The sequence below is a fragment of the Arthrobacter sp. B2060 genome, assembly GCF_059090445.1.
Genome location: NZ_JBNHFR010000003.1, coordinates 112,928 through 340,037, shown reverse-complemented (window position 1 = coordinate 340,037; position 227,110 = coordinate 112,928). Strand labels below are relative to the sequence as shown.

Genomic DNA, 227,110 nt, shown 5'->3' with positions numbered 1-227,110 from the left:
GAAGTCGTTTTGTCCCAGCACCTGCCAGCAGAAGGCGGCCACCTGGATGTGCTTGCCTTCTTCGGCATCGGGGATTTCCGCGGTAAGGGCGATGAAGCCGGCGGCTTCCAGTTCGTCCCTGACGGTGTCGCCCGTGAGGCGGAGGGCCCGGGGATGGATCACCAGGACGCGGCGGACCCGTTCACCGAGCAGTTCCGACAAGGCGCCGAGCAGGCCTCGTCCGACTACGACGTCGTAGTTGTCCCCAGCCGATTTGCCGGTGACCTTGATGACAGTTGATTCGCTCACTTTTCAACTTCCTGTTTTTCGGCCGGGATGGCGCTGGCCGCAGTATTCGCGGCTGTGTTTGCCGCGCGTGTTTTCTCCGTGGCGGAGGGCGCCGCGGTGGTGTTCCGTATGGCGCCGTCGGCTGTGCCGCCCGTCGCTGCCCCGCCGGTCCCTGTGTCGCCGGTCCCTGTGTCGCCGGTCCCTGTGGCGTAGGCGCGCAGCGCTTCCTCGAGCCGGCGTCCCAGTTCCGGTACCGAACCGCGGCGGACGTCCAGGACAATGTCCGCCAAGCGCTCGTAAACCGGCTTCCTGGTGGCGAACAGCGTCTTCCAGCGGCGGATTCCGTCACCGGCCAGCAGCGGGCGTCCGGAATTCCTGGTGATCCTCGCGGCGACGGTGTCCACATCGCATTCGAGGTACACCACGGTACAGCGCTCCAACAGCTGCTGTGTTCCGGAATCCAGGACGGAGCCCCCGCCGAGGGAGATGACCGTTGACGTGCCGGTGGCTTCTTCGACGACGCGCGCCACGATCCGCGCTTCGATCTCGCGGAACGCGTGCTCGCCGCGTCCCGCGAAGATGTCGGCAATGGAGCCGTGGTTCTCCACGATGACGGCGTCGGTGTCCACGAAGGGCGCACCGAGCTGCTGTGCCAACTGGTGCCCGATCGCCGACTTGCCCACGGCCATGGGGCCAATGAGCACGACTGGCCGGTTGCCCGTGCGGGGTGTATTGCTGAAGGACACTACTGTCCGATCGAGTCCAGGGACGCCGGAATGTTCTCGATGTAGCCCCTGATGTTCCGGGCCGTCTCCGCCACGGAGTCACCGCCGAACTTCTCGGTGACGGCTTCCGCGAGGACGAGGGCAACCATGGCCTCCGCCACGACACCGGCGGCCGGGACGGCACAGACGTCGGAGCGCTGGTGGTGGGCTTTGGCGGGCTCGCCGGTGCTGATATCGATGGTTTTCAGGGCGCGGGGAACCGTGGCGATCGGCTTCATGGCAGCCCGCACACGCAGGACGTCGCCAATGCTCATGCCGCCTTCGATGCCGCCGGCGCGGTTGGTGGTGCGGATAATCCTGCCGTCGGCGTCCTTGACGATTTCGTCGTGCGCGGCAGAACCGCGGCGGGCCGCGGTTCCGAACCCGTCCCCCACCTCCACGCCCTTGATGGCCTGGATGCCCATGAGGGCGGCGGCCAGGCGTGAATCAAGCCGGCGGTCCCAGTGGACGTAGCTGCCGAGTCCCGGCGGGAGCCCGTAGGCGAGCACCTCCACCACGCCACCGAGGGTTTCGCCTTCCTTGTGGGCGGCGTCCACCTCGGCCACCATGGCGTCCGAGGTTTCGCGGTCAAAGCACCGCAGCGGGTCGGCGTCGAGCGCGATGACGTTGTCCGGGACGGGGCGGGGCCTGCCCTCGGGGACCGTGACGCTGGCGATGGACACGGTGTGGCTTACGAGTTCGATGCCGAGGTGCTTCAGGAACTGCGCGGCGACCGTCCCCATGGCGACACGCGTGGCAGTCTCGCGGGCGCTGGCACGTTCAAGGACGGGCCGTGCTTCGTCGAAGCCGTATTTCTGCATCCCGGTGAAGTCTGCGTGCCCAGGCCGCGGACGGGTCAGCGGAGCGTTGCGGGCCTGGTCCGCGAGTGACTCGGGGTCAACGGGATCGGCAGACATGATCTGCTCCCACTTGGGCCATTCCGTGTTGCCGACCTGGACGGCGATGGGCCCGCCCTGGGTCAGTCCGTGGCGGACACCGCCGAGGATGGTGACCACATCCTGCTCGAACTTCATCCTGGCACCGCGGCCGTAACCGAGGCGGCGGCGCGCCAGGGCATCGGCGATCTGCCCGCTGGTGAGTTCAACACCGGCGGGAACGCCTTCGATAATTCCGACGAGGGCCGGGCCATGGGATTCACCGGCAGTCAACCAACGCAACATAGCATCCATCCTGCCACGTGGGGCGGTCAGAAGACGCGTCGGGGTGCCCCGACTGAGTCGCACATCACATCTATGACTTCGGCGCTGACGGCATCCTCGCGGCCCGTGAAGTAGCGGACCTGCTCGACGGCCTGGTAAAGCAGCATCTCGAGTCCGGGCACCACGTTCCCCCCGCCTTTCCGCCACGCGGCGGCGATGCGGCTCGGCCAGGGGTCGTAGGCGACGTCAAGCAGGACACCCTCCGTTGTCACGCCGAGCCCCTCCAGTTCGCCCGCCATTCCGTCGGCGGCGCGCGGCGGCAGGGTGGATATGACGACGTCGGCGGCCAGCATGCCGCTGACGGCTTCAGTCATGGGACGCACGGCGATGTCCATCGCCAGGCCCCGGGCGGCAGCCCTGGCTTCCGCGGCCCGGCGCGTGTCCCGGACATAGACGTCCACGGACGTCGCGCCGAGCTCCTGCAGCGCAGCCACAGCGGCTGCCGCAGTCCCCCCGCCGCCAAGCACCGCCGCGGCAGGAGCTTCGGCGGCACCGGCATTGCGAAGCGCGTTGACGATGCCGGCAACGTCCGTGTTGTACCCGATCCGCCGGCGGGAAGCGCCTTCGCCGTCGAACACCACAGTGTTGATGACGCCGAGTACACGGGCCACGCCGCGGACTTCATCGACCTCCCGGACCATGGCCTTCTTGAGGGGCATGGTGACGGACAGCCCGCACCAGCCCTGTTCGCCGCGTACGGAAGCCATGAAGGCCGGCAGGGATTCCTCGGTCACATCAATGGCGCTGTAATCGATCTCCTCCCCCAGTTCCGCGTAAGCGGCCAGATGGAGGGCAGGCGATTTGGAGTGCCCGATCGGATGACCGAGGACGGCCGCCCGGCGGCTCATACGCAACGGCCGGGGTTGGCCTCACACCACGCGTTGTACTGGTCAACGTACCGCTGGTGCTCCTCAAGCGTTTTGGAGAACTTGGTCTCCTTGGTGTCCAGGTTGATGGTCACCCAGTACATGTACTCATTGTTCTTCGGCTTGGCCGAAGCATCGATGGCAGTCTTCCCCGGTGAACCGATGGGGCCCACGGGCAGTCCCTGGTTCGCGTACGTGTTGTACGGATTGGACTTGTCCGCCTTCTCCTCTTCGGTAATGTGGAAGCTTTTTCGGCCCAGGCCGTAGGTGACCGTGGCGTCGGACTGGATCAGCCCGGCCGTCTCCGTGTTGTTGGGCTTGAGCCGGTTGTAGATGGCGCCTGCAACGTCCTTGTATTCCGCCTGGCCGCCTTCAGCCTGGACGATGCTCGCCACCGTCACCACGTCGTACTGCTTGGCGGGATCGGTGACGCCCTGAGCCTTCAGCTCGTCCTGCGTGATCTTGACAAGCTGCGTGAGGATCTCCTTGGGCGTAGTTCCCAGCGGGAACCGGTGCTCGCCTGGGGCAAGATAGCCCTCAAGGTTCTTTGCCTTCGCCGGGAGTCCGAACTGCTGGGGAGAATCACTTAACGATTTAAGCTGGGCCACGGGGATGCCGGAGCCCTCAGAGATCGCCTCCAGCGACTCGTTGATCCTGAGCCCGGCGCTCAGCGCAAAGTACATGACCTTGGCCTGCTGCTCGTTCAGCAGGACAGCAACGGCGTCCGAATTCTTCATTTCCTGTTTGAAGTCGTACTCGCCGGGAGACAGTGTGCCCCCCGAGGCGCTAAGTGCAGAAATGAACGTGTCTGCATTTGCCACGACTCTGGCTTCTTCGAGCTTGGCGGCCACCGACACCGGCCCTTCGCCAGGCTGGACTGACAGCTTGACCTGTCCCGTGCCGGGTCCCGGGTAATCGCTGGGCTTGTCGGTACCAAGCAGCGGCTTCAGGAACTGGGCACCGACGACGGTGGCCGTGACGAAAAGCGCCAACGTGAGCAGCAGCGCCACGAGGCGGCGCCGCCTGCGGACCTTCTTGGAAGGGCGGGCCACCGGTGTCACGCTCTGCGGGTTGGCGAGCAGCTGATGGCCCATAGCCTCATCTTCGTACGGCACATGGTCCTCGTAGCTCTCATGGTGGGCGTCGTGGTGGTACGCCGCGTAGTCCACGTCTGCGGGCGCTGCATGGTAGTGGGCCTCGTCGGCGTGGATCGCCGGGTCCCCGGACCCGTCATCGGCGTAGCCAGCGCCTGCGTGATGGGCGGCATCGTGGCCGGTGTGTGCAGGGTCAGCGTGCCCGTGGTCTGAGAGTGTGTGGTCTGAGTGTGCGTGATCTGTGTGTGTGTAATCGGTGGCGTCGCCGGCAGCGGCCCGGTGGGCTGCGGCGCGGTGCGCGGCGGCATGATGGTCAGCATGGTGGCCAGCGTCAGCGTGCACGCCATGTGCGCCCTCACTCGGCGCATCGGAGGCAGGCACCCGGCTGGCCGGTTCCTGAATGGTCGGTTCCTCGAAGCCTGGTGTCCGGCTGGCCGGTTCCTGAATGGCCGGTTCCTGAATGGTCGGCGGCACGGGCGGAACCAGTGGAACGCCGAGCGTGGGGGCCACCGCGTCCGGGGACGGGACCGGCGAAGCCGCGGCCCCGGGCAGCGTCCCGGAGACTGTTGGCTCGACCCGCCGCTGTGCCGGCGCAGGGGCCGCGGACTGCGGCACTGACGGGCGGCGTTCCGGGACGTCCGGGACGTCCGGGGCATCGTTTCCGGACTCGTAGGCCTGTTCAGGCACAAGGTCCGCGGCGTCCGCCGTGAGGGACTTCTCACGGGCACGGATTTCCTTGCGCGTCAGCGGCCGTCCGGTACCCCTGAAGTTCCTGCCGGAGGAGTCGTCGCTATTGACCGGGCTCACTGTAGCCTTCCATCTTCTGAAGATTGCGTGTCTTTTCCCGGGACAGCCTGCGCATCATTCTGCGTTGCGGCGTCACCGGTCAGCCCCGGCTGCGGAAGCGCGCGTACGCGGCTTCCCACATCCGTTCCCCTGGCTTTTTGCATGTCGATGGCGTGCTGCAGAATCCCCGCAGCAGCAACCTGATCCACCACTTTACGGTGATTTTTGCTGCTCATGCCAGCTTGGTGCAGGTGTCGGTGTGCCGTTACCGTGCTCAGGCGCTCATCCACAAGGTGCACGGGAACGTCCAATCCGGCGCGCTCGAGTGCCTGCACCAGCAGCTGGGCATACTCTGTGGCCATGCGGGCTGAGGCGTGTTCTTCGCCCTTCATGGTCCTCGGGAGGCCGACGAAAATCTGCACGGCGCCCCGGTCCGCCGCAAGGGCGGCAATGACCCGCACGTCCGAGTTCTTTTTCGGATTGCGGTCAAGGGTTTTCAAGGGCGTGGCCAGGATGGCGTCGCTGTCGCAAATGGCGACGCCGACCCGAACGGTGCCTACGTCTACCCCCAGTTTGATGCCCTGGGGATAGACGCCGGATTCAGCAGCTGAGGTCACGGATCCGCTAGCGCCGGGTGACGGCGTCGACGACTGCAGACAGCGCGGCGCCGACCTTGGACGCGTCGGTGCCGCCGCCCTGGGCGACGTCGTCCTTGCCGCCTCCGCCGCCGCCGAGGATGCCGGCCGCGAGCCGTACCAGCGCGCCGGCCTTGACGCCCGCAGCACGGGCAGCCTCGTTGGTGGCGATGAGAATCACCGGACGGTCGTTGCTGACGCCGGCGACCGCCACCGTGGACGCCTCTGACCCGAGACGGTTCCGCAGGTCGAGGGCCAGGCCCCGGAGGTCGTCGGCTCCGCCGACCTGCCCTGCATCATGGGCAATGACACGGACGCCGGCAGCGTCCTGGGCGGTCCCGACCAGCTGGGCGGCCGCCGCTGCGAGCTGTTCCTTGCGGAGACGCTCGAGCTCCTTTTCCGCCGTCTTGAGTTTGGTCAGCGTGGTGGCGATGCGGTCGGCAAGCTGGCCGGAGGGCACCTTCAGCATTTCTGTCAGCTCCGTGACGAGGGCGCGTTCCGCGGCAAGGTGCCGGAATGCATCCATGCCCACGAAGGCCTCCACACGGCGGTTTCCCGAGCCCACCGACTGCTCGCCGAGCAGCGACAGGCTGCCGATGAGTGACGTGTTCGAGACGTGCGTTCCGCCGCACAGCTCGCGCGACCACGCGCCGTCGATCTCCACGACGCGCACTTCGCTGCCGTAGTTCTCGCCGAACAGCGCCATGGCGCCGAGGGCCTTGGCCTCGGCGAGGGGCATCACCTTGGTGTCCACGCGGAAGTTGTTCCGGATGGCGAGGTTGGAGACCTCCTCGATCTCGGACCGGGTGGCGGAGCTGAGGCCCTCGCCCCAGGCGAAGTCGAAGCGCAGGTAGCCGGCCTTGTTGTACGAGCCGCGCTGGGTGGCCTGCGGGCCCAGAATCTGGTGCAGGGCAGCGTGCACGATGTGCGTGCCGGTGTGCGCCTGCTCGGCCGCGTGGCGCCGTTCGCGGTCCACCGCGGCCCTGACCAGGGCGTCGGCGGCGATTTCACCTTCGCGGACCACGGCCTTGTGGACGCTCAGGCCCCTCACTGGACGCTGCACGTCCAGGACTTCGACGACGAAGCCGTCGCCCGTGATCAGGCCGGTGTCGGCAGCCTGGCCGCCGGCTTCCGCGTAGAACGGGGTTTCGGCGAGGACCAGTTCGATCTCGTCGCCGGTGGCGGCCTGGGAGACCTTGCGGCCGGCGTTGAGGATTCCGCGGACCCGGGATTCGCCCTCGAGCTCGGTGTAACCCGTGAAGACCGTTTCGCCCTCGGACAGCAGTTCCTGGAAGGCGCTGACGTCGGCGTGGGCGCCCTTCTTGCCCTTGGCGTCCGCCTGGGCGCGCTTGCGCTGTTCGAGCATGAGCTTGCGGAACTCGGGCTCGTCCACCTTCAGGCCGGCTTCCTCGGCCATTTCCAGGGTCAGGTCGATCGGGAACCCGTACGTGTCGTGGAGGGTGAAGGCGTCGGCTCCGGACAGCGGACGCCCGGCGGCCTTGGATTCGTTGACGGCGTCTTCGAGGCGCGCGGTGCCCGAGGCGATGGTCCGCAGGAAGGCCTTTTCTTCTGCGTAGGCGATGCGGCTGATGCGGTCGAAGTCCGTCTCCACCACCGGGTAGACACCCTTCATGGCGTCGCGGGACGCGGGCAGGAGGTCCGGCAGGCAGGCCTTTTCGACGCCGAGCAGGCGCATCGAACGCACGGCACGGCGGATCAGCCGGCGCAGCACGTAGCCGCGGCCTTCGTTGGAGGGCGTCACACCGTCGGCGATGAGCATCAGGGCCGAACGGATGTGGTCGCCGACGACGCGCATGCGGACGTCGTCCGTGTGGTGGGGGTCGTCCACGGTTTCGGCGGAGGTGTATTCCTTGCCGGAGAGCTCGGCGGCCTTGTCGATCACGGGCCGGACCTGGTCGGTCTCGTACATGTTCTCGACGCCCTGCAGGATCATGGCGAGCCGCTCCATGCCGAGGCCGGTGTCGATGTTCTTCTTGGGCAGTTCACCAACGATGTCGAAATCGTCCTTCGAGCGGACGTTGTCGATCTGGTACTGCATGAACACCAGGTTCCAGATTTCGACGTAGCGGTTCTCGTCGGCGATGGGGCCGCCTTCGACGCCGTATTCGGTGCCGCGGTCGTAGTAGATCTCCGAGCAGGGGCCGGCCGGGCCGGGCTGGCCGGTGTGCCAGTAGTTGTCAGCCTTGCCCATGCGCTGGATCCGGCTGGCCGGGACGCCGGTGTTCTTCAGCCAGAGGTCCTTGGCTTCGTCGTCTTCTTCGTAGACGGTCACCCAGAGCAGTTCCGGCGGAAGTCCATACCCGCCGTCGTCCACGCTCGTGGTGAGCAGTTCCCAAGCGAACTTGATGGCGTCTTCCTTGAAGTAGTCGCCGAAGGAAAAGTTGCCGCACATCTGGAAGAACGTGCCGTGGCGGGCTGTCTTGCCCACTTCTTCGATGTCACCGGTGCGGATGCACTTCTGGACGCTGGTGGCACGGGAGTAGGGGGCTTCCTCACGGGCGGTCAGGTAAGGGATGAACGGGACCATGCCCGCAACCGTGAACAGCAGGGACGGGTCGCTGGAGACCAGCGACGCGGAGGGAACCGCGGTGTGGCCTTTGCTGACAAAAAAGTCCACCCAGCGCTTTGTGATCTCCTGCGACTTCATGAGCTGATTTCATACCCTTCGTGGTTCACGCGGTGTGGCGCGTGACAGTTTTGTTTCAGATGCAGGCCCGGCGTAGCCGGCCCGCTGGTTTAATTCTCGCGCGTTTCCGCCGCGCGGCCGTGCCTAGCTGCGGGCAAGGTCCTGGGACTCGACGCCGAGCGCGCTGCGCAGGTCGGTTTCCCGCTCCCGCATTCCGGCACGGACGGCATCGGCGAAGTCGTAGACGCCGTCAGCCAGCCGCCCCACCGCCCGGTTCAGGCCTTCCGGCCCCAGGTTTGCCTGCGCCTCTGTGACCTTGCGGAACGCGATGACACCGATGGCGACGCCGATTCCCATCCAGACAAGTCTCTTCATATCAATTCTCCGGATGGTTAGCGGCTGCGACGGCCGGTGGCGGGCTTCTTGCGGGCGGCCAGGGCGGAGCGCACGCCATAGCTGAAGGCGGCCACCTTGATCAGCGGAGAGCCCACCGTGGCGGCAACGAGGGAGGACAGCGCCGAGATGTTCGCCGAGGCGTCCGAAACGTTGGACGCGATGCCGTCCACCTTCTTCAGCTGCTGGTTCGTGGTGGAGACGGTCGCCGTGACTTCGTCCATGAGGGGCGTCGCTCCGTCGCTGATGGAACGGATCGAGGTCCGCACCTCATCGAAGACCCGCCCCAGCTTGAGGATGGGGACAGCAAGCAACAGGACCAGGAGCGCAAATACCCCGGCCGCGATCAGGCCGGCAATATCGCCACCAGACATAGACGTTCATCTCCTTGAAACTCCGTGGAACGGAACATCGTGCTCGGCGGCAGCGTGCTGCAACCGCGGATGTCCCCCAAGTACCTTACATACAAAGAAGCCCGCGGCGCTTGCCACGGGCTTCTTTGGAACGCTGCCGAAGATTTAGCGTGCGTAGAATTCGACGACGAGCTGCTCTTCGCAGGTCACGGGGACCTCGGAGCGCTTCGGGCGGCGAACCAGGCGTGCCTGCAGGGCGTCAAGCTTGACGTCCAGGTAGGCCGGAACGGCGGGCAGGACGTCGCGGTGTGCGCCGGCTGCTGCAACCTGGAACGGAGGCATGGTTTCGCTGCGGCTGTGAACGTGGACCAGCTGGCCCTCGCCGACGCGGAAGGACGGGCGGTCAACGCGGATGCCGTCAACCAGGATGTGGCGGTGCACAACCAGCTGGCGGGCCTGGGCGATCGTGCGGGCGAAGCCGGCACGGAGCACGAGGGCGTCAAGGCGCATTTCGAGCAGTTCGATCAGGTTTTCACCGGTCAGGCCCTTGGTGCGGCGTGCTTCTTCGAAGGCACGGGTCATCTGGGCTTCGCGGATGCCGTACTGGGCGCGCAGGCGCTGCTTTTCGCGCAGACGAACGGCGTAGTCGGAGTCCTGCTTCTTGCGGGCACGGCCATGCTCACCGGGGCCGTACGGGCGGCGCTCCATGTACTTGGCGGCCTTGGGGGTCAGAGCGATGCCGAGGGACCGCGAGAGGCGGGCCTGACGGCGAGCACGAGTGTTGTTAGCCACTTGTGTCCTTCCAATATCTGCGGTGTGTCAGTGTTACTGGCCTCCACGATGGAGAGCATCGGCCAACCGCTGCCTTTTGCTACTGGGCACAGGCATAACCTCACCAACAGCATGAAATGCTGAAATACAGTGGATTTTGCGTCCGTGCCTTGCCAGACAAACATCCATCCTACCACGGGGCTCACCTGCCCCGGATGATCTTCCTCAGCCGCTCCAGCCGCACTGCGATGTCACGCTCCGCGCCGTTGCCGGTGGGCTCGTAGTAGTCACGGCCCACGAGGTCGTCGGGCGGATACTGCTGGCTGGCCACGGAGTGCGGGGCATCGTGGGCGTACTTGTAGCCCACCCCATGGCCCAGCTGCTTGGAACCGGGGTAGTGCGCATCGCGCAGATGCGGGGGGATGCCGACGCCCAGCCCGGCGCGTACATCGGCAATGGCCTTGTTGATGCCCATATACGCGGCGTTTGATTTTGGCGCGGTAGCCAGGTGGACCACGGCCTCGGCAAGGACGATCCGGCCCTCCGGCATGCCGATCAGCTGGACCGCCTGGGCCGCCGCCACGGCGGTCTGCAGGGCGGTGGGGTCCGCCATGCCGACGTCCTCGGCTGCGGAGATCACAAGGCGGCGGGCCACGAAGCGCGGGTCCTCCCCCGCCTCCAGCATCCTGGCGAGGTAGTGCAGGGACGCGTCCACGTCGGAGCCCCGGATGGATTTGATGAAGGCGCTGGCGACGTCATAGTGCTGGTCTCCGGCGCGGTCGTAGCGGACAGCCGCGGCATCCAGCGCGCGTTCGGTGTGACGCAGCTCGACTATCACCGGCTCGCCGGCACCCGCAGCGGCCGTGTCCTCACCCGCATCCGCACCGCTTGTGTCCTCACCGGCCGCTTCGTCGGGTTTGGTATGGCCGACGTCGTCGGCGTCGCCGTACGCAACCCCGGCCGCCGCTTCGAGTGCTGTCAGGGCCCGCCGTGCGTCCCCGCCGGACAGCCGCACGAGGTGGTCAAGAGCCTCCGGAGTCAGCCGGACTTTGCCGTTCAGCCCCCTTGGATCCTCGACCGCCCGCACCAGCAGGCCTTCTATGTCGGCGTCGGTCAGCGGCTTGAGGGTGAGAAGCAGGGAGCGGGAGAGCAGGGGCGAGACCACGGAGAAGGACGGATTCTCGGTCGTAGCCGCCACTAGCACCACCCAGCGGTTCTCGACACCAGGCAGCAGCGCGTCCTGCTGGGCCTTGTTGAACCGGTGGATCTCGTCCAGGAACAGCACGGTGGTGGTCTTGTACAGGTCCCGGGCCGTCAGCGCCTCATCCATAACCCTGCGGACATCCTTGATTCCGGCCGTGATGGCCGAGAGTTCCACGAACTTCCGCCCTGGGCCCCTGGCAATCACGTGCGCAAGGGTTGTCTTTCCGGTGCCCGGCGGCCCCCAGAGAATGAGGGAGCTGGGGCCGGCCGGACCCCCGGCGTCTGCGCCGGCGGCGAGCTGGCGCAGCGGTGAACCCGGTCCCAGCAGGTGCTGCTGACCCACGACGTCGTCGATGGTGCGCGGCCGCATCCGGACGGCAAGCGGGCTGCGCGGCGAGGCGGTCCGGAACCCGCCCGGTGTCCCCGACGGCAAGCGGCCGCCGGCACTGGCGACATTGCCCGCGCTGACGGCGTCACTGCCGCCGTCGTCGCCGTCGTCGTCGTTGCCCCGCCCGGAGCCGAAGAGATCATCCACATAGATAGGCTACTCATAGATTGAGCGGGCAAGATCCGGTCACGGAGTCCGGTCACGTAAGTCCGGGCACGAAAAGCAGAGGATGCGGCAATGCCACACAGCGGTGCACCAGCCGGACGTCCCGCTCCGCCGACCCGGACAGCCTTTGTGCCAGGTCCGCGGCTGGCCGGCTGGGTGGAGCGGTTCGGCGCCAGCCACGGCGCGCTTGAGATTGAGGACCACGACGACGGCGTGCGGCTGCTTGCCGCTGATGGCGCCAGCGCGCTGCTGCAGGCGCCCTGGCCGGATGACGGCCGGCCGGGTCGCGGAGCCGGACTCGTGGAGCGGCTGGCCTCGCTGTCCTCCCAGCCCCGCAGCATCGGCCTGCTGCTGGTGCGCCGCGGCGGATACGGTGTGGCCGTCGCCAGCGGCGGTGTCATCCTTGCATCCAAAACAGGCTCCAAGTACGTGCAGTCCCGGACGGCCGCCGGGGGCCAGTCCCAGCAAAGGTTCGCGCGGCGCCGCTCCAACCAGGCCGACGCGATGGTGGAGGCCGTCGCTGAACAGGCCAGGCATGTTTTTAACGGACAGGCCTTTGAATATCTCGTGCCCGGCGGCGACCGTTCACTGGCAGACCAGGTGCTCAGCCAGCCTGCCCTCAAGGCTTACGCCCCAGTGTCTCGCCTGGCCTACCTGGATGTCCCCGATCCGCGTGCGGCCGTGCTGAGGAAGGCAGCGGCGGACGCCTGCGCAGTGCGGGTCACGGTGAACGATCCGCCGGCCTAGCGCGCGTCTAAACCCGCCGCCACCTGCCATTTCGATGTTGCCATTTCGACGGTTCCCTGCCGGTCCGATGCTTCGCGGCGTCGAGTGCGCAGGGAACCGTCGAAACGGCGGCCCGGCGCCCACGCCTAGCAGCCGGTCAGGTGCCGCTTGGGCCGCTCCTGCCGGTAGAAGTAGCGGCCGGCCTCCCGGAATCCTGACCGGGCATAGAGTTCTCTGGCGGCCAGGTTGGCTGCGGTGACCAGGAGCCAGTAGCCGTCCAGCTTCCGTGCCGCTCCGGCCACCAGCAATGACTGCAGAATCCGCGTCGCGTGACCGCGGCGCCGGGCATCGGGCCGGGTGGCCATGCAGTACAAGCCACCGTATTTGCCTGCCCCGCCTGGTTTGTCTGTCCCACCTGGCGGAAGAGCGAGCCGTCCGACGGCGGCGGGCCTGCCGCCGTCGTCCCTCACCAGGGCATACACCGACGGGCATCCGGTGAGGATTTCCTGGGCGGTCTTGAGCGCCGCGGCACCCCCGCGGCCATCGACGGACCACCACAGCTCGAGCCATTCCGCGGAAGGATGCTCGGAGAGTTCGACGGCGGCATCCGCGGCGACTGTGCCCTCCGCCTCCGCCGATCCCAGGGCCATGACGAGCGTTTCGGACTGTTTGGTGAAGCCCTGCCGGTCGAGCAGGCAATTCAGCTGGGCTGCGGAAGGGCTGTCGAAGACCTGGTAGATCACCGGCAGCCGGCGCTTCCGGTACCAGGCAACTGCCTCCCGTGCGGCGGCCGCCGGATCCGCAGCGGGCATGCGAGGCCAGACGGAGTTCGCCCGCTGTGTGACGCCCTCCGCCGCCCGGAGCACCCACTCCCCTGTGTCGAGGCGGTCAGGAGCGGGCCACGCGGCATCCATCAGCACTTCCAGGCCGGGCAGTGATTCGGCCGTCATCGAGGTCCTCCGTCCGCGGCTGCATGGCGCGCTAGCCAAAGAAGGGGCTCCCCGTTTTCCGGGGAGCCCCCTGAGGCTCATTTGTTGAAGCCACTGAGCCTGTTGAAGCTACTCTCCCTGCTTCCCCTCAAGCTTCTTGACCTCGGGCCTGAAGTCAACGCCGGCTTCCTTGCGCTGCTGCGGGGTGATGGGCGCCGGAGCGTCCGTGAGGGGGTCGTGGCCTCCACCGGACTTCGGGAACGCGATGACGTCGCGGATGGAGTCCACTCCTGCCATCAGGGCGACAACGCGGTCCCAGCCGAAGGCGATGCCGCCGTGCGGCGGGGCGCCGTACTTGAAGCCTTCGAGCAGGAAGCCGAACTTGGTCTGCGCATCCGCCCGGTCGAGTCCCATGAGTTCAAACACGCGCTCCTGGACATCGCGCTCATGGATACGGATCGAGCCGCCGCCGATTTCGTTGCCGTTGCAGACGATGTCGTAGGCGTAGGACAGCGCCGATTCCGGATCCTTGTCGAAGGTGTCCAGGAACTCCGGCTTGGGCGAGGTGAAGGCGTGGTGGACAGCTGTCCACTGGCCGCCGCCGACGGCGACATCTCCGGACGCTACTGCAGCGGCGGCCGGTTCGAACATCGGTGCGTCCACTACCCAGCAGAAGGCCCAGTCGTTGGGGTTGATCAGGCCTGTGCGGTGTCCGATCTCAACGCGGGCCGCGCCGAGGAGCGCACGGGACGGCGTCTTCTCACCGGCGGCGAAGAAGATGCAGTCGCCGGGCTTGGCGCCCACGGCGTCGGCCAGGCCGGCACGTTCGGTGTCGGTGAGGTTCTTCGCCACGGGACCGGCGAGCTCGCCGTCTTCCTTGTACAGCACGTACGCCAGGCCCTTGGCTCCGCGCTGCTTGGCCCACTCCTGCCACGCGTCCAGGGCACGCCGTGCCTGCGAGGCGCCGCCGGGCATGACGACGGCACCGACATAGGGTGCCTTAAAGACGCCGAAGTTGGTGTCCTTGAAGAATTCCGTCAGCTCGGTCAGTTCCTGGCCGAAGCGGAGGTCCGGCTTGTCGGAACCGTAGCGGGCCATGGCGTCCGCATAGGTGATGCGCTGGATCGGCGTCGGGATCTCGACGTCGATCAGCCTCCAGAGTGCCTGCACGATGTTCTCGCCGAGCGAGATGATGTCGTCCTGCTCCACGAAGCTGGCTTCGATGTCCAGCTGCGTGAACTCCGGCTGACGGTCGGCGCGGAAATCCTCGTCGCGGTAGCAGCGGGCGATCTGGTAATACTTCTCGAAGCCGCCCACCTGCAGCAGCTGCTTGAAAAGCTGCGGCGACTGCGGCAGCGCGTACCAGGAACCCGGGGCCAGGCGTGCGGGGACCACAAAGTCGCGGGCGCCTTCCGGCGTCGAACGCGTCAGCGTCGGGGTTTCGATTTCCACGTAGCCCTCACGGTGCAGGAGCTCGCGTGCGACGCGGTTGGCCTCTGAACGGAGGCGGAGGTTGCGGCTGGGGCCGGGACGGCGAAGATCCAGGTAGCGGTGCTTGAGCCGCGCCTCCTCGCCGACTTCCACGTGCTCGTCGATCTGGAAGGGCAGCGGCTCGGCGGTGTTGAGGATGATCACCTTGTCCGCCATGACCTCGATCTCGCCGGTGGCGAGTGCCGGGTTCTCGTTGCCCTCAGGGCGCTTGGACACCGTGCCGGTCACCTGCAGCACGTACTCGTTGCGCAGGCCGTGGAACACCTCTTCCTCACGGACCACGACCTGGGCGACTCCCGAAGCGTCACGCAGATCGACGAATGCGACACCACCGTGATCACGACGGCGACCTACCCAGCCGGCCAGGGTAACGGTTTGTCCAATATGCTCGGAGCGAAGCGACCCGAGGTCATGTGTGCGCAGCACAACATTCCTTTCAGAAGGAAGACAGAAGTTTTATTAGGATCGTTGCGGAACGATCCCGTCCGAGTTTACCCGCTGGAAAGGTCCCTGCCCCGCCATGACCAAGCATCAGCACCTGCAGCGGAGGCTCGGTGTGTTCGATGCCACGTCGATCGGCCTCGGATCAATGCTGGGTGCCGGCGTCTTTGTGGTGTTCGCCCCGGCCGCCGGGCTGGCGGGAACGCTGCTCGTCGTTTCCATCGTCATCGCAGGTGCCGTGGCCTACTGCAACGCCATGGCGTCCGCCCAGCTCGCAGCCAAATACCCGGAAAGCGGCGGCACGTATGTCTATGGCCGCAAGCAGCTCGGAGAATGGCCCGGCTTCATCGCCGGCTGGGGGTTTGTGACCGGCAAGACGGCGTCCTGCGCAGCAATGGCGCTGACGTTCGGGCAGTATGTCTCGCCGGATTTTGCCGTCCCTGTGGCCATCGCGGCCGTGGCCGTACTGACAGTGGTCAATCTTCTGGGCATCACCCGGACGGCGTTCCTGACGCGCATCCTGCTGGGCATCGTTCTGGCAACCCTCGTCTTTGTGGCTGCAGCCAGCATCCTTGGGCCTCATCCCGCGGATGCCGGCCCGTCGCCCTCCACTGCGGTCCCGGACGGCGCGGGCAGCGCCTGGGGTGTCCTTCCCGCCGCGGGCCTGATGTTCTTCGCGTTCGCCGGATATGCGCGCATCGCCACGCTCGGCGAAGAGGTTAAAGACCCTGCCAGGGTTATCCCGCGGTCCATCCTGGGCGCCCTCGCGGCAGCGTTTGGCATTTACCTGGCCTTGGCGCTGCTGCTGCTGGGGCACCTTCCCGTGCCCCAGCTCGCCGCCTCGTCGGCCCCGCTGCTGGAGGCGGTGACGAACTCGGATTTGGCTGCCGGCGCGGCCTTCGTGCAGGGCGGAGCCGCCGCGGCATCCCTGGGCGCGCTGCTGGCACTTATCACGGGAGTGGGACGCACGGCGATGGCCATGGCGCGGGAAGGGGATCTGCCGGGCCCGCTCGCCCGGGTCGGCGGACGCCACACGGTGCCGTTCGTCGCTGAACTGGCCGTTGCCGCCGTCGTGATTGTGCTGTTGCTGACCAGCAACGTACTGACCGTGGTGGGCTTTTCCAGCTTCGGCGTCCTCGTGTACTACGCGGTGGCAAACGCTGCGGCATACAGCCTTACGGACCGGCCATGGCACGCGCCGCGGTGGCTCAACGCAGTGGGGCTTGCGGGCTGCTTGGTCCTGGCCTTCACGCTGCCGGCGTCATCAGTCCTGACCATGGCGGCGGTGCTGGCAGCCGGCGTGGCAGGCCGGGCGGTGGTGCTGCAGCGGCGGGGCCGCCGCAGCACCAGCTGAGCATTACCGCCTGAGCTACACGAGCTGAGCAGCACCGCCGGCTGAAACGGGCCTACTCCGGGGAGGCACCCGTGACCCGGACGTACAGGTCTTCGTCCGACGGCGTCCACGTCGCCGGATCGGCGTCGACCTGCTCGCCCGAGCGGATGTCCTTCACCTGGTGCTTGCCGTCGTCGTCGGTAAACCAGACGAACGGAATGCCGCGGCGGTCCGCGAACTTGATCTGCTTTCCGAACTTCTCTGCCTTCGCGGCGACTTCGGTGGCGATGCCCCGGCTGCGCAGCTGCGTGGCGACGTCCTGGGCCTCGCCCCAGGTGTCGTCCGCGTTGAGGGCGACGAGAACGGCGGTGGGGACGGAGCGGGACGCCTTTGCCAGGTCCTGGCTGAGGATGCGGGACACCAGCCGGGTCACGCCGATGGAGAGCCCGACGCCGGGGAACTTCCGGTTGCCTTTGCTGGCAAGGGCATCGTAGCGGCCGCCCGAGCAGATGGATCCGAGCTGCTCGTGGCCGACGAGCACGGTTTCCACGACTGTTCCCGTGTAGTAGTCAAGCCCCCGGGCGATGCTCAAATCGGCAATGACCTTGCCCGGTGCCCGCTTCACGGCAGCCTCGATGACCTGCTCGAGCTCGTCCAGGCCCTCCTCGAGGAGCTCGTTGCTTACCCCGAGGGAGCGGACCTGGGCCACGAAGGACGTGTCCTCCGTGCGGATGCCGGCCAGCTTGAGGGCCGCCTGCGCCTGGTCATCGGTGGCACCGAGCTCGGTCTTGAGGAGCTCCGCCACCTTGGCCGGACCGATCTTTTCCAGCTTGTCGATGCTGCGCAGCACGCCCGCAGTGTCGTCCAGCCCGATGCCCCGGTAGAAGCCCTCGGCCAGCTTCCTGTTGTTGATGCGGAGACGGAAATCCGGAATCGGCAGCGCACTGAGCGCTTCCGCGATGACCAGTGCGATCTCGACGTCGTAGCGGAAGGGCAGGTCGCCGTCCCCCACCACGTCGATGTCAGCCTGGGTGAACTCGCGGGCCCGGCCCTCCTGCGGACGCTCGCCGCGCCACACCTTCTGGATCTGGTAACGGCGGAACGGGAACGCGAGGTAGCCGGCGTTCTCCACGACGTAACGGGCGAACGGAACCGTCAGGTCGAAGTGGAGGGCAAGCGCGTGGGGGTCGTGCTTCCCTTTGCCTGCACCAGTTGCGGCTTCATCTTCGTCGTCCTGAAGCCGGCTGAGACCATACACCTCTTTGTCGATCTCGCCCTTGCGCAGCAGCTGGCCCACCGTCTCCACTGCGCGGGTCTCGATGGAGGAGAAACCGTGCAGTTCAAAGGTGCGCCGCAGGCTGTCCAGGACATGCTGCTCCACCAGCCGCTCCTCGGGAAGCCACTCGGGGAATCCGGACAGGGAGGCTGTGCGTGCCATGGTGGAATTTCTCCTCAGGTAACCGACCGCCGGAGTCCGCTGCCCAGCATTCCGAAATCGCCATTGATCAAAAACGGCGGGCAAGGGCGGGAGTCCAGGCTGTCATGCATAAACTATGTGCGGCAGTCAGTTTATGCTTTTGGCGCCTGCATCTCTAATGCAGGCGCCGGAACAGGCTGCCGCGGTGCAGCTGCAGCCGGGGATGCCTTCAGCGGGTGACCCCGGGGGCAGCCCGATCAACGAGGAGGACCTGTGGCGGCATCTCCACGCGATATGCGTGAAGCCAGGCGGCGTATCCAGCAGATGGAAGCCAAGCGCGAGCTTCGCCGTGACCAGGAGAAGCGGCGCAGGCGGGACAACCTGATTGCAGGCGGCGCCGGAACGGCGGCGGTGATACTCGCCGTCGTGCTTCAGCTCGCGGTCTACTCCGGAAACCCGACCGAAGAGGAATTCGCGGCGGCCGAGGCGGGGCTGCAGTCCCCTTCCGCGTCGCCGTCAGCACCGGCCACCAACGCCGCCAACATTCCCAAGCCGGAAACAGCAGCGGGCAAGGTTTTCACCGGTGAACTCAAACTAAATCGCGGGGCCGTGGGAGTGCAGCTGGATGGCACCAAAGCGCCGCAGGCCGCAGCTGTGTTTAAGTCCCTCGCCGACCAGGGCTATTACAAGGGCGTGAGTTGCCACCGGCTCACCACCGCCGAGAATTTCGGCGTGCTGCAATGCGGCTCCAAAAGTGGTGACGGGCAGGGCGACCCCAATTACACCTGGGGTCCGCTGGAAAACACGCCCGCGGACAACAAGTATGCGGCCGGCACCATCGCGGTGGCCCGGACCGGCGGAAACGCCTATGGCAACGGGACACAGTTCTTCATTGTGTACAAGGACACCGTGATTCCGTCTGACGCCGCCGGCGGCTACACGGTGGTAGGCAAAGTGACTTCAGGACTGGACGTGGTCACAAAGATTGCGGCGGCAGGTCTTAAGCAGGGTGAAAATGCCACCGACGGCACGCCTGTGGAACCAGTCACGATAGACTCGTTTTCTCTGAAGTAATAAGCCCAGGTTCCCAAGCGGCCCCAGGTGAATTACGAGAGTATTTTCCTCCAAGCGAAAGACTTTTAGCGGTGACAGACAGTCAGAAATCCGACGAAACAGCAGCAGCAGACCTGATTGAGGCCCCGGCTCCTCCGGCCGGGCCCGAGGCGGCAGCTGCCGAAGGTACCCAGGCAGACGAATCGCAGCCGGCAGAAGCTCCGGAGGAGGCTGCACCGGCAGACGCTGCTCCTGCGGAAGCTGTTTCTGCAGAACAGGCACCCGCGGAGTCGCCCGCCGCCCGCCCGGCCCCGTCGCCGCGGCCCGCCCCGTCACCGGCAGCTTTTGCTGCGCGCCCGAAGGCAGGCCCCGCGGCCACTGTCGCGCCGGTGACCGCGCCTTCGGCCACGTCGCTCGCGGAAGCGGCCCGCTGGGGCCGTGTTGAAGGAGACGGCCACGTTTTCCTGACCATCGACGGCGAGGAACACCCGGTCGGCCAGTACCCGGACGTCAGCGATGACGAGGCCCTGGCCTACTTTGCCCGGAAGTACGACGACGTCGTGGCCCAGATCCTTCTGCTGGAGCAGCGGGTTGCGTCCAAGGCCCCCACCACCGATATGCAGAAGACTGTCACGCACCTGCGCGAGCAGCTGGCTGAGCGCAACATGGTGGGCGACATCCGTTCGGCTGAAGGCCGCCTGGACACGCTGGCCACACAGATCACCGAGCTCGAAAAGGCAGAGAAGGCACAGCACGACGCCGTCCGCGCAGCCGAACTGGCCGCGCGTGAGGCCATCGTCGCCGAAGCCGAAGCCATCTCGGGAACAGATCCGGCCCATATCCAGTGGAAGACCTCCAGCGCCAGGATGAACGAACTGTTCGAGAGCTGGAAGACCGCGCAAAAGAGCGGTATCCGCCTCGGCCGCAGCAATGAGGACGCCCTCTGGAAGCGGTTCCGTGCCGCCCGCACCGTGTTTGACCGCCACCGCCGCGCCTACTTCTCCCAGCTGGACAGCAACAACTCGGCAGCCAAGGCCGCCAAAGAAAAGCTGATCGCCGAGGCGGAGGCCCTGTCCTCCTCAACGGACTGGGGATTCGCTGCAGGCGAATACCGCCGCCTGATGGACGAGTGGAAGGCCTCCCCGCGCGCCAGCCGCAAGGACGACGACGCGCTGTGGGCACGGTTCCGTGCCGCCCAGGACGTCTTCTTCACGAACCGGCAGGCCGCGAACGACGAGATCGACCAGGAATACGCCGCCAACCTCAAAGTGAAGGAAGCCCTTCTCGAGGAGGCAAACACGATCCTTCCCGTCAAGGACCTCAATGCCGCCAAGAAGGCGCTGCAGTCCATCCGTGACCGCTGGGAGGACGCCGGAAAGGTGCCCCGCGCGGACATGGGACGGGTCGAGGCAGGACTGCGCAGGATTGAGGACGCCGTCCGGCAGGCCGAGGAGGAAAACTGGCAGCGTTCCAACCCTGAGACCAAGGCCCGCACCAACAGCGCCCTGAGCCAGCTCGAGTCCGCCATCGCCGGGCTCAAGGACGATCTGGAGAAGGCCGAGAAGGCCGGGGACCAGCGCAAGATCAAGGCCGCCCGGGAAGCCCTTGACGCCCGCCAGGCCTGGCTGGACCAGATCCAGCGATCCGCCAGCGAGCTCTCCTAGTCAGAATTTTGCAGGCCCCGCACCGGTTATCCACATGACCGAGGCGGGGCCTGTACGCGTTCCGGCCCGTCAGGCACGATGGCTGGATGGAAGCGTCCACAACGCCCGGCAGGGCGTCTCCGCGCACGTCGGTCCCACTCGCATCGGGCCCCTCTGACTCCCCCGGCCAGTTCCTGGACCTCTACGCGCCCGGGCAGCTGTTTTCGTCGCCCGAGCTGCAGTCCATGGCGGCCGACGGCGTGCTGACGCAGCTCCATCAGCACGGTTACACGGTGCCGGGCATGGAGGCTTCGCCGCAGCTGCGGGCACGCGCGGCAGCGAATGCGGTGCCGCCTGCCATCCGGCAACGTGTGGTGGCCGGACGGATGACGGCTGCCTGGATCTACGGGTGCGCCCGTGAACCGGACCGGATGGCTCTCCTCGTGGATGCCAAGCGCCGTATTTCCAGTCTGCGCGCAACCCGCGGCTGTACGCTCCATGAGGTACGGCTCGGTCCCTTTGACGTCGTCAGCCTCGGCGGCCTGATGGTTTCCAGCCCGCTGCGCACGGCGCTGGACATCGCCCTGCACGTGGACGCCGAGCGTGCCGTTCCGGCATTGCGCCAGCTGTTGGAAAGGCCCGAACTTGATGTCCGTGTCCGGTTGCTGGTGCTGGCAGTGGAGGCATCGCCCAGGCTGCCCCACAAGAAGGCGGCCTTGGACAAACTGGCCCTAGCTTCGCCGGCGGTTCCCTGTGGTCCGGTAGACATCAAAGACGCCGTCGATCCGCCGGACGGCGCTGAGCACGTGGCTCAGGTACTTGGGATCACCCATCTCGAAGGCAAACTTGGAGATGGCCACACGGTCCGTTGATGTGTGCACACTCGCGGCGAGGATGTTCACGTGGTTCTCCGAAAGCACGCGGGTGACGTCCGAGAGCAGCGACTTCCTGTCCAGGGCCTCCACCTGAATCTCCACGAGGAACACGCTGGACTGCGTCGGTGCCCAGTCAACATCCACGATCCTGTCCGGCTGGTCCTTCAGGTCGGAGATGTTCGTGCAGTCGGTGCGGTGCACGGAAACGCCCGAGCCCCGCGTGACGAACCCCAGGATGGGGTCTGGCGGCACCGGAGTGCAACAGCGCGCCAGCTTGACCCAGACGTCGCCTACGCCCCGGACCACTACGCCGGAGTCGGAGAAACGCGCCTTGCTGACCTGGGTGGGGATGCTGACCTCGGTGAGGTCATCTTCCGGCGTCTCGTTCCCGCCGAGCATGTCGATGAGCTTTTCCATGACGTGCTGCGCCGAGGTGTGCCCGTCGCCCACGCCCGCGTACAGCCCGGAGATGTCGACGTACTTGAATTCCTCGGCCACTGCGGCCAGCGCATCGTGGGTCATCAGGCGCTGCAGCGGCAGGTTCTGCTTCCGCATGGCGCGGGTCAGCAGCTCCTTGCCGCGGTCAATGGCCTCCTCGCGGCGTTCCTTGCTGAACCACTGGCGGATCTTGTTCCGTGCCCGGGCGCTCTTGACGAAGTGCTGCCAGTCCTGGCTCGGTCCGGCCCCTTCGGCCTTCGAGGTGAAGATCTCCACCCAGTCGCCGTGGTTCAGTTCGCTGTTGAGCGGCACGAGCTTCCCGTTGACCCGGGCGCCGATGGTGCGGTGCCCCACCTCGGTGTGCACCGCATAGGCAAAGTCCACGGGTGTGGAGCCGGCCGGCAGCGCCATGACTTCGCCCTTGGGCGTGAACACGAAGACTTCCCTGGCGTTGATCTCAAAGCGCAGCGAGTCCAGGAATTCACCTGGGTCGGAGGTTTCCTGCTGCCAGTCCACGAGTGACCGCAGCCAGCCCATGTCGCCGTCGCGGGGGCTGCCTGGCGCGGCGGCCGTGCGGTTGGGCTGGTCCTTGTATTTCCAGTGGGCGGCAACGCCGTACTCGGCCCGCCGGTGCATCTCGTGGGTGCGGATCTGGATCTCCACGGGCTTGCCGCCCGGCCCGATCACGGTGGTGTGCAACGACTGGTACATGTTGAACTTCGGCATGGCAATGTAATCCTTGAACCGCCCGGGAAGGGGGTTCCAGCGCGAATGCAGGGTGCCCAGCGCGGCGTAACAGTCACGCACCGAGTCCACCAGCACCCGCACGCCCATGAGGTCGTTGATGTCGTCGAAGTCCTTGTCCCGGACGATCATCTTCTGATAAATCGAGTAGTAATGCTTCGGCCGGCCGGTGATGGTGGCCTTGATTTTGGCGACGCGAAGGTCCTCGGCGATCTGGTTCCGGATCACGCTCAGGCTCTTTTCGCGCTCAGGTGTCCGGTCACCCACCATGCGGACTATTTCCTCATAGACCTTGGGGTACAGTGCGGCAAAGGAAAGATCTTCGAGTTCCCACTTGATGGTGTTCATGCCAAGCCGGTGCGCGAGGGGGGCAAAAATCTCGAGCGTCTCGCGTGCCTTGCGTGCCGACGACTCCGCGGACACGAAGCGCCACGTCCGGGCGTTGTGCAGCCGGTCGGCCAGTTTGATCATCAGCACGCGGATGTCCTTGGCCATCGCCACGACCATCTTGCGGACGGTTTCGGACTGCGCGGCCTCGCCGAAGCTGACCTTGTCCAGCTTGGTGACACCGTCCACTAGCATGGCCACTTCCGGTCCGAAGTCGGCCTTCAGGTCGTCGAGGGTATAGGGAGTGTCTTCGACGGTGTCGTGCAGCAGCGCAGCGGCCAGCGTGGTCCCGCTGAGCCCGAGTTCGGCGAGGATCGTAGCCACTGCCACGGGGTGCGTGATGTACGGATCGCCGCTCTTGCGCTTCTGTCCGCGGTGGCTCTGCTCGGCCACCACGAAAGCGCGCTGGATGAGGTCGAAGTCCTCTTTGGGATTGTTCGCCCGGACGGTCCGGAGCAGGGGCTCCAGGATGGGCGAATACGTTGCGGTGCCGCGGCCGGTCAGCCTCGCGAGCCGGGAACGGGTACGCTCACGCCGGCCGGGAAATGTGGGACGCACGCCGGAGTTGTCCACCGGCACACCCGGGCCGGGACGTCCGGCAGCCACGAGACCAGTCTGCGGACCCTGGCCCGAACCGTCATGACCGGCAGCCTCTGGCGCCGACGTCGAACGTTCTTCCAATGAAGCACCCCTCACGACCCGTTAATTATTCCAGTCTATTCCCGCCGCGGGCCTGCCTGATAACCGGAACGTCGCCGAACGACAGCACACCGACGCAAAAGGCCGGATACCGTCAAAACGACGGCGTCCGGCCTTCAGCTTGGGGCTGTCAGGCCTTGGCTGGTTCGGCGGAAGCCTTGGCGGCGGCGTCCGCACGGCGGTGCTCCACGCGCTTTGCCTGCTTGACCAGTTCTGGCTCGTTCTGACGCAGCCACGCGTACATGGGCGCGGCGATGAATATCGTGGCTGCCGTGCCGATCAGGATCCCGACGAACAGCGCCAGCGAAAGGTCCCGCAGGGTTCCGGCACCCAGCAGGCCGGCACCAATGAACAAGATCGCGGCCACCGGGAGAATGGCCACCATCATGGTGTTGATCGAACGGACGAGGGTCTGGTTGACGGCCAGGTTGACTTCCTCGCCGAACGTCCGCCGGGTGGATATGTCGATGTCGGCCGTGTTTTCGCGGATCTTATCGAACACCACCACGGTGTCATACAGCGAGTAGCTGAGCACCGTCAGGAAGCCAATGATGGCCGACGGCGTCACTTCAAAGTCGCTGAGGGCGTACACGCCGGCCGTAATGAACATCGTCACCACCATGCCCGCGATCGCCGACAGGGACATCTTCCAGGTCCGGAAGTACAGCGCCATGAGGACGGTCGCCAGCCCCACGAAGATCACCAGGCCGATGAGCGCCTGCTTGGTGACGTCCGCACCCCAGGTGGGCCCGACGAACGTCGAGGTCACCTCGTTATCGGTGACGCCGTAGGCAGTGGTCAGGCCTTCCTTGATTTTCAGGGTTTCGTCATCCGAAAGCTTGTCCGTCTGGATGCGCATCGTGGTCCCGGCGACGTTGGCGACGCGGGGAACACTGCCCGGGACGACGTCCTCCACGGCCTTTTCGCCGAGTCCCGCGTCCGTGCTCTTGACGTTGGAAACGGTGAATTCCGAGCCACCCCGGAACTCGATGCCCAGGTTGAACCCGCCCTTGACCACCGGGATAAGGATCGACAGTGCAACCGCGGCAAGCGCGATCAGGAACCACAGTTTCTTCCGCTCGACAAAGTCGTAGGAGCGTTTTCCCGTGTAGAGCTCGTTACCGAATGTCGCAAAGCTTCTAGCCATTACTTGCCCTCCTTGTTGGCGCCCTTGGAGGAACCCGCAAGCTGCTGCTGCTTTTCCGCGAGGCGTCGTTCTGCGATCGTCATCCGGCGCTCCGCCTCGGCTGACGCTCCCGTATTCTTGGCGCGCACGACGGCGGGCCTTTCCTCCGGGGTCCGGATCCTGCCGGCGCCCCTGTAGAGCGGGACGGCGCCCAGGCGTTCGGGGTCGAGGCCCGAGAACCGGTGGCCTTCACCGAAGAAGCGGGTCCGGGCCAGGAGCTGGAGGGTCGGGTGTGTGAACATGAAGACGACAATCAGGTCGGCGATGGCGGTCAGGCCGAGGGTGAAGGCGAAGCCGCGCACGTTACCGACGGCCACGAAGTAGAGCACCAGTGCCGCCAGGAGGTTGACCGCCTTGGAGGCCAGCACCGTGCGCTTGGCCCGCTTCCATCCGTTCTCAACGGCCGAAACCAGGCCGCGGCCCTCACGGAGCTCATCACGGATGCGTTCGAAGTACACAATGAACGAGTCGGCGGTCTGGCCGATGGCGACGATGATACCGGCGACGCCTGCCAGGGACAGACGGTAGTTTTCCGTCCAGCCAAGAACGGCGATCGCCAGGTAGGTCAGTGCACCGGCCACAACCAGTGAGGCGATGGTGACGAAGCCGAGGGCCCGGTACTGGAACAGGGAGTAGACAACCACGAGCAGCAGCCCGATCAGGCCTGCCAGCAGCCCCATCCGGAGCTGCTCACCACCCAGGGTCGCCGAAATCTGCTGCTCACTCTGAATGTCAAAGCTGATGGGCAGCGCGCCGAATCGCAGCTGGTCGGACAGCGCTTTGGCGGACTGCTCGGTGAATCCGCCGGTGATCTGCGGCCGGCCGTCGGTGATCACGGCCTGGGACCGCGGAGCGGAGATGACCTGGTCATCGAGGACGATGGCGAACTGCGACTTGGGATCGGTACCGGTATCTCCGCCGGCCGCCACGTAGAACTGGTTGAGCCGTTCGGTGACCGTCTTGAACTTGGCCGTACCCTCGGCGTTGAACTGGATGTTGACTGCCCACTCGTTGGTGACAGCACCCTGGGCGCCCTGCTGGAGCTGGAACGTGGAACCCTGGATCTCGACGCCCTTGACCTCAACCGGGCCCAGAATGTACTTGATCGCCGGGGTCTCGTCGGTGGCCGGCTCGCAGGTGACCAGAGGCTTGGCGGGATCCGAGCGCTCCTGCTTGTCCTGTGCAGGATTGGCACAGTCCAGTGCCTCAAACTGCTTCATGATGTCCGCTGTGATCCAGTTCGAATCGCTGCCGTTCTCCGGCTTGGCGGTGGGCTTGGGCAGTTGCGCCTCCGGGGTGCGCTCTGCCGCAGGAACCGGCGTTCCGGGCCCGTTCAACAGCACAGGACGGAAGTTCATGTCGGCCGACGCCTGGATCAGCGCCCGGGTCTCCGAGGAGGGCGTGCCCGGAAGGCTCACCACGACGTTGCGGCCGGACTGGGTGCTGATTTCAGCCTCAGCGACACCCGAACCGTCGACGCGCTGGCGGATGATCGCGACGGCCTGGTTGAGCTGCTCCTCGTTGATGTCCGAACCGCCCTCCACCTTGGGCGCCAGGATCATCTGGGTGCCGCCCTCAAGGTCAAGGGCCAGCTTGGGGGTCCAGCTGGCTTGTCCGGCCATGGTGCCGCCCGCGAGGACGGCCGTCATGACAGCCAGAATTACGCCAAGCCAGACCAGCACCCTGATGGCTGATTTCTTGTGGCCAGTTCGTGCCATTGTCGATCTTTCTGTTGTTACGGAGCAGCCGCCGGTGCGGGCTGGGCGCCCGTCCCGACGGCGGGCCGCGGCCGAAGAGATAATAAGCGGCGCGCTAACGCGCCGGCGGACTAGATGTCCTTCTTGCCTTCGTCATTGCTGCGCTTCGCGGCGTCGTCCTGGGCTTCGGCCGTCGTCGGCGTGCTGCCCTCGGTGTCGGCGGTAAGGGACGAAGCGTCGTCCGGCACGGGGGTGGTGTCAGCCGCCGCGGGCTCCAGGATCTTGGTGACGGCCTGGCGGTGGACGGTGGCCAGGTTGCCGGGAGACAGTTCCAGCACAACCTTGTTCTCCTCGTTATCGATCGAGACGATGCGGCCGAAAAGGCCGAAGCTCGTCATGACCTCAACGCCGGGAGCGAACTGCGACTGCAGCGCGGCCTGCTGCTGCTGCGTCTTCTTGTTGCGGCGGAACATCATGAAGATAAAGATGCCGAGCATGACGAACAGCAGGATGGTCATGATGTCGATGCCGCCACCGGCCTGAGGCTGGGCCTGGGCAGTTATATTTCCGAACACGTGGAAGTTCCATTCTGTACTTGCGTAGCTGGTTGACAGCAGCGTCCGTTTCGCGCCGCACTCCCGGGCAGGATACATGCCCGGGTCGACCGCCCCCCGGAGGGCCGGCCACGGAAACGAAGACACGGACGTGCCGAGCGTCATTCCAGTCTAGAGGGAAAAGCTGAAAGGCCGCTGTTATTGGGCGTTTGAGATCCAGTCCGCAGCGGATTGTTCATCTTCCGGGTCCGATCCGAACAGGTCCAGAGCCTCCTGCCCGAAGACGCCGTCGGGAACGGCGAATCCCAAGTGGGTCCATGCCGGGGCCATGGCGATGCGTCCCCGGGGCGTCCGGCCGAGGAGCCCCTCCCGGACCAGGTACGGCTCGGCAACGGTCTCGACCGTTTCGGGTTCCTCGCCGACGGCGATCGCCAGCGTGGAGAGGCCTACCGGCCCTCCGCCGAATTTGGTGATGAGCGCCTCGAGCACGGACCGGTCCAACCGGTCCAGGCCGCGCTTGTCCACTTCGTACATGTCCAGCGCGGCCGAGGCGGATCTGGCGTCGATCTGCTCAATGCCGTGCACCAGGGCCCAGTCCCTCACCCTTCGCAGCAGCCGGTTGGCGATTCGCGGCGTCCCGCGGGACCGTCCGGCGATTTCGCTGAACCCTGCCGAGTTCACCTTCAGGTCCAGGAGACCGGCGGACCTGCGCAGGACCAGCTCCAGCTCCTCCACGGAGTAGAACTCCAGGTGACCGGTGAAACCGAACCGGTCACGCAGCGGTCCAGGCAGCAGCCCGGCGCGGGTGGTGGCGCCGACCAGGGTGAATGCCGGCAGTTCCAGCGGGATGGCCGTGGCTCCGGCGCCCTTTCCCACCACAATGTCCACCCGGAAGTCCTCCATCGCCATGTAGAGCATTTCCTCCGCGGGCCGGGACATCCGGTGGATTTCATCAAGGAAAAGGACCTCGCCCTCAGACAGCGACGAAAGGATGGCGGCGAGATCCCCCGCATGCTGGATCGCCGGACCGCTGCTGATCCGGAGGGGTGCGTTCATTTCGGCTGCGACAATCATGGCCAGCGTGGTTTTGCCCAGGCCCGGCGGACCGGAGAAAAGCACGTGGTCGGCGCTGCGGCCGCGCATCCGGGACGCCTGCAGCACGAGGGACAACTGTTTGCGGACACGGTGCTGGCCCACGAAATCGTGCAGGTTCTTGGGCCGCAGGGCGGCCTCGATCGCCTTTTCCTCGGGTTCTTCCCCTCCGGCGACGAGGGACGGCTCAGCCACGGCTGCCTACCCTGTTGCCGGCACGGGCGCCGTCCTGGCCAAGCCACCGCAGCGTGGTCCGCAGTATTTCGGCGACATTGCCCCGGTCGGCAAGGTCGGGCGCGTCGGCCAGGGCTTTGTCGATGCTGCCGGTGGCATCCTTTTCGGACCAGCCGAGGCTGGTCATGGCGGCCACCACCTGCGGCTTCCAGACCGCTTCCCCGGACGGGGCAGGCGCTGCAGTCGGCGCAGTGCCTTGGGGAACCAGCTTGCCGGCCAGTTCCAGCACGATGCGCCCGGCGACCTTAGGGCCGATCCCGGGAACTTTCGTGAACGTTTTGCTGTCCCCGGTGTGGGCAGCGACGCGAATGGCTTCCGGGTCATGGACCGCCAGCACCGCGAGGGCAAGCCGCGGCCCCACCCCGCTGACGCTGAGCAGGACATCAAAGACCTCACGCTCGTCGTCGCTGGCAAATCCGAAGAGTGTCAGGGAATCCTCCCTGACGATCAGTGAGGTGAAGAGTTGACCCTCCTCGCCCGCGCGGAGCCGGCTGAGGGTCCGCGGGGTGGCGTTCACGCTCATCCCGGCGCCGTTGAGGTCGATCACGGCGGTGGACAGGCCCACCTGCGCTACGGTTCCGCGAAGAAAACTTATCAAGGCCGGGCTCCTGAACTACCGCCGGAAAAAGACCGACTATCCGAACATATCTACGAATACCCTAACAAGTTCCCCGGTCATATACCCGGACACTCACCGGGCGCGCCGCGCCTTGGCTTCCGCTTCCGCCCACGCCCGCTGGGCCGGAGTCAGCGAACTGCTGCCCGGTCCGGTGGTGGCAACCGCGGCCCCGCTGCCGGCCCGCCACGCGTGGGTTATGGCCAGGGCGAGGGCATCGGCGGCGTCTGCCGGCCGCGGCGGGGCGTCCAGCCGCAGGATCTTGGTCACGAGCTTCGTGACGGCGTCCTTGTTGGAGTTGCCACTGCCCGTCACCGCCGCTTTGACTTCCGACGGCGTGTGGAGCGCCACCGGGATTCCCCGCCGGGCGGCTGCTGCTATCACGACGCCGGAGGCCTGGGCGACGCCCATGACGGTACTGACGTTGAGCTGGGAGAAGACCCGTTCCACGGCCAGCACGTGCGGTTCATACCGGTCGAGCCACTCGTCGATGGCGAGGGCAATGACCAGCAGACGCTGATCCAGGGTCTCCTCGGCCGAGGTCCCCACCACGCCCACCGCAACCATGGTGGCGCGACGGTTCTTTTCCACGTCCACCACGCCGATGCCGCAGCGGGTGAGGCCGGGATCGACGCCCAGGACACGCAGCGTCAAGGCCGGGCCTCGAAATCACAGCAGGGCTGCGGGATCACTCGGCTTCCAGCGCGGCCTGCACTTCGTCGCTGAGGTCGGCGTTGCTGTAGACATTCTGGACGTCGTCCAGGTCTTCCAGGGCATCAACGAGTTTCATGAACTTTTTGGCGGCATCCAGGTCGAGGGGCACCTCCATGGACGGCACGAACTCAGCTTCGTCGGTGTCGTATTCGATCCCGGCCTCCTTGAGTGCGTCGCGGACGGCCTGGAGGTCCTTCGGATCCGAGTGAATTTCGAAGGTGTCGCCGTTGTCCTTGACTTCCTCGGCGCCGGCGTCGAGGACTGCCATGAGGACGTCGTCCTCGCTGAGCTCGTTCTTCGGCAGGGTCACCACGCCCTTGCGGGTGAACAGGTAGCTGACCGACCCGGGGTCGGCGATGGTGCCGCCGTTGCGGGAAATGGCGAGACGCACCTCGGAGGCGGCGCGGTTCTTGTTGTCGGTGAGGCACTCGATCAGCAGCGCTGAGCCCTGCGGGCCGCGGGCTTCGTACATGATCTCCGTGTAGTCCACCACTTCGCCGGTGAGCCCGGCACCGCGCTTGATGGCACGGTCGATGTTGTCGTTCGGCACGGAGGTCTTCTTGGCCTTGGTCACGGCCAGTTCCAGCCCGGGGTTGCCGGCGAGGTCCGGTCCGCCCATGCGCGCCGCGACTTCGATGTTCTTGATCAGCTTGGCGAACGACTTTGCCCTGCGGCTATCAATGATGGCCTTCTTGTGCTTGGTCGTTGCCCATTTGGAGTGGCCTGACATGCTTTACGCTTCTCCTCTGATCATGCGGATAAAAAGTTCATGCACGCGCTTCTCCCCTGTCACTTCCGGGTGGAAGGAGGTGGCCAGCAGTTGGCCGGAACGCACTGCAACAATTCTAGCTGTCCCCTGCAGATCGGCTGCGTGGGAGGCATGGGCCGGGTCTGCCGGCTCCACCTGGGCAAGGACCTCGACGTCCGGCCCCACCCGTTCCACCCACGGGCCGCGGATGAAAACGGCGTGCACGGGAGCGACACCCTGTTCGGTGGCGCTGAAGTCCAGGCCCCTGAACTCAAGGTCGGTCTCGAAAGATTCCCGCTGGCGCCCGAAGGCATTGCGCCGCACGGTGATATCCAGGCCGCCAAAGGTCTGCTGCGGATTGCCGGCAAGATCGGTGGCGGGGTCCGCAATGTCATGGGCGAGGAGGATCATCCCGGCGCAGGATCCATAGACGGGCAACCCTTCGGCGATGTGCTTCCGCAGCGGGTCCGCGAGCTCAAAGGCCCGCGCCAGCTTGTCAATGGCAGTGGATTCTCCCCCGGGAATAATGAGCCCGTCCAGGCCGTCAAGTTCCGCCGGACGGCGGACCCCGACGCCGGTAGCGCCGGATGCCTCCACGGATCGGAGGTGCTCGCGAAAGTCGCCTTGGAGCGCCAGGACGCCGATGCGCAACCCTGAACCGATACCTGGACGAACGCGCGGCTCCGCGGCAGAAAGGGGATTGGTCATCCAATAATCATAGTGTCCCGGGAGCTGGATCCGGCCCCCGCCGGCAGGGCGACCGCCCGTTCCATGCCTCAACTGGGATATATTACAGAGCATGTTTTCCTTCAGCGTTCCGCTCGGCAAGCTCGTCCGCCGGGTCACCCGGCTCAGGGGCGGAGGCTCCGCTTTTCCAGGTCTGGTGGTCGAAAAAATCGATCCCGGCTTCATGCAGCGGACACTGTCCACGCTCCCCCACGGGGTGGCGGTGGTCAGCGGAACCAACGGCAAAACCACCACCACGAAGATGGTGGTGGAGCTCCTGGAAAGCCAGGGCCTGAAGGTCTTCACCAACCGCACCGGCAGCAACTTCACGCGCGGCGTTGCCGCAGCCCTGCTGGGCGACGTCGACTGGCGGGGACGCCTTGATGCCGACATTGCGGTGCTTGAACTTGATGAAGCCCATGCAGTGCACTTCGTCAACCGGGTCCCGCCCCGCTACAGCCTCCTGCTGAACGTGCTGCGCGACCAGCTGGACCGCTTCGGGGAAATCGACAAGACGGCCCAGCTCCTGCAGCACATCGCCGACAAGACCACCGGGACGGTGGTCTTGAACCGCGAGGATCCGCGGGTGGCGCGGATCGCCGAGACACTGCACGGACCTGACGTCCGCTACTTCGGCCTCGACGATTCCCTGCTGGGCACCTTTCCCAGCGACGACGAGCTGCGCGCCGGACCCGGCAGCCCCACTCCGGCGGCTGTCCCCCAAAGGCCGGCTGCCGACGTCGTGCTTCGCAAAGTGGGTGCCGACAGCGCCGACTTCGAGTACGACGGCGCCACGGTCACCACCTCAATGAAGCTCCGCGGCGTCTACAACATCTTCAACGCCGCTGCGGCCCTGGTGCTGGCCCGCAGCATCTGCGGCAGCGGTGCTGCGACGGCGGACCACGCTGCCCTGCTCGACGCGCTGTCCAAGGTGGCTCCCGCCTTCGGCCGCGGCGAAAGCCTGGTGGTGGACGGGCTGCCGCTAGACCTCGTGCTCGTGAAGAACCCCAGCGGGTTCCGGCTGGGACTGAAGTCCTTCCCCTCGGGCGGGTACGCCACCATGATCGCGATCAACGACAACTACGCGGACGGGCGGGACATGTCCTGGCTGTGGGACGTCGATTTCGAATCGCTGCGGGAAGACGGCGTGGACCAGGTCAGCGGCTCCCGCGCCTATGACATGGCCCTGCGCCTGCAGTACGACGAAGTGGCCGTCCGCTCTGTCGACACGGAGATTGCCCCTGCGCTGGCCGCCTTTATCGCCGGTGCGAAGGACAAGCCGAAGCGCGTATTCTGCACATATACGGCCATGCTCGCCATTCGCCGTGAGCTCTCCAAAATCACCACAGTGGAGGTGGTCTCATGACCCCCGGGGCGTCAGGCAGCAAGGGGACCATCCGGGTCCTGCAGCTTTATCCGCGCGACATGAACATCTACGGTGACTGGGGCAACGCACTGGTGCTGCAGCAGCGGCTGAAATGGCATGGCTACACGCCGGAACTGCTCGATTACAACCCGGGCGACGATTTTCCCGACGAGGTGGATGTGATCGTCGCCGGCGGCGGGCAGGACAGCGGCCAGTTGGTGATCCAGGACGACCTGCAGATGAGGGCGGACACCCTTCGGGGCCTTGCGGAGGACGGCGCACCCATGCTGGTGATCTGCGGCCTCTACCAGTTGTTCGGGCACTTCTTCAAGACCCGCTCGGGCACCGTTATTCCGGGCATCGGAATCCTGGATGTGGAGACCCACGGAACGGACGAACGCCTGATCGGCAACGTGAAGGTGACCACCCCCGAGTTCGGCGAGGTCCTTGGCTACGAAAACCACAGCGGCCAGACGACCCTCGGCCCCGGGGTTATGCCCCTGGGCACCGTTGAAAAAGGGACCGGCAACAACAGCAAGGATGGCCACGAGGGCGCCCGCTACCGCAATATCGTAGCGAGCTACCTTCACGGGTCGCTGCTCCCCAAGAACCCGGCCATCGCGGACTTCCTGATCCGGAACGCCGCCGAACGCAAGTACGGGTCCTTCACGCCAGGCGAACCCGACGACCGCTTCGCCGTGCTTGCCAGGGAACACGCGGCCCGCCGGCCGCGCTGAACAGGGCCGCTACTTCTCCTTGCTGATCAGGAGTTCGTGGGCCCCCGCCTTCGCGGCCCCCATCGATTCCACCACGGCCTTGGTCCGCTGCCGGGTTTCGGCGTCAGCTGCTGGGCTTGCACAGACGCCCTGCGGTGCGTCGGATGCAACGGAACACCAGCGGTAGGGCGCGTTGACAATGACTGACGGTGCCCAGCCGAGGTCGGCCGCCGTCCATTTGCCCGCTGCATCCTGGCTGAACTGGGCACGGACCAGCAGACCTTCGTTGTTGACCGCATAGACCGGCGAGAGTTCCGTCACGCCGTTGCCCAGGCCGTAGACGATCCACGTTCCCTTGTACTTTTCAATCGGCAGCACCGAGTGCGTGTGGTGGCCGTAGATCATGGTGAACTGTCCGCTGTCCACCAGCGCGTGGGCCGTCTCCTGCTGCTGCACATTCGGGACACTGGCGTATTCGTCCCCCGCATGCATGACCCCGAGCACGATGTCCGCGCCGAGCTGCCGAGCCTTCTTCGCCTTGGCGATCATGGTCGGGGCGTCGAGCATGTCCACCTGCCAGTCCTGTTCCGGGATCTGGCCGTTCAGGCCGTACGTGCCCTGGATGACCGCGATGTCGGCGGCCGCCGTCGGCATGATTAGGATGCCGTTCGAATCCGCCTCGGTCCGGTAGGAGCCGGTGTGCTGCAGCCCGGAGGCGTCCAGCGCGTCCAGCGTCCGGACCAGGCCTGCCGTACCCTGGTCGATGGTGTGGTTGCTTGCTGTGGTGCATGCCTGGTATCCCACGGCCTTGGCTGCCGCGATGATCTGCGGCGGCACATTGAACGACGGGTACGCCGAGAACGGGCCCGCCGGGGCCGCCACGGGAGTCTCTTGGTGGCAAATGGCGAGGTCGCTCTGCTCGATATACCGCCGCTGGCCCTCCAGCAGCGGTCCGAAGTCCAGTCCCTTGGAACCCGCCGCCAAGGCATCCTGGCGGGCCTGCTCCCACAGCTGTGTGTGCACCAGCATGTCGCCGGTGACCACCACGGAGGTACAGCGGACAGCCCGGCATTCAGGCCCGGCACCGGGCGTCGGCGCCTGGCTGGGAACCGGGTTCTGGCTGGAGGTCGCGTCTTGGCTGGAAGCGGGTGCACCGGACGATTCCGTGGCCGGCGGAACTGACGCGCTGGGCGACGTACCCGGTGATCCCGCCGGCGCAGCAGCTGTTGCGCTGGCGCTCCCCTGCCCGGGGCCGCCGTCGGATCTGCCCTGGCCGTTGCCCTGCCCGGCAATGACTCCGCAGGACGCCAGCGCTGCAATGAGTGCCGCCGCCGCAAAGGCCCGGGCAGTGCGGCTGATCAGCATGGTGTATGTATTCCCCATATCCGCCATCCTACGGTGGCACACCATCCAAAAACGCGCACGCTGTCATTGTGAACGCCGCGCCTGCATGAAAGGGTTGCTTCATGACTAATCCCCTGCTGAGCCCGAGCGGATTGCCGTTCGGGCTGCCTCCCTTTGAGGCCATCGAGGACACCCACTACGCCGAGGCCGTGGACGCCGGCCTGGCCGAACACCTGGCCGAGATCCAGGCCATCGCAGGCAACCCCGACCCGGCGACGTTCGAGAACACCGCGCTGGCCATGGAACGCTCCGGCCGCCTGCTGCAGCGGGCTGCTTCGGCATTCTTCACCGTGGTATCGGCGGACGCTTCGGAGGCGATCCAGGATCTCGAAACGGAACTCGCGCCGCGATTCGCTGCCCATCAGGATGCCGTCTACCTCAACCGGGGCCTGTACGAACGCTTCGCCGCCATCGACATAGCAAACCTCGATGCCGAGTCCGTCCGGCTTGTCGAGGAGTACCTCAAGGAGTTCCGGCAGTCCGGGATCCAACTCGATGACGAAGGCCAGGAAAAGCTCAAGGAGCTGAATGCGGAATTGTCGCGCCTTGGCACGGAGTTCGGACAGCGCGTCAAGGATGCGATGAAGAGTGCCGCCCTGCTGTTGGACGACGCCGTGGATCTGGCGGGCCTGCCGGCCGACGACGTCGCCAGCGCAGCGGAAGCGGCCCGTGTGGCGGGCCACGAGGGAAAGTTCCTGCTCACGCTCATCCAGCCCAGCAACCAGCCCGCCCTCGCCGCGCTGGAGAACCGGGGCGTCCGCCGCCGTCTTTACGAGGCATCCATCGCCCGCGGCAGCAGCGGCGGGAGCCTTGACGTGCAGGACCTGGTCAAGTCCATGGTGCGGCTGCGCGCCGAGAAGGCCGCCCTGCTGGGCTTCGGCAACTTCGCCGAACTCGTGGTGGACCGGCAGACGGCCCCGGATTTCGAGGCGGTCCGGTCCATGCTCAACCGGCTGGCCCCGGCCGCTGTCCGGAACGCTGACACAGAGGCTGCGGCCCTGGCCGAGAGTGCCGGGCACCCGCTCGAGGCATGGGACTGGTCCTACTATTCCGCGAAGGTGCGCCGAGAACGCTATGCGGTGGATGAGCAGGCCATCAGGCCCTACTTTGAACTGGACCGGGTCCTCGTGGACGGAGTGTTCTTCGCTGCCACCTCGCTGTATGGCATCACGTTCCACGAGCGTCCGGATCTCTCCGGCTATCATGCCGATGTCCGCGTCTGGGAAGTGCGCGACGCCGACGGCTCCGGGCTGGGACTGTTCCTGGGGGACTATTACACGCGGGAATCCAAGCGCGGCGGAGCCTGGATGGATTCCCTGGTCGACCAGTCGGCCCTCCTGGGCACCCAGCCCGTGGTGATCAACAACCTCAACATCTCCAAGCCGCCGGCCGGTGAGCCCACGCTCCTGACCCTGGATGAGGTCCGCACCCTTTTCCACGAGTTCGGGCACGCCCTGCACGGGCTTTTTTCCGAGGTCACCTATCCGCGGTTTTCGGGCACCAACGTGCCCCGGGACTTCGTGGAGTATCCGTCGCAGGTCAACGAAATGTGGCTCATGTGGCCGGAGGTCCTGGCAAACTATGCCCGCCACCATGCCACGGGCGAACCGCTCCCCCAGGATGTTGTGGACCGGCTGAACGAGTCACGGCTGTGGGGCGAGGGTTTCGCGACCACCGAATACCTCGGCGCAGCGCTGCTAGACCTGGCGTGGCACGTGCTGGACGCCGGCAGCGTTCCGCAGGACGTGGTGGAGTTCGAGGCGAAGGCCCTGGCCGCGGCCGGCGTGGCGCACACGCTCATCCCGCCGCGGTACCGCACCGGCTACTTCCAGCACATCTTCGCGGGCGACTACTACGCCGCCGGCTACTACTCCTATATCTGGAGTGAAGTCCTTGACGCAGAGACCGTGGACTGGTTTGTCGAGAACGGAGGGCTCAACCGGAACAACGGGGACCGATTCCGCGCGGAGCTCCTCGCGCGTGGCAACAGCCGGGATCCGCTCGAGTCCTTCCGCACCTTCCGCGGCCGTGATGCCGCCCTTGAGCCGCTGCTGAAGCGCCGCGGCCTCGAGTAACCCAAGAAACAACGACGCCGGCCGGTCACCTCACAAGGTGACCGGCCGGCGTCGGATCTAAGCCTGGCGACAATGCCGCCTAACTCTCTCGGCTTAATAAGAGAGGGCGCCGAGGCTCAAGAAGCGGGGCGCCCAGCGCCACGCTCCTTGAGAAGCGCCCGAACGCTACCAGCCGCGCTCGGCGAGGCGGTGCGGCTGCGGGATCTCGTCCACGTTGATGCCGACCATGGCTTCGCCCAGGCCGCGGGAGGCCTTCGCGATGACGTCCGGGTCATCGAAGAAGGTGGTGGCCTTCACGACGGCGGCCGCGCGCTGGGCCGGGTTGCCGGACTTGAAGATGCCCGAGCCGACGAACACGCCGTCGGCGCCGAGCTGCATCATCATTGCGGCGTCGGCCGGGGTGGCGATGCCGCCGGCGGTGAAGAGCACCACGGGCAGCTTGCCGGTGGAGGCAACTTCCTTGACCAGTTCGTACGGTGCCTGCAGTTCCTTGGCCGCGACGTACAGCTCGTCCTCGGGCAGGGCCGCGAGCTTGAGGAGCTCGGCGCGGATCTGGCGCATATGCGTGGTGGCGTTGGAGACGTCGCCGGTGCCGGCCTCGCCCTTGGAGCGGATCATCGCCGCGCCCTCATTGATGCGGCGCAGCGCCTCACCGAGGTTGGTGGCACCACAGACGAAGGGAACGGTGAAGTTCCACTTGTCGATGTGGTTGGTGTAATCGGCCGGGGTCAGGACCTCGGACTCGTCGATGTAGTCCACGCCGAGGGACTGCAGGACCTGCGCCTCGACGAAGTGGCCGATCCGGGCCTTGGCCATGACCGGCACGGAGACGGCGTCGATGATCTTGTCGATCATGTCCGGATCGGACATGCGCGACACGCCGCCCTGGGCGCGGATGTCGGCCGGGACGCGCTCGAGCGCCATCACGGCAACGGCACCGGCGTCTTCGGCGATGCGGGCCTGTTCGACGTTGACGACGTCCATGATGACGCCGCCCTTGAGCATCTCTGCCATGCCGCGCTTGACGCGGTTGCTGCCCGTGACGCTGTTGGCGGACGAGCCGGCTTCGCTGCTTACATCAGGTGTAGACACAAAAACCCCTATGGGTAGATAGACGTTGCTGGATCCGGTCTCTCGACCCGGTGCAGACGGCACACAATGCCCCAATTCGCACACACCGGATTCCCGGATCCATGGACCAGGTAGTCCTAATACTAGTCCCACCGTGGCGGCGGGGCTTAATCAGGGTTGCGCTGTGTCCTGGGTGGCCTGGCGGCGGACCGCCAGCACGCGCTGCACCACGGTGACGAGGCTGGCACCGGCAAGCAGCACCAGGGTCACGAACAGCACGATGCTCGGCAGTCCCAGCCCGGTGAAGCCGGTAACGACGAGCAGCGAAACAAGGCGTTCGGCGCGTTCGGCGATGCCCACATTCGCCTGGAAGCCCAGGGACTCAGCCTTGGCCCTGACGTAGGACACCACCATGCCCAGGACCAGGCAGACGACGGCGGCGACGGCAATCGCGGTATCCCCTCCGCCGGTGAAAAACCAGATGGCCACGCCTGCGAACAATGCGCCGTCGGCCAGCCGGTCCAGGGTGGAGTCCAGGAAGTTGCCCCAGGCGCCTTCGCGGTCCTGCATCCTCGCCATGATGCCGTCGATGACATCGGAGAAGATGAAGGCGGTGATGAAAAGGGTCCCCCACCAGAGCTGCCCGAGCGGGTAGAACACGAGTGAGCCGATCACCACGCCGGCAGTGCCGACAATGGTGATGGCGTCCGGAGAGACACCCATTTTCAGCAGCCAGCGGGCAAGCGGGGAGAACAGCGCGGTGAAGAAACCGCGGGCATGCCTATTCAGCATGCGTCTCCCCCGGCCATGCTTCGGCCACCTGCTGGCGCACTTCGTCGAGTGTCTGCGTGATCGCCTTGGTCTGGGCGATGATGGGGAAGAAGTTTCCATCCCCGCCCCACCGCGGAACGATGTGCTGGTGCAGGTGCCCGGCAATCCCTGCCCCGCCCACCACGCCCTGGTTCATGCCCAGGTTGAATCCGCCAGGATTTGCCACCTTCCGCAGCACGCGCATGGCTGTCTGCGTGAGATCGGCGAATTCGGCGGTCTCCTCGACGGTCAGGTCCGTGTAGTCAGGAACGTGGCGGTACGGGCACACGAGCAGGTGGCCGGGGTTGTAGGGAAACAGGTTCAGCACCACGTAGCTGGTGCGGCCGCGGTACACGATCAGGGATTCCTCATCGGTGCGGGCCGGAGCAACGCAGAATGGGCAGTCGTCCTGGTTCTTGTACTGGTGCTGCCCGCCCTTGATATATGCCATGCGGTGCGGAGTCCAGAGGCGCTGGAAAGCGTCCGGAACGCCGGCGAGGCCAAAGTCGTCCGTCACCTCGGCGTCGCCGGAATAGCCTGCGCCTGTGTTCTCCTGCACGTGTGCCTCTCGTTCGCGGCTAGCTGGTCCGGTTGCGGACGGCGTCCACGATCCGCTGGACCGCCTCTGCCACCGGCACGCCGTTGTCCTGGCTGCCGTCGCGGAAACGGAACGACACCGCTCCCGCTTCGGCGTCCTCGCCGCCGGCGATCAGCACGAACGGGATCTTGTCCTTGCTGGCGGTGCGGATCTTCTTGGGGAAACGGTCCGAGGAGATGTCAACCTCGGCGCGGATCCCGGCGGCCTTCAGCTGGTCCACGACGTCGAACATGTAGTCGTTGAAGGTTTCCGCCACGGGGATGCCGACCACCTGGACGGGAGCCAGCCAGGCGGGGAAGGCTCCTGCATAGTGCTCGGTGAGCACGCCCATGAACCTTTCCACCGAGCCAAATAGCGCACGGTGAATCATGACCGGGCGCTGGCGTGTGCCGTCTGCAGCCTGGTACTCGAGTTCGAAGCGTTCCGGCAGGTTGAAGTCGAGCTGAATCGTGGACATCTGCCAGGTGCGGCCCAGCGCGTCCTTGGCCTGGACGGAGATCTTCGGGCCGTAGAACGCAGCTCCCCCGGGATCCGGGACCAGCTCCAGTCCGGACGCTTCGGCCACTTCGGCCAAGGTGCGGGTGGCTTCCTCCCAGGCGGTGTCGTCACCCACGAACTTGTCTTCGTTCTTGGTGGAAAGCTCCAGATAGAAATCGTCAAGGCCGTAGTCCTTGAGGAGGCCCAGGACGAAGTTCAGCGTGCCGGTGAGTTCGTCCTTCATCTGTTCGCGGGTGCAGTAGATGTGGGCGTCGTCCTGTGTCATGCCGCGGACCCGGGTCAGGCCATGCACCACACCGGACTTTTCATACCGGTAGACGGAACCGAATTCGAACAGGCGCAGGGGCAGCTCGCGGTACGAGCGGCCTCGGGAACGGAAGATGAGGTTGTGCATGGGGCAGTTCATCGGCTTCAGGTAGTAATCCTGGCCGGGCTTGCGCACGGTGCCGTCTTCGTTCAGTTCCGCGTCGATGTGCATCGCCGGGAACATGCCTTCCTTGTACCAGTCCAGGTGGCCGGAGACTTCGTAGAGGTGCCCCTTGGTGATGTGCGGGGTATAGACGAACTCATAGCCGGCATCCACGTGCCGCTGTCGCGAGTAGTCCTCCATGGCCTTGCGGATGATGCCGCCCTTCGGGTGGAACACCGGCAGGCCCGAGCCCAGCTCATCCGGGAAGGAGAATAGGTCCAGCTCGGCGCCGAGCTTGCGGTGGTCGCGCCGCTCGGCCTCGGCGATGCGCTCCTGGTAAGCCTTCAGTGCGTCCTTGGTGGGCCAGGCCGTGCCGTAGATGCGCTGCAGCTGCTGGTTGTTCTGGTTTCCGAGCCAGTAGGCGGCCGAGGAACGGGTCAGGGCGAAGGCGTTGGAGATCAGCTTGGTATTGGGCAGGTGCGGGCCGCGGCACAGGTCGCACCAGACGCTGTCACCGCTCTTGCGGTCAACATTGTCGTAGATGGTGATGTCGCCGGCGCCCACCTCGACGTTGACGCCTTCCCCGGCGTCGGCGGCGTCGTTCTTCTTGCCCAGCAGTTCCAGCTTGTAGGGCTCGTTCTTCATCGCCTCGCGGGCTTCATCCTCGGAAACGACGCGCCGCACGAACTTCTGGTTCTGGTTGACGATTTTGAGCATCATCTTTTCCAGCTGCCGGAGGTCTTCGGGGGTGAAGGGCTCCGCGACGTCGAAGTCGAAGTAGAAGCCGTCGGTGATGTACGGGCCGATGCCGAGCTTGGCGTCGGGGCGCAGCTGCTGCACGGCCTGGGCCATGACGTGGGCGGTGGAGTGGCGGAGGACGTTGAGGCCATCCGGGGAGTCGATGGTGACGCCTTGGACCTCGGCACCTTCGGGAAGCGGCTGGTCAAGGTCCTTCAGCTCGCCGTCAACGCGGGCCACAACGACGTCGCGGCGCTCAAAGAAGACTTCCGCGCCGGTGGTCCCGGTAGTCACCTTCATCTCTTCGCCATCGACGATGAGGGTGATCTGCTGGGCTTCTGACACGGGTGTCTCCTATTCAAAGTTAAGGCTTCGTAGCTTGTGGCATACGGGGACCACAGCCAGCCTCGTCAATCGTATCGGTTACGGCTGAGGCCAGCCAAAGCGGCACACGGGCAGGGCTGCGGTTCAGCCGCCCAGGCCGGTGATGGCCAGGTTCCTGCCGATCCCGCTCAACGGGCCAGGTGTCCGGAACTCGGCGGGGATGACGGCGCCGGTGGTGGGTTCCCCGCTCTCCGGTCCGCGCCCGGAGGGGGAATCCTTCGCAGGGAAGGGCAGGGTCTCAATCCTGCTCAGGTCCCAGGCCATGCTGGCGCTGAGGCTGATCCCCCGGGGGCCCGTCCGCCGGGTGGTTCCCCTGATGAGCAGCAGGCGGGTACCGAACAGCAGAGGTCCCGACTTCTCCTGGGCCTCATGGAAGAAGACAGAGTCAACGCAGCCGGTGCCGTCATCGATGCTGATGAACACCACCCTTTTGCCTCCGCGCATGGGCGGGGTCTGGGTGGCGATGCGGACTCCGGCCACCAGAACTTCAGTGCCGTTCCTCAGTCCGAGGAGCTTGTCGGCAGTGGTGACGCCCAGCCTGTCCAGCAGCGGACGGTGGCTGGACATCAGGTGCTCGCTGACGTCAACGGCCATGAGGTCAAGTTCTGCCCTGACATTCTCCACGACGGTGGGTGGCGGGAGCTCGCCCTTGACGTTCCTCAGTTCAATGTCTCCGAGGGGCAGAGCCAGCTGGCCCTCAACGACGTCGGGTGCTTTCCGGTGCTGGCTGTTCTGCAGGGTCTGCAGATGCTGGACCAGGTCCGCCCGGTTGGCCACTCCGCCGGATTCCCGGTGCAAGGAATCGAAGGCTCCCAGCTGGGCCAGCCTCTTGATGCTCGGTTTCGTCAGCCTGGACCGCGCCCTCAGGTCAGCCAGGGAGTCGAAGGGCTGTCCGGCCACTATCCGCTTCAGTTCGGCCCCGGAGAGCCCGAAGATGCCTTTCAGGCTCAGCCTGATGCCGAGTTTGCCCTGGTCCGGCCCCGAAACGATGCGCTCCACCCGGTACTCCGCGCCGCTGCGGTTAATGTCCAGCGGCAGGATGGGGATTCCCAGGCGGCGGGCTTCGGCGACAAGCAGGCGCTTGGGGTACATGCCCGGATCGTGCTCCCACAGTCCTGCGAGGAAGGCCTCCGGATGATGGGCTTTCAGCCAGGCCGACTGGTAGGTGGGCACGGCAAAGGCAGCGCCGTGGGCCTTGCAGAAGCCAAAGCTGGCGAAGGACTTCAAGGTCCCCCAGACCTTGTCAACGACGTCCGGCGAATACCCCTTGGCCTTTGCCCTGCGGCGGAAAAACTCCTCCACCTGGGATTCCATGACCTCGCTGCTCAACGCCCTGCGGAACTCGTCGGCTTTGGCCAGCCCGCAGCCAGTCATCACGTCAAAGGTCCTCAGGATCTGCTCGTGGAACACGGTGACACCGTGGGTTTCCTGCAGCACGGGTTTGAGATCCGGATGGGGATAGACTTCCGGCGCGAATCCGTGCCGGTGCTCGAGGAACGGCCGCACCATGTCGGATTTCATGGGCCCGGGACGGAACAGGGAAATGTCGATGATGAGATCGTTAAATTCCCTTGGCGCCATCTTGCCGACCAGTTCGCGCTGGCCCGGCGATTCGATCTGGAAACATCCCAGGGTGTGGGTGCTCCGGATGAGCTCGTAGGTGGGCTCATCATCCAGCGGCACCGCATTGAGGTCGATAAAGCCGTCCTCCCTGATGTAGTCCGGGCCCTTGCCGTCCGGACCCGCGGGGTGGGCGCCCGCAGCCACCACATCGGCTTTGGTGGGATGGATGCGGATGATCTCCCGGACGGCGAACGCCATGGCGCTTTGCATCCGGACTCCCAGCACGTCCAGTTTGAGCATTCCCATCGGATCCATGTCGTGCTTGTCGAACTGGCTCATGGGCAGCCCCAGCCCGCTGGGCTGCACGGGTGTTCTGTCCAGCAGGGTCGCGTCGCCAAGGATGACTCCGCAGGGGTGCATGGAGATGTGGCGGGGAAGCCTGTCCAGACGTTCGGTGAGGTCCACGAGCAGGTCCAGTTGCTGGTTGCCTGAAGCATCCCGCTGCTCCACCCGGTCAGCAAATTCACGGAGCTCGGGTTTTTCTTCCAGGGCTTCCCTGAACCTGCGGGCGGAAAATCGCCACAGCTGCTTGGCAATTTCTCCAATGTCGCCGTCGTCCATGCCCAAGGCCATCCCGGCGTCCCGCACGGCCCCCCGGGCACGGTAGCCGTTCTGCATACTCATGAGCGTCACACGCTCGGCGCCAAAACGGTCAAAGATCCTCCGGTAAACGTTGTGCCGCTCAGCGCTTTCGACGTCGATATCGATATCCGGAAGGGTGGACCTGTCCTGCGACAGGAAGCGTTCAAAAATAAGGTCATGCTGCAGCGGGTTCACCTGGCTGATATCGAGCAGGTAGTTCACCAGACTGGACGCTCCCGAGCCCCTGGCAGCGGCCCGCACGCCCATGTCCAGGATCATCCGCGATACCTCGGCCACCGTCAGAAAATAGGAGGCGAAGCCGAGGTTGGCGATGATCTTCAGTTCGTGATCCAGCCTGCTGCGCATTTCAGCCTCGGCCTTCCCGGAAATACCCGGAAAGCGGCGTGCCACACCGGCCTCGCACCTCAAGGCCAGTTCCGCCAGTGGGTCACCTTCGATGCCGATCACCGAAGTCTCCGGAACGACGGGCTGCTTCCAGCCCATGTCCGTGACGGGATCCATCCTGCAGCGGTCGGCGAGCGCCTCCGTTTGCGCGAGCAGGACCTGAAGATCCGCCACACCATACCCGGCAGCGTGAATAATTTCCTTGCCCAGCTGCAGCATCTGGTCAGGGGACTTCAGCCAGCCCTGCCCATTGGGCTGGAGCAGTGGCGCGGCCGAGAGTTCGGGCAGGGACTTCAGGGTCCGGGCTGAGTCGAGGACATCGGCCGTGGCGGCACCGTCCTCGGCACAATAACGGACTGCATTGGTGAGGACCGCCGGAACACTGTACTCCTGGGCGAGCTTGAGCATGCGGACGGCATGGGCGGTGCTGAGGGGCTCTCCCGGGGCGCTGAGATGCGAGACGACCTCCGCCACGACGCTTCCGGCCGGCAGGGAATCCAGCCAGCTCTTGAAGAGCGTGCGGGGCCGGAGGTAACGGCGCCCGCCCATGGCCCTTCCGACGTCGGAATCCGGCCCGATCAGCACGCTGAGCACGGGCTTCAGGGTGTGCGGGTCAAGAATCCTTGATGCCAGTTCCGCCCGGGTGACTGCAGCCGGCACCGTTCCCCCTGCCTTGCCCGTGGTGCGGGCATGGGCATCGGAAATCAACCGGCAGAGCGCCTTGTAGCCAGCCCCGTTGTTGTGGCCGTGCGCAAGCACCACGACGCGGCCGGAAAGCTGGGTGCGAAGATCTCCCTCGTCGTCGAAAACGGCGAGGTCCACCCCGACCACCGGGTCCAGGCCGGCAGCCATGCAGGCTTTCAGGTGCTTGACCGTTCCGTACAGGCCGTCCCTGTCTGTGCAGGCAAGGGCGGTTGCACCCTGGGCCGCCGCCGACTGGGCGAGTTCATCGGGCCAGGAAACGCCGTAGTGGGCGCTGAAGGCGGTTGAAACGTGCAGGTGGGTAAAGCTCATGCTGTCTTATGCCGGAGTGCGTCGTGGATCCGGAGCAGCCGCCAGCGTCCGCTGCCGGTATGCCGGACCAGATCGAGTGTCAGGTGTTCAGGGGCCGCAGGGGCCTCTTCGGACAGTGGGGGTTCCACGGGTGTTACCTGAACTCTCCAGATCTCGTGATCCACAAGTCCGGGCCCACTGCCCAGTGGAGCCCGCTGTTCCTCGGCCCACCACTGGCGGCGTTCATACCAGTGAACCGGCTCGGCGCAGACCGTGTACCTCCGCCCGCCCCACTGCAGTTCCACGGGCTGGCCTTCTGGTCCACAAGCAACGTCCACGGACTCGCTGAACATGCCCATAGGTGCCTCCGGAAACCAAGATGAAGGTGCTGCAGATGAAGGATGGTTCGAATATGTATTCGAATATCTACAGTCTACGCCTGGCCTCCGGCAAAACCTAGATGGGTGTGGACTGACAGCGGCTCAAGGGGCAGGATGGAGCCATGAGTTCCAATGACGCACTCCTGAAGCACGTAAGCATCGCCGCCAAAGACACCATCTTGGAGGCCAAATTTGATATTGACGGCAATATTCCAGGATCGGGCGCCTTCGTAGTGGGGCTCGTGGCAGCAACCCCGGACTATTCACATCAGCGAAGACTCGGAATTGAGTTCATGAACGGCGAGGCCGTGTCAATGTACTCGTTCAGCCATGACGGCACCGAGGAAAACTTTGACGTCAAGAGCGTCGAGCATTCGGGAAGCACCATAACGGGTAACTTCCCCATGAGCACGGTGCTTGGACTGGAGAAAGGCCACCTCATGTCAGCCTTCAGCGAGGCCGACGGACGGGAATTCCAGTCCGGCGTTCCGGTGGAAGAAGCCCTCTAGGCACCTAAGGAAGCAAAATACACGGGGCCAATTTCCCGCCGCCGCCCCGAAGTCCCGCCGGCAGCTCCTGCTGCCCGGTCAGTTGTTCTCGTTATGGATCTTCATCTCGAGCTCGATGAACTTCGAAATCATGGCCCGGTAGGTGGTTTCCACGATGTCCGGGTCGATTTCCTTTTTCTCGGCAGCGGCGCGGACATGTTCAATCACACGTTCCACGCGCCCGGGAGCCCGGACCTCGGCGTCATCGCCCTTCAGTGTTCCCGCGATCCTGATCAGACGTTCGCGGCGCGCAATCAGCGTGACGATCTGGTCATCAACCTCGTCCACGGCGATCCGGACAGCGGCGAGCTGTTCCCTGTCAGCCTGGGCGCTTTTATCGTCTCCGTGATTTGTGGGCATGTCCATGACAGTATCGAACCATGCAGCCCCGAGTCGATTTTATTTCCCTGGGAGTGCGAAGCGTGGCCGCCTCCCGCAGCTTCTACGTTGAGGGCCTCGGCTGGCCCGTCCACCGGGAATTCCCCGAAGTGGTCTTCATCCAGGCCAACCATGGCCTCATGTTCTCCCTCTGGGACGCCAGGCAGATGCAGGCCGAAGCCGCCGTGGATGCCCCCGCGTCCGTCCCGTGCATCACGCTCAGCCACAACATGAAAAGCGCTGCCGAAGTCGATGAGGTGATGGCCCAGGCGGAATCTGCCGGCGCAACTGTCGTGGCAAGCCCCAAGACCCAGCCGTGGGGAGGGTACACGGGTTACTTCGCCGATCCGGACGGTTTCAGGTGGGAGATCGCCTTCAACCCCACGTGGACAGTTGACGACGGCGGACGGGTCAGCCTGTGATGCGGCCCGCTAGAAGAGTGCTTCCACCGGCTCGATGAGTTCCGGCGAATTGTTCCTGACGTTGCCCACGGCCGGCCCTACCGAATCCACCCGCCAGCCCGCCGCCTCGTCCTGGACCCCGGAGCGGACGAGGTCCAGCAGCCCGGCTGCGTCGTCGACCTGCGGGTCGAGCCATGCCGCCATGGTGTCCCGGCTCATGGGCAGCGGGACACGGTCGTGAAGCGCGGTGAGCTCACCGAACACTGTGGATTCGGCACCCTCCGGCGGTGAATCCGCCGTCATGATCGACATGGAAAGCATCCAGCGGGCCGGGTCATCCTGCCCTTTGGAGGGGTCCTTCCACCACTCATAGAGGCCCGCGAAGACCATTCCCGGCCCCTCCTTGGGATGTACGTAGTACGGCTGTTTGCGTCGCCCTTCGCCCTGCTTCCATTCGTAATAGCCGTCTGCAAGCACTGCGCATCGCCGGGACTGCACGGCCTTGCGGAATGCAGGCTTCTCGAGCACCGTTTCGCTCCTGGCATTGATCATCTTCGGCCCGACGCCGGGGTCCTTGGCCCAGGACGGCACGAGTCCCCAGCGCGCTATATGGAGCTGGCGGACTGTGGCGCCGTCGATCAGCCGTTCCAGGACGATGGGCGCATCATCCGTGGGCGCAAGATTCCACGACGGCGGGATCTCCATTTCGTTCTCAAGTTCGGCGTCGTATTCGGCCAGCAGATCCCCGACCGCCCTGGCCATTACGTAACGTCCACACATGGCACCAGCATGCCATCGCAACACAAACGGGGGAATACCGGCTCACGGGTTACCGTTGACTGAACGAAACTGACAGGCACGAACCTATACCTGAGGAGCTCTCCGTGGACTTCACCCCCGAAGACGGCAGCATCACCATGTTTTCCACCACCTGGTGCGGTTACTGCAACCGGCTCAAGAAGCAGCTGGATGCCCAGGGAATCGGCTATACCGAGATCAACATCGAAGAGGTTGACGGCACGGCCGAACTTGTCGAGCAGATCAACGGCGGCAACCGCACCGTTCCCACCGTTCTGTTCCCGGATGGCACCGCCGCAACGAACCCTTCAGCCGCCGAGGTCAAGAGCCGGCTCGCGGCCTAGCGCCCGTCATCGCAGCCCGGCCGCCGCTGCCTCCTGCAGGGCAGCGGCGATCCGGGCGAGCGTGGCCGACTCTATGGACCATTGCTGCCAGTACAGCGGAACGTCCACATGCCCGCTTTTATCCAGCACCGTTAGTGTGCCTGCGTCCAGAAGTCCCTTGGACTGAAGATCCGGCAACATTCCCCACCCGAGCCCCAGTTCGATCGCCCGCATGAAATCCGACGACGCCGGGACGTAGTGACGGGGCGGGTAGCTGGCCCCGGGCTTGAGCCTGCCCTCGAGGTAACGGTCCTGGAGGGCATCCTTGCGGTTGAACACAACCAGGGGCGCCCGCGACAACGCCGCATCGGTAAAACCATCGGACAGCCATTGCGCGGCAAAGGAAGGGCTCGCCACGGCGCGGTAGCGCATGACGCCCAGCGGCCGGACCGTGCAGCCCTGCACGGGCTCGCGGTTTGAGGTGATGGCCGCCATTGCCGTCCCCTCCCGGAGGCGCTCGATGGAATAGTCCTGGTCGTCGATGCTGATCTCGAAACTTGCCCGCTCCACACCCGCCAAGGCCGGCAGCACCCAGGTGGCGAGGGAGTCCGCGTTGATTACCAGCGGAATGCGCGGCCGGGACCCTGCACCCTCGAGGCCCAGTTCCTCCATGGCCTCGCTTTCCAGCAATGCCACCTGCCGCGCCAGGCGCACCACCACGCTTCCGGACTTGGTTGGCCGGACCGGCTTGGTGCGGAGCAGCAGGACCCGCCCGGTCTGCTGCTCCAACGCCTTGACCCTCTGGCTGATGGCCGACGACGTCACATGCAGCGCCGCGGCGGCGCGGTCAAACGTCCCGTGGTCGATCACAGCAGCCAACGTCCTGAGCTGCTCTGTGGTGGCATCCATCCTAAGTTTTCCTTAATTAGAGTAAGAAACTTTAGCTGTACTCATGATTCCCGGGGACCTAGAGTCAGGCAAGTGGAAATTACTTCAACCCTCGGCGCCCTGGTCACCGGCTTCGGCGCGGGCCTGTCCCTTATCGTCGCCATTGGCGCGCAAAACGCTTTCGTCCTGCGGCAAGGACTGCGCCGCGAACACCTGGCGCCAATTGTGGCTGTGTGCATCGCGAGCGATGCCGTCCTGATTGCGGCGGGCGTCGCCGGCGTCGGCGCACTCATCCAGGCGGCGCCGCTGGCCCTGGTCATCGTGCGCTGGGCCGGCGCAGCTTTTCTGCTTGCCTACGCCCTTTTCGCAGCCCGGCGCGCCTTGAAGCCAAGCGGCTTAAGCGCAGCCGCTACGTCCTCCCGGAACACACTGGCCGCAACGGTGGGAACCGCCGTCGCACTGACCTGGCTGAACCCGCACGTGTACCTGGACACCGTGGTGCTCCTGGGATCGCTCGCAGCAGACCACGGCCCTGAAGGCCGCTGGCCGTTCGCCTGGGGAGCGATTGCGGGAAGCACACTCTGGTTCGCCCTTCTCGGCTTCGGGGCAAGGTTCCTGGCCCCGGTGTTCGCGCGCCCCGGAGCCTGGCGGGTCCTCGACGGCGCCATCGCCCTCCTGATGCTGGCACTGGCCGCGTTCCTGGTCATTCCGTAGGCCCGTCGGCTATCAGGTTCGGCGGTAGCCGCGGTCCTAGAGCCCGCGCGTTGCTCTGGCAGTATTTTCCACTCCGCACTACAGTTCAAACCCGGAGTCAAAAACCGCAGGTCCAGGCACAGTCGCAACCCACGTCACGAAGGATGGCCATGAACCCAGTTTCCGCGCAAATTGGCACCGTTTTCGTCCCCGTCAGCGATGTCCAGAGGGCCCGGGACTGGTACTGCGGAGTGCTGGGCGTGCCCGCCGAAGATTCCATTCTCGACCATCTGTACATGCTGCCTATGAACGGCACGGGCCTGGTCCTGGACAGCAAGATCTACTCCCCCGATGCAGTCTTCAAGGTTCCGGCCTTTCACTTCAACACCTCGGACATCCGGGCCGCGCACGGGTTCATGAAGGACCTTGGCGTGGAACTCACAGAGGTCAACGAGGACCAGTGGTTTAACTTCCGGGACCCCGACGGCAACGTACTGATGGTCTGCCAGATACCGGCAGCGGCGGAATAGCGCCGGCCGCAGAGTCCTGACTACCGCTGCAGGCTGCTGAACTGTTACTGCAGGCTGCTGAACTCGGCGTACGCCAGGGGCGCGTAGCCGCTGTACGTGCTGATCACGGCGTCCTCGACGGACTGCACGTCCAAGTGGGGCACAAGGTCGTCAATGGCACCGGCCGTCGCGGGGTCCCAGTCCAGGCCGAGTGCGCCGTAACTGGCCGTGAGGACACTGCGGAGAGGCGCGGAGTTTTCCACCACGATGACCGAGCTGAACAGCCACCCGCCGGACACCACGCGCTGGGCAGTGCCCACGAGCTTGACCCGGTGCGCGGAGTCGTCCGGGTGCGTTCCATGGACGCTGAACTCGCCCGGGCAGTATTCCCCCGGGATCTCGCCGACTGCGGCCGGCACTCCGATGCTTCGCAGGGCCTCCGCCAGCATGTTGCCAAAGAACGCGAACCTGCCCTTGGCTCCGGCGATCGCATCAGAGTGCGGCTCCACGTGGTCGACGATCAGGGTCCCCTGGTGGTAGGCGGCCGCCCGACCGCCGGCCTTGCGGATCAGGGGCTGGAAGCCCTGCTCCCGGCACGCCTGCGCCGCGGCTTCGAACCCGGGAAGATGCGTGTCGCGCTGGCCGAAGGCAACCGTCGGGGCCGGGCGGTACAGCCTGAGCGTGGGGCCGACCCTCCCGGTCTTCGCCAGGCCCAGCAGCTCGATTCCGAAGTCCAGGTCCCGGGCGGCGCCCAGCGAATCGTGCTGGCGAACGACGGTCAGCGTCGGTGCTCCGGCCCCGGCCTGGTGCATGTTGCTAAGCTCCCTTATGGTCATAGTGCAATTCCTGGTCGTCGCAGCCGCCTTCGCCGTGATCGACGCCGTATGGCTCAAGCTCATGAACCCGTTTTACCGCGGCCACATCGGCGACCTGCTGGCCCAACGGCCCAATCTAGGGTACGCCGTCGCTTTCTACGTGATTTACATCGCCGGGATCGTCTTCTTCGCGTTGCGTCCGGCGCTCGACGGCGGTAGCTGGCTGACCGCCGTCGGCTACGGTGCCGCGCTGGGTGCCTTCGCCTACGCCACCTATGACCTGACCAACGCGGCGACGCTCAAAACCTGGCCCCTCCAGCTGATCCTCGTGGACATGGCCTGGGGCGCCGTCCTGACCGCCCTCGCGACGCTGGCCGGCTGGCTGGTCTTTCACCGGTAGCCGCGGCATCCGGACTTCCGGGGCGTCAGCTTTTCCGCAGCGTCAGGATCTGCTCCGCGCGGCCGAACGGCCCTGCCATGTCGTGCAGCACGGTTGAGGTGAGCCCGATGCCGTCGGCTCCGAAAGAGACCGCGTTGTCGAGCCCCAGCCATTCGCCCTCCGGCCGGCGATACATGTGGATCTGCAGGTCCAGGTTGGGAAAGGAATAGCTGTCCTTGCCCGGCGGCACCCGGGCGGCGATGCCGTTCGCAGTGTCCACCAGGCCGATCAGCCGGGCCATGTCGGTGCTGTCCGACGCATCTGTCAGCGGATGGTCTGTGCGCAGCCACACCTTGCCGGCGCCGGGACGGTGTCCGTCGGCCACCCTCATCTCCAGTGACCGGATGTATCCGCCGGGCCACACGCTGGCGCCGTCGTAAGGTTTACAGTCGTGGGGTGACGGGATGTCGGCGTCCTCGATGGAGGCCACCGCGGAGGTGTCGCTGGTGATCATCCGCCAAGCCGTGGCCCGGATGATGACGCGTCCGGCGGCCACCAGTTCTGCCTGCAGGAGTTCGATGGTCCTGCCTGGGCGCAGTGTCGTGGTGACGACTTCGAACTCGCCGCCGGGAATCAGGCCGAGGATTTCGTAGCTGAGGCGTGCCATCCGCATGTCGCCGCGCGGCTCATGGCGTTCCAACCGGTCGGCGAGCAGCCCCGAGGCCGGCGCCATGTGCTGTTCATGCTCGTTCCAGGCACCCTGCGCGTGAATCGTGGAGCGGAAGTGCCCCCCGCCCAGGTCCTGGTAATAGAAATCGCCTTGCGCGAGTTCCGGCAGTGCAGCAGTCAACTTTGACCCTTTCGACACAGTAAACGAATCTGCGATCACCCTATCGCGAGCGCAGCAGTCCGCAGGCCGCACTCCCGCAATGCGCGCTCACTGCATGACCTTCGCAAAGAGATCACCCCACAAAACCGAGCCGCGACCAGACCCAGGGCATGCCCCCGGCGGGTGGTAGGCGGGCGGTAACCTACCGGTCTCCCGATAATTTTCTGGGTAGACTCGGAGCCAGGTCCTTCTAGCAGCCCTCGGAAGCGGTGTTCCACTGATGCGAGTAATTAGCTACAACCTCCGCAAGCACAAGGCCAGCGGAGAGCTGGCCAACCTGGCCCGCAATTTCGGGATCGATGCCCTCTGCCTCCAGGAATGTGATTCCGCGGACCTGCCGGAAACCCTTGGACCCCTGCACCTGGCTGACGTCACCAAAGGAAACAGGCTCGGACTGGCGATCTACTACCGCACTGAGCGGTTCACGGCGCTGGAAACCAAAACTTTCGCCCTGAAGAAGTCCATGCACGACCACGTCATGGCACCCGCCCACGAGCGCCTCATCGGCACCCGGGTGGTGGACAACGAGACGGACCACGAACTGGTGATCGGCTCCTTTCACGCGGCGCCGCTGACCGCTTCCAATTCACTCCGCCGGAAGCAGATCCATGCGGCGCACGCAGAACTCCTGAGCATGGGCAGCGGACTCATGACGCTGATGGTCGGAGACTTCAACTACCCGTTCTTCACCAAGAGCCTGCATGCGCACATGAAGGACGCCGGCTACGCGCTATCGCTCAGTAACCGGAGGACCTATACGCGCTACAAGGTCTTCAAGGGGCACTTCGACTTCGCCACGTCCCTGGGGCTGGATATTTCAAGCGTCGAGACCCTGCCGCGAGGCAAGTCGGACCACCTGCCGATCCTGGTCACAGCGGAATACGGGCAGGACCGCTCACCGATCAGGCAGCCCGTCTCCTGACGCGGCGCCGTTCGCCAAAGGGATAACGTCGATCCGGCCGTCCCGGCCGACGACAACCAGTGCGCGGGCGCAGCTGATGCCGTTCAGCGCCTCCGCCAGGTGTGCAGGATCCGGCTCCGTGCCGGAGCCTTCTGTTCCGGAGCCCGCTGTGCCGGAGCCCGTTATGCCGGATCCTGCGGCGGCAGTGCCGCCGTCGGCCCTTTCCCACACCGTAACTTCGGCGCCGCTGGCGTCGCGTATGGCGCGGGATAACGGAACGGGATCGGAGGCGGTCACGAGGATGACGTGACCGATTCCGCCCTTGAGAACCGGCTCCCCGGGCGGCAGGGCGGGTTCCGCTGGCTGCGGGACCGCCCTTTCCCGGCGCCAGACACCATAGTGGTAGGCCGCGACCAGTCCCGTGGCCGTCAGCAGGCCGAGCGGGGCTCGCACCCTGCCGAGCAGGCTGCCCCTGCCGGAGGCGTCGAGGAGATGCTCAAATGCCAGGTAGCCGATCACCAGCAGCGCGATGAGGGCCACCACGGCACTGATACCGAAAACCACCACCAGGTAAATGCGCTGGCCCCGGTGCTCAGACGGCTCAAGGCTCCTCTCATGGATCCGCTGGTGGTGCCGCGGGTGCAGCGGGTCCCACATTTGCCACCAAACCGGACCGCCCACTGACAAAGCGCTAAGGCCGCCCAATAGCAGCGTCCGCAGGCCTGTTCCCGCGAGCGCGGTTTCCGCCAGCCCGAGTGACGCATTCACCACTACGCCGACCCCTGAGGCCGCGGCGACCAATGCGGCGCCGGCCGCCAGCAGCCGGGACGCCTCTCGCATGGCGCCCGGCCGGTGCCCTGCGAGCGCGGCGTGATAGCGCCAGACGACCGAGCCGATCGCGGCCGCCGCAACAGCGGGACCAAGCGGGTCCAGGAGCTGCGGAAGCGGGCCCGAGCGGTCAAAGGCCAATCGGAGCAGCACATAGAGCGAGGCGATCGCGCCGGAGAGGGCGAGGATGCAGCCGCCAAGGACACCGACGACGGCAAGTGCCACGTTGGCCAGGCCCGTTGTCAGGAAACTTCCGCGGCCACGGATCCAATGCCACCACCAGAGCACGGCTCCACCGGCAGCCCAGACCAGAGGCTGCAGCACCGGGATCCACCAAGGGTTCCCGAAAGACTGCGTTCCGGTGAATCCCTGAAGTCCGGCATCGAGTAGGTTTCCCAGGGCCGTGGCAGCCCCGCCGGTGCCGATCAACAGCCCGTACACCAAGCCCACAACAGTGGGCACGCCGGCCAGGTGGCGGGGCCCTCTTCCCGGATGCAGCCACATCCACCGGTGCCATACCCAGACCAGGGCCCACACCACACCGGTGGCTGCTTCCGAATACCACTGCGGCGCCTGCCCGCCGATGAGCGAGGAGGCCAGCCCGAGAAGTGCAGTGGCGAACGTGATGAGGGCGACCGCATAGACGCCGGCGACGTAGAGGCCCCAAGCCAGCGCGGCCCTTTCCCCGCCCTCGCGCAGCCGTCGCCACACTGCCCACCAGAGGATGGCCGCGAGCGTGCCGCCAACCAAAGCGAAGGCGAGCGACCTGGCGAGCCCGCCGACGTCGCCCTCCGCCAGCGAGGTTCCGCTGGAGAACAGCCGCCCCAGCAGGCCGCTCAGGCCGGATGCCGCGATCAGGACAAGGGCAAACAGGAGCAGGAAAAGTATCAGGCGGCGGACTGTGGTCAGCGCCGAACGCTGTGGCAGGGCCGTATCCGGCCGGACAGTGCTCATGGGTGTTCCACAGTGCTCATGGGTGTTCCACAGTGCTCATGGGCGCACAGCAGCGGCCGGGCAGATGGTGAACCGCCAGGGGGCGGTTTTCACGAGCCACCGCCCGCCGACCTTGACGAGGTCAAACACGTCCTCGGACTCATATTCCTGGCTTCCGAACGGACCGCTTCCATTGGAAACCGTGATGGCCACGTGGACGTCGGCGGAGTCGGCGCGTTCCGTCGTTGACACGAGAGTGACCCTCAGCCCGCTGCGGGCAGCACGCTCTACCGGGCCGCACGACCGCCCGGACCGGTCTGCCAGGTAACCTGACGCGGTGGCTTCATCGCCGTCGAGCACCGCGGCGGCGTAGCGCTGCACAACGCCCGCGGGCGTCCCCTCGTCCAGTGGTTCCGGCTGGCCACGGAAGAAGACCGCAGCCAGCGCCACCACTACGAGGCCGGCAATGACGGAAAGGATGACGATCAGGATCCGATCGGGTCGCCTCGCGGGTTCACGCACCGCAGGAGCTACGTAGTACGGTGCTCGACGGCGAAATCGCCGCCGGGATACAGGATGGTCTCGTGGCCGTCGTCAAAGCGGACGTGGTACGGCGGAGTTCCGTTAGGGCCACGGACTTCCAGAATCTCCCCATGCCGGTCCGACGATTCCACCGTCCGGCCATGGATGATGATGCGGTCTCCTTGGGCTGCCTCCATGGCAATCACCTCCCAGCCCTAGCGTACGGTTTCCGTCCCGGCTTCGGAACAGCCTGCGGGCCGGATGTTTCTACTCCCGCCGATCAGGCCCTGCCTCGTGCGTGCAGGATGCAAAACGGCGTCCAGGGCCGGGCTTCGAGCCTGCCCTCCGCGATCTGTTCACCGCATATCGCACATGAGCCGTAAGTGCCGGCAGCGATCCGGTCCAAAGCTGCCTCGACCTGGGCAAGGCCGGACCTGCTCTGGTCCAGCAATGCCGATGCCTGGGACAGTTCGAAGGCGATCGTGGCGCCTTCGGGATCGTGTTCGTCGTCCACGTTTGAGTTCTGCCGGGCCACGTTGGCCGAGGCAATGTCTGCGCTGAGCGCGGGCAGCAGCGCGAGTTTCCGGGCCCGTTCCTCCTCGAGGAGCATCCGGAACCGCCCGACGTCAATCACGGAGCACCCGCCGTTCGTGGTCGAGCAGTTTCTGACTCAGCGCTGGCCAGGACGCTGCGAAGGTGGGATGCAGGTTCAGCCGCGCCACGTTCTCGACCGGGATCCATCTCAATTCAATGCTCTCCGGGTCGGTGATGGTGGGCTCAAACGCTTCCACGACCCGGACCGCAACCGTGGTGTAGGACCAGTAGCCGACGTCGAAGACGGACGTAAACAGGACCCTGACGTTGCCCTCCGGGACAGCGGCTTCCTCAAAGGCTTCGCGGAACGCCCCGGTGACGGGATCCTCCCCCTGGTGGAGCGCACCGCCGGGCAGCCCCCAGGTTCCGCCGTGGTCGCTCCAGACGGCGCGGTGCTGGAGCAGGATGCCCTTCCCGGGGTCATGGGCCAAGAGCCCGGCGGATCCAAAGCGTCCCCAGAACCTTCCGTGGTCGCCCTCCACCCATGCATCGCCTGGGTCCCGTGGACCAAGCGGGCGGCGGGGATCTCCGGGCGGGGCAGGCACGATTCTCTCCATCGTCCCAGTCTGCCTCATGGGAAGATGCTTTGATGAGCCTCCGGCTAGTGCTGATTTCCGACACCCATGTGCCTAAGCGGGCACGGGGATTGCCCGATCAGGTGTGGGCCGCCGTCGCCAACGCGGATGTCGTGTTCCATGCCGGTGACTGGGTGACAGCGGAACTGTTGGACGAGTTTGAACGCCGCAGCCGGAGGCTGGTTGGGGTATACGGCAACAACGACGGCGCGGAGCTCCGGCAGCGTCTGCAGGAAACGGCCAGCATCACGCTGGAAGGCTTACGTATCAGCATGGTCCACGAGACGGGCCCCGCGAAAGGCCGCGAGGAACGCTGCGAGGCGCTCTTCCCTGATTCTGACATCCTGGTGTTCGGCCACTCCCACATTCCCTGGGACACCACCTCGGCGGGCGGGCTGCGCCTGCTGAACCCCGGCTCGCCCACCGACCGCCGCCGCCAGCCGGTGTGCACGTACATGACCGCCGCCGTCGACGGCGGCCGTCTGCTTGACGTGGAACTGGTGGAGGTCAGAAAACCCTCCTAGCAGCAGGAAGCCCCGCCTGCAACGGCAGGCGGGGCTTCGGTCAGATCAGATCAGTCGCGCTTGAAGGCATCCTTGACTTTTTCGCCGGCCTGCTTGAGGTCAGCCTTGGCCTGATCAGTCTTGCCTTCGGCTTCCAGGCCTTCATCGTCCCTGGCCTTGCCGGCGCCCTCCTTGGCCTTGCCACCAAGCTTCTCTGCTGCGTGATCAATCTTGTCGTCCAGACCCATGACACTGTCCTTCCGTCCGCGTAGCCCGCTGGCTGCGGGCAGGCTCGTGCTTCAAGTGTAGAACCGCCAGACAGCCCGGTGAAGGAGGAGAGGCTTCACCGTAAACCTTGGGAAGACCCCCTCTTTGCGGGGGTCTGGGACCACCACCAGTTCGGGTCCGGGCACCGGGCTTTTCCCAAGACGCAAAAGGGACACTGGCGGTGTCCTGAAGAACAAGGGAGCCGCGACCCGTTGATGAGGGACTGCCGGGTCCCGGCGCATTCTCCCCCCTGATGCGCAGGGACCCGGCGACCTCGCTTTCTCACACTCTCAGTCCGGCTCGCGCTGTTTCTTCAGCAGCTCGTCCGTAGCGGCGTCCGGCTCTCCCTCGAAGAAGCGGCTGAGTACCTGCTTGAATGCAGGCTCCCCCGGCGCTGCGCGGAGGAACAGCGTCACGGATGAATGCAGCTTCCGTGCATCGGTCCGGCCAAAAACCTCTTCTGCCGTTTCGTCCTTGAGCGCTCCGACAGTATCAGCGCACTCGATCAGCCGCGGGCCGAGGACGGGGTGCTGCAGATAGGCACTGGCTTCCTCCAGTGAACGGATCGCATACTTCCTGGATGTGGCGCTCTGCCCGAGTCCTGCGATCTGGGGAAATATGAACCACATCCAGTGGCTTCGTTTGCTGCCGGTCTGCAGCTCGGCGAGCGCCTGTTCGTAGGTGCCGCCACTGTTTTGGGCCGTTACGAAGCGGTCCAGGTCAAAGGGATCCTCCACTGCAGCTCCTAAGTTGATGCGTCCCGCTCGATCTCGTCGGCGAGGGTGTCCACGTCCTCCGGGCGCATAGAGATGCCGGCGCCATCGAGGCGCTCCTGCAGGACATGATTCACGTCGTCATCGACGACGTGGCCGAGGCGGATATCGTCACGGATTTCATCCGCGATGTGCTCTACCGTCTCCGGAGCAGCCGGGACCTGCGCGCCCGGTCCGGGCTCATCGTCAAAATAGTCAGCGCCAGTGGCTGCGGAATCAGTCATACCCCATCGTGGGCGCGCCCCGAGGCGGTGGTCAATCCCCCAGATGGCACCCGGGAGGCCCTCATATCCGGTGAGGATCCGTTCACTCGGCCGTAATGCTGCCGCTCCTCGCCGGGCCTCACCGTGCCGAACTCCCGGTTCCCGTGTTTTCGCGGCCATGTACGAGGAGCGGCCAATCACACGAGGACACAACCGGGGCCGCCGTTAACATGCCCGAAACAGTCCGGTCATGCGGGCTTTACGCAAGGCCCCGTTCCGAAACTTTGACGAAACGCGGCCTGCCCCGCGCTGAAACAAAGGTCGACAAGTATCGACGAGGGGAAAACGGCGGGCATCAACGGAGCCCGGCTGGCTACTGTGATGCGAAGGGACACACCGGTGGAACTCACTGCTGGAAACATCTGGATACTGCTGTCGACGGCGCTCGTTCTGCTCATGACCCCCGCCTTGGGATTGTTTTATGGGGGCATGACGCGGGCAAAGGCCTCGCTCAACATGATCATGATGAGCTTCGTCTCGGCAGGCATCGTCGGAGTCGTCTGGGTCCTCTGGGGTTACTCGATGAGCGGCGGCGAAGGCATCATGGGCCTCTTCGGCAATCCGTTCGCCAGCTTCGGGCTGACCAACCTTGCCGGAAACGACCTCATCAAGGCCGGCTACAGCGCCACGTTCGCCATGCTTACCGTTGCCCTCATCAGCGGCGCTATCGCCGACCGGGCAAAGTTCACGGCCTGGGTTGTTTTCGTTCCGCTCTGGATCACAGCCGTCTACTGCCCTCTCGCCTACATGGTCTGGGGCGGCGGCCTCATGAGCCAGGGCGGAGCTGTCACTGCGGCGTTCGGCCAGGTCATCGACTTCGCCGGTGGCACCGTCGTCGAAATCAGCTCCGGCAGCGCGGCGTTGGTCCTGGCCCTCATCGTCGGCAGGCGCCACGGCTTCGGCAAGGACCCCGGCCACCGGCCCCACAACGTCCCGTTCATCATGCTCGGCGCGGCCCTCCTGTGGTTCGGCTGGTTTGGCTTCAATGCCGGTGCAGCCACCACCGCCGAGCAGGCCGGACTGATCTGGATCAATACCCTCGTGGCCCCTGCCGCCGCACTGCTCAGCTGGCTCGTCACCGAGAAGGTCCGCCACGGCCACCCGACGTCCCTCGGTGCCGCGTCCGGTGCGGTCGCCGGTCTGGTGGCCATCACCCCGTCCTGCGCGAACATCAGCCCCCTGGCCGCGGTGGGCCTGGGGCTGGTGGCTGGGTTTGCCTGCGCTCTGTTCGTGGAACTGAAGTACAAGTTCGGCTTCGACGATTCCCTTGACGTCGTGGGCGTGCACCTGGGCGCCGGGCTGGTCGGAACGCTGGCGCTGGGTTTCATCGCCCTGCCGGTCGACGGCGCGGGCGGAGGTCTCCTCTATGGCGGCGGCTTCCAGCAGCTTATTGCCCAGACCGTGGCGACGCTCATCACCCTCGGCCTCTCAGTCCTCATGACTGCCGTCATCGGCATCGCGATCGACAAGACCATCGGCTTCCGGGTCAGCCACGAGGACGAAGTCACGGGCGTCGATTTGTCCGAGCACGCCGAGACTGCGTACGAGTTCGGGGCGCTGGGGCACGGCCACTTCCATCCGCTCCCCCAGCAGCTCCACCCGGTGGCGACAGCGTCCCAGGAGGCGCCCGTCCCGTCCACTCCCGTTCAAGCAGAGGCCGTGACCGTCGAAGAGCCCGAGAAGGTCAGCGCCTAACTACGCCTTTGAGCGGCGTGCGAAAGCCGCAGCTCGGGCCGGCTTTTCGACACTTCATCGAGGACCAGCGCGATTGCCTCCCGGGCAGCGTCGCCGTCAGGTCCGGGAGCTGCAGGCTCCGCGAGAATGAACGCCGCCCGGCTTGAGAACCTGTCCCAGTCACCGCCGCCACGCTGCAGGGCACGCAGCGGAGCCAGGAGGGCGGCGCGGCGCAGCCACACGTCAGGTTCACGCGCCCACCGGTCGAGCACGGACTCAGCGCGGCCCCTGCCCTGCGGGTCGATGCTCTCCATCAGCGGCCCAACGACGTCGATGGCCAGGGAATCGACCAGTGTGCGCAACCGGGCGGTTCTGACAAAGCCTTCGATGCGGGTCAGGTCCGAGTTCCTGAGAAGCCGCACCTTGGATTGCAGGAGAACCGCGGCTGCGAGGCGGCGTTCAAAGACCGGCTCAGACCACAGCTCGGAACTCAACGCCGTGATGTCATCATGCGTCAGGTCAGAGTGACGGCGGAGCGCGTCTCTGACTGTGCCTCGCACTGCACCGATGGAGGACCCGTAGAATTCAAGCCGGGCGCCCTGCCCGCCTCCGCCCTGAAGATCCCCGCCTTGGAGATCCCCGCTCTGAAGATGCCCGTCCTGGAAACGGTCACCATACGTGCGGCGCATCTCGTCGGCCCTGTACCAGGCCCCTTCCCGCTGCAGGGCGCGGTCGATGAACTCGCCAGCGTCACTCATCTCCTTATTCTGCGCCGTCCGTTTACATGGCGGCCAATCCGCATCCCGGAAGCCAGTGGCACCGGCGCTGCCGGCGGGGTTCTCCGCGTCTCCCCGCACATGACCGACGGCGACCGCCCAGGAGGCGCCGCCGTCGGCCGTTGCCTGTTCTTTCCGCGGGGCTTATGCAGCAAGGCGCACACGCCTATACTCATCGCACCGGCTCTGTCGCTTCGCGTCCATTACTGCGCGTATCACGCGCCCGTCATTGCGCGGAGGCGGCGGCGGAACGTTGGAAAGTCGAGGCAGCCGTGGTCAAGATCCCGTTTATGCACCCACACCATGGGGACTCAGAGACGTCCAAGCAGCCGCGGCGGAAAGCCTTTTCATGGCTGCAGCGGGAAGAGAGCCAATTCAGCCACGGCAGGAGCAGTTTGTTCTTCCTCGCGCACGATACTCCGCAGCCGCCCTCTGTGACGTGCATCCAGGGGCACGAAGTCCGGTCAGGCGAAACATCCTGCGACCACGGGCATCCGGTCGGTTGACCTGCGGAGCTCCCGTTAGCTGTTCCGGTATGCGGCCAGGAAGCTTGAGATCCTGCGCACTGCTTCTTCGATTTCCTCGACGGTTGGCAGGATGACAAACCGGAAATGATCCGGCTGGGGCCAGTTGAAGGCTGTTCCGTGCGACACCAGGATCTTTTGGTCGCGGAGCAGGTCAAGGACGAACTGCTCGTCGTTATTGACCGGATACAGCTCAGGATCGAGCCGTGGAAACAGGTACATGGCTCCCGCGGCGGGCACGCACGTCACCCCTGGAATGGCTGTCAGGAGTTTGTGCGCACGATCGCGCTGTTCACGCAGCCTTCCTCCGGGCCGGATCAGGGCCTCGATGCTCTGGTAGCCGCCAAGACAGGTTTGGATCGCGTGCTGGGCGGGGACGTTGGGGCACAGCCGGAGGGAAGCCAGCAGCTCGAGCCCTTCGCGGTAGGCCAGTGTCACGGCGTGCGGGCCGGTGACGGCCACCCAACCGGCGCGGTAGCCGGGCATGCGGTACGCCTTGGAAAGTCCGCTGAAGGTCAGGCAGCAGACGTCCTCTGCGACGGAGGCAGTGTGAATGTGCTCGGCATCCTCGTAGCGGATTTTCTCGTAGATCTCGTCCGAGAAAAGCACGAGGTTGTGTTTGCGGGCCAGGGCGGCGAACTGCTCCAGGATATGCCGGGGGTAGACGGCCCCGGTGGGGTTGTTCGGGTTGATGATGACAATCGCTCTGGTGCGTTGGGTGATCTTCGACTCGACGTCGGCCATGTCCGGCCACCAGTTTTCGCCCTCGTCGCACAGGTAGTGCACCGGTTTGCCGCCGGTGAGGGCGACAGCTGCGGTCCACAGAGGGTAGTCGGGAGCGGGGATGAGGACTTCATCCCCGTTTTCCATGAACGCCTGCAGGGTCATGGAAATGAGCTCGCTGACTCCGTTGCCGATGAAGATGTCCTCGACGCCGATCTGCAGGAGGCCGCGGGTCTGGTAGTACTGGGAAATCGCCGTGCGCGCCGAGAAGATGCCCTTGGAATCGCTGTATCCCTGGGCCCCCCGCAGATGATGGATCATGTCCACCACCACGGATTCGGGCGCCTCCAGTCCGAACTCTGCGGTGTCCCCCAGATTCATTTTGAGAATCCGGTGGCCCTCGGCTTCCATTTGCTTCGCCGTTTGGAGCAGTGGCCCCCGCAGTTCATAGCGGACATTCTGAAGTTTGCTGGAGAGCTGCATCGGACGCATGGTTGATCTTTTCATAAACCTCCGGACGCGGCGTTGAAGGCGGGCGATTTTTTGCAGCAGCGTTCTCGTGCTGGGAGGAAAGGTAGCCTGCCTCGCGAACCAGTGAGAGACTCGGTTTCATGCGTGAACTGGTCGTACTGGGCACCGCCTCCCAAGTACCAACCCGCACCCGCAATCACAACGGCTACCTTTTGCGCTGGGACGGCGAGGGACTGCTCTTCGACCCGGGAGAGGGCACGCAGCGGCAAATGATCCACGCCGGAGTCTCGGCCTCCCAAATTACCCGCATCTGCCTCACCCACATCCACGGTGATCACTGCTTCGGGCTGCCCGGGGTGCTGTCACGCATGGTGCTGGATGGTGTGACGCACCCGGTTCACCTGCACTATCCTGCCACCGGCGACGACATCGTCCGTGCGCTGGTGTCCGTCGCCTCCCCCGGCCTGGATCTGCGGCTGCAGCCCCACGCCGAGGCGGGGCAGATCGCACCGGGCCTGGAGGTGCAGCCTCTGCGACACCGGATCGAAACGTTCGGCTACAGGCTCAGCGAAGCTGACGGCCGCACGTTTCAGCCTGAGGGGCTGAAGGCGGCGGGCATAACCGGCCCGGACATCGGGCGGCTGCAACGAGAGGGGATCCTTCACGGCGTGCGACTTGAGGACGTGAGTGTTCCCCGGCCGGGTCAGCGCTTCGCCTTCGTCATGGACACCGCTCCCTGCGAGGGCGCCGAAGCGCTGGCCGACGGCGTGGACCTGCTGGTGGCGGAGTCGACGTTCAGTGATGACGACGCATCCTTGGCTACGCAATATGCCCACCTCACGGCCGGTCAGGCCGGTGATCTGGCGGCCGGCGGCGGGGCCGGCACGCTGGTACTCACCCATTTCTCGTCCCGCTATGGGGATACCGGCCTGCTTGCGGACCAGGCAAGGGCACGGGCGGACGGCGCTGCGGTCATTGCGGCGAATGATCTCGACAGGATCAGCTTTCCCAAGCGGCGGTTAGTGTCTTGACCGATAGGAACAGACAGGCCGATCACATGGTGCCAAGGAAGTCCCGCGGGAAAAGTAGAATTGCAGCGTCATGCAATGCTCCTACTTTGATGCTGCCCGCTGCCTTTCCTGCACTCAGATGGGTCAGCCCTACTCCGAACAGTTAGCAGCCAAAGAGCTGAACTGCCGAACGCTGCTCGCCGCCCACAGCTCGCTGCAATGGCTGCCGCCGGTGGAAAGCCGCGAGTCAGGTTTCCGCAACAAGGCCAAGATGGTAGTCGGTGGTTCGGTACGGAATCCTACCCTCGGTATCCTGGACACCGAGGGGCGGGGCGTGGACCTGCGCGAATGCGGCGTATGCTCCCCAGGCCTGCAGGCCTGCTTCCCGGTCTTCGCTTCCTTCATCAGCCAGGCCCGGCTTACCCCGTATGACGTGCCCCGGCGCAGCGGCGAGCTCAAGCACCTGATCGTCACCGAATCACCGGACGGCGAACTGATGCTGCGCCTGGTCTTGCGGTCCGAGAACCTCATCAAACGCATCCGCCGTCAGCTGCCCATCCTGCTGGAAGCCTTGCCGCAGCTGAAGGTGGTGTCCGTTAATCTGCACCCGGAGCACAAGGCTGTGCTGGAAGGCGACCGGGAGGTGTTGCTCACTGAGCAGTCAACGCTACGGATGCGCGTCAATGATCTCGACCTCCATCTGAGGCCGCAGAGCTTCTTCCAGACCAATACCGAGATGGCGGCTGCCCTGTACCGCCAGGGAAGCGAATGGGTGAGTGAAGTCGCGCCCGCTGCCGTCTGGGACCTCTACTGCGGCGTTGGCGGCTTTGCCCTGCACTGCGCCGACCCGTCCAGGGATGTCGTCGGCGTCGAAACCAGCCGGGAAGCCATCACCAGCGCCGAATTGAGCAGCAGGGACGCGGGCCTGCAGAGGGTTCGGTTCCAGTCCGGCGACGCCACAGCCTTCGCCGTTTCCACAAGCCCGGAGCCCGAACTCGTGATCGTCAATCCTCCGAGGCGCGGTATCGGCAACGAGCTGTGCGGCTGGCTGGAATCTTCAACCGTGCAGCATGTGGTCTACTCAAGCTGCAATGCCAAGTCCCTGGCCCGCGATCTTGCAGCCATGCCGTCGTTCACGGCACGGCGCGTCCGGCTGTTGGATATGTTCCCCCAAACTTCCCACTACGAAGCAATGGTGCTGCTCGAGAGGTCATAGTGGTAGAAGGCAAACCCTTCACCCGCCTGCCCATGCCTTAGACGTACCGTTTGAACCATGCCAGAGTGTCGTTCCACGCGGCGGTGGCCTGTGCCTCGTTGTAACGCTCTCCGGTGTCGTTGTGAAACGCGTGGTCGACGCCGGGATAGACCTTGATTTCATGGCGGACGTCCGTTGCGGCGAGGGCGTCCCGGAAGGCCGGCATGGCGCCAGTGATCCGGTCGTCGAGTTCCGCGTAGACACCAAAAACTGCCGGTTTGATGGCCGGCACCTTCTCCAAATCCGGCGCCGGCCCGTAAAACGCCGACGTTGCCTTAAGACCGGTCAGCTCCGTCGCCGCCTGCCAGGTGATGCCGCCTCCAAAGCAGTAGCCGGTCATGGCGATGCGTCCTGCGTCGACGTAGTCCTGTGAGTTCAGGTAATCGAAACCGGCTTTGAAGTCGGAGACGTGGCGTTGGGCTCCTGCCTTGGTCAGCGCACCGGGTATGGCGTCCCGGTCCAGGCTCGCAGTGCCGCCCTCGCGGCTGAGCAAGTCCAATGCGAGCGCCGCATACCCGGCCTTGGCGAAGCGGCGTGCCACGTCCTGGATGTGGGGGGTCAGCCCGCGGTTTTCGTGGCAGACCAGAACGGCAGGTCCGGGCCGATTCCCCTCTGGCCGGGCAAGGTACCCGCTGATGTTGGTTCCGCCCGAAGATACCTGCACGGTCGCTGTCACCATCCCGGCCGCACCTTCCGGAACGGATAGCGGGCTCTTGGCTCCCGGAACCGCGCCTGCCGTGGCGGTTCCTGGGCCCGGGGACGGTGTTGATGGTTCGGGAGTTGGCATGGGGTCAGTGCTGCGCGGAACTTCATTTGGCGTGCAGCCCACCAGCAGCATCGCCGCCGCAGCTGCACCCATGCTGCCGGTAATGAATGCCACCCGACGCGTGAAGGTGCGACGACTCATGGTGCCGGCGCGGTAATCGTCGAAAAACTCCTCGATCAGGTACTTCTCGAATTTACCTAGCTGCGTCACGAGGGCCTCCTTCAGTGTGAAGGTATCCTCCTCCGAAGTCATTCACCCGGCAAGAGGGCCGGGTGTGCCGCCAATGATGAGGTCATCTAAGAACCTCACTCAGTGGTACGTACTTCAGGTTGGACGTTGTGCCTCCGGTGTTGGTGTCGTCATGGACCACCAGGACCCCCTGTTCGAACTGGGGTCCGGCGTTCAGGCTGGTGACATCAACGCCATCCGTGCCGGTCACGGCGTCGATTGTCCCGCTGGAACCCACCCTGATCTTCTTGACGAATGGGTTGCTTCCGGCACGGTCATAAATCGCAATCGTGGAATCACCCTGGCTGGAGACGAAAAGGCGCCCCGAACCGTTCGCGCCGTACTCAATGCTCATCCCCTCGATGTCAGCCACGAGACGGCCGCCTCCCGCCGTGTCGACGGATCCGCGGGCTGCACCAGCATTGGGTTCTGCCCCGTATTTCCAGATGGCCACGTCCTCCTGGCCAACGTACAGGTGGCCTAGCTCGTCATCAGCGACACAACCCTCGGTGATGCTGTCCATCGGCAGCGTCCTGACAAGTGTGGCGTCGACCTTGCCAGCCCCACTGTCAGACAACTCGAATTGCTGGATGTTGCCTGCCACGTACGGCGTTACGAAGGCGTAAAGCTTGCCGCTGACACCACTGCGGTAGAGGCAGAATCCGTAGTTGGGGGCAAATGTCGCAATGCTGCGCGCCGCGACGGGCGAAAGGGTCCTGGTCGTCGTATTCAGCGCATAGAGCGCCAGAGTGTTGTTCGTCCGGTTGTTTGCCCCGACCAGCACAATCGACGTCCCAGACAGAGTGAAGCCCGTTCTAAGGTCGACATTGCCGATCATTCCGTCCTGCCGGAACTGGATCAGTTTGCCGTCCATGCCGAAGACTCCGATACCTCCGCCGGACGTCGCCTTATTGTCAGCAATCACCGCACTGTTCGCGGGGTTTGCAGGGTCAACCCATATAGCAGAGTCATCCGAAATGTCTCCCGATCCCGAGAAGCCCACAGTCTCGACTACGGGCAGCACGGTTGCAATGGCGGGTGGCGGCGTTACTGTGGGGGTCGGCGTTGGCGTTGGCGTGGCCGACGAATCGTAAGTGATCACCAGTTGAGGTCGCTGCGACGCCTCGCGGGAGGCAAGGCTGCCTTGGACCCCGGCCGTCGTGTTGAGCCCGAAACTGACGCTGCCGGAGGTGGTGACAGCGCTTGCTGGTAGAACTGCATTTACATACTGGCCAGAACGCAGCACTCCAGACCGGGCCAGTTCCGCCGATTGCCAGGCGGGCTGGTTGGCGGCAGTCACAGTCGTCTCTACCCAGGCGTCACTGGACGGGTGCACGATGAGGCTCCCGCTCACTGACGACCTGGAATAAACCCTCAGAACGGCAGTCGTGATGCTGCTGCCCGGCGGGAGCGAAACGTTGAAACGCATCAGCACACGGTAGGTGTTCTGCGAGACTGTCAGAGAAGTGGCCCGGCCAAAGTTGCTGTTGGGCGAAGCCGTGGAGACGTAGGTGTCAGCCGAAGCGTTAACAGTAACGGTCGTGGGGGCAGCGACGGCGGTCTTGGGCACATCGCTGAACAATGCAAGAGCGCCGATGGTCGCTAACGCGAGCAGCGACGCCAGGAAGAGTCGGAGATGACTGAACATGGCGCATTCCTGAGTCGGCCAGTGCACATTGAAAGGCCGGGGTCATGGTCAACCGGCTGCCCAGCTCTAGCCGTCTTGGAGGCGACAACCACACTTGAGCAATGGATGCTGCTGTGGGTAAAACGACGCCGGTAAAATTTTTAAGACGAACCGAAGGCACTCACAGATGGTGCCAGAAAGGCACTCGAAAATGGTGCCTAGTTCGGATTATCTGGGCCTTAAGTGCCGGTGTCAACCAATAAAAGTAAGCCGGCGAATCAGCTCCGCAGGTGGAGTCTCTTTCGGATCCACCGAGCGCGTCTCAGCCAATAAGGAATCCGGCCGGGCAACGGGCGCCGTGGGCGGATGTACGAGTTGGTACAGCGCGGCCCGGGCGCCCGGTGGACCCGTCCGGATGAGGGATCGATTCAGTAGAAGGAGATGAGTTCGACGAGCTCCCCGACCTTCTCCTCAGGGTAGTTACGGGCGATGTCGGCCTGGCTGAGCATTCCGACCAGATCATGGCCGTCAATGACCGGCAGTCGACGGACCTGGTGGTCCTGCATCGTCCGGATCGCTTCCTCGATGGAATCGTCGGCGCCGATGGTCGCGGGCTTGCCTTGGCCAAATTCCCCCGCGGTGGCGGTTCGGGGGTCGCCGCCCTCAGCGAGGCACTTGATCACAATGTCACGGTCCGTGAGCATGCCCTTGAGCCGGTTGTCCTCACCGCAGATCGGCAGAGAACCGACATTGAGGTCCTTCATTTTCCGCGCAGCCTGTTCCAAGGTTTCATTTTCACCGACGCATTCAACGCCGCCGGTCATGATTTCACGGGCAGTGGTCATGGCATTCTCCTCAAATAACCCGACAGAGGCTTCTACATCTGCCCGGTCGGGCCGGTGTCCTCGACTTCTCCACGCCAGGCTCCGGTTTCGGTGCCGCGTGACTCGATGAAGTCCTTGAATTTACGCATGTCGGCTTTTACTTGCATTTCGTCAACCTTCAGGGCAGCACCTGCTTTCTCGGTGAAAGTTTCCGGCGCCCATTCAAAATGGACCTTAACCTTGGTGTGATTGGCATCGAGCGGCGTGAACCGGATGATGCCGGCATGAGACTTGCCGTCGGTGCTGCGCCAGGCGATCCGGTCGTCCGGCTCCTGGTCGACTATTTCCGTATCGAATTCCCGCTGCACACCAGCGACCTTCGTAACCCAGTGGTTGGTTGTATCGGTCAGTTGGGTTACAGACTCAACTCCGGACATGAACTGCGGGAAGGATTCGAACTGTGTCCACTGGTTGTAGGCCGTATGGACCGGAACAGCGACATCAACGGTCTCTTCAACGGTTTGCATTTTCTTCCTCCTGTCAGTGAGGGACGGCCCGCGAAAAACGGACCGGTAGCGGGCGCCGTTCCCCTGCAACAGCACCCCCACTCCTGAAAGGTAAATCCACTGGCTGTCTGTGTCCAGACCCTCCAAATCCATGAACAGCCCGCGAGAAATCACCGAGTAAGTCCGTTCCTCAGCAGCCATGTTCCGCCTGGCAGTCCGGCGCTTCCAGCGCAAATCCATCTCTTTGCGGCAGATGTTCCAGTTTAACCATGGGCCAAAAGTGGTTGACGGCGTAGGCTTATTTCAGGCCGGCGACGGACGGTCTGGTGGTTTCCCCCATGCCACGTAGACTCCCAGCCCGCCGCCGGTCTTTGCGAGTAACAGATCGGGGCCAAGCCCCTACCAACCAGCGTGCCACCCACGCTTCCCCCACTTTTCGGCTTGCGTTTTCGGCTTGCCCGCAATACACGATTGCCTGAATACACGCTTGAGTGTACTTTTACGTTCATGGAAACCCTCACCCACGCTCCAGTGCTCGCGCGGTTTGGCTACGCTGTCTCGGATCCCACCCGGGCCCGGATTCTGCTGGCGCTCGCGGACGAGCCGGCCTACCCATCGGATTTGGCCGAAGCCCTCGGAGTGTCTCGGCAGAGCATGTCCAACCATTTGAGCTGCTTGCGCGGCTGCGGCTTGGTGGTGGCCGCCGCGGATGGCCGGCGAACCCGGTACGAGCTCGCCGACGCCCGCTTGGGCCATGCGGTCAAGGATCTGATCGGCGTCGTGCTGGCCGTTGACCCCGCCTGCTGCGCACCGGATGGGACGTGCGTCGCTTGAGCACTGCCACACCGACCGTCCCGTCGCCGGCCCGCCGCGCCGCCTTGAACCGCCGCGTCCGGATATTGGCGGCCGCGACGATCACCTACAACCTCATCGAGGCCGTCGTGGCCCTCTGGGCCGGGAATGTGGCGGACTCCTCGGCGCTGATCGGATTCGGCCTGGATTCGGTGATTGAGGTTGCGTCTGCTGTGGCCTTGTCTTGGCAGTTCTCCGCCGAGGATCCGGTGAAGCGAGAGCACCTTACCCTGCGGATCATCGCGATATCGTTCTTCGCCCTTGCCGCCTTCGTCACTGTGGATTCCGTGAGGTCCCTGACCGGCGGTGGCGAAGCCCAGCATTCCACGCCGGGCATCGTGATCGCTGCCCTCAGCCTGGCCATCATGCCAGTCCTGTCGTGGCTGCAGCGGCGTGCCGGACGGGAGCTTGGCTCCAGGACGGCTGTGGCGGATTCCAAACAGACCCTGCTGTGCACCTACTTGTCGGCAGTCCTCCTGGTCGGTCTGCTGCTCAACAGCGCGATGGGATGGTGGTGGGCCGACGCCGGTGCTGCCTTGGTCATTGCCGGGATCGCCGTCCGCGAGGGCAGCAATGCCTGGCGCGGCGACGTCTGCTGCACCGCACCGCTGGCTGCACCTGCCGGCGTCGCTGCTGAAGAGGATGACTGCTGCGGCACGGATCGAACGGGCAATGGAGAAACTGGGACGGGCTGTTCAAAGACCCTCATGCCCGGCAAACCTGTGCACTTTCAGGAACGCTGGCCGGGCTAAAACTGGGTTCCCGGCGGCATACTGGACGGATGGGGAGACGCAGCTGGGCCGATTTTGGGAAGAAACGCAAGCCTCAGGACGTGTGGTCGGACTGGAAGGCCGCGGACGAGGCAGGGGACGCGGACGGTGCGGCCAGGCTTGCCGCCGAATTGCTGCAGCTGACTCCAAACTCCTATTACAGCTGGTTTCAGGCAGGTATCCTGTCCAAGGCCCGGGGCAATTGGCCCGAAAGCGCGGAACGCAACGCTCGGGCCGTGCAGCTGTTCACTTCCAAGGACGCTGAGGAGTTCGACGGCGCCAACCCCGCGGCTTGGAATTTAGGCATTGCCTCAACAGCACTGGGTGATTGGGCCACGGCCAGACGCGCCTGGGCAGCCTACGGCATCGAACTTCCCGGGGAGGATGCTGAACCGATCGATGTGGACTGCGGCATGGCGCCAATCCGGATCAATCCTGACCGCCCCAGCCTTCCTCATCAGGTCATGCATGCAGCAGGCACTACCGAGGTGGTCTGGTGTTGGCGCCGTAGCCCGTCCCACGCGGTCATAGCGAGCGTTCCGCTTCCCGAATCCGGTCACAGGTTTAGGGACGTAGTTTTGCACGACGGAGAACCGAAAGGAACTCGACAGCTCGACGAACGGGAGGTGTCGGTGTTCGACGAACTCGCGCGTCTGGAAGAATCCCGCCTGCCAACATGGCAAGCCGAGGTCATCGGGGCCGCACCAGAAGACCTTCAGTCGCTGTCAGACCTCCTCGGACAGCGCGGGTTAGGCATGGATGAGTGGTCAGGAATCAGATTGATGTGCTCGCAATGTTCACATGGTGTGCATCGGGACGGACACGACCACAGCCCCCAAACATCAGATGCGAGCTTACTTGGCATAGCAGGCCACGAATCCGACCTTGGTGAACTGATGGAGACATGGCTGGCCAGAAGGCCCGGAATCGACGTGCAAAACCTCACGTGGCTCTGGTGATGGCCCGAGCGCAGCAGCCGGGGTGCGCGTAGTCTGGGGGCAAAAGCCTCAGGGCGGGCAAGAACGGCGACGAGCACGCACGGCTGCCCTGGGGTGGGCCTGATGAACAGGGGTATTGCATGGACTTTTTTCAAACGGTCATGTTTCCGTTCAACTGGTTCGTGTCCATCATCATGGTGGGCTTCCATGAGGGGTTGAGCATCATCGGGTTGCCGCCGGCCAGCGGCTGGACGTGGACGCTGTCCATCATCGGGCTCGTGTTGGTGATCCGGGCAGCCCTGATTCCCGTGTTCGTCAAGCAGATCAAGGCGCAGCGCGGCATGCAGTTGCTGCAGCCGGACCTGAAGAAGCTGCAGGACAAGTACAAGGGCAAGAAAGACCCGCTGTCCCGCCAGGCCATGGGTCAGGAGCAGATGGCACTGTACAAGACGCACGGCACCAACCCGTTCTCCGCTTGCCTGCCCCTCCTGATCCAAATGCCGTTCTTCTTCGCGCTGTTCACTGTGCTGTCGGGCATCAGCACAGCCCGTGACCAGGGCAAGGGCATTGGTGCGATGAGCCACGCCCAGGTGATCCAGTTCGATGACTCCACCATCTTCGGCGCCCCGCTCTCGGCTACTCTGCTTCACAATCCCGAAGGCAATCCGACAGCGGTCACCATCCTGACTATCGTGATGATCCTGGCGATGACGGCCTCGCAGTTCATCACGCAGAAGCAGATCATGGCCAAGAACATGTCTGAAGAGGCCATGGCCTCCCCGTTCATGCGCCAGCAGAAAATGATGCTCTACCTCCTGCCCATCGTGTTCGGTGTGGGCGGCATTAACTTTCCGATCGGTGTCCTGATCTACTGGACGACGACCAACCTGTGGACCATGGGTCAACAGTTCTTCGTCATTCGCCGGATGCCGACGCCGGGTTCCCCCGCAGCAAAGGCCCTCGCCGAGCGCCGCGCCGCGAAAGGCCTCCCGCCAGCTCCCTCCCCTGGAAGCAAAAAGGCCGACGTCGAGGCAGAGGCTGCCGCTGCGATCGCACACGCCCACAGCCAGCGCAGCCAGCCACAACGCAAGAACAGGAAAAAGAAGAGGAAGTAGCGCCTGCCGTTTGGCTCTCGCAGCGACTGTGTTGCCGGAGCATACTGAGGTATGAGTGACTCCGACGAATTCCTTGCCTGGGTGAAGTCCGCGTTGTATCAGGCGGAAGTCGCCCTTCACAACGGGGACGCCGCGCCGCGACGGGCGCTATGGTCCCGCAAAGAGCCGGTGAGCATCTTGGGAGCGTGGCGCAGCGCTATTGGGCAGCGTGAACTGGACGAGCTGTTCACGGGCCTTGAAAGGCAATTCTCTGACTGCACGTCGTACAACTTCGAATTGCAGGCCTATGACGTCGTGGGTGACGTGGCCTATACCGCAGGTTTAGAGCACACTTCAGCATCAGTCGACGGCCAGCCGCGCAGTTACAGCCTGCGGGCCACGCAGATCTATCGCCGCGAAGGCGGCGAATGGAAAGTGGCCCACCGGCATGCAGACACCGTGGTTGAGTGACGTCAATCCCGTTCGCAACGGTGGGACGACATCGACTGACCGCGGTTTAGCCCCTGACCGCCCCGGACAACGCGAACGATCCGCCGGACCCCCGCGCCACCAGAACGTACAGGACCAGGACCGGAACCGAATAGAGGATGGAGAATGCGGCCAGCTCACCGTAGGCGATGGCGCCATGCTGGCCGAAGAAGCTGAAGATCGAAACGGACGCAGGCTGTTTCGACGGGGACAGCAGGAGTATGAAGGGCACGAAGAAGTTGCCCCAGGTCTGGATGAAAACGAAGATGAACACGACGCCCAGCCCCTGGCGCATTAGGGGCAGCACCACGGTGCGCAGGGCCGTCAGACCGGAGGCCCCATCCATCCAGGCGGCTTCCTCCAGCGAGACGGGCACCGTGTCCATGAAGTTCTTGGTCATCCAGATGGCCATTGGCAGCGCCGTTGCCGCCATAAAGAGAACGGTTGACGGCATGGAGTCCAGCAGCCGCAACTGGACGAACAGGCCGTAGACCGGAACCATGATCGCGGTGATGGGCAGGCAGGTCCCGCACAGGATCGAATACAGGAACGGCTTGTTGAACCTGGACTGGAACCGGGAAAGCGGGTAGGCGGCCAGCACGGCAGCCGCCAGGGTCACCGTTGCCGTCCCACCGGAGAGCACAAGGCTGTTCCAGAGCGGCCTGAGCAGCAATTCCGGCGTGAGGACGGCCGCAAAGTTGGTGAGGGAAGCGTTGGCGGGCAGCTGTGTCTGGTAACCGGCGTTGGTATCCAGCGAAGCGAATAGCAGCCACAGCAACGGCAGCAGAAAGCAGGCGCCGATCAGCAGCAGCGCGGCATCTGCCGGAGCACTGGCAGTGCGGCGCTGCGGCGAGTTTACCCGCCCGTTAGCGGTCCGCCGGGCCGCCTGGTCCGCCGTCGTCATCGGCTGTCCCCCTTGAGCAGCCGGACGTAGGCAATCCCGAACACCAGGCCCAGGACGATAAGCACGGAGGCGATGGCGGTGCCGTAGCCGATGTCGCCGAACTTGAAGGCCTCCTGATAGGCAAGGACCGGCAAAGTGGTGCTGGCATTGGACGGTCCGCCGGCCGTCATCACCCAGATCAGCGTGAAGACCGCCAGGGTCTGGAGGGTCACGAGCATCAGGTTCGTGGCAATGCTGGACCGGATCAATGGCAGCGTGATGAACACCAGCCGCTGCCGGCCGGATGCACCGTCCATGAGGGCGGCTTCGGAGATGTCCTGCGGCACATCGGCCAGGGCCGCCCTGTACACCAGCATAGAGAAGGCGGTGCCGCGCCAGATGTTGGCGAGCACCACGGCCACCATGGGGAACGCGTACAGCCAGTCGGCACCGCTCCAGCCCGCACCTGCGAGCAGCTGGTTGAACGTCCCGTCCTTGCTGAAATAGGCGTAAGCGGCGAATGCGGCAACAATCTCGGGAAGAACCCAGGCCGCCACCACGGCGGTACCCACGACGGCGGACACGGGCTTCCGGGCACGCGTCATCAGTCCGGCAATCAGCAGTCCCAGCAGATTCTGGCCCACGATCGCGGAAGCCACCACGAAAACAACTGTCAGGATAATTGACGCCGGGAATGCGGAGTCGGTCAGCAGCCGCGCGTAGTTCTCGACGCCGGTCCAGGCCGGATTCCTGGCGTTCCGGCCGGTAAGGGCCGTATTCGTGAAGGATGCGTGGAAGGACCACAGGACGGGCGCCGCGAGGAAAAGGAGGAGCAGCAGGACGGCCGGCACGACCGGCAGCAGCCGGAGCTGCTGCCGGTCGGGGTTGCGGGCACCCATGCGCTATTTCTGCAGGACCTTGGCGTCACCCACCTGGTCCCTGACTGTCTTGTCGTACTGCTCGGCTGCCTCCTGCGGCGACAGCTTACCCGTGATCACGGCTTCTGTGGCAACCTGCACGGCCGCGGAGATCCGCGGATAGTCGGCTGTTGCTGGTCGGTAGTGGGTGACGGAAACGAGTTCTGACACGTCCTTGACGAACGGGTTGGCCGCCAGATAGTCGGGCTCGGAGGCAACGTCGGACCGGACCGCGATTTGGGAACTCGCAACGGTGAACGCCAGTGAGTTCTTCTTGTTCAGGGCCGTGGCAAGGAACTGGAAGGCCTGGTCCGGATTCTTCGAGTCCGCACCGACGGCCAGGGTCCAGCCGCCCGACATGCTGACGCCGCCCGGCTCCTGGCCGCGCTGGGTGGGGAACTTGGCCACGCCCATGTCTTCGGCGTAGCCTGCCCACTCGTAACTGCCGCCCTTCTGCCAGAACGACGGCGCGTAGGAACCTTCCACGACGGCCCCCATTTTGCCCTTCGGCAACCATTCGCCGAAGACCTTCTTCCAGACGTTCGCGTCGAGCGCCTCCGCAGGCGTAACAGCCAGCTTTTCGTCGTAGAGGGTTTTCAGGAAGGCCAGCGAATCGGTGAAGCCCTCCGAACCGACCACCCACTTCTTCTCCTGCTGGTCATACAGCTCGCTGTCCGTGCCATACAACAGCTCATAGAAGCTTTGCATCACGGTGCCTTCACCGGTCGCCTTGCCGGCGTACATGTTGAAGGGAACCACGGACGGATCCGCGGCTTTCATTTTGCGGGCGGCGTCGAGTATTTCATCCCAGGTCCGGGGCTGCCACGGCACGGCGATCCCTGCCTTTTGCAGGACCTTCTTGTTGTACCAGATGCCGCGGGTGTCAGTGCCCAGCGGGACAGCGTAGGTGCCGCCGTCGTCACCGGTGCCGGCAGCTTTGACGGCTTCGCCGTAGGTCTTCCAGTCGTCCCATTTCTCAAGGTAACTGTCCAGCTTCAGGAGGAATCCGGCGTCGACGTCCGACCGCACTTTGAAAGTGTCCTCGTAAAAGACGTCCGGAGCGGTTTCCGCCGACCTCAGGGCCAGTGCAAGCTTGGTGCCATAGTCGTCGTCGTTCGCCTCGATGGGTTGCAGCTCAACGGTGGTGCCTTGATTAGCGGCTTCAAATTCCTTCTTGGCATCCTTGAACAGGGTGTCGAGGGCGGTAAAGGAGTCTGTCTTTTGGTAGACGATCTTCAGTGTCCGGTTTTCTGCGGCCGGCTGTTCCGGGGAACAGGCCGATGTTGCCAGCAGCACTGCCGCAGACAACAGTGCCACAAACGTTCTGGCAGGGCGGTGCATGACGCTCCAATCTTCGAGCGGCTGCAGCCCCCAATATCCTCCAGCTGGCCCCAGCCTGTATGCAGTTTCGGGTGAGCTATCACCCAGCGGTTAAGCGGCGGGAGCCGCTCCTCAACCTTCGAGCAATAGCCTTCAGGCGGGAACCTCCCCAGCCTCTCTGACAGAGTATCCCTTTCCGGTCAGCAAAATGCGTTAGCTTTAGGCAGCCTCGGCGCGGGTGTCGCCCCAGACAGCGCCAGTTGATTCCTGCCCGGTGGGGGTAAAGCGGGACCCTCTCTGCGCCGGCGAGGTCCCCGGCGGCAGCGGTCGGGGTTGTCAGAAGTTCGTGATCACCCTCCCGCAGGCCCTACCCACCCGCCAAAGTTGCCGCCTCTAGGCCCTCCCGGGTTCCCTGCTGAAGAAGCTCTTCGGGTCGTGGGCGCCGAGCAGGTCGTGATGGAACACGATGGCATCGACCGGGCGAGTGTCGAGGAACAACACCGCAACCGTACGTGAGTGCACGATGGTGTTGCGGGTCAGGGCCTTCCACCCAGGAATGGATCCCTGTGTACTCATCGACGTCCAGCCCGTCACCGAGCAGGCCACGCTCCACGAGAAGGTCGTAGACCACATTCCAAGCGAGATCCATCAGGTCATGGATCGCAGCTTCCACTGTTGGCGCCGTCATACGTCCATGATCTCGCCGGCCGCTGACAGTCTTGCGAAGCTGTCTGGCGTGTCGTCAACTCTGCCGGTGGTTATGCCACGAGCGGTTGGATTGCTTAGTGCGCGTGATGCCCAGCCTGTCGACTGGCTCTCCGTTGGTGGCGCCGTTCCCGCCTCTCATCGCGGTCCACACGGGACAGCAACACCAGGATCGTGCCGACCCAGATGACAAGAAATAGAAAGACAAGAGCAATCGCTTCGGGGCTGCCCATACAACAATGTTATGTCCGGAAGGGCATCTCATGGGGTGCCCACCAGATGTTGCTAAGTCAGCAGACTTTCCAAGCACCTTTAGAGGATTCGACTCCGGCCGCGGCGGGCCGGCCTTCGATGGTGTGCCAGCCGGCGCGCCCGCGTGACGCGGTGCGAGCGCTCGTGCACGGCCCGGTCTGCTCTCCGTTGCTGGCGCCGCGCCCGCCTCTCAGGGCTGTCGAGCCTCGAAAGCAGCACCAGAATGGTGCCCGCCCAGATGCCAGCCATCGCGAATACAAGAGCGATCGCTTCCTCGGGGCGCATAAGGCAATTTTACGCGCTCAAGTGGTCTGCGAGGCCAAAATGCTGGGCCTACCGATGCGTCGTTGGGGCCTGCGGATAGAGAACGTCTTCACGACTGTAGTGCCCCACGGCGTCAAAATTCGCTTGGCGGTCAAGGAACGATTTAGGTCGACGTCGGCGACGACGATCCCTTCCTGGTCATAGAGAGGACCCGCTATGGCACGGCCGTTAAGTGGCTCGAAGATCGCCGCTCCACCGCGTCCGAGCGCCTGATCATCGTCTGGCAACTGAACCGGGAAGTCATCGGGAAACGCAGACCGAGGGATGTATTGAGGGGCAGAGACCACGAACGCGCCGGATTCGATCGCTATGTGACTCATTGTGGAGATCCAGCCGTCTGAGTCATCGGCCGTCGGGGCCGTCCAGATCTGCACGCCTTGACGATAGATCGCATATCGAGCGAGAGGCATGCGGTTCTCCCAACAGATGAGGCCGCCAACCCTCCCGACTGGAGTTTCAGTGACATTCAGGTCGTGTCCGTAACCGACGCCGTGGAAAAGGCGCTCATGCATCGTGGGCATCAACTTCCGGTGTTTCCAGAGCAGACCCTCAGGACCAAGCAAGATCATGGTGTTGTAGAGACTTCCGGGCCTGGCGGATTCCCGTTCGTTCACTCCAAGCACGCAGTAGATGTCGTGTTCTGCACATGCCTTGATGAAACGGTCGATTTGGGGACCGGGGACGTCTACAGAGTTGGCCCAGAGGCGGGTCCACATCTCATCAAATCCGTCGATACGGGCCGCTTCGCGGGCCCATACCCCCGAGGGGTACAGGGGGATGAACGTTTCAGGGAAAACCGCGAGTTTCACGCCTTTGCCTGATGCCTCGGCCAAGAGATGGAGCGCCTTTGACACCGATGCCTCAGCATCGAGGATGACCGGAGTGGCCTGAATCGCAGCGATTGTCACAGTTCCTGTGGACATGACGAAACGTTGGCACGCAATCCAGCGCCTCGTCAACACTGCAGCGCTTCATTGGTCAGGAAGCCGGCGGCCAGGATCGCCGTGCCGTCTGCACCGCCTTTATCGGTTCATTCTGGGCTCGCAGTGGGTACGATGCGTTCATGGCTGGTGACGAGGCAAGCGGACCCATCGATGGCGTCCGATACGGGCACACGAATCTGATCGCGCACGACTGGCGCCGCCTCTCCGACTGGTACGTGCGTCTCTTCGGATGCACGCCGGTTCCACCGGAGCGCGACTACTCGGGGCCCGACCTCGAGCGCGGCACCGCCGTGCCGAACGCCGCCCTCCAGGGCGTGCATCTGCGGCTGCCTGGGCATGGCGATGACGGACCGACGCTCGAGATCTACACGTTCGCCTCGACGGACGGAGCGTCGGAAGTGGGAATTGACCGGCCGGGCTTCCGCCACATCGCCTTCGCGGTTGCGGATGTCCACGCCGCTCGACGCCGCGTCCTCGATGAGGGCGGGAGCTCGGTCGGCGAGGTCGTCACCCTCACGACAGCCGACGGGCGCCGGGTCACCTGGTGCTATGTCAGCGACCCCGAGGGCAACGCCGTCGAGCTGCAGAGCTGGGCGCCACCGGCCTGAGCAGGTACTTCGAATCTCGGCTACTGACCACGATCCGCCGGCGGACTAGTTGGGAATCTCAATCGTGCTTCATCGCGGGCTTCGCATCCCGCTGTAGGCTACCCCGACCCCTGCCAGGAAAATCAGGACAGCGAGGTAGACCGGGCCGAGGTGCCCTAGCGTGGCCAGACCCCACGGGTAATGCGCGGGGAGGGCCACTGCGAGTCCGACGGTCGGGACCACAACGGCTGTGGCGAAGGCCCACCGATCTCCTCGGCGCACCCCGTACCAGGACAGGCCTGCGATGGCCAGCCCGGTCGCAGCGATGAAGCCGCTCAGCGCAATGTGCAGATGGCTGATGTAGTGATGCAGCTGCGGGCTGAACGCCTCGACCTCCGCCATTCCCTTGTCCACCTGATCGGGGCCAATACCCAGCTCGAGGAAGGCGCCCGTGAAATTGAGTCCAAGGAATACTGCGGCGTACGCAACGAAGGCCAGCCCCGCAAGCGTCATGAGAGCGGCCCCCGCCCGGAGGCGGGCCTGGTTTCCCGGGGTAGTTTGGACGGCAGGCAAAGCCAGCACCCCCTCTCTTATTCATGTAGGTCGCTCATGAAATTCCGGCCGGACTACCGGCCACGGGAGAGTGCGAGTGCCCATACGCCGGCCACTCCAATGGCAAGTAGTACGGTTACGAAGCCGATCGCCGGTACGCTCGGCCATGTCAGGGCGTCGCCATACCGCAGCAGGGCAAGCGCCTGCAGAATGACGAAGGCAACTGAGGTTAGCGCCACGGGGCGGACGGTGCGAACGTCGCCGCTCAACTGCCCCTGCGCGGCCGCCCACCCAAGACCGACCAGCCACGCTCCGATCGCTCTCGCTGTGAGCTCGGACAGTGGCCACGGCCACCACGTCGCGGCAGGAATGGGTACTGCCAGGAGTGCCACGCCATATAACAGCAGTACCGCGGCGATTCCCACCAGGAGCAGCCGGAGCGCAGGGGGTAGCACCGGCCGTCCCGACGTTACGGAGCTTGGGACGGGACGCAGGGACCGGATCTGCATCCAGCTTATGACGAGCATCGCCACGGGCACGACGGCATAGATTGCCAGCCACGCCCAAGTGGCTACTTGGGCAGTGGGGGCAGTGTCTGATGACAGGTGGAATCGATCGAGATGAAGCAGGGTGACTCCGAGGGTCAATGTCGTGAAGACGAACACGGGCCAGACTGCCAGCCTCGCTGAATCCCAATTCGCTGAGCGGGCGCCGGTCACCTCCAGGCCGGCACTCGACCAGTATGCCGCCCCGAGGAAGACCGCTGTCATGGGCGGATTGACTGTCCACGCGAACCATTCCTCAGTCCGGAGCGGAAATACGAACAGCACGAGCCCGGCAAGGAACACGAGGAATGCAGCGACGAAGAGCAGCCACCGCATCGGCGGAATCAACGGTGTGACCTCAGTTGAAGTGGACATCACCGGGCAGCTCCTCGGGTGCGGCGGCATCACCAAGGGCAGGGGGCGAGGCAGGCAGGGGGTTCTCGGCAAGGTAGGTGTGAAGCATCGAGACCACGGTGGCGCCGTCCCCAACTGCAGTGGCCACTCTTTTAATCGAGCCGGCCCGCACGTCGCCGATAGCGAAAATGCCCGGCATGCTGGTTTCCAGCGCTAATGGCGGCCTGTCCTGCCTGGTGGACCCGGCCTCACTGACATCCCGGCTGGCGCCCGTGCGCAGAAAACCGGTTGGGTCACGCTCTACGGTGTCGGGCAGCCAGGAGGTCCGCGGCACCGAACCAATCAGCACGAATAAACCGCCCGCTTCGATCTCCTCGCTCGGGGTTGCTTCGGCTCCGGATATGGCGACCTTGACGGATGCAAGGAATCCGTCCTGATCGCGGGCCCCCACGATCACGGTGCTGTAGCGGATCGCAACGTTCCGGGTGGCCTCGAGTTGGGAGATGAGGTAGTCCGACATACTTGCCGACAGGGTGGGTCCGCGCACCAGCAGCGTCACCTTCTTCGCGTACTTAGCAAGGTGCAGAACCGCCTGTCCGGCCGAGTTGCCGCCGCCCACGACGCAGACGTGCTTTCCGGCCATCGACGGCGCCTCGGAGACTGTGGCGCCGTAGAAGACGCCTCTGCCGACCAGATCCTCCAGCTGAGGTAAGCCGAGCCGACGGTAGTCCACTCCGGTGGCCACCACGACTGTGCGGCACCGCACGACACTTCCGTCGGAAATCGACACAGCGTACAACGCCCCGTCCACGCGGACCCCCTCCACCTTCCGCATGAACAGGAAGTCCGTGCCCAAAGTCCAGGCCTGGTGAAATGAGCGGTAGGCCAGGTGGGCACCGCTCACACCGCGGGAGAAGCCAGGGTAGTTGCGGATCAACGAGCTGGTGCCGGCCTGGCCTCCCACAGCCTCACCCTCCACCACCATGGTGGAGAGGCCCTCGGAGGAGGCATACACTGCGGTCGCGAGACCGGATGGACCGGCTCCCACAACCACCACATCGAAGATCTTGTCCGCCGGTGGCGGTCGCGTCACCCCCATCGCTTCGGCGATCTCCAGGTCACTGGGGTTCTCGAGGACAATTGGCGAAGCCGTGAACTCCAGCACCATGACCGGCAGCAGGGGGTCGCGCAGGTCCAGGCTCTCCAGCGTCCGTTGCGCGGTCTCGGACCCTACAGGGTGGAAGCCCACCGGGATGTGGTTTCGACTCAAGGAATCGCGCAACATATGGGTCCTTTCGTCCCCTACCTCCCCGATCAGCCGGACCGCCTCGAACCCGACCCCCTGGGCCAGGTGCCAGTCGTCGAGGGCGTCGGTAATCGCCCCATGGAATTCTTCGTCGCGCGATCGTTCGGGACGTATGATCACCAATTCGGCGTACCCCTGCGCGATCGCCCGGAATACTGTGGGGGCGCTGGCGAAGTCACCCCATGTCACCACAACACCACGCTTGGCTGCCGGGTGAAAGACATAGGCACGCCGCAGGAAATCGAGTCCACCGCGGTCAGCCGGACCGTAGCACCCGAGGATGAGGGCGACCTGACGATTCCAGCGCCGGAGCCCCTCAAGCACCGCCCGCCCGTGGGCGTGGCCAGCGCAGGCCACCACCTCATAGTCGGCACCGTACCGTCGACGTAACTCATCTCCAAGAACGCGCCGAGAGGTCGGGTCTGTGGTAGCAATCAGCATGACCGGAACCGAGTCATCCATGGCAGCCGTCTTTCCGGATCAATGGTTCGGTGACGCTCACGATACTCGCGCCAAGACATTGGGGACAAGGGTTGCTTGTTGCCTCCTGGAAGGTCCTTCGCCCAGCGGTGTCGGAGTGTATTGGGCCCCGGTTGCCGTCTCGATTCCGTCATTCCTAGGGCGCGGAGATTCTGCCAGAATTGCTCCCGGGGTGGGCAAGCGGGATGACCTGAGCAGAACCGGAGCGATGGAGATGGAGGATCCATGGAGGAGCGCCCTATTCCAGGAATCAGCCTCGCCGCCACACCCAGTGGAACAGGGTGTCTGGAGTGCCTCAGCGGTGACGGCCCAGGCTGGTGGCTACACCTTCGCCGCTGCGCCCAATGCGGCCACATCGGATGCTGCGACTCATCACCCTCACAGCATGCCAGTGCCCACGCGCGAACCGTCGGTCACCCCGTCATGAGGTCCTTTGAACCTGGGGAGGAGTGGTTCTACGAGCACGCCACGAAGAAGTTCTTCCGCGGCCCGCGGCTTCCGGATCCTCAGTCCAGGCCCCTGGAGCAGCCGGCACCTGCACCGTCAGACAAGGTACCCGCAGACTGGCGAGAGCACTTACACCGGTAACCGCGGATCCAGAACCAACTGTGAGATTCCGATCTACTTGCACCATTCCGCAAAGTTGGCCCCATCGTTTCCGCGGGTTCCTCCACCACCCGAAGATGGCGCCATTGTCAGTTACTTGGCCTTTTCCCTGCGTCGCACGACTAGACCCACGGACCCGTCTTTTGAAGTCGCCGTTAGAGAATAGTGCAACCTCGTTGCTTTGTCGGGTGGCTTAATCAAAGAGCCCTCGAACACCTACTTCCGGCTACCGTCTCCAACTTGGGAAGCGTCCACGAGCCTGTCCTTTACACGTCTCGAAGAGTCGTTTATGCGTCTCGTGGCGCTCCTCATAGGTCCGGTCCAGGTAGTACCGAAGGGCCTTTTCGGATGCTTTGATCCTCGCGACCTCTGTCTCCCGATATGTCTTGAGATGCTCGCGTTTCGTGCTCTCCGTCTCATGGATCTGGATCGCCTCGCGCAAAAAGCCCACGATCTCGTTGAACGCGCCAAGCGCATCAGCGGCGATGACCCGGGTCACCGCCGGAGGCAGCACTTTGCCCTCGTGTACGCGTTTCTGCTGATCAGTCATCCGTGGCCTCCGAGTAAGCCCTGCTTCTTGGGTTCGTCGGTCACCGGTTCATCCTATGTGTGCCCACGGGGCGGGTTCCGGAGACACCCAGGAACGCCGGTCACAATTCGTTTCTTCGCAGGTTCGTTGCTTCCCCTGGTGCCCCACATGTAACTTGACTCACACATTCCCTAATGCGATAGCGAACATCCGCATTGTGGAAGAAGTCTCACGCCGCCTCAAAGATGAGCGGCGGGCTACTGAGCTCAAAGGAGCAAACCTTGGAAGAGAAAATTGCCGAGGCGGGAAGCACGAAGACCTCCCTCGCCCAACAAATCGAAGGTGCCTACCAGCGGATCGGCGTGACTGGGGCACACCGACACATTGTTCTCATGATCCTGCTCGGCGTGTTTTTCGACGCGCTCGAACAGAACGCCGTCGGCATCACCGGTCCGGTGCTGCGCGAGTCCTGGGGGCTGGGCGCAGGCGACATCGGCCTGCTGAACACCATGACTTTCACGGCCACGGCCCTGGGACGCATCGCGACCGGGCTGATCATTGACAAGTACGGCCGTCGGAACATGCTGGTCATCAACCTGATCATCTTCGCAGGCGGCTCATTGCTGTGTGCCGTGGCGCCGAACTACCCCATCCTTGCTGCCGGGCGGTTTATCGTCGGGTTCGGCTTGGGCGGCGAAATCGCCGTCGCCGTGATCATGATGGCTGAATTCTTTGCGGCCAAACACCGCGGCACCGCAGTGGGCCTGATCAACGTCACCGCCGCCGGACTGGGAAACATGCTGGCTCCCGCCTTCGGCATCCTGGTCTTCACCCTCTTTGATGGCCCGGACAAGTGGCGTTGGGTCTTCGGCCTGCTCTTCATACCTGCCATCCTCGTGATGTTCTTCCGCCGCTACGTCCCGGAAACGCCACGCTTCCTGGCATCCCAGGGCCGGCTTGATGAAGCAAACCTGGTCATCACCCGCCTGGCAAGGGGCAAGCTCTCCGGCAAGGTCGAGGACCCTGAAGTCTTCATCACCGCCGTCCCCGGCCCGGCCGTCACGGAGTCCAAAGGCCATTGGAAGGACGCCCTGCGCGGCCGGCTCCTGAAGCGGACAGTCCTCCTCGGCATCGCCGTCTGTATGTCCTACGCCGCCCAGATTTCCATGCTGACACTGATGCCCACCATCTTGGTCTCCCGCGGCTACGCCGTGAACACGAGCCTCTGGTTCACCCTCATCATGCAGTCCGGATCGCTGATCGGTGCCGCCACGGCCGCCTTCCTGGCCAGCCGCCTCCCCCGCAAGAAAGTCCTCACCGCGGCAGCAATCCTGGGCTGCCTAGCCGGACTCTCCATGGCCTTCCTGGCCACCGACATCGCCATCATCGTCGCCTGCGGTGTGGTGTTCAACTTCTCGGTCATCATCCTGAACACCACCATCTGGCTGTTCGCCCCGGAACTGTACCCCACCCGGACCCGCGGGTTTGGCACCTCCATCATCCTGGCTGCAGGCTCCCTCTCGGGCGGCCTCTTCCCGCTGATCTCGGGAGTTATCTTCGACGCCGCCGGACTCACTGGAATGTTCACAACCCTCGCCGGCCTCTTCATCATCCTGGCCATCGTGGTGCAATTCCCACCGGAAACGTTCGGTCAGCCCCTCGAAGAGGACCCCACAGAGGAGGAAGGAGCCATTTATGGGCACTGACCCCAGCATGCGCACCAGGAGGCAGGTCCTGTTGGTGAACCCAAACAGCAACCAGCGCACCACGGACCTGATGACCGGCATCGCCGCCGGAATCCTCGAACCCGAAGGGCTTCAGGTGATAGGGCTGACGGCTGCCGAAGGCCCAGCCATGATCATCGATCCGGCGTCGCTGCTGGACTCGGGCAGGCACGTGCAAACCGCCGTGCACGGTTACCTGGACGGCCCGGACGGATCCTCGGCGGTGGCGGTCATCGTCGCAGCCATCGGCGACCCGGGGCGCAGTGTTCTGGCTGGCGATCTTGACATCCCTGTCGTGGGTATCGGGCAGGGATCGATACTTGCAGCAGTAGGGTCGGGACGGCGGTTTGGGATGGCCACCAGCACACCCTTGCTGGCCGGCTCCCTCGCCTCGCTGGTTGAAGAGCACGGGCAGACCCAGTGGTTCACGGGCGTCAGGCTCACACCCTCAGAACCCCTGGCGCTGGCCGCGGATCCGGAGCGGCAGTTCCAAGAGCTGCTCGGGGCCGTCCAGAAAGCGAGCCGGGACGACGGGGCCGAAGCGGTCATCATCGCCGGCGGGCCCCTCAGCGACACGGCCCGGCGGCTCGCCACAACAGGCATTGCGGAGATCATCCAGCCCGTGCCAAGTGCGTGCACCGTGGTTCTACGCGTTCTTGCCGAAAAGCAGGTCACCACCTCCCCGTGACCAGATGCAGCAGACCGCTAACGCCAAATAGGCAGACAAGGGCTGCGCCCACGTGAGAGGGTGCAGCCCCTTGTCATGCTCTCAGCGTGGAGAGCCTCACTCCGGCTGGTCCTTGAGGAACGAAATGATCACTGGCGCGAAGGACATGCAGGTGGAGAGAGGGCGCGCTGGCGCGAAGTGTCCGGAACGGTGGCCCGGAGACTGACATACTCTGACCATGGCTGCTTCCTTCGAATGCACGACCCGGACGACTCTCGGCAAATCACAGCTCTTTGACCTTTCCGGAGCATCGACGCCCACAAGGATCCATGGCGCACTCCCGGGAGCGGGCAATCGCGGGTGTCACCTCTGGGTTGATTTCCCTCGGTGAGGAGGTGACCTGGCGGGCCTGGCATTTCGGGGTGCCGCTGCGGATGACGAGCCGGATCATCGAAATGGAAGCGCCGGACTACTTCGTGGATGAGCAGGTTCGGGGGCCGTTCCGGAGCTTCCGCCACATCCACGAGTTCAGTGAGGACGCCCACAGCACCTTGATGGTGGACCGGATCGAGTTCGCGGCACCATTCGGGCTACTCGGGGTCCTGGCCGAAAAGCTGGTCCTCACCCGCTACCTTCGGAACCTCATCGAGCAACGCAACCGGCACCTGGCTGCGGGCGCGCGAACGGTAAAGGGGCAGTAGGTGGACCTGGAGGTTTTCGTGCAGGAAGCGCGGCTGGGGAACCACGATCCCGGCCCGCAATCGGAGCTACTGATCAGGAAGCTGCGCGCCGAGACTCCCGAAACTATCATCGACCTCTACGAGCAGGCGCAGTGGAGCGCCGCCGAGGTGTATGAGCAATGGTCGGCCAGGCCGGAGCCTAGGGACCTCTTCGAATCCCACGAGGCCTTGGCCCTTGCACCAAACGTCCACCTGATCGGCGAGGATCCCGCGCCGCCGCTGGGGCGGCTGCCCGAGCCGAAGCCTTTCGAGTATGCGCAGTGGCTGAGGGGCTGGTGCCTCTATCAGGTCCTTGTCGGTAATTTTCAGCCGCCGGAGGGGCATTTCAGGGAGCACCGGGACCGGCCGGCCGCCATTGATTACATCGAGGGCATGTTCGGTAACGCGTTCCCGCTTGATTTTCAGGTTGCCTTCGAGCGGAGCACCGAGACGCTGTGGCCCTTTGTCCTGCGTGAGGACGCTCCGGAGTTCCTGGTCTACAACGAAGACCTCGAGGATGCCCAGTACCGGGTGCGGTTGTACAGGGGGAGGGCCCGGGAAGTCACGATGGACTTGAACGCCTCAGCGCCATGGCGGCAATGGTGGCTCAGCGGCCCGCTGCGGGCGCTGGAGTTCAGGATCGCCGGTAGCTACCGCTGGCACACGGGGGCGGCCGCGATGCATACGGGAGACACAGCTACTTCGACCCGGATGCGGAAGACGGGACTGACCGTTACCAGCACCATCATGCCGAACCTCGACCGGATCCTGGAAACGGACGAGAGCGACATCCGCCTGCTCGTCATCCAGGACCTGACCGTGCTGCTCCGCAAAGTGCACAAGAAGTACGGCTTCACTGGCGACATGCCGGAGGCCGAGTAGGCACTCCTAGGCCGGGGCGGTGCCGTCCATTTCTGCCGGGCGGACCAGGCCGAAGCGTTCGATCAGCGTCGGCAGTGAGGCGAAGTCCATCTGCAGCCCGTACTTGGCGTTTGCCCGTGCCATGCCTTCCAGGTCCGGCGGGGATCCTTCAGGAAAGAATGGCTCGACTTCCTCGAAGTACTTCTCGAACCCAGCCGGCGCGATGATTTCCAAGACCCGAGCCGACACTTCGCCAGCATTCCAGAACGTATGCCATTGGTTCCTGGGTTTTCGAACCAGCTCTCCGGGACCGGCGTGAAAAACCTCCTCGCCAAGTAGGAAGCCGACGCGTCCAGCGGTCACAACGGTGAACTCATCTTCGCGGCTGTGCCTGTGCAGGGGTGCCGCGAGTTCCTTGGGGGCAAGAACGTGCTCGACGACCGCCAAGCTTCCCGCTGTTGCGGTGGCATCGAGAAGGGTCCGGGCAGTCATGGCATCCCCGAAGCGTACCAGAAGGCCCGCGTCCGCGCCGGTCGGCCCGCTCTTCTTCGTGCCCATGGAGTTATCGTCCGCTTGTACGTCCCTCCATGCAAAGGGTCTTCCGGTCAATGTTGCATCGATGCCCAACTTGTGACCGTGGTTGTCATCGAGAGGAGCTTCGACTGCCGGGCAAGGAGTAGGCCTAGTGTTAGTGCCAAGCACCCCGCCCGCATGGGCGCCTCCCGATGCATAAAATTGCAGTATGCCCCGGAGGAAGCGATCGCACTGCTATTCGCGATGGCTATTATCTGGGCGGGCACGATTCTGGTGCTGCTTTCTACGCTGGGCCGTCCTGAAAGGCGGGCGCGGCGCCAGGAACGGAGAGCCGACAGGGCCGCTCACCAGCGGTCGCACCGCATAACACGAGTGCAGCGGCTGGCGCACCGTCGAAGGCCTTCCCGCCGCGGCCGGAGCCAAATCCTGTAGAACTGCCTGGGGCGCCCTGCTGGTCTGGCAGCGTCGGATCTCCATCCCATTTGATGTCCCTACGGACATAAAATTGCTGTATGGGCAGCCAGGAAGCGATTGCTCTGGTCTTTCTGTTTCTTGTCATCTGGGTCTGTACGATCCTGGTGCTGCTGTCCCGTGTGGACCGCGATGAGAGGCGGGCCCGACGCCACGACCGGAGAGCCAGTCGAAAGGCCGCGCATCACGCGCACTAAGCAGTAGGCGTCTGGAGGAGTTGTCGACACGAGAGGCAGCTCCGCAAAGCTGTCAGTGCCCCAGTTGGATGATCCGTGGTCCGCTCCAAAACAGCTGGCAGACCGTTACAGTAGGCCGATGGAACATGCCTGGGCGCAGCACATGCTCTCGGTAATCGAACGTGCCATTGACACTCTGGCAACCGGGCCGGAGCGCATTCAGCAGCGGCTCGCGGATGCCTACCAGTACAGCGGCATGGCGGAGAAGGTTGCCCCCGATTCGGAACTTCCGCCCACGAGTCTGGCCCTCCAAATCGATCTGCAGGCGCGACGGACACTGTGCATGACACCGAACGGGGCAAGGCAGCCGCCAGTGCCTTGCGCCTCAGTGATGACCAGTGCATCATCTTCGTCCGCAGACTCATCGCGGCGGAGCGCGAGCTGCGTGAACTGTGCGCCCCGCACGACCAGGACTGACTCCCGGCGACTCGGCCACAGTCCGGAGACGGCCTGCCCATCCCGGGCAGCGTCACCCATCGGGACAGTCGATACCGTTTGGCTAGGCTGTTTGCGTTTCAGCCATCCTTAGTTGGGTACTTACCCCGCGAGAAGGAAGAGGTCCTTGCCGCCCCTGACAGCCATTTTCCGGGTCGCCCTGGTCGTGTCGGAGCGGCCGGCACAGGCAGCACTAGGACTCGGGCTCCAGGGGGAACAGATGCAGACTGTCGAAGAAACCATCGAGGTAGCTGTTCCTGTGCGCGAGGCGTATGAGCAGTGGTGGCTGTTCGAATCCTTTCCGCAGTTCATGTCGGGGGTCCAGTCCGTAAGGCGGGTCAGTGACAGGATCACCCACTGGGTGACCAACATCGGTGGCGTGGAGCGGGAATTTGATGCCGAAACAGTAGAAGACTCTCCGGACGAGCGAATAGCGTGGCGCAGCACCGACGGTGTCACCCACGCCGGAGCCGTAGCATTCACGCCGCTCGGCCAGGGCACCACCCGTATCTGGGTCCGACTGGAATGGTCTCCCGAAAACCTGGTAGAGCAAGCCGGGGCAGCCTTCGGGTTCGACAACATGCAAGTCAGAGCAGACCTCCGCCGATTCAAGGAATTCATCGAAACCCGAGGCTCCGGCACTGACGCCTAACCCGGGCGGCGCCTGCCCCGGGGCAGAAGTGGACTCCCCTGACGAGAAGAAGATGTAATGGAGTTGGCCGTCCCGGAATGTCTCCCCCAGCCTTTCCGGGCGGTCTTTTCTACGCCCCGCTCCTCTCACTTTCGTGAGATGCCACGGGGCGAGCTTTCGTTATTCCGCGGCCCTGCGCCGGGCCTCCTGCTGATGCTGCTCCAGCTTTGCCTCGGCATCCCTTCGTCGCTGGAGCATGCCGCGGGCCTGGGTGGGCGTGGGATGGCGGTGCTCGCGTTCCCACGAGTGGTCATTGGCTCCGGTCCGTACAGCGGCTTCTCCAGTGCGGGGGCTATTGTCTTCACTTTCACTCATGGCGGGATCTCCTTTGGAGGGGCGGCGAGAGCGCAGTGCAGAAACGGCGGGGTGGTTCTGACTGCTCCCTGGTATTGGGGTACGGGCTCGAATAGCGCTTGCAGTGGGCTGGTCATTCAGGCAGTTCGATCTGGAAGCCGCAGTCGCATCTGAGAACCCGGGTGGAGAGGTAGACGCCCAGGGAGTCCTCGGCTGCACCTTCGGTGGACAGCGGCACGGAGAGCTTGCGCAGCTCTGAGCCGGCTTTTTTCATCGGCTGCCCGCAGTGCATGTAGTGACTGCCGAATATGAGCACGTCCCCTGCCTGTTCCGGACGTGCCAGGATCATCGACAGGTCGGCGACGTGGGCACGATGCTCGCTGAAGGTGCCGCACCGGTGGCATGTGTAGGAAACCAACACGACGTCGGCCGCCTCGCCTGGCAGGTCCATGACGGATCTGATCGTGACATGGCGATCTGTGCCGCAGTTGCCGCACATCACCGGCAGCGCCCGGTGCCGCCCTGCCCCGCCATGACGGAAGCCGTGAAATCCGAATGACATGATTAGGCTGCGGGCGGGTAGCTGGTGAAAATGCAGACGGGCGCGGCGCGGCCTTGCATTCGCAGCCTGCCGTCGCGGACGTTGATGTGGCACATTCGCATGCCGTTACAGAAGGACGCGTCGTGCTTAGCCGTCATCACGGGGGCCAGCCACCAGCTGGTGCGAAGGCCATAAAGGCACCCGGGGCGCAGCAGACTTTCTGTTCCTGGAGCCGGTCCGATGGCGGCGCCAAGGAACTGGCGGAAATGAGAGGTGGCCATGGCAGGCTCTTTCCTCAGGTGTGCGGGGTGGCCGCCATGCGGCTACAGCGGCGTACCTCAAGGGAGTGCACACAATCCCTGGAAGGGTTCCCTGTGGAAAGATTCTGACGCGCAGGGCTCCTGTATCGAAGCTACCCCGCCCTGCCCCGGCCTGCATAGGCCCGGCTGGGAGACGGCACAGCGATCATTCTTCGGCTATGACAATGGACGCTGCTGCCGGCCAGGTCTCTTCACCGTCCCGCGGGTAGGAGCTGCCAACGCAGTACCCCAGAGTTCGTCGGTGTACATCTCCCCGGGGAGCCGGGTCGACGGCGTCTTGTTGGGCAGCGCGTACTGGTCCCGAGTGAGGCGGTATCTGTACTTGCCGGCGCGGAGTATCGGCCGTTACCGGCGATAACAGCCGAGTTGAGAAAGGGCCACAAACGTCTTTCGACGGCCCCGAAATGCGCCCCCGGTTTTACGCTCCCGTGATCGGTTTTCCGGCGCTTTAACGGTTGTACGAAGAACCGGAAACATCCCTCGTTTCGGGCTTTTGGCGCTCCTACTCTGGTGTCATCCAATCACTCACACCCGAAAGGGGTACCCACATGAAAAAAGTAAGCGCCTGGCTGACTGCCATCATCATGGCTCTCGGGCTGGGCCTGCTGGTTCCGGGGTCCGCCTCCGCAACCCCCTCCTACTGCGGACTGGCCTGGAGCTCGCTGGCCAAGACCAACCAGACCATGAGCGCCGCATCAGTAACCAACGTTCGCTCCGGAAAGCACTACTGCTTCGACCGCCTGGTCATCGACATCAAAGGGAAGGCAACCGGCTACAACGTCCGCTACGTCTCAAAGGTCGCACAGGCCGGGTCCGGACTGCCCATCAAGCTCAGAGGTGGTGCATTCCTGCAGGTCACCGCCCACGCACCCAGCTATGACAGCGCCACGGGCAAGGCCACCTTCGTGCCGGCCAACCGCTCCGAGGTGACCAACGTTTCGAACTGCAAAACGTTCAGGCAGGTGGCCTGGGCAGGCAGCTTTGAGGGCCGCACCACCCTGGGCCTCGGCGTCCGCGCCCGGCTGCCCTTCAAGGTATTCACCGTTGCAGGTCCCGGCAACGGATCCAAGCTCGTGATCGACGTCGCCCACCAATGGTGACAGCTAAAGCCAGATAAGTAGCGGTGCCCCGCTCCCAAAGGGAGGCGGGGCACCGCTTTGCCTGCAACGCGCAGCGACTGCCTTCAACCAAGACGATGTAGAGGTGAGAGGCTCCGAGCACGATCGCGGTCACGTCTTCAGGTACGTCCTCGAGTTCAAGCCTGTAGGGTCCCTCGACGGTAAAGCAATACGCTTTCCGCTTGCCCCGGTTGATGGTGAAGACAAAAGGATCGCCGGGACTGTTCTGCGACCATCCGCCGATGACCAAATCGTCAGATGCCTCAACGACTGCGCTCATCTAATCATGTGTGAGCGGTTCTGTGGTGTTTACAGCCAGGTCGTAGGACATCATTCTTAGCCTACGGGCACCTGGCTACGCCGAGTCACGTCCGGATCACCGTAAATCCTAGTCATGGGGCGGTTCCAGCGCGCGCTGCCGTCGCCGGCAGGGCCACCATCATGCCCCGTGGTTCCCGAGCCGTTCTTCGATCAGTTGCAGGCCGGTGCCACCGGCCGCGACATGCAGCAGCCCTTCGTCTGTCCCGAGCGCGACGATCCGCCAGCGTCGCTTCAACTCCGCGGGTCGCTTGGCCGGCGGTTCGACCGTCCCCTTGAGGATGACGTCATAGAAGGGCCTGATCGTGCCGCTGGGGTTGCCTGCGCCGCTAAGGTCCGGCTGAAACCTGATCGTCCCGCGGGTCACTTGAGCGAACCCGGGCAGCCAAAGGTGGCGTATGGAACCCGGATGGGAATTTGGATAGCGGATAGCGCACTCGATGATGCCTCGTTCGGCATCTCGTGCCAGGCGCTCTCTCCTCTCCGGTGCTGCCATGTGGACGAGCAGGAGAGCGCCCAATCCGAAGGCGCCGAAGGACATAGTTGTCGAACCCCAGAATCCAAAGCGTTCGCTGAGAAGGTCCGACGTTAAGGTAGCCAGGAATAGCAGCAGCCCAAATGACCTTGCCAAGATCCTTTCCCACCAGCCCCGAGGTGCCGGACTGAGCGTCTCCTCCGCCATGCCGATTTCCTCCTACGCTCGCAGGCCAATAATCGACGTCGGCTAATCTGCCTGTCGGCTTATCGCGTTGCCCGGAAGCTCACCACCTGGATAGCCGGGTCCAGCATTTCAGGGGAATGTAACCGGACCCAGCTAACCCTGAACCGACGGTTAGCGGCTACTTTCAACGTCAGGGCACAGTCAGTGTGCCCTGCTCGCATTGGGAAATCCGGGGGGACGTCGGGGCGCGGACACGGCTTACCCTCAAAACTGGGGGGGGCACGTTCGCGTCCTTCCGAAACGAGTCCACGCTCCGTGCAAGGTTTTCCGCTCCCGCTTGTGCGGGACGGCCGGAGGCTGGGGCCCACCGCTCTGCCGTCAAGCCAAGCCCGCCGTCGGCCTATGGCAGAACCGAGCGCGGCCCCGCGTCGCGGCTGTCACGCCGCTGCCAGCTGCGCGGTCAGCCAGCCGAGCTGCTGGCCGATCCCAAGACCCTGCGTGGGGACCTCGTACTCCCACGGGCCCCTGTAGACCGCGTACCGGTACTGCTCCCCCGCCAGGACGACGAGCTTCACGTTCCCGACACCGGCAAGCTCGGCGGTGAGCTGCTCCCTCACTGTGGCCGACCACTGGTGGATCGGAGGAGACGTCCGGGCGTTGGTCCCCAGCTTCACGTCATACGGCTGGAGAATCCGGGGGCGACCTGATGACACCTGGTCCGGGCACACTCAGAAGTGAGGGCTTTGACTCAGTTCTATATGCAGGTGTCATAGGCTTCCCACATGGCGTCCGGCCTATGCTGCCAGGAGGCCGGCGGCGGAGGGCCTGCGGGGCTAAGCACCGAGACCCAACCAGCCCGCCGTCGGCCGTCCAGCAACGAGCAGCTGGCTCCGAGAAGCAAGGGGGACTCGTGGACTCATGGAAGCTCGTCAAGGCTCTGCCCCAGCCCCAGAAAGCCATCATGATGGTGTATCTGGCAGCTGCCCTGATCTTCGGTATCGCGATGCTCGCCGGCACGTTCGTCTTCAGGGAATCCGAACAAGAAGCTGTGATGTCGTGGGCCTCGGCAGGCATAGGGGTGATTGCCGCCCTGTTCGGTCTTATTCTGGCGACGAACTTCCGGGGATCGGCCGTCGTCTATGCGGCCATGATGGAGAAGCTCCAGATGTGGGGTCAGGACTACTCAACCACCCCTTTCGCGAACCCCCGCTGGCTTCGGTGGTTCGGTGCTGCCTTCATGCTGATGGCTGTTCTCGTGACGACGCTAAGGCTGGTCGGTGACGGGCTCTTCGCTGCTGCCGGGAACTGAACCAGGCGCCCTGGGAAGGCCGGGAAGGCTCCGGCCAGGGTATAGGGAGGCCGGTCAGTCGAACGAAACGCTGCGGTCAGAGGCTCGGGCATGGACTGCGTACCATCCGGGCACTGCAGTCTGAGGCCACCGTGGTTTGTTTGGCTCTTACTCGTCCACCCGAATCGACGCGGCAGCTCCAAGGTTTCTTGCCACTCTTTGTTCTGATGGTCCCACCCTGCCCCCTTCATGGCCAGCGGAAACACTCACGACCAAGTCAACAAAGTTGGAGTCTCACAACAACTCCCCTAGCAGCCGCCTGTGAGATTCCATGCTATCTGGACCATTCCGGATAATTGCCCCCACCGTTTCCGCGGATTTTCGATCACCTGAGGACGTCGTTGTTCCAACCTAGTTGGCCTCTTATCGTCAGGTCGGCTTATCTTCATGTCCGCAGCACCACACGTGACGTTTTCCCACTCCTCGAGCCTTTGGGAGAATCGTCGATTATAGCTTTTACACTGAGCATCTAACCGGACTTGGAACTCCCCGACGGCTTGCGTGTTCTGTTGCCTCTCCAACGCCGGCTACATCGACACGAACACCTGATGGGCTCCGGAAAACACGAGTCTCTAAGTACCACGTTCGAGTGCTGCAGTCACTTCCTCTGTTACATGGCCGCCGCTGGATTTGTGTTCAGCTACAGCTAATGCCCTAAAGAGGCAGTCTTAAGGGCATTAGCTGTACACAAAACTCACCCAGAGGGACGCTTGCGCGGCCCTAGGTGGCCTTACACGACCACTCCTGCTGCTGCCCGCGCTTAGCGCTTGACCGGAACCGGGGCGCCGTCGGCGTCCTGGGCATATAGCCAGTCGTTGTACTGGAAGTCGTTGTCCTTACGGCTCTTAAACAGGAGGTTCCGCAGCACCCGAGCTACGCCCGATACGTGCCACGACTCGCCCCATATCCGTGCGGTGCTCTGAACGCGAGCAGTCCGGCCGGCGCGGATAGAGTTGAAGGCCCGGATGGCTTCGTCCCATGCGTTCGGGTTGACGCCGTCGCTCGTGAACACCGTGCCGACGCTGGCGTCCTGCAGGACGGCTGCATCTTCCAACGCCTGGCAGGCTCCCTGGGCCAGGTACTGCAGCATCGGGTGGGCTGCGTCGCCCAGGAGCACCATGCGTCCGGCAACCCAGTTCTCGATCGGGTCGCGGTCGTACATGGGCCAGCGGATGCCCGTCGCCAGGTTCTTCAGGGCTTCCTGCACGGCCGGAACGCAGTCAGCGTAGGCAGCCTCGAGTTCGTCTACGCCACCGTATTGCTCTTCGCCGCGCTCGAATGACGCTGACTTGAACACAGCCACAGTGTTCAGCAGTTCGCCCTTGCGGAGCGGGTACTGCACCAGGTGGCAGCTCGGGCCGAGGTAGACCACAACGTCCTCGAGGTCGGCCTTGGGCGTCGCATCGGTAATCGGCACGGTTCCCCGGTACGCCACGTAAGCCGAGGAAACTGAGCCATCAGTGGACACCGTGTCCCGCAGAGTCGACATCAGTCCGTCGGCCCCCAGGATGACGTCTGCCTGGAACGCGCGCCCGTCCACCGCCGAAGCGATGCCGCGGCCGTTGAGTGTCTCCACGCCGGACACCGTAACGTCGTTGACCAACTCGACGCCGGCAGCCTGGCAGGCCTCCAGGAGGATGCGGTGCAGGTCGCTACGGTGGATCACCACGTACGGAGCGCCGTAGCGTTCCTCGAACTCGCCCTTCAGGCTCTGTCGCGTCAGCTCCTCGCCGGTCACAGCGTCGCGGAATACCAGGTGTTTCGGCTGGACACCAAGCTCCAACGCCTTCTCTAAGAGGCCCCAACGCTTCAGGACACGTGAGGCGTTCGGCGCCATTTGAAGGCCGGCGCCCACCTCGCCGAACGCAGGGGCGCGCTCCACGAGCGTGACGGTGGCGCCGTTCTCCCGCAGGGCCAAAGCTCCTGCCAAGCCGGCCATGCCGCCTCCAACGACAAGAACGTCGGTGGACTGTTTGGGATCAGACATAACGGTCTCCTACTGAAATTGGTGAACGTGGTGAAGGTTTGATCGCACGGCCGCGATCAGCAGGGCTGCGATGGACATCCCTGCGTACAAGGTCAGAAAGTTTGAATTAACGCCAAAGCCGGCCGCGACCAGTGGGCGGACCGCTCCCACGGCAGCGGGTGTTTCATTCATGCCACCACTGTCCCCATGGCATCTGCCTCAGCACCATATAATTCTGTTATGCAGAACGACTCCTCGAGCCAGGGTAGACATACTCGTTTACGGAAAGCGCCTGCCCAGAGAAAGCCCACCTACTCCATCGAGGCAGTGGACAACGCCCTCCAGCTGCTTCAGGTACTTCGCGACGGCGGGGCGTTGCGCTTGAAGGACGCGGCGGCTGAGCTCGGGGTCGCTCCGTCGACGGCCCACAGGCTGCTGGCAATGCTCGTGTACCGGGGGTTTGCGGTGCAGGACGAGAACCGCCGCTACATCCCGGGCCCGGCCATGGGAGTGGGGCCAGCGGGGATCAGCTGGACCCGTCGGCTTCGCACGGTTGCGCAGCCGCATATGGAGCTGCTCTGCGGGCGCATCAACGAAACCGTGAACCTCATGGTGCGGGTGGGAACCAAGGTTCGGTTCCTAGCCACGGTGGAGAGCACGAACGTCCTGCGGGTCGGTGACCGTCAAGGCACAGTAATGCCGGCCAACAAAGCCTCGGGTGGCAAGGCGATGCTGGCCGAGCTGGAGGGGCCTCTCGTCGAACAGCTCTTTCGGAGCCACAACGCCGAAATTGGCGGAGACAACATCCCGGACGACGAATACCCGGACTTCCTTCGTGAGCTGGAAACCATCCGAGCCAACGGATTCGCCGCCAACTTTGAAGGCACCGAGGAAGGCATCAGTGCCTTGGGTATGACACTGCATAACCGCTCGGGTCATGTCGTGGGCGCTCTGAGCGTAGCAATGCCCGTGGCCAGATTCCGCAACGCCTTCGACGCCGGCCTGCCGCAGATCCTGCACGAAACCGTGCGGCAAGTGGAGATTGACATCGCGGCGAACCCAGTAGATGGGGACTGAGGACGGGCAAGACTGACCCAACTGGACAACCGACAGGCAGCCCTCCCCACGCATTTCTGTAGAGCAGAAAATCGTCGAAGAGCAGGGGCGCCACACCGTACAGTCGAAAAAAGCCACAACGCAGTTGTCTGTACGCCTAGAGGAGGTCCCCGTGTCCATCAGCGCCGAGAACACGACCCACGAATCAGTTGCCGCCGCGCATGTCGCTCCGGAGCCAACACCGGAGGAGCAGGTGCAGCTTGAGCAGTTGTACCGGGATTTTGACAAGGAAAACCTGATCCCGCTGTGGACTGAGATCGCGGACTTGATGCCCATGGTCCCGTCCCCGAAGGCAGTGCCGCATGTGTGGCGGTGGAGTGATTTGTACCTTCTCGCCGCCCGCGCCGGTGATCTCGTTCCTGTCGGGCGCGGTGGAGAGCGCCGGGCCATCGCGTTGGCCAATCCGGGTTTGGGGAACACGCCCTACGCGACGCCGACCCTGTGGGCGGCGATCCAGTACCTCGGTGCGCACGAAACCGCGCCGGAGCACCGCCACTCACAGAACGCGTTCCGCTTCGTCGTCGAAGGCGAGGGGGTCTGGACGGTGGTGAACGGGGATCCGGTGGCGATGCGCCGCGGGGACTTCCTGCTGACGCCGGGCTGGAACTTCCACGGCCACCACAACGAAACCGATGCGCCGATGGCGTGGATCGACGGGCTGGACATCCCGTTCGTGCACTACGCCGACGCCGGGTTCTTTGAGTTCGGCACCGAACGCGTCACCGACGAGGCCACCCCTGACATCTCCCGCTCCGAGAGGCTGTGGGCCCATCCCGGTCTGCGCCCACTCTCCGGCCTGGATGACACCACCAGCTCCCCCATCGCGGCGTACCGCTGGGAACACACCGACCGGGCCCTGCGTGAACAGCTCCTGCTGGAGGACGAGGGCCACCCGGCCACCGTGTCCCAGGGCCACGCAGCGGTCCGTTTCACCAACCCCACCACCGGCGGGGACGTGATGCCGACCATCCGCGCCGAATTCCACCGCCTCCGCGCCGGTATCGCCACCGAGGCGGTGCACGAGGTCGGCTCCAGTGTCTGGCAGGTCTTCGAAGGCTCCGGCTCCGTGGTCCTGAACGGCGAAACCAGGACCTTGGAAAAGGGCGACCTGTTCGTCGTCCCGTCCTGGGCCGCTTGGTCACTGCAGGCCGAGACCGGATTCGATCTTTTCCGCTTCAGCGACGCCCCCATTTTCGAACGCTTGAGCTTCAACCGCACCTACACCGAAGGACGCACCAAGTAATGAGACTCCTCACCCTCCGCACCGGCAACGGAACTACGACGGCGGTCCGCCAGGACGGCGACATCCTCACCGAAATCAACGGGTTCGTCGACGTCGGGGCCCTGCTGAAGGATTCCGCCTGGGAAGAAAAGGCCGCAGCTGCCACCGGCGCGGCCCATCCACTGGAGGGCGCAGACCTCGACGCCGTTGTGCCCGCACCAGGCAAGATCATCTGCGTCGGCCACAACTACCGCAACCACATCCAGGAGATGGGCCGGGAAATCCCCGAGTACCCCACACTGTTCGCCAAGTACGCCGAATCCCTGATCGGCCCCAACGATGACCTGGCCCTGCCGCAGGAATCGGACGCCGTCGACTGGGAAGCAGAGCTCGCCGTCGTCATCGGCAAGCAGGGCCGCCGTATCAGCGAAACCGACGCGCGCCATCACATCGCGGGGTATGCCGTGCTGAATGACGTCAGCATGCGCGACTACCAGTTCCGCACCATCCAGTGGCTGCAGGGCAAGACCTGGGAGAAATCCACCCCGTTCGGCCCCGCGCTGGTCACCACCGACGAATTCACCGCCGGCCCGCTAATGACCTCCGAGGTCGACGGGGAGATCCAGCAGCAGACCCCCACCGGCGACCTCGTCTTCACCCCGGAATTCCTGGTCTCCTACATCTCCACCATCATCACCCTGAACCCCGGCGACGTCATCGCGACCGGGACCCCTGGCGGGGTCGGCCACGCCCAGGACCCCAAGCGGTACCTGCAGGAAGGCCAAGTCCTGGTCACCACCATCGAAGGCCTTGGCCAGCTGAAAAACCGCGTCGTCAAGGAAGCCTAATGGTTGCCCGCACCGACCAGACGACGGACCCGCAGCTGCTGGACGGGTTGCTGCAGGCCCGCCGGGGAACGGCCTTCTTCGCCCGCAAACTCAACGAGCTCTCCGACGCGGACCTCGACGCGGACTCGCTGCTGCCGGGCTGGACCCGCCGGCACCTCATCGCACACGTCGGCTACAACGCCAGGGCAATTGCCCGGCTGATCGAGTGGGCGGCAACAGGAGTGGAAACGCCGATGTATGCCTCCCCCGAGGCGCGCAACCATGAGATCGAGTTCGGCGCCACGCTGTCCCCGATCGCACTCCGGCACCTCTTTGACCACTCCGCCGTGCACCTGAACGTCGAATGGCGCGACCTGGCGGCCGACGCCTGGCACCACAAGGTCAAAACCGCCCAAGGGCGTGTGGTCCCGGCCGAAGAAACCGTCTGGATGCGCACCCGCGAAGTCTGGATGCACGCCGTCGACCTCAACAACGGCGCCACCTTCACAGACATCCCCGCGCCGGTGTTAGAACGGCTCCTTAAGGACATCACCGGCGCCTGGAAAACCCGCGGCACCGATGCCGGCCTCCTGGTCAGGATGACGGGCAGGGACCCTACGTTGGGCGACGCGAGTGCAGCGAACCCAACGGTCATCAGCGGACCTTTGGCGGCCGTCGTCGAATGGGCCGCAGGCCGAGGCCACAGCGGCGTCACCGCACCCGGTGCAGACGGCGCACACGGCACCATTCCGACCGCTCCGAAGTGGATCTAAGCCTCCCCGCGGCGATGAAAGCACCAACAGGAAAAACCCCTCATCGAGGGGCTTTTCCTGTTGGTGCGCTTGGCGCCCCCGGGCGAAGAGCGTAGATTCAGTCTAGGAACTCGGCATTCGTTCAAAGGAGCCGATGATGGCCGAATGGAATGCCGATAATTTGGCAGGTTCCACGGGTCCTGGGGCAATAACACTCGTCGAGGGTTCATCCTTCTGTATATCGCTCTCCAACGGGGACATCCTGCCCCATCATCCTCACGGTGTCTTCTATCGAGACACGAGAATACTTTCCCGTTGGTGCCTCGCCGTGAATGGCGAGCCGCTTGAGGCACTAGGCGCCTGGACACCTTCACCATTTCAGGGAACCTACCTCGGGAGGGCAGTGGGCGACGCCGGCCGTGCAGATAGTACGGTGACCGTCGAACGGAAGCGGGAAGTCGGGGCGGGCATCATCGAGCAAGTCACAATCCACAACTATTACCGTGAGCCGACTCGCTGTGAAGTGACCCTCTCTGTGGATGCCGACTTCGCCGATCTGTTTGAAGTCAAAAACGGGCGATTTCATCGTCACTGGGAAAAGTCACGACTGCACGAACGCGGTGAAGTCAGGATCGAGGCTGTCTGGCAGGATGTCCGGAAAGGTGTCACCGTGCATGCGCCGGGCTGCACAGTGAATGCCGAGGGAGTTTCCTACCAGATGCTCATCCCTGCCTACGGCGAGTGGAGCGTGCGCGTGGTCGTCGTTCCTTCCGTGGAAGAAGACAACGCCCAAGACATAGCACGGCTTCTCCATCCCACCCCGGACTCCCCCTCGCCCCAGGAACTCCGCAAGAAGGCCTGGGTGGAAACTCTCTCCGTTCTCAGCCTTGAAAATCGGTCTGTCGAGAAGACCATCCTGCGCAGCCGCGATGACATCGGTGCCCTGCGGATTGTAGACCCGCAGCGACCGGACCGGATGGTCGTTGCTGCAGGTGCTCCCTGGTTCATGGCGCTGTTTGGACGAGATTCATTGCTAGCGTCCTTCATGGTGCTACCCGTTGACGCCTCACTGGCCTTGGGAACGTTGCAGACGCTGGCCGAAAGGCAGGGTTCGGTCGTGGATCCCCGCACGGAGGAACAGCCGGGCAAGATACTCCATGAAGTGCGGTTTGGCGTGAATATGGGTGTCGCACTTGCTGGCAAGTCCGCCTACTACGGCACCGTGGATGCGACTCCACTATTCGTCACACTGCTCGGTGAGGTCACGCGATGGGGTGTAGCTGCTGAGGATGTCGCGATGCTGCTCCCGCATGCGGACCGAGCCCTGGACTGGATCCGAGAATACGGCGACCGTGACGGGGATGGGTTCGTTGAGTATGAGCGTCTGAACAAGCAGGGGCTCGTCAATCAGGGCTGGAAGGATTCTTGGGATGGCATCAATTTCGCTGACGGCCGCACCGCGGAACCTCCGATCGCTTTGTGTGAGGTGCAGGGCTACGTGTACACCGCCTACATTGCACGGGCGTGGATGGCCTATGAAACAGGCGACCTTGCCTTGGCTGCCGAACTGCGGGACTGTGCGGACCGGCTGAAAAGACAATTCAACGAAGAGTTCTGGCTTCCGGATCGTGGTTATTTCGCCGTGGCATTGGACCGAGAGAAACGTCCGGTAGATGCCTGTGCGTCTAATATGGGGCACTGCCTCTGGTCTGGAATCGTGGCTGAGGACAAAGCACGCCAGGTTGTTGACCGGCTTATGTCCCCCGAAATGTTCAGTGGCTGGGGCGTGCGCACTCTGGCGTCTGATATGCGTGCCTACAACCCGGTCAGTTATCACAATGGCTCGGTCTGGCCGCACGACAATGCGCTAATCGTTGCCGGTCTCATGCGCTACGGATTCGTGAAGGAAGCACAGCAACTTGCCTCAGCGCTGATGGAGGCGGCCGAGTACACGGATAACAGATTGCCCGAACTATTCTGCGGGTTCAGCCGTTCTGACTACTCTTCCCCTCTCCCCTACCCCACGGCGTGCTCTCCTCAGGCTTGGTCCTCGGCGACACCCGTAATGCTGCTCCGAAGCCTTCTGCGTTATGAGGCTGACGTGTCCGAGGGATCCTTGTGGATGGATCCGGCGCTTCCTGAAAGCTGGGGGACCCTGCATTCAACTAATGCAAATATTGGTGGCGCCCGGCTAAGGATCGACGCGTCGGGGACTCAGGTCGCTGTAGAGGGTCTGCCTGAGGGAATGATCCTTCGGAAAGGGAGTCGGCCCTCGTTGGACGATCTACTGAAAAGTATCAGAGGCGAGACGTAGGTGCTCCAAGTCCGGCCGGCGTAGAGGTTGGGACCGGATCTCGGTGGCTAGTCCGATAGCGAGTGGTCTGCGCGCATGACCACTGATCCGTCACCCTCATAGACCATGATTCGCCCCCGGCTGTTGTGCAAGTCGACCCAAAAAATTGTAGCGTCCTCATTGATTTCGTCGATGTGACCAGGCCAGGGGGGTCGGCCAAGCCGCTGAACAACCACTTCGTCTCCGGCATTCAAGTAGATCCACTCTTCGTACGTCAAGGGTCCAGGGATCAGATGGTTGTTATCACGTGCTGCATTGACGGACACGTTTCTAGAAGTCAAGGTCTCGTTCAAGGGTCAGTCCGAAGGGAACTTCGCCGGTAACTTCCACGGTGAAACTGTTGTGTTTGTGGCGGGTGACTCGGACTCCACCAGTCCGCCGGATTATCGCTTCTTCCTCTGCATGCGCGATCTCCTGGTTTAAGCGAGGTGCCAGATCGTTGGCGCGCGATACTGTGAGCTCAGGGCGATATTCAGCCCGTTCGGCTTTCCCAAGAAGTTCAGCGCCCTCTCGAGCTGACGGCTGGTGTCTTGTGGTGGGCCTGGGTGTTGGCAGCGGGCCGCTGACGTCAGGCGCGGCAGCAAGTCGGCTCATGCTGCGGGGTCGTCCAGGCTAGAGCTGCGAACAAATTCGCCTGACCTGTTGTACTCCACCGGATTCCCCTCCGACGGACTGATGCTGCTAATTTCGCTTCCCGCCAGCTGCGGAATCCACGACCAGAAGAGCTTCTTGCCATGCTCGCTGAAAAGCGCATCGTGGATAGGGAACATGGTTGCCGGACTCACTGAACGAACGAAGTCAACCGTCTCGGACAACTTCCCCCAAGGAGAAGATATAGGAACGGCAAGCACCTGGATGTCCTCTGGGGTGTATTCATAGCTGTCCCCCGGATGAAAGAATCTCGGTCCGTCCACAGGACTCAGCACTACACCGATATTGTCCTCACGAGGGAAGTCTTCGTGAATGACTGCGTGAAGACCGCCGACTGACGTCACATCAACATCCCCAATCCGCAACGATTCATCCGGCAAGAGCAAACGAAAATTCGCTTTGGCCAGAGGACCTAGCCCCGCCGCTGTGGACGCACCGGAAAGCAACACCGCGTCAGTGTTGAGGGCTAAAAGCTCTTCGAGCCGCTCGGGCGCGACATGGTCGTGGTGCCTGTGGGTGACAATAACGGCATCCAGTCCAGTAAGTCCGAAGGCTTCATCAGAGGAGAAGCTGCCTGGATCGATCAATATGCGCACGTCGTTCACGTCGACGAGAACTGCTGCGTGTCCCAGTTTGGTGATTTTCATGGTGTTTCTTTCAGGGGGCTTTGGAATTTGTCATGGAGAAAAGGGGCCCGGGCAACTGTGAAGTTCACCCGAGCCCCTCTTCAATGTGGTCCGCTCACCTAAGACATGAGACTTCCGGCAGTCCTCACATCACTGCGCCTGCATAGCGAGGGCACGAGCCTCCGGGCCCAAAAGAGCGATGGTTCGCGCGTGCTCCGGGTGCTCAGTTGGAACAATGCTCGAGAACACTGCAGTCCAGCAGTTGGGGCAGCAGTATTGGCGGAAGACAACTTCTCCGTCCACGTACGTTGCATGGTCAGAAGTGACCTGTGGCCCGGCAGTTCTCGGTGCGCCGTCGAAGGTCCCTAGCCAGAGCTCGTCGTCGGTGGCAGTGTCTGCCAGTTGCACTCCGCAGTGTGCACAGGCAACGAGCACTGAATCGTCGACCCGTACCTCAACCAGGTTGTCGTCGATGCGGCGGCCGTGGCTGACATCCAGAATCGGACGCGCCCCCGCGACAGGGTCGACTGTGGACCGCTGCTTCCGCTCGTCCCGGATCCGTAACCGGAGCGATTGAGTGCGTGCCTGGTCTACGTGTTCCGAGCTTTCGTCGTAGGCGACGCCGTAGATTTCTTCTGCGGCCGTAACCGTCACCTTGCCGGCAATGAGATCAGCTTCGACCGCTTCCGGTGACCGGAGCAGCGGGTCGCCATAGCCCCCGCCGCCCTGCCAGTGCATGTAGAGCACCTCGCCCGGTTTGACATCGCTTTGTGCGTAGCATTGGCCGATCTCGGTTGCGCCGCCCAACTCGTCCAGTGTCTCGGGAACGACTCCTCCTCTGAGCATCTCGAAGACGTCCACGTCTCGCACGACCAGGTCGAGACCGGTGTTTCCCGGATAGCCGCCCGACAGGCCTGTGTTCTGCGAGACGGCCTTGCCCGCCGATGCCAGGACCAGCCCCATTGGAACGCTGGTGCCGTGCGGGGTGAATGCAAGCGACGCGCTGACACCTCCACGCATACGACCTGGACCGCCGGAGTCAGTCTCCTCCCGGCGCCAGAGTACGAGCATCGGATAAAGGAACTCCGACATTTCCGTGTCAGGGATACGTCCCATCGGAATGCAGAAGAGCCCTCCTGTGTCCATGCCGTCGGCCTGCGGGCGAGCCCCATATCCTCCGGCCATCGGCTCCATGAGGATGTTGAGGAAGGGTACGGGTACCTCTCCCCGTTCGTCCAGTCCGGCAATGACGGCTGTGTCCCAGGTTCCACAGCAAGCGGCCTGCACGCTCTTGCCCAGATCCACGGAGCGGTCGAGCATCTGCGACAGGCACTCGGCTACGAGTGTTCCGGTTAACCAGGCCGGACCGATGGGACCGCGGCTCACGGCCGCCGGGAAAGTGGCGTTGTTGATCGTTCCTTCCTCTGACACCAGATCGAAGCAACGCATCAGGCCGCCCGCGGACCACGGTATGTCGTGGGCCAGGATAGGTAGAAGCGCGATCATGACACCGCCGCGCATTCCTGCGTAGGTGCAGTTGATCATCCCGGCCTGCGGGTCCGTTCCGGTGAAGTCGAAGGTGAGATGATCATTCTTCTTCGTCATGGCCACGGTGATCTTGTGCAGCGACCGATCGCCTTCGTGAGACTGATCCTGATAGCCGGTGGCACGCCACGTGCCATCGGGCAATGATTTCAGCTTGCCGCGCAGCCTGTTCTCGGAATCGGCCATCATGCGCTTCATGACGGCTTTGACGGTGTCTGCGCCGTAACGCTCAATGACCTCAAGAAGCCGTTGCCGGCCTACGTTGTTGGCGCCAACTTGGGCCCTGAGGTCAAGGCCGACGAGCATGGGAACTCGTGAGCGCCTCGTCCACATGTCGGCCATATCGGCCTGCAATTCGCCACCCCGGACAACCTTTACCGGTGGTGTGGGCAGCGCTTCGCTGAAGACGTCCTGAGCAGCAGGCGAGAACGAACCAAGTCCTACACCGCCCAGGTCGGGTTCGTGGCAGATCCCGCTTGTCCACGCAAAGAGCTTTCCGTCATGGAATACAGGCTGATAGATGATGACGTCGCTTTGATGCAAGCCTCCACCGACCCATGGATCGTTGCAGAGGAACATGTCGCCCTCTTCAATGCCTGGGTTTGTTGCGCGGTTCTGAAGGGTCCAGTAAACCGCCAGGTCGACGGCGCCGACAAGCCCGGTGTTGTAGAGACCGACTTGGACCTCCTGACCGAATTCGTCTCCGATGGCGAAGTCGAAGTCATTGGCGTCGGTCACGATGGGCGATCCAGACATCCTCTTCAGCGCCTCACCCATCTCCTCTGTGATTGACCAGATGCGGTGACGGATGACTTCGTAGGTCAGCGGGTCCACCGCGTCGATTTGCTCCTGCGTAACGGAGTGGATGGGAAAACCCTGCGGGAGGGAATCCTTGAGCTCATCCGGACTCTTTGGTCGGCTGGAATAGACTTCGGAACCGGGGATAGTCACGCTCATGGCTGGGAACCTTTCTGAGTCAGAATGACAAGATTTCCGAGCTTGTCGATCTCGCCGCTCATGCCGTCCGGGACAACTACGGTCGTGGTCGGTACCTCGATGACGGCAGGTCCCGTGATTTGATGGCCGCTTCTGAGTTTTGTGTAGTCGTAGATGGCGGTATCCATGTAGCCTGCGGAGCTGAGGCGCACCGGTCGTGTGGCAATCTGGGCCGCCGACGGATCGCCGGTGTCGGCCGCGTCAATTGGTGGCAGCTCGAGGGAGACGGCGAGTTTGCCTTCGGCCCGGACCCGATACGTAATGGCCTGGATCCCGGCTGCGCTGAATCCGGAACCTTCTCCGTAGAGTTCGGCGTAGCGACGTTCGAACCGCACAGCCGCCTCTTCCAAACTCTCTGCCGTGATCACCTGGTCCATAGAGATCGGCAGTTCCGCCAGCTGCATTGAATAGCGCATGTCGGTCTCGCGGTGCAGTTCCACGGACTCGAAGCTAAGCCCCTGCCGTTCGAGGGAGGCCAGGACCTGGTTCCCCAGTTCCTGGAAGTTCCGCTCAACGCTCCTGGCATCGAGGGGAAAGGTGGCCGGATCGGAGAGTTCAGCTGTCAACACGACATCCGATGTGGCCAGGCCAAAGGCGGAAAACGCGGAGGCAACCGGACCCAGAGGAACGACCGCCTGCTGTACGCCCAGTTCCGCGGCGTACGCTGCACAGTTCGCGGGGCCAGCGCCGCCGAAGGCGTAGAGGATGAAGTCCCGGGGGTCATGCCCTGCTTCAACAACTGTCTTGCGAAGCAGGTCACCTGTCTGCGCATTCTGCACTTGATAGATGGCCGCGGCCGCGTCTTCAACGGTCATGCCCAAGGGTTCTGCGATGCGTGTACGGATCGCTTCACGGGCACGCTGGATGTTGAGAGATTTTTTGCCACCAAGCAAGCCACGTTCGGGGAGGATTCCCAAAACCAGGTTTGCATCGGTGTTGGTCGGCTCCGTTCCGCCTTGGTCGTAGCATGCCGGCCCGGGTACTGCCTGAGCGCTTTTTGGTCCAACCTGGAGGTTTCCACCCTTATCGATCCAGGCGATGGCACCTCCGCCGGAGCCGATCGCGTGCACTTCAAGCGTCGGGACGTTGATGGGGTGGTGATTGATGACCGTAGTGGACGAACGAACCGGTTCGCCATCGACTACGAGGCCTACAAGGAAGGTCGTGCCCCCCACGTCGGTTGCGACGATGTTGGGGTGCCCCAGCTGGGCTCCCAATGCCACGGAACCTACCACCCCACCGGTGAGCACAGACCCTACCGTACTTATTGCATTTGCAGGGGCCTCTTCGGCGACAATGGCGCCTCCGTTGCTCTGCATCACCAGCAGCGGGCCTTTGAGTCCCTCTTCACGAAGCGCATTCTCCAAGTTTCCGAGGTAGTGCTTGAGACCTGGTCCAATCTGGGTGCTCATGATGGTGGTTGCGTTTCGGGCAAATTCCCGGATCCTCGGACTGACCTCAGATGAGATTGAGACAAACATCTCCGGGGCGATTTCGTGGATGATGTCGCGAATTCGTCGCTCATGGGTGGGGTTGCGGAATGACCATAGCAGCGAGACTGCGATCCCTGAGACGTTCTGGTCGATAAGATCGCGAACGGCCCTCCGGACGTCGTCTTCGTCCAGCGGGACAATGATGTGTCCGTCCCGGTCTACCCGCTCTGTGACCTCGTGCGCATGGCGCTTTGGGATCAGGCCATGGGATTTTGATTGGGTCACAACGCTTTGCAGCTGCTCGGGTGAGCCGCCAAGGTACCGGCCTTCAACGTTCATGATGTAGATGGAATCGCGGTGACCACGGGTGGTGATGAAACCTACGGGTGGGACGTTGCCCATAACAAGTGCGTTCAGGGACGACGTCGTGCCATGCGCGATATGTTGTGTATCGGCCAGCACCTCCCGTACCGTCAGGCCCATCTGTTCCGCCAGGACGCCGATAACGTCCAGGACGCCTTCAGAGTAGTCTGGCGGAGTGGATGGTGCTTTCGCTCCGACGATGTTTCCTGCATCGTCGGCCAAAACGGCGTCGGTGAAAGTTCCCCCAACGTCGATTCCAATGATGTATCCCACTTATACGCTCCTTTGCGTGACAATTCTGGGAAGCCGGTGATGTGAATCACTCGGGCCTATATATTCAAGCTACTCTTGCTGCCTTGCTCCGCCCACGGCTTTCTCCGTTGCAGAAAAGCGATTGAACCTACTTGAGCTGACGCACCAGATAGTCCCAAACGTTGCTGATGGCAGCCTCGTTGTAAATCCGCTCGCGCTTTGCCAGCGATTCCTCGGGCGCGGACCAGGCCGGCAGGCCACCGTAGCCCAGCGTCACGAGCTGCTGTTCGGCTGCCCGTTCCAGCAGAATTGCCGCGACGGTCGCTGACTGAAGATCCGGGCCCACCGCGACTATTCCGTGATTGACGAGAAAGATAGCCCGGGCGCCTCCAAGGGTTTCCGCGAGGGCCACGCCGAGTTCCTGGGTAAAGATGAGATCGGCGGTCAGGGTGAATCTCGGGACCGACGGCGGGACGAAGAAGTTGGCTGCGTGGCTGACCGGCACCAGTTCCTGGCCTGCCGCGGCTAAAGCGACAGCATGCGGGGAATGCGTGTGGACAACCCCTCCGACGTCTGGACGCGCCGCGTAGATCTCGGTGTGGATGGGGTACTCAAGATGACGGCGCCCCTCTCCTTCAACGACGGCGCCTTCCCTGTCCACAAGGTGGACGCGATCTGGAATGACTTCCTGGAGGCCCCAGCCGCTGGCCTTGATCCACGCACCGCGCCCTTCCGGATCACGGGCTGAAGCATGCCCCCAGATGAAGTCGCCTTGGTCAGCTCCCCCAAGGATCCGGGAAGAAAGCGAGACGAGTTCCCTGATGTCGGTGTTCATGATTCCCTTTCCTGCGTCATCGGTGAAGAAGGCCGCCATTGACGCTTATGGTCTGGCCGGTGATGTAGCCGCTGTCATCGGAGAGCAGAAAAGCGGCCAGGCTGGTCATGTCGTCCGGTCCTGCTGTCCGGGGCAGTGCCTGACGGGCAAGCATGGCTTCCTTTTGCTCTGGTGTGACTGTGCCGCGGTCGACTTCGGTGTAGACGGGGCCAGGGGAGAGCGTGTTGACGCGGATATTCCACTGCCCGAGTTCCTTGGCCATGGCATAGCTCATGCCCGCCACGGCGCCCTTGCTGGCCACGTAATGGGTGTATCCGGTACGGCCCAGCTGAACAGCGTCCGAACCGATGTTCACGATGCTTGCCTTGCCGGAGGCCTTAAAGCCGTCCAGCAGCGCTGACGTCAACAGCCAGGGGCCTTTGACGTTGACCGCCATGAGGGTGTCCCATTCTGCTTCGGGGATCTCCCAGAAGGGCCTCATGGTTATGGTGGAGAAGATTGCGGCATTGTTAATGAGCCCGTCTACTCGGCCATACTGGCCGATCGCTTTCCGGGCCAGATCGGCGCACGAAGATGCCGAGGCGACGTCGACCTCCACCGGCAAAACCTTGCCCTTGTGCGATAGCGATTCCGCCAGAGCAGCCACGCCCTGGAAGTTCCGGTCGGCGGCGATGACAGTACTGCCGTCATCCGCCAGCCTTTGGACGTAGGCGGCGCCGATACCTTGCGCTGCCCCTGTGACGACAATGACCTTTTGGTCCAGTCCGAGATAACTCACGATTCTCCTCGTTGAGATGATGATGAGCCAGTAGGCTCAGTAGGCGATGTTGATCGTCTTGAGTTCGGTGTAGCTGAGCAGTTCTTCGATGCTCTCTTCTCGGCCGAATCCTGACGCTTTTACTCCCCCGTAGGGGACGTTGGGGAAGTGCTTGGCGGAGTCATTGATCCAGGTGAATCCCGCTTCAATGTCCCGGACTACCCGCAGTGCCCGGTTAAGGTCAGCAGTCCATACGCTCGCGGTGAGTCCATACGGGGAGTCATTGGCGATCTCCACAGCCTCCTCTTCGGTCTCAAAGGGAAGGACCGACAGCACCGGCCCGAAGATCTCCTCCTGGGCGACAGTGTCGCCAGGCTTCACATTCGTCAGCACCGTTGGGGCAATAAAGAGACCTTCTGCAAAGGCCTCTCCGTCCGGACGGCCGCCACCGGCGGCAACAGTCGCCCCTTCCTTACGCGCTGTTTCGATGTAAGCCATGACGGAGTTGAACTGCTTCTCGTTGATCACAGTGCCCTGATCCGTCCCGGGGTCGAGGGGATCTCCGAGCCGGTGCGCTTTCAGCTTGTCAGCGATTTTGGCGACAACCTCGTCGTGGACACTGCTATGAACAAGCAGCCGGGAGTTGGATCCACATGACTGGCCCGACCACGCGAAGTTCATGCCGTTGATGGCGCCTTGGGCGGCCTTATCCAGGTCAGCGTCCGGGAAGACAACCATGGCGTTCTTGCCCCCAAGTTCAAGGGAAACTTCCTTGACACCGGATTCGGCGGCCGCCTTTTGGATGGCAAGTCCGGTCTGCTCGGAGCCGATGAAGCCGATTCTCCGGACCCGGGGGTGGCGGACGAGTGTATCGGCGACGGTTCGTCCCTGACCTGTCACGACCTGGAAGACGCCCGGAGGGAAGACGTCCTGCAGCAGCTCCCCCAGTCGAAGTGCCGACAGCGGCGCAGTCTCTGGGGGCTTGAGGATGGTCGGGTTTCCGGCCAGGATTGGGGCGAAAACCTTGCCCGCGAACATGAGCGGGTGGTTGAAGGGCACTATTCTCACGACGACGCCCACCGGCTCCCTCACAGTCATGTGAAGGCCAGTGCCGGCAGGGATGGTGTCGCCTTTCATCTCGAGCGCCAAGCCGGCGAACAGACGCGCATGTGCAAGAGTCAGCCGGACGTCCATCCGCGAGTTCTGCAGCGCAGAGCCACCATCAATCGAGTCCAGATACGCGAGTTCCTCGCCGTGGGCTTCAATGATGTCCGCAGCTTTGAGAAGTGCAGCGGCACGTTCCGGAACCGTCGTTAAGCGCCACATCCGCCGCGCGGCGTATGCTGCTTCCGCCGCCGTGTGTGCGTCCGCCTTCGAACCATTGGGGACCTGGGTAATGGTGTCCCTGGTGAAGGGACTGATTCTTTCGTAGACGTTCGAGCCTTCCGCATCCCGAAGTTCGCCATCAAGCAGCAGCTTCCATTGGCGCTCTCGCAGGTTTGTCTGGAACGGCGTACGTTCTTCAATCTGATTCAGCATAATTCGTCCTGTCCTGTATGCCCTCCATGGTGTGAGTCGCTGAGCTGGCTTCGCTGCCTCCACACGGACTCTTGTTCCTAGGGTCAGGAGACCAGTTCACGCCACCGTGAAAGGTGTTTCAATAACTTTCTTCACTACAGAAAACTCAGGGTTTGGCCTGTGATTCCTTATCGAAGGCCGTGAACTACGGGACTTCTCAGCAACCAGGTGAACTATCCGAGCCTTTTCCCTGTCCGAATTTTGGGGTATTGTTTCCGCTGTGAAGAAAGCCACCATCGAACACAAGCGGCCTCCCTATCCAATCGATTCGGTGGATAACGCGTTACGGATCCTGAGCATCCTGCGCGATGAAGGGGCTGTTCGTATCACTGACGTCGCCTCGAAACTCGATGTGGCTTACTCCACGGCGCATCGCCTGATGTCGATGCTCACGTACAGGGGGTTTGCGCTGCAGGATGATTCCCGCCGCTACGTGGCCGGTCCTGCCTTGGGAGCACCGGTCATCGGGTCATCCTGGACCAAGACTTTGCGTGAAGTGACCCGCCCATCTCTTGAACTGCTGTGTTCCCGACTTGATGAGACGGTCAACCTCACCGTCCGAGTCGGCATCCACGCGCGGGTTTTGATGACCATTGAGGCGACTTCTGTGCTCCGTATCGGCGACAGGGCCGGCACAGTCCTGCCGGCGCATACGACGGCTGGCGGACGGGCCTTGCTGGCGTACGAGCCACTGGACCAGCTTGAGCGGCTTTATCGCGGTAAGGGCGCGCAGCTCGCGGGAAGCTATCTCCCGGACCCGGAATTCGAAGAACTCCTGGCTGAACTTGAGCGCACCCGGAAGCGGGGATACGCCATTTGCCGGGAAGAAGCGCAAATCGGTGTTGCCGCACTGGCCGTCCCTCTTTCCACATCGCCCGGCAGGCCCATGGCCACGTTCTCGGTTTCTGTGCCCGTAGCACGACTGGAGGCACTGCAGGTCCCGGAGAAGCTGGAACTCATTTTTCATACCCAAGAAGAAATTATCAGCATCTTGAACGCAGCTGAGGTCGCGGACTAAGACGCTCTTCCGGAGAAAGGCCTAGTTGGGCTCCTCGGGCCCGCACTTCCTGATCCCTTTGGCAACGAATGGGAGGGCCAGCCTGCTGCATTGTTTTCTGGTGCTTTACGGAACCGAGCGATTGAAGGACGGGCACGATTTGGCTCACCGCTGTTGTTCTAAGGTGACTCCAGCCAACGAAAAGCTGGGCCCAAGTGCGGTCCTCGACATGAAAACAGAATCTCTCGAGGTCGACCTCGTCCGAGCTTAAGTATTCTCCGCGTTCAGCTACATGGCCGCCGTGGAAAAGAGCGTTCCCCTGGACGACCTGTTATCTGTGTCTTAGCCTCCTGTCCGATAGCGGCCCGCTGTGCGGAACTAACCGATGCTGTCAAACCCATGACAACTGAGAAGGACGATTCACCATGCCCGCTGTCCGCCATCGACGGGCACGACGGTGCCAGTAACGCCCGATGAGTTCTCGGAACAGAGGAAATAGATCACGTTGGCGACTTCTTCAGGCGTCACTACCTTCCCATCGGACTGAGTTTTTGGACGCCCACGTTTCCACCTTGGCGTTCACGCATAACTTCCCCTTCGCCGGCCATAGGCTGAGAGACGAATCCCGGCGCGACGGCGTTGACGCGCACTTCTCGCGGAGCCAATGTGATGGCTAGTACCCGGGTCAGTGCTTCTACGCCAGCCTTGCTGGCGGAGTAGGCAGTCGCCCCCTTGGTTCTGCCGATCGATGCTCCGATGCTGCTCAATTGGACAATAGCTCCGCCATTGCCAACGCGGACAGCGGCTGCGTCTGACATCCTGGCAACCCCCGTTAGGTTGACTTCGAAAATTGTCTGAAATCGATCCCTATCGAATGATCCAACAGAAGTTTCGAGGGCAATCCCGTGAGCATTTACTACGGCGCAAATGTCACCTAGCGAGTCGGCAAAATCGAAAACGGCCGCGACACTTGAGTCAGATGTGACATCGAGCTTCGAGAAATGCCAATTTTCTTTGAAGTTGGAGGGTTCGGCAATGTCGGCCGCCACTACTGTCCACCCGTTGTGGTTGAGAATCCTGCATGCGGCGGATCCGATCGCGCCCGTGCCGCCGGTTACAATTGCAACTCTCTTCATGAATTTCTCCTCTTGATTGTCTATTCGATGGGGGTGTCCTCGCCGCGGTCACTTCATGACGGTACTCAACTCACGGCATGTAGATCGCCCAATAATCGCCTTGACGAATGAGAACTCTCCAAGGTGAGCCCGCGCCATTGACTTGACTATGCGTCAGCAACATCATCGCCTTGCGGCTGACCGGTGTGTCTACGGATAAAGTTCCCAGCCTTCTGCAATGCCTCTCTCGCTTCGGGGAGTCGAGGGGCGAACAACTGAAAGACGTGCACCATTTCCTCCCAGCTTTGCAGTTCAACGGCAACTCCTGCCTCCCTGGCGAGAGCGGCAAGTCGGTTCGCGTCATCGAGTAGAATTTCGCGCGTTCCAACCTGGATGAGCAGGGGCGGCAATCCAGACAGGGTGGCGTGTAAGGGATTGGCCCCGGCGTGCCTCGGCGATCTACCGTCCAAATAGTCGGACGCCGCTCGACGTAGTCCTTTGACAGAAAGAGACGGATCGCTACCTGCATTTGTGAGCACGGACCGGCCGGTGAGTTCCAAATCGAGCCATGGTGAGAAAACTACGCCGACTGCGGGCGTGGGCAGGCCTTCGGCCTTGGAAGCGACCAGAAAGCTGGTAGCCAAACCTCCACCGGCAGATGCCCCGACGATTGCAACGGTCTCTGGCTTAACGCCTTGGCCGAGCATCGCCTTGTACACGCTGAGAGCATCCTGTACTCCGGCGGGAAACGGATGTTCGGGGGCGAGGCGGTAATCCACCGAGACAACCTTGGCACCGGAGGCAACGCCTATCCTCGACGACAGCGGCAAAGATTCCGCCGCACTTCCGGCAACATACCCACCGCCGTGGAGGAAGAGTATCGTCGTCCCAAGATCCGTTGCATGTGAAGTTGCAACTACATCAACGCCCCCGAGGTTTCCCTCGTTTATGCAGATGTCGGGATCCACTACATTTTTTCCGGCCAAATCGGCGAAACGACGCCGAAGTTCGTGTAAGTCGTCGCTGAAATCGGGCACGGACTTGGCCAGCAGCTCGACGACGGCATGCAATTCAACAGATGGCATCGCAGCCACCTCGCTTTCTCTCGAGACCCTCTGGAACAAAGTCCCGCCCGCCGACTGGCGGGCGGATTCAGCAGACATGCCGGGCAGGGACGAGTCTCTCTAGTCGTTGACCAGCGTGGTCAACAGGGGGTCGGAGACTCCAGAGAAGATGAAGTCGTCCGGTGCAAGGATTTCCAGTCCGTCCTCGAAATCAGCAAGACTTCCAGGCCATTTTGTTACGACGCGGCCGGTTCCCCCTAGCCTGTACCAGCTGTGGCATCCTCCAGCTACGTAAACACTTTTCGCCATCATCGCCTCGAGTCCGGTGTTGAACACGGTTTGGGCCTGTGCCGTTACCTCGATGGCTGCACTATCCCGGCGGACTGCCTCATCCAGGCACTTGGTGATGTACTTCGTCTGGGCCTCTATGACTCCAATGATGGAACCTGAAGCCTGGGTGTTCGGGCCGGTGATCAGGAAGAGGTTCGGGAAGCCCTTGACCAACGTGCCTTTGTACGCCTCCGGACCGTCCTGCCACTCCTCGGTCAGGGGCCATCCCCCGGTTCCGATGATTTCAACGTGGCTCAGCATTTCAGTTGCGCGGAAGCCTGTTGCAAGCACCACAACGTCGACGTCGTACTGATCCCCGCTTTCGGATACGACCCCTGTAGCCGTCAAGCCCTTGATACCCGTATCAATGACTGTGGTTTTTGGGTCGGCAAGCGCGGGGTAAAAACTGTTGGAAACAACCGGTCTCCGGCAACCGAAGCGCGAGTCGGGCGTTAATATCTCCCTCAACCGGGAATCGGTAACGGCCGCTTCCATATGCTCTCGCCACGTCGACTCCGCTGCCTGAAGAAACTCCTCATCCATGATCGCCTGGGCATGTGTGGAGTCATTCCAGTAGTCGTACTGATCTTTCCGGAGCTTCAGAAGGAGTTCTGGGTGGTTGCGGAAGTGCTCCTTGGCTTTCTCGTCGTAGAACTCCTCCGGTTTGGGCATCACATGCGGGGCGGTCCGGATGACGGCTAGGACCGAATCAGCTCGTTCGACCGCGTAAGGCACGACCTGGATGGCGCTGGCTCCGGCCCCGATTACGGCAACGCGCTTGCCGGTTAAATCAATATCTGGGCTCCATTCAGCGGTGTGGACGAGCTGACCCTGGTACTCCATCAAGCCAGGAAGATCGGGAATTAAGGGCTGATTCAGGCTTCCGAGAGCGGAAATGAGGAACCGACATTCAATGGTGCGTCCGCGTGACGTCTCGAGCCGCCAGAGCAACTTTTCGTTGAGCCATTGGGCCCGTACAAGTGCCTCCGAGAAACGGATTCGATTCCGAATCCCCAGCTCATCAATGACACGATTGGTGTACTGAAGGATCTCCCACTGGCTTGCGTAGTTGCAGGACCAGTCTGGACTTTGTGCGAATGAAAGGCTGTACAGATGGGCAGGAACGTCACAGGCGGCATTCGGATAGGTGTTGTCGCGCCAGACACCCCCCGCTTCCGGGGCCTTTTCGAGCAGGATGAAATCGGTTCGTCCGCTATCCAGCAGGTCGTGGGCGGCGGCGATCCCTGCGAAGCCCACTCCGGCGATAACTGTCTCGATGAACTCGCTGGTCGTTTCCGCAATCATTTAGCTTCTCCTAAGGTTTCAAGATTTTCGTGACCCGCCCGTTGAAGTTCCGCTACGAAGGCACGGAATCCCTGCGAACGGGTGCGTGGTTCGTTGTGAACCAGGTCGCGGAGCGTCGCGTCGAGAGCCGTTGGTTGGCTTTGCCGCGGCGGTATCACCGAGGAGTCAAGGCCCTGTCCCACCTGGACGTCGGCTTCGGGGAAAATGTCAGCGAGCGTTTCGACGAGTTCCTCCACGGTCGTTGTCTCTGCCGATCCGACGTTGTACGCCATGAAAGGTTCACGTACAGGGCTGTCGCCGGCAGCTGCTGCTGCCGCCTCGGCAACATCTTCCACATAGACCAGTTCAGTCTGGGAAATGATGTTGCTGGGTACCGTGACGTTTTCGCCACGCATAGCACGCAGGACCTGGGCTTCAATGGCAGCACTTCCCACGCTGCCACCGAGGTTGGGACCGTAGCCGTAGATCACCGTGGGCCGAAGGGCGATCGTCGGCAACTGCTGATCGGCCGCGAAAGCACTCAGCATGTGTTCGAGGGCCAGCTTCGAGGCAATGTAATACGACGTGAACCTGGTCTTGAGGGGCGATTCCTCAGTGATCGGCTGCTTCTGGTCGTCCGCATAGACGCTCCAGCTGCTGATGACCACAAAGCGGTTTGCGCCCGACTCCTTTGCCAAGCAGGCCAAACGCAAAGACGCGGCCACGTTGATCTCGAGGGTTTCGACGACGTCCCTCTGGGCGCGGGCCGCGATCAGCGCGGCCGTATGGACAACGGAGTCCAGGCGTCCTAGCCCCCGGACCGCGCTTTTCGTTGACTGGATGTCCGTGAGGTCGACTTCGAGAAGATTGAGCCGCGTGTCGTCCTTGATGACGTCGGATAGATAGCCGCGGTTAAGCTGACGGTCCAGGAGGGTAACCCGCCAACCATCGTCGAGTAGGTTGCGCGCGGTATAGGCGCCGACCATCCCTGCGCCAGTGATCAGGGCATGTCGTTCGTTCATCGTTTTCGTCCTCTAATCGTGTATGAGGGTGGTTAGCGTCGCAGGTCGTTCTTTGCCAATTCGGGCATGACCAAACCGGCAACCAGAGTAATCAGGGCGACACCCACGACATAGTAGGCAGCAGAGATCGGTGAACCCGTCGCTTCGATCAGCAATGTTGTGATGAACCCGCCAAAGCCGCCGAACACTGTTACGGCGATCGCAGTCGCGATAGATACGAGAACCCCGCGTCGCCTCAGCGCGAAAAGCTCGGTGACGGTAGCCGTGCCTACACCGGCGATCGCCGCTGTCGGGAGAGCGAATAGAGCCTGGGCGACAGCCACCGCCACAAAGGACCGGCCATTGACGATCAGCAAAAAGAGCGGAACGGACAGCACAACATACGCTATGGCGCTGCCAAGAATGAATGGCCGGCGCCCGACGCGGTCGGAAAGATGACCCGCAAGGGGGAAGAGGATGACGGCCATGAAGCACCCGATGCAGGTCGCCCACAAAGCCTCTTGCTGGCTGATCCCCGCGAACTTGCTGGTGAACGTCGGCATGTAGTTGATGGTCACGAAGGATGTCACGGCCCACAGCGCGGTAATGCCGATGGTGAGGAAAAAGCCTTTGAAGGAACTCAGCTGGCCACCGCTGGCCCCTTGAGTCTGGATGCCAGCGTCGGGTCCAGGTTCGGCCTGCTCAGCCTCATTGAAGACAGGTGTTTCCTCCACCCGTCGACGCAGGTACAAGACAACAACGGCAAGAAGTGCTCCGAAGATGAACGGGATGCGCCAGCCCCACTCCCGCATCTGCTCCGGTCCAAGGACGGAGGTGAGGGCGGCGACAACAATCACGCCGGTAAGCAGACCACCGTAGGTCGCTACCTGATGGAAGCTGCCGAACAGTCCACGTCGTTTGGGAGTTGCCCATTCGACAAGGAAGACAGCGGAGCTACCAAACTCTCCTCCAGCAGAAAATCCTTGGAATAGCCGTCCCAAGACGATGATGGCAGGTGCGAGGAGCCCTACCTGTGCATAGGTTGGCGCGATCCCCACCAACAAGGAGCCGGCAGCCATCAGGAGCATGGACAGCAGCATGACAAATTTGCGGCCTTTGCTGTCCACCAGGGGACCCAAGACGAACGCACCGACAGGACGTGCCACAAATCCGACACCAAAAACAGCAAAAGTCGACAGCAATGCCACGTTCGGATCGTTGCCAGGGAAGAAGTTGGCGCTGATGGCAAGGGCCAAGAAACCGTAGACGGTGAAGTCGTACCACTCCATGACGTTTCCAAGGGTTGCAAGAGTTACGGCACGTGTTCGCGACTTTGTCGTTACGGTTGACTGGGTCTGCAAAGCACTCGACATTGAGGCTCCTAAAATTCTTCGAGGTAGAGAGGGTCCGGAGAGCCCGGTGAAATCAGTGTATGGTCGTACCCCACTGCGGGCCTTGGTTTTCTTCAGAACGGAAAATCCGGATTGCGGGCTGGTATCCACTAAGCCTGAAGGCATGCCGGGCGCACGTCGAAAGGACGGCGGCGCTCTATTCAGTGGAGCGATGAACCCCCCCTGGAACCGCCAGTACTTTCGTCCTGCAGAAAAATTTGCCAGGCCAAATAGCGATTCAGGAGGTTGATCCCGCCTATCCTGCTCTCAACCGCTGCCGACGACGAGAGTGAGTCGCGACCGGCCTTCGAGCGAAGCGGCTGTGGCGAGTAGGCGGTCGTGATGCTCGTTCCGTAGTGATCAGGTCGCGTAAGTAGAATCGCGCGAGGCGTTGGACACAAGACGCCCGAACTCAGGGAAACTCACCTGGAGGCTAAGGTCTTGGCGCTTCGTGCGCCGATGATCGTCGTCGTCCGTGCCGAACTCTGCGTGTAGGACCTTGAAGAAGAGATTAAGAATGTCGTCCGAAGTGACGCTTTCCGGAATGTTGGGGAGCCGGCCGAACACATCGACGTCCTTGATGCGCCTGATGGAGACGTTTCTCTTGTATGAGCCGATGAGCACCGGTTTGATTCCGTACTCCGCCAGAGTCGGGTCTGTGTGGAGCGCAAAGCGCACCTGCCGATGCGCTTCCGGAGCATTGGTCTTGTCGTCACCCGGTTCGATAGCGCTTAGGGCGTCCTTGAACTGCTGCCTAAGGCGAGCCATTAGATAATGCCCCTTCATGCCGACAACGTGCGCTGCCGGGATTGATTGCGATTCATACCTGTTGCGGGCACATTTACAACCTGACCTGCCAGCAGACGTGCATCGGACGGCGTCGTAGACCTCGCGGACCCTCTCACGCCTAACACACGGCACCACCGATGAAGGCACATACACGTGGGATCTATGCGACAAACGTCAAATTGGGCAGGCGACCCCAGTTGGCCACGACAGTTGGCACCGGGCACTGCCCCAACAGTTGAAGCACCAACTAGTCTCAGCCCTCAGCTGCCTGTGGGATCACATACGACTCTCTGGGTCAACTAAGACGGAACAAGGCGTAGGGCGTTCCAACTTGGTTGGCCCTTTTGCTGTTGGGTTGCGGGACTAGAAGAGAAGGCTGTCCCATCCCGGATGCAACCAATCGGACGGCGATCACCGAACGCGAGGGAATCTGGGGCAGGGCAGACGCCGAAGCGTTGGCCTATGGGACCCGCAGCAGCACCAGGACACCTATAGAACTGCCATTCCTCCCGCAAAACGGAGCGGCCCCACGCACAGTACGGTCGCCGTAGTTCAAACCCGGTGCAGCAGAGCTAGGCCGGCAGTGACGTCACGGAACCCGGCCAAGGAAGCTAACGGCCCCTGAGCAAGGCCGACGGCGCCACTTCAGTTGCGAGGCCACAGTTCCAGTCCGATCATCCCACGCAAAGAGAGCCCGTAACCTGCAAAAGCGCGGGTCTGGATGCCTTCGTTTAGGCGCTCTCAGGTTGACGTCCTCCGCAAACTCAACGGATTTGGCGCTACATCAACTTCCGGATTGTCTCCAGCGCTTCCTCATGTGGTCGATGCCAGGCGGCGAGCTCTATCCGCTTCAACGGGCGGTTGTAGCGTTCGGGCCGAGGCGGTGGCACGGGTCCGACATATGGCGCGTAGCCTTCGAACTGGTCGGCCGTTATGTCGACGGCCAGTCCTCGACTTTCCAGCCAATCATGGCCGCCCCACCCATCCCCGGCCTCAGCGTTCACCAGGTGCCAGTCGGCATCCGGTTCCAGCTCCGCAAGGAGGTGACCGAGGGCGAATGACGCCCACGTGCACGAGCTTGAAGGAAAGTTCCAGAACCCGGCGTGCCGCTCTCTAGTCAAAGGATCGGCGGCCGCCTTTCGGAATCGAACCATCAGGTATTGGATTCGCGCGATGCGTTCGCTGTCCATCAGCCCGCTCCCCACATTCCCAGCAGAGCCTCGCCGGACCGGATAAGCGCTTGTAGCTCCGCTACCAGCTTGTTGAGCCCATCTCTCAGGTCGACACGTTCGGCGGTGGCATCGAGGATGGCCTGCCGGGCAGCATCGAGGAGTGGCTCGAATTCCGTCAGCGCCATCGTCGCCGCACGGTCGCCAATGCGATCGAGCTTGGCTTCCATGGCCCGGCGCTGACGGTCACGTTCCTCTGCGCTCGCCCGGCTCCTGAAGAATTGTTCGGCGATGGACGAGATTTCGACGACCAGCGGGCCGAAGGCCGCGGCGGTAGCGACTCCCTTGCTCAAGTTCATCGCGGATGACGCGCTGGTCTTTGCTGGCTTCTTCAGTTTCGAGAGCTTCTCGTAGTCGGTTAGGGCTTTGAGTGCCGCTTCCGACACCTGTTTGACGGCTGGCGAGATGATCTCAGTCGTTTCTTTGGCGGGCGTTGAGCGGTCGGCCTTTACTCGGATCGAATCCGCGAGTTCTTCGAGTTTCTTCCAGGACGGTCGCTGTCGCTCCAGTGCGATCGTTTCGTCGACGTTGCGCAGGAGCTTCTCGACATTGCGTTCCTGGTTGCCGTACCACATGTCGATGGTAGCCACTAGTGACTTCTGGATGCCGTCGAAATCGCGCTGGTCGTCGACGGCTTGCCCGATGGTCTCCGAAATTTTGCCGCGGAGGTCGGCATCGGCCGAGCTCTGGAGCGCGTCTAGCTGCGCCACCCATGATTGGCGCAGTTGCAGCCCTTCGTCGGTGAAGTTCTCGTGGTCGTGATATTTCGCCACCTCGGCATTGAGGCCATCCAGCGAGCTGGCGACTGACTGTCGCCAGAAGCGCTGTGACGCGGATACTCTCAGCGACGAGTCGTGGTGGGACCCGAGGTTGGTGAGAGCCTCGCGTAGTTCGGCGATGCCGTCCCAGGCGCGGAATTCGTCCCACATTTGCGAGTCTGGGTTGCGCTCCGACCCGGCCATCTGCGCGAAGTCCTGCGATACGACGAAGACGGGAACGGCGTCGTCCAGTTCCAGTGCGCGGCGAAGTTCGTCGGTTTTCCGCTGCGCCAGTTCCCGGTATCCGTCTCCGTCGGATTCGGGGTCGATGCCCGCCTCGTCGAACCGGGAGATGACGAACCACAGCGAACCTGGCGTCCAGTCGCGTCGGACGAGTGCCTGTAGCGCGGGAAACTCGGCGGTTGCAAGCTGAGGGGTGAGGGTGACGATGGCGACGTCGGTCAGCTCGACCGCGCTATTGGCCAGTTGGGTGTTCATGTCGGCGCGGGCGTCTTCAGCGCCGGTCACGAAACCCGGCGTGTCGCGGAGTAGGCACCCCGTCGCCCGAACTTCGTTGACTTCGAAGGTCTCGTGGCGCGCGCTGATGGTCAGCCAGTCGGGGACCTCGACTCCGGAGTCAACGATCAGGCGTCGCAGCAGCGAGCTCTTGCCCGTGTCGTACGCACCGTAGACGGTGACGACGGGGTCGCTGATGCTCGCGAACCGTTGCCATTGCTCGTCGGCTTCGAGCCCGAGTTGCCCGCCGGGGATGGCGTCGAGCCAGGACTTGGCTTCGGTGAGGTTGAAGGGGCTCACAGCTATACAGTTTCCTTCCGCATGTTGTCAAAGGCATCCAGCAGGGCGGCAACCGACACTATTCGTCGTTCCACGCGTGCCATCTCGAGCCGCGCCAGCACCTGTTGGTTCTGGTGGCCGTCACGTATTTCGCTGATCTCGGTATGTCGTTCCTCGAGGTAGGCGACGGGAGCGTCTTCACCGCGAAGGAACTCCGCAACAGCCGCGGCGCTGTTCTGCTCCACGGATTCGACCGACGTTGAACGTGGACAAGACACCGCGTTGTTCGGATAGGTGTGCGCGGACTTTCTCGGTGAAGACGTCGGAAGCGCTCGCTACCTCCTGCAGCAGGGTTCCGAGCCCGTCCGCGGTGGGTAGCGAAATCGTATAGGAGCCGATCGCGGCTTCTCCCAGCTCGTCGAGTTGGGCCATCTCGTCGCGGCCAGCAGCGAGTGCGCTTGCGATTGCTCGATCGAAGTCGGAGCCCTCACGACTCTCTTGCAATTTCATCCCCCACATTCAGCACGACTACTTCACAGCGAACACTATCCGACCACTCTCACAATCGGCAGCTATTGCGGGCGTTCCGGATCGCCGGGCGCTTCCGCAGGTGACCTATTTGTTCGATCTACCTCACGTAGGGTGCGTCGCTGCTGATGCGCGAGGCAGCCGAGCACCTGACCCGGGCCGGAAGGCCTGATGACCAATGGGTAAGGGCTCGCGTTTGAGTACTAATGGCGGGTAGCCAACGCTGCGGCACATGCCGGCTCCTGGCCATTCACATCCGAAAGCCGGAGAGAGCCTTACGGCGGTTGGAGGTGGCCAGAATCGGCTTATGACCACGAGTGTAGAAGAATTAATGCAATCATTTGGCGCAGCGACCATGTTGGCAAGTGAAGTTTGGCGCCTGTGGGACGTGAGTCGAGCCTCTCCGGATGGTTTCGACTGATCGGGAATTTACAGAACCAGCCCGCGTGAGTGAGCTCCTTCGTTAGGGACGTAGGAGCCTGCGGCTGAATGTCTGCGTAACTATCCATCAATGTTGCAGGCGAACCTGGTGGGAAGTCCGCTGGCATCCTCATCGATGGGTGCAGCGGCCTGCATAGCCGTAGCCGTCGTCCCTGGGGGTATGCCCGCCTGGGCGCGATCGCGGCCCCGCTACTCGAGGAAACGCGCTCTCCTGAGGACGGGGCGGTGGGCGACGGTCAGTTCCACAACGGTGCCGCGCAGCAGTCTGGGCAGGCTTCAATAGGACCGTCCAAGCAAGCTGAGGAGCCCCGTATAGCCGGTTCCGTTCGGCCACGTCTTCGGCGGATTGAAGTGCTCCTGCGGTGTTTCGCGGAGGACGCCGAATTGACGGTCAGGTGGTCGGCCTCGCCCGCGGACACTCAGACATACTTTCTTACAGCAACGGGGCCCTCTGCCGGGGTCAGGGAGCGGTGAGCCTTCCCCAAGCAGTTTTTACGAAATACCACAAAGCAATTCGCCCGGCACGGATGAGGGATACGGGGCCACCCGTCAGGCGGTCGCCGGCGCCGGTCCGCTTTCAACGCTAGGCGACTATAGAATTGAAACGCGCGTCGCCAGGTTGGGCGAGCGTTTCAACGGCCAGAATCTGACGTTGGCTCTTCCCAGACGGCTTAATCGCGGCCGTCCGTTTGGTCGCTGACGAAGCCGACAGGAATGCCCGGGCCGGTCAAGAGCCGCACCTGTTGCTGCGGGTCGCCAGTCGAATCGAACGTCACCCACGAATATGCTCCCTTGGCATACGTATCAAGAAGAACCGATGCCAGCTCGTCGACGTCCACATTGTCAGGCAACTCCAGTGTTGTCCCTGCATAGAGGATCTTTGCCATGGCGCCCATACTAAGCCGCCAAAGCGCATTTCCGACTCCATCGTCATTGACCGGTCCCGGCACCACACGGTCGAGGGCGGCCCAGTATTCATCTTCTTCATCCGCCAGACGCAGAATCCATGGCTTTGTGGGCCATCCCAGCTTGGCGTCAATAGTCCTTCGAAGACGGCCCCCGGCCGATTGTAGTTCCGCTGACCGGTTGGGAGCGACAGTTTGTCGCTCCCAACCAGACCCCAGTACCGGCTCCCCTGTTTCGAGGGCCAGATCGACCACCCACTGCGGGGTGGCTTCTCCGAGTAGCTCCAGCGTCCAGCCGCGGTTTCCTTAGCGGATCACGCAAGCATCGATTGAACCCGGCGACGAGATTACAAGCGGCCCTTCACTCTGAGTACGCCGTGACCACGCGCAAAGCCACCCCGTACTATAGGTCGTCCAACACCGTTCGGCGACACCAACGAGGCAGGTGCCTACCTTCCGGTCGACGGCGTAGTCTCCGCCGTGAGGCCCCAAGGAGTTAATTAGCTGGATTACCCTCCCAGCTCACCAAAATACCTATTTTCCAGTCGCTTCTCGAGAACGCGCCTGAGGTAACCTGCAGTTCCCCGGATACTGCCGCCCCACATCAAAGTTGCAAATCCCCCCAAAGTCGCGAATGCGAAACAGTAAGGGACTGCGGGCTTGCCCCAGCCCGGGATAATGCCGTCAGGCAGGAATGTAGCGGCGACGGCGTAAAGGAGCACTGCACTACAGAATGTGAGGATCAACCGATATGCAAGGGCGGCTCGTCGTTTCGCCTTTGCACTAGCCGCCTCGCGCAGATTTTTTGCACTGGTTTCCAGCGTTGCCAGCCGGGCTTCCAACGTCGTGGATCGGTTCTCTGCCGCTAGCTTTGCCGCTTGTTCGGCTGCTAAGGAGGCTTCCCTGTCTCGCAGCGACTCTTCTGCGTGGTCGAGCGCAGCTCGAGTCTTACTTGCTGCCTGGAATGCAGCGTCACGCTCGAGTTCCGTGGGAGAGAGAATATTTGCCCTAACCTTGTCCAGTATCGCGGCGACTGTTTCGGCCGTCACCTGGTCGGGATCTCCCATGGTTCGGTCCATGAGACTTCGCTGAGCTTCAGTTGAGTAGCGAAGCAGCATCAGGTCATTCTCGGATGCCTTCCCTCGGCTCCCCAGTCGGTTGATTTCCTCCAGGTATCGGTCCCAAACACGCCCCCCTGGTTCAAGGGCCGCGAAGCAGTCGGCAAGAATCTGGCGCCGCGGAAGGCTGGGTGCGGCTTGCGGTTTCTTGAGCCATACGAGAGTCGCGAGGTGGTGATCGGTAAGCGCCGGCGGCCACCCGTGGTCGCCTTCCTTCACGAAGAACGAGCGACCAACGCGAGTCAGACCTCCGTTAGTAGTAACCAAAAGAGCCCGACAAGTTTCCAATCGGGAACTACTGCGGCCACCGCGGAGACGATGAATGGCTGTGAGACTGTCCAGGTCATTCAAAAGCGTGTCACGACTTGAATAGGCGATGTTGGATTCCATGACTTCTTCTAGGGCCAGCTCATCTATCGTTAGCTCCGTTGAAGGTGACGGTCGTTCTTGGATGGATATACCTAGGGCAGCCACATCTTCCTCCAGGCGCTGCGACAGCAGCAGAATGTCGCTTGCACTCAGTCCTTCGCTGGCGAAATAAGCATCAGTTGCTCTGCGATGGGCGCCATAGAAACCCCCGTGCACGGCTTTTCCAGCGGACCTGTCGAGGATCCCCTTAACCTCGTTCACACTATGTTCGAAGCAAGCGAGTTCGGCCCCGGCAGTTCGCGATAGGGCTAAGAGGTCTTTTGCAGCAGCTTTTGCCTCATCGCCTTCATAACCCAGTGCCTTCAACAGAACTGGTGCATCGAGATATAGGCGCGTGCGGTCAAAGCGCTTGCCAAGTTCGCTGTTATTGGGGAGGTAGAGGGAAACTGCGAGCATGCTCCCCTTGACGACGGTTTCCAGATGATCGAAGGACGCCGGCATGCTACTCACGACTTCACTAATGAACGAGTTGACGACATATTCGGTGTCGGGGCTGGACCGGGAGGCAGGTCGAGCATCGTACGGCGCCCCCTTCATGACCGATCCTAGAATAGGGACCGAATGTTCCTCTATATGATTTAGGAGGGCGTCCTCCGCTTCCTCGATGCTGAGTGTTCGTTTGAACCGATCGGCCGAATACTTGACGAGTTCATTAACAAGCGCGGACTGTTTTCGCAAATAGTCGGCCTTCTGACGACCCAGGTCCCGAAGGCCCGCGAGCTTCGTAGGATCAGCAATGAAGTTGCCGTTTTCACGCTTTCCATAGTTCTTATGAACAGCCCGACGGCTGAGAGTAGAGAGAACGCCCTCCGGTATATCGATTCCAAACCGCTCCCTGATATGAGCTTTGGCAGCAGGCGCCGAGATTGGTCCTTCAGCGCTTTTTACTGCATCCAGGAAGAAGGGAAGGAAGTTGTCGACGTAGCTTTCCTGAGAAAAATCCCAGTTGGACTTGATTATGGCAAGGCTAGCAAGCAGGGCGTTGCTGGTCGTCATCGTGGCATTCACTTCACAGCCACGTCACACACGGCGAAACTTCCCCTGTAGCGATACACGTGATTTCCATCCTTCATTGAACAGCTAAGGACCGGTCAGCAAGCCGAACCGTCATTAGGACGAGTCTTCGGCAGCTCATAAGTCATCTCGTCGGTCGACCGCCCTGAACCATGGCCAAGTTGGCCAACCGTGTGAAACAGCTGACCAACTACGACGAAATATGGCCACCTAAGTTGGAAATTGGTGGGTCAACTAAAACGGAACAAGGTCAAGTAGACCGGAATCGGGTCAACTAGAACGGAACAGGGTCAACTAGAACGGAATCTCACACTTCCAATGTGAGATGCCACGCTAAATGGCCAGTGGCCAAATGTTTGTCCCTTGTAAACACGGGCTCAGGTTCGATGTAACGAACCTCAGCGTTGCCAAGGTAGTTGTCATTTTTTTCCTGCGGACTCTCGTGCGGGCGCGTTGTCCGTTCGGTTTCGGGAGATCGGATGTGCAGGCCCTGATTGATTGGGCCTTGGCACGCTCAGAAGTATCGACCGCCTGCACATGCGATCAGTAGATGTGACAATACAGGCCAGCCGACGTGGTAAACGCTAGCGTTCAGGCCATATGCGTCGTCCGAGGGCTGCGCGAGTTCGGCCGAGTGTGGCCTGGATCCCGGATGCAAGGTCCTTCATGGGATGTTCTCGAAATTGATGCGGACGTGCGCAACCGCACCTCGACACCGGCTCACGGTCCGGCCTGTTTGAGCTACCTTACGAGGATGACACGACCCAATCCGTTCACGCTCGGTCGGGCACAAGGAAGCCCCGGGGAGACACATTCCGCGGGGCTTCCTCTCCCGGTCGAGGACCAGGCTTCGGAGCATTCCGGGTCTATGCCGAGGCGTTGGCCCTCTGAAGGTCAACCGCCTTCTTGACCTGGTCGCCGGCATCCTGTGGGGCGGCGTCCACGACTTCCTGGTATTCGGGAGGCAGGCAAACCTCGAGGCTACTGTCCGCGCCGAGGAGCCTGAACACCGTCATGACCTTAATCAGGTCGGCAGGTTCGAGGAGGGTCCAGCCGCCATCGGCAGTCTTGACAACCTGTCGGCCGGCGACGACCTGCATAAGATCATCCAGTGCCCACCATCCGTCAACATCTTTCGCTTTGTCGATGCGAACTGCTGCAAGACGATGCTCGTTGTCTAGGCGATCCTTGGGCAGCCCCTTGGCCTCCGGCCACGCAAACTTGGTCCACCTAGGCTGGATAGGCTGAGGTTTGTGCAGGCCGTCGATCTGGTCAATTGTGCGAAGCTCGTAAGATTTATTCATCCTTGAGTTCTATCAGGCAATCCAGTCTTCATATTGCCCGTTCGCAGCTAGCGCATAAGCTGAGGCCGGCCCCGGGGTCCTGTCCAACAACGACGCCTTCGCCGTACCTAACTTCCTCGCCGTTTGGATGATCATGCCCTTGCCTGTCGCCGGCGGCCGACACATTGAGCGTCTGCCTGCCACGCACAAGCGGCTCTTCCTGACGTTGGGGGCCTACGCCAAGCAACCGGTGTCAGACGTGAAGAACTTCGGCGCGGCTGATGAAGCCCATGCTGGCGTCTTGCCTCAAGGCTCTGATGGCTGCGGGAGATCCGATCACGAGCATCCCCACGAGTAGGCCTCGTTGAACCAGTCGCTGGAACCCACCAATGAGAACTGGCACCGCCACCCGTAAGGGCGTACTGACGCCGTGCAATACGACGTAGCCGGGCCCGTCGGGCAGGAGACCTGGATCGGCGCCGACCTGTCGAGCATCGAGCTCGTAAATGGGTAAGCCCGCGGCTTTCACGACATTCCGGGCGGTCGCGATGACCTCAGCTCCGGCGGACGCGTCGCGGCATGTGGCTACGGTCATCATGGCCCAGGCCCCGGGTCCGGTGGCAAGGGCCTCTGCCAGTTCCTCCGACCACTCTTGCAGGGTCAAGTCCAATTTCATGCCCTCTCCTTGCTGGAGCCAATTTGCGCGGTGGCCTCTTAGGCACGTCTTCGCCTGGGACGATCAACCAACCGATCAGGGATCCCTACGGGTTTCACGATCAACATCCGTGCCTTGCGGTCTATCTGGTGATTCGCTAATGAGGACGCGTCGGTCTGGAGGGCACTTTGGGCACCCCTTGGCTTGGATCCTGTTCGGAACGGTTCCGAATTGCTCATGGCCGTCGGCACATTTCCACCAGCGCCGAGTATTGCCGGGCACTACATCTCCAGGCCCGAGGGATCCATTCTTTTCCGGGTGCCAATCCCGGGCGATTGCTGAGTGCCGCGTTGCCAAGTCGTTGAAACCGCCTAAGACCTTCCGATTTGAACAGTATTGGCAGCCAGAACCAGCGACCCTCCTATTGACAGGCTTGTTGTAATTGTGTCCCCGATGACAAATCCAATGTGCAATCCTATGACTTCCGGCGATCACGGTTTCCGGGGTGAGGTCCTCGTTGCCGTCGTAGTCCCATTCGATCGCGACAAGTGGATGCGTCGTTTGCAGGTCATTATGTCCGGCAAAAACCTGCCGCCCTGCACAAACGGCACAGCCGCTTCCGTTCGTTCGCTTGTAAACCGCTGCTGCGAAGTCGTGCCCGGCTGGGCAGCGCCAGTAGTATTTCTTGCCGGATCCAGCAACGACTGATTGGGGAGTTGCAGCACCGTTCAGGCTGGGATGCCACTGTTGTGCGACGTGAGGGTGCGAGGTGCCCAAGTCATTGAACCCCACCAGAACCTTCAAATTGGCACAGACCGGACATCCAGAGCCTTTAGCTCCAGTGCGCGAGTCCGGTGTGGCCGCATACTCGTGGCCGCGCGGACAAATCCATTCAACGACGGCGTCACTTCCGGACGAGATAGCCGATGGCCTTTTGCCAACATTGAGTTGATAATTCCATTCGGCCGCTATGCATGGGTGTGTAACATCCAGGCTATTAATGCCCGGGATAGTTCTCCGCCCAGAACAGTAGGGGCATCCTTTGCCTTTTGCCCTGTTATTGGGCGTGGCTTGCCATTCGTGGCCCGACTGGCAGGCCCACCAGTACGAAGTTGAGTTGCCGGCTCCGGTTATCGTCGATGGGGTTGTGTCACCGTTCAAAGACGGGTGCCATTCGGAGGCTAAGGCTGGGTGCGTTTCGGCCATTGAGTTGTAACCGGACAGGGCCCGGCGTCCTGCGCAGTATGGGCAGCCATCCGTTCCGTGCTTCAGCGCTGTGAACGCGGTATGCATTGTGCGTTGACTCCAGTGGCCCTGTTTGCAAATGAAGGAGCGCCTCCCAAGACCCTGCTTCGACGCGGCTCGGGGACGGTCACTCTGCCCGGCAGCTAGGGTCAGCTCACACATATTGACCCATGAATCGGCAATTGAGGACTCAAGTACCTCTAGGTAACGGCTGAAGGGCTCGAGCGGACGGTGCACCATTATCGATCTCACAAATCTGCCTGGGTCGAAGCCGATAAGTGCGCAGATGACGGGTGTGGAGTAGTTCCGGCCATCAACTTGGTCGCGAACGGCCAGGAACGCCGGGCGAAGCAGCCTCCACAGTCCGTCCATGAGAACTGCCGCTTTCCCCGGCGGTACCGCGCCGACCGATGCCTCGAGCAGCTGACGCGCCTGGGCGAAGGTTCTTGTGGGTGTGAGTAGTTCGCGTTGAAAGGATTGGTTTGTCAGGAGCTGGGCCAAATCAACCACTGCACTGTAGTTGCCGGCATCCAGCTTTGTATCGAGATCACGCTCGCCCCGGTGCCGGTCGGTGATGACGGCCAGCTCCTGGACTAGGGCTGTCGGTGCCCGTCCGGCACGACGCAGCCGACGATACCTAATCTCGGCGGCAAGGACCCTATCGTCGACTGGATTCTGCATCGTTGATTCTGTCTGGGGGCCCGTCCAAAGGCTATGCCTTATGCAGACAAATGATTCAGCATGGCCAATTTGCTCTACAGTTTCGCCACGGGCGCAGAGCCGACACATGGTGCGCGGCGCGAGTCCCTCGTCCGAGCGTTGGGCCTGGGCCTGGAAGTGCCCGGGCATAAGGCCGCCCTTGATTTCGCACCAGCGGACGAGACCTATTCGACGGGCAGCGGTTTTCCTCGTGTCGGCGAGCTGACCGGCCGCTTTGCTGGCGCAATCAGCGGGCAGCCCGTTTGCTAAGGCCAGCCGTCGTCCATAGCTTTCCGGTGTCTCCAAATGCCGGGGACGGATCTTGACGGGTAACGCGCGGCTCATGTCGGGGACCATAAATTCAACCTGCCAACTGCCGCAGAGCGGGGCTGTTTTCCAGCTTCCCGTTCTTAGTCTCGGCTGCGATGTCGACAGGAATGGCTTCCATGTACTCACGCGTCAGCGTTTCCTGGGCAGGGTCACCGTCGAGAATGCGCAGCTGGGACCCCCCGACCAGAATCCGCTGAAGAGTGCCGATGTTTCCTCCACTGCGCTTGTGAAGCCACGCTGCAGCTTTCAGTAGAGATTTGGGTTCATGAGCCAGGAGAGGCAGTTCCTCGGAAAAGGCCATCACGATGCCGTTCCAAGCCTTGATCTCCTCTAGGGTTGCGTGCCCATAGCGCTGCATTTCGAGCAGGGTGAAACGACGACTGATTTGGTTTCCCCGCTCCCCCACGAGCAGGCCTCCCCGATGAATATTGATACCGGAATACACGAATGTGGAAGGCACCTGGTTGGACAGGCTCTTCAGCACGTCCACGGACTCGCCATTTCCCTGGCTGACTCGGCTGAGATTCTGCAGTTCGTCCACTACTACCAACTGCGTCCGACACGAACGCATTGCGGTGACGACAGCGTTAAGAGTCTCCTCAAGGGTGCAACTCTTGGGAAGTTCCAGTCCATAGAAGTGCGCGAATCTTCCGATCATTGCCTTCGCTGAAGAACCGGCGGGCACTTCGACGTAAGCCACCGGGATCGAACCTCGAATCTCGAATCCGGGATGCTGGGCCTTGTACTCCGCTCGGACCCCGCGCATCACCGCAATGCACGCTGTGGTCTTGCCAACGGTGGATTGACCAGAGACCATGACGCCGCTTCGGCCCGAGGCGCGGCCACGGTTGCCTAGCAAAGCCAGGCGGACGTTCTTGATTAGTGCTCGAACCTGAGGTGTGGATGCCGTTAGCCCGCCCGCCAGATAATCGAGACGGAGCGTATCCAATTCCCGTCTCTGTTGCTGCGTTAGGGCTGCATACTTCTCAAAGCTCGGCATTTGAGGCTTGCTTGGCTGCTCGGCCAACAAATCACCCAAATCCTCATGCCGATCCAACCTGCGAGCATCTACGTCGGTAAAGATCAATTGCTCAGCCCCTTCGTCGGATCAAACATCTCGATCTCGTCGAACTCTTCCTCATCGTCAAAGCCAGAATCCTCGACTACCTGCACAACAGGCGGTAGTGCCGGGAGCGGCAGCTTCGCCCCAGAAAGTGATGCGAGGTTCCGCGCGGTCTCTTGTCGGGCCTGTTTTAGAGCGTGTCGTTTTCGGGCTGCCGTAGTGTGACCGATGAGTTCGATTGCAGCCTGGGTGCTGGCCTTGTCTCCCAGTACACCTTGAGCAGCCGTAATCTCCCGGGCCGCGCCGCGGATGCTGGCGGAAAATGGCCGGGCGAAAGCTTCTCGGTTCATCCAGTCGCACTGAATCCATCCGTTTCCTTCCGGATCACGAATCCAGACCGCGCTGGGGTCGTGTGGATTGTAGTGAACCGTCCATTTCCCGCCCCGGCTTGCGTCCGTCGATGCTTGCAGCCTGTAGGGATGAAGTTCGTGGGCATCGTAGCGGCGGTAAGCGATCTGGATGCCGTCCATCTGGATCGTGCGCATCTCTGTAGGGAGCAAAGCGACGTAGTCGTCGGCGGAAAGGGGCAATGGCACGTATCCAGTCATCGGGAACATGGCCATGTACATCGAGTTTGGAGAATGGACGATGGAAGGCACGAGTGGGTCGCGGAGGGATTCATGCCGCATGTTCTGCCAGACAATCGCTATCCAGCGTTCGAACAGCTCCGCCAGCGTATATATATCGAGCAGGTCTTCCTTTTCCGGATGTTCTCCGCGTTTGTCGGTGCTGCCGCCAGTGTAGCCCGGCAGGTATTGGGCAAACTTGGTCTTGATCGTGTGGAAGGCTCTCTCCACGTTTGGCTTGTCGGTAGGAGTATGGATGGCGGCGCTTGTAGTGTCGATCCCGAATCGGCTGCAGGCTGACGCGAAGACCGTTGAAGCGTAGTCGGATCCGTTGTCCTTCATGATGCGCTGGGGCCTAATGAAGGGACGCGTGGTCTCGAACCTGGAGGCCTCTTCCGCGGAGAGGAATTTCGCCCATGGCATCTCGGCCAGCTCATATTCGTTGAACGCGACAATTCCTTCCGGCCGCAACTGCCGCGGGGTCAGGCATTGGGCGAGCATGAAGGCCAGATCCACCCCCTTGACGCCTTGAAGTCGCACGCTGGTGGCGATGATGCTCTGCGTCGCCTTGTCCAGCATGATCACCAGATTCGCCCGTCCGACTCGCACTCGCCCGCTGTCCTCGTCAATTCCGGTCACGACCATAATGTCGAAGGGTGAGGAATCCACTTGGACCTCGTGGCCTGGTGCCACCGCTGGTCGCGCGCTAAACATGCGCTTGGGGGCATTGGCGGCGGTCCGACGGTTGGGCGCGTTGCCGGTCGTGTACCTTCCTCGGGTGAGGGCGTCAATGTGTCGCCTCAAAGTGCGATCCGAGGGGATCTGAATGTCTTCCCTTGGGTAGAGCCGGATCATTTCCGCCTTCAGGCGGCCGATGAGCCTGTCCACTGACCCAGTAGACCGATTGGTTTCCTTGCCTATCACGTCGAACAGGACGCCCTTTACACGTTCGTCTAAACGTCCCAGAGGTTCTTGGCGGCGATTTTGTCGGCCGTCGAGCATTGCTTCATGGCCACGCTCCCGGTAGTCACTGGCCCACCGTGACAACGTCCGCTTAGAGCACTTGATACCCATTTCTGTCAGCTCTCGGACTTTGCTGTTTATCCGCTGCGTCTGAGAGGTCGCCTCCGGTTCGTATTCATCTCGCCGTTCCCGTCCCTCCAGAGGCGTCCCGTACATCATTTCCTCCAGATGCGTCGCTAGCATGATTGCGCGCTCCGAGGCACTGGGATCGGCCCACTCCAGGGAGCGCGGGCCCGGGTCTTCGCTGGTGAACGTCGGTGGTGCAGTGAGAAGGGCAGGTAACGCACTGACATGAACAGCCATTCGCTCAGCGGTCTGCATATTGCGCAAGCCAAGACATGCACCCTGGACGCTTTCAAGGACGTAGTCGCCGTCCTCAAACTTCAATATTTCGCCCAGCTGAACTCTATCCACGATCGTTCCGTTCAATGATGGTGTGCCAGCCGAAGGGCACAGACCGGCTATATGTGAGGTCCCGGCGCCAAAGTAGGTGGTAGATGCCCGGCAGGAAACGGACAGGGTGAGTTGAATCTAGGGCGGCGGCCAGACGATCTAAAGGGAGTGGGTCTGATGCTGCAGCCAAGATTCGATCTCGGACCTGGAGGCTGGGATTGATATACGGATGCCGGTAGCCGGCAAGAAATTCAAGGTTGTGCCGCTGCACACCAGTAACCCCGGGCAGGACCTGGTATCCCCAGCCGATTTGTTCGCAGATCTCCTGTGTCTTCGCGAACTGCATCCTAGCCTTTCCATCAATGAGGCTTTCTGGACGAACGTCGTAGAGGAACTGCCTCCCGGATTCCTGCAATGCAAAGTAGTCGGGGTAGTGGCGGGTTCCATCAGCAAAAAGAATGCACAAAGGCTGGGCCGCCACCTTCGCCAGATGCAGTGTGTGATCGAGTTCCATTAACGCGGAATACTCCGTCATGGACTCGTACCAGATACTTTGTCCTGTGCTTGAGCACCAGTAGTAGCCCTCATAGTTGCGGCGGTGCCGGTAATTGACTGGTCTGCGCACGACGCGGGCGGTTTCGATGCCAAGCCGAAGGCACCGCGGGTCAGCGACCGACGTACGCGTTGTTCCATTTATGTCTGTCCACGCAATTACCGTGCCATCTGATGCATTGACCAAGTTTCGATACGGATCCGCTGTTCCCCGCTTACTCTTCTTCACGCACGCCCTCCCCGCCCTGTCGCCGTCCGAACCTAGACAGCCTGAGCATGTCTAATAGACATGTATCGTAGCTGAATTTGCATCGGGTTGCTGTGCACCACGCTGGGTTCGACACGTCATCGGCTCTTTGAACGACACTCGAGGACTCGACGTCAGGTCACGACACGTCGACGCCTAGGTCCCAGTCGTCTCACTCGTGAAGGAAGGTGTTCACGCTGACGGCCAGCCATTGCCCGCTGAGCCCGCCCGACATAACGCGCTCAAGGCTCGTGCCGAAAATTGGACATGTCCAATTTTCGCTAAGGAACCGGCTTAGAATCGGATAATGAGCGATCCTCGATTCCGACCCCGCCAAATGGCTGCGCCTCGGGACCGCCAAAATTTCGGCAAAGTCGCCGAAATCTCCTGGCTCCAGGGCTCCTCCGAAGCGGAAGCATCTCAGATTGAGGCTGCCCGCCTTCAGCACGCGCTTGCACTCAAGATCACAAGCCGGCTTCGGGAGCGGGGCTACAGTATCCGCGCCTACGCCGACTTGGCAGGCGTCGGATATGACCGCATGGCGAAGGTACTTCGAGGGGAAGCATTGATGCGTCTAGAAGATGTCTCGGATGCTGAACGCCTGCTTGGCGCGGTTGTGCAGCCCCTTATTCATGACACCGAGTCCTCTTAACCAGCAGTCGGGGCGGATGCCTGCGCAAGACTTAGTAGTCAGCTGCCTCGAATTGACAGCGGTTCTATATGTAACGGCACCTCGCCCGGCCATGCTAGGACTGCGTTGCCGACCCGGGAATTCTCCTTGTTAAGGACGTCCACGCGAGAGATCCGTCCATCAGAGTGGACAAGTTCGTAGATCCTCCGCTGGTGCCAATGACCGCAGAAAACATGAGGAGGAGCCAGGGCATCGACAACCTCTCGGAGAAGATAACGCGTTCGGTCCGCACGCGCGATGAGCTCTGGCGGTAGCTGGAAATCTCCCGTCAGGGGCACTCCCGTCGGCGCGTCATGGGTGATGAGAACGTCAACGGGGCCCCCGGCGATGAGCCTCTGTGCCTCCTCAGGGGTAGGTTCCTCGTCGCCCCACCAGTCCTTGCCCTGGGTTCGGTGTCCGTAATCGACACTGAAGGCACCGCCGAGCCCACCGATAACGAGACCACCCAACTCCGTCCTGCCTCCTCGAGGCAAGACGCGGATGTTGGACCGAAAAATAGCTAACCCATCCTGCTCCACGGGCAGCGTTTTCAGCGTTTCCCAGTTGTCGTGATTGCCACCGGACACCACAAGAATAATGCCGAACTGGAGAAGGTATTTGTTCAGCCGCTCCTCGTATCGCGCCCTCTTCGGCCCCGGCCAGTCAAACCCGAAGTCTCCAACGTGGAGCATGGTCGTAACGCCTTCGCGGGCTGCCGATCGAATGGCCATAATCGCCCAGCCCAAGTTGCCGTGCCAGTCCCCCGCCACTGCGAACGGTTCATCCCTCAAGGTCCGATCGGCGATAAAGTCCCCTCCTAAAACTGTTGCTTGGCGACGCCTCTTAGTGTGGGTCAGCGATCGAGCCATAGATACGCGTGAAGCCATACTCTAGGTTGCTACAGCCACGGCCTGCTCTGGGGCGGGAAGTTGGATTTCAAGAAACTGCGGGATGCCACTTGCCTCAATCTGCATTCGTAGATCGAATCGCTCGTCGAATTCTTTGGGGATAAAGCTAAGGAAGTGCCTCAAGTCCGACACGAACACTCCCTCGTTCAAATCGAGTATGACTGAAACTCCCATAGGAATGCCTTTCGATGCTGCGGTGATCTCTATCTCAACTTGCCGTATGTATCACTAGTGATACAGACAAACAGGTTCCATCTTAGTGGCATTGGGTGTGCCTATAAGACCTTCAGAGACCCCACCTGCCCGACTTCGTCGTTGGCAGCAGCGCCGCGAACAGGTCGGATCGAGAATTCGAGAGCTCCGAATGAGCCAGGACCTTACCCAGGAGGCGCTAGGTCTCGAAGCCGGGCTGAGCCGCGTGATGATTATCGGTGTCGAATGGGGAAAGAAGAGCATCGCATATGAACGACTCTGGGACATAGCGGACGTCTTGGGTGTGGACGTTGCAGATCTCTTCTCAGTACCTTCCGGCGAGTCTCGCAACGAACCTCATCGGCGAGGACGAGCAAAAAGCAGCACGAGGACTAGGCTCTCATCCGATCCCACCGCAAGGTGAAGAAGCAATTCGTTTCTTCGATGCCACCTTGGATCGGTCCGGAGTTCCGCTAGGACGCTTATGCTGGTCCCGTGACCTCCGTACCTTTACCGGATACCATCGACGTCATCGTCCACACCGGGGATGCTCAGTGGTGGCAGATCGCTGCCACGATAGGGCCTGAGGTCGTGCTTCTGGTGGCGTTGATCAGTTGGTTCGCCCTACGGCAGCGAGCTGGCAAGGCCACCGGCGCCTTCGCCGACGAAAGTGGTCTTGAGGACGGGTCAGAATGGTGGTCGCGTGCTCGTTGGGCGCTGGAGGCGACCCTCGCCGACAAGCCGGCGCGACAAGAAGCCGGCCTCCTCGCATTGGAACTCCTTACTGCCAGCCGCCTATCCGGTAAGGAGGAGACTCGGATCATCGCCGTGGCCTGGAATCGACCACTTCGCGATGGTAGAGAGGTGGGCTTGGTCAAAGAGTCGTCAGTACGTGACGGCAATTTGCACGAAAGTATCAAGCGGGAGGAGGAGCGCGTGCTCGTCCGCGCCGCCCGTCTTCGACTTGCAACTGACACCAAGCTCGGCCTCCAGAGCCCATTATGGGTTGGTGAAGTCGCAAAGCGGCCTCTCTAGCTAAGGCCAGCCCTTGCGACCGGGAGCACAACTTGGGCTTTGACGGGGGTGGGTGGGGACGCATCAATCTGCGCCAGGCTCCCCCTCGTCCTTGAGCTCCCTGGCGGCGTGCGCACCGTAGAAAAGCACCTGGAACAGGTATACCGCAAACTGGACCTGTTCGACCGTCTGATGGCAGTCCACAGGGTATATGAACTGGGAATTTTGGAACCGGCGCGGGCCGCTTTTCTGCAGCATCAACATCCCGAACTCGAGACGAGCAAGGAAGACGGCGACCAGGAGCCGGCCCACCGGCATTGTGGCAGCGTAACCGGGTGACAGGCTGGAAAGCCGCTAATTCAGGTTCATGCCGAACTGCCGGGTGAGGAGTGCCCTCTTGAAATGGGCCTCGGCTGCATCGACCTGCGCGGCCGGCGCGCTCGGCGAGAAGACCTGCAGGATGCTGAACTGGAAGTGCTGTCGGTGCCGGGCGTCGGCGGCGGCCAGCTCCCGGAGCGCGACGTTGCCGCCGTGGCCGTTCCTGGCGTACTCGCTCCAGCGGCCCAGGAAGCGTTCGGCGCCGTCGGCCTTGCCCACGTACAGCCGGCCGGTGCTGGTGTCGGCAATGAGATAGATACCCTGCACGGAGCGGAGCGCCGTCTGCCACTGCCCGTACCGGTCATCGGTGATGACGGCCTGGAGCTCGTCGAAGCTGACCAGGAGCGAATCGAATCCCGGGAAGGGCACGCTGGACGGGTCGGAGATCTCGACAACCGCCATGGACGTTGCCTGGTCCCCCGTCTTGGCCCAGTTCACCGCGTCCTTGGTCCACTCGATCACCAGGCGGTCCGCCAGGGCAGCGAACACCGGGGTGGGCCGCAGGTCAAAGAAGCGGCGGTCCTCGGTGCGCTCGGCGAGCACTTCGCCGTGGTTCTCGTGTGCCGTGATGAACCGGGCGCGCCGGCCGGTGGTGGCAAGGAAGTTCAGCCAGTACGGGGGAGGCGTGGCCGGCAGCTTGCTGTTGCGGATGCCCTGTTCTCGCACGTACGGCAGCAGATTGGGTCCCATCGCATCCGCCCGGGTTTGCAATCCGTCAGGCTTGAGCGTGTGCCGGATGACCTGCACGTCCTCTGGCGCCAGCCCAGTGGCCTTGAAGAGATCTCCGAGGCTCAGTTCGCCCGAGTTGCCGTTATTCATGCCTTACCTTCGCTCAATCCTGTCGGTCCGAAGCTCCTGCCCTTCCGGGCCGCGCCACAACGAAGGAAGGCCCCCTCCTCGCCAGCACTGCACTGTCCAGCACAACACTCAGAAGGGCAACCTCGTCAGCCATCCTACAAGACCAGCACCCTGGCTCCAGCTCTCCCGGCCTGACCCGGCCAACAGCAGCACGTTCCCCCAAGATGGGCACGCGTAGACTCACAGCAGACAACCATTGGGGGATCTATGGACTCGTTGAAGGCACATGAGTGCGCGATGTGCGGGCGGCAGACGTCGGACCACGACAGGGACGTCCGCTTTCGGCTACCCGATCCGGTCCTGGACAGCCCGGAGCAGCACCACGCCGAAGGAAGCTGGCTGAGCGACCCGGACCCAAACCTCGCCACGCTCATGCAGATCCCGAACGTCAGCCCGTTCGTCCGGGCGCTGCTTCCGGTCCGGCTGGAGGGAGGGCACGAACTTCGGTTCGGCGTCTGGATCGCTATCCACCCCGACGACATCCAGCGCGCCTGCGCCGTCTGGAACTCTCCTGAGTACAGCGACCTGAAACTCACGGGCTACCTGGCCAACAGGCTTGAGCCGTGGGGCCTTTTCGCCGTCCCGGTAGACCTCGCCGTCCGGAACCCGGATCACACGCCCTACTGCGTGAGCAGCCCTGACGAAGTGCTGAACGATGTCCTCACCAAAGAGTGGCCGCACAGCGTCTCAGCTCACTACCCTGACCAGAGCCCCAGGGTCGAGGAGCGGAAACATGACAGGAAGCCCACTGCCAGGCACAACCGCCGTCGAGCATTTCGGTGAGCTGGTGCGGCCGGGGAAGTACGGGCACCGCCTGACCCGTGAGATGTACGCGCTGGTGAACAAGAAGTCATCGACCCGGATTCCCGAGCACATGCTCACGGACGAGATGCGGGCTTTCCTGGCCCCGCATTACGAAGACGCTGAGATGACAATCCACACCGACGAGTTCTGCCGGCGCCACCGGCAAATGGCCTTGGAGAACTTCGACCTGAATATGGCCTTCTTCGCGCAGATCCCCCAGGAGTCCTTCGACGAGGCCCTGGCGGAGATGCGCAGGAAAAACAAGCGCCTTCGGCCGGTAACCGACCTGAAGTCCCTGGACGGAGACTGGGGCGTCTACGTGCTGGTGCTTGACGAGTACCGCCAGGCCTACATCGGCCAGTCCGCGTGGGATATGCGCAAGCGGATCAAGGCACACTGGACCGGCACCAAGCAGTTTGACCGGCTGCTGTGGGGCGGTGTCGAGGAGTCAGTGATGTCGATCGACTCGTTCCGCGCCCTGGACACGACCCGGATCTTCGCCTCGCGGACCATCAACTACGACACCTTGGAAGCCCGGCTCGTGCGGACGTTCCCGCCCGACTATCTGCTAAACCGGATCCACGGCGGCGCCGTGACTGGCCTGCGGGGGATGTGCATTTCGGCGGAGATGAAACGGCGGCAGCTCCCCTGAGGCATAGCCGAGAGCTGATCTCTGATTCTCCACGGAATCGGCAGGATGTTTCCGAAACGCTCAGGTTTGCTGGTTCGAGGGCCGGTAAGACCCCCGATTCGGAACGATATTGCCGGCACCTGCCCGGGAGGACTATGTCCGAAGTCAGCGGCAAACCAGTGGAACGTCTTCGGGAGACCCGTTGCCGACATATCCCCTGCCGCCAGGCTGGCTTTCGCACCATTCCTCGGCAACTGCTCCCCCGAATGACATCGCGGCCGGGAAGGATGCGGCGACAACCAGTACCAGGGCAGTCAAAAACCACAGCCAGCGCAGGCGCCTCGTCGCACTCTTTCCTATCCGGAGGTACGCCAGGACTGACAAACCGCTGCCTGCCGCCACGAGAACAACGAGCCACCCGTTACGAGTTGAAGCACCCGGAGAAAGCCCCGACAAGCCAGCGAGAACGACCCAAAGCAGAATGCCAGGAGCCAGGATCACCAGCGCTCCTACATAGACTGCCCTGAAGCCTGCCCCCGCAGACCGTGCCTGACCATCCAATGCACCGGTCACTTGTACTCCTCCGGGTTGAGCGACAACATCTTTGCCCCGCAGGTGAGCTTAAGCTCCTCCCCGAGGGTGCTCAGCTGGCAGCCCTGGTCCTCGACTCGGGGCCAGCCCGAGAGTTCCGGCGCCCCGCGGCTGAACTTGTAAGTGAAGTCGTCGTGTTCCGTGTAGATGTCGACACGGTCGCCATCGAAGTCGTCCTGCGCAATGAGAACAGACTTGCCGTCCGGGGCCACCACCTTTACGTAGTCGCCAAAGCCAACGGCAAGCAAAACCGCGAAGAAGAACATGAGACCAAGGAAGGGCGCCGCCGCAGCGGCCGCCAGAGTCGACGTCCAGCCGACAGTTCGTCGTAGCCATTTTCGCCGGATTCGGCGGATCAGCGCCGGGATGAGAAGCAACATGCCGGCGGCGCCGGCGAGGAATGCACAGACCAGGAGCGAATAGGTGATGGACCTCCCAGGTACGCCGACGTAAAGGAGAAGGTGCCGGCTCGCCGCAGCACGGTGCGCCTCGTTGACCGCATGTCCGCACGATGAGGCTAGTACGGCAACGGCGATGAGGGCGGCGCCCCAGATCTCCCGCCGCCTCATATACTGTCGGGCCGAGTAGGTTCACGGATCTCCGCTCCGCCCGGGGCATCCTCTATGCACTCCTGCGGCTGCCCCGCGTCCCCCAACGTCATGGCTCCAGCCTATCGTCGCTAATGCTGGCTCGTGTCCTCCCCCGAGTCCCAGTCCTTTCTCCGGCAGGCTAATAAGCTTTCGACTCCATTCAGAAGTGATGATGCCGTTCTACGGAGTCAGCGGTCAGATGACCGCAGGTCCTCAATGGCGAGGACGCCCCGCCCCCTGTGTCTTTGACGTTCGGGCCGAATCAAGTTGGGCCCGGATTGATGGTCAGTAGTCAGGCCAATGGTCCCGGTTGTACCCGGCCGAAACCTCGTGGCGTACAGGACGCTCACAGCCTCCGGAGAAGAACCCCTGGTCCTGGGGCGTTGCCTCCTCGGACGCCGTTCCGCCTGACTGAATTTGAGCATCACTCATTGGCTCCCCCTGCCATTGTTCGGCTCCAGATTGGCTGCCGTATCCCCGACGCAGTTTACTGCGGGGTCAGTGTGAGGAGAAGGGGCATGAGCGAACATGATCAGCCCTCGACCGTGCCTCGTGTACGGCTTTGCGTGCCCTCGCCTCCGACTTCTGTTCCGCCTGTTGATTTTCAGTCGCGGCCAGCTGCAACACCTTTTCTTCTCAGAGGCAGCATGAGTCTTCCGGCGCCGCAGCCATGCGCTCAGTCGAAGCGCACGGCGTCCCACTCAAGGATTCGTGGAACGGCGAGGCCCTCAAGAACAAACGGGTCACTGGCGATAAAGCGCTCAGCATCTTCGCGCGATTTGAAGATCCCCATCGATGCACCGGCCGGATCCGCTGTCTGGAACGGGCCGAGTGCGAGGAGCCCGCCGCCGCCGGCACGGAAGGCTTCAAAATAGGCCTCATGACGGGGATACGTCTCAAGAACGCGTGAGCGATCGATGCCCTCGCTGAGGCTATACATCACGACGAATTCCATGTGCCCGCTCCTACCCGCCGCTCTACCTGACAATGCCGAGACTGTAGCAGTTGAAGCACAGCTACTCTATGGCTATGGCAACGGGGGCAGGCAAAGACGGCAGTAGGTTCGGGTGGCAGTCCTGGCCGGCGGATTCACTCGAGGGAATGCCGCCGAAACGAAGGCGGCTCGCTGTCTGGGCGTTGTTCTGGGTCATACTGTTGGGCTCCGTCGTGGGGTACGGACTGGAGGGGCTTGGAGTTGCTGAACCGTGGCGTTCACTCCTGGTCGTCGCAGTCATGGCCGCGATCTTCGCCCCCCTTATCCGGGCAGTTGTGCTCGAAACGCGCCAGCTCCGCGCCGAAGGCGTCGAACTGCCTTCGGTCCAAGTCACCCGCAAAGTACTGATCGTCACGGGCGCCCTGTGCGCGGTTACCTGGATCGTTTACGCCGTCGGGGCGATCAACGGCCAGCCCGGTTCGCTTGTACTTCCGATCGCCTGCAGCATCTGGCTCGTCTTTCTGGTCCGGCGGTGGAGAACGGGACCGTGAATGGGGATATAGCCTTCGGCGACCTCGAAGTGAAGATCAGGGGGCTTGCCGTCCGCCTAACCGGAGCCGGTGAGTCAGCGTGATTCGATGAAGCCATGACTACCGTTCCTCCAGCAGCCGTCACCCAGGATCTGGACAGAATCTCCAACGCTCTGGACACGACCATCCCGGCCAGGAGCGACACTAATCTGCTCGTGGCGACCTGGAACGTACGGGCCTTTGGGGACCTGACGGCCAAGTGGGCGGCTGGGCCAAGGGATTCGCCCAAACGGGACTGGCATGCCGTGGCGTGCATCGCCGAGGTCATCTCCCGCTTCGACGTCATCGCCCTGCAGGAGGCACGGCGCAGCACCAAGGCGCTCCGGTTCCTGCTCGAACGGCTCGGCCCTGCCTGGCGGGTCATCGCCTCCGACGTAGCCGAGGGTTCCGCCGGCAACGGGGAACGGCTCGCCTTCCTCTACGACAGCGACCGGGTGCAGCCCTCCGGCCTGGTCGGAGAGATCGTGCTGCCGCCAATCGGGGACGACCCGGCCCGGCAGTTTGCCCGCACACCCTACTTCGCCGGGTTCAGCAGAGCCGGCACAGAATTCACCTTGGCCTCGGTGCACGTCCTCTGGGGCAAGAACGCCACGGAGCGGCTCCCGGAGGTCACCGCCTTCGCCCAGTGGATGAGGAACTGGGCGGACCGGCCCAACGATTGGAACCACAACCTGATGGTCCTGGGCGACTTCAACCTGGACCGCATCGGCGACCCGCTCTACGAGGCCTTCGTCGCCACCGGCCTCTGGCCGCCGACGGAACTGAACACGGTGCCGCGGACCATCTTTGACGACAGCGGAGCCAATCACTTCTATGACCAGATTGCTTGGTTCTCCGAACCGGACAGCACACCCCTCCTGGACGGCATCGCCTACAACCAGCGGGCCGGCTCCTTCGACTTCATTCCCCACGTCATGACCGGGCTGACGAAAAATGAGATCTCCTGGCTGATCTCGGATCACTACCCGCTCTGGTGCGAGTTCCGGCTGGCGGCCGACTAGCAGTGGCCTGCCCGGAAAGGGGGTAATCGAAACCGCCTGCCCCCCACCGTCCCATCACCTCGAGGACATCGAAGACCGTGCGGAGCAGCGCCAGGGCAAGGTGTATATGTCAACGTGATTCAAGACCACCAAGACGGCTTGACAGAGGGCCACCCTGAATCCATGGTGAGCACCGCCCAACGAAGGAGCCTAGCCCCAAGAGCAACGGTCATGCCGGCTGCTTCAGCCGTCTTCCCGTTCTCGGCCGGGGTCCCGTTTTGCGCCCCTTCAGCGGACAGCCCACCGGCTCGGACCTACGGAATGCCTGTGACCTTCGACTCTCTATTTGGCGGCGTTCTGTGACCGCTAAGTGGCCCGCAGAGCCTCGGAGCGAGGGCTTGGCCTAATCCTTCCGTCTCGTGTCACTAATGTTTTGAGACGGAAAGGTTTCGAGACACCGAGTTGGATGGAGGGATCTGGAACAGACAACAGCCGGTCCCACCCTCCGGCTTCCCGCGCGGGGAGCAAGAGGGTGGGACCGGCTGTTTGGGTCTTACCTCTTACCCCTTGCGGCAGCGGACCTCAGCGGGTACGTGTTCTGTCGTTCGCTTCACCGGCGAAAGTCGGTGAAGTTTTTCCGATGGTGTCCAGATCGAGGTCCTTTGACTCCTTGGCTGCGGCGACCGCGGCGACCGCGATGAGGGTTGTCAGGACGATGATGGCGACCAGCGGCCAGGTGCCGCCGGACCAGAGGACGAGGGCGCTGGCGATGACCGGGGTGAACCCGGCCAGGAGGATGGCTGCGGTCTGGTACCCGACGGAGATGCCTGTGTAGCGGACTTCGGTGGGAAACAGCTCGCAGTAGAAGGCCGGAAGCACGGAGTAGACGGCGGCGTGGCCCAGGGTGAGGAAGATGGCGACGCCGGCGATGATCGCCAACGGGTTGCCGGTCTGAATCATGGCGAAGATCGGCCAGGCGCTGACGATGATGACGCCGGCGCCGAAGAAGAACGTGTTCTTGCGGCCGATGCGGTCGGAAATGGCGCCGAAGACCGGGATCATGGCGATGTTCAGTGCCGACCCGATCATGACCGCCACCAGGCCGTAACTTGCCGGGAGCTTCAGGGTAGTTGCGACGTAGGAGAGCAGGAAAACGGTGAAGAGGTAGTAGTTTCCTGCTTCGGCGAAACGTGAGAACAGGGCAATGACCAGCGACCTGCGGTGGTCCTTGAACACAACCGGAATCGGCGCCTTTTGCTTTTCCTGTTTCCGTTCAGCTTCGGCTTTGGCGGCGAGAAAGGCTGGGCTCTCGCTGGCGTTGAGGCGGATGTAGAGGCCGACGGCGGCCAGCAGGACGCTGACGAGGAAGGGCAGGCGCCAGCCCCACTCAATGAACTGGTCCCCCGAGATGGCCTGAGAGATGGCTACGGCTCCGGTGCCGAGGAGCAGGCCGCAGGAGACGCCGATCTGGGGCCAGGCGCCGAAGAAGCCGCGTCGGCCGGCCGGTGCGTTTTCGACTGCGATGATCGCCGCGCCTCCCCATTCGCCGCCGACGGCGAAGCCCTGGGTGAGGCGAAGGACGCACAGCAGGACCGGGGCCCAGAAGCCGACGCTCTGATAGGTGGGGAGCAGGCCGATGGCAGCCGTGGAGGCGCTCATGATGAGGAAGGTCAGGATCAGGGTGGACTTGCGTCCGATCCGGTCACCGAGATGGCCGGACACGAAGGCCCCGACGGGACGGGCGAGGAAGCCGACTCCGAAGCTGGCGAGGGCGGCGATCTGGGAGACGCCGGGTTCGGTAGAGGGGAAGAATAGGGTGCCGAAGACGAGGGCGGCGGCGGTGCCGTAGACGGTGTATTCGTACCATTCGATGATCGCGCCGACGGTGCCGGAGATCAGGCTCTTGCGGCGGACCTGGTCAGGGCTCAGGCCGGCGAGGTGTGTTGTGGTCATGCTGGCTCCATTTCAGGATGGCCCGGAGTCCGGGAGATTTTGGGCGGCCGGTCAGGCAGTTGCGTCGATGAGGATCGCGGCGCGGGTGACTTCGCGGGCCAGGGACTTTTCCAGGGCCTCTTCGACGCCGTCCAGACTGAAGGTCGCGTCGATCATGGCATCGAAGGGGTACTTGTCCTGGTGCTCGGCGAGGAAAGCCAGGGACTTGTAGAGGTAGCGGCCTTCGTAGCGGTCCACGTGCTTGATGGTGAGGGCCTTGCGGGTGACGTAGCCGGGGTCGAACGGGACCGTCCTGCCTGGAGAAAGGTTGCCCATGACCAGGTAGCGCCCCCCACGACGGATCTGGCGCAGCCCTTCGGCGAAGGCGTCCGGGACCCCGGTCAGTTCGATGGCGACGTCGGGGCCTTGGCCTTCTGTGAGCTGCTGGACGGCGGTGATGCGTTCCTCGAGGTCCGGGATTTCTGCCATGTTGATGGTGTGGTCGGCTCCGAAGCGCTGGGCTTGTTCGAGCCGGGATCCGGAGGGGTCGATGACGATCACGGTCGCGCCGCGTTCCTTGCCGACGGCGACGGCGTTCAGGCCCAGTCCGCCGGCTCCCTGGATGAGGAGGGTTTCGCCGTACTGCAGGCCGATCTGGTCAATGCCGAAGGTGACCTGGGAGAGGGCGCAGTTGGCGCTGGCGGCGACGGAGTCGGGGATTTCGTCGGGGACTTTGTAGACGTGCTGGCGTGGGTGGATGTAGTAGTGCGTGCCGAAGGCTGCGTGGAAATGGGGTGCTTCGGTGGGCTGTTTGCCGAAGAATTCGTAAGCGTTGTCGCAGAGGTTTGGCTGACCGCCCAGGCACCGGGCGCAGCGGTCGCAGGTCTGGAAGTACGTGGCGACGATACGGTCTCCGGTGTTCAGTGGCTGGCCGGCATTGTCGGTGGGGCGGCCTTCGCCGATGGCGGCAACGGTGCCGACCATTTCGTGGCCGAGGCCTCCGCTTTTCTTGACCGGGTGTTTGCCGTTCCAGATGTGCAGTTCAGAGCCGCAGACATTAGCCCGGGTCACTTTCATCAGGATCGCCCCGGGTTCAGGTGCGGGGAGCGGGTACTCGGCGTAGTCGAGTTCCCGGGGGCTGGTCATGACGGCAACGCGGCCGTACGCGGTATCAGGCATTGAGCATCCGTTTCGTTGGACGGCAGCTGCCGGGGGCTCGTGAGCGCCCCGGCAACTGCCTGGTCGTGGTTCTTAGTGGGCTGTCTCGTCGGCCGGGGCTCCCCCGGCGACCGCCGGGACATGGACGGGGTCCGCGACGTGCTGGTGCTTGCGGGAGAACAGGACCGCGACGCCGGACAGGACGCACGGAATGGCTCCGAAGAGGAACGCTGCGGTGGCCCAGTTGCCGCCGCCGGAGAGCAGGGTGGCGGCCAGGGCGCTGGAGAGGATCGCGCCGATGGGGCCGACGGCGGCGACGAACGTTGCTCCGCGTCCGCGGATGCGGGTGTCGTAGCTTTCACCGACGAAGAACAGCACGCAGGAGTACGGTCCGATGAGGAAGAACGTTCCGAGGCTGTAGAGGGCGACCACGGTCCAGAAGTCGCTGGGGCCGAAGATCATGGCGGTGAAGACGATGCCGCCGGTGATCCAGCCGAAGGCGATGACGTTGCGCCTGCCGAACTTGTCGCCGAGGAAGCCGTGGGTGAGGTAACCAAGGTAGGCGATCAGGTTGGACATCAGGAGAATGGCCAGGGAGTTGGTGAAGGAGACGTTGTGGACGCTTACCAGGACGGTGGTGCCGAGCACGCTGAAGACCTGAACGGGAAAGTAGTTCAGAATGTGGCCCAACCCCAGGGCCAGGGTGGTGCGCAGGCTCCGGCCGCGGAAGACGTCAGCGAGGGTGCTGCGGGTTTCGTGCTCCTCGATCCCGAGTGCGGCGGAGAGGTTTTCCGCGTCGGCCTTGTTGCCGGCCTTTTGGAGGCGGCGGATTTTCTGGATGGATTCGAACTGCGGGGATTCACGCAGTTTGCGGGCCAGGGCCGCGACGATCAGGGAGGGGATGGCTGCGAAGACGAAGCAGCCGGCCCAGCCGATGACCGGAAGCAGAACGGCGGTCAGTGCCGCGGCGAGAATGGCACCGATCGGCCAGCCACCCTGAACCAGGGAGTAGATGAATCCCTGGCGCTTCTTGATCCGGGGGTCATCGGAGGCGCCGTAGAGCTCGCTGAGGTAGGCGCCGTTGACGCCCTGTTCGGACAGGCCCAAACCGCTGAGGGACCGGATGGCGACCAGGACGGCGACCGGAACGATCCCGCCGAGGGCGGTCAGTGCGGAGGCGATACCTGCTCCTGCGGTGGTGAAGGCGAGCCCGGCTTTACGGCCGAACTTGTCGACGACGGGTCCTGCGATGAGGCCCATGCCGACGGCGCCGACGGACATCCAGGTGACCATGGTGGCCTGTTCGGCTTCGTTCATGCCGAGGTCTTTGCCGAGTTCGGGAAGGAGCGTGCCGAAGAGGATGAAGTCATAGACGGCGAACGCCCATGCCAGGAAGCAAAGGATGGTCGCGAATTTGATCTGCCGGTTGGTGACGTGCGCCGGCCGCCAAGCCGTGGTGTTTGTTGAGGACATGATCCAGCTCCATTGATGGGTACTGATGAATGTGACGGTGATTACACCTGTTTTTGGGTGTGACTGCCTAGGGACTTGGCGGCAGCAGGGCCCTGGAAAGCGGTGGTGCGCCTGGATAGTTGGCGCCATGCGCGGCGGGCCGGTGAGTACCGGCCCGCCGTGGAAGTTGGTCCTAGGCGGACTTACCTTCGATTTCTTCGAGGATCGGCAGGAGGAATTTGCGGAACTCGGTGTAGTTCTCGGTGACCGGGAAGTGGCCGAGCTTGGGCATCTCCCAGAACTTGGAGCCCTTGACCAGATTCGCGGCTTCCTTGGTGTCAGCCGGTGAGGTGTTGGGGTCGTATTCGCCGGTCAGAAAGTACAGCATGCACTTGCTTGTATCGATCGCTGCGGCTTCTTCAGGGCTGACGTTGTGGTCGTAGTAGTAGTAATAGAGGTCGCCGGCGAAGACACCGGGCCCGCCGCACTGGTACTCCCACTGGATCTCCCGCACGTTTTCCTCCGGAGAATACGGCGAGATGTTCAGCAGCATCGCCGCACCTGTCGAGGTGCGGGAGACGTTGGGGTTGTCGAATTCGCGCCGGATCCCGTCCATGCCGACCTCCACGTACTCGGCCGCGGAGCGCAGGGCGCCTTCCACGGAGATCGTCGCGCGGTAGCGGTCGTTGAAGTTGGAGGCCAGGTCGATGGCCAGGTGCCCGCCCATGGAGCTGCCCATATACACGGGACGGTCCAGTTCCAGTGCTTCGGAGAGCGCGTTGGGGAAGGCCATCATGCGGGACTTGGTCATGTTGTATTCGCGGGTCCACCATTTGTCCCCGTGCGGAGGCAGTGACTTGCCGTGGAAGGGCAGGTCGAAGGCGATGACGCGGTAGCGGGAGGTGACCTCTTCGTCGTTGAGCAGGTGCCGGTACTGGCGGCCGTCGGAGCCTGCGGTGTGCCCGACGATCAGGGGGATGCCCTGGCCGGCTTCTTCGTAGTAGACCCGGTATTCGATGTCCTCGACGGTGAGGTAAACGTAGCCACCCTTGATGGGTTCGAACTTTGCCATGGCTTTACGCTCCTTCGCGGTTGAGCTGGCGGAAGATTTGCATGAGCCGGTTCAGGGCCGGCAGGTAGGCGTAGAGCTGGTGGGTGTTGCTCAGCAGCACGCCGTGCTTGGCGGATGAGCTCTGCAGGGATTGGAAGAAGGGCCGCGGATACTCGGCGGTCATGTCCTTCCACTGTTCCTGGGTGCCCTTGATCCAGATCGCCGCGCCCTGGGGGTCGGTGTCGGAGGGTTCGACGGAGAGGAATTTGCCGTCGTCGTAGGCGGCCAGCCAGGCCTTGTCGCCGATGGCGACGTGCAGGTTGCCGGTGTAGTAGCGCATCTCGCGGGTGAACTCGAAGTCCTTGGTCGCGGTCTGCAGCACCTGTGCGAAGTCACGCATGGATTTGCCTTTCATCGTTGAAAGCAGGGGTGGGGGTGGCGAGGTATTCATACATCCTCGTGTGGTCTTCGGCGCCGCGGCCGGCGTCGAGGACGGACTGCCAGATGGCCTCGCAGTCGTGGCTGAAGCGTGCATCAACGCCCAGGGAATCGGCAAGGGCCGTGGCGATCTTGATGTCCTTGGTCATCAGCCCGATCGGGAACCCGGAGCCGAATGTGCCGGAGAGCATGAACTGTGCCACCTTGTTCTCCGAGGTGTTGCTCCGCCCGGAGGAGGCGTTCAGGACCTGGGTGAGGGTTGCCGGGTCAATGCCGAAGCGTTCACCGACGCGCAGGGCTTCGACGGTGGCAGCGATCGAGGCCGCGGAGACCAGGTTGTTCAGGGCCTTGGCCGCGTGTCCGGAGCCGGCGTCGCCGACGTGGATGACGGATTTGCCCAGGACGTCGAAGAGTTCCCTGGCCTGGTCCAGGTCGTGCCAACGGCCTCCGACCATGATGGCGAGCTGGCCGTTTTGGGCGCCGCGGACCCCGCCGGAGACCGGGGCGTCCAGGTAGCGCATGCCCTGCCGTTCGAGCCGGGCGCCCAGGTCTCGGGAGCGGATGGGCTCGGAGGAGGACATGTCGATGAACAGGGTGTTCAATGAGGCGGCCGTGGACACTCCCCCGGTCAGTACGGCTTCGACGATGTCGGAGTTGGGCAGCATCGTGATGATGATGTCGGCATCCTGCCAGGCTTTGGCGTCCGTGGCCGTCCGGGCTGTGGGGTGCTGGTCTTGGAACCGCTGTACTGCGCCCTTGTCGCGGTCGTCCACGATGAGGGTGTGGTTGGCGTCGGCGAGGCGTGCGGCCATGGGGAAGCCCATATTGCCCAGGCCGATGAAGCCGATGGTGCTCATGCTTCGGCCTCCATCTCTTTGAAGACCTCGCGGGCGAGGCGGAAGCTTTCCAGAGCGGCGGGGGCGCCGCAGTAGATGGCGACCTGGAGGAAGACTTCCTTGATCTGTTCCTTGGTGACGCCGTTGCGGACCGCGCCGCGGACGTGGACCTTCAGTTCGTGGGGTCGGTTCAGGGCGCTGATCATGGCCAGGTTGATCAGGCTGCGCTGGACGCGTTCCAGGCCGGGGCGGTTCCAGACGTCGCCCCAGCAGTACTGGGTGACGAGTTCCTGCATCGGCATGGAGAACTCGTCGGCGCCGTCCAGGCTGCGCTGGACGTACGCGTCGCCAAGCACCTCCCGGCGGGTGGCCAGGCCCTTGTCGAACAGTTCCTGGTTGATGGTTGTGGTGCTCATTGCGCTACTCCTTTTGCTGCTTCTTCGGCCGGGTTGAGGGGGGTCTGGTCCCAAACCGCCTGGATGTTGGTGAATTCATGCACGCCCAGGTAAGACAGTTCCCGGCCGAAACCGCTCTTCTTCACCCCGCCGATCGGAATGCGGGGGTCCGAGACGGAGAGGCCGTTGATGAACACACCGCCGGCGTCGATCTTGCGGGCCATGGCGCGGGCCTTGGCACTGTCGCCAGTCCAGATAGCGGCGCTGAGCCCGAACTCTGAGTTGTTGGCCTTGGCCAGGGCGTCCTCTGCGTCTTCGGCAGCAATGACCGTTGCAACCGGGCCGAAGATCTCCTCCTTGAAGGCCGTCATGGCTTCGGTGACGCCGGCCAGGACGGTCGGGGCGTAAAAGGAGCCGGGCCCGGGGATCCGGTGGCCGCCGGTCAGGAGCTCGGCCCCCTCGGCCACGGAGCGCTTGACCTGGTCATCCACGTCCAGCAGGCCTTCTTCCTTGGCCATCGGGCCGACGAAGGTCTCCGGGTCGGTAGGGTCGCCAACTTTGAAGCTTTCGACCCGGCGGGCGAGCTTGGCGGTGAACTGGGCATAGACGGGGCGTTCGACGATGATCCGTTTCGCCGAGATGCACACCTGCCCTGCGTTCACCATCCGCCCGGTGGCCGCAGCGTCAACGGCCTTGTCCAGGTCGGCGTCGGCCAGGACGATGAACGGGTCCGATCCACCAAGTTCCAGGATGACCTTCTTCAGCGCACGGCCGGCCTCCGCAGCCACGCTCTGCCCAGCAACGGTCCCGCCGGTCACGGCCACTCCGGTGATGGCCGGGTCGTGGATGATCGCGGGCACCTGGTGGCGGTCGCAGTTCACGACGGCGAAAGTGCCCTTGGGCAGGCCTGCCTCCTCCCACAGCGACTCCAGCGCCAGGGCGCAGCCCACGACGTTCGACGCGGGCTTAAGGAGGTAGCCGTTGCCACCGAGGATGATGGGGGCGGCGCCCCGGAAGATCTGCCAGACCGGGAAGTTCCATGGCATGATCGCCAGCACCGTGCCGGTGGGCAGGTAGGAGACGTAGGCTTCCGGGCCGATGGTCGTCGCCGTGTCTTCCAGCATGGCCGGCCCGTGTTCGGCGTACCAGTCCAGCAAGTTTGCGCACTTGGTGACCTCTGCCTGGGCCTGCGTGACGGGCTTGCCCATTTCGGCAGTGATCACGCTGGCGAGCTTCGCCGTGTCGCGGCGCAGCAGTTCCGCAAGACGGCGGAAAACCTCGGCCCGTGCGGCCGGGGTGGTGTCGCGCCAGACGGCGAAACCCTCGGCGGCTGTCTGGACAATGCCCGCCACGCCCCGCTCATCCAGATAGGGGTAGGCGGCGACCTCCTCGCCTGTAGCCGGGTTCGTCGACTTCGCGACGGTAACTTCGATGGTGCCCATAATGGTGTTCCTTCAAGTTCGTATGTGATGGGACTAACAACGACTCTAGAAGCCCCCGTCACTTTGATAAATAAGAAGTTTCCGAAGTGTCACTTCTCAAAAACAGAATGGTCGGAGGATGAGTAGACTCTCCCGCTTCCTCCAATGCCCCGCACGGCACCTGAAGGGGCGATGGAGTGGGAACTCGACGCACGACAGTTGAAATCACTCGCGGAGCCTGTCATCATTCTGTAAAGGTGATGTTTCATGAGAATCACTTCACTCACAGAGAATGAGGATGATGGAGATCTCGCAGCTGGAAATCTTTCTTGCCGTGGCGGAGACAGGCAGCATCACCAAAGCCGCCAATAAGCTTCTTCGTGCCCCTTCGAACGTTTCCACACGCATCCAGCAGCTGGAGCGAGAACTTGGGGTCAAGCTCCTTGTCCGGGACAAGCGGCAAAGCTCCCTCTCAGCCGATGGAGAGATATTTCGGGACCATGCCCAAAAGATCATCGACCTGTGCAACGACGCCAAAGCCTTCACAGCCCAGGGCGAACCCCGCGGCAAGTTCCGTCTCGGCGCCCTCGAAAGCACGGCGGCAGTTCGAATACCGCCGATCCTGGCCAGCTTCCATCTCCGTTACCCCGCGGTCGACGTTGAACTCGAAGCAGGCTCCTCGGGAGTGCTGTTCGACCATCTGCTGAACGGGCAACTCACGGCAGCATTCTCTGACGGAAAGCCAGCCGTGCCTTCACTCACCGGCATTAGAGCCTTTGCGGAGGATCTCGTGATCCTCACACCGCAAACGGTCACAGAGATCAATGACGACTTCAAGGCGTCCCACCCAACCGCCTTCATGTTCGGCACCATCTGCTCCTACCGCCAGCGCTTCGAGGACTGGCTCGATTCTCAAGGAATGGTCCCGGGAAGAATCGTCGAAATCTCCTCGTACTACAGCATGCTCGCGTGCGTCGCGGCCGGCGGCGGTATCTGCATGATCCCTAAATCCCTCCTCGAGACGCTGCCTGGAGCAAGCCGAGTCCAGGTGCATGAGATAGAAGGTAGTCTCGGCACGGCGGAAACGTGGCTGATGTGGCGGCGGGACTGCCGGTCCGCAAACCTCAAAGCCTTCATCACCGAACTCAAGGACCACCTCAACACGGCAGAGCAGGCCGCGGCCGCCTAAAGGCGACCACCAAGATCAGCAGCATCCGTACCCCCGAGGGGTGAAAGCCCGCCGTGTTGTGAGCAACGGCAGGGACCGGCTCTTGTTCGTTGACAGGCGGGGGAGACAGTCCTGCTGCCTATCCGGAGGTGGCGAATTCTAGGAGAGCAACGAGCTCGACGCCTTCCCGCTGGTCAAAAGCACGCCGCTGCCCGCCGTCATCAATCACCCAAACGACCGCCGAGTCGGCCGTTTCGGTATCAATCGTCGCCGGGTAACCTTGGTGACCGGGATCGGTTACGACACCTTGTCTTCCACAGACAGAGCGGACCAGTCCCGTACACGACGGTCCTGATACATCGTCACGACCTCGTTTCAGTGAAAGTTACCGACATCGACATTGCGAGGCCATCACACCAGGCTTCGAGCACTGCACCCGCCAGGCACGGATCTGGGTCACGGAACTTCATGCGGCACGTCCTCTGAGGTGTAGGTGGAGACGTGGCGGGAAACCAGCCGGGGAATGACCTGACGGACGCCTACGTCCAAGAAATGTTGGCTCTCCCTGTGCCGATCGAAATCTTCCGCATCGTGGTAGGACTCCAGAATCACTATCTGTGTCGGATCCTCCAGGCCTCGATAAAAGTCGTAGGAAACGTTGCCCGGTTCCCTGCGGGTAGCGGCTGCCATCTGAGATAGGAGACCGAGAACGTCCTCGGTCATTCCCTGCTTGGCGCCATACTTGGCGACTACGTGGAACAAGAAACTCTCCCTTGAGCATGTATGAACAGAAGCGGGTCCCCCGTTCCGGTGACTCCAGAGTATTGGCGCTCCCAGGTTCCTTGTAGACGCACTTTGCCAACATTTACTTCTCTCAAAGAGAACGCTGACCCGATTGGGGGATGGTCGGCACCGGCCCGAAGCTGAATTCGTTAATGAGGACCTTCGAGGGGTCACTGTGCCAGTACGCGCCGTCGTACTCAATAACGACATCGGGGTTGGCGACGGTTGTGCTGATGTCGGCGGACCAGGACTTCCTGGTCTCGAATGCAGGGAGCCGCAGGACTGCTCCGGACCGCGCGCCAGACAAGGCAGCTTCGGCCGCCGCATGATGGGCGAGCTCCACCCTGGACTTACGCACCACTTTGCATTCTGGGCAGCCCGTCCCATTGGAACACACCAAGCACCATCGTTGCACCCGCCGTCGTGGCTTCGAGATCGCGTTCGTTCAACCCGGTAATGGCCTTGCCGATCTGGAAATTGGATTGGCCGGGATGCCTACGGTAGCCAAGGGCACCCCTCGACCAACGCGGCAGCTACCCCACCATGGCCGAAACCCGCACCCGATCCAGCGCCTCAGCCAGCAGGTCGACATCTGCATCCGGGAACAAGCTCTCCGGCCCTGCCGGCGCCGCGTCACTGTAGGGAGACTCGTACAGCGCGCCGATGTCCACGACTCCGTTCTCGGTGAGTTGCTGGACGATCATGTCAACGAAGTGCAGCTGGTTGGCGTTGAGGGTCTTGTCCCCCACGAAGTCCGCCAAGGAATCCAGGGCGGCCTGGCGGTCCATGCCCACCAGCGACCTAACAAACAGCCCTAGCCCCTCGGCTTGTGCGGTGGCCGCTTCAAGTTCCTCGGGTGAACCCGCGCCGCTCTCGATTAGCATGCGCTGAAGTTCATCCAGGTCCGTTTGGGTCAGGGGCAGTCCGCGGCGGAGACGATGGATTGCCATGTGGTCCATGAATCCCTGCAGATACATCCGGGCCTTCTCGCGGTACCGGGCAAGATCAACCGACCCGGTCACGGTACCCTTCAGCTTTCCCTCGAGAATTTCGCCAAGGGTATCTTCGAAGTTCATGTAGACCACCTTCCGGCGTTTCTTCTCAATCAGATGCACCAGACCACGGAGCCGCACTCGGATCAGCTCAAGCCACTGAGGCGAGACCTGGCCCCACTCCTCTCCCTCCAGAACCGCCTGGATCAGGACCATCTGGGCTGCAATAGCGGGGATGTTCGGCTGATCCTGCAGGGCGGACGCAATCTCGACAATTTTCTTGCGGTAAGGCTCGACAGCGGCCGCAGAGTTCAGTGAAGCCAGCTGCGCCTGATACATCAGCAGGTCGAAGCGTTTGGCTTCCTCCGTATCGGCAGCGGAAGCCAGCGTCGCCAAGGGGGCCAGCCTGGTCTGCAGGTCCGTCAGATCCTGCGTGCCAAGTGCTGCCCACGACTCGGCTTTGGTGAACTTCTCCACCCACTGCAGCTGCGGGCGCACCAGGAAATTCTCCCGGGGCAGCCCCGCTACTTGCCCCACCAGGCCGGATTGAAGTGCCGGAACGAAGTCGCCGTCGAGCCCGGCAGTGCGGGCTTCGGCCAGCAGCTGTGTCCGGACGGCGAAGCTGCGATGCGCCAAGGACTGGCCCAAGGACCCTTCCGAACCCGGCAGCTCGGCATTGAAGTATTCAATGTTCTGGCAGACGTCGAAGATGAAGAAGTCCTGTTTGTCCTCACCAGGTCCGTACAGCTCCGGCCTGAGTCGGGTGCCGCGGCCCACCATCTGCCAGAACTTTGTCTTGGAGCGCACCACCTTGAAGAAGAGCAGATTGACCACTTCGGGCACGTCGATGCCGGTGTCCAGCATGTCCACGGACACGGCAATGTGTGGGCTGTCCTCGGTGCGGGCGAAGGCGTCGATCAGAGTGGAGACGTAGTTGACGCTGTGGGTGATGATCTTCGCGAAAGTGCCCCCGTATTGAGGGTAGTTGGTGTTGAACCGTTCGGCGATGAATTCGGCATGCTTTTGGTTCTTGGCGAAGATGATCGTCTTCCCGAGCCGGTCTCCCCCGGCGACCTTGTGCCCGCGGGTCATCAGCACCTCGAGTGCCTTGTCCACGGTGTTGGCGTTGAACAGCCAGGTGTTCAGAATCGCCGGATCCACAGAGTCGGGGATCTCACCGTCCTCATCCCATTCAGCGGCGTCCCACTCCTCCTTTTCCTCCTCGGAGAGTTCCTCGTAGCGGATTCCTTCGACCGGGAACTTCAGCGAGATGGACACAGTCCGGGGCGGTACGAGGTAGCCGTCGGAGATGGCCTGCGTGAGCTCGTAGGCGAACGTGGGGACGTGATCCTCGATGTCGAACAGAGAGTAGGTGTTGCGGTCCACTTCGGACTGCGGCGTGGCGGTCAGACCCACCAGGTAGGCATCAAAGTACTCAAAGATGGCCCGGTACTTCTGGTACACGGACCGGTGGGCCTCATCGACGATGATCAGGTCGTAGTGGCCGATCCCGAACCGCTGCTTCAGGACCGTGCCGTCGTCTGTCCGTTCGTTGATCAGGTTCATCATCGTCGGATAGGTGGCGATGTGGATGCGGCTGTCCGCTTGCACATCGCGGCCCAGCACCACCGGGGACGATCCGGGGAGATTGGTTTTGAAGGCGCGGGCGGCCTGATCAACCAAGGCGACGCGGTCGGCCAGGAACAGGACGCGTTTGACCCAGTTCGCCTGCATCAGCAGGCTGGAGAGCGCGACGACGGTGCGCGTCTTTCCGGAGCCGGTCGCCATCACGAGCAGCGCCTTGCGTTCCTTGTCCGTTTCCAGGGCGTCGGTGACGGCCCGGATGGCCGCCTGCTGGTAGCTGCGGCCTGCGATCTCAGTATTGATGGCCGCCGTGGGCAGGGGTTTTCGGGTGGTGCGGCGGTCCACCATCAGCTGGAGCTGGTCCCGGGTGTGGAAGCCCTGGACTGGGCGCGGAGGATAGCCGGAGGCGTCGTCCCAGATCCAATGCTCGTAGCCGTTGCTGTAGTAAATAACCGGGCGCTGGCCCTTCTCCGCCTCCAGCGCGTCGGCGTAGAGTTTGGCCTGCTGCTGCCCCTCGTAGGGGGACTTGGCTGACCGCTTGGCTTCGACGACGGCGAGTGGCTTGCCGTCGGATCCCCACAAGACGTAGTCCACGAACCCAGTTCCGGTGGTGGGGCCGGCGTGGGTGGGCATGTGGTGGACTTCGAATTCTCGGTCCTCGGCCTTGTCCAGGGACCATCCTGCTTCGCCCAGGTACAGGTCGATGTAGACCCGGGTTTCGGCCTCGGTGTAGTCGTGGCTGTCTGGGAGCTTCTTGTTTTCTTCCTTCGCCCGGGCGATCTCCGCACGCAGCGCTGCGAGCTGGGACTGCAGTTGCTCGTTGTCCTGCTTCTGGGCGGTCAGCGCCGCATCCTTGGTAGCCAGTTCTTGTGCGAGTTTCGCAGTCTGGTCAGCAGTGCGGGGCTTCACCGAGGGTGCCGGAACGCCTGCTCTCAGCTGCGGGCTGAGGAACTCACTTTTGAACGCTAGCGTAGAGGCCGGGCGGTTGGCGGGATCACGGGTGTAGCGGAGCGCCAGCCAGATGCAGACATGGAAGAGTTCCCGAATGGTCTGTTCAGAATGCTGGACCGTGATGGAAGTGTTGGTGTGGATGGCGCTGTTCGCCACTCTACGGATCAGGTGGAACTTGCTTACGATCGTCTCGCCCGCGAGCCGCTTGAACGTCGGCTCCGACATCAAGGCGTTGAGGTCGCCTCTGTACGGCAACGCAAGCGAGGCGTCGGCGTCATACAGCCAGGCCAGCAGCGTTTCGATTGTCCGCCGGGCGTAGAGCAGCGAAGACCGCGGGTCCCGCCGCGCATACAGCTCGGCCAGCCGCGCCTCTTTCGCGATACCCGGCCATTCCGCTTGCAGTACAGCGAAATTGCTGTTCACATCCCCCAATGCCACTCCCTTGTTGCTCCTCTACGTGGAGCCTAGTTGATGCAGCCAGCCGCTTCGCATGGCAACATCCGTTCCAGCGGAATTTCGCCTATTAGGCCTAACGGCGGGCGGGTCCAGCAGGAAAGCTTACAGAAACCTTTACGCAGGGAGACCTTCCTAGCCTCCGTCGGCGCAGGCTAGGACGGTCTCCTCTACTTAAGTCGGAAGTAGTTGAAAGCCGCGTCAACCAACCGTTGGCTTCGCTGGATTATGTGCTGCTTCGTCCAGGTCGACTCACTGATCACATCATCATTGATTCGGAGCATATTCTTTAGCCCCACGGAGTTACCGTTGCTGTCTCTAGCATTAAGCTTGTCGACAAATGATTTGTTGCTCAGCGTCGCGTTGAAGCGTGTGATGCTCAGATTCCCTAGAGTGTGAACGTGTTCCGCCTGCACGGCTTTCGCCACCTCGGGAGATCCACCCATCATGTCAATCCAGGATGCGGGGATATTGGCACCTTGCGGGAAGATGTGCTCGACGGACCAGGCATGTCTCTTTCCTTCCATTGCCCAAAGATCTACACGTGTCTCGTCCGTCATGCTAGCCTCCGCAAGCGAACACAGAATGAAGCGGGTCATGTCATAGGAGTCTTCGTAGGCATTGCCAGCAAGCTTTTCGCGGAACGAATCGTCGGACGACGAAATGCCGACCAGCCGTTCGCGCAGCATATCGAAAATGGGCTCGCCGGCGCCATGGTGAAGTAGTTGGGTGATCGCCATGAAGAGACGCTGGAGTTCATAGGTAGCGGGCAATCCCGTTACATTTCGGCGAACGAAGAAGGCAACCAGCAGGTCGCATATCGCGACTAGATCGCCATCGGTGAGATTTAGGCGGCCCTGATTCGTCATCAAGTACATGAGAAGCAAGTGAGACGGTGCCCCCTGCGCCCTGCGGAGCCGGATCAATGCGGCGTTCAGCGCAGAGTTCTCGGAGCTCCGTGATCCGCCGGCAATTTGGCTGTAAACCACTGCTGCCGCACTTATTCGCCTGACAAATTCCTCATGTCCGTGCTCGATCAGCTTTTCGTAGATGCGGATCAGATTGGACCGCGTGGCCACCGGCTCATTGACTACGTCATTCAGTACTTCCTTGAAGGCGTTGTAATACTGGCGGAAGAACCGTTCCTGCAAAGAGTAATCGTCGCCCAGCAGGTCGATAATGCCCATCCATTCTTCAAAGACCGCTTCCACAGCTTGGGCGTCTTTCCCATGGGTGGAGGCCAGCAGTTTGTTCTTAATCAGGTCGATCGGCGTTAGCTGTGCACCGCGGTTGTTGAGCGACTCGAAGAGAACGTAGGCGTCCGAGTGATTCTTGACTTCAATCTTGACCAGCACAGCGGCGGAAACCTGGTCTACCATTTTCAGGAGTTGGGTGTGCGATGGTTCTGAGGGGCTAATCCTGGCTTCAATCTGGTCCACAAAGTAGCGGTAGCATTTCATGATCCGCCGGTTGCCTAGATTGCCAGGCCTGTTCCTAAGCTGCTTAACGACGCTGGCTTCACTAAGGACAGCGACATAGTCCCCCGCGTTGTTGTTCTGACGTTGCGGCGTGAGCCTCGGATGGTCCATGGGGTCCTTGAGGACCAGCTTCCGCCGCAGATTGATAAGGGATGCGTTGTCATCTTCGTCGAGGTCGCCTTTCCGGCTGGCCAAGCAGGAATAGAGAGCCGCGAGCAGAATGGACAGAGTGGTCATTCTCTGCTGTCCATCGACGAGTTCCAGCTGGGCGATGTCAGTTGCGTCCTTCTGCTGGTTTATGCAGATGATCGACCCGAGGAAGTATCCCTCCGGAGCGCCCAGCACATCGTCTATCAAATCCTCCCAGTGCGACTTGGACCATGTATATTCGCGCTGATACGGGGGAACGACGTAGACAATCTTGTGGTCGACGCCCAAAAGGCTTGAGACGGCACAGTCTTTCACTGAATCGATCATTGGTGTTCTTTCGGCTAGCGACTACAGCTGACCGCTGAAGGCGCGGTGCTGTAGAGACGCGAATAGGGCTTCGAGCTCGGACAGGTGAGTCTGCTGCTGGATCTTGAGTCTTTCAACTGCCACCACCCGGTCCGCGAACTGCCTGCGCATGTCAAGCGGAGGAACGGGGACTTTTATTATTCTCAGGATCGCCAGGTTGATATTCTTTTGAGCCGATTCGGGAGCTCTAGCCTCCAGCGTCTTCTGGAGAAAGGAGAACCAGGTTCTGACATACTCTGTGGTCGCCGCGTCGGATTCAAAGCCCACAACACTGTCCGGGAAGCATGCATCGAGTTTGAGAATTGCAGTCTTGGCGATATTGGCAGCGATCGTGATACAGAGCGTGCCTGCAGGCCACTTCTTACTCTGCTTCAACCCGACTTCAGAATAGGTGGCTGAGAATTTCCGAATGTAGCCCGAGGCGTTGGCCACATCTCCCGTCTGAATCAGCGGGTGCGGTCCACCGAGCAGTTTGGGGTCGTTGCGAGGACGGTGCTTGGACTGCCCTCTTTCTAGCGTCCCCAGCTGAGACAGGGCGACCAACGGCCAGCCCATCGGGTTGAGGATCGGGTCGCCGAACATGCTGTGGAAGATCGATGGGGTAAGGACGTCGAGTTGAGCGAGGGCCTGGCGGCGTTTGGTGCGGAGCACGTCGGCCTTGTCCAGGATGGCCGCAATCCGCCGCTGCTCGTCCAGAGGCGGGACAGCAATCAGAAGCTCACTAATATCGCTTCGGTTGACCTGGAGGAAAGTGGCGCCCTTAGCCTTGCCCATCAGGGTCTGTCTGGATGCGGACAGCCAGTGCCAAAGATACTTGGAATCTATGGATGGCTTGGCGCGAAGTGCCGCCACGCCGCGTCCCAGACAATAAACCTGGTCTGCCCATACCTTGTCTCCAATCGAGGCGCGAATACTCAGTACGATGTCGCCAGGTTCTGAGAGCTTGGTCGGCTTGTCAGTAAATTTCTTAGGTGTCAGAATCCCGTCAGAGAAATCACCTGCCCCAGCAATCAGGGCGACACCGTTCCCCAGAGTGTTGTACGAATCTCCGGCCGGCGCCTGGCCCATGATGATGTCACACACACTAACGAGCGGGACGTGCGGAGTCTCTCCAGTCCCTGCCCGCGGTTGACTCCCCGACAGCTCGAGTGTCGTTGTCATTTGAGGAGTTCTTTCAGTTCGGCCATACCCAGAGTAATTTCCTGCTCGAGTTTTTCCAGATCGCCAATGATGTCGGCTGGCTCCTTGTGGTCGATCTCTTCGTGCTCAACTTCTTTGTACTTGTTCAGCGAGAGGTCGTAGCCGTTTTCGGCGATTTCGGCTTTGGGGACGAGGAAGGACTGGTCGGTCCTTGCCCGATCGGCCTCCGTCGTCGTCCGCTGCTGCCAGCGTCCCAGGACGTCGTTGAGGTCGGAGGTTTCCAGCGGGATGCGTTTGTCGTCGAGGCTGAAGCCGTCCGATGTCACGTCGTAGAACCAGACGTTATCGGTGCCGCCGGAGTTGGTCTTGGTGAAGAACAGGATCGCGGTGGAGACCCCGGCGTAGGGTTTGAAGACACCTGATGGGAGTTTGACCACGCCGTCGAGCTTGTGGTCCTCGACCAGCATTTTTCGCAGCGTCTTGTGCGCCGCGGAGGATCCGAACATCACGCCGTCGGGCACGATCACGGCAGCCCGGCCGCCGGGTTTGAGCAGCCTCAGGAACAGGGCCAGGAAGAGCAGTTCCGTCTTTTTCGTCTTAACCAGGGAGAGCAGGTCCTTGGCGACGTTTTCGTAGTCCAGGCTGCCCGCGAACGGCGGGTTGGCGAGGATGACGTCGTATTTTTCCTCCTCAGTCCCGTGGAGATCCGCCAGAGAGTCCCGGTAAGTGATGTCCGGGTTCTCCACCCCGTGCAGGAGCATGTTCATGGACCCGATGCGAAGCATGGTGCTGTCGAAGTCGTAGCCGTGGAACTGGCTGTGGTGGAAGAACCGGCTCTGTTCCGGGCTGGTGAGCAGGTTGGGGTTGTGCTGCCGGAGGTATTCACCGGCCTGCACTAGGAATCCTGCAGTGCCAGCGGCGGGGTCGCAGATTGCCTCAAGCGGCTGGGGCGCTGTCATCTTCACCATGAGGTTGATGATGTGGCGGGGCGTGCGGAATTGGCCGTTTTGTCCGGCCGAGGCGATCTTGCCGAGCATGTATTCGTAGAGGTCGCCCTTGGTGTCGCGCTCGTCCATGGGGATTTCATCGATAATGTCGACGACTTTTTCCAACAGCCCGGCGTTGGGGATGGTGAAGCGGGCGTCCTTCATGTGCTGGGCATATGAGGATTCTTCGCCGTTGGCCAGCTGTACCAGACCGGTGCGCAGGAACGGGAAGATGTGCTCGGCGAAGACTGTGTACATCTCATCGCGGGAGAAGTTCTTGAACTTGCTCCAGCGGAAGTCCTGGTAGGAGCGGCCCTTGTCATCCAGGCCCGTGGGGAAGACGGGGTTTTCGACCGGTTTACCGGTGCGGTTGGCCTTGTTCTCCGCCCGCGTCTGGTTCTCGTCGAGGCGCTTCAGGAAGAGCAGATACGTGATCTGTTCGATCACTTCCAGGGGATTGGAAATGCCACCGGTCCAGAACGCGTTCCAGACCTTGTCTACTTGAGATTTAATTTCGCCCGTTATCACCGGTTCATCCTATTAGAGAGTCTTACAGAGCCTCGACCACGTGTTCGTCAGGGGATCCTAGGCTGCTGCCTGGGCGTCACTCTGAAGACGACTGCAAGTGCGGGTGCCTTTTAGCCGTAAAGAGGTCCTTCCGGGGCGATGAAAAGCCGATGGCTGTCAAGGTGAATTCCAGAGCGTCGAGCTAGTATTGGTGACGCCGGGGCAGCCTGCCTGACATCGGGGGAAGTTTATGCACCTGCCCCGCTCTCTTCGCTCCCTGGCGGCAACAGCCCTGTTCGGGATCCTGGCGGTCAGCGGCTGCGCCGCTGCCGCACCGTCCTACTCCGCGCTGAGCGATGAGGACATTCGACTTGACGGTATGAGAATCCTGTTTTGCCATTGCAAGTTTGGCTTCGGGCTGACCGAACATTGGCTCGCCCCTCTGATGTTGCGTCCATGATTGCAGAGTGTCCCGTGACCGCCAAGGACCTCGACGATGGCCGGTTCAAGGGGCTTCGGCGGGGACAGGTGCAGCGCCTGAAGCCAATGCTTGGCACCGAGGATGGGGACTTGAAAAGGGGCTGTACGAGAGTGAGTCTAGGTGGTTCGTCACGCTCGTAAAGCGGCTTGCCACAAGTTGTGCCTTCCCGTCGTTCGCACCGGCGGCTCGTCCTCAGACTACGATGACATCCTGGCGGCTCTTTGCGACGCAAGTGCCGTCCTTGACGATCATTGCTTCGACATAGTGGTATCCGATGTAGGAGGTCATCTCGGTCCAACTGCGCGCGCCGCCGTCCTTCTGGATTTCACCTCTAAGAGAGTGGGCCCTCTCTGCTTCCTCTCCGTAGTTCCGAATCTTCCAGTACACGTCATATGGCTCAGGGATGTTCGATTTTTCAATCTTGAACTTCAAGGATCGGTGCTTCCCGACCCTGTCACCTCGCCGCGGTAACGGGCCGTCGCGGAAGCCCCTCCCCGGGACGACGTAGCCGACGGTTTTGAAGCGATAGGCCGAGTTGAGGGCTTCGGGGATGTTGAAATCGCGGTCCAGGAACCGCTCAGATGCCGGCACCAGCGACCGAGTGGAAGCCCCCGCCGTAAGGCTGGCGGACTCAGCGATCAGGCCGAAGTCAGATCCGAACAGATCTCGCCAGATTTTCACTGCCTTGCTGTAGTCGTACTCATCGCAGGCTTCACCGATTTTTTCAGCATAGGAAGTGAATCGGGTCCTGAAGGTCCGGTAGTTGTGGCTTTGCCAGCGGTCAGCCAGGTTCCGACCAGTGCCGGGGTCGATAATGCAGGGAGCCTCGTTGGGATAGCCGGCGAGTTGGGTAGCCAAAGCCGCCGAGAGTGTTCGGAGCGTTTCAGCGACGTTCTTGTACGCGTCCGGGTCGACAATTCTCGCGCTCTCGCTGACGTGGTGGGCCAGCGCGGCTGTCAGCGTGACCGACGGGATCGCGAAGCGGGTTTTGTGGTCGCGTAGGTATTTCAGGAGTCGGACGACCTTGACGAGGTTTCCGTTCGTGATTCGGTTCTTTCCCTCTAACCACTCGGTGAATTCGTCAGGGGCAGCCGCTTCAAACTGGTCAGTGTTCCTATTGGTGACGTAGGCAGTGCCGTATCGGTTCACAAACGGGACCACGTCGACATGGAAGTCGCCTGCATAGTCAATCGTCACGCAGCGCTTCTTGCGCGAACGCATCGATTTGTAAGACGCACTGCGCCCAAATGCCTCGTATAACTTCTGCACGTAGTCACTGGGATTCCAGCCGTCGACCCCATCCATCGGGACTAACACGTCTGCGTCGAACTCTTTGTTACCGACGGGCTTGATTATGGTCCCGTGCGCGAAGGAGCCTTGCGGGATCACTTCGGTTACATACTCACCAAAAACCTCATCGTTCGACAGGAAGTTCTCAATGGCGGTCACGCGTTGAGAGAGCAGGTTCAACCTGCCTTGGTTCAAATTGACCTTCTCCGTGAGAAACGCCTTGAAATCACTGTGCTGACTCACGTTTTGTCCTCCTGGAGAAGTTCAGTTGCTCAGTAGCCAAGCACAACACGTTGACTTCAAATAGCGGCATCAATAGTCCACTCTGCCGTTTGGGCGATCTGGGTCGTCTGGCTGGCTGCACCGTCTGCTGCTCCCCTTCGTCGGATTTGGTCTTCTTGAGCCCAAAGAATCCGAGAGTCTGAAGTGGTCTTCAGCTGCCGCAGCGCAGCAAGCTGGTCAGGCGATGGAAGGAGATCCAAAATATCTGCGATCAGCAGTTCCTGGCTCTTTGCCCATGGGCTGTACTTCATCGGGCGATAAAGGCGTTCGATTCGGTCGTACTTGATGAGTCTAAATACCTCTTGGGGCAGAATGCCGGTAGCAATGAGTTCCTCATGGAACTCGCGCCAGCAGTCGGTCTCACGTCCGCGTTCTCCCTCGAACCACCGCACGAACGAAACTAGATTTCTTCCCGGGACGCGCACCCGCAGGTCGCCCTCACTGACCGCGTCCGGGATCAACAAATTGTCGTTCAGGACGTTCATGTCGCGGAGTCTGCCTGACGATGACGGATGGGTCTTGTAGACACCCCCGACGGGTTGATACTGATCGAACCGTTGTCCCTTCACGAGTAAGTAGTCGCCATCAACCTGAATGCGATAGAGGTACGACGCAGAGATACGGACACGGCCTTTCCAGGTACGGAGGGCGTACCAAGCGACCTTCAGAAAACGAAAGTTAGCAATAATGGTGTCTAACAGCGGTATGGCGAAGCCGATCGCGAAACCGCTGGCGACTGCGAAGAATCCTTTGTCCGAATCCGAATTAAACATCGCGATTGTCGAAACTACTAATCCGATGAAATAAACAAACAAGCGAGCCACGCTTAGACTCCTTAATCGCAGTTGTTGACGAGTTGCTGAGCCAATCCGAGTAGGCAGAGCTGTCGCCGCCATTCAGTAATCTACGGTTGGCAGGGCTTAAGCGGAGAGCTCGAATATGCCGGTTCTGTTGACGTCGCTCGACCCCGATCTCGACTAGCCGGGCAACCGCTCCGAACCTCACACAATAGGTTGTCCAAAGGACCAACTAGGCTGTCCATACAGTAGCTGCGAATCCCAAGCAGCACGTCTACTTGGAAGACTTCTAACTACACGATGTGTTTCTTCCAATAGGGACCTGTTCTTGCAACTAGGCCGACATGGCACAAGGGGATCTGCTCACGAGTAGCAGACAGCGCCCAACCTTGAAAGCCGGGACTCTTCCTGAAAATCCATGCAGCATGGGTCAAATCGCCAACTAATGCCGGCCAAAATAGTTGGCGCCGCGCCATACTGTTTGTCACAGCGCCAACTAACTTGTCAGTTGTGCCAACTAAGCTGGCACCTCACATCCAACCGCGCCGAGGCCGGGATTTGGCGAATCAGAATGAATGAGTGCTAGAAGTCCCAGTCCTCGTCCTCGGTGTTAACGGCCTTGCCGATCACGTAGGAGGAACCCGAGCCCGAGAAGAAGTCGTGGTTCTCGTCCGCGTTCGGCGACAGGGCCGACAGGATGGCAGGGTTCACGTCCGTGACGGAGGCCGGAAACATCGCCTCGTAGCCCAGGTTCATCAGGGCCTTGTTGGCGTTGTAGTGCAGGAACTTCTTGACGTCCTCGGCCAGGCCGACGCCGTCGTAGAGGTCGTGCGTGTACTGGACTTCGTTTTCGTACAGCTCGAAGAGCAGCTCGAAGGTGTAGTCCTTGATCTCCTGGCGGCGCTCCTCGGAAACCTTCTCCAGGCCCTTCTGGAACTTGTAGCCGATGTAGTAACCGTGTACGGCCTCATCGCGGATGATCAGGCGGATCAGGTCGGCCGTGTTGGTCAGCTTCGCCCGTGAGGACCAGTACATGGGCAGGTAGAAGCCCGAGTAGAACAGGAAGCTCTCCAGGAGAGTCGAGGCCACCTTGCGCTTCAGGGGATCGTCTCCCTGGTAGTAGTCCATGACGATCTGCGCCTTCTTCTGAAGGTTCTCGTTCTCCGTGGACCAGCGGAACGCGTCGTCGATCTCCTTGGTGGAGCACAGCGTCGAGAAGATCGACGAGTAGCTCTTCGCGTGCACAGCCTCCATGAACGCGATGTTGGTGTACACGGCTTCTTCGTGCGGCGTGAGCGCGTCCGGAATCAACGAAACGGCACCGACGGTGCCCTGGATGGTGTCCAGCAGCGTCAGTCCGGTGAACACCCGCATGGTGAGCTGCTGCTCCGCCGGCGTCAGCGTTGCCCAGGACTGGACATCGTTGGACAGCGGCACCTTCTCCGGCAGCCAGAAGTTGTTGACCAGGCGGTTCCAGACCTCCACGTCCTTGTCGTCCTGGATCCGGTTCCAGTTGATCGCCTCGACGTGCGTCAGCAGCTTGACCCTCTCGGTCATGTCTTCCCCTAAAAAGTTTGGGTTGGTTCTTGATTAAAGCGTACGACGGCGGGCGGTTGCCCGCCGTCGTACAGGTACGATTTAGTTGAAGCTACAACATGCAGCTGACGCAGCCCTCAACCTCGGTCCCTTCCAGCGCGAGCTGGCGGAGACGGATGTAGTAGATGGTCTTGATGCCCTTGCGCCAGGCGTAGATCTGGGCCTTGTTGATATCCCGGGTGGTAGCGGTGTCCTTGAAGAACAGCGTCAGTGACAGGCCCTGGTCCACGTGCTGCGTGGCTGCGGCATAGGTGTCGATGATCTTCTCGTAGCCGATCTCGTACGCGTCCTGGTAGTACTCAAGGTTGTCGTTGGTCAGGTACGGCGCCGGGTAGTAGACGCGGCCGATCTTGCCTTCCTTGCGGATCTCGATCTTGGATGCCACCGGGTGGATCGAGGAGGTGGAGTTGTTGATGTAGGAGATCGAGCCGGTGGGCGGGACGGCCTGCAGGTTCTGGTTGTAGATGCCGTGCTCCATGACGGAGGCCTTCAGCTCGCGCCAGTCATCCTGTGTGGGGATGTGGACGTTCTTGAACAGCTCCTTGATCTTCTCGGTCTCCGGCACCCACTCCTGCTCCGTGTACTTGTCGAAGAATTCACCCGACGCGTACTTGGACTTCTCGAAGCCGGCGAACTTCTGGCCAGTTTCAATGGCCAGCAGGTTGGACGCGCGGATGGCATGGAACACCACGGAGTAGAAGTAGATGTTGGTGAAGTCCAGGCCCTCTTCCGAACCGTAGTGGACCCGCTCACGGGCCAGGTAGCCATGCAGGTTCATCTGGCCCAGGCCGATGGCGTGGCTCTGGTCATTGCCCTTGGCGATGGACGGGACGGAGGTGATGTTGGACATGTCCGAGACTGCGGAGAGCGACCGGATGGCCGTCTCGATGGTCAGGCCGAAGTCCGGCGAATCCATCGTCTTGGCGATGTTCAGCGAACCCAGGTTGCAGGAGATGTCCTTGCCGGTCTCGTCGTAGGACAGATCATCGTGGTACGTCGTCGGCTGGGAGACCTGGAGGATCTCGGAGCACAGGTTGGACATGATGATCTTGCCGTCAATCGGGTTGGCCCGGTTCACGGTGTCCTCGAACATGATGTACGGGTAACCGGATTCGAACTGGATCTCGGCGAGGGTCTGGAAGAACTCACGCGCCTTGATCTTGGTCTTCTTGATCCGGGAATCGTCCACCATCTCGTAGTACTTCTCGGTGACCGAGACGTCGGAGAACGGCATCCCGTAGACGCGTTCGACGTCGTACGGCGAGAACAGGTACATGTCCTCGTCCTTCTTGGCCAGCTCGAAGGTGATGTCCGGGATCACGACGCCGAGGGACAGCGTCTTGATGCGGACCTTCTCGTCCGCGTTCTCCCGCTTGGTGTCCAGGAACCGGTAGATGTCCGGGTGGTGGGCATGCAGGTACACGGCACCGGCGCCCTGGCGGGCACCGAGCTGGTTGGCGTAGGAGAAGCTGTCTTCGAGCAGCTTCATCACGGGGATGACGCCGGAGGACTGGTTCTCGATCTGCTTGATCGGGGCGCCGACCTCGCGGATGTTGGTCAGCGCGAACGCCACGCCGCCGCCGCGCTTGGACAGCTGCAGCGCGGAGTTGATGGAACGGCCGATCGACTCCATGTTGTCCTCGATGCGGAGCAGGAAGCAGGAGACCAGCTCGCCGCGCTGCTTCTTGCCGGCGTTCAGGAACGTCGGGGTGGCGGGCTGGAAGCGGCCCTCGATGATCTCATCCACCATCTGGGTGGCCAGCTGCTCGTTGCCGCGGGCCAGGTGCAGGGCGACCATGCAGACCCGGTCCTCATAGCGCTCCAGGAAGCGGTTTCCGTCGAAGGTCTTCAGCGTGTAGGACGTGTAGAACTTGAAGGCGCCCAGGAAGGTCTCAAAGCGGAACTTCTTCTTGTACGCGCGCCTGAAGAGCTCGCGGATGAAGTTCATCGTGTACTGGTCGAGGGTTTCGCGCTCGTAGTACTGGTTCTTCACCAGGTAGTCGAGCTTCTCCTCGAGGTCATGGAAGAAGACCGTGTTGTTGTTCACGTGCTGCAGGAAGTACTGGTGTGCGGCCTCGCGGTCGGCCTCGAACTGGATCTCGCCGTTGGGGCCATACAGGTTCAGCATGGCGTTCAGCTCGTGGTAGCCCAGGCCCTTGTACGCGGCAGGGAGCGCCGGCTTCTCCTGCTTTTCAACAGCCGTGTCCATGGGCTTGTCCCTTCCTTCGGGCCTGGTTACTTCTGTGTCTGCGACAGTCGTGTCCAAAACTCTTCCAATCCTTTTTGTACACGGTCGACGTCTTCCGGCGTCCCCATGAGTTCGAAACGGTATAGATGGGGAACACCGCACTTGGCGGCGATGATGTCCCCCGCCATGCAGTAGTTGTCCCCGAAGTTCGTGTTCCCCGCCCCGATGACGCCCCTGAGCAGGCGGCGGTTCTGCGGGTTGTTCAGGAACCGGATGACCTGCTTGGGCACGGAGCCCTCGCCCCCGGTTCCGCCATACGTCGGCACCACCAGCACATATGGCTCGGAGGCAGTGAGTGGCTGGTCCTTCGGATACAGCGGAATCCGTGCGGCATCCGTGCCCAGCTTGTCGATGAAGCGCCTGGTGTTCTCGGAGGCCGAAGAAAAATAGATGAGGTGACTGTGCGTCCGCTCATCGGGCGTCTGCTCCTCAGGCGTCCACTCACCAGGTGTCTGCTCACCGGCTGTCCGGTCCATCGGCGTCGTGTTGTCAGCCTGCGCTGCAACCGGCGCATCGGCAAAAGCCGGCGCGGCCATGGGAGTCACCTCACCTACTGGTATTCATTGGCCGGAACGGCATTCGGCCCTGGTGCAGGCCTTCGGGCTTGCGTAGCCTAGGCCACCGAAGCAGCGGCGCTCAGCGCCAGCTCTTCGATCTTGTCCGGACGGAAGCCGGACCAGTGGTCCTGGTCCGTGACGACAACCGGAGCCTGCATGTACCCCAGTGACTTCAGGCGCTCAAGGGCGTCCGCGTCTTGGGAGATGTCCACGCTCTGGTAGGTGATGCCTTTCTTGTCCAGCGCGCGGTAGGTTGCGTTGCACTGAACACAGGCCGGCTTCGTGTAAACCGTAACGGTCATGGTCCCTGTCCCCTTTGTTGAAGTCACTGCTTCTGTACTCCTGAAGACTCTGCTTAAAGTCTCTGCGTCTAATTTCACCGATGCGGTGGAGACCCTGCCTGGAACTGCAGCCAACCCAGAACCCTACTGCCCGGTACTGGCTTTCCCGGTCTCCCGCTCAATCTGTATGTCGATACTACATGTAGTGCAAGGTCCCCAGCGGAACCCCTAGATGATGTATTACAAGTATGTCATTTAATGCACTTTTAATCCACAGGCGGGGGTCCCCAAAATGTCCGGATTTCCGGCATTTTCGCGGACGAAATCCACACCCTGTGGAGTAGTTAGACACATTTAAAGCCCAGCGTGTCGCGCGGAAGACGGCGTGTCGCACCTTCCCGGAGCGGCCCGCAGACGTGGCCCGGGACACGAAGAAGGGGCCCGGAAGCATGCTTCGGAACCCCTTCATGTGATTAAGGAAACGTGGCTACAGCTGCGCCTCCCGGCGGTCCAGCACGATCTGCTGCACGTCCAGGTAGCCGGACTGGAAACCGGCCCGGGAGTAGCAGAGGTAGAACAGCCACATCCGCTGGAAGACCTCATCGAATCCGAGTTCCCGCACCTCGCCCGCCCGCTCAATAAATCGTTCCTCCCAGAGCCGCAGCGTGGCCGCGTAGTGGTCGCCCATCCCCCGCCGTTCCCGGACCCGGAGCGTGGTGTGCTGCTCGGTGACACTTTCGATCGCCCGCACCGAAGGGAGGAAACCTCCCGGAAAGATGTACTTGTGCACCCAGGTGTAGGCATTCCGGGTGGCGAGCATCCGGCCGTGCGGCATGGTGATGGCCTGGATGGCCACCCTGCCGCCGGGCGCCAGCACCCTGTCGATGGTCTGGAAGTAGATGGCCCAGTACTCATAGCCCACCGCCTCGATCATCTCGACGGACACGACGGCGTCGTACTCCCCTTCCACGGCGCGGTAGTCCTGCAGCGCTACCGTGACCCGGTCCGAGTAACCCGCATCCTGAATCCGCTGCCGCGCCAGCGCCTGCTGCTCACTGGACAGCGTGACCGTGTAGACGGTGGCACCGCGGGCCGCTGCGCGCAGGGCGAGCTCGCCCCAGCCCGTGCCGATCTCCAGCACCCGCGTCCCTGCTCCCACTCCGGCCTTGTCCAGCAGCCTGTCGATCTTGGCCTGCTGCGCCGCCGTGAGCCCCTCCCAGCCGACGTCCGGCAGCGGACCGGCGCCTTGCGGAAACAGCGCGGAGGAGTAGCTCATGGTGGTGTCCAGGAAGGTGGCGAAGAGCTCGTTGGACAGGTCGTAGTGCCGCGAGATGTTGCCGCGCGTGTTCTGCTCCGTGTTGCGCTCCTGCCGCGGTGCGCGGGGCAGGTACAGGCTGCGCAGCTTCTGCAGCGGCACCGGGATCAGCGTCTCCACCGAGGAGGCGAAGACCTCGAGCACGCCGGCCAGGTCGGACGCCTCCCAGTCCCCCGCCATAAACGACTCCCCCAGGCCGATCAGGCCGTTGCCGCCGATGCGGGCGTCGAAATGGTCCGGCCTGATCATCGTCATCACCGGCGACCCCGCGTCCCCGGCACCCAGCAGGGACCCGTCAGGGTATTCCACGCGCAGCGGCAGCCGCCGGGCGGCACCCCTGAACAGCGCACCGGCGGCTTTCCCCGCCAAGGCGGCTTTCGCTCCGGCAGGTGGATGCGCGACGCCGGGCCATACGTCGGCGTCGATGGCAGCCGGAGCCGGCGGGATACGGAGCGGACCGGCCGGGCTTCCCTGGTACGTCGGATCTGTCAGAGTCATGAGACTGTCTCCTGTGGGGCGTGGTGGGGGCGGTTGACGACGGGCAGTCCGCGGGCCCAAAGCTTGATTCCCTGCCAGTGGATCTGGGCGACCAGACGCAGCGGCGCCAGCGGAACGTCGAGCGCCGCGGCGAGAATACTGCGGGGCGTGGCCGCCGTGCAGATGCCGGTCATGGTGGCCGTGAATGGCTTCCGCCCGGGCCGGTCGAGCACTACCGCGACGGCCAGTCGGCCGCCGGGTTCCGGCAGAGTCATCCGGTAGATGCCGTCCACTTCGTTGAAGGGCGACACATAGAATTCCTTGTCGGTGCGCGCGCGTCCGGCATCATCTGTGGCCAGCAGGTAGCAGTGCCGCTCCCCGTAGGTGTTGTGCACTTCGGCAATGACCGCGCGCAGGCCGCCGTCGGCACCGTGGCACCAGAACAGGCTGATGGGGTTGAAGACATGGCCAAGGACCCTGGCGTTCGCCAGCATGGTGACCTTTCCGCCGTCGGGCTCCAGCCCGTTGACGGCGAGGAAGCGGTCCACGTTCGCCCGGATGCTGGCCTTGGGATCGCCCAGGTGGTCCTTCGCGTGAAAGGTTGCAAGGGGCCGCAGCCACCATGGCAGCCGGGGCAGTTCATCGAGGTCCACGTACCAGCTGTAGCTGCGGTAGGTGAAGGCGTTCGCCAGCGGGTCCCGCCGCACGTGGCGGATGCTGGTGCGGTAAAGGGCCGCCGTCACGGCGCAAGCACCGCCGGCTGCCCGGCGTCCATCATCTGCTGCCCGGCGGCGGGGGCTTCCCACTCCCTGCCCAGCTGTGCGGCCGCGCGGACACCCGACGCTGCCCCGTCCTCGTGGAATCCCCAGCCGTGGTAGGCGCCGGCGAACGCCAGCCGGGAATCGCCGAGCTCCCCCAGCCGGGCCTGCGCGGCCACGGAATCCGGCGTGTACTGGGGGTGCTCATAGACGAGCTCCTGCAGCACTGTGCCGGGTTCGATGAGCTCGGATGCGCCCAGGCTGACGATGTAGCTGCCGCCGTCCTCGGGTCGGAGGCGCTGGAGACGGGTCAGGTCGTAGCTGACGAGCACGTGGCCCGGGCGCGCCCCGCAGGATGGCAGCCGGTAGTTCCAGGAAGCCCGGGCTGCCTCGCTGCGCGGCAGCACCGCGGGGTCGCGGTGGAACTTGATGTGGTTCACGGAGTACGGCATGGCGCCCAGCACGCGGATCTCGTCCGGCGTGGGATCGGCGATCATGGCCAGTGCCTCGCGCGGGTGTGCGGCGATGACGGCGGCGTCGAACTCCTCGGTGCCGTCCGCCGTCGTGATCCGGACCCCTGCGGCTGCGCGCCGCACGGCAAGCACGGGACTGTTGAGGCGGAGTTCCTGTAGGCCGTCCAGCACGCGGTCAACATAGCTCCGGGATCCCCCTTTTACCGTCTTCCACTGCGGGGAGCCCTTGATGCCGAGCATGCCGTGGTGGTCCAGGAAGGTAAAGAGATAGCGCGCAGGGTACGACAGTGCGGTGGTCGGGTCACAGGACCAGACGGCGCTGACCACCGGAGCCATGAAATGGGCTGTGAAGTACCCACTGAACTTTTCCCGCTCCAAAAACTTTCCCAGGGTTTCCTCCCCGCCCGCCTCCGGTCCGGCGGCCAGCAGTGCCCGTGCCCTGCGCCAGAACTTCAGGATTTCGGCCAGCATCCTCAGGTACCGCGGCCGCAAGAGGTTGGCAGGGCGGGCAAAGACGCCGGCGGCGCCCTTGGCTCCCGCGTATTCCAGGCCGCAGCCGTCGCACCGGATGCTCATGGTCATGTCGGAGTCCTGGGTCTCGACGCCCAGCTCCCCGAAGAGCCTGATGAGGTTGGGGTAGGTGCGGTTGTTGTGCACGATGAACCCGGTGTCGACGGCCAGCGTCCCCGATGCCTGCGGGATGTCATGCGTGTGGGCGTGGCCTCCGGCCCTGGCGTCCGCCTCGAACAGTGTCACGTGATCACGCCGGCTCAGAATGTGCGCGGCGGTCAGGCCAGCCACTCCGCTGCCGACGACGGCGACCCGCCGGTGTCCGTCTCCAGTCGCCGCTGGGCTCGATGACATTCCTTGCTCCTCTGCTGGACAGTTGCCGCTGCTTGATTACTCACGGGCTATTCGGAACAGGAGAGAGCACGGATGGGTACTGCTGTTTTCCTGCGGCTGAGCAGCGGGAGTAATGTGGGCTGGTGGTCAATCCCGTACATCTCAGGACCCTGCTGGAAGTGACCAGGCTGGGGTCGTTTGCGGCCGCTGCGAGCCGGCTGGGCTACACGGCCTCCGCCGTGTCCCAGCAGATGTCGGCGCTGGAGCGCGACACTGGCGTCCATCTGTTCCAGCGGTCGGCGCGGAGCGTGGTGCCCACAGATGCCGCAGTGGTGATGGCCCGCCATGCGGCCAAGGTACTGACGGACATCGAGGCCCTGATGGCCGCCGCGTCAAAGACTCAGGACGCCACCAGCCAGGAGCTGAGGCTGGGCATCTTCCCCAGCCTCGCCACCTATGTCCTGCCGAAAATTCTGAAGAACCCGGCCTGGAAGGACCTGGGCATCGACCTTCGGGTTTCCGTGGCGGAGCCGGCCCAGACCATCCAGGGGCTCCGCACCGGCGGAGACGTGGACGTGGCTCTGGTGTACCAGGTGGGCCAGTCAGGGCTCGCCTGGCCGCACACGATCAACCGGCAGTGGATCGGCGACGACAATTTCCGCGTGGTCCTGCCCAGCGGCTGGGGTTTCCGCTCCGAGGCGAAGGTGGCTGCGGACCATCTTTCGGACATGCCCTGGATCGTGCACCACCCCGGCACGAGCGACGCCACCGTGATCGAGCGGCTGTTTGCCAGCTGCAACCTCCATCCCCGCGTTGTGGCGTACAGCGACGACTTTCACGCCAGTCTGGAGATGGCCGCTGCGGGGCTGGGCGCCGCACTGGTACCCGAGCTTGCGTTGCTGCACCGGCCGTCCGGAGTCGTGGTGCTGGATGTGCCGGAGATCAGGCTGGCCCGCAACGTCTTTGCGCTGCTGATCAACGAGAAGAAGACAGCCCGCGTACAGCTCTTCGTGGACCTGCTGGCTGACACGTTCGGCAGTCTGGGGTCTTCAGATAAATAATCGCCGAAGCTGGAATGAGCCGCTTTTCGGGTCTATGTTGAAGATATGACCAAGGTAGCGAGCCAGCACTTCGGAGTAATCGAGCTCAACCACGGCCGGGACCGTAACATCGCCACGGAACATGAGCTTGCCGGACAGCGCCTTGAGCTGGATCTGAACATCAACGCGCACGACCACTTCGATGAAGCAGCAATGCACAAGGTGGACTACCGGCTGCGTTACCTACCCGAGCTCGTGGACGAGGTCCGCGAAATGATCGCTGAAGAGCTGGAGCAGGAAGGCACCAGCCCGCAGGAGTATCTCCGCTTCCACTGCAACGCCATCAAGGACGAGCACCTGCAGAAGGTCTTTGGCGTCAAGGACAAGAGCCAGCTGACGAACGCTGTGTTCCTGAAGGCCCTGAAGCTGGGCCATGTGGGCATCTACCCCGGCCAGCCCGAACGCTACTTTGTCATGGATTTCACCCTCGGCGAGCACTTCACCGATGAGGTGCTCGTGGCCTCCGCGGACGAAGACGGCGTCGTGGACGACGAAATCCTCTGGGAGTCGTGAGGATTCGACGGTTTCAACCACCGGAGCATTAAACGCCGACGGCGGGCGGTCACCCTAAGGTGGCCGCCCGCCGTCGCGTCTCAAGCTCGATCAGCGGCTACATTCTTATTTTGCGCTTTCCAGCAGTTCTGCGCGAACCGTCTTGGTGGCCTTGACGAGGTTACGCAGAGACTCTTCGGTCTCGGTGTAGCCGCGGGTCTTCAGGCCGCAGTCCGGGTTGACCCAGAGCTGGCGGGTCGGGACGTGCTTGACGGCAGTGCTGAGCAGCTCGGTGACTTCCTGCTCGCCCGGAACGCGCGGCGAGTGGATGTCGTAGACGCCCGGGCCAACGCCGCGGCCGAAGCCGTGTGACTCGAGGTCGTGGACAACCTCCATGCGCGAGCGGGCCGCCTCGATCGACGTCACGTCGGCGTCCAGTCCGTCGATGGCGTCGATGATGGCGCCAAACTCGGAGTAGCACAGGTGCGTGTGGATCTGGGTTTCGTCAGCAACGCCGGCGGTGGACAGGCGGAAGGAGTTCACCGACCAGTCCAGGTACGCGGGCTGGTCCGCCTTGCGCAGCGGCAGGAGTTCGCGCAGTGCGGGCTCGTCCACCTGGATGATCTTGATGCCGGCAGCCTCGAGGTCGGCGATCTCGTCCCGCAGCGCCAGGGCAACCTGGTTGGCGGTCTCGCCCAGCGGCTGGTCGTCGCGGACGAAGGACCAGGCGAGGATGGTGACCGGGCCGGTGAGCATGCCCTTCATCGGCTTGTTGGTGAGGGACTGGGCGTACTTGGCCCATTCCACCGTGATGGGGGCACTGCGGGTGACGTCGCCCCAGAGGATGGAGGGACGGGTGCAGCGCGAGCCGTAGGACTGGACCCAGCCGTGGACGGTGACGTCGAACCCTTCGAGGTTCTCCGCGAAGTACTGGACCATGTCGTTGCGCTCGGGCTCGCCGTGCACGAGGACGTCGAAGCCGAGCTCTTCCTGGAGCTCCACAACGCGCTTGATCTCGTCCTTCATGAGCTGCTCGTACTGCTCAGTGGTGAGGGCGCCCTTGTTGGCGCGGGCACGGGCGGTGCGGATCTCGGACGTCTGCGGGAACGAGCCGATGGTCGTGGTCGGCAGCGGCGGCAGGGCAAGGGCCGTCTCCTGGGCGGCTTCACGGACCGAGTACTCGGAGCGGTTGAAGTCGGCGGAGGTCAGGGCGGCGGTGCGGGCCCGGACGTCGGCGCGCTGCACACCCTCTGCGGCGGCGCGGGACGCGATGATCCGCGTGGCCTCGTCGATGGCCGGCTGCACGGCGGCTGCGTCGGTCAGCAGACCTGCCAGGGTGACGACCTCGACGGTCTTCTGGTCGGCAAATGCCAGCCAGCTGCGAAGCTGCTCGGACAGCTGAATCTCTTCCTCGACGTCGTGCGGGACGTGCTGGGTGGAGGTGGAGGTGCTGATGGCCAGCTTGGCGACAGACTTCTGAAGTTCGGCGATCTTGTCCGCCGACGCCTGCAGGTCGTTGCGCCAGATGTTGTGGCCGTCAACGACGCCGGCAACGAGGGTCTTCTCGCCCAGGGCGGCCAGAGCCGCGGCGGAGGGAACAGCACCCTTGAAGACGTCGATGTGCAGGGCGTCGATGTTGGTGGCGGCGAGGGTGCCGAGCTGGCCGTTCAGCGCGCCGTAGGGCGTGGAGACGAACAGCTGCGGGCGCTGGGCAACGGCCGAGAGCACCTCGTAGGAGCGGGCAACGGCTGCCTGGATCTCTTGGGCCGGGGTGTCCTGGTCAACCACCAGGGCGGGCTCGTCGAGCTGGACCCAGCTGGCGCCGGCGGCGGCCAGCTTCTCGAGCAGCGCGGTGTAGACCGGGAGGACGTCCTCAAGGCGGGACAGCGGGCTGAAGCCTGCCGGGGCGTCGTCGGAAGCCTTGCTCAGGAGCAGGAAGGTGACCGGGCCCACGATGTACGGGCGGGTCTCCACACCGTTGGCGAGGGCGTATTCGAATTCCTCAACGATCCGGTTGGAGGTCAGCGCGAAGTTGGTCTCCGGGCCGATCTCCGGTACGAGGTAGTGGTAGTTGGTGTCGAACCACTTTGTCATCTCCAGCGGCTGCTGTGCCTTGTTGCCGCGGGCCAGGGTGAAGTAGCCGTCGATGTCCAGCTGTCCCTCACCATTGAGGAGGTTGCCGAAACGGGCGGGAACGGCGCCGAGGTGGGCTGCGGCGTCGAGCACCTGGTCGTAGAAGGAGAAGGTGCCGGGAACGGCGGCAGCCTCGGTCAGGCCCAGGCCCTGCAGGCGCTTCGCGGTGCCCAGTTGGATTTCCTTGGCGGCCGCGTCGAGGGCGGCGGCGTCGATCTTGCCGGCCCAGTAGGCTTCGATGGCCTTCTTCAGTTCGCGGCGGCGGCCGATGCGGGGGTAGCCCAGGATCGAGGCGGACGGGAACGCGGTGTTCTGTTCAGTCATGTGAGATTCCTTGAATGGTTGAGAAAGTGTGAGGGGCGTGGTTGCCTGCCGCGCAAGGTCAGCTGACCGTGTTGTCAGCTGGCTATGCTGTCAGCTGGCCGGGTTGTCAACTGGCCGTGTTGTCAGCTGGCCAGTTGCCGGCGGGCGAGCGCGTTGAGGCGGCTGGCGGAGCGTGTGGGCCTCGCAAGAGACAGCTTGTCGAGGACGTCCATCGCACTCTGGTGTTCATTGAACGTGTACAGGTGGAGCCCGGGGGCTCCGGCATCCAGGGCGGCGTTGGCCAGATCCACGGTGGCGCCGACGCCGATGCGGCGCCGCTCGGCGTCGGAGTCTGCAGCGGCAAGCCGTTCGATGAGTTCCGGGGCGGGCTGAACACCGGTGAGCTCGCCGAGGCGCTTCAGCCGCCGCAGGCTCGTGAGCGGCATGACGCCCGGAATGATCGGGATGGTGACGCCGGCGCGGCGCGCCCTCGTGATGAGGTCCGCGTACTGCTCGGTGCGGAAGAACACCTGGGTGATGGCGAAGTCCGCTCCGGAGCGCTGCTTGGCCAGCAGCACCTCGACGTCGTGCGCCTCACTCGGGGATTCCGGATGCCGGGTGGGATACGCGGCCACGCCAACAGCAACCTTGCCGGCGCACAGCAGCGCGGAACGGCGCTGCTCAACGCGGCGGATGAGCTCGATCAGGTCCTGGGCGTAGCGGAGCGAACCGCTGACCGGCTCTCCCTGGTCCTTGGGCTGGTCGCCGCGGAGGGCGAGGATGCCGCGGACTCCGGCATCCAGGAGCTCCCCGATGATCTCGGCAAGTTCCGCCGGCGTGTTTCCCACGCAGGTCAGGTGGGCCAGCGGCCGGAGTGTGGTTTCCAGGACGAGCCGGTTGATGAGTTCGACGGCGGTGTCCCGGTTGGAGCCGCTGGCACCGTATGTGACGGAGACATAGTCGGGGTCAGTGGTCTCGAGCTCGCGGATGGTGGTCCAGAGTGTCTCTGCGGCCGCGGGAGAGCGCGGCGGGAAGAGCTCGTAGGACAGCGCCACCGGGGCGGCGTCGGAAAGATTTGGATGTGTCTCAATAAGGCTGGGTGGTGACATTTGCGTCCTTGGCTATGGGCCATTGAAGGCGGAACTGCCGTGGCGTGAACCCGTGCAGTGAGCGGTCAATGAATTGAGTTTGGGGAACACGGAACCAACTTCGGCAGGGCGCAGCCGCGACTGTTACGCCTGAATAAAAGCTGTCCGTGAGCAAATGTCAGGCCCACATGGGGGCACCCACATCCTCCTTGGCGGCTGCCTGGCGGCGTATCCGCAGCGGAGGATCGCTGACACGTTACCTCGGTAACTTGTATAGAACTCTAGGAGCCGTGCTGGGCACCGTTCAAGTCGGGCATCGAATTAAGACGCATTCTTACGCCTTCTTGACAGTCCGCCACAGAATTTTCTTCGCCGGCAGCCACCCGGGAGCCCTCCCTTTGGGGCAGGAACAGGTCTATTCTTTTGCCATGATCCAGCTACCAGCCAGCTACCAGGAATATCTTGCCGACAAGGACCCGAGCTTCGTTGACATGGTCCGGCCTGTCCTCTTGCAGTCCGCAGCTGACCAGCTCCATGGCGTCCGCGTGCTGTATGTCCCGCGAGGCCACCAGGCACACCTTGATGACACCATTCCCTACGGAACGATCGTCGAGGACATCGACTGACTCAACCCTCCAGCAGCAGCCGCTGGGCGCGTGGCGCAAGCGTGTGCTCCAGGACCAGGCAGGCAGCTCCCACGGCACCGACGTCTTCCCCCACCCCGGTTCCCACCACCTCGATGGCGTGGATGTTCCGGGCGTCGCTGTTTTCCCTGATCAGATCGGGGACTTGGTCCAGGTAGCGCTTTGACAGTGGACCCCAGAACGGTCCGCCGAATACAACGCGGTCAACGTCGAGCGTGTTGGCCACCACGGCCGCCGCCCGCGCCACCAGGACGGCGGATTTGTCGATGATGGCGGCTGCTGCCTCGTTTCCTGCGTCGGCAGCTTGGCACAGCAGGGCGAACCCTTCCTGCACGGCCGGTCCGTTGGACAGCGGGGCGGCCTCGTCCAGGACTCCGGCGGCATGGGCTTCAGCCACCAGGACCTTGGGAATGCACGATGACTTGACGCAACCCCGCAGGCCGCAGTCACAGAGCGGGCCGTCCGGGTCAACGATGATGTGGCCGATTTCGCCGGCGTTGCCCGATGAACCGCGCACAACCTCGTCGTTGAGCACGATGCCGCAGCCAATGCCGGTGCCCATGTACATGAAGACGAAGCTCCCGGTACCGCTGGGCCCGCCAGCCCAGGTTTCCGCGACGGCGGCGCTGGTGACGTCTTTGTCCATCAGGACTGACATGCCCGTGGCGTCCGCGAGGGCGTCACGGAGCGGAACGCGGTGCCAGCCGTTCAGCAGCGGAGGCTCCACCACGGTTCCGTTGTCATGGTCGATCGGTCCCGGCGCCGCAACGCCCAGGCCGGCGATCTTGTCTTGGTCCACGCCGGAGGCCTGGATCAGCTGTTCGATCTCGCCGGCGATGGCGGCAATGACAGCGTCCGGGCCGCCGTCCGCGGGGGTTTTGATTTGCGAATGCTGGACCACCGCACCCACGAGGTCCAGCAGCACAAACGTTGCGACGGCGGGGTCCAGGTGCACGCCCACGGCGTACATCCCCGACGGGTTGAGGCGGAGAATCGTTCGGGGTTTTCCCGGCCCGCTCCCCTCCTTTCCCGCCTCAATGATGAGGTTCTGGTCCAGCAGTCGGCGGGAGATGTTTGAGATGGTCTGCGGGGACAGACCGACGATCTGCGCCAGTTCGACGCGGCTCAGGCCTCCGGACGAGCGCCGGATCGCATCCAGGATGACAGTCAGATTGAAGTCACCCATGCGGGGCAAGTTTGTTCCGCGCCTCGGTGAGGGCTGGCGGATCTCGGTCAAGGAATCCCCTAAGCATCGTCGGTGGTCCACTATCGATGTCTGAATCGTACGTTACCTGCCGGTATACGGGTATGTCCCACGCGCGAATGCGGGAGGCCCGTTGCCGGTGCCAACGGCGGGGCCTAGCCGGCCTGCCCCTTGACACTGAGAGCCACCGTGAATTTCGGATTTCGGCCCTTGATGCGAGTGGGGCCTACAAGCCGTTCGAGAGCCGGAATGTACCGAAGGTGGCTGTTGAAGACAGTCCAGAGCTCACCGCCCGGAGCCAGGACGCGGCCCGCGGCCTCGAACATTTTGATGCCGGCGCCCGCATGCACGCTCGCGCCAAGGTGGAAGGGCGGGTTCAGCAGGATGAGGTCAGCGCTGCCGGCCGGGAGGGAAGCCATGGCGTCCTCCTGCAGCACCGTAATCTGCCCGCCCAGGCCGTTCGCGCTTGCCGTGGCCGCTGCGGACGCTGCGGCGGACGCTGACTGGTCAGTGGCGATGACTGCCGACGCGGGGTGTGCCCGGGCGTACATGGCTGCCAGGACTCCGGTGCCACAGCCCAGATCCACGGCGGTGGCGGCCTCGGGCATATCAGGGAGGAAGCGCAACAGGAAACGTGTTCCGATGTCCAGCTTGGTGCCGGCGAAAACGGCGCCGTGGGCACAGATATCCAGATCGAGCTCCGTATTGTGCTCAGTCACGGGATACGGTGGTGGCGGCTGCACGGCTCTGGCGCGCGAGGCCACGAGGACCCGGGATTTTTGGCGCGCCAGCTGGGGCTGGACGGATTCAAAGTACCGCCCCAGCACGGCGTTCATGCCCAAGGACATATGCTTCACGCGGCCACCGGCCAGGACCACCGCCCCTGCAGACGCGTACCGCGCCACGGCGGCGCTGATTTCCTCGAGTTCGGCGAGGGTCTTGGGAAGCTGCATCAGGACGAGGTCCGCACCGGCCAAAAGCCCTTCCCCCAAGGGGAGCTGCTCAAAGCCGGCATCAACGCCGAGTGCCGCCGCGTTGTTCCGAAGGGCCCGTTCGCCGGTGATGAGATCCTGGTGCACGCGGATCCGGGCCGGCACCCGGGGCGCATTCCCCGAGAGCAGGGCGAGCGTGAGGGCCCCGTAGCGGTCTCCGATGACGGCTACGTCGCTCTCCGGCGTCAGCAGTTCGGCGGCCGTGTCAAGCAGGAGTACGTCTGTGGCATCCCATGCCTGCAGGTTCGCCGCCTCCACGTCGGGGTATCTCCGGAGCATGCCCAGAACATGCCCTAAATTGTTCTCCGTCACGTACCGCTGCCGCCTGTTCGTCGCTGCCTGCCTCCGCCCACCGGACAAACAATGCAGACCCGGTGGAGAACGCAAAAGGGCCGCCCCATGGGACGACCCTTTCTTGTTCTTGGTGGAGCTGAGGGGACTCGAACCCCTGACCCCCTGCATGCCATGCAGGTGCGCTACCAGCTGCGCCACAGCCCCGAACTGTTGCTGCTGCCGGTCTTTGTGTTTCCCGGAAGCAACCTGAATAGCGTAATGCACAATCTCCCGGAAGCGAAATCGAGGAACGCCGCCGCCGGCTAACGCTTCGCTCGGGCTCACGCCGAGACGGAAGCTGCAGTCTTGATCCGAACATGCGGGAACACTTTAACGGCCTTGAGGTCGCCACGGGAGCATTCAAGGAGCCGGGCAGCAGCGTCGCGGCTCTTTGTAGACCCAGGAGGACTGCGGTGGCCGACGATCAGGACCTACCCCCGTTGGACGGCGCCGTGCTGCGGTCCCTGGCAGACGAGGCGGGACGAGCGGTGGCCCAAGCGTTTTTCGAGGAGTACCTGCAGCTGCTGCCTGTCCGTGCGGCCGCGATCCTGCGTGGCCTGGCAAGCGAAGAGCCGGCGTCGGCCGTGGAGCCGCTAGTGAGCCTGAGGGTGACGTCGGCCATGGCCGGGGGCCTGAGGCTCGAAGAATACTGCCAGAAGCTTGAGCAAGCGGTGAAGCGCGGACACAGGCCGGATCCCGTGGCCGTGAAGGCGGTCCTGTTCGCGAACATACGGCTGCTGGTGCGTGAGGCCACGCGCCAGGGCTATTTGCCCAGCCGGCGTCCAGGAGGTCCGGTGCAGTAGGCCAGCCTACTCCTGCCCTGCGCGCAGCCTCCGTAGTGAGTGGCAACAAAAAACCGCTGGAACCAGAGCTAAGCCCGGTTCCAGCGGTTGGTGGTGGAGCTGAGGGGACTCGAACCCCTGACCCCCTGCATGCCATGCAGGTGCGCTACCAGCTGCGCCACAGCCCCAATTTTCGCCGCTTCGACGCCTTCGGCTTTCGCCTGCCGGCCCGTCCTACTGTGTGGATCGATCTGTCCTGATCGCTCCGAAGCAACTCAAATATCTTAGAACAGCGTTTCCGAAAATTCCAAATCGGGCATATTCGGCGCTGTTCCGCGCCGGCTACTCGGAGTCGGAGCCTGCGGCGGCCTTGGCCGAGGTGTCATCGCCGAGCTGCAGATCCACGACGGGGCAGTCCTTCCAAAGCCGCTCGAGGGCGTAGAAGACGCGGTCTTCCTCATGCTGTACGTGGATCACCACGTCGGAGTAGTCCAGCAGTACCCAGCGTCCCGCTGACCGTCCTTCGCGACGCACCGGACGGAGGTCCTGCTTGATGAGCTCTTCTTCGATCCCGTCAACGATGGCGTTGACCTGGCGTTCGCTGGGGGCGGAGGCGATGAGGAAGACGTCCGCCAAGGCCAGGCGTTCGCTGACGTCGAGAGCCACGATGTCCTGGGCAATCTTGTCCGCCGCAGCCCTCGCTGCGTGTCGGGCTGTGGCGATGGATGAATCAGATGCAGTCACGGGACTCCTTGTAGTGGTGTAAAACCTGGTGTTGGTTGTGGAAGTCAGCGCGACAGGCCGCTGATGATCATGATGACGCCGGCGATAAGTGCCAGGGCCCCGAGGGCCAGCACTCCCAGCTGAAGAATGCGGAGACGTTGTGCCCGGGCGAGGCCTGCCGTGGCAGCATCCAGCGGTTCCAGGCCATAGGCGGACTTCGCCGAAACCGGCGGAAGCCCGGTGAACTCCTCAACCGCATCCGCATCCCGGCCCGCGGTCGTCCGGGGAGCGGCGGCCGGTGCAGCGGCGGCCTTGGCGGCAGCTTCAGCACGCGCGATCACCCGTGCTCGTCCCGTGGACGTCGCACTGCCCGACGCCTTGGACGGGCGGGAACCACGCGCAGGGATGCGTGGCCCGGGATTGGTCACCACGGGAACATACGATGTGGCCGGACGCTTCATGACGGGGCGGTCCACGCCGGGCACCTGGACGAACTCCAGCGGTGTCACCATCGCCAGGTTACTGGCGGTCGACGGATCGTTCTGAGGCGGCGCCGGGGTGTTCTTTTCCGCCAGCTTCTGCTTGGCCAGTGCGCGCTTGTTGAGCACGGCAGCGCGTTCCGCAAGAGCGATCTGCTCTGCCAGGATCTCAGGATCCACAGCTTCAGGATCCGTTGCCGCGATGTGCTCCATCTTCGCGATCTGGTTCTTGGCCTGTTCGGCGATGAGGGCCCGCGCCTCAAGGGCCTGCTCAACGGTCATACCGTCGGGCAGGTCCTGGGGAAGCCCGGAGGGCGGTTCCGGCGAAGCTGGCTTCGGGGCCGCCTGTGGCTGCGCGGCTGCGGGCTGTTGGGCCGGTCCCTGCGGGTGGGCCGGCCCCTTTCCGGAAGCAGGGCCCTTTCCGGAAGCGGAGCCTTGACCGGAAGCGGGCGGGACCACCGGAATGGCCGACGTGACGGCCTGTTCCAGCTGCTGGAGCCTGAGCTGGCGCCGCGTGGGAGGCCCGCCGGCTGAGAGCTGTCCTTCCTTCTCCGCAAGTTCCTTGATGGTGCGGAGCGCGGCCCGGTCCCTGGCCCTGATCTGGGATGAGCGCTCGGCCGCCGAACTGGCCGGAACCGAATCCACGGGACCTGGCGCTACGCGCCGGACACGTCCCGTCGCTGAGGACGGACGCGTTGCACCCGCGCCCCGGGCAGTGTCCGTCTTGCGGCGATCCGCAGGCACTTGGGGTGCAGGCTGCTTAGGGGCAGGCCGGGCTGGTTCAGTCTGTTTCGTGACAGGCTGCTTCGCGGCAGGTTGTTTTGTCGCAGGGGTTACCTCACCGGCACCGGCGGTGCTGGCGTCCCGGATCTGACCCTGGGCTGCATCTCTGGCCTTCCGTAATTCACGGCGGCTGCGGATGGGAGGCTGTTCCTGACTCATTAAAAACTCATTCAGTGCTGGCGGGATCGTCTGTCTCGGTAAGCTCAGAGCTGGTTTGTTCGGCCGGCGGTGCGGCATACAGGCCGTACTTGGCGATGTACTGAACGACGCCGTCCGGAACCAGGTACCAGACCGGGTTGTGCTCGGCCACCCGTGCCCGGCAGTCCGTCGAGGAAATCGCCATGGCCGGCACCGTCAGGAGGCTGACATCGTCGCGGCCCATGCCGTCGAGTTCGTGCCCGGGGCGCGTGACTCCCACGAAGTGGGCCAGCGACCAGAGCTCGTCGATATCTTTCCATGACAGAATCTGCGCCAAGGCGTCCGCGCCGGTAATAAAGAACAGATCAGCGTCGGGGCGCTGGCGCCGGAGGTCACGCAGGGTGTCGATGGTGTAGGTGGGACCGGGACGGTCCACATCAACCCTGCTGACGGTGAAGCGCGGATTCGATGCCGTCGCAATCACGGTCATCAGATAGCGGTGCTCCGGCTCGCTGACTTTCTTGCTCGATTTCTGCCACGGCTGGCCGGTCGGGACGAACACAACTTCGTCCAGTCCAAACTTGGCTGCCACCTCACTTGCCGCAACGAGGTGGCCGTGATGGATGGGGTCAAACGTCCCACCCATCACGCCCAGCCTCAGCCGGCCTTGCCGGCCGCCGTGGTGCAATGCGGCGGAAATGTTAGTGGCCTTGGCCGTGGTCGTGCTTGTTGGGGTGCTGGCGGTGCGGGTCTGCATGCTCGTCAACCGGGGTGTGGCGGTTGCCCAGGTTCGTGTAGGACAGAGTAACGAACATCATGACCAAAAGGATGGCAAAGATCGCAATGCCGAAGACCCAGGGTTCAGCCCACAGCGGGGCCCGTTCTTCGTGTTGGGCGGCGGACAAGGCGATCTGCTGGAACAGCATTTTCTCCCCTAGGGCTGAAAGGATGACGACGGCGGCGTTTCCCGCCGTTCCGGACTTCTGTATATGTTACCGCGTTGTTTGACGCGGTATTGGCGGCGCTAGCCGCGGACCTGGCCCTCGCCCTGCACGATCCACTTCGTGGTGGTGAGTTCCGTGAGGCCCATCGGACCGCGGGCGTGAAGCTTCTGGGTGGAGATGCCGACCTCGGCCCCCAGCCCCAGCTCGCCGCCGTCGGTAAAGCGCGTGGACGCGTTCACGATCACCGCGGCAGAGTCGATCTCCGCGATGAAGCGCTCGGCGTTCCCCAGGTCGTTGGTGAGAATGGCCTCGGTGTGCCCGGTTGTCCACGTGCGGATGTGCTTCACGGCCTCGTCGAGGCTGTCCACCATGGCCACGGCCAGGTCCAGGTCCATGTATTCGGTGGCCCAGTCCTCATCGGTGGCCGGCACGGATTCGACGGATGCGGGGAGCGCCGCCCGGACCCGCTCATCGGCATGGAGCCTGACTCCGGCCTTGCTCAGTGCAGCCGCCACCGCCGGAAGGACCTTGGAGCCGGAGTGGACCAGAAGCGTTTCCACCGTGTTGCAGACGCTGGGACGCTGGGTCTTGGCGTTGAGGAGGATCTCCACGGCCATGTCCTCGCTGGCTGACTCGTCAACGAAGATGTGGACGTTGCCCTCGCCGGTCTCGATAACCGGGACGGAGGAGTTGTTGACCACTGTCTGGATCAGTTCACGCCCGCCGCGGGGAATCAGCACGTCAACACGGCCCCTGGCACGCATGAGCACGTTGGCGCCCTCGCGGCCGTACTGGTCCACTGTCTGGACAGCATCGGCGGGGAGGCCGACGGCGGTGAGAGCCTCGCGAAGGACGCTGATGAGGGCCTCGTTGGTGGCCGCGGCCGCGGTTCCGCCGCGAAGGATAACCGCGTTGCCGCTCTTGAGCGCTAGTCCTGCGATATCCACGGTGACGTTGGGGCGTGCCTCATAGATGGCTGCAACAACGCCCATGGGAACATTGACCTGGCGCAGGCGCAGGCCGTTCGGCAGGGTCTGGCCGCGGACTACGTTGCCGACAGGGTCGGGAAGGCCCGCGAGGTTTTCCAGGGCGCCGGAGAGAGCCTCGATGCGGGCGTCGTTGAGGGTCAGCCTGTCCAGCAGGGCGGCCGACGTTCCGTTGGCGCGGCCCGCCTCTACATCCTTGCTGTTGGCCGCGAGGATGTCAGCCTTGCGCTCGAGGAGGGCGCTCCCGATGGCCCGGAGGCCCTTGTCCTTCAGGGCGCGGTTGGCGCGGGACATGCTGCGGGCAGCCTGGCGGGAACGGTCGGCGATCGCGTACACGGCCGCTTCGACCTCAGCGGGTGAAGGCTGGCTGTTTTCCGGCGTGGAGGGGACCTGCGTAGCGTCGGTGGATGTCTCTGCTGCTTGGTTCATCAGTGCCTCAGTCATCATTCAAGTCTAGGTGAGTCTGGCCGTTAGACCAGAACCAGGTCGTCTACGTGGACAACTTCACGGTCGAAACCGCGGCCCAGGGACTCCCCCAGTTCCACGGTGGAACGGCCCAGCATCTGTGGCAGCTCGTCGGCTGAATAGTTGACAAGGCCGCGGGCAATGACGGTGCCGTCGGGCGCAACCATTTCGACGGCGTCGCCCGATTCAAAGTGGCCTTCAACGGAGGTAATACCCGCCGGCAACAGGGAGGCGCCGTTGTCCCGGACGGCCCTCACGGCGCCGTCGTCAAGAATCAGGCGGCCCTGCACGTGTGCCAGATGGGCGAGCCACATCATGCGCACGGACTTGCGGCCGCTGTTGACGGAGAACCAGGTTCCCACGTCTTCGCCGGCCAGGGCGGCGGCCGCGTTGGCCGTTGAGGTGACAAGGGCGGGAATGCCGGAATCGGCGGCCATCGTGGCGGCCTCGACCTTGGTTTGCATCCCGCCGGTGCCGACGCCAGCCTTGCCGGGGCTGCCGATGTTCACGCCCTCCAGGTCCTGGGGGCCGTCAACCTGCGGGATCCGCTTGGCGCCCTTGGCGGGCGGGCCGTCGTACAGGGAGTCGACGTCGGAAAGCAGCACCAGCGCATCGGCGCGGACCAGGTGGGCCACAAGGGCCGAGAGCCGGTCGTTGTCGCCGAAGCGGATCTTGTGGGTGGCGACGGTGTCATTCTCGTTGACCACGGGGACCACACCCAGGTTCAGCAGACGGTTCAATGCCCGGAACGCGTTCTGGTGGTGGCTGCGCCGCATCAGGTCATCCGCGGTCAGCAGCACCTGGCTTACAGTGACGCCGTGCGCCGCGAACGCGTGCGTGTAGCGGGCCATGAGCAGCCCCTGCCCCACGCTGGCTGCGGCCTGTTGCGTCGCCAGGTCGCGCGGGCGCTTGACCAGGCCCAAGGGCGCCAGCCCCGCCGAGATGGCACCGGAGGAGACCAGAATGATCTCGGTGCCCTCGTTGCTCTTGGCAGCCAGCGCATTGGAGAGCTCGATCAATGCCTCTTCGGAGATTCCGCCCTTGATGCTCGTGAGCGACGACGATCCGACCTTGACGACAATGCGGCGGGCCCTGGCGAGCATGCTGCGGTCGTCGGTTCTTGGTTCCTCGATGACAATTGCGGAATTATCAGACACGTGTGCGGGTTCACTCCTCATGTTGGGTGTTCAGTCCACTCTCCTTGAGCGGCCGTGCGGCACGGCGCCCGCTGACTGATTCGGTCCAGATACCCGCCTTGCGCTCGGCTTCAAGCTCAGCGCGTGCCGCTGCTTTGGCCTCACGGCGTTCGATCTGTTCCTCACGCTTCTGGCCACGGGTGGGCCGGTCCCCGATGTCTGCAAAGCGGACATCGGTGCCGCGCGGCGACGCCAGCAGTTCGGCGCCTGCCATCATGGTCGGCTCCCAGTCGAACACCACGCCGTCGTCGTCACCGATCACTACGGTGTCGCCGGGCTTGGCGCCCTGCTTGAACAGCTCGGTTTCAACACCAAGCTTGGCCAGCCGGTCCGCGAGGTAGCCAATGGCCTCCTCGTTGGTGAAGTCAGTCTGCTTGACCCAGCGCACGGGCTTCTCACCCAAAACGCGGAACAGCGGCTCCAGGTTCTTTTCCTCGCGGCGGATCTTGAAGCCGGCCTCATTGACTGCGCGGGGGCGCAGCACAGGCGCGTGCACCTTCGGCGGCGTTGCCGCCACCGAGTCACGGGCGGTCTTGACGATCTCCGCCATGGCGAATCCGAGTTGCCGGAGACCTTCGTGGCTCGTGGCCGAAACCTCGAACACGCGGTAGCCCCTCGACTCCAGCTCCGGGCGGACGAACTCGGCCATGTCCTTGCCGTCAGGCAGGTCGACCTTGTTCAAAGCCACCAACCGGGGCCGGTGGTTCAGCGGAACAACCTCGCCGTCGTTGCCGGCATAGCTCATGTCAACGGCATACTTTTCGAGTTCAGCTTCGATAATGGCGAGGTCGGAGAGTGGATCTCTGTCAGATTCCAGCGTACCGCAGTCCAAAACGTGAACCAAAGCGGCGCACCGCTCGACGTGGCGCAGGAAGTTGTGTCCCAGGCCCTTGCCTTCACTCGCGCCTTCAATGAGACCGGGGACATCGGCGATGGTGAACCGCACGTCGCCGGCCTGCACGACGCCGAGGTTGGGGATAAGCGTAGTGAAGGGATAATCGGCGATCTTGGGCCTCGCGGCGGACATCGCTGCGATCAGGCTTGACTTGCCAGCGGACGGGAAGCCGACCAGGGCGATGTCTGCGATGGACTTCAGTTCCAGCACGATGTCGCTGGACTCGCCCTCGATGCCGAGCAAAGCAAAACCCGGCGCCCGGCGCTTCTGGGACGACAGCGCTGCGTTGCCCAGTCCGCCGAGCCCGCCGGCCGCGGCGATGAACTCGGTGCCTTCGCCGACGAGGTCCGCCAGGACCTCGCCGTCCTTGGTCTTGACGACCGTGCCGTCCGGGACCGGAAGGATCAGGGTTTCGCCGTTCTTGCCGCCGCGCCAGTCGCCCATGCCGGGCCCGCCGTTGGTGGCGTGCCGGTGCGGGGCATGGTGGTAGTCCAGCAGCGTGGTGGTCTGGGAGTCCACGCGGAGGATGACGTCTCCGCCGTTGCCTCCGTTGCCGCCGTCGGGGCCGCCAAGCGGCTTGAACTTCTCACGGTGCACCGAGACACAGCCGTGGCCGCCGGTACCGCCGGATACGTGCAGTACTACCCGGTCTACAAAGCTCGCCACGGTGAATCTCCTCTGTGCTTAATCCGGACGTTCTGGACGCCCAAATTGATTGTAATGCGGTTAAAAGACCAGTGGAGCGGGCCATCATGGCCCGCTCCACCGGTTCAGATCCTGTTGTTACTCTGCAGCTGCAGCAGCAACGATGTTCACGACTCGACGGCCGCGGCGGGTGCCGAATTCAACAGCGCCTGCCTGCAGTGCGAACAGCGTGTCGTCGCCACCGCGGCCAACGCCTGCACCGGGGTGGAAGTGGGTGCCACGCTGGCGGACGATGATCTCGCCTGCGGAAACTACCTGGCCGCCGAAGCGCTTGACGCCGAGGTACTGGGCGTTGGAGTCACGACCGTTGCGAGTGGAGCTCGCGCCTTTTTTATGTGCCATTTGGAATGCCTGCCTTTAAATTCTGGGGAATCTGCTGAAAACCTGAACAGTAACCAGAGGTTACTTGATACCGGTGATCTTGACCTTGGTCAGTTCCTGACGGTGACCCTGGCGCTTCTTGTAACCGGTCTTGTTCTTGAACTTCTGGATGACGATCTTCGGACCACGGAGGTCCTGGAGGATCTCAGCCGTAACAGTTACCTTGGCCAGGTCCGCAGCTGCGGATGTGACCTTGTCACCGTCTACCAGGAGCAGTGCGGGCAGCTCAATGGTGCTGCCAGCTCCACCGGCGACGCGGTTCAGGGTAACGAAGTCTCCAACGGAAACCTTCTCTTGGCGGCCGCCTGCGCGGACAATCGCGTACACCACTTGGGAACTCACTTCTCTCGACGTTTATTACTAAATTTGCGTGCGGAACCTGGGTCCAAAGGTGTTTGGTCCGGCTCTCGCTGTGCCTCAACGCCGTGGATTCCCCGGGGGAATCCGTGAGCTATCCCCGGAACAATGCCGATTGGAATTCCAAAAGGACCGTTCCCGGGGTCATAACCCAAGTGTTGGCGTAAGCACCGAAGATCTAGAATACGCTAATTTCGTCTTCGGCCGCAAATGAGGCTGGTTTCGGCGGGTTGTCCGTGATAAGCACCACAGGGCTGTTGCACCGACCTGCCGTCACCGTGCGCGTTTATCTTACCGGCTCCTGCGCCGGAGACCGTTCAGCTGTGGAGCCGCGGCGCGTCGAAAAAATCCACCTCGTAGCGGCAGGACTGCCTGAATGCGGTCAGCATCAGGCTGCGTTCTGCGTCGGACGCCGTGCGGCCCGCGGCGTCGGTGATGGCGATGGCCTGCCGGGTGGCCTCTGCAAAGCCCTCGTCGGCGTAGGTGCGCAACCACTCCGCGTACGGGTGCCCTTCAGGGGCGCCCGCTGCGAGGAATTCGGCGTGCAGGGTCTCCCCCACTTCGGCGTAAAGCCAGAAGCACGGGAGCACCGCGGCCACGAGCACGGCATAGCTCCCCGAGGCAGATGCCGCCACCAGGTGGTCCACATAAGCCTTGGTGACCGGCCCGAGGTCAGGCAGCACCATCCGGGTGCTGAGCCAGCTGCGGTGCAGCTCGGACTCCACTTCGAGGCACTGCTGCGCAGAACGGGCCCAGAAGAGCTGCTCGGCCTCGGTGGGGGCCAGCGCGCTGGCCCGTGCCAGGACGCGCGAGTATCCGTTGAGGTAGATGGCATCCTGTGCGAGGTAATAGGCGAACTCGCTTTCGGGAAGCGTGCCTTCAGCCAGCCCGCGGATGAAGCCCAGGCCGTAGATCGCGTCCAGATCCGCGGCAGCCTCCGCATGGAGCAGTTCCGCGAAACTGCCCTCAGCGCCAGTTCCCGGGGACGCCAGGTGGTGGAAGTGGTGAACCGGCCCGTTGCCGTGTCCAACCTCAAGCTGCCCGGAGGAACGGAGGGCCTCTTCCAGCCAGGGCTTGACGGTGCGGAGTGACTGTTCCCAGTCGCCCACACGGGCCTGCACGGTGGCCATCGCCGAGGACAGGGAGCATCCGGTCCCGTGGCTGTTGCGGGTCGGCACCCGCTGGCCGTCCACCACGACGACATCGGCCGAAAGGGCGCCGCCCGTATTCACCAGGGCGTCGGGGCAGTCGGCACCGTCCAGGTGCCCCCCTTTGACGAGGACTGTGGCCCCCGTTTCGGCGGCCAGCCGTTTGCCCTGCTCCAGCGCGTCCGGCCAGGTGGAGGCCTCCGGCTCCCCGAGCAGCATCGCAAGCTCGGCGAGGTTGGGCGTGATCAGGTCGGCCAGCGGCAGGAGTTCCTGCAGTGCCGCCTCGGCGGACTCCTGCAGAAGCCGGTCCCCGCTGGTTGCCACCATCACGGGGTCAAGGACGACGACGCCGGGGCGCACCTTCTCCAGCCAGCCCCGCACCGCGGCAATCACCTGTGCGTCGCCCAGCATGCCGATCTTTACGGCGTCCACGGCGATGTCGTCACTGATGGCGGTCAACTGTGCCGTCAGGAACTCGGCCGGGGGGACATGGACGGCGCTGACCCCCCGGGTGTTCTGGGCGGTCAGCGCCGTGATGGCCGCCATTCCGTAGCCACCCGTGGCGGCGATGCTTTTCAGGTCCGCCTGGATGCCGGCTCCGCCGGACGGGTCCGAGCCGGCAATGGCCAGGACGCGGGGAATGCTGCGGGTGGGCGGCACAGCCTCCCCCGACGCGGGCTGGACAAGGTTCAGGGCAGATGGTGAAGACAAAGGAGACATCCCTTCGCCGGTGCTAACCGGTCAGGTTCAACGGGTTTGGATCTCAGCCGGCTCCGTGCGCGGCACCCCGTGTCAGTCCCCCAGCCTAGCGGTTTGCTCGCCTTCGGGCACTGCATTGCAGTTTGCGACCGGCATCCCCGCAAGGTGCCGGGGCAACAGCCCGCAGACGTTCCCTGGCGCAAAAGCACAACGGGCCGGTGCCGCAGTTGCGGCACCGGCCCGTTGAATCAGGTCAGTTCACACGGAAACCCGTCCGGTTCAGAGCTCGGACGCAGGCACGCCGACGCCCAGAATGATCGGCTCGCTGGCAGGCTTCGGGGCAGCGGCGCTGCCTGAATCCGGCGCCTTGGCTTCGTGCGAGTGCCCGGCTGCTGATGCCGGAGCGGTCTCGTGGTGTTCCACGGACGTCTCGTTGGCTGCGCCCTGGGCCCGGCTGGCACTGCGGTTGCGGCGCGGCCGGCGCGTGCGGGTCTGCACCGCAGAGTGGTCAGCGAACCGGTCGGCGTCGTGGTCCGCGCCTGCCGGGGCAGGTCGCGTTCCGACGGGCGCTGCCGGCTCGGCAGGCGTCTCCCCAGGGGCAGGTGCGCGGTCCGCCGTCGGCTGCTCCTCAGCGGGAGCGGCCGGCGCGCCGAGGTGCGCGAACGCCTCCTCCAGCCGGTCCAGCGTCAGGGCAGGAGGTTCGGAGGCCGGCTCGCCGGCGTGCTCGACGAAAGGAAGCACGACTTTCTCGCCGCCAAAGGTCAGCACGGCGCCGGGACGGCCTGAAACGCTCTCCGTCTCCGGGGTACGGTGCACCGCCGGGCTTTCCGGACCGGACGGCGCCGGGGCAGCGGCAGCGCGCTGGGCTCCTGCGGACGCGGCCTGGTGGGCGGCGTCCTCGTGGAGATGCGCTGCATGGGCAGCGGCCGCGATGTTGGCGAGTGCGGCCCGTGTCGCCTCAGCCTTGGCGTGGCGCTCGGCCTCCGTCGGCTCATGGTGGACCGTAGCAGGTGCGGCGGGGCCCGTTTCCGCAGGAACCTGACCGCCCTTGCCGCGCCGGCGGCTCTTGCGTTCGGTCCGCACGGCGGGCTGGTGCTCCGCCCGCGGAACGTGGTGCTCGGCCGCAACAACGTTGGCCCGCCGGTGTTCCACGGGCTCGTCGTGGGTGACCACGCCGCGGCCGGCACATACCTCGCACTGTTCGCCAAAGACTTCCAGCAGGCCGGTGCCCATGCGCTTGCGGGTCATCTGGACGAGACCCAGTGAGGTCACTTCCGCCACCTGGTGCTTGGTGCGGTCACGGCCCAGGCACTCCACCATGCGGCGCAGCACGAGGTCCCGGTTGGACTCCAGGACCATGTCGATGAAGTCGATCACGATGATTCCGCCGATGTCCCGCAGGCGCAGCTGGCGGACAACTTCCTCTGCCGCCTCCAGGTTGTTCTTCGTGACGGTTTCCTCGAGGTTGCCGCCGCTGCCGGTGAACTTTCCGGTGTTGACGTCCACCACGGTCATAGCCTCGGTGCGGTCAATGACAAGCGAACCGCCGGAGGGCAGGAACACCTTGCGGTCCAGAGCCTTGTGGATCTGCTCGTCAATGCGCCAGGCCGAGAAGATGTCCTGGTCCTTGGTCCACTTCTCAAGGCGTCCGACAAGGTCCGGGGCAACGTAGGTGACGTAGGCCTCGATCGTGTCCCAGGCTTCGTCGCCGGAGACGATCAGCTTGGAGAAATCCTCGTTGAAGACGTCGCGGACAACCTTGATGGTCAGGTCCGGTTCGCCGTACAGCAGCTCGGGAGCGAGGACCTTGGTGGACTTCGCCTGGCTTTCGATGCCCTCCCACTGCGCCCGGAGGCGGTTGATGTCGTGCGTCAGCTCTTCCTCCGACGCGCCCTCGGCCGCTGTGCGGACGATGACGCCGGCATCCTCGGGCAGGCGGTCCTTGAGGATCCGCTTCAGGCGGTTGCGTTCGACGTCGGGCAGCTTGCGGGAGATGCCCGTCATGGAACCGCCGGGCACGTATACCAGGTAGCGTCCGGGCAGGGAGATCTGGCTCGTCAGGCGTGCACCCTTGTGGCCCACGGGGTCCTTGGTGACCTGGACGAGGACGGAGTCCCCGGACTTCAGGGCGTTCTCGATGCGGCGCTGCTTGCCCTCGAGGTTGACCGCTTCCCAGTTCACTTCACCGGCGTAGAGCACGGCGTTGCGGCCGCGGCCGATGTCAACGAAGGCCGCTTCCATCGACGGCAGGACGTTCTGGACCTTGCCCAGGTAGACGTTGCCGATCAGCGAGTCCTGCTGTGTCTTGGACACGAAGTGCTCGGCCAGCACGCCGTCCTCGAGGACACCGATCTGGATTCTGTCGTCGCGCTGGCGCACGATCATCTGCCGGTCAACTGACTCGCGGCGGGCCAGGAACTCGGCCTCGGTGATGACGGTGCGGCGGCGGCCGGTGTCGCGGGATTCACGGCGGCGCTGCTTCTTCGCCTCGAGCCTCGTGGAGCCCTTGACGCTGGTCACGCGGTTGCTCACAGCAGGCTCACTGGGAACGCGCGGCGCCCGGACGCGGGTCACCGTGTTGGGGGGATCGTCGTCTCCCCCGCCGGTCAGCTCGATGTCCTGGTCACCGCGGCGGCGGCGGCGCCGGCGGCGGGACGTCACACCTTCGTCGCCCTGGCCCACGGTCTCTTCGTCGGCGTCCTCGGACGCGTCTGCGCCCTCGGCGTCGGCTCCGGAGTCGTCGCGCTCCGAGCCGTCACGGTCAGCGCGGTTCCGCCCCCGGCGGCCGCGGCTGCGGCGGCGGCGGCGTCCGCCCTCGTCGTCCTGCTCGTCCTCGCCGCCTTCGGCCTCCGTGTCCTCCGCGGCGGGAGTGGCAGCCGGGCGGATCACGGTGTTGAGGTCGGGCGCCTGGAAGATGATGGACGTGACCGATGCCGGCTCCAGGAAGAGGGAACCTGCCGGAGCGGCCGGCGACGGCTCCTCCTCGGTCTCGGCTGCATCCTCAGCTTCAGCTTCGGCGGCCTGCGCGGCGGCTGTCTCCGCCTGGATTTTTTCGACCGGCGTTTCTTCGACCCGAGTTTCCACGGCAGAAGTTTCAGCAGCGGACCCGGCCGTTGGGGCTTCGGCGGCTTCTGCCGAGGCAGGCGCCGCTGACACGGGCGCTGCCTGCTCTTCAGTGGCGGGCTGTTCGGTGGCGGGCTGTTCGGTGGCGGGCTCTGCAGTTTTGGGCTTGGCAACGCGGCGGCGGCGCACAGGCTTGGCTTCAGGCTCTACGGCCGGCTCGACGGCGGTGGGCTCGACGGCGGCCGCTTCAGCGGGTGCCCCGGCGGCTGCCTCTCCGCCCGCCCCTTCGACGAAGGCGGGGAGCGGCTCGTCAGCGGCCTTCTTGCGGGAACGCGTGCGACGCACCGGGGCTTTGGCCTCCGCAACGGCAGCTTCCACCGCCGTCACTTCGGAATGCGCTGCATCCACCGGTTCCGACACAACGGACTCCGCCGACAGCGCGGGCTCGCCGAGGACAGGCTCCTGCAGCGCCGGTTCCGGCAGCGACGCCTGGGCCTCGGGTTCCTTTGCCTTGGGCGCTGCCTTGCGCCGTGTGCGGGTGGCCTTCTTGGGGGCTTCCGCTTCCCCGACGGCGGCCGGATCTTCATTAACGGCGTTTACCTGGTCATTATCCATATGTGGCGACACTCCTGCCCCTGACATGCCGCCACATCCGGCACCCGTTGGGGCACATATTGTCAAAACCCGCAGGCGTTGACAGAAGTCAATTGGATACCCTCAGGTTCGCACCGGCAGTGGGGTGCGGCAGCCCTGAAAGGCCGGCGGGAATGTTACTGGAACCCGTTGTTTCTGCAATCCACAACCAGGTGCCGTCCAATGGAATGCGGGAGGCAGGATTTCCGTTATCCGGGCCTCCGCTGCGTCTCATTGGCGGTCTTGGGAACAAGCCACCGGACTGGAACCCGAATGTGGTTCACGTTCCAGCCACGTTCATTCTCTCACACAGCAGTTCGAAATCGCCGTCATTGTGTGACAGACACAGTCAAGGGAGCCGGGAGTGCCCGCCGCACCAAGCTTGCACCCAGACTGCGGCGATACAATCTGGGCAGGAGCACCCCAGACAAAGGACGCCACCCCATGCCCAGCATTCCGTCTTCCACCGGTACGGATTCCGAGCACGACTACGCCGATGAAACCCTGCGGCGCCCGGCAGCTGCCGAGGCTGCAGGACCGGCCATGACGCGTGACCGCCCGTTCGGGTGGCTGCTGGTCATCACCGGCATCGTGGGATGGATCGCGTCCGGCATCCTGGTGCTGGAGAAGCTCGAGGTTCTCAAGGATCCCAACCACACCACCGTCTGCGACGTGAACCCGTGGATCTCCTGCGGCCAGGTGATGCAAACGCCGCAGAGTTCGGTCTTCGGCTTCCCCAACATGTTCATCGGCATAGTGGCCTTCGCCGTGATCATCACCGTCGGCATGGCGCTGTTGTCCGGCGCCCGCTTCAGCCGCTGGTACTGGCTGGGACTGCAGACCGGCGTCACGCTCGGTTTCGCCTTCGTTGTGTGGCTGTGGTTCCAGGCCCTCTATGAGATCCGCATCCTGTGCCCGTTCTGCATGGTGGTGTGGGCTGCCATGATTCCCCTCTTCGTCTGGGTCACCGTCCGCAACGTTGTCCGCGGGGCCATCCCGGCGCCGGCGGGTGTGGCCAAATTTCTCGGCGACGCCGGATGGATCATCACCGCGCTGCTCTACGTGGCAGTCATCGCCACGATCTTCTTCGCCTTCATCCAGGTGTTCATCGGCACCTCCGGTTTCTAGGCCAAAAGAAAAAGCGCGAACTGGCAGATAACGCCCTCAAAAGCTGATTTTGAGGGCATTTGCTGCCAGTTCGCGCTTAGGCGCTGTTCTAGGCCTGGAACCAGATCTTGATTTCGCGCTCGGCCGAGTCGACGGAATCCGAGCCGTGGACCAGATTCTGCTGGACCTTCAGGCCCCAGTCCCGGCCGAAGTCACCGCGGATGGTGCCCGGCGCCGCCGTCGTGGGGTCGGTGGTGCCGGCCAGCGAGCGGAACCCCTCGATGACGCGGTGGCCTTCGAAGATCGCAGCGACCACAGGGCCGCTGAGCATGAAGTCAACCAGCGGCTCGTAGAACGGCTTGCCCACGTGCTCTTCATAGTGCTGCTCCAGCAGCTCCCGGGTGGCGTTGACCTTCTTGAGCTCGGCCAGCGTGTAGCCCTTTGCCTCGATGCGGCCAAGGATTTCGCCGGTCAGGTTCCGGGTGACGCCGTCAGGCTTGATCAGGACGAGGGTGCGCTCAATGCTCACAGCTGCTCCAATGCGGTTGGTTGTGGGTTTCCGGGTAATTCTACGGGTTCTGGCCGGCGCCTTCATCGCGGCGTCCGTCCGGATGCCCGGCTTCCCATTCCGCCTGTTCCCGGGCTCTTTGCGCGGCTTCCCGGTCGATCCGGATGCCAGTCCGGATCCCGTACCACCAGGCCAGCGCAAACAGGGCGCCGACGAGGAACATCATCGGCTCCACGAACCCGGCGAGGATGAGCACCAGCTGTAGGATCCAGCCGAGGCCAACGCCCCACGGCTTGGACAGGACGGCGCAGGCCAGCACCAAAACCACGCTCAGTCCGATGCCCACCGACAGGATCAGGACCGGGGACACCTCGCTGCGGCGCAGGCCGAACACGGCCAGTGTGGCGAAGAACGCCACGAAGGCTTCCAGCAGGAGCACAGTGGAGGCGAACATGACCTTGGTGGACCGGCGCTTCTTCGGCATGCCCGGCCGCCATTCGCGCTGGGCCTTAGTGAGCCGTGCCATCAGGCTGCCGTCTTCCCGAGAAGGATGCGCGCGTCAGCCACCAGCGTGATGGAACCCGTCACCAGAACGCCGCCGGCCAGGTCCTCGTTGGCCTCCGCGCGTTCCACGGCCCATTCCAGCGCATCGTCCAGCTTCTCGGCGATGTGGATGTTGTCCTCGCCAAAGCCAAGGTCGACGGCGATCTCCGCCAGTTCCGCGGCGGGAACCGCCCGCGGGGAGTTGGACTGGGTGAAGCAGAATTCCTCCGCAAGGCCGCCGAGTGACTCCTTGAGCTGGCGCAGGATCTCCTCGGCGTCCTTTTCCTTGAGGACACCGACCACAACCACCAGCTTGCTGAAGCTGAAGGCTTCCTCGATGGCTTCGGCCGTGACCCGGATGCCTTCCGGATTGTGCGCCGCGTCCACAATGATGGTGGGTGCAGTCCGCATGACCTCCAGGCGCCCCGGGGACGAGACGGTGGCGAAGGCCTCCTGCAGGACTTCTGCCGAAAGCTCCTTCTCTCCCCCGCCCAGGAAGGCCTCGAGAGCGGCGACAGCCACGGCCGCGTTCTCAGCCTGGTGGGATCCGTGCAGCGGCACCATCAGCTCCGGGTAGCGTCCGGCGATGCCCTGGACGGTCACCACCTGTCCGCCAACCGCAACCTGCCGGGATTCGACGCCGAATTCCACGCCTTCGAACTTGAACGGCACCTGGACTTCCCGGGCTTTCTCAAGCAGCACCTGGGCGGCGTCCACCGGCTGGGCGGCGCTGATGAGGAAGCCTCCGGGTTTGATGATGCCGGCTTTCTCGTAGGCGATGTCCTCGGTCGTGTCGCCGAGCAGGTCGGTGTGGTCCAGCGAAATGGGCGTCACCACGGCCACTTGGCCGTCGCCCACGTTCGTGGCGTCGGTGATGCCGCCGAGCCCCACCTCCATGATCGCCACGTTCACCGGTTGGTCAGCGAATACGGCGAAGGCCAGGATCGTCAGGCATTCGAAGTAGGTCAGCCTGGGCTGGCCCTCGGCCGTGAGCTCGTTGTCCACGATCTCCAGGTAGGGCCTGATCTCATCCCAGATGCGCACAAACGTCTCATCAGACACCGGCGCCCCGTCCAGGCTGATCCGCTCCGTGACCTTGGAGAGGTGCGGACTGGTGTAGCGGCCGGTGCTGAGGCCGTGGGCGCGCAGGCCGGCCTCGATCATCCGCGCGGTGGAGGTTTTGCCGTTGGTGCCGGTGATGTGGATGATCGGGAATGCCTTGTTCGGCTCCCCCAGCACGTCCATGGCCCGGAACAGCGGCGCGAGCCGGGGCTCCATCTTGTTTTCCGGCGCCCGGCCCAGCAGCTCGGCGTAGACGCTCTCCACTGAGAATTCGTCGGTCATATGTTTCAGGCCTCTGCTTTTTCGACGGTGACTTTTTCGACACCGATGCGGGGTTCTCCGGAGTCGGCAGGAACGGTATCCAGCTCCAGCGTCAGGGTTTCGGTTTTGACGAGTTCGGCGTTGGCCAGCAGGGCGTCCAGCACGCTCTGCACTGCGGTGACCGAGGTCCGGATCCGGTCGCTCACGTTGAGTCCGGCGTCCTTGCGTGCCTGCTGGATGGAGCGGACCATGTCCCGCGCCAGCCCTTCGGCCTCAAGCTCCGGGGTGACCTCGGTATTCAGAACGACGAAACCTCCGCCCGGTAGCACCGCTACGGAGGCCGAACCGCCGTCGGACTCGGCAACCACCGTCTCCAGCGTGTATTCCTGCGGCTCCAACTCAAGCCCGCCGGCTGTCACCACACCGGCGTCGGAGACGGACCAGTCACCGGACTTGGAGCCCTTGATGGCGAGCTGGACGTTCTTGCCCAAGCGAGGGCCCGCCGCGCGGGCGTTCACCACGAGCTTTTGTTCGATGCCGAATTCCTCCGGAGAGGCGCTGGCGGCGTCAAGGAGACGCACCGAGCGCAGGTTCAGTTCGTCGGCGACGACGGCGGCGAACCCGTTCAGTGCATCTGCACCGGGTGCCACAACAGTGAGTTCCTGCAGCGGCAGGCGCACGCGCAGGTTCGCTGCCTTGCGCAGGGATGATCCGGTGGAGCAGATCTGCTGCACCCGGTCCATCGCTTCCACGAGCGCGGTGTTGGCCGGGAACAGCTCGGCGTCCGGCCAGTCGGCCAGGTGCACGGAGCGCCCGCCGGTGAGGCCGCGCCAGATTTCCTCGGACACGAGCGGCAGCAGGGGGGCAGCGACGCGGCACACGGCTTCCAGGGCCGTGTACAGGGCGTCGAAGGCGTCGGCGTTCTCGTCGAAGAAGCGTTGGCGGCTGCGGCGCACATACCAGTTGGTGAGCATGTCCAGGTAGCTGCGGAGTTCATCGCAGGCCCCAGAGATGTCGTAGCTGTCCAGCTGGGCGGTCATGTTGCGGACCAGGTCCCCCGTATTGGCCAGCAGGTACTGGTCCAGGGTGTCGGCGTAGCCGTCGTAGCGCAATTTGGCGTCGTAGCCGGCAGCTGTACCGTCCACTACGTTGGATGCGTTGGTGTACAGCGTGAAGAAGCTGTACACATTCCACAGCGGCAGGATGACCTGGCGGACACCGTCGCGGATTCCCTGTTCGGTGACCACAAGGTTGCCGCCGCGCAGGATGGGACTGGACATGAGGAACCAGCGCATCGCGTCGGAGCCGTCCCGGTCCAGCACCTCGGACACGTCCGGGTAGTTGCGTAGGCTCTTGGACATCTTCTGGCCGTCCGAGCCCAGCACGATGCCATGGCTGATCACGTTGCGGAAGGCGGGGCGGTCGAACAGCGCCGTGGACAGGATGTGCAGCATGTAGAACCAGCCGCGCGTCTGCCCGATGTACTCCACGATGAAGTCAGCCGGGTTGTGGGTGTTGAACCACGCCTCGTTCTGGAACGGGTAGTGGACCTGGCCGTAGGGCATGGAGCCGGAGTCGAACCAGACATCGAGCACGTCCTCCACGCGGCGCATGACGGACTGGCCCTCTTCCGGGGTGCGCGGGTCATCCGGGTTCGGCCGGGTCAGCTCGTCGATGAACGGGCGGTGCAGGTCAACCTGGCCGTCCTTGTTCAGCGGAAGCCGGCCGAAGTCGGCCTCGATCTCGGCGAGCGAGCCGTAAACGTCCGTGCGGGGGTATTCGGGGTCCGTGGACTGCCAGACGGGGATGGGGCTGCCCCAGTAGCGGTTGCGGCTGATGGACCAGTCGCGGGCGTTGGCGAGCCACTTGCCGAACTGGCCGTCCTTGACGTTCCCGGGGATCCAGTTGATCTCCTGGTTCAGTTCGGACATGCGGTCCCGGAACTTGGTGACTTCGACGTACCAGGAGGAGACGGCCCGGTAGATCAGGGGGTTGCGGCAGCGCCAGCAGTGCGGGTAGCTGTGCTCGTAGCTGGCCTGGCGGACCAGGCGGCCCTGGGCGCGCAGCACCTGGGTGATGGGCTTGTTGGCCTCGAAAACCTGCAGCCCGGCGATGTCGTGCAGGTCGCCATGGGCGAACAGGTGCAGGAACTTGGCGCCTTCGTCGACGGACAGGATGACCGGGATGCCGGCTTCCTCGCAGACCTTCTGGTCATCTTCACCGAAGGCGGGTGCCTGGTGGACGATGCCCGTACCGTCGGTGGTGGTGACGTAGTCGGCCACGAGGAACTGCCATGCGTTCTCGGTGCCGAACTTCTCGGTGTCGCTGAAATCGTGCCACAGCGGCTCGTAGCGGAGGCCCGCAAGCTCGGCGCCGGTGTGGGTGGACGTCACGGCGGCGGCAGCGGCAGCCACGCCGTCGGCACCGTCACCGTAGCCCAGGTCCTTGGCATAGGTGCCGAGCAGGTCGGCGGCGAGCAGGAAGCTGCCGGTGACAGGGGCATCAGCAGATGCTGCCTTGATGCCGTTGGGACCGGCGGGGAGCACGGCGTAGGTGATGTCGGGCCCGACGGCGAGCGCCAGGTTGGTGGGCAGCGTCCAGGGGGTGGTGGTCCAGGCGAGCGCCTGCACGCCGGCCAGCTGCCGGGAGAGCTCCGACTCCCCCGCCTTCACGGGGAACGTCACGGTGACCGTCTGGTCCTGGCGGTTCTTGTAGACGTCGTCATCCATGCGCAGCTCATGGTTGGACAGCGGGGTCTCGTCCTTCCAGCAGTACGGCAGGACCCTGTAGCCGTTGTACGTGAGGCCCTTCTCGTGCAGCTGCTTGAAGGCCCACAGCACAGACTCCATGTACTCGACATTGAGCGTCTTGTAGTCGTTGTCGAAGTCCACCCAGCGGGCCTGCCGGGTGACGTAGCTCTGCCACTCGTCGGCGTACTTCATGACTGAGGCCCGGCAGGCGTCGTTGAACTTGTCGATGCCCATGGCCTCGATCTGGGTCTTGTCCGTCATGCCCAGCTGTTTCATCGCTTCCAGCTCGGCGGGCAGGCCGTGGGTGTCCCAGCCGAAGCGGCGCTCGACGCGCTTGCCGCGCTGGGTCTGGTAGCGGCCCACCAGGTCCTTGGCGTAGCCGGTCAGCAGATGGCCATAGTGCGGCAGGCCGTTGGCAAAGGGAGGGCCGTCGTAGAAGACGAACTCGTTGCTGCCAGGGGTCCCGCCGGGAAGGTCCGCGCTGCGCTGGTCGATGCTCGCCTGGAAGGTGCCGTCCTCGTCCCAGTACTTGAGGATCCGCTCTTCGATCTCCGGAAACTTCACGGAGGCGGATACGCCTGAGGCGTTGGTGCCTGACGGTGCGGCAGAGGCCTTGGGGTAATAGGTCATCTCGACATCCTGGGTTGAGCTGGTGAACAAGTGGATCATTCAGGATGCGAGGACGGCCCGTGCACTGCCGGCCGGCTTTCACCGTCCAACGCACCGGTACCGCGGTACCACCTCACTTACCGGGACTGGGACCGCCCCTGGGGGCTGTTCCGGCACCGGCCGCTCAATTACTGCTGTGACGGGCTTACCCGTCCGGTTCTAGTTGCCCTGGCACGCGGAGGCGCACCGGGTGTTCTTCCGGAAGCTCGCCGGTGATGGCCGGGTCAAAGCTGTTGGTACAAGTCTAACGGCTGCGCTCGCGGACTCCCTAACCGGTCAGGCCCTGCAGAAAACCCGCCCGGCCCGGCAGTGCGGGCATCCTGCTCCCTTTCCTGCCTAGACTCGATGCCATGACCGCCCCCGCCGCCGGACCGGCCCAAAACGGCCCCGCCCGCCCACAACCTGCCGCGCTCCCACACGGCGCGCTCTTCGCGTGGCGGGTGCTGGCGCTGGCCGTTATGGTGCCGGTCGTGTCCCTGTCGGTCTTTCGGGCCGTGCCGGGGCAGTGGCCGACGCCGGTGGTCCAGCTGCTGTCCTTCACCCCATGGCTGGTGGTCCCGGCAGTTCTGGCGCTTGGCCTGGCGCTGGCAAGCCGCCGCACCTGGATCACCGTTGTGGCCGCACTCCTGCTGACCGCCCAACTGTTCTGGCTCTTCCCGCTGGACGCCGGCCGCGCAATTCCCGATGCCTCCCGTCCCAGCACCGAGCTCACGGCCATGAACATCAACTCACAGTTCGGCGAAGCGGATGCTGCGGAGGTCGTCCGGCTGGTCCGGGAGAACGGCGTGGAACTGCTCGCAGTCCAGGAACACACGCAGGGATTTGAGGACCGGCTGGCGGCCGAGGGGCTCGGAAGCCTGCTGCCCAACAGGGTCAGCAGCCCCACGGACGACGGCGCCGGCAGCGCACTGTATGCCGCCCACCCCATGGAGCCCGTGGGGCTCCTACCCGACACGCCATTTCAGATGCCGACGGTCCGCCTCACTGTTCAGGCCGCGGGCCGCACCAGCAGCGTGGAGGTCACCAACGTGCATGCGCTGCCCCCTGTGGACGTCCGGATCGCACAGTGGCGCAGCGACCTCGCGGCGCTGGGACGCCTGGCCCAGGACGGTCCGGTAGCCCAGAACGGTGCCGTGGTCCAGGACGGGTCCCGGGGCGGCACAACGGTGCCCGACGGTGCACCAGCCGTCAACCGCCTGCTCATTGGCGACTTCAATGCCACCTACGACCACTCCGAGTTCAGGGCGCTGCTCGACGGCGGCCCGGGCGCGAAGCTGGTGGACGTGGGGACCGCGGCCGGGCGGCGGCTGACCCCCACCTGGCCGATGGAAGGCGTGCCGCTGCCGGGCATTGCCATCGACCATCTCGTCACGAGCCCACAGATCGTGAACTCCGGCTACGCGGCGCACCGGGTCCTTGGAACCGACCATGCCGCGGTCCTGGCCACCCTGGGCATCCCGGCGGGAGACTAGCTTCGGCGGCAGTCCGTCAGGCCTGCTTGCGGATCAGCTTGTGGTTGGCGGCCTGCGCTACGGGCCGCATCACGATCTGGTCCAGGTTCACATGGTGCGGCGCGCAGACGGCGTATCGCACCACATCCGCCACGTCCTCGGCGGTCAGCGGCTTTTCCACGCCCTGGTAGACGTTTTGGGCCGCCTGCTCATCGCCCAGCCGCATGAGCGCGAATTCCTCGGTGCGCACCAGCCCCGGTGCCACTTCAATCACGCGGACGTTGTTTTCGGCCTCCTCCAGCCGCAGGGCGTTGGTCATGGCGTGCTGGGCGAACTTGGCTGCGTTATAGCCGGCGCCGCCCTCATAGGCCACGAGCCCGGCCGTGGAGGTCAGGTTCAGGACAGTACCTTCGCCGTGTTCGCGCAGCATCGGCAGGAAAGCACGGGTCAGTTTCATGGTGCCCAGGACGTTGACCCGGTACATCCACTCCCAGTCATCCGTCTGTGCCTGTCCCACGGGATCTGCGCCGCGGGCTCCACCGGCGATGTTGATCAGGGTGTCGATCCCGCCGCCGGCGGTCACTTCAGCCAGGAGCCTGGCGACGTCCGCGTCCTCGGCAATATCGGCAGGAACAGCGACGGCGCCAGTCTCGGCTGCCAGCGCAGCCAGCCGCTCCTGGCGCCGGGCCACGGCGTAGACGGTCCATCCCTCAGCCTTCAGTGCACGGACTGTTGCCTCACCAATGCCGGTGCTCGCACCGGTTACTACAGCTGCCTTAACGTTCGATGCCTCAGTCATGGCACCACCCTAACGGCATTCGGGGAACGTCTCAGCGCTGCCGTGACTGCAGGAACTCCAGCAGCACCCGGGCATGGTTCACTTCCGGATCCCTGGCGCCGTACAGCAGGGTCACCTTGCCGTCCCGCGCCGCCAGGTCCAGCAACTGCCCCACCGCGGGGTTCTGTTCCAGTTCCGCTTCATACTGTTCCCGGAAGTCGGCGAAGCGCTCCTGCATGTGGGCGAATTCCCGCCGCAGGGGCGGGGACGGCGCGATCTCCTTGAGCCACAGCTCAAGGGCCGCACGCTCCTTGCTGACCCCGCGCGGCCAAAGCCTGTCCACCAAAACCCGGCAGCCGTCGTCGTCCGCGGGTTCGTCATAGATCCGCTTGGTCGCGAAGCGACCGTGTGCCTTGCCCATACCGGGCATGCTACTGCAGGGGCCACGGACACCGCCGCTGCAAGAACCAGGCGGCGGCCATGAAACAATTGCTCCATGGCTCAAGCAAATCAGGGTACAGACACGCCCACCACCGCCCCTATCAACGTTCCGGACAAGCCCGCCCTCGAAGGGCTCGAAGCTGCCCTGACGCAGCGCTGGCTCGAGGAAGGGACCTACAGGTTCAACCCGGACACCACCCGGGAGCAGGTCTACTCGATCGACACTCCCCCGCCGACTGCATCCGGTTCCCTGCACGTGGGCCACATGTTCTCCTTCACGCAGACGGACGTCCAGGCCCGTTACATGCGCATGACCGGCAAGAACGTCTTCTACCCGATGGGCTGGGACGACAACGGCCTCCCCACTGAGCGCCGCGTCCAGAACTACTACGGTGTCCGCTGCGACCCTGCCATCCCGTACAACCCGGATTACCAGCCGCCGGCACAGCCAGCGAAGAACCAGCGGGATTTCGACGTCGTCTCCCGGCAGAACTTCATCGAGCTCTGCGAGGAACTCGCCGTCGAGGACGAGAAGGTCTTCGAGAACCTGTTCCAGACTCTCGGCCTGTCCGTCGACTGGAACCTCACCTACCGCACGATTGACGACACCTCCCGTGCCGTGTCCCAGCGCGCATTCCTTGCCAACCTGGCCGCGGGTGACGCCTACATGGCCGAAGCCCCCACGCTGTGGGACGTCACGTTCCGCACGGCCGTGGCCCAGGCCGAACTCGAGGACCGTGAGGTGCCGGGCGCTTACTACCGCTACCCGTTCTTCACCGCCGACGGCGAGAAGATCTTCGTGGAGACCACGCGTCCCGAGCTCCTGGCCGCGTGTGCCGCGCTGGTGGCGAACCCCGACGACGAGCGCTACCAGCCGCTGTTCGGCAAGACCGTGAAGTCCCCGATCTTCGATGTCGAACTGGAAGTCAAGGCCCACCCGCTGGCCAAGGCGGACAAGGGCTCGGGCATCGCGATGGTCTGTACCTTCGGCGACCTGACCGACGTCACCTGGTGGCGCGAACTCCAGCTGCCCACCCGCGCCATCGTGGGACGCGACGGCCGCATCCTCGCCGAGACGCCGGACTGGATCACCACCGACGCCGGCCGCGAGGCGTACGCAGCCATCGCCGGAAAGACCGTCTTCTCCGCGAAGGAAGCCGTGGTGGAGCTCCTCACCGCGGCCAACCTGCTGGATGGCGAGCCCAAGAAGATCACTCACCCGGTGAACTTCTTCGAAAAGGGCGACAAGCCGCTCGAGGTTGTCACCTCCCGCCAGTGGTACATCCGCAACGGCGGCCGCGACGAGGACCGCCGCGGGCGCCTGATTGCCCGCGGGCACGAGATCGATTTCCACCCGTCCTTCATGCGTTCCCGGTACGAGAACTGGATTGCCGGCCTCAACGGTGACTGGCTGGTCTCCCGCCAGCGGTTCTTCGGCGTGCCGATCCCAGTCTGGTACCCGCTGGACGCCCAAGGCAACCCGGACTACGACGCCCCCATCCTGCCTTCCGACAAGCAGTTGCCGGTGGACCCTGCCGCGGATGCGGCGCCTGGCTTCGACGAGTCCCAGCGCGACCAGCCCAACGGGTTCACGGGCGACGCCGATGTGCTGGACACGTGGGCCACGTCCTCCCTGACGCCGCAGATCGTGGGCGGCTGGAGCCGGGACGAGGACCTGTTCAGCAAGGTTTATCCGTTCGACCTCCGCCCCCAGGGCCACGACATCATCCGGACCTGGCTGTTCTCCTCGGCAGTCCGTGCGGATGCCCTGCAGAACTGCGCCCCGTGGAAGCATGCCGCCATTTCCGGCTGGATCCTGGACCCGGACCGTAAGAAGATGTCCAAGTCCAAGGGCAACGTCGTTGTGCCGACCGATGTCCTGAACGAGTACGGCTCCGACGCCGTGCGGTACTGGGCGGCTTCCGCCAAGCTGGGCGCCGATACGGCCTACGAGATCGCGCAGATGAAGATTGGCCGCCGCCTGGCCATCAAACTGCTGAACGCCTCGAAGTTCGTGCTGAACCTTGGCGCCACGGAGAACTCCGTGGTCTCCACGGACCTGTCCGTGCTGACCAATCCCCTGGACCGGGCGCTCCTGGCCCAGCTCTCGGATGTGGTGGCGCAAGCCACCAAGGCGTTCGACAACTACGACTACGCCCGGGCACTGCAGATCACCGAGAGCTTCTTCTGGCAGTTCACGGACGATTATGTGGAGCTCATCAAGGACCGTGCCTACGGGGCCGCCGGCGAAACCGAGCAGGCCTCCGTGCTGGCCGCACTGGCCACAGCCCTGGACTCGCTGCTCCGCCTCTTCGCCCCCTTCCTGCCCTTCGCTACGGAGGAAGTGTGGAGCTGGTGGCGCACGGGGTCCGTGCACCGGGCCGCGTGGCCGTCTGCGTTGCAGATTGCCGACGGCGACACCGCCATGCTGGGGACAGTGGGCGTTGCGCTCAGCGGCATCCGCAAGGCCAAGTCCGAGGCCAAGGTCAAGCAGCGCACCGAGGTGCTCACCGCGACGATTACGGCCACCGCCCCGCTCGTGGCCCAACTCCGGGCAGGCCTCAATGACCTGAAGGCTGCGGCGAACGCCCAGGAAATCGCGCTGGAGACCGGCGAGGGAGAGCTCACCGTCAGCGACGTCGTGCTCGTTCCCGCCGAGGAGAACGCGCCGGCCTGATTGGCACCCTGACAACAGTAAAGCGACAACAGTAAAGCCCCATCAGCGTCCGGCTGGTGGGGCTTCTGTTTTCGGAAACACTTCTGGGGCAAACCTTTTGACGGCAAACCTGCTTTAAGGCCCACCTGTTTTAGGGCAAAGGGGAAGCCCCATCAGCTTTTTGCGGTTGGTGGGGCTTCGACTTTTCGGCTGTCTGGTGACATCTTTGACAGTCTGGCAAGATCCTCAGAATTTTCAGGTCTTCCTACCTTGTCACTGGTAGCCTGCTTCTAACTTTGCCGAAGGCTGCGTTAGATGCATGTCACTGAATCTTTGGTTCTTGCGTCCCTCTTCTTTCGAAGTGGGTAACAACTATTCTTGTCCCCTGCTTTCGGATGCGCAAGGGCCCCGGGAGAACTACTCTGATGTAGTTCTCCCGGCGCCCACAGCACCGGAAACGCCCGGGGACAGCTCTAGGTAAAGGCCGGGCTTTCCGTCCGGCTGCGCTTGATCTCGAAAAAGTGCGGGTAGGACGCCAGGGTGATGGTGGCATCCCACAGGCGGCCGGCTTCCTCGCCCCGCGGAATGCGCGTCAGCACCGGGCCAAAGAACGCGGTGCCGTTGAAGGCGACCACGGGGGTCCCGACGTCCTGGCCCACCAGCGAAATCCCCTGCTCGTGGCTGGCGCGGAGCTGGGGGTCGAAGGCATCGGACTCCGCTGCCTGCGCGAGTTCGGCAGGAAGTCCGCACTCAGCGAGGGCCTTGCTGATGACGATCGAAAAGTCCTTCTCGCCGCCGTCGTGGATCTGCGTACCCATGGCGTCGTACAGCGGCTTGACCACCTGGTCGCCGTGCTGTTCCTGGGCGGCGATGATCACGCGGACCGGGCCCCACCCCTTGTCCATGGCTTCACGGTACTTGGGGTCCAGCTCACGGCCTTCGTTGAGCACGGAAAGGCTCATGACGTGCCAGTCGGTGGTGATGTCGCGGACACCTTCCACCTCCCCGATCCAGCGCGAGGTGATCCAGGCGAAAGGGCACAGGGGGTCGAACCAGAAGTCTGCCTTGTTCGGGAGGGTCTCAGTCATGGATGAATTCCTTCACTGTTCGTGGCGGCAAGGCTGTTCGCCGTGATCCGGCATCAGCGCGCGCGGATGCCATCACGTGAGGTCAGCGGGGACGGCGCGCGACAGGCGCGCCGTTAAGGACAGCGGGTAACTACGCGGATTTATTCCGCCGTTTGGCCACGACGTCGTGCGCGATCATGGTGGGCTGTGCCTTCTTGGCTACGACGTCCGCCGTGATGACCACGCTGGCAATGTCGTCGCGGCTGGGAAGATCGAACATCACCGGGAGGAGGACTTCCTCCATGATGGCGCGGAGCCCGCGGGCGCCGGTCCCCCGCTCGAGTGCCTGGTCCGCGATGAGTTCCAGGGCGGCGTCATCGAACACGAGCTCCACGCCGTCCAGCTGGAACATTTTCTGGTACTGCTTGACCAGCGCGTTCTTGGGGGTGGAGAGGATCTGGATCAGTGCCGGCCTGTCCAGGTTCGAGACCGTGGTGATTACCGGGAGGCGTCCGATGAATTCGGGGATGAGGCCGAACTTCAGCAGATCCTCCGGCATGACCTCGCCGTAGGAGTCGGTGTTGTTCTTGACCTCGTTCAGCGGCGCGCCGAACCCGATGCCCTTGCGCCCGGACCGTGAACCGATGATCTCCTCGAGTCCGGCAAAGGCGCCGGCCACGATGAACAGCACGTTGGTGGTGTCGATCTGGATGAATTCCTGGTGCGGGTGCTTGCGTCCGCCCTGCGGCGGCACGGAGGCCACGGTGCCTTCGAGGATCTTGAGCAGTGCCTGCTGCACGCCCTCACCCGAAACGTCGCGGGTGATGGACGGGTTCTCGCTCTTGCGCGAGATCTTGTCGATCTCGTCGATGTAGATGATGCCCTGCTCGGCCTTCTTGACGTCATAGTCCGCCGCCTGAATGAGCTTCAGCAGGATGTTTTCGACGTCCTCGCCGACGTACCCGGCTTCGGTCAGGGCGGTCGCATCGGCGACCGCGAACGGGACGTTGAGCCGGCGGGCGAGGGTCTGTGCGAGGTAGGTCTTGCCGCAGCCGGTGGGACCGATGAGGAGGATGTTGGACTTGGCGATCTCGACGTCGTCGTGGTGGACGCCGTCCGCGAGGCTGCCGCTCTTGGGGGCATGCCCGGCCTGGATCCGCTTGTAGTGGTTGTAGACCGCGACGGCGAGGGACCGTTTGGCGGGTTCCTGCCCAATGACGTACTCCTGCAGGAAGTCAAAGATTTCGCGGGGCTTGGGGAGTTCAAAACTGCCCAGATCGGCTACTTCGGCGAGCTCCTCTTCAATGATCTCGTTGCAGAGTTCAATGCACTCATCGCAGATATAGACGCCGGGCCCGGCAATGAGCTTGCGCACCTGCTTCTGGCTCTTTCCGCAGAAAGAGCACTTGAGCAGATCCGTACTCTCGCCAATCCGAGCCATATGTGAACCCCTTAGTATCTTGCTGCGAGTGCAGCTTTGCACCGGTTGTTTGAGTCCCGGCCATCCTCTCGCAGTCTGGCCGTGATTACATCCACTCTAGGTTACATTCGGCCCGAGAGGTGGAAACAAGACGCCGGTGCGGTTCAAAAAATCTGAACCGCACCGGCGTCTTGGTCAGCCGCTGCTATCTGGCAATCGCCTGCGGCTTGATCTTGCGCGAATCCAGCACCTGGTCGATCAGGCCGTAAGTCTGGGCCTCGGCCGCGGTGAGGATCTTGTCCCGCTCAATGTCATTGTTGACCTGCTCAGGGGTCCGGCCGGAGTGCTTGGCCAGGGTGTCCTCCAGCCAGGAGCGCATCCGCATGACCTCGGCCGCCTGGATTTCCAAGTCGGAGGCCTGGCCGCCCTGGCCGCCGGACAGCGAGGGCTGGTGGATCAGCACGCGGGCGTTCGGCAGGGCAAGCCGCTTTCCGGGCGTTCCGGCTGCAAGCAGCACCGCGGCGGCACTGGCCGCCTGGCCAAGGCAGACGGTCTGGATCTCCGGTCGGATGTACGTCATGGTGTCGTAGATCGCGGTCATGGCGGTGAAGGAACCGCCCGGGGAGTTGATGTAGAGGGTGATGTCGCGGTCCGGGTCCGTGGATTCCAGCACCAGCAGCTGCGCCATGACGTCGTCGGCCGAAGCGTCATCAACCTGGACGCCGAGGAAGATGATCCGGTCCTCGAACAGCTTGGTGTACGGATCCTGGCGCTTGAAGCCATACGGCGTGCGCTCTTCGAATTGGGGCAGCACATAGCGGCTGGTCGGCAGGTTGCCGGCAGTCGAGCCGAAATTGTAGTTCATGTTCTTTACTCCTGGATTCAGTTCGCTCTGCGTGCCGGTTTAGTTCTGAGCCGTTCCGCCGCCGCCAGCTACCGAGCCGGCGTGCGCGGAGATCTTATCGAAGAAGCCGTATTCGAGTGCTTCGGTTGCGGTGAACCATTTGTCGCGGTCGTTGTCCCTGAGGATCGTGTCCACCGTCTGGCCGGTCTGGTCGGCTGTCAGCTCAGCCATGACCTTCTTCATGTGCAGGATGAGCTCCGCCTGGATCTTGATGTCGGAGGCGGTTCCGCCGATGCCGCCCGAGGGCTGGTGCATCAGGATGCGGGCGTTCGGGGTGGCGTACCGCTTGCCCTTGGTCCCGGAGGACAGCAGGAACTGGCCCATGGAGGCAGCAAGCCCGGTGGCGACGGTGACGACGTCGTTGGGGATGAACTGCATGGTGTCGTAGATCGCCATGCCGGCCGTCACAGAACCGCCGGGAGAGTTGATGTAAAGATAGATGTCCTTGTTCGGGTCCTCTGCAGACAGGAGCAGCAGCTGCGAGCAGATGGCGTTCGCGTTTTCATCGCGGACCTCGGAGCCAAGCCAGATGATGCGCTCTTTCAGCAGTCGGTTGTAGATGTAGTTGTCCTGGGCTGCCGGATCGACAGTTGCCATGCGGGGCGCCCCTGCTTGCTGTGACATTTGTACTTACCTCTCGCTGGTGACGGTGACATCACTGAACTTCACTACTTGGACACTAACCGCTTTCGCAGCCGTTTTGTTCGCCGAAATCGCGCTGTTCGCTGACGGCGCACGATCGCCCGGGCCCGCTGCTGCGGCGTCACTGGCTGTCCGGCGGAGTTAAACGAAGCAGCCCCCGGATCAACGGATCCGGGGGCTGCCCTCACGCTGTCAGAGCGCAGCTGCTGGGACGCGGCAGCGGTTAGAACTTCGCGGCTGCGGGATCGTCGCTGGGGGTGACCTCGGCTGCCTCTTCGGCGGCTTCGCCCTCGGCGGCCGTAGCCTCGTCCTGGCCTGCAGGGCGGACGAAATCGCTCAGGTCAACCTTGTTGCCTTCGGAGTCCGTGACCTCGGCCTGGCCGAGGACGACTGCCAGTGCCTTGCGGCGGCGGACCTCGGAAACCATCATGGGGACCTGGCCGCTCTGATCGATGATCTGGGCGAACTGGTTCGGGTCCATGCCGTACTGGCTGGCCGTGGTGACGATGTAGTCGATCAGCTCGTTCTGGCTGACGCCCACTTCTTCCTTCTCGGCGATGGCGTCGAGGATGATTTCGTTCTGGAAGGCGCGCTCGGTGTTGGCCTTGACCTCGGCACGGTGCTCCTCGGTGTCGTGCTCACCTTCACCGTGGGAGTTCTCGGCCTTGAAGTGCTGCTCGATCTGCTCTTCGACGACGGAGTCCGGAACCGGAACCTCGACGAGTTCGACGAGCTTGTCCAGGACCTTGTCGCGGGCTTCGACGCCCTGCTCCACGATCTTGGAGTCGGCGGCCTGCTTGGCGAGGTCCTCGCGCAGTTCGGCGAGGGTGTCGAACTCGGATGCCAGCTGGGCAAAGTCGTCGTTGGCCTCGGGAAGCTCGCGCTCCTTGACGGACTTGACCACGACCTTGACCTGGGCTGCTTCACCGGCGTGGTCGCCGCCCACGAGGGTGGTGTCGAAGATGGCGTCTTCGTCGGCGCTGAGTCCGGTGACTGCCTCGTCCATGCCTTCGAGCATGGTTCCGGCACCGACCTGGTAGGACAGGCCCGAAGCGGAGTCCACCTCGGCGCCGTCGATGGTCGCGGTGATGTCGATGGTGAGGAAGTCGCCGTCGGCTGCCGGGCGGTCCACGGACTTCAGGGTGCCGAAGCGGCCGCGCAGCTCATCCAGTGCCTTGTCGACGTCGGCGTCGGAGGACTCGGCAGCGGCGACCTCAACCTTGATGCCGGAGTAGTCCGGCAGTTCGATCTCCGGGCGGACGTCGACCTCGGCGTGGAACTTGAGTTCGCCGTCGGTTGCGGACGGGTCCGGAACCTCGGTGATCTCAACCTCCGGACGGCTCAGCGGACGGATGCCTGATTCCTGGACGGCAGCCTGGTACCAGCCGTTGAGGCCCTCGTTGATGGCCGTCTCCAGCACGTAGCCGCGGCCGACGCGCTGATCGATCAGCTTGGAGGGAACCTTGCCCTTGCGGAAGCCAGGGACCGAGATCTGCGAAGCAACGGTCTTGTATGCCTCGTCGATGCTGGGCTTCAATTCCTCAAAGGGGACCTCAACATTGAGCTTGACCCGCGTGGGGGTGAGGTTCTCGACAGCGCTCTTCACGGTCTAAGTACTCCTGGTTTTGTTGGATGGGGTTCTGCAAACGCGATTCTCTGCCCAGGCCATCGGCCAGGGCCACAGAGTCGGGGTGACAGGATTTGAACCTGCGACTTCCTGCTCCCAAAGCAGGTGCTCTAGCCAAGCTGAGCTACACCCCGTAATGCACAGGACAGTCTACGTTCATACCTGCCGGCTTTGCACATTTGACACCGGGGGCATGAATTGGGTTTAGTTATATGCGGCTTGAACAGCCATCCCGAAGATCTGCGGTGGAAACACCGCCTTCTTCCGGGGACGTAGCTTAATGGTAAAGCCTCAGTCTTCCAAACTGATTACGCGGGTTCGATTCCCGTCGTCCCCTCCACGAAGGGCCCCTCTGATGAGGGGCCCTTTATTCGTGTCCAGGCCTAAACCTATGCCGGGCTTAGTCAGACTGCTGCCTGATTAAGCCCGCTTGGCGCGCTGGCACGTGGGGCACCAGTAGAGTTTGCGGGCAGCGTGCTCTGCCAGCGCCACGGCAGTGCCGCACACCCTGCACGGTTGGCCGTGCCGGCGGTAGACAAAGTGCGCTTCCTCGTTGGGCGGCAGCGTAGCCGGGTCACTCCAGTACCCCGCCGTCGTGGTGATGATCCGACCGTCGCGGACGCCGTCGGCCATGACCGCAGCCGTGTCGTCCCAGACCCGCCCGGCAGCGGAGGCTGAGAGCGACCGGCCCGGAAGCAGCGGATCGATGCCCTGGCGGAAGAGCACTTCAGCCCGGTACACGTTGCCGACGCCGGCAATTACCTTTTGATCCATCAGCAGTGACGCCAGCGGCGTGCTGCGCGCCGTAAGCCGCTGGATGAAGATTTCGCGGGCGCCTTGCGCATCGTGCAGTGGATCCGGTCCCAGCCGCCGGAGGACCGCCTCGGCCTCAGCTTCGGTGATGGCTGCACAGGTCGTGGCGCCGCGTAAATCGGCCCAGCCGTGGTCGGAGGCCAGCCGCACCCGCACGGCGCCGACCGGCTCCGGAGGGCCGGCGTAGCCTGGCGTGCCGCCGTCGGCCCCGGCGTCAGCCGGCACCTCCCGCTCCCCAACCCTGCGCGGGGCACCGATGCTTGACGCGCCGCGGAACTCGCTGTCGCCGCCGAAGTCCCAGGCGCCATACAGGCCCAGATGGACGTGGAGGACTACCCCGTGCTCAAAATGCAGGAACAGATGCTTGCCGTGCGCCTCCGCGCGCACCACCGAGCGGCCGTCCAGCACGGCTGCACCTGCAGCGAAACGGCCCTGGGGGCTGGAGACGGCCAGCCGCCGGCCGGCAAAGACGTCCCGGAACTGCCGGGCCAGCCGGTGGATGGAATGCCCTTCGGGCACTACTCGACGACCTCGCCCGTGTTTTCGTAGGTTGCGATTTTTCCGATCCGGCGGATGTGACGCTCATCGTTGCTGAAAGGCTCCTGCAGGAACGCCTCGATGAGGGCGGTGGCCTCGTCGACGCTGTGCTGCCGGCCGCCTACAGCCACCACGTTGGCATCGTTGTGCTGCCGGGCCAGGGTTGCGGTGGAGTGGTTCCAGGCGAGTGCCGCACGGACACCCTTGACCTTGTTGGCCGCGATCTGCTCGCCGTTCCCCGAGCCGCCCAGCACGATGCCCAAGGCGTGCACGCCGGCCTGCTGGTCCGCCACGACGGCGAGTGCCGCGTTGATGCAGAAGGACGGGTAGTCATCCAGGGCGTCGTATTCCTTGGGCCCGTGGTCCACGACGTCATAGCCCTTGGCCGACAGGTGGCTGACCAGGTGGGCGCTAAGTTCCATGCCGGCGTGGTCGGTGGCGATGTGGACCCGCGGAAATGCAGGAGTTGTGGTCACGGGGGGCTTCCGTTCAGTCGTGAGCACCGGGGCGCAGCCGGGCTGTACAGGGCAATTTAACTCGGGGCAAGAATAAACACAGGGAAAAATCAACAGCTCCCAGAGTACTAGGTGGCACTCCGGTCATGACGCGCGGGTTACGCGTCTGTGTCCCCTTGGAGCGGCGGACGGCCTTCCCGCCGTGCCCGCGCGGCAACGCGCGTCAGCAGGTCGGCGAGGCGTGCCGCAGCGTCGGGGTTCCCGCCGCTGACCGCGAGCCGGTGGCCGTCGGTTTTCCGGACGACGACGGCGGGGCCGCTGCTTACAAGCACGGCTGCAGTTCCGCCGTGGTTGCGGTAGCCCCAGCCGCCATAGTCAGCGGCGCGGACATCCGCCGGAGCGGCAGCGGAGATGGCCTCGGCGGGGACATCCACCACGCGCAGTATCCCGGCAACGAAAACGCGCAGCCCGCTGCGGTCCGCTGTGACTCGGGCGAAGAGAAAGGCAGCGCCGACGATGGCCGCGGCAACCAGCAGGACACCGAGCCAGGGGACGGCGATGGAAATGAGGGAGGCCGGAAACAGGCTGGCGACGCCGATCATGACGAAGACCGAGCTGCGGGCGTGGACCCACATCCTGATCGAATCAGTGGCCAGTTCGGGGTCAAGTTCCAGCTCCAGGGCCCGCTGCAGCGCCTGGTCGTCCTCCGGAGTCCACTGCTGGTCCGCTTTGAAGACGAATCCCATGATGACGCCGAGCGAGAGGGCGGCGCCGCTGCCCGTGGCCAGAACGATCATGTCCACATGTGAGTCCCGGGCGTCGGCCACCCCCGCCTGCCCCACAAGGCCCGCGGCCAGCACGGTGGTCACAAACAGGCTCACCGTCAGGCCGGCACCCATCATGATGCGGCGCATCACCGTGGGCCTGGAAAGGGGCACGGCCTGCAGTAGCACCAGCCAGCCGACGGCGACGATCAGGGCAGCCCCGGCGCCCACGTAGGCGGCAAACGGCGCAAAGCTGGCGCCGCCGCCGCCGTCCCAGCGGACGGCCAGGGGGTCCGGCAGGTCAGGCTGCAGCAACATGGCGCTGAGGGCGAAGGCTGCAGCGAGCAGTACGGGAAACCCGATTGCGAAGCGCAGCGCCTTGGTGTCCACCGAATCGAGGAACTTTCCCATGCCTTAACGCTACCCCTGCGGCGTCGCCGGCGGGACCGGAGAGGTGATCCACGCAACTTGCCAAAGACCCGCTGAATGAAAGAATGACTTCACAGTAATACCCACCACTCTCCGGAGGCACAACCTTGCCAGGTATGAACTTGACGCGCGCCGAAGCCCGCGAACGCGCCGCACTGATCTCCGTCGATTCGTACGACGTCAGCCTGGACCTGACCAGGGGCGAGAAAGTCTTCGGTGCCACCACCACCGTAAAGTTCAGCGCCGCGCCCGGGTCCTCCAGCTTCATCGACGCCGTAACCGACGCCGTGCACAGCGTGACGCTCAACGGCCGGGAACTGGACCCCGCGGAGGTCTCCGACGGCGTCCGCATCCAGTTGCCGGACCTGGCAGGTCAGAACGAACTCACCGTGGTGGCGGACACGCCCTACATGAACACGGGCGAGGGGCTGCACCGTTTCGTTGATCCGGTGGACGGCGAGGTGTACCTGTACACGCAGTTCGAGGTGCCGGACTCCCGCCGCATGTTTGCCGTCTTCGAGCAGCCGGACCTCAAGGCCACGTTCAAGTTCACCGTCACGGCGCCGTCGCACTGGGATGTCATATCCAACTCCCCCACACCGGCGCCTGTGGCAACGTCCCCGGGAGCTGACGGCCGCGCCCGTACCGTCTGGGAGTTTGCACCGACGCCGAGGCTCTCTTCCTACGTCACCGCCCTGATTGCGGGACCCTACCAGTCGGTGCGCAGCGACGTTATCGGCTCGGACGGCCGCGTCATTCCGCTGGGCGTGTTCGCCCGGAAGTCCCTGATGCAGTACCTGGACGCCGACAACATTTTTGAACTCACCCGCCAGGGGTTCGAGTTCTTCGAGGCGCAGTTCGGCTGCCCGTATCCCTTTGAAAAGTACGACCAGCTGTTCGTGCCCGAATTCAATGCCGGCGCCATGGAAAACGCCGGGGCAGTGACCATCCTGGAAGGGTATGTCTTCCGCGGAAAGGTCCCCGAAGCCCAGGTGGAACGGCGCGCCATCACCGTGCTGCACGAGCTGGCGCACATGTGGTTCGGCGACCTCGTGACCATGCGCTGGTGGAACGACCTCTGGCTGAATGAATCCTTCGCCGAATACATGTCCCACCTGGCCGCCGTGGAAAACACCAAATTCCAGAGTGCCTGGACCACGTTCGCCTCGGTCGAAAAGTCCTGGGCCTACCGCCAGGACCAGCTACCCACCACGCACCCCATCTTCGCCGAGATCAACGATCTCCAGGATGTGGAGGTCAACTTCGACGGCATCACCTACGCCAAGGGCGCGTCCGTGCTGCGCCAGCTCGTGGCATGGGTGGGCCCGGAGCAGTTCATGGCCGGTGTCCGTGAGTACTTCGCCAAGCACGCGTGGAGCAACACCGAGCTGGGCGACCTCATGATCGAACTGGAAAAGGCCAGCGGACGTGACTTGGACCAGTGGGGACGCCTCTGGCTGGAAACGGCCGGAGTGAACACCCTGCAGCCCGAACTGGCTGTGGACCCGGACGGAACGATCACCGGCTTCGGCATTCGGCAGTCCGCCGTCGCCGAGCAGCCGACCCTGCGCCCGCACCGCCTCGCCGTCGGGTTCTACGACGTCACGGACGAGGGAAAGCTGGAGCGCACACACCGTGAGGAGCTCGACGTCGACGGGGAGCACACGGACGTTCCGGCATTGGTGGGACTGCGCCAGCCTGACCTTGTCCTCCTCAACGACGACGACCTCGCGTACGCCAAGGTCCGGCTGGATGAGAGGTCGCTGGCCACGGCCAAGGCGCATCTGAAAGACTTCAGGGAGAGCTTGCCCCGCACGCTGGTGTGGGGATCAGCCTGGGACGCCGCCCGCGACGGCGAGACCCCGGCCCGTGGCTACGTGGACCTGATCCTGGCGAACATCGCCGCCGAAAGCGATTCCTCGGTGATCCTGGTCCAGCTGCGGCAGCTGGCCACGACGCTGACGTTCTACGTTGCAGAGGAACACCGTGAAGCCACGATTGTGGCGGCGGGCGACCGGCTGTGGGACCTCGCCTCGGCCGTGCCGGGTGGCTCGGATGCGCAGTTGCAGTTCATCAAGTCCTACGCCCTGCTGGCCCGGAGCGGGCAGCAGCTGGACAATGTGGCCGGGCTGCTGGACGGCTCCCTCACGCTGGGCGGCCTGACGGTGGACCAGGACCTGCGCTGGGAACTGGTGGCCTCCCTCGTGGTGGGCGGACGGATGGGCCAGGAGCAGATCGACGCCGAACTGGCTCGGGACAACACCTCCAGCGGGCAGAATGCGGCCGCCCTGGCGCAGGCGGCCATCCCCACGCCGGAGGCCAAGGCCGCCGCGTGGGAGTCGATCGTCGTCAAGGGCGAGCTGTCCAACGCCATTCAGGCCTCCGCCGTCGCCGGATTCACGCGTGTGCTGGACACCCGCCTGCTGGAGCCGTACGCGGAGAAGTACTTCGAGGCGGTTCCCGGAATCGTCGCAGAGCGGACCCACGCGCTTGCCCAGCAGATCGTCGTCGGACTTTACCCGGCGCAGCTGACCACCCAGGAGACCGTGGACCGGACAGACGCCTTCCTGGCAGCGCTCCCAGAGGAAAGCGCGGCCCTGCGTCGCATGATGCTGGAAAACCGCGACGGCGTGGCCCGCGCCCTGCGGGCACGCGCAGCTGACGTCTAGGAACGACGTCTACACTGGCGGCATGGCCCTCGACGAGCATCATTATTCGCTGACTGTCCGCTGGACCGGCAACCGCGGCAGCGGAACGTCCTCGTATCGGGAATACTCCCGGGACCATGACGTCGAGATTCCGGGGCTGCCGGTCCTCAAAGGCTCGGCCGATCCGACGTTCCATGGCGACCGGTCGCGGTACAACCCGGAGCAGCTCCTGCTCACGGCCCTAGCGCAGTGCCACATGCTGTCCTTCCTGCATGTGGCGGTGCGGCACGGAGTCGTTGTCCTGTCCTATGAGGACCACGCCGGCGGACTGATGCGCCTCAACCGTGACGGCAGCGGCCAGTTCGAAACCGTGACCCTCCGCCCCCACGTGACGGTGGCCGACCCGGTCCACGTCGCGCTTGCCGAGCAGATGCACCGCGAGGCCAATGCGGTGTGTTTCATCGCCCGCAGCGTAAATTTCCCCGTGGTGCACGTCCCCGTTACCACAACCGCTGAAGGCGAACCACCGGCTCAGTCCGGCTAGGCTTAATAGGGAACATCCCAGCCGCCGCGGCAACGCCGGCGGAACCGCCGGCCGCGCCGGACAGCAACTGGCTGGAAAGTAACTGGCTGGAAAGTACAAGGAGCCTCCCTACTGATGTACAGCATGTTTACAACGCCTACGGCGTCGCTTGAACCCGCGGGGTTAAACGTCCCAGGAATAGCGATCAGCCTCGGGGCAGGCATTCTCCTGTGGCTGTTGGCAACCTACCTGATCTCCCGGATCACCAAGCGGGTTGCCACCGGAACAACACTGTTCAAGAAGCCACACTTCCGGTGGGTCGCCCCCGCCCTGCGTGCCCTGGACCATGAACGCCGTGTCCAGCGGGCCAGGACCATCGGCTCGCTGCTGAACAGCCTGGTGGGCGTGGTCCTCGCCGTCATCACCAGCATCTACGTGCTGAAGAACCTGGACGTGGACGTCGCGCCGCTGCTGACCAGCGTCGGTATCCTCGGTATCGCCATCGGTTTCGGCGCCCAGCAGCTCATCCGCGACTTCCTGGCCGGCATCTTCATCACCATCGAGGACCAGTACGGCATCGGGGACATCATCGAGACCAGCGAAGTGGTTGGCGTCGTGGAGTCCATCGGGCTCAGGATCACCCGGGTCCGGGACGAAAACGGGGCAATCTGGTACCTGCGGAACGGTGAAATCCTGCGCGTGGGCAACCGGTCGCAGGGCAATTATGTGCCGCCAGCAGAGGAGCCTGACGCCGGGCCGCTTGAGGCCGAGGCACAGCACGGACCGCAGCAGAAGGCCGGAGAGTAGCCATGACCCTCCCAACGCCCTCGGAACCCAACGCGCCCCGGCAGCTGATGCGCAACGATCCGTTCAGCCAGCCGGGCTACACGGACAACTTCTATGACGCCGTGGGCGGCCACGAGACGTTCGTGAAGCTGATCGACGTGTTTTACGACGGCGTGGCTACCGACCCGCTGCTGCGGCCGATGTACCCGGAAGAGGACCTGGAGCCGGCCAAGCGGCGGTTCCTGATGTTCCTCGAACAGTATTGGGGCGGACCCACCACCTATGGCGAGGAGCGCGGCCATCCCCGGCTGCGCATGCGCCACATGCCGTTCCAGGTGACGCCGGAGGCGAAGGACCGCTGGCTGCACCACATGCGCGCGGCCGTGGACTCGCTGGAACTGCCGCCGCTGTACGAGGGCACCCTGTGGGACTACATGGAGCGGGCTGCGCTTTCCATGGTCAACAGCCCGTCGTCGGGGGCCTAGGTTCCCGCAGGCTCCCGCCGATGCCGCTGACGGCCCGTGCCAGGTCCCTGCCCGTGCCACTGCTAGAGCAGGCCGGCACCTGTCCGGGCAAGGACGTGCCCGCGACTGCCGCTGAGGCGGAACCAGCGCCCTGCCCGGAAGAGCTGCTGGTCACCGCTGCCCAGGAAGCCGAGCGTGAGGGCGGCAAACGCCGCGCCCGCCGGAAGCCCGGAGCGCCCCTCCAGTTCACGTCCCCAGACTGCCGCGCGGGCGTTGTTGACGATGTGGGCGCCTGGATTGTCCGGCATGATTCCCGCGACCTCGGTGATGCCGGCCTCGGCGGCATCGCGCAGCTCGGAGTCCGGAACGGACCCGATCAGCTCCCAGCCTCCCCGCGGTGCTCCCACGCCGGCCCAGGATTCAGTGACGGTCGACGGCGGGACCGGCAGCTCGGCGTCGTTCTCCCCCGCGCGGGCGAGCCGGTCGAGGACGGCCGCCAGCGGCACCGTCACATCCGTAGTGGATGGCTCTGCGAGGCCCATGGTTCGCAGACCGAGGATCGTTGGCGTGGACTCGCCCAGGATCCTGGGCCGGAGCACGCAGACATACGCGGCCAGGACCGGACCTGCGGCCTGGAGGCGGATGGCGCCGTCGTCAACGGCCTTGGCACGGGTGACGTAGGTGCGGAGATCCGCTAGATCGCGGGGATCCGCGAAGCGGAAGGACTGGGTGAGGAGATCAGACACATCTAAAACACTACCGGCTGGGCTCGGTTGAGCGCTGCCGGGGCGACGTCTAGAGTCAAACCATGACTGAAGCGGACGCCGGATTGCAGGAACTGCCCACGAACGATCCCACAACTTCCCTGATCGAACTGCTGGACCTCGGCGAGCTTGAGGGTGCCCGCACCGATGAGGACATCTTCATGGGCCCTTCCCAGCGGCAGCCGCACCAGCGGGTCTTTGGCGGCCAGGTCCTGGCGCAGTCCCTCATCGCCGGAATGCGCACGGTGGACGCGGAGCGGACGGTGCATTCCATGCACGGGTACTTCCTCCGGCCCGGCGACGCAGACAAGCCCATCACCTTCGGGGTACAGCGGCTGCGGGACGGGCGCTCGTTCTCGGCACGCCGGGTGCATGCGTACCAGGAGGGAAAGCCGATCCTGTCCATGATCGCCTCGTTCCAGGCCGGGGACGAGGGCATCGAACACCAGTCCGAGATGCCGGCCGGTATCCCTGATCCTGAGTCACTCCCCAGCACCGCCGACCTGCTGGGGAAGTTTGACCATCCGGTGGCGCGGCACTGGGCGTATGAGCGGCCGTTCGACATCCGGCACGTGGATCCGGCCCTCTATGTGGCAGCCACGGGCAAGAAGGAAGCCCGGAATGCCGTCTGGATGAAGACCTTCAGCCGCATGCCGGACAACGCCAACACCCATCGGGCTGCCCTGGCCTATGCGAGCGACTACACGCTGCTGGAGTCGATCCTCCGCAAGCACGGGCTGAGCTGGATCACACCGGGAATGAGCGTGGCCAGCCTGGACCACGCCATGTGGTGGCACCGGCCTGTCCGGGTTGACGAGTGGCTGCTCTACGTCCAGGAATCGCCCAGCGCCCAGGGTGCCCGGGGACTGGCCACGGGGAAGATCTTCAACCGCGACGGCCTGCACGTGGCGTCGGTGGCCCAGGAAGGAATGGTCCGTGTGCCGACGGACCTGAAGAGCAAGGTTGCGGGGGCGTTCCAGTCCAAAGTCCTGCAGCACCAGATGCGAAAGGGCTGACCGCGGCTATCCGCTCACTCCCGCCCGGGCATGCGAAAGGCCGGTTCCCTTGTGAGCTCACTGGGGACCGGCCTTTGCAGTTGGTGCTTAGTCGCGGGTGAGGCGGCGGTGGGTGACGCGGTGCGGCTTCGCGGCGTCGGGGCCCAGGCGTTCCACCTTGTTCTCCTCGTAGGATTCGAAGTTGCCCTCGAACCAGTACCACTTCGAGGGGTTCTCGTCATCGCCTTCGTAGGCCAGGATGTGGGTGGCCACCCGGTCGAGGAACCAGCGGTCGTGCGAGACGACCACGGCGCAGCCCGGGAATTCGAGCAGGGCGTTTTCGAGGCTGCTGAGGGTTTCGACGTCGAGGTCGTTGGTGGGTTCGTCGAGGAGCAGCAGGTTGCCGCCCTGCTTGAGGGTCAGTGCAAGGTTCAGACGGTTGCGTTCACCGCCGGAAAGCACACCGGCCTTTTTCTGCTGGTCCGGGCCCTTGAATCCGAATGCTGCCACGTAGGCGCGGGACGGCATTTCGACGTGGCCGACCTGGATGAAGTCCAGACCGTCGGAAACTACCTCCCACAGCGTCTTGTTGGGATCGATGCCGCCGCGGCTCTGGTCCGCATAGGAAATCTTGACGGAGTCGCCGATCTTGAGGTCGCCGCCGTCAAGGGGCTCAAGCCCCACGATGGTCTTGAACAGGGTGGTCTTACCCACGCCGTTGGGGCCGATGACGCCGACGATGCCGTTGCGCGGCAGTGAGAAGGACAGCCCGTCAATAAGGGTCCTGTCCTCGAAGCCCTTCTGCAGGTTCTTCGCTTCGAGCACAAGGCCACCCAGGCGTGGTCCCGGCGGAATCTGGATTTCCTCGAAGTCGAGCTTGCGGGTACGGTCAGCTTCCGCTGCCATTTCCTCGTACCGGGCCAGGCGGGCCTTGGACTTGGTCTGGCGGCCCTTGGCGTTGGAGCGCACCCATTCCAGTTCCTCGGACAGGCGCTTGGCCTGCTTGGCGTCCTTCTTGCCCTGGATTTCCAGGCGGGCACGCTTCTTCTCGAGGTACGTGGAGTAGTTGCCTTCGTACGGGTAGAGGTGCCCGCGGTCCACTTCGGCGATCCATTCAGCGACGTGGTCCAGGAAGTACCGGTCGTGGGTGACGGCCAGGACGGCGCCGGCGTAGGTGGAGAGGTGCTGTTCCAGCCACAGCACGCTCTCGGCGTCGAGGTGGTTGGTGGGCTCGTCGAGGAGCAGGAGGTCCGGCTTCTGCAGCAGCAGCTTGCAGAGCGCCACGCGCCGGCGCTCACCGCCGGAGAGCAGGGTGACGTCGGCATCGGCAGGCGGGCAGCGGAGCGCATCCATGGCCTGTTCGAGCTGGGAATCGAGGTCCCAGGCGTCGGCGGCGTCAATGGCTTCCTGCAGGTGGCCCATTTCCTCCAGCAGCGCGTCGTAGTCGGCGTCGGGGCTGGCCATCTCCTCGGAGATTTCGTTGAAGCGCTGGATCTTGCCGTAGATCTCGCCGACACCTTCCTGGACGTTGCCCAGGACGGTCTTTTCCTCGTTCAGCGGCGGCTCCTGAAGCAGGATGCCCACGGTGTATCCGGGGCTCAGCCGCGCCTCGCCGTTGGAGGGCGTGTCCAGGCCTGCCATGATCTTGAGGATGGTGGACTTACCGGCACCGTTGGGGCCAACGACACCGATCTTGGCGCCCGGGAAGAACGACATGCTGACGTCGTCGAGAATAAGTTTTTCGCCAACAGCCTTACGGGCCTTGGTCATTGTGTAGATAAATTCCGCCATGGTTCCAAATCTAGTGGGTTGACGGGCATAACTCACATTCGAAGTGTCAGGCGGGAGCTCCCACGAAGCACTTGCCGCTCGCGAGGACCGGCAGCACTATCACAGTCACTTTGCCGTTGCGGATCTGGCCTATGACGCATTCCCTGCCCTGGACCGACGCCGCCTCGATGGAATCCACGTCCAGGCCGGTGGGCGTGCGGCCGGCTGACACCTCGAGGGTGGCGGCAGGAACCCCAGCGGCGGCGAGTGCCTGCCTGATCTGCTCGGTGCCGGGTTTCGGGGCGGCGGCAGCCACAGCTCCCAGCGTATCTGTCATGATCTTCTGCAATTTCGCGGTCGCGGTACCGGGCCCTGCGCCCGTGCCTGCCGTCGGCCGCGGTGACGGCGAACCGGACGCTGCAGAACCTGCTGTTGCCGCCGGCGTGGCGGCAGAGTCGGGGCCGGACACGGCCGTGCACGCGGACAGTGACCACAGCACCAGCCCGGCGACCGCCATCTTGGCCGGCATCCCGGTCAGGGATTTCCGAAGAGCAGTGGTCGGTTGTAGCGCGTTGGGTCTTGTCACGGTGCCATTCTGTCATGCGGCACCGCGGGGGAACGGTGCCGCATGACCCCCGGCGGCGGTCAGGCCGCCGCCCCGGTGAGCTCGCCCGTTTCGGAGTCGAGCTGCAGGGTTTCTCCCGAAGCGTCGTCGATGAACACGCCGGACTCGGCGGCATCGTGGTCCTCGTCGTCTGCCTCCCCTTCACCGGCAGGGTCGCTCCGGCCTGACGGGTCGGAATCAGAACTGTGCCCGCCGGTGACGTCATCAGCGGCAGCCGCTGCGGCAGACTGGGGAGTGTTGGCTGCCGTCCGCGTGAAGTTGGCCGAACCCCACATGAGGTCGTGCCCCACGGATTCTGCGTCTATCTCCGCCGCATGGTAGATCCGGCCTTCCTTTTCCCAGCTGCGCATCTTCAGCCGGCCAACGATGATGACGCGCTGGCCCTTCTTGATGCTGCACCCCATGTTTCCGGCCAGCTGCCGGTAGCCCTGCACCGTGAACCAGTTGGTGTTGCCATCCACCCAGGAGCCGCTTGCGCGGTCGTACCGGCGGTCCGTCGACCCGAGCCGGAAGGAGGCCGTTGCCACGCCGCCCGGGGTGGTGGAACTCCTGATCTCCGAGGCAACGAAGCCTCGGACAGTAATGTTGTCGGTCATCTTGGTGTCCTGTCTCGATGTGTCTTGCCCTAGCAGGCATTTCCAGCATCAACCGGCCACGGCGCTCCCGGGAGGGCCGAAGTCGCTTATGTGGATAAACCCCGCCTGCAGCCTCCTGTAGAACGGGCCCGGACGAAA

211 protein-coding genes, 4 tRNA genes, 2 pseudogenes and 1 riboswitch (1 of these 218 only partly in view) are annotated in these 227,110 nt (G+C 63.5%); of the genes and pseudogenes, 64 read left to right on the top strand and 153 right to left on the bottom strand.

Going from position 1 to position 227,110, the window contains the following annotated elements; all coding sequences use genetic code 11:
- The 11 genes and pseudogenes from aroB to AC5RUM_RS08340 form a co-directional block, all read right to left on the bottom strand.
- On the bottom strand, positions 1-288 hold the 5' portion of the coding sequence (gene aroB, locus AC5RUM_RS08390) for a 3-dehydroquinate synthase (protein WP_494034498.1). It extends 801 nt beyond the left edge of the window; 288 of the gene's 1,089 nt are visible here — the first part of the coding sequence; it begins with the start codon at positions 286-288; the stop codon falls past the left edge of the window.
- Between the two features lie 185 nt (positions 289-473).
- Positions 474-956: pseudogene (locus tag AC5RUM_RS08385) on the bottom strand (shikimate kinase); the annotation flags it as partial.
- 56 nt (positions 957-1,012) lie between these two features.
- Positions 1,013-2,212, bottom strand: coding sequence for a chorismate synthase (aroC, locus tag AC5RUM_RS08380; RefSeq protein WP_494034497.1), 1,200 nt, complete (start codon positions 2,210-2,212; stop codon positions 1,013-1,015).
- A gap of 26 nt (positions 2,213-2,238) precedes the next feature.
- Positions 2,239-3,099, bottom strand: coding sequence for a shikimate dehydrogenase (locus tag AC5RUM_RS08375; RefSeq protein ID WP_494034496.1), 861 nt, complete (start codon positions 3,097-3,099; stop codon positions 2,239-2,241).
- A complete protein-coding gene (gene mltG / locus AC5RUM_RS08370) occupies positions 3,096-5,018 on the bottom strand; it encodes an endolytic transglycosylase MltG (protein ID WP_494034495.1) in 1,923 nt (640 codons plus the stop codon). Before mltG ends, AC5RUM_RS08375 begins: the two co-directional genes overlap by 4 nt.
- Positions 5,015-5,614 (bottom strand): Holliday junction resolvase RuvX, encoded by a 600-nt coding sequence (gene ruvX / locus AC5RUM_RS08365; RefSeq protein WP_494034494.1) that lies wholly within the window; start codon positions 5,612-5,614, stop codon positions 5,015-5,017. The genes mltG and ruvX overlap by 4 nt, the downstream gene beginning before the upstream one ends.
- 7 nt (positions 5,615-5,621) lie before the next feature.
- On the bottom strand, positions 5,622-8,300 hold the full coding sequence (alaS, locus tag AC5RUM_RS08360; protein WP_494034493.1) for an alanine--tRNA ligase: 2,679 nt from the start codon (positions 8,298-8,300) through the stop codon (positions 5,622-5,624).
- A 123-nt stretch (positions 8,301-8,423) separates the two neighbouring features.
- Positions 8,424-8,654 carry a DUF6167 family protein gene (locus AC5RUM_RS08355; protein WP_494034492.1) on the bottom strand — a complete coding sequence of 77 codons (231 nt, stop codon included), beginning with the start codon at positions 8,652-8,654 and terminating at the stop codon, positions 8,424-8,426.
- A gap of 17 nt (positions 8,655-8,671) precedes the next feature.
- Entirely contained in the window at positions 8,672-9,046 is a 375-nt protein-coding gene (locus tag AC5RUM_RS08350; protein ID WP_400576085.1) for a DUF948 domain-containing protein, read from the bottom strand.
- 144 nt (positions 9,047-9,190) lie between these two features.
- Positions 9,191-9,817: a 30S ribosomal protein S4 gene (gene rpsD / locus AC5RUM_RS08345; RefSeq protein ID WP_400576083.1), complete on the bottom strand. Its 627-nt coding sequence runs from the start codon at positions 9,815-9,817 to the stop codon at positions 9,191-9,193.
- A 181-nt stretch (positions 9,818-9,998) separates the two neighbouring features.
- Positions 9,999-11,534 carry a replication-associated recombination protein A gene (locus AC5RUM_RS08340; RefSeq protein ID WP_494034491.1) on the bottom strand — a complete coding sequence of 512 codons (1,536 nt, stop codon included), beginning with the start codon at positions 11,532-11,534 and terminating at the stop codon, positions 9,999-10,001.
- A 90-nt stretch (positions 11,535-11,624) separates the two neighbouring features.
- Between AC5RUM_RS08340 and AC5RUM_RS08335 the strand changes: the two genes are divergently transcribed.
- Positions 11,625-12,299 (top strand): acVLRF1 family peptidyl-tRNA hydrolase, encoded by a 675-nt coding sequence (locus AC5RUM_RS08335; RefSeq protein ID WP_494034490.1) that lies wholly within the window; start codon positions 11,625-11,627, stop codon positions 12,297-12,299.
- 125 nt (positions 12,300-12,424) lie between these two features.
- On the opposite strand, the gene AC5RUM_RS08330 is transcribed toward AC5RUM_RS08335, so the two are convergent.
- Together AC5RUM_RS08330 and aspS are read right to left on the bottom strand one after the other, a co-directional pair.
- On the bottom strand, positions 12,425-13,228 hold the full coding sequence (locus AC5RUM_RS08330) for a GNAT family N-acetyltransferase (protein WP_494034489.1): 804 nt from the start codon (positions 13,226-13,228) through the stop codon (positions 12,425-12,427).
- Positions 13,229-13,336: 108 nt separating this feature from the next.
- A complete protein-coding gene (gene aspS / locus AC5RUM_RS08325; RefSeq protein ID WP_400576078.1) occupies positions 13,337-15,124 on the bottom strand; it encodes an aspartate--tRNA ligase in 1,788 nt (595 codons plus the stop codon).
- A 94-nt stretch (positions 15,125-15,218) separates the two neighbouring features.
- Here aspS and AC5RUM_RS08320 point away from each other — a divergent pair, with 94 nt between their 5' ends.
- Entirely contained in the window at positions 15,219-16,493 is a 1,275-nt protein-coding gene (locus tag AC5RUM_RS08320; RefSeq protein WP_494034488.1) for an APC family permease, read from the top strand.
- 52 nt (positions 16,494-16,545) lie between these two features.
- On the opposite strand, the gene hisS is transcribed toward AC5RUM_RS08320, so the two are convergent.
- Complete coding sequence (gene hisS / locus AC5RUM_RS08315) at positions 16,546-17,910, bottom strand: histidine--tRNA ligase (protein ID WP_494034487.1); 1,365 nt, start codon at positions 17,908-17,910, stop codon at positions 16,546-16,548.
- Positions 17,911-18,162: 252 nt separating this feature from the next.
- On the opposite strand from hisS, the gene AC5RUM_RS08310 reads away from it, so the two are divergent.
- The 3 genes and pseudogenes from AC5RUM_RS08310 to AC5RUM_RS08300 form a co-directional block, all read left to right on the top strand.
- Positions 18,163-18,963: a peptidylprolyl isomerase gene (locus AC5RUM_RS08310; protein WP_494034486.1), complete on the top strand. Its 801-nt coding sequence runs from the start codon at positions 18,163-18,165 to the stop codon at positions 18,961-18,963.
- Positions 18,964-19,034: 71 nt separating this feature from the next.
- Complete coding sequence (locus tag AC5RUM_RS08305) at positions 19,035-20,606, top strand: DUF349 domain-containing protein (protein ID WP_494034485.1); 1,572 nt, start codon at positions 19,035-19,037, stop codon at positions 20,604-20,606.
- An 86-nt stretch (positions 20,607-20,692) separates the two neighbouring features.
- Positions 20,693-21,208 (top strand): annotated as a pseudogene (locus AC5RUM_RS08300) (hypothetical protein); the annotation flags it as partial.
- Between the two features lie 108 nt (positions 21,209-21,316).
- Here the strand turns inward: AC5RUM_RS08300 and AC5RUM_RS08295 are convergent.
- From AC5RUM_RS08295 to pdxT, 9 genes are all read right to left on the bottom strand, one after another.
- Positions 21,317-23,710, bottom strand: coding sequence for a RelA/SpoT family protein (locus AC5RUM_RS08295; protein ID WP_494034484.1), 2,394 nt, complete (start codon positions 23,708-23,710; stop codon positions 21,317-21,319).
- Between the two features lie 148 nt (positions 23,711-23,858).
- Positions 23,859-24,875 (bottom strand): protein translocase subunit SecF, encoded by a 1,017-nt coding sequence (gene secF, locus AC5RUM_RS08290; protein WP_494034483.1) that lies wholly within the window; start codon positions 24,873-24,875, stop codon positions 23,859-23,861.
- The gene (secD, locus tag AC5RUM_RS08285) at positions 24,875-26,632 is read right to left on the bottom strand and encodes a protein translocase subunit SecD (RefSeq protein WP_494034482.1); all 1,758 of its coding nucleotides are present in this window, start codon (positions 26,630-26,632) and stop codon (positions 24,875-24,877) included. The genes secF and secD overlap by 1 nt, the downstream gene beginning before the upstream one ends.
- A 110-nt stretch (positions 26,633-26,742) precedes the next feature.
- A complete protein-coding gene (gene yajC / locus AC5RUM_RS08280) occupies positions 26,743-27,129 on the bottom strand; it encodes a preprotein translocase subunit YajC (RefSeq protein WP_494034573.1) in 387 nt (128 codons plus the stop codon).
- 234 nt (positions 27,130-27,363) lie between these two features.
- Positions 27,364-28,452, bottom strand: a complete 1,089-nt coding sequence (gene ruvB / locus AC5RUM_RS08275) for a Holliday junction branch migration DNA helicase RuvB (RefSeq protein ID WP_494034481.1) — start codon at positions 28,450-28,452, stop codon at positions 27,364-27,366.
- Positions 28,445-29,089 (bottom strand): Holliday junction branch migration protein RuvA, encoded by a 645-nt coding sequence (ruvA, locus tag AC5RUM_RS08270; RefSeq protein WP_494034480.1) that lies wholly within the window; start codon positions 29,087-29,089, stop codon positions 28,445-28,447. Before ruvA ends, ruvB begins: the two co-directional genes overlap by 8 nt.
- Positions 29,090-29,182: 93 nt before the next feature.
- Positions 29,183-29,761 (bottom strand): crossover junction endodeoxyribonuclease RuvC, encoded by a 579-nt coding sequence (ruvC, locus tag AC5RUM_RS08265; RefSeq protein ID WP_400576061.1) that lies wholly within the window; start codon positions 29,759-29,761, stop codon positions 29,183-29,185.
- Positions 29,762-29,795: 34 nt separating this feature from the next.
- The gene (locus AC5RUM_RS08260; protein ID WP_494034479.1) at positions 29,796-30,551 is read right to left on the bottom strand and encodes a YebC/PmpR family DNA-binding transcriptional regulator; all 756 of its coding nucleotides are present in this window, start codon (positions 30,549-30,551) and stop codon (positions 29,796-29,798) included.
- A gap of 3 nt (positions 30,552-30,554) precedes the next feature.
- Positions 30,555-31,277, bottom strand: coding sequence for a pyridoxal 5'-phosphate synthase glutaminase subunit PdxT (gene pdxT / locus AC5RUM_RS08255; protein ID WP_494034478.1), 723 nt, complete (start codon positions 31,275-31,277; stop codon positions 30,555-30,557).
- Positions 31,278-31,368: 91 nt separating this feature from the next.
- On the opposite strand from pdxT, the gene AC5RUM_RS08250 reads away from it, so the two are divergent.
- Complete coding sequence (locus AC5RUM_RS08250; protein WP_494034477.1) at positions 31,369-32,661, top strand: MurT ligase domain-containing protein; 1,293 nt, start codon at positions 31,369-31,371, stop codon at positions 32,659-32,661.
- Entirely contained in the window at positions 32,658-33,398 is a 741-nt protein-coding gene (locus AC5RUM_RS08245; protein WP_494034476.1) for a type 1 glutamine amidotransferase, read from the top strand. Before AC5RUM_RS08250 ends, AC5RUM_RS08245 begins: the two co-directional genes overlap by 4 nt.
- A gap of 9 nt (positions 33,399-33,407) precedes the next feature.
- Here AC5RUM_RS08245 and AC5RUM_RS08240 read toward each other — a convergent pair whose 3' ends face one another.
- The gene (locus AC5RUM_RS08240) at positions 33,408-34,760 is read right to left on the bottom strand and encodes a CapA family protein (protein ID WP_494034475.1); all 1,353 of its coding nucleotides are present in this window, start codon (positions 34,758-34,760) and stop codon (positions 33,408-33,410) included.
- An 83-nt stretch (positions 34,761-34,843) separates the two neighbouring features.
- Between AC5RUM_RS08240 and AC5RUM_RS08235 the strand changes: the two genes are divergently transcribed.
- Positions 34,844-36,856, top strand: a complete 2,013-nt coding sequence (locus AC5RUM_RS08235) for a M3 family metallopeptidase (protein WP_494034474.1) — start codon at positions 34,844-34,846, stop codon at positions 36,854-36,856.
- Positions 36,857-37,021: 165 nt separating this feature from the next.
- Here AC5RUM_RS08235 and pdxS read toward each other — a convergent pair whose 3' ends face one another.
- The 6 genes from pdxS to AC5RUM_RS08205 all read right to left on the bottom strand — a co-directional run bounded on the left by pdxS (position 37,022) and on the right by AC5RUM_RS08205 (position 45,326).
- On the bottom strand, positions 37,022-37,948 hold the full coding sequence (gene pdxS, locus AC5RUM_RS08230) for a pyridoxal 5'-phosphate synthase lyase subunit PdxS (RefSeq protein ID WP_400576050.1): 927 nt from the start codon (positions 37,946-37,948) through the stop codon (positions 37,022-37,024).
- Between the two features lie 150 nt (positions 37,949-38,098).
- The gene (gene pgsA, locus AC5RUM_RS08225; RefSeq protein ID WP_494034473.1) at positions 38,099-38,719 is read right to left on the bottom strand and encodes a phosphatidylinositol phosphate synthase; all 621 of its coding nucleotides are present in this window, start codon (positions 38,717-38,719) and stop codon (positions 38,099-38,101) included.
- Positions 38,709-39,296, bottom strand: coding sequence for an HIT family protein (locus AC5RUM_RS08220; RefSeq protein WP_494034472.1), 588 nt, complete (start codon positions 39,294-39,296; stop codon positions 38,709-38,711). Before AC5RUM_RS08220 ends, pgsA begins: the two co-directional genes overlap by 11 nt.
- Before the next feature lie 19 nt (positions 39,297-39,315).
- A complete protein-coding gene (gene thrS / locus AC5RUM_RS08215; RefSeq protein ID WP_494034572.1) occupies positions 39,316-41,280 on the bottom strand; it encodes a threonine--tRNA ligase in 1,965 nt (654 codons plus the stop codon).
- Positions 41,281-41,448: 168 nt separating this feature from the next.
- On the bottom strand, positions 41,449-44,988 hold the full coding sequence (locus tag AC5RUM_RS08210; protein WP_494034471.1) for a DNA polymerase III subunit alpha: 3,540 nt from the start codon (positions 44,986-44,988) through the stop codon (positions 41,449-41,451).
- A complete protein-coding gene (locus tag AC5RUM_RS08205) occupies positions 44,985-45,326 on the bottom strand; it encodes a DUF6504 family protein (RefSeq protein ID WP_494034470.1) in 342 nt (113 codons plus the stop codon). The genes AC5RUM_RS08210 and AC5RUM_RS08205 overlap by 4 nt, the downstream gene beginning before the upstream one ends.
- A 143-nt stretch (positions 45,327-45,469) precedes the next feature.
- Here AC5RUM_RS08205 and AC5RUM_RS08200 point away from each other — a divergent pair, with 143 nt between their 5' ends.
- Entirely contained in the window at positions 45,470-45,856 is a 387-nt protein-coding gene (locus AC5RUM_RS08200; RefSeq protein WP_400576040.1) for a hypothetical protein, read from the top strand.
- Between the two features lie 78 nt (positions 45,857-45,934).
- Here AC5RUM_RS08200 and AC5RUM_RS08195 read toward each other — a convergent pair whose 3' ends face one another.
- Positions 45,935-46,261, bottom strand: a complete 327-nt coding sequence (locus tag AC5RUM_RS08195; RefSeq protein WP_400576038.1) for a chorismate mutase — start codon at positions 46,259-46,261, stop codon at positions 45,935-45,937.
- 14 nt (positions 46,262-46,275) lie between these two features.
- Between AC5RUM_RS08195 and AC5RUM_RS08190 the strand changes: the two genes are divergently transcribed.
- Complete coding sequence (locus tag AC5RUM_RS08190) at positions 46,276-46,695, top strand: VOC family protein (RefSeq protein WP_494034469.1); 420 nt, start codon at positions 46,276-46,278, stop codon at positions 46,693-46,695.
- A 9-nt stretch (positions 46,696-46,704) separates the two neighbouring features.
- Here the strand turns inward: AC5RUM_RS08190 and AC5RUM_RS08185 are convergent, their stop codons facing one another.
- Positions 46,705-47,454, bottom strand: coding sequence for an SOS response-associated peptidase (locus AC5RUM_RS08185; RefSeq protein ID WP_494034468.1), 750 nt, complete (start codon positions 47,452-47,454; stop codon positions 46,705-46,707).
- A 104-nt stretch (positions 47,455-47,558) separates the two neighbouring features.
- Between AC5RUM_RS08185 and AC5RUM_RS08180 the strand changes: the two genes are divergently transcribed.
- Positions 47,559-47,816 (top strand): mycoredoxin, encoded by a 258-nt coding sequence (locus tag AC5RUM_RS08180; RefSeq protein WP_494034467.1) that lies wholly within the window; start codon positions 47,559-47,561, stop codon positions 47,814-47,816.
- Between the two features lie 6 nt (positions 47,817-47,822).
- On the opposite strand, the gene AC5RUM_RS08175 is transcribed toward AC5RUM_RS08180, so the two are convergent.
- On the bottom strand, positions 47,823-48,704 hold the full coding sequence (locus AC5RUM_RS08175; protein ID WP_494034466.1) for a LysR family transcriptional regulator ArgP: 882 nt from the start codon (positions 48,702-48,704) through the stop codon (positions 47,823-47,825).
- Between the two features lie 78 nt (positions 48,705-48,782).
- Between AC5RUM_RS08175 and AC5RUM_RS08170 the strand changes: the two genes are divergently transcribed.
- Positions 48,783-49,397 (top strand): LysE/ArgO family amino acid transporter, encoded by a 615-nt coding sequence (locus AC5RUM_RS08170; RefSeq protein WP_494034571.1) that lies wholly within the window; start codon positions 48,783-48,785, stop codon positions 49,395-49,397.
- Between the two features lie 149 nt (positions 49,398-49,546).
- A complete protein-coding gene (locus AC5RUM_RS08165) occupies positions 49,547-49,906 on the top strand; it encodes a VOC family protein (protein ID WP_494034465.1) in 360 nt (119 codons plus the stop codon).
- Between the two features lie 44 nt (positions 49,907-49,950).
- Here AC5RUM_RS08165 and AC5RUM_RS08160 read toward each other — a convergent pair whose 3' ends face one another.
- Positions 49,951-50,697, bottom strand: coding sequence for a lipoate--protein ligase family protein (locus tag AC5RUM_RS08160; RefSeq protein ID WP_494034570.1), 747 nt, complete (start codon positions 50,695-50,697; stop codon positions 49,951-49,953).
- 16 nt (positions 50,698-50,713) lie between these two features.
- Between AC5RUM_RS08160 and AC5RUM_RS08155 the strand changes: the two genes are divergently transcribed.
- Positions 50,714-51,100 (top strand): DUF2177 family protein, encoded by a 387-nt coding sequence (locus AC5RUM_RS08155; RefSeq protein WP_494034464.1) that lies wholly within the window; start codon positions 50,714-50,716, stop codon positions 51,098-51,100.
- A gap of 25 nt (positions 51,101-51,125) precedes the next feature.
- On the opposite strand, the gene AC5RUM_RS08150 is transcribed toward AC5RUM_RS08155, so the two are convergent.
- Positions 51,126-51,929: a thioesterase family protein gene (locus AC5RUM_RS08150; protein WP_494034463.1), complete on the bottom strand. Its 804-nt coding sequence runs from the start codon at positions 51,927-51,929 to the stop codon at positions 51,126-51,128.
- 259 nt (positions 51,930-52,188) lie between these two features.
- Here AC5RUM_RS08150 and AC5RUM_RS08145 point away from each other — a divergent pair, with 259 nt between their 5' ends.
- Complete coding sequence (locus tag AC5RUM_RS08145) at positions 52,189-52,890, top strand: endonuclease/exonuclease/phosphatase family protein (protein ID WP_494034462.1); 702 nt, start codon at positions 52,189-52,191, stop codon at positions 52,888-52,890.
- Here the strand turns inward: AC5RUM_RS08145 and AC5RUM_RS08140 are convergent.
- The 5 genes from AC5RUM_RS08140 to AC5RUM_RS08120 all read right to left on the bottom strand — a co-directional run bounded on the left by AC5RUM_RS08140 (position 52,864) and on the right by AC5RUM_RS08120 (position 56,303).
- Positions 52,864-54,651, bottom strand: coding sequence for a DUF5671 domain-containing protein (locus tag AC5RUM_RS08140; protein WP_494034461.1), 1,788 nt, complete (start codon positions 54,649-54,651; stop codon positions 52,864-52,866). The two genes, AC5RUM_RS08145 and AC5RUM_RS08140, sit on opposite strands and share 27 nt — an antisense overlap.
- Before the next feature lie 36 nt (positions 54,652-54,687).
- Positions 54,688-55,152, bottom strand: coding sequence for an LpqB family beta-propeller domain-containing protein (locus AC5RUM_RS08135; RefSeq protein ID WP_494034460.1), 465 nt, complete (start codon positions 55,150-55,152; stop codon positions 54,688-54,690).
- An 8-nt stretch (positions 55,153-55,160) separates the two neighbouring features.
- Entirely contained in the window at positions 55,161-55,349 is a 189-nt protein-coding gene (locus AC5RUM_RS08130) for a DUF1918 domain-containing protein (protein WP_400576020.1), read from the bottom strand.
- A gap of 83 nt (positions 55,350-55,432) precedes the next feature.
- Entirely contained in the window at positions 55,433-55,786 is a 354-nt protein-coding gene (locus AC5RUM_RS08125) for a TraR/DksA family transcriptional regulator (protein ID WP_494034459.1), read from the bottom strand.
- A complete protein-coding gene (locus AC5RUM_RS08120; protein ID WP_494034458.1) occupies positions 55,779-56,303 on the bottom strand; it encodes an NUDIX domain-containing protein in 525 nt (174 codons plus the stop codon). Before AC5RUM_RS08120 ends, AC5RUM_RS08125 begins: the two co-directional genes overlap by 8 nt.
- A gap of 32 nt (positions 56,304-56,335) precedes the next feature.
- Between AC5RUM_RS08120 and AC5RUM_RS08115 the strand changes: the two genes are divergently transcribed.
- Positions 56,336-56,845 (top strand): metallophosphoesterase family protein, encoded by a 510-nt coding sequence (locus AC5RUM_RS08115; protein ID WP_494034457.1) that lies wholly within the window; start codon positions 56,336-56,338, stop codon positions 56,843-56,845.
- Positions 56,846-56,895: 50 nt separating this feature from the next.
- On the opposite strand, the gene AC5RUM_RS08110 is transcribed toward AC5RUM_RS08115, so the two are convergent.
- The 3 genes from AC5RUM_RS08110 to AC5RUM_RS08100 form a co-directional block, all read right to left on the bottom strand.
- The gene (locus tag AC5RUM_RS08110) at positions 56,896-57,072 is read right to left on the bottom strand and encodes a CsbD family protein (protein ID WP_400576013.1); all 177 of its coding nucleotides are present in this window, start codon (positions 57,070-57,072) and stop codon (positions 56,896-56,898) included.
- 309 nt (positions 57,073-57,381) lie between these two features.
- Positions 57,382-57,828 (bottom strand): DUF1810 domain-containing protein, encoded by a 447-nt coding sequence (locus AC5RUM_RS08105; protein WP_494034456.1) that lies wholly within the window; start codon positions 57,826-57,828, stop codon positions 57,382-57,384.
- An 8-nt stretch (positions 57,829-57,836) separates the two neighbouring features.
- A complete protein-coding gene (locus tag AC5RUM_RS08100) occupies positions 57,837-58,088 on the bottom strand; it encodes a hypothetical protein (protein ID WP_494034455.1) in 252 nt (83 codons plus the stop codon).
- Between the two features lie 378 nt (positions 58,089-58,466).
- On the opposite strand from AC5RUM_RS08100, the gene AC5RUM_RS08095 reads away from it, so the two are divergent.
- Complete coding sequence (locus AC5RUM_RS08095) at positions 58,467-59,822, top strand: ammonium transporter (RefSeq protein WP_494034454.1); 1,356 nt, start codon at positions 58,467-58,469, stop codon at positions 59,820-59,822.
- Here the strand turns inward: AC5RUM_RS08095 and AC5RUM_RS08090 are convergent.
- The gene (locus AC5RUM_RS08090) at positions 59,819-60,559 is read right to left on the bottom strand and encodes a DNA alkylation repair protein (protein ID WP_494034453.1); all 741 of its coding nucleotides are present in this window, start codon (positions 60,557-60,559) and stop codon (positions 59,819-59,821) included. The genes AC5RUM_RS08095 and AC5RUM_RS08090 overlap by 4 nt on opposite strands.
- Positions 60,560-61,098: 539 nt before the next feature.
- Positions 61,099-62,316, bottom strand: a complete 1,218-nt coding sequence (locus tag AC5RUM_RS08085; RefSeq protein WP_494034569.1) for a pyridoxal phosphate-dependent aminotransferase — start codon at positions 62,314-62,316, stop codon at positions 61,099-61,101.
- Between the two features lie 119 nt (positions 62,317-62,435).
- Here AC5RUM_RS08085 and AC5RUM_RS08080 point away from each other — a divergent pair, with 119 nt between their 5' ends.
- Positions 62,436-63,326 carry a ribonuclease Z gene (locus AC5RUM_RS08080; protein ID WP_494034452.1) on the top strand — a complete coding sequence of 297 codons (891 nt, stop codon included), beginning with the start codon at positions 62,436-62,438 and terminating at the stop codon, positions 63,324-63,326.
- 70 nt (positions 63,327-63,396) lie between these two features.
- Positions 63,397-64,521: a 23S rRNA (uracil(747)-C(5))-methyltransferase RlmC gene (gene rlmC, locus AC5RUM_RS08075; RefSeq protein ID WP_494034451.1), complete on the top strand. Its 1,125-nt coding sequence runs from the start codon at positions 63,397-63,399 to the stop codon at positions 64,519-64,521.
- Between the two features lie 37 nt (positions 64,522-64,558).
- Here rlmC and AC5RUM_RS08070 read toward each other — a convergent pair whose 3' ends face one another.
- From AC5RUM_RS08070 to AC5RUM_RS08055, 4 genes are all read right to left on the bottom strand, one after another.
- Positions 64,559-65,536, bottom strand: coding sequence for a dienelactone hydrolase family protein (locus AC5RUM_RS08070; protein ID WP_494034450.1), 978 nt, complete (start codon positions 65,534-65,536; stop codon positions 64,559-64,561).
- A gap of 82 nt (positions 65,537-65,618) precedes the next feature.
- On the bottom strand, positions 65,619-67,202 hold the full coding sequence (locus AC5RUM_RS08065; RefSeq protein ID WP_494034449.1) for a phytase: 1,584 nt from the start codon (positions 67,200-67,202) through the stop codon (positions 65,619-65,621).
- A gap of 407 nt (positions 67,203-67,609) precedes the next feature.
- Complete coding sequence (locus AC5RUM_RS08060) at positions 67,610-68,026, bottom strand: CBS domain-containing protein (protein ID WP_494034448.1); 417 nt, start codon at positions 68,024-68,026, stop codon at positions 67,610-67,612.
- A gap of 32 nt (positions 68,027-68,058) precedes the next feature.
- Positions 68,059-68,532 (bottom strand): SRPBCC family protein, encoded by a 474-nt coding sequence (locus tag AC5RUM_RS08055; RefSeq protein ID WP_494034568.1) that lies wholly within the window; start codon positions 68,530-68,532, stop codon positions 68,059-68,061.
- Positions 68,533-69,018: 486 nt separating this feature from the next.
- Here AC5RUM_RS08055 and AC5RUM_RS08050 point away from each other — a divergent pair, with 486 nt between their 5' ends.
- The 5 genes from AC5RUM_RS08050 to AC5RUM_RS08030 all read left to right on the top strand — a co-directional run bounded on the left by AC5RUM_RS08050 (position 69,019) and on the right by AC5RUM_RS08030 (position 72,636).
- Positions 69,019-69,345, top strand: a complete 327-nt coding sequence (locus tag AC5RUM_RS08050; protein ID WP_494034447.1) for an ArsR/SmtB family transcription factor — start codon at positions 69,019-69,021, stop codon at positions 69,343-69,345.
- A complete protein-coding gene (locus AC5RUM_RS08045) occupies positions 69,342-70,115 on the top strand; it encodes a cation diffusion facilitator family transporter (RefSeq protein ID WP_494034446.1) in 774 nt (257 codons plus the stop codon). The genes AC5RUM_RS08050 and AC5RUM_RS08045 overlap by 4 nt, the downstream gene beginning before the upstream one ends.
- Before the next feature lie 29 nt (positions 70,116-70,144).
- On the top strand, positions 70,145-71,092 hold the full coding sequence (locus tag AC5RUM_RS08040) for a tetratricopeptide repeat protein (protein ID WP_494034445.1): 948 nt from the start codon (positions 70,145-70,147) through the stop codon (positions 71,090-71,092).
- A gap of 119 nt (positions 71,093-71,211) precedes the next feature.
- Entirely contained in the window at positions 71,212-72,186 is a 975-nt protein-coding gene (yidC, locus tag AC5RUM_RS08035) for a membrane protein insertase YidC (RefSeq protein ID WP_400575989.1), read from the top strand.
- Between the two features lie 51 nt (positions 72,187-72,237).
- On the top strand, positions 72,238-72,636 hold the full coding sequence (locus AC5RUM_RS08030) for a nuclear transport factor 2 family protein (RefSeq protein ID WP_494034444.1): 399 nt from the start codon (positions 72,238-72,240) through the stop codon (positions 72,634-72,636).
- 46 nt (positions 72,637-72,682) lie between these two features.
- Here the strand turns inward: AC5RUM_RS08030 and AC5RUM_RS08025 are convergent, their stop codons facing one another.
- The 5 genes from AC5RUM_RS08025 to AC5RUM_RS08005 form a co-directional block, all read right to left on the bottom strand.
- Entirely contained in the window at positions 72,683-73,558 is an 876-nt protein-coding gene (locus AC5RUM_RS08025; protein ID WP_494034443.1) for a carbohydrate ABC transporter permease, read from the bottom strand.
- Positions 73,555-74,436, bottom strand: coding sequence for a carbohydrate ABC transporter permease (locus tag AC5RUM_RS08020; protein ID WP_494034442.1), 882 nt, complete (start codon positions 74,434-74,436; stop codon positions 73,555-73,557). Before AC5RUM_RS08020 ends, AC5RUM_RS08025 begins: the two co-directional genes overlap by 4 nt.
- Positions 74,437-74,439: 3 nt before the next feature.
- Complete coding sequence (locus AC5RUM_RS08015) at positions 74,440-75,795, bottom strand: extracellular solute-binding protein (RefSeq protein ID WP_494034441.1); 1,356 nt, start codon at positions 75,793-75,795, stop codon at positions 74,440-74,442.
- A 372-nt stretch (positions 75,796-76,167) separates the two neighbouring features.
- Positions 76,168-76,407, bottom strand: coding sequence for a hypothetical protein (locus tag AC5RUM_RS08010; RefSeq protein WP_494034440.1), 240 nt, complete (start codon positions 76,405-76,407; stop codon positions 76,168-76,170).
- A 626-nt stretch (positions 76,408-77,033) separates the two neighbouring features.
- Positions 77,034-77,963: a carbon-nitrogen hydrolase family protein gene (locus AC5RUM_RS08005; protein WP_494034439.1), complete on the bottom strand. Its 930-nt coding sequence runs from the start codon at positions 77,961-77,963 to the stop codon at positions 77,034-77,036.
- A 155-nt stretch (positions 77,964-78,118) separates the two neighbouring features.
- Here AC5RUM_RS08005 and AC5RUM_RS08000 point away from each other — a divergent pair, with 155 nt between their 5' ends.
- Complete coding sequence (locus AC5RUM_RS08000; RefSeq protein ID WP_494034438.1) at positions 78,119-78,607, top strand: VOC family protein; 489 nt, start codon at positions 78,119-78,121, stop codon at positions 78,605-78,607.
- A gap of 69 nt (positions 78,608-78,676) precedes the next feature.
- Here AC5RUM_RS08000 and AC5RUM_RS07995 read toward each other — a convergent pair whose 3' ends face one another.
- From AC5RUM_RS07995 to AC5RUM_RS07985, 3 genes are all read right to left on the bottom strand, one after another.
- A complete protein-coding gene (locus AC5RUM_RS07995; RefSeq protein ID WP_494034437.1) occupies positions 78,677-79,099 on the bottom strand; it encodes a hypothetical protein in 423 nt (140 codons plus the stop codon).
- Between the two features lie 113 nt (positions 79,100-79,212).
- Entirely contained in the window at positions 79,213-80,058 is an 846-nt protein-coding gene (locus tag AC5RUM_RS07990; RefSeq protein ID WP_494034436.1) for a hypothetical protein, read from the bottom strand.
- Positions 80,042-81,805 carry an NAD(P)/FAD-dependent oxidoreductase gene (locus tag AC5RUM_RS07985; protein ID WP_494034435.1) on the bottom strand — a complete coding sequence of 588 codons (1,764 nt, stop codon included), beginning with the start codon at positions 81,803-81,805 and terminating at the stop codon, positions 80,042-80,044. Before AC5RUM_RS07985 ends, AC5RUM_RS07990 begins: the two co-directional genes overlap by 17 nt.
- A 243-nt stretch (positions 81,806-82,048) precedes the next feature.
- Between AC5RUM_RS07985 and AC5RUM_RS07980 the strand changes: the two genes are divergently transcribed.
- Positions 82,049-82,411: a UBP-type zinc finger domain-containing protein gene (locus AC5RUM_RS07980; RefSeq protein ID WP_494034434.1), complete on the top strand. Its 363-nt coding sequence runs from the start codon at positions 82,049-82,051 to the stop codon at positions 82,409-82,411.
- 244 nt (positions 82,412-82,655) lie between these two features.
- On the opposite strand, the gene AC5RUM_RS07975 is transcribed toward AC5RUM_RS07980, so the two are convergent.
- Positions 82,656-82,979, bottom strand: a complete 324-nt coding sequence (locus tag AC5RUM_RS07975; RefSeq protein WP_494034433.1) for a hypothetical protein — start codon at positions 82,977-82,979, stop codon at positions 82,656-82,658.
- Positions 82,980-83,239: 260 nt separating this feature from the next.
- Here AC5RUM_RS07975 and AC5RUM_RS07970 point away from each other — a divergent pair, with 260 nt between their 5' ends.
- From AC5RUM_RS07970 to AC5RUM_RS07955, 4 genes are all read left to right on the top strand, one after another.
- Positions 83,240-84,664 carry an MFS transporter gene (locus AC5RUM_RS07970; RefSeq protein WP_494034432.1) on the top strand — a complete coding sequence of 475 codons (1,425 nt, stop codon included), beginning with the start codon at positions 83,240-83,242 and terminating at the stop codon, positions 84,662-84,664.
- A complete protein-coding gene (locus tag AC5RUM_RS07965) occupies positions 84,654-85,370 on the top strand; it encodes an aspartate/glutamate racemase family protein (RefSeq protein ID WP_494034431.1) in 717 nt (238 codons plus the stop codon). The genes AC5RUM_RS07970 and AC5RUM_RS07965 overlap by 11 nt, the downstream gene beginning before the upstream one ends.
- 308 nt (positions 85,371-85,678) lie before the next feature.
- Positions 85,679-86,050, top strand: a complete 372-nt coding sequence (locus AC5RUM_RS07960) for an SRPBCC family protein (protein WP_494034430.1) — start codon at positions 85,679-85,681, stop codon at positions 86,048-86,050.
- Positions 86,051-86,950: a hypothetical protein gene (locus tag AC5RUM_RS07955; protein ID WP_494034429.1), complete on the top strand. Its 900-nt coding sequence runs from the start codon at positions 86,051-86,053 to the stop codon at positions 86,948-86,950.
- 6 nt (positions 86,951-86,956) lie between these two features.
- On the opposite strand, the gene AC5RUM_RS07950 is transcribed toward AC5RUM_RS07955, so the two are convergent.
- The gene (locus tag AC5RUM_RS07950) at positions 86,957-87,487 is read right to left on the bottom strand and encodes a cupin domain-containing protein (protein ID WP_494034428.1); all 531 of its coding nucleotides are present in this window, start codon (positions 87,485-87,487) and stop codon (positions 86,957-86,959) included.
- A gap of 488 nt (positions 87,488-87,975) precedes the next feature.
- On the opposite strand from AC5RUM_RS07950, the gene AC5RUM_RS07945 reads away from it, so the two are divergent.
- The 3 genes from AC5RUM_RS07945 to AC5RUM_RS07935 all read left to right on the top strand — a co-directional run bounded on the left by AC5RUM_RS07945 (position 87,976) and on the right by AC5RUM_RS07935 (position 89,257).
- A complete protein-coding gene (locus AC5RUM_RS07945) occupies positions 87,976-88,131 on the top strand; it encodes a hypothetical protein (protein ID WP_494034427.1) in 156 nt (51 codons plus the stop codon).
- A gap of 318 nt (positions 88,132-88,449) precedes the next feature.
- Positions 88,450-88,587: a hypothetical protein gene (locus tag AC5RUM_RS07940; RefSeq protein WP_494034426.1), complete on the top strand. Its 138-nt coding sequence runs from the start codon at positions 88,450-88,452 to the stop codon at positions 88,585-88,587.
- A gap of 145 nt (positions 88,588-88,732) precedes the next feature.
- Entirely contained in the window at positions 88,733-89,257 is a 525-nt protein-coding gene (locus AC5RUM_RS07935; RefSeq protein WP_494034425.1) for an SRPBCC family protein, read from the top strand.
- A gap of 159 nt (positions 89,258-89,416) precedes the next feature.
- Here AC5RUM_RS07935 and AC5RUM_RS07930 read toward each other — a convergent pair whose 3' ends face one another.
- From AC5RUM_RS07930 to AC5RUM_RS07920, 3 genes are all read right to left on the bottom strand, one after another.
- Complete coding sequence (locus AC5RUM_RS07930; RefSeq protein WP_494034424.1) at positions 89,417-89,611, bottom strand: hypothetical protein; 195 nt, start codon at positions 89,609-89,611, stop codon at positions 89,417-89,419.
- 112 nt (positions 89,612-89,723) lie between these two features.
- Positions 89,724-90,041 carry a hypothetical protein gene (locus AC5RUM_RS07925; protein ID WP_494034423.1) on the bottom strand — a complete coding sequence of 106 codons (318 nt, stop codon included), beginning with the start codon at positions 90,039-90,041 and terminating at the stop codon, positions 89,724-89,726.
- Positions 90,042-90,154: 113 nt separating this feature from the next.
- Positions 90,155-90,412: a hypothetical protein gene (locus tag AC5RUM_RS07920; protein ID WP_494034422.1), complete on the bottom strand. Its 258-nt coding sequence runs from the start codon at positions 90,410-90,412 to the stop codon at positions 90,155-90,157.
- A gap of 587 nt (positions 90,413-90,999) precedes the next feature.
- Here AC5RUM_RS07920 and AC5RUM_RS07915 point away from each other — a divergent pair.
- The gene (locus AC5RUM_RS07915; protein WP_494034421.1) at positions 91,000-91,551 is read left to right on the top strand and encodes an AMIN-like domain-containing (lipo)protein; all 552 of its coding nucleotides are present in this window, start codon (positions 91,000-91,002) and stop codon (positions 91,549-91,551) included.
- A gap of 457 nt (positions 91,552-92,008) precedes the next feature.
- Here AC5RUM_RS07915 and AC5RUM_RS07910 read toward each other — a convergent pair whose 3' ends face one another.
- Together AC5RUM_RS07910 and AC5RUM_RS07905 are read right to left on the bottom strand one after the other, a co-directional pair.
- Complete coding sequence (locus AC5RUM_RS07910) at positions 92,009-92,518, bottom strand: hypothetical protein (RefSeq protein WP_494034420.1); 510 nt, start codon at positions 92,516-92,518, stop codon at positions 92,009-92,011.
- Between the two features lie 467 nt (positions 92,519-92,985).
- Positions 92,986-93,261 carry a DUF6884 domain-containing protein gene (locus AC5RUM_RS07905; RefSeq protein WP_494034419.1) on the bottom strand — a complete coding sequence of 92 codons (276 nt, stop codon included), beginning with the start codon at positions 93,259-93,261 and terminating at the stop codon, positions 92,986-92,988.
- Between the two features lie 197 nt (positions 93,262-93,458).
- Here AC5RUM_RS07905 and AC5RUM_RS07900 point away from each other — a divergent pair, with 197 nt between their 5' ends.
- Complete coding sequence (locus AC5RUM_RS07900; RefSeq protein WP_494034418.1) at positions 93,459-93,857, top strand: hypothetical protein; 399 nt, start codon at positions 93,459-93,461, stop codon at positions 93,855-93,857.
- Positions 93,858-94,656: 799 nt separating this feature from the next.
- Here the strand turns inward: AC5RUM_RS07900 and AC5RUM_RS07895 are convergent.
- Entirely contained in the window at positions 94,657-95,883 is a 1,227-nt protein-coding gene (locus tag AC5RUM_RS07895; protein WP_494034417.1) for an FAD-dependent monooxygenase, read from the bottom strand.
- Positions 95,884-96,102: 219 nt separating this feature from the next.
- Here AC5RUM_RS07895 and AC5RUM_RS07890 point away from each other — a divergent pair, with 219 nt between their 5' ends.
- From AC5RUM_RS07890 to AC5RUM_RS07870, 5 genes are all read left to right on the top strand, one after another.
- Positions 96,103-96,939: an IclR family transcriptional regulator gene (locus AC5RUM_RS07890; protein ID WP_494034416.1), complete on the top strand. Its 837-nt coding sequence runs from the start codon at positions 96,103-96,105 to the stop codon at positions 96,937-96,939.
- A gap of 151 nt (positions 96,940-97,090) precedes the next feature.
- The gene (locus AC5RUM_RS07885; protein ID WP_494034415.1) at positions 97,091-98,221 is read left to right on the top strand and encodes a cupin domain-containing protein; all 1,131 of its coding nucleotides are present in this window, start codon (positions 97,091-97,093) and stop codon (positions 98,219-98,221) included.
- Entirely contained in the window at positions 98,221-99,048 is an 828-nt protein-coding gene (locus tag AC5RUM_RS07880) for a fumarylacetoacetate hydrolase family protein (RefSeq protein ID WP_494034414.1), read from the top strand. The genes AC5RUM_RS07885 and AC5RUM_RS07880 overlap by 1 nt, the downstream gene beginning before the upstream one ends.
- Positions 99,048-99,800: a maleylpyruvate isomerase family mycothiol-dependent enzyme gene (locus AC5RUM_RS07875; protein WP_494034413.1), complete on the top strand. Its 753-nt coding sequence runs from the start codon at positions 99,048-99,050 to the stop codon at positions 99,798-99,800. Before AC5RUM_RS07880 ends, AC5RUM_RS07875 begins: the two co-directional genes overlap by 1 nt.
- Before the next feature lie 136 nt (positions 99,801-99,936).
- A complete protein-coding gene (locus tag AC5RUM_RS07870) occupies positions 99,937-102,093 on the top strand; it encodes an amylo-alpha-1,6-glucosidase (protein WP_494034412.1) in 2,157 nt (718 codons plus the stop codon).
- 629 nt (positions 102,094-102,722) lie between these two features.
- On the opposite strand, the gene AC5RUM_RS07865 is transcribed toward AC5RUM_RS07870, so the two are convergent.
- The 6 genes from AC5RUM_RS07865 to AC5RUM_RS07840 all read right to left on the bottom strand — a co-directional run bounded on the left by AC5RUM_RS07865 (position 102,723) and on the right by AC5RUM_RS07840 (position 111,129).
- On the bottom strand, positions 102,723-103,430 hold the full coding sequence (locus AC5RUM_RS07865) for an MBL fold metallo-hydrolase (protein ID WP_494034411.1): 708 nt from the start codon (positions 103,428-103,430) through the stop codon (positions 102,723-102,725).
- 129 nt (positions 103,431-103,559) lie between these two features.
- Entirely contained in the window at positions 103,560-105,911 is a 2,352-nt protein-coding gene (locus AC5RUM_RS07860; RefSeq protein ID WP_494034410.1) for a hydantoinase B/oxoprolinase family protein, read from the bottom strand.
- Positions 105,908-108,019, bottom strand: coding sequence for a hydantoinase/oxoprolinase family protein (locus tag AC5RUM_RS07855; protein WP_494034409.1), 2,112 nt, complete (start codon positions 108,017-108,019; stop codon positions 105,908-105,910). The genes AC5RUM_RS07860 and AC5RUM_RS07855 overlap by 4 nt, the downstream gene beginning before the upstream one ends.
- Positions 108,020-108,146: 127 nt before the next feature.
- Positions 108,147-108,833 (bottom strand): class II aldolase/adducin family protein, encoded by a 687-nt coding sequence (locus tag AC5RUM_RS07850; RefSeq protein ID WP_494034408.1) that lies wholly within the window; start codon positions 108,831-108,833, stop codon positions 108,147-108,149.
- A 16-nt stretch (positions 108,834-108,849) separates the two neighbouring features.
- The gene (locus AC5RUM_RS07845) at positions 108,850-109,611 is read right to left on the bottom strand and encodes an SDR family NAD(P)-dependent oxidoreductase (RefSeq protein WP_494034407.1); all 762 of its coding nucleotides are present in this window, start codon (positions 109,609-109,611) and stop codon (positions 108,850-108,852) included.
- Between the two features lie 36 nt (positions 109,612-109,647).
- The gene (locus tag AC5RUM_RS07840; RefSeq protein WP_494034406.1) at positions 109,648-111,129 is read right to left on the bottom strand and encodes an aldehyde dehydrogenase family protein; all 1,482 of its coding nucleotides are present in this window, start codon (positions 111,127-111,129) and stop codon (positions 109,648-109,650) included.
- A 259-nt stretch (positions 111,130-111,388) separates the two neighbouring features.
- Between AC5RUM_RS07840 and AC5RUM_RS07835 the strand changes: the two genes are divergently transcribed.
- Positions 111,389-112,186: an IclR family transcriptional regulator gene (locus tag AC5RUM_RS07835; RefSeq protein WP_494034405.1), complete on the top strand. Its 798-nt coding sequence runs from the start codon at positions 111,389-111,391 to the stop codon at positions 112,184-112,186.
- Between the two features lie 399 nt (positions 112,187-112,585).
- Here the strand turns inward: AC5RUM_RS07835 and AC5RUM_RS07830 are convergent, their stop codons facing one another.
- The 15 genes from AC5RUM_RS07830 to AC5RUM_RS07760 form a co-directional block, all read right to left on the bottom strand.
- Entirely contained in the window at positions 112,586-112,669 is an 84-nt protein-coding gene (locus tag AC5RUM_RS07830) for a hypothetical protein (RefSeq protein WP_494034567.1), read from the bottom strand.
- A gap of 23 nt (positions 112,670-112,692) precedes the next feature.
- Positions 112,693-113,301 carry an SDR family NAD(P)-dependent oxidoreductase gene (locus tag AC5RUM_RS07825; RefSeq protein ID WP_494034404.1) on the bottom strand — a complete coding sequence of 203 codons (609 nt, stop codon included), beginning with the start codon at positions 113,299-113,301 and terminating at the stop codon, positions 112,693-112,695.
- Between the two features lie 146 nt (positions 113,302-113,447).
- The gene (locus AC5RUM_RS07820) at positions 113,448-114,443 is read right to left on the bottom strand and encodes an alpha/beta hydrolase (protein WP_494034403.1); all 996 of its coding nucleotides are present in this window, start codon (positions 114,441-114,443) and stop codon (positions 113,448-113,450) included.
- 21 nt (positions 114,444-114,464) lie between these two features.
- Complete coding sequence (locus AC5RUM_RS07815; RefSeq protein WP_494034402.1) at positions 114,465-115,979, bottom strand: flavin-containing monooxygenase; 1,515 nt, start codon at positions 115,977-115,979, stop codon at positions 114,465-114,467.
- Positions 115,976-116,980 carry an NAD-dependent epimerase/dehydratase family protein gene (locus AC5RUM_RS07810; protein WP_494034401.1) on the bottom strand — a complete coding sequence of 335 codons (1,005 nt, stop codon included), beginning with the start codon at positions 116,978-116,980 and terminating at the stop codon, positions 115,976-115,978. Before AC5RUM_RS07810 ends, AC5RUM_RS07815 begins: the two co-directional genes overlap by 4 nt.
- 32 nt (positions 116,981-117,012) lie before the next feature.
- Entirely contained in the window at positions 117,013-118,332 is a 1,320-nt protein-coding gene (locus AC5RUM_RS07805; RefSeq protein ID WP_494034400.1) for an MFS transporter, read from the bottom strand.
- A 378-nt stretch (positions 118,333-118,710) separates the two neighbouring features.
- Positions 118,711-119,118 (bottom strand): nucleotidyltransferase family protein, encoded by a 408-nt coding sequence (locus AC5RUM_RS07800; protein WP_494034399.1) that lies wholly within the window; start codon positions 119,116-119,118, stop codon positions 118,711-118,713.
- Positions 119,119-119,918: 800 nt separating this feature from the next.
- Positions 119,919-120,329 carry a hypothetical protein gene (locus AC5RUM_RS07795; protein WP_494034398.1) on the bottom strand — a complete coding sequence of 137 codons (411 nt, stop codon included), beginning with the start codon at positions 120,327-120,329 and terminating at the stop codon, positions 119,919-119,921.
- Positions 120,329-121,942 carry a GTPase domain-containing protein gene (locus AC5RUM_RS07790; RefSeq protein WP_494034397.1) on the bottom strand — a complete coding sequence of 538 codons (1,614 nt, stop codon included), beginning with the start codon at positions 121,940-121,942 and terminating at the stop codon, positions 120,329-120,331. Before AC5RUM_RS07790 ends, AC5RUM_RS07795 begins: the two co-directional genes overlap by 1 nt.
- Before the next feature lie 2 nt (positions 121,943-121,944).
- Complete coding sequence (locus AC5RUM_RS07785; RefSeq protein WP_494034396.1) at positions 121,945-122,166, bottom strand: hypothetical protein; 222 nt, start codon at positions 122,164-122,166, stop codon at positions 121,945-121,947.
- A gap of 1,395 nt (positions 122,167-123,561) precedes the next feature.
- Positions 123,562-123,777: a hypothetical protein gene (locus tag AC5RUM_RS07780; RefSeq protein ID WP_494034395.1), complete on the bottom strand. Its 216-nt coding sequence runs from the start codon at positions 123,775-123,777 to the stop codon at positions 123,562-123,564.
- Between the two features lie 527 nt (positions 123,778-124,304).
- A complete protein-coding gene (locus AC5RUM_RS07775; protein WP_494034394.1) occupies positions 124,305-126,338 on the bottom strand; it encodes a hypothetical protein in 2,034 nt (677 codons plus the stop codon).
- Positions 126,339-127,222: 884 nt separating this feature from the next.
- On the bottom strand, positions 127,223-127,660 hold the full coding sequence (locus AC5RUM_RS07770; RefSeq protein WP_494034393.1) for a hypothetical protein: 438 nt from the start codon (positions 127,658-127,660) through the stop codon (positions 127,223-127,225).
- Positions 127,661-127,892: 232 nt separating this feature from the next.
- On the bottom strand, positions 127,893-128,315 hold the full coding sequence (locus AC5RUM_RS07765) for a hypothetical protein (RefSeq protein ID WP_494034392.1): 423 nt from the start codon (positions 128,313-128,315) through the stop codon (positions 127,893-127,895).
- Positions 128,316-128,390: 75 nt separating this feature from the next.
- Positions 128,391-129,500, bottom strand: coding sequence for a zinc-ribbon domain-containing protein (locus AC5RUM_RS07760; RefSeq protein ID WP_494034566.1), 1,110 nt, complete (start codon positions 129,498-129,500; stop codon positions 128,391-128,393).
- A 780-nt stretch (positions 129,501-130,280) separates the two neighbouring features.
- Here AC5RUM_RS07760 and AC5RUM_RS07755 point away from each other — a divergent pair.
- Positions 130,281-130,508, top strand: a complete 228-nt coding sequence (locus AC5RUM_RS07755; RefSeq protein WP_494034391.1) for a hypothetical protein — start codon at positions 130,281-130,283, stop codon at positions 130,506-130,508.
- Positions 130,509-130,599: 91 nt separating this feature from the next.
- Here AC5RUM_RS07755 and AC5RUM_RS07750 read toward each other — a convergent pair whose 3' ends face one another.
- Genes AC5RUM_RS07750 through AC5RUM_RS07740 form a run of 3 tightly spaced genes read right to left on the bottom strand, consistent with a single transcriptional unit; the run spans position 130,600 to position 134,454 of the window.
- Positions 130,600-131,655, bottom strand: coding sequence for a TniB family NTP-binding protein (locus AC5RUM_RS07750; RefSeq protein ID WP_494034390.1), 1,056 nt, complete (start codon positions 131,653-131,655; stop codon positions 130,600-130,602).
- Positions 131,652-133,694 (bottom strand): transposase, encoded by a 2,043-nt coding sequence (locus tag AC5RUM_RS07745; RefSeq protein ID WP_494034389.1) that lies wholly within the window; start codon positions 133,692-133,694, stop codon positions 131,652-131,654. Before AC5RUM_RS07745 ends, AC5RUM_RS07750 begins: the two co-directional genes overlap by 4 nt.
- A complete protein-coding gene (locus AC5RUM_RS07740; protein ID WP_494034388.1) occupies positions 133,687-134,454 on the bottom strand; it encodes a TnsA-like heteromeric transposase endonuclease subunit in 768 nt (255 codons plus the stop codon). Before AC5RUM_RS07740 ends, AC5RUM_RS07745 begins: the two co-directional genes overlap by 8 nt.
- 325 nt (positions 134,455-134,779) lie before the next feature.
- On the opposite strand from AC5RUM_RS07740, the gene AC5RUM_RS07735 reads away from it, so the two are divergent.
- The gene (locus AC5RUM_RS07735) at positions 134,780-135,124 is read left to right on the top strand and encodes a hypothetical protein (protein WP_494034387.1); all 345 of its coding nucleotides are present in this window, start codon (positions 134,780-134,782) and stop codon (positions 135,122-135,124) included.
- 38 nt (positions 135,125-135,162) lie between these two features.
- Here the strand turns inward: AC5RUM_RS07735 and AC5RUM_RS07730 are convergent, their stop codons facing one another.
- The gene (locus tag AC5RUM_RS07730; RefSeq protein WP_494034565.1) at positions 135,163-136,011 is read right to left on the bottom strand and encodes a metallophosphoesterase family protein; all 849 of its coding nucleotides are present in this window, start codon (positions 136,009-136,011) and stop codon (positions 135,163-135,165) included.
- A 298-nt stretch (positions 136,012-136,309) separates the two neighbouring features.
- Between AC5RUM_RS07730 and AC5RUM_RS07725 the strand changes: the two genes are divergently transcribed.
- From AC5RUM_RS07725 to AC5RUM_RS07715, 3 genes are all read left to right on the top strand, one after another.
- A complete protein-coding gene (locus tag AC5RUM_RS07725; protein WP_494034386.1) occupies positions 136,310-136,666 on the top strand; it encodes a helix-turn-helix domain-containing protein in 357 nt (118 codons plus the stop codon).
- A gap of 71 nt (positions 136,667-136,737) precedes the next feature.
- On the top strand, positions 136,738-137,277 hold the full coding sequence (locus tag AC5RUM_RS07720) for a hypothetical protein (protein ID WP_494034385.1): 540 nt from the start codon (positions 136,738-136,740) through the stop codon (positions 137,275-137,277).
- A gap of 108 nt (positions 137,278-137,385) precedes the next feature.
- Positions 137,386-137,595 (top strand): hypothetical protein, encoded by a 210-nt coding sequence (locus AC5RUM_RS07715; RefSeq protein ID WP_494034384.1) that lies wholly within the window; start codon positions 137,386-137,388, stop codon positions 137,593-137,595.
- A gap of 15 nt (positions 137,596-137,610) precedes the next feature.
- On the opposite strand, the gene AC5RUM_RS07710 is transcribed toward AC5RUM_RS07715, so the two are convergent.
- Positions 137,611-138,453 carry a GIY-YIG nuclease family protein gene (locus AC5RUM_RS07710; protein WP_494034383.1) on the bottom strand — a complete coding sequence of 281 codons (843 nt, stop codon included), beginning with the start codon at positions 138,451-138,453 and terminating at the stop codon, positions 137,611-137,613.
- A gap of 246 nt (positions 138,454-138,699) precedes the next feature.
- Between AC5RUM_RS07710 and AC5RUM_RS07705 the strand changes: the two genes are divergently transcribed.
- Positions 138,700-139,275: a DUF2199 domain-containing protein gene (locus tag AC5RUM_RS07705; protein ID WP_494034382.1), complete on the top strand. Its 576-nt coding sequence runs from the start codon at positions 138,700-138,702 to the stop codon at positions 139,273-139,275.
- A complete protein-coding gene (locus AC5RUM_RS07700; RefSeq protein ID WP_494034381.1) occupies positions 139,226-139,948 on the top strand; it encodes a GIY-YIG nuclease family protein in 723 nt (240 codons plus the stop codon). Before AC5RUM_RS07705 ends, AC5RUM_RS07700 begins: the two co-directional genes overlap by 50 nt.
- Positions 139,949-140,496: 548 nt before the next feature.
- Here the strand turns inward: AC5RUM_RS07700 and AC5RUM_RS07695 are convergent.
- From AC5RUM_RS07695 to AC5RUM_RS07685, 3 genes are all read right to left on the bottom strand, one after another.
- A complete protein-coding gene (locus AC5RUM_RS07695) occupies positions 140,497-141,087 on the bottom strand; it encodes a hypothetical protein (protein ID WP_494034380.1) in 591 nt (196 codons plus the stop codon).
- Positions 141,088-141,393: 306 nt separating this feature from the next.
- A complete protein-coding gene (locus AC5RUM_RS07690) occupies positions 141,394-141,540 on the bottom strand; it encodes a hypothetical protein (protein WP_494034379.1) in 147 nt (48 codons plus the stop codon).
- A gap of 244 nt (positions 141,541-141,784) precedes the next feature.
- Entirely contained in the window at positions 141,785-142,063 is a 279-nt protein-coding gene (locus tag AC5RUM_RS07685) for a YciI family protein (RefSeq protein ID WP_494034378.1), read from the bottom strand.
- A 74-nt stretch (positions 142,064-142,137) separates the two neighbouring features.
- Between AC5RUM_RS07685 and AC5RUM_RS07680 the strand changes: the two genes are divergently transcribed.
- Together AC5RUM_RS07680 and AC5RUM_RS07675 are read left to right on the top strand one after the other, a co-directional pair.
- A complete protein-coding gene (locus tag AC5RUM_RS07680) occupies positions 142,138-142,593 on the top strand; it encodes a hypothetical protein (RefSeq protein WP_494034377.1) in 456 nt (151 codons plus the stop codon).
- A 95-nt stretch (positions 142,594-142,688) separates the two neighbouring features.
- Entirely contained in the window at positions 142,689-143,633 is a 945-nt protein-coding gene (locus AC5RUM_RS07675; RefSeq protein ID WP_494034376.1) for an endonuclease/exonuclease/phosphatase family protein, read from the top strand.
- Between the two features lie 561 nt (positions 143,634-144,194).
- Here the strand turns inward: AC5RUM_RS07675 and AC5RUM_RS07670 are convergent.
- The 8 genes from AC5RUM_RS07670 to AC5RUM_RS07635 form a co-directional block, all read right to left on the bottom strand.
- Complete coding sequence (locus AC5RUM_RS07670; RefSeq protein ID WP_494034375.1) at positions 144,195-145,565, bottom strand: MFS transporter; 1,371 nt, start codon at positions 145,563-145,565, stop codon at positions 144,195-144,197.
- A gap of 51 nt (positions 145,566-145,616) precedes the next feature.
- Complete coding sequence (locus tag AC5RUM_RS07665) at positions 145,617-146,723, bottom strand: zinc-binding dehydrogenase (protein WP_494034374.1); 1,107 nt, start codon at positions 146,721-146,723, stop codon at positions 145,617-145,619.
- A gap of 72 nt (positions 146,724-146,795) precedes the next feature.
- The gene (locus AC5RUM_RS07660; RefSeq protein ID WP_494034373.1) at positions 146,796-148,175 is read right to left on the bottom strand and encodes an MFS transporter; all 1,380 of its coding nucleotides are present in this window, start codon (positions 148,173-148,175) and stop codon (positions 146,796-146,798) included.
- Positions 148,176-148,347: 172 nt separating this feature from the next.
- Positions 148,348-149,226, bottom strand: coding sequence for an alpha/beta fold hydrolase (locus AC5RUM_RS07655; protein WP_400479992.1), 879 nt, complete (start codon positions 149,224-149,226; stop codon positions 148,348-148,350).
- A 4-nt stretch (positions 149,227-149,230) separates the two neighbouring features.
- Positions 149,231-149,605: a hypothetical protein gene (locus AC5RUM_RS07650; RefSeq protein WP_494034372.1), complete on the bottom strand. Its 375-nt coding sequence runs from the start codon at positions 149,603-149,605 to the stop codon at positions 149,231-149,233.
- The gene (locus AC5RUM_RS07645) at positions 149,598-150,500 is read right to left on the bottom strand and encodes an NAD(P)-dependent oxidoreductase (protein ID WP_494034371.1); all 903 of its coding nucleotides are present in this window, start codon (positions 150,498-150,500) and stop codon (positions 149,598-149,600) included. Before AC5RUM_RS07645 ends, AC5RUM_RS07650 begins: the two co-directional genes overlap by 8 nt.
- Positions 150,497-150,895, bottom strand: a complete 399-nt coding sequence (gene pcaC / locus AC5RUM_RS07640; RefSeq protein ID WP_494034370.1) for a 4-carboxymuconolactone decarboxylase — start codon at positions 150,893-150,895, stop codon at positions 150,497-150,499. Before pcaC ends, AC5RUM_RS07645 begins: the two co-directional genes overlap by 4 nt.
- Positions 150,892-152,316, bottom strand: coding sequence for an NAD-dependent succinate-semialdehyde dehydrogenase (locus tag AC5RUM_RS07635; RefSeq protein ID WP_494034369.1), 1,425 nt, complete (start codon positions 152,314-152,316; stop codon positions 150,892-150,894). Before AC5RUM_RS07635 ends, pcaC begins: the two co-directional genes overlap by 4 nt.
- Before the next feature lie 280 nt (positions 152,317-152,596).
- Between AC5RUM_RS07635 and AC5RUM_RS07630 the strand changes: the two genes are divergently transcribed.
- Complete coding sequence (locus AC5RUM_RS07630) at positions 152,597-153,484, top strand: LysR family transcriptional regulator (RefSeq protein WP_494034368.1); 888 nt, start codon at positions 152,597-152,599, stop codon at positions 153,482-153,484.
- 435 nt (positions 153,485-153,919) lie between these two features.
- Here the strand turns inward: AC5RUM_RS07630 and AC5RUM_RS07625 are convergent, their stop codons facing one another.
- The 15 genes from AC5RUM_RS07625 to AC5RUM_RS07555 all read right to left on the bottom strand — a co-directional run bounded on the left by AC5RUM_RS07625 (position 153,920) and on the right by AC5RUM_RS07555 (position 174,272).
- Positions 153,920-154,225 (bottom strand): putative quinol monooxygenase, encoded by a 306-nt coding sequence (locus tag AC5RUM_RS07625; RefSeq protein ID WP_494034367.1) that lies wholly within the window; start codon positions 154,223-154,225, stop codon positions 153,920-153,922.
- 112 nt (positions 154,226-154,337) lie between these two features.
- The gene (locus tag AC5RUM_RS07620; protein ID WP_494034366.1) at positions 154,338-154,604 is read right to left on the bottom strand and encodes a hypothetical protein; all 267 of its coding nucleotides are present in this window, start codon (positions 154,602-154,604) and stop codon (positions 154,338-154,340) included.
- Positions 154,605-154,779: 175 nt separating this feature from the next.
- Entirely contained in the window at positions 154,780-158,211 is a 3,432-nt protein-coding gene (locus AC5RUM_RS07615; protein WP_494034365.1) for a DEAD/DEAH box helicase family protein, read from the bottom strand.
- A gap of 185 nt (positions 158,212-158,396) precedes the next feature.
- Positions 158,397-160,181 (bottom strand): DUF262 domain-containing protein, encoded by a 1,785-nt coding sequence (locus tag AC5RUM_RS07610; RefSeq protein ID WP_494034364.1) that lies wholly within the window; start codon positions 160,179-160,181, stop codon positions 158,397-158,399.
- A gap of 21 nt (positions 160,182-160,202) precedes the next feature.
- Positions 160,203-161,303, bottom strand: coding sequence for a restriction endonuclease subunit S (locus tag AC5RUM_RS07605; protein WP_494034363.1), 1,101 nt, complete (start codon positions 161,301-161,303; stop codon positions 160,203-160,205).
- Positions 161,304-161,377: 74 nt separating this feature from the next.
- The gene (locus AC5RUM_RS07600) at positions 161,378-162,874 is read right to left on the bottom strand and encodes a type I restriction-modification system subunit M (RefSeq protein WP_494034362.1); all 1,497 of its coding nucleotides are present in this window, start codon (positions 162,872-162,874) and stop codon (positions 161,378-161,380) included.
- A gap of 652 nt (positions 162,875-163,526) precedes the next feature.
- The gene (locus tag AC5RUM_RS07595; RefSeq protein ID WP_494034361.1) at positions 163,527-164,867 is read right to left on the bottom strand and encodes an SMODS domain-containing nucleotidyltransferase; all 1,341 of its coding nucleotides are present in this window, start codon (positions 164,865-164,867) and stop codon (positions 163,527-163,529) included.
- 56 nt (positions 164,868-164,923) lie between these two features.
- Entirely contained in the window at positions 164,924-165,730 is an 807-nt protein-coding gene (locus AC5RUM_RS07590) for an SMODS-associated NUDIX domain-containing protein (protein ID WP_494034360.1), read from the bottom strand.
- 555 nt (positions 165,731-166,285) lie between these two features.
- Positions 166,286-167,260, bottom strand: a complete 975-nt coding sequence (gene nrdF / locus AC5RUM_RS07585) for a class 1b ribonucleoside-diphosphate reductase subunit beta (protein ID WP_400575771.1) — start codon at positions 167,258-167,260, stop codon at positions 166,286-166,288.
- Between the two features lie 91 nt (positions 167,261-167,351).
- Complete coding sequence (gene nrdE, locus AC5RUM_RS07580; protein WP_494034359.1) at positions 167,352-169,508, bottom strand: class 1b ribonucleoside-diphosphate reductase subunit alpha; 2,157 nt, start codon at positions 169,506-169,508, stop codon at positions 167,352-167,354.
- A 26-nt stretch (positions 169,509-169,534) separates the two neighbouring features.
- Positions 169,535-170,083, bottom strand: coding sequence for a class Ib ribonucleoside-diphosphate reductase assembly flavoprotein NrdI (nrdI, locus tag AC5RUM_RS07575; protein ID WP_494034358.1), 549 nt, complete (start codon positions 170,081-170,083; stop codon positions 169,535-169,537).
- A 77-nt stretch (positions 170,084-170,160) separates the two neighbouring features.
- Positions 170,161-170,406, bottom strand: coding sequence for a glutaredoxin-like protein NrdH (gene nrdH / locus AC5RUM_RS07570; RefSeq protein WP_056625338.1), 246 nt, complete (start codon positions 170,404-170,406; stop codon positions 170,161-170,163).
- Between the two features lie 466 nt (positions 170,407-170,872).
- Positions 170,873-172,198 carry a class I SAM-dependent methyltransferase gene (locus AC5RUM_RS07565; protein WP_494034357.1) on the bottom strand — a complete coding sequence of 442 codons (1,326 nt, stop codon included), beginning with the start codon at positions 172,196-172,198 and terminating at the stop codon, positions 170,873-170,875.
- Entirely contained in the window at positions 172,195-172,920 is a 726-nt protein-coding gene (locus AC5RUM_RS07560) for a DUF1365 domain-containing protein (RefSeq protein ID WP_494034356.1), read from the bottom strand. Before AC5RUM_RS07560 ends, AC5RUM_RS07565 begins: the two co-directional genes overlap by 4 nt.
- Complete coding sequence (locus AC5RUM_RS07555; protein WP_494034355.1) at positions 172,917-174,272, bottom strand: NAD(P)/FAD-dependent oxidoreductase; 1,356 nt, start codon at positions 174,270-174,272, stop codon at positions 172,917-172,919. The genes AC5RUM_RS07560 and AC5RUM_RS07555 overlap by 4 nt, the downstream gene beginning before the upstream one ends.
- Before the next feature lie 122 nt (positions 174,273-174,394).
- On the opposite strand from AC5RUM_RS07555, the gene AC5RUM_RS07550 reads away from it, so the two are divergent.
- Together AC5RUM_RS07550 and AC5RUM_RS07545 are read left to right on the top strand one after the other, a co-directional pair.
- Positions 174,395-175,312 carry a LysR family transcriptional regulator gene (locus AC5RUM_RS07550; protein ID WP_494034354.1) on the top strand — a complete coding sequence of 306 codons (918 nt, stop codon included), beginning with the start codon at positions 174,395-174,397 and terminating at the stop codon, positions 175,310-175,312.
- 45 nt (positions 175,313-175,357) lie between these two features.
- On the top strand, positions 175,358-175,864 hold the full coding sequence (locus tag AC5RUM_RS07545; protein WP_494034353.1) for a DUF2004 domain-containing protein: 507 nt from the start codon (positions 175,358-175,360) through the stop codon (positions 175,862-175,864).
- Between the two features lie 105 nt (positions 175,865-175,969).
- Here AC5RUM_RS07545 and metE read toward each other — a convergent pair whose 3' ends face one another.
- Together metE and AC5RUM_RS07535 are read right to left on the bottom strand one after the other, a co-directional pair.
- Positions 175,970-178,300, bottom strand: coding sequence for a 5-methyltetrahydropteroyltriglutamate--homocysteine S-methyltransferase (gene metE, locus AC5RUM_RS07540; RefSeq protein ID WP_494034352.1), 2,331 nt, complete (start codon positions 178,298-178,300; stop codon positions 175,970-175,972).
- Positions 178,301-178,422: 122 nt separating this feature from the next.
- The gene (locus tag AC5RUM_RS07535) at positions 178,423-179,388 is read right to left on the bottom strand and encodes a methylenetetrahydrofolate reductase (protein WP_494034351.1); all 966 of its coding nucleotides are present in this window, start codon (positions 179,386-179,388) and stop codon (positions 178,423-178,425) included.
- 407 nt (positions 179,389-179,795) lie between these two features.
- Here AC5RUM_RS07535 and AC5RUM_RS07530 point away from each other — a divergent pair, with 407 nt between their 5' ends.
- Positions 179,796-179,993 (top strand): hypothetical protein, encoded by a 198-nt coding sequence (locus tag AC5RUM_RS07530; RefSeq protein ID WP_494034350.1) that lies wholly within the window; start codon positions 179,796-179,798, stop codon positions 179,991-179,993.
- 1 nt (position 179,994) lies between these two features.
- Here the strand turns inward: AC5RUM_RS07530 and AC5RUM_RS07525 are convergent, their stop codons facing one another.
- The 3 genes from AC5RUM_RS07525 to AC5RUM_RS07515 form a co-directional block, all read right to left on the bottom strand.
- The gene (locus AC5RUM_RS07525) at positions 179,995-181,197 is read right to left on the bottom strand and encodes an ROK family transcriptional regulator (RefSeq protein ID WP_494034349.1); all 1,203 of its coding nucleotides are present in this window, start codon (positions 181,195-181,197) and stop codon (positions 179,995-179,997) included.
- 173 nt (positions 181,198-181,370) lie between these two features.
- Complete coding sequence (locus tag AC5RUM_RS07520) at positions 181,371-182,519, bottom strand: class I SAM-dependent methyltransferase (RefSeq protein ID WP_494034348.1); 1,149 nt, start codon at positions 182,517-182,519, stop codon at positions 181,371-181,373.
- A 110-nt stretch (positions 182,520-182,629) separates the two neighbouring features.
- Positions 182,630-182,705 (bottom strand) — tRNA-Ala (locus tag AC5RUM_RS07515).
- A 152-nt stretch (positions 182,706-182,857) separates the two neighbouring features.
- Between AC5RUM_RS07515 and AC5RUM_RS07510 the strand changes: the two genes are divergently transcribed.
- Entirely contained in the window at positions 182,858-183,343 is a 486-nt protein-coding gene (locus AC5RUM_RS07510; protein WP_494034347.1) for a hypothetical protein, read from the top strand.
- A gap of 91 nt (positions 183,344-183,434) precedes the next feature.
- Here AC5RUM_RS07510 and AC5RUM_RS07505 read toward each other — a convergent pair.
- The 12 genes from AC5RUM_RS07505 to AC5RUM_RS07450 form a co-directional block, all read right to left on the bottom strand.
- Positions 183,435-183,510: transfer RNA gene (locus AC5RUM_RS07505), tRNA-Ala, on the bottom strand.
- Positions 183,511-183,664: 154 nt separating this feature from the next.
- Positions 183,665-184,066: a ribosome silencing factor gene (gene rsfS, locus AC5RUM_RS07500; RefSeq protein WP_205654029.1), complete on the bottom strand. Its 402-nt coding sequence runs from the start codon at positions 184,064-184,066 to the stop codon at positions 183,665-183,667.
- Between the two features lie 44 nt (positions 184,067-184,110).
- A complete protein-coding gene (locus tag AC5RUM_RS07495) occupies positions 184,111-185,466 on the bottom strand; it encodes a hypothetical protein (protein ID WP_494034346.1) in 1,356 nt (451 codons plus the stop codon).
- Between the two features lie 7 nt (positions 185,467-185,473).
- A complete protein-coding gene (gene nadD, locus AC5RUM_RS07490; protein ID WP_494034345.1) occupies positions 185,474-186,202 on the bottom strand; it encodes a nicotinate-nucleotide adenylyltransferase in 729 nt (242 codons plus the stop codon).
- Positions 186,147-186,371 (bottom strand): hypothetical protein, encoded by a 225-nt coding sequence (locus AC5RUM_RS07485; protein WP_494034344.1) that lies wholly within the window; start codon positions 186,369-186,371, stop codon positions 186,147-186,149. Before AC5RUM_RS07485 ends, nadD begins: the two co-directional genes overlap by 56 nt.
- Positions 186,372-186,469: 98 nt before the next feature.
- On the bottom strand, positions 186,470-187,819 hold the full coding sequence (locus AC5RUM_RS07480; protein ID WP_494034343.1) for a glutamate-5-semialdehyde dehydrogenase: 1,350 nt from the start codon (positions 187,817-187,819) through the stop codon (positions 186,470-186,472).
- 26 nt (positions 187,820-187,845) lie between these two features.
- Positions 187,846-188,943 (bottom strand): glutamate 5-kinase, encoded by a 1,098-nt coding sequence (gene proB, locus AC5RUM_RS07475; RefSeq protein WP_494034564.1) that lies wholly within the window; start codon positions 188,941-188,943, stop codon positions 187,846-187,848.
- A 64-nt stretch (positions 188,944-189,007) separates the two neighbouring features.
- Entirely contained in the window at positions 189,008-190,597 is a 1,590-nt protein-coding gene (gene obgE / locus AC5RUM_RS07470; RefSeq protein WP_494034342.1) for a GTPase ObgE, read from the bottom strand.
- Between the two features lie 117 nt (positions 190,598-190,714).
- Positions 190,715-190,978: a 50S ribosomal protein L27 gene (gene rpmA / locus AC5RUM_RS07465; protein ID WP_003803426.1), complete on the bottom strand. Its 264-nt coding sequence runs from the start codon at positions 190,976-190,978 to the stop codon at positions 190,715-190,717.
- Positions 190,979-191,038: 60 nt separating this feature from the next.
- Positions 191,039-191,347: a 50S ribosomal protein L21 gene (gene rplU / locus AC5RUM_RS07460; RefSeq protein ID WP_003803420.1), complete on the bottom strand. Its 309-nt coding sequence runs from the start codon at positions 191,345-191,347 to the stop codon at positions 191,039-191,041.
- Between the two features lie 344 nt (positions 191,348-191,691).
- Positions 191,692-193,242: a bifunctional hydroxymethylpyrimidine kinase/phosphomethylpyrimidine kinase gene (gene thiD / locus AC5RUM_RS07455; protein ID WP_494034341.1), complete on the bottom strand. Its 1,551-nt coding sequence runs from the start codon at positions 193,240-193,242 to the stop codon at positions 191,692-191,694.
- A riboswitch (TPP riboswitch) is annotated at positions 193,225-193,322 on the bottom strand. It overlaps the preceding gene by 18 nt.
- Before the next feature lie 178 nt (positions 193,323-193,500).
- Complete coding sequence (locus AC5RUM_RS07450; RefSeq protein ID WP_494034340.1) at positions 193,501-196,899, bottom strand: Rne/Rng family ribonuclease; 3,399 nt, start codon at positions 196,897-196,899, stop codon at positions 193,501-193,503.
- A gap of 462 nt (positions 196,900-197,361) precedes the next feature.
- On the opposite strand from AC5RUM_RS07450, the gene AC5RUM_RS07445 reads away from it, so the two are divergent.
- On the top strand, positions 197,362-198,045 hold the full coding sequence (locus AC5RUM_RS07445) for a vitamin K epoxide reductase family protein (protein WP_494034339.1): 684 nt from the start codon (positions 197,362-197,364) through the stop codon (positions 198,043-198,045).
- 88 nt (positions 198,046-198,133) lie between these two features.
- Here AC5RUM_RS07445 and ndk read toward each other — a convergent pair whose 3' ends face one another.
- The 4 genes from ndk to ileS are packed head-to-tail and all read right to left on the bottom strand — an operon-like array spanning position 198,134 to position 203,778.
- Positions 198,134-198,553 (bottom strand): nucleoside-diphosphate kinase, encoded by a 420-nt coding sequence (ndk, locus tag AC5RUM_RS07440; protein WP_400575739.1) that lies wholly within the window; start codon positions 198,551-198,553, stop codon positions 198,134-198,136.
- Between the two features lie 40 nt (positions 198,554-198,593).
- Positions 198,594-199,058 carry a DUF4233 domain-containing protein gene (locus AC5RUM_RS07435; protein ID WP_494034338.1) on the bottom strand — a complete coding sequence of 155 codons (465 nt, stop codon included), beginning with the start codon at positions 199,056-199,058 and terminating at the stop codon, positions 198,594-198,596.
- Positions 199,058-200,419 (bottom strand): bifunctional folylpolyglutamate synthase/dihydrofolate synthase, encoded by a 1,362-nt coding sequence (locus AC5RUM_RS07430; RefSeq protein ID WP_494034337.1) that lies wholly within the window; start codon positions 200,417-200,419, stop codon positions 199,058-199,060. Before AC5RUM_RS07430 ends, AC5RUM_RS07435 begins: the two co-directional genes overlap by 1 nt.
- A gap of 5 nt (positions 200,420-200,424) precedes the next feature.
- Positions 200,425-203,778 (bottom strand): isoleucine--tRNA ligase, encoded by a 3,354-nt coding sequence (gene ileS, locus AC5RUM_RS07425; RefSeq protein ID WP_494034336.1) that lies wholly within the window; start codon positions 203,776-203,778, stop codon positions 200,425-200,427.
- Between the two features lie 389 nt (positions 203,779-204,167).
- Between ileS and AC5RUM_RS07420 the strand changes: the two genes are divergently transcribed.
- Entirely contained in the window at positions 204,168-205,289 is a 1,122-nt protein-coding gene (locus tag AC5RUM_RS07420; protein ID WP_494034335.1) for an endonuclease/exonuclease/phosphatase family protein, read from the top strand.
- Positions 205,290-205,305: 16 nt separating this feature from the next.
- Here AC5RUM_RS07420 and AC5RUM_RS07415 read toward each other — a convergent pair whose 3' ends face one another.
- Together AC5RUM_RS07415 and AC5RUM_RS07410 are read right to left on the bottom strand one after the other, a co-directional pair.
- Complete coding sequence (locus AC5RUM_RS07415; protein WP_494034334.1) at positions 205,306-206,067, bottom strand: SDR family oxidoreductase; 762 nt, start codon at positions 206,065-206,067, stop codon at positions 205,306-205,308.
- 31 nt (positions 206,068-206,098) lie between these two features.
- Positions 206,099-206,467: a DUF488 domain-containing protein gene (locus AC5RUM_RS07410; protein ID WP_494034333.1), complete on the bottom strand. Its 369-nt coding sequence runs from the start codon at positions 206,465-206,467 to the stop codon at positions 206,099-206,101.
- Between the two features lie 75 nt (positions 206,468-206,542).
- On the opposite strand from AC5RUM_RS07410, the gene valS reads away from it, so the two are divergent.
- A complete protein-coding gene (gene valS, locus AC5RUM_RS07405; RefSeq protein WP_494034332.1) occupies positions 206,543-209,164 on the top strand; it encodes a valine--tRNA ligase in 2,622 nt (873 codons plus the stop codon).
- Between the two features lie 452 nt (positions 209,165-209,616).
- Here valS and AC5RUM_RS07400 read toward each other — a convergent pair whose 3' ends face one another.
- The 6 genes from AC5RUM_RS07400 to AC5RUM_RS07375 form a co-directional block, all read right to left on the bottom strand.
- Positions 209,617-210,231 (bottom strand): mycothiol-dependent nitroreductase Rv2466c family protein, encoded by a 615-nt coding sequence (locus tag AC5RUM_RS07400; protein ID WP_494034331.1) that lies wholly within the window; start codon positions 210,229-210,231, stop codon positions 209,617-209,619.
- 130 nt (positions 210,232-210,361) lie between these two features.
- The gene (gene clpX, locus AC5RUM_RS07395) at positions 210,362-211,651 is read right to left on the bottom strand and encodes an ATP-dependent Clp protease ATP-binding subunit ClpX (RefSeq protein WP_494034330.1); all 1,290 of its coding nucleotides are present in this window, start codon (positions 211,649-211,651) and stop codon (positions 210,362-210,364) included.
- A gap of 184 nt (positions 211,652-211,835) precedes the next feature.
- Positions 211,836-212,495, bottom strand: a complete 660-nt coding sequence (locus AC5RUM_RS07390; RefSeq protein ID WP_494034329.1) for an ATP-dependent Clp protease proteolytic subunit — start codon at positions 212,493-212,495, stop codon at positions 211,836-211,838.
- Between the two features lie 39 nt (positions 212,496-212,534).
- On the bottom strand, positions 212,535-213,131 hold the full coding sequence (locus tag AC5RUM_RS07385; RefSeq protein ID WP_494034563.1) for an ATP-dependent Clp protease proteolytic subunit: 597 nt from the start codon (positions 213,129-213,131) through the stop codon (positions 212,535-212,537).
- Positions 213,132-213,399: 268 nt separating this feature from the next.
- The gene (gene tig / locus AC5RUM_RS07380; protein WP_494034328.1) at positions 213,400-214,782 is read right to left on the bottom strand and encodes a trigger factor; all 1,383 of its coding nucleotides are present in this window, start codon (positions 214,780-214,782) and stop codon (positions 213,400-213,402) included.
- Positions 214,783-214,862: 80 nt separating this feature from the next.
- Positions 214,863-214,937 (bottom strand) — tRNA-Pro (locus AC5RUM_RS07375).
- 132 nt (positions 214,938-215,069) lie between these two features.
- On the opposite strand from AC5RUM_RS07375, the gene AC5RUM_RS07370 reads away from it, so the two are divergent.
- Positions 215,070-215,143 (top strand) — tRNA-Gly (locus AC5RUM_RS07370).
- 80 nt (positions 215,144-215,223) lie between these two features.
- On the opposite strand, the gene AC5RUM_RS07365 is transcribed toward AC5RUM_RS07370, so the two are convergent.
- From AC5RUM_RS07365 to AC5RUM_RS07355, 3 genes are all read right to left on the bottom strand, one after another.
- Entirely contained in the window at positions 215,224-216,135 is a 912-nt protein-coding gene (locus tag AC5RUM_RS07365; RefSeq protein WP_494034327.1) for an Fpg/Nei family DNA glycosylase, read from the bottom strand.
- Positions 216,135-216,629: a ribose-5-phosphate isomerase gene (locus tag AC5RUM_RS07360; protein ID WP_494034326.1), complete on the bottom strand. Its 495-nt coding sequence runs from the start codon at positions 216,627-216,629 to the stop codon at positions 216,135-216,137. Before AC5RUM_RS07360 ends, AC5RUM_RS07365 begins: the two co-directional genes overlap by 1 nt.
- Positions 216,630-216,766: 137 nt before the next feature.
- Complete coding sequence (locus tag AC5RUM_RS07355; RefSeq protein WP_494034325.1) at positions 216,767-217,783, bottom strand: hypothetical protein; 1,017 nt, start codon at positions 217,781-217,783, stop codon at positions 216,767-216,769.
- Between the two features lie 134 nt (positions 217,784-217,917).
- On the opposite strand from AC5RUM_RS07355, the gene pepN reads away from it, so the two are divergent.
- The 4 genes from pepN (at position 217,918) to AC5RUM_RS07335 (ending at position 222,243) form a co-directional block, all read left to right on the top strand.
- Positions 217,918-220,470 (top strand): aminopeptidase N, encoded by a 2,553-nt coding sequence (gene pepN, locus AC5RUM_RS07350; RefSeq protein WP_494034324.1) that lies wholly within the window; start codon positions 217,918-217,920, stop codon positions 220,468-220,470.
- A 22-nt stretch (positions 220,471-220,492) separates the two neighbouring features.
- Complete coding sequence (locus tag AC5RUM_RS07345; protein ID WP_494034323.1) at positions 220,493-220,993, top strand: OsmC family protein; 501 nt, start codon at positions 220,493-220,495, stop codon at positions 220,991-220,993.
- 114 nt (positions 220,994-221,107) lie between these two features.
- Positions 221,108-221,779, top strand: coding sequence for a mechanosensitive ion channel family protein (locus AC5RUM_RS07340; RefSeq protein WP_494034322.1), 672 nt, complete (start codon positions 221,108-221,110; stop codon positions 221,777-221,779).
- Positions 221,780-221,781: 2 nt separating this feature from the next.
- A complete protein-coding gene (locus AC5RUM_RS07335; protein WP_400575707.1) occupies positions 221,782-222,243 on the top strand; it encodes a globin in 462 nt (153 codons plus the stop codon).
- A gap of 62 nt (positions 222,244-222,305) precedes the next feature.
- On the opposite strand, the gene AC5RUM_RS07330 is transcribed toward AC5RUM_RS07335, so the two are convergent.
- Positions 222,306-222,968, bottom strand: coding sequence for a DUF8185 domain-containing protein (locus AC5RUM_RS07330; protein ID WP_494034321.1), 663 nt, complete (start codon positions 222,966-222,968; stop codon positions 222,306-222,308).
- 62 nt (positions 222,969-223,030) lie between these two features.
- Here AC5RUM_RS07330 and AC5RUM_RS07325 point away from each other — a divergent pair, with 62 nt between their 5' ends.
- Entirely contained in the window at positions 223,031-224,002 is a 972-nt protein-coding gene (locus tag AC5RUM_RS07325; protein WP_494034320.1) for an acyl-CoA thioesterase, read from the top strand.
- A gap of 87 nt (positions 224,003-224,089) precedes the next feature.
- Here the strand turns inward: AC5RUM_RS07325 and ettA are convergent, their stop codons facing one another.
- Genes ettA through ssb form a run of 3 tightly spaced genes read right to left on the bottom strand, consistent with a single transcriptional unit; the run spans position 224,090 to position 226,972 of the window.
- On the bottom strand, positions 224,090-225,772 hold the full coding sequence (gene ettA / locus AC5RUM_RS07320) for an energy-dependent translational throttle protein EttA (protein ID WP_494034319.1): 1,683 nt from the start codon (positions 225,770-225,772) through the stop codon (positions 224,090-224,092).
- Between the two features lie 46 nt (positions 225,773-225,818).
- On the bottom strand, positions 225,819-226,337 hold the full coding sequence (locus tag AC5RUM_RS07315; RefSeq protein ID WP_494034318.1) for a DUF6993 domain-containing protein: 519 nt from the start codon (positions 226,335-226,337) through the stop codon (positions 225,819-225,821).
- A gap of 59 nt (positions 226,338-226,396) precedes the next feature.
- Positions 226,397-226,972, bottom strand: a complete 576-nt coding sequence (gene ssb, locus AC5RUM_RS07310) for a single-stranded DNA-binding protein (RefSeq protein ID WP_494034317.1) — start codon at positions 226,970-226,972, stop codon at positions 226,397-226,399.
- Positions 226,973-227,110: the final 138 nt, after the last annotated feature.

What these genes read in the sequence shown, in the direction of transcription:
- nrdE (WP_494034359.1), bottom strand. Translation starts at nt 169,508, where the DNA reads ATGGACACGGCTGTTGAAAAGCAGGAGAAGCCGGCGCTCCCTGCCGCG.
- rpmA (WP_003803426.1), bottom strand. Translation starts at nt 190,978, where the DNA reads ATGGCACATAAAAAAGGCGCGAGCTCCACTCGCAACGGTCGTGACTCC.
- AC5RUM_RS07815 (WP_494034402.1), bottom strand. Translation starts at nt 115,979, where the DNA reads ATGATTGCGGAAACGACCAGCGAGTTCATCGAGACAGTTATCGCCGGA.
- AC5RUM_RS08000 (WP_494034438.1), top strand. Translation starts at nt 78,119, where the DNA reads ATGGCTGGTGACGAGGCAAGCGGACCCATCGATGGCGTCCGATACGGG.
- AC5RUM_RS08375 (WP_494034496.1), bottom strand. Translation starts at nt 3,099, where the DNA reads ATGAGCCGCCGGGCGGCCGTCCTCGGTCATCCGATCGGGCACTCCAAA.
- AC5RUM_RS08240 (WP_494034475.1), bottom strand. Translation starts at nt 34,760, where the DNA reads ATGGGGAATACATACACCATGCTGATCAGCCGCACTGCCCGGGCCTTT.
- AC5RUM_RS07995 (WP_494034437.1), bottom strand. Translation starts at nt 79,099, where the DNA reads ATGACGCTTGCGGGGCTGGCCTTCGTTGCGTACGCCGCAGTATTCCTT.
- AC5RUM_RS08115 (WP_494034457.1), top strand. Translation starts at nt 56,336, where the DNA reads ATGAGCCTCCGGCTAGTGCTGATTTCCGACACCCATGTGCCTAAGCGG.
- AC5RUM_RS07960 (WP_494034430.1), top strand. Translation starts at nt 85,679, where the DNA reads ATGGCGCACTCCCGGGAGCGGGCAATCGCGGGTGTCACCTCTGGGTTG.
- AC5RUM_RS08245 (WP_494034476.1), top strand. Translation starts at nt 32,658, where the DNA reads ATGACCCCCGGGGCGTCAGGCAGCAAGGGGACCATCCGGGTCCTGCAG.
- AC5RUM_RS07390 (WP_494034329.1), bottom strand. Translation starts at nt 212,495, where the DNA reads ATGAACTACAATTTCGGCTCGACTGCCGGCAACCTGCCGACCAGCCGC.
- AC5RUM_RS07800 (WP_494034399.1), bottom strand. Translation starts at nt 119,118, where the DNA reads ATGGCTCGCCTTAGGCAGCAGTTCAAGGACGCCCTAAGCGCTATCGAA.
- AC5RUM_RS07930 (WP_494034424.1), bottom strand. Translation starts at nt 89,611, where the DNA reads ATGAGTGAAAGTGAAGACAATAGCCCCCGCACTGGAGAAGCCGCTGTA.
- AC5RUM_RS07810 (WP_494034401.1), bottom strand. Translation starts at nt 116,980, where the DNA reads ATGAACGAACGACATGCCCTGATCACTGGCGCAGGGATGGTCGGCGCC.
- AC5RUM_RS08145 (WP_494034462.1), top strand. Translation starts at nt 52,189, where the DNA reads ATGCGAGTAATTAGCTACAACCTCCGCAAGCACAAGGCCAGCGGAGAG.
- AC5RUM_RS08120 (WP_494034458.1), bottom strand. Translation starts at nt 56,303, where the DNA reads ATGGAGAGAATCGTGCCTGCCCCGCCCGGAGATCCCCGCCGCCCGCTT.
- AC5RUM_RS07840 (WP_494034406.1), bottom strand. Translation starts at nt 111,129, where the DNA reads ATGCTGAATCAGATTGAAGAACGTACGCCGTTCCAGACAAACCTGCGA.
- AC5RUM_RS08260 (WP_494034479.1), bottom strand. Translation starts at nt 30,551, where the DNA reads ATGTCAGGCCACTCCAAATGGGCAACGACCAAGCACAAGAAGGCCATC.
- AC5RUM_RS07415 (WP_494034334.1), bottom strand. Translation starts at nt 206,067, where the DNA reads ATGACTGAGGCATCGAACGTTAAGGCAGCTGTAGTAACCGGTGCGAGC.
- AC5RUM_RS07450 (WP_494034340.1), bottom strand. Translation starts at nt 196,899, where the DNA reads ATGGATAATGACCAGGTAAACGCCGTTAATGAAGATCCGGCCGCCGTC.
- AC5RUM_RS08330 (WP_494034489.1), bottom strand. Translation starts at nt 13,228, where the DNA reads ATGACGGCCGAATCACTGCCCGGCCTGGAAGTGCTGATGGATGCCGCG.
- AC5RUM_RS07690 (WP_494034379.1), bottom strand. Translation starts at nt 141,540, where the DNA reads ATGAGTGATGCTCAAATTCAGTCAGGCGGAACGGCGTCCGAGGAGGCA.
- pdxT (WP_494034478.1), bottom strand. Translation starts at nt 31,277, where the DNA reads ATGACCAATCCCCTTTCTGCCGCGGAGCCGCGCGTTCGTCCAGGTATC.
- aroC (WP_494034497.1), bottom strand. Translation starts at nt 2,212, where the DNA reads ATGTTGCGTTGGTTGACTGCCGGTGAATCCCATGGCCCGGCCCTCGTC.
- AC5RUM_RS08185 (WP_494034468.1), bottom strand. Translation starts at nt 47,454, where the DNA reads ATGTGTGGACGTTACGTAATGGCCAGGGCGGTCGGGGATCTGCTGGCC.
- AC5RUM_RS07780 (WP_494034395.1), bottom strand. Translation starts at nt 123,777, where the DNA reads ATGGCAAAGATCCTCTATGCAGGGACAACACTGGAGTTGCCTGACAAT.
- AC5RUM_RS07825 (WP_494034404.1), bottom strand. Translation starts at nt 113,301, where the DNA reads ATGAAGAGAGTTGCAATTGTAACCGGCGGCACGGGCGCGATCGGATCC.
- AC5RUM_RS08235 (WP_494034474.1), top strand. Translation starts at nt 34,844, where the DNA reads ATGACTAATCCCCTGCTGAGCCCGAGCGGATTGCCGTTCGGGCTGCCT.
- AC5RUM_RS07865 (WP_494034411.1), bottom strand. Translation starts at nt 103,430, where the DNA reads ATGAAAATCACCAAACTGGGACACGCAGCAGTTCTCGTCGACGTGAAC.
- AC5RUM_RS08100 (WP_494034455.1), bottom strand. Translation starts at nt 58,088, where the DNA reads ATGACTGATTCCGCAGCCACTGGCGCTGACTATTTTGACGATGAGCCC.
- AC5RUM_RS08050 (WP_494034447.1), top strand. Translation starts at nt 69,019, where the DNA reads ATGGAAACCCTCACCCACGCTCCAGTGCTCGCGCGGTTTGGCTACGCT.
- AC5RUM_RS07925 (WP_494034423.1), bottom strand. Translation starts at nt 90,041, where the DNA reads ATGGACCTGCCAGGCGAGGCGGCCGACGTCGTGTTGGTTTCCTACACA.
- yidC (WP_400575989.1), top strand. Translation starts at nt 71,212, where the DNA reads ATGGACTTTTTTCAAACGGTCATGTTTCCGTTCAACTGGTTCGTGTCC.
- AC5RUM_RS08210 (WP_494034471.1), bottom strand. Translation starts at nt 44,988, where the DNA reads ATGAGCTTTACCCACCTGCACGTTTCAACCGCCTTCAGCGCCCACTAC.
- metE (WP_494034352.1), bottom strand. Translation starts at nt 178,300, where the DNA reads ATGACTGAACAGAACACCGCGTTCCCGTCCGCCTCGATCCTGGGCTAC.
- AC5RUM_RS07680 (WP_494034377.1), top strand. Translation starts at nt 142,138, where the DNA reads ATGGCAACGGGGGCAGGCAAAGACGGCAGTAGGTTCGGGTGGCAGTCC.
- AC5RUM_RS07755 (WP_494034391.1), top strand. Translation starts at nt 130,281, where the DNA reads ATGGCCAATTTGCTCTACAGTTTCGCCACGGGCGCAGAGCCGACACAT.
- AC5RUM_RS07565 (WP_494034357.1), bottom strand. Translation starts at nt 172,198, where the DNA reads ATGACTCTGACAGATCCGACGTACCAGGGAAGCCCGGCCGGTCCGCTC.
- AC5RUM_RS07990 (WP_494034436.1), bottom strand. Translation starts at nt 80,058, where the DNA reads ATGTCCACTTCAACTGAGGTCACACCGTTGATTCCGCCGATGCGGTGG.
- hisS (WP_494034487.1), bottom strand. Translation starts at nt 17,910, where the DNA reads ATGGCACGCACAGCCTCCCTGTCCGGATTCCCCGAGTGGCTTCCCGAG.
- AC5RUM_RS07525 (WP_494034349.1), bottom strand. Translation starts at nt 181,197, where the DNA reads ATGGGTGACTTCAATCTGACTGTCATCCTGGATGCGATCCGGCGCTCG.
- AC5RUM_RS07915 (WP_494034421.1), top strand. Translation starts at nt 91,000, where the DNA reads ATGAAAAAAGTAAGCGCCTGGCTGACTGCCATCATCATGGCTCTCGGG.
- AC5RUM_RS07495 (WP_494034346.1), bottom strand. Translation starts at nt 185,466, where the DNA reads ATGAGTCAGGAACAGCCTCCCATCCGCAGCCGCCGTGAATTACGGAAG.
- AC5RUM_RS08155 (WP_494034464.1), top strand. Translation starts at nt 50,714, where the DNA reads ATGGTCATAGTGCAATTCCTGGTCGTCGCAGCCGCCTTCGCCGTGATC.
- AC5RUM_RS07510 (WP_494034347.1), top strand. Translation starts at nt 182,858, where the DNA reads ATGCGGGAACACTTTAACGGCCTTGAGGTCGCCACGGGAGCATTCAAG.
- AC5RUM_RS07340 (WP_494034322.1), top strand. Translation starts at nt 221,108, where the DNA reads ATGTACAGCATGTTTACAACGCCTACGGCGTCGCTTGAACCCGCGGGG.
- nrdF (WP_400575771.1), bottom strand. Translation starts at nt 167,260, where the DNA reads ATGACCGAGAGGGTCAAGCTGCTGACGCACGTCGAGGCGATCAACTGG.
- AC5RUM_RS07430 (WP_494034337.1), bottom strand. Translation starts at nt 200,419, where the DNA reads ATGACCGACGAATTCTCAGTGGAGAGCGTCTACGCCGAGCTGCTGGGC.
- AC5RUM_RS07345 (WP_494034323.1), top strand. Translation starts at nt 220,493, where the DNA reads ATGGCCCTCGACGAGCATCATTATTCGCTGACTGTCCGCTGGACCGGC.
- AC5RUM_RS07630 (WP_494034368.1), top strand. Translation starts at nt 152,597, where the DNA reads ATGGAGATCTCGCAGCTGGAAATCTTTCTTGCCGTGGCGGAGACAGGC.
- AC5RUM_RS07410 (WP_494034333.1), bottom strand. Translation starts at nt 206,467, where the DNA reads ATGGGCAAGGCACACGGTCGCTTCGCGACCAAGCGGATCTATGACGAA.
- AC5RUM_RS07325 (WP_494034320.1), top strand. Translation starts at nt 223,031, where the DNA reads ATGACTGAAGCGGACGCCGGATTGCAGGAACTGCCCACGAACGATCCC.
- AC5RUM_RS07975 (WP_494034433.1), bottom strand. Translation starts at nt 82,979, where the DNA reads ATGACTGATCAGCAGAAACGCGTACACGAGGGCAAAGTGCTGCCTCCG.
- AC5RUM_RS07670 (WP_494034375.1), bottom strand. Translation starts at nt 145,565, where the DNA reads ATGACCACAACACACCTCGCCGGCCTGAGCCCTGACCAGGTCCGCCGC.
- AC5RUM_RS07420 (WP_494034335.1), top strand. Translation starts at nt 204,168, where the DNA reads ATGACCGCCCCCGCCGCCGGACCGGCCCAAAACGGCCCCGCCCGCCCA.
- ettA (WP_494034319.1), bottom strand. Translation starts at nt 225,772, where the DNA reads ATGGCGGAATTTATCTACACAATGACCAAGGCCCGTAAGGCTGTTGGC.
- AC5RUM_RS08355 (WP_494034492.1), bottom strand. Translation starts at nt 8,654, where the DNA reads ATGAAGAGACTTGTCTGGATGGGAATCGGCGTCGCCATCGGTGTCATC.
- AC5RUM_RS07485 (WP_494034344.1), bottom strand. Translation starts at nt 186,371, where the DNA reads ATGCTGTTCCAGCAGATCGCCTTGTCCGCCGCCCAACACGAAGAACGG.
- AC5RUM_RS07695 (WP_494034380.1), bottom strand. Translation starts at nt 141,087, where the DNA reads ATGAGGCGGCGGGAGATCTGGGGCGCCGCCCTCATCGCCGTTGCCGTA.
- AC5RUM_RS08090 (WP_494034453.1), bottom strand. Translation starts at nt 60,559, where the DNA reads ATGAGTGACGCTGGCGAGTTCATCGACCGCGCCCTGCAGCGGGAAGGG.
- secF (WP_494034483.1), bottom strand. Translation starts at nt 24,875, where the DNA reads ATGGCTAGAAGCTTTGCGACATTCGGTAACGAGCTCTACACGGGAAAA.
- AC5RUM_RS08015 (WP_494034441.1), bottom strand. Translation starts at nt 75,795, where the DNA reads ATGCACCGCCCTGCCAGAACGTTTGTGGCACTGTTGTCTGCGGCAGTG.
- AC5RUM_RS08160 (WP_494034570.1), bottom strand. Translation starts at nt 50,697, where the DNA reads ATGCACCAGGCCGGGGCCGGAGCACCGACGCTGACCGTCGTTCGCCAG.
- AC5RUM_RS08195 (WP_400576038.1), bottom strand. Translation starts at nt 46,261, where the DNA reads ATGGACATGCCCACAAATCACGGAGACGATAAAAGCGCCCAGGCTGAC.
- nadD (WP_494034345.1), bottom strand. Translation starts at nt 186,202, where the DNA reads ATGCAGACCCGCACCGCCAGCACCCCAACAAGCACGACCACGGCCAAG.
- ssb (WP_494034317.1), bottom strand. Translation starts at nt 226,972, where the DNA reads ATGACCGACAACATTACTGTCCGAGGCTTCGTTGCCTCGGAGATCAGG.
- AC5RUM_RS08065 (WP_494034449.1), bottom strand. Translation starts at nt 67,202, where the DNA reads ATGTTCAGTCATCTCCGACTCTTCCTGGCGTCGCTGCTCGCGTTAGCG.
- AC5RUM_RS08020 (WP_494034442.1), bottom strand. Translation starts at nt 74,436, where the DNA reads ATGGGTGCCCGCAACCCCGACCGGCAGCAGCTCCGGCTGCTGCCGGTC.
- AC5RUM_RS07730 (WP_494034565.1), bottom strand. Translation starts at nt 136,011, where the DNA reads ATGGCTCGATCGCTGACCCACACTAAGAGGCGTCGCCAAGCAACAGTT.
- pgsA (WP_494034473.1), bottom strand. Translation starts at nt 38,719, where the DNA reads ATGCTGAATAGGCATGCCCGCGGTTTCTTCACCGCGCTGTTCTCCCCG.
- AC5RUM_RS07665 (WP_494034374.1), bottom strand. Translation starts at nt 146,723, where the DNA reads ATGCCTGATACCGCGTACGGCCGCGTTGCCGTCATGACCAGCCCCCGG.
- AC5RUM_RS07870 (WP_494034412.1), top strand. Translation starts at nt 99,937, where the DNA reads ATGGCCGAATGGAATGCCGATAATTTGGCAGGTTCCACGGGTCCTGGG.
- AC5RUM_RS07675 (WP_494034376.1), top strand. Translation starts at nt 142,689, where the DNA reads ATGACTACCGTTCCTCCAGCAGCCGTCACCCAGGATCTGGACAGAATC.
- yajC (WP_494034573.1), bottom strand. Translation starts at nt 27,129, where the DNA reads ATGACCATCCTGCTGTTCGTCATGCTCGGCATCTTTATCTTCATGATG.
- AC5RUM_RS07545 (WP_494034353.1), top strand. Translation starts at nt 175,358, where the DNA reads ATGACCAAGGTAGCGAGCCAGCACTTCGGAGTAATCGAGCTCAACCAC.
- AC5RUM_RS08335 (WP_494034490.1), top strand. Translation starts at nt 11,625, where the DNA reads ATGCCACACAGCGGTGCACCAGCCGGACGTCCCGCTCCGCCGACCCGG.
- AC5RUM_RS07850 (WP_494034408.1), bottom strand. Translation starts at nt 108,833, where the DNA reads ATGAACACCGACATCAGGGAACTCGTCTCGCTTTCTTCCCGGATCCTT.
- nrdH (WP_056625338.1), bottom strand. Translation starts at nt 170,406, where the DNA reads ATGACCGTTACGGTTTACACGAAGCCGGCCTGTGTTCAGTGCAACGCA.
- AC5RUM_RS07355 (WP_494034325.1), bottom strand. Translation starts at nt 217,783, where the DNA reads ATGGGAAAGTTCCTCGATTCGGTGGACACCAAGGCGCTGCGCTTCGCA.
- thiD (WP_494034341.1), bottom strand. Translation starts at nt 193,242, where the DNA reads ATGTCTCCTTTGTCTTCACCATCTGCCCTGAACCTTGTCCAGCCCGCG.
- AC5RUM_RS07660 (WP_494034373.1), bottom strand. Translation starts at nt 148,175, where the DNA reads ATGTCCTCAACAAACACCACGGCTTGGCGGCCGGCGCACGTCACCAAC.
- AC5RUM_RS07875 (WP_494034413.1), top strand. Translation starts at nt 99,048, where the DNA reads ATGGTTGCCCGCACCGACCAGACGACGGACCCGCAGCTGCTGGACGGG.
- AC5RUM_RS08140 (WP_494034461.1), bottom strand. Translation starts at nt 54,651, where the DNA reads ATGAGCACTGTCCGGCCGGATACGGCCCTGCCACAGCGTTCGGCGCTG.
- AC5RUM_RS07895 (WP_494034417.1), bottom strand. Translation starts at nt 95,883, where the DNA reads ATGTCTGATCCCAAACAGTCCACCGACGTTCTTGTCGTTGGAGGCGGC.
- AC5RUM_RS07860 (WP_494034410.1), bottom strand. Translation starts at nt 105,911, where the DNA reads ATGAGCGTGACTATCCCCGGTTCCGAAGTCTATTCCAGCCGACCAAAG.
- AC5RUM_RS08350 (WP_400576085.1), bottom strand. Translation starts at nt 9,046, where the DNA reads ATGTCTGGTGGCGATATTGCCGGCCTGATCGCGGCCGGGGTATTTGCG.
- AC5RUM_RS07710 (WP_494034383.1), bottom strand. Translation starts at nt 138,453, where the DNA reads ATGAATAACGGCAACTCGGGCGAACTGAGCCTCGGAGATCTCTTCAAG.
- AC5RUM_RS08055 (WP_494034568.1), bottom strand. Translation starts at nt 68,532, where the DNA reads ATGCAAACCGTTGAAGAGACCGTTGATGTCGCTGTTCCGGTCCATACG.
- AC5RUM_RS07880 (WP_494034414.1), top strand. Translation starts at nt 98,221, where the DNA reads ATGAGACTCCTCACCCTCCGCACCGGCAACGGAACTACGACGGCGGTC.
- AC5RUM_RS07820 (WP_494034403.1), bottom strand. Translation starts at nt 114,443, where the DNA reads ATGTCTGCTGAATCCGCCCGCCAGTCGGCGGGCGGGACTTTGTTCCAG.
- AC5RUM_RS08205 (WP_494034470.1), bottom strand. Translation starts at nt 45,326, where the DNA reads ATGGGCATGTTCAGCGAGTCCGTGGACGTTGCTTGTGGACCAGAAGGC.
- AC5RUM_RS08190 (WP_494034469.1), top strand. Translation starts at nt 46,276, where the DNA reads ATGCAGCCCCGAGTCGATTTTATTTCCCTGGGAGTGCGAAGCGTGGCC.
- AC5RUM_RS07685 (WP_494034378.1), bottom strand. Translation starts at nt 142,063, where the DNA reads ATGGAATTCGTCGTGATGTATAGCCTCAGCGAGGGCATCGATCGCTCA.
- AC5RUM_RS07655 (WP_400479992.1), bottom strand. Translation starts at nt 149,226, where the DNA reads ATGGCAAAGTTCGAACCCATCAAGGGTGGCTACGTTTACCTCACCGTC.
- AC5RUM_RS08025 (WP_494034443.1), bottom strand. Translation starts at nt 73,558, where the DNA reads ATGACGACGGCGGACCAGGCGGCCCGGCGGACCGCTAACGGGCGGGTA.
- clpX (WP_494034330.1), bottom strand. Translation starts at nt 211,651, where the DNA reads ATGGCTCGGATTGGCGAGAGTACGGATCTGCTCAAGTGCTCTTTCTGC.
- AC5RUM_RS07770 (WP_494034393.1), bottom strand. Translation starts at nt 127,660, where the DNA reads ATGAATAAATCTTACGAGCTTCGCACAATTGACCAGATCGACGGCCTG.
- nrdI (WP_494034358.1), bottom strand. Translation starts at nt 170,083, where the DNA reads ATGGCCGCGCCGGCTTTTGCCGATGCGCCGGTTGCAGCGCAGGCTGAC.
- AC5RUM_RS08250 (WP_494034477.1), top strand. Translation starts at nt 31,369, where the DNA reads ATGTTTTCCTTCAGCGTTCCGCTCGGCAAGCTCGTCCGCCGGGTCACC.
- AC5RUM_RS07950 (WP_494034428.1), bottom strand. Translation starts at nt 87,487, where the DNA reads ATGGGCACGAAGAAGAGCGGGCCGACCGGCGCGGACGCGGGCCTTCTG.
- AC5RUM_RS07400 (WP_494034331.1), bottom strand. Translation starts at nt 210,231, where the DNA reads ATGACTGAGACCCTCCCGAACAAGGCAGACTTCTGGTTCGACCCCCTG.
- alaS (WP_494034493.1), bottom strand. Translation starts at nt 8,300, where the DNA reads ATGAAGTCGCAGGAGATCACAAAGCGCTGGGTGGACTTTTTTGTCAGC.
- ileS (WP_494034336.1), bottom strand. Translation starts at nt 203,778, where the DNA reads ATGACCTATTACCCCAAGGCCTCTGCCGCACCGTCAGGCACCAACGCC.
- AC5RUM_RS07980 (WP_494034434.1), top strand. Translation starts at nt 82,049, where the DNA reads ATGGAGGAGCGCCCTATTCCAGGAATCAGCCTCGCCGCCACACCCAGT.
- AC5RUM_RS08175 (WP_494034466.1), bottom strand. Translation starts at nt 48,704, where the DNA reads ATGGATGCCACCACAGAGCAGCTCAGGACGTTGGCTGCTGTGATCGAC.
- AC5RUM_RS07635 (WP_494034369.1), bottom strand. Translation starts at nt 152,316, where the DNA reads ATGGGCACCATCGAAGTTACCGTCGCGAAGTCGACGAACCCGGCTACA.
- AC5RUM_RS07535 (WP_494034351.1), bottom strand. Translation starts at nt 179,388, where the DNA reads ATGTCACCACCCAGCCTTATTGAGACACATCCAAATCTTTCCGACGCC.
- AC5RUM_RS08110 (WP_400576013.1), bottom strand. Translation starts at nt 57,072, where the DNA reads ATGGGTCTGGACGACAAGATTGATCACGCAGCAGAGAAGCTTGGTGGC.
- AC5RUM_RS07945 (WP_494034427.1), top strand. Translation starts at nt 87,976, where the DNA reads ATGGGCAGCCAGGAAGCGATTGCTCTGGTCTTTCTGTTTCTTGTCATC.
- AC5RUM_RS08040 (WP_494034445.1), top strand. Translation starts at nt 70,145, where the DNA reads ATGGGGAGACGCAGCTGGGCCGATTTTGGGAAGAAACGCAAGCCTCAG.
- AC5RUM_RS07775 (WP_494034394.1), bottom strand. Translation starts at nt 126,338, where the DNA reads ATGACGACCAGCAACGCCCTGCTTGCTAGCCTTGCCATAATCAAGTCC.
- AC5RUM_RS07650 (WP_494034372.1), bottom strand. Translation starts at nt 149,605, where the DNA reads ATGCGTGACTTCGCACAGGTGCTGCAGACCGCGACCAAGGACTTCGAG.
- AC5RUM_RS07765 (WP_494034392.1), bottom strand. Translation starts at nt 128,315, where the DNA reads ATGAAATTGGACTTGACCCTGCAAGAGTGGTCGGAGGAACTGGCAGAG.
- AC5RUM_RS07965 (WP_494034431.1), top strand. Translation starts at nt 84,654, where the DNA reads ATGGGCACTGACCCCAGCATGCGCACCAGGAGGCAGGTCCTGTTGGTG.
- AC5RUM_RS07705 (WP_494034382.1), top strand. Translation starts at nt 138,700, where the DNA reads ATGGACTCGTTGAAGGCACATGAGTGCGCGATGTGCGGGCGGCAGACG.
- valS (WP_494034332.1), top strand. Translation starts at nt 206,543, where the DNA reads ATGGCTCAAGCAAATCAGGGTACAGACACGCCCACCACCGCCCCTATC.
- secD (WP_494034482.1), bottom strand. Translation starts at nt 26,632, where the DNA reads ATGGCACGAACTGGCCACAAGAAATCAGCCATCAGGGTGCTGGTCTGG.
- AC5RUM_RS07805 (WP_494034400.1), bottom strand. Translation starts at nt 118,332, where the DNA reads ATGTCGAGTGCTTTGCAGACCCAGTCAACCGTAACGACAAAGTCGCGA.
- AC5RUM_RS08320 (WP_494034488.1), top strand. Translation starts at nt 15,219, where the DNA reads ATGACCAAGCATCAGCACCTGCAGCGGAGGCTCGGTGTGTTCGATGCC.
- AC5RUM_RS07530 (WP_494034350.1), top strand. Translation starts at nt 179,796, where the DNA reads ATGATCCAGCTACCAGCCAGCTACCAGGAATATCTTGCCGACAAGGAC.
- pepN (WP_494034324.1), top strand. Translation starts at nt 217,918, where the DNA reads ATGAACTTGACGCGCGCCGAAGCCCGCGAACGCGCCGCACTGATCTCC.
- AC5RUM_RS07700 (WP_494034381.1), top strand. Translation starts at nt 139,226, where the DNA reads ATGACAGGAAGCCCACTGCCAGGCACAACCGCCGTCGAGCATTTCGGT.
- AC5RUM_RS07435 (WP_494034338.1), bottom strand. Translation starts at nt 199,058, where the DNA reads ATGGCACGGCTCACTAAGGCCCAGCGCGAATGGCGGCCGGGCATGCCG.
- AC5RUM_RS07920 (WP_494034422.1), bottom strand. Translation starts at nt 90,412, where the DNA reads ATGGCCACCTCTCATTTCCGCCAGTTCCTTGGCGCCGCCATCGGACCG.
- pcaC (WP_494034370.1), bottom strand. Translation starts at nt 150,895, where the DNA reads ATGAGCACCACAACCATCAACCAGGAACTGTTCGACAAGGGCCTGGCC.
- AC5RUM_RS07890 (WP_494034416.1), top strand. Translation starts at nt 96,103, where the DNA reads ATGCAGAACGACTCCTCGAGCCAGGGTAGACATACTCGTTTACGGAAA.
- AC5RUM_RS07335 (WP_400575707.1), top strand. Translation starts at nt 221,782, where the DNA reads ATGACCCTCCCAACGCCCTCGGAACCCAACGCGCCCCGGCAGCTGATG.
- proB (WP_494034564.1), bottom strand. Translation starts at nt 188,943, where the DNA reads ATGCTCGCCAGGGCCCGCCGCATTGTCGTCAAGGTCGGATCGTCGTCG.
- AC5RUM_RS08010 (WP_494034440.1), bottom strand. Translation starts at nt 76,407, where the DNA reads ATGTGGTCTACGACCTTCTCGTGGAGCGTGGCCTGCTCGGTGACGGGC.
- thrS (WP_494034572.1), bottom strand. Translation starts at nt 41,280, where the DNA reads ATGAAGGTGACTACCGGGACCACCGGCGCGGAAGTCTTCTTTGAGCGC.
- AC5RUM_RS07610 (WP_494034364.1), bottom strand. Translation starts at nt 160,181, where the DNA reads ATGATCGATTCAGTGAAAGACTGTGCCGTCTCAAGCCTTTTGGGCGTC.
- AC5RUM_RS07735 (WP_494034387.1), top strand. Translation starts at nt 134,780, where the DNA reads ATGAGCGATCCTCGATTCCGACCCCGCCAAATGGCTGCGCCTCGGGAC.
- AC5RUM_RS07445 (WP_494034339.1), top strand. Translation starts at nt 197,362, where the DNA reads ATGCCCAGCATTCCGTCTTCCACCGGTACGGATTCCGAGCACGACTAC.
- AC5RUM_RS07385 (WP_494034563.1), bottom strand. Translation starts at nt 213,131, where the DNA reads ATGGCAACTGTCGATCCGGCAGCCCAGGACAACTACATCTACAACCGA.
- AC5RUM_RS07480 (WP_494034343.1), bottom strand. Translation starts at nt 187,819, where the DNA reads ATGACTGAGGCACTGATGAACCAAGCAGCAGAGACATCCACCGACGCT.
- AC5RUM_RS07985 (WP_494034435.1), bottom strand. Translation starts at nt 81,805, where the DNA reads ATGGATGACTCGGTTCCGGTCATGCTGATTGCTACCACAGACCCGACC.
- AC5RUM_RS08060 (WP_494034448.1), bottom strand. Translation starts at nt 68,026, where the DNA reads ATGACCACTGCCCGTGAAATCATGACCGGCGGCGTTGAATGCGTCGGT.
- AC5RUM_RS08080 (WP_494034452.1), top strand. Translation starts at nt 62,436, where the DNA reads ATGCGTGAACTGGTCGTACTGGGCACCGCCTCCCAAGTACCAACCCGC.
- AC5RUM_RS07555 (WP_494034355.1), bottom strand. Translation starts at nt 174,272, where the DNA reads ATGTCATCGAGCCCAGCGGCGACTGGAGACGGACACCGGCGGGTCGCC.
- AC5RUM_RS07795 (WP_494034398.1), bottom strand. Translation starts at nt 120,329, where the DNA reads ATGGACAGCGAACGCATCGCGCGAATCCAATACCTGATGGTTCGATTC.
- AC5RUM_RS08130 (WP_400576020.1), bottom strand. Translation starts at nt 55,349, where the DNA reads ATGGAGGCAGCCCAAGGAGACCGCATCATCATCCATGGCCGGACGGTG.
- rlmC (WP_494034451.1), top strand. Translation starts at nt 63,397, where the DNA reads ATGCAATGCTCCTACTTTGATGCTGCCCGCTGCCTTTCCTGCACTCAG.
- AC5RUM_RS07645 (WP_494034371.1), bottom strand. Translation starts at nt 150,500, where the DNA reads ATGAGCACCATCGGCTTCATCGGCCTGGGCAATATGGGCTTCCCCATG.
- AC5RUM_RS07760 (WP_494034566.1), bottom strand. Translation starts at nt 129,500, where the DNA reads ATGGCCGAAACGCACCCAGCCTTAGCCTCCGAATGGCACCCGTCTTTG.
- AC5RUM_RS08030 (WP_494034444.1), top strand. Translation starts at nt 72,238, where the DNA reads ATGAGTGACTCCGACGAATTCCTTGCCTGGGTGAAGTCCGCGTTGTAT.
- AC5RUM_RS08085 (WP_494034569.1), bottom strand. Translation starts at nt 62,316, where the DNA reads ATGCGTCCGATGCAGCTCTCCAGCAAACTTCAGAATGTCCGCTATGAA.
- AC5RUM_RS08200 (WP_400576040.1), top strand. Translation starts at nt 45,470, where the DNA reads ATGAGTTCCAATGACGCACTCCTGAAGCACGTAAGCATCGCCGCCAAA.
- AC5RUM_RS08165 (WP_494034465.1), top strand. Translation starts at nt 49,547, where the DNA reads ATGAACCCAGTTTCCGCGCAAATTGGCACCGTTTTCGTCCCCGTCAGC.